Here is a 230,686-nt window from a genome sequence, read left to right as displayed (position 1 = left end):
TGTCCTGGAGTATCTGCTACGATGAAGCTTCGATTATCTGTCGTAAAATATCTGTAAGCTACATCAATTGTGATACCCTGTTCTCTTTCTGCCATTAATCCATCAAGCAGTAAAGAATAGTCTATTTTTCCACCACGACTTCCCACTTTTGAGTCAAGTTCAAGTGCTTTTTCCTGATCTGTATAAAGAAGCTTGGAATCATACAGGATATGTCCGATCAATGTTGATTTTCCGTCATCCACGCTTCCGCATGTAATAAATTTTAATAATCCTTTCATCTTAGAAGTACCCCTCTTTCTTTCTTCTTTCCATGCTGGCTGCTCCGCCGTCATGGTCAATAACACGACTGGTTCTCTCGGAATCTACTGCGCTAAGTGTCTCATCAATAATCTCGTCTAATGTATGCGCTGTAGATTCAATACCACCTGTTAACGGGTAACATCCAAGAGTACGGAATCTTACGCTCTTATGTTCAATCTTTTCACCTGGACGAAGCTTCATTCTGTCATCATCTACCATGATAATATTGCCGTCACGCTCTACTACCGGACGTTCAGCTGCATAATAAAGTGGCACGATTTCAATATTTTCACGTTTGATATACTGCCAGATATCTTTCTCTGTCCAGTTAGAAATCGGGAATACTCGAATACTTTCGCCCTGCTTAATCTGTGTATTATATAACTTCCACACTTCCGGGCGCTGGTTCTTAGGATCCCATGCCTGTTCTTTATTTCTAAAGGAGAAAATTCTCTCTTTGGCTCTTGATTTTTCTTCATCACGACGGCCGCCGCCAAATGCTGCGGTAAATCCGTATTTTGTGAGTGCCTGTTTTAATGCCTGTGTCTTCATGATATCTGTGTAGGCTGAACCATGATCAAATGGATTAATTCCCTGTTTTACACCTTCTTCATTCGTGTATACAATCATGTCAATTCCTTTTTCTTTTGCAATCTTATCTCTAAATTCGATCATTTCTTTGAATTTCCATGTTGTATCGATATGCATAAATGGGAACGGCGGTTTTTCCGGGTAAAAGGCTTTCATTGCCAGATGCAGCATTACGGAACTATCCTTTCCGATCGAATACAGCATAACTGGCTTCTCACATTCTGCTGCCACTTCTCTCATTATGTATATTGCTTCTGCTTCCAGTTCATCAAGATGTGATAATGTTCCCATCTCATTTCCTCCTTTTTATAAATGTTTTCTATACTAATATTTATTAGAATCCTTCATGTTAATCTCAATGGTCTTTGTCTGTCCGTCCGGGCTGTCAACCCTCCACACACGAACATCACCTTTTTCTTTTACAGAAAGCATGGATCCCATGCCTCCCATGTCGGCACCAAGAAAATATAAAATCGCTCCGGTGTGACATTCTTTTAAACAGGCGGTACATCCCCAGCAGTCTCTGATATTGCGGATATGTACTTTGCCATCCTCACCTTTTTTTAAGAGATTTCCGGGACAGACAGAAAGGCATCTTCCGCATCCCACACATTTATTCTGTAAAATCCGTACACTCATATACCTTTCCTCCTGTCACCAGTTCTCTGAAAATGATTTCTGTCTCGCCATCTGGCTTTCTTTTTGAATTCACATATTTAAGCCACTTGCTGCTTTCTTCCGGATAATCGGTATTCTCTCCGAAACTGTGCCACCTTGTCTCTTTTCTTGCCCGTAAATGTTCAATTAAAGTCTGGCACACGATCAACCTTTCTCTTACTTCGTAGATATCTTTTAACTCAAACATATCTTTTGCTTTAAGTTCATCAACCATTCCAAGAAGCTCACCAATTCGCTTTTTGCCGATTACCAGTCTTTCTTCATTGTACTGATAATCTGTAGCAATTCCTCCGGCATACTGATCCATAACCTTCTGCATAGCTTCTTCAAGCTGCTCTGCCGTAATGAAAAATGTATCTTCGCTGTCATTTTCTTGTGCGATTAAATGAGATTCATACTCTTTTTTCTTTAATGCAGCAGCAGTATCTATCATTGTTTCTGTTTTATGTACAGCAGCATCTTCCTTAACCGCTTTGTTCTTTTCTTTTAAAGCTTTTACATACTCTATCATGGATTCTGCTGCAATCTCACCTTCTGCTAATGCCCCGGTTACATATTTCTGTGGACAGCCTCCTGCAACATCGCCTGCTGCAAATAAACCTTTCACTGTTGTTCGTCTGCCATTATCTACCCAATAGCCGCTTGCAGTATGACCGCCGACGATGTAAGGTTCTGTACCTTCAATCTCAACATTTTCACTTGCCGGACCTCTCGAACCTTCCAGCCATTTCAAAGTCTGGCTCGGTGCCATGTTAAGGTAGGCTCTATATAAATCCTGTTCCTGCGCTGCACTGATCTCATCCGTTTTTAAATAACAAGGACCTCGTCCTTCTCTGTTCTCTGTTACAGTTCCATATAAACGTTGAGAAGTTGTAAGACCATACTTTGTCTCATAAATCTCGCCATGAGCATTCATCTGCTTTGCTCCAACTCCCTGTGCGATCGTTCCGACCGGTGCAATCGTATCTTTACATCTAAGAGCAATAAACCGCATTTCAAAAGTTGTCATTTCCGCTCCGGCTAAAATTCCCATTGCAAATCCAGCTCCAGTATTAAATGGGGAATACCACATTTTATGTCTTGAAAATCCGGGATTATTCGGACGGTAAAGCCCTGCTGCTCCGCCAGTCGCACAAAGAATAGCTTTTGCTCGGATATCATAGAAAACATTCTCTTCTATATTAAAGCCCCAGGCTCCTTTTACTTCATTCTCTTCTATTATATAATCTGTGATATTCACCCTCTCAAGCACAGTAACATTCTCCTGCGCCATTGCCGCTTCGGCTAAGAGAGGCTTAATATTCTCACCGTTAATCTTTATATTTCGATTCCCTCTTGCAACGTATTTTCCATTCTCATCTTTCAGAATAACCAGTCCCAGATCATCGAGAACTTTCGTTACATGATTCAGTCGCTCGGACATAGATAAAAGCAAGTCCTCTCTGACAATTCCATGCGCATCCTTTTTCGCATAATCCACATAGTCCTGAGGCACATGCCCCTCCGTAATATAGGCATTTAAGGCGTTAACACCAGCTGCCAGACAGCCGCTTCTCTTAATATTCGCTTTTTCCGCTATGAGAACACTTACCCCTGCTTCTTTTCCCAAAGTATAGGCAGCAAAGCAGCCTGCTGTTCCTCCACCGATGATTAACACATCTGTCTCTAATCTCTTTGTCTTCATGTCTACCCTCTTGAGTATCTAAAATTCTTATCTGATTTTATCTATCTAATTTATCTAATCTAACTAATCTAAAAATCTGATTCTAATCTAAATGTAATACATTTCCTGTCCACTCTGACTGTACTCCAAAGAAGAATCCACCAGTGTTTTTAATGTTAACTGTTTTAATAACTTATCTGTCTGATCATTCATCTGCTCGATCAGAAGTTTCTGTATCGCTGTCGATATTCCCTTTTCATCTGCTCCACTTACCACGCTTCTTTCATCTTCCAGAAGATAGCTTCCATCTAACGCATAGATCACATCTGCTACGGTAATGCTTTCCGGACTTTTAGCTAAAAGATAACCGCCCTGTGGTCCCTTTATACTTTTTACCAGCCCTGCTCTTCTTAAACCGGAAAAAATCTGTTCCAGATACTTTACAGATATCTTATTGCGTTCTGCGATACTACTTAATTGTACACATTGATTTCTGGCATATACTGCCAGATCAATCAATGCGGTAATCCCATACCTGCTTTTCTTCGAAAGATTCATTGATTGTCACCTTTCTTTTCTATAAATTATTCAGTAAATAATGCTGTAGAGTAATATCTGTCTCCTGTATCCGGAAGAAGTGCTACGATTGTCTTACCTTCATTCTCCGGCTTCTTCGCATATTCAATCGCTGCATGTAAAGATGCTCCTGAAGAAATACCAACTAAAATTCCTTCTTTCTTTGCTAAAAGTTTTGCTGTTTCAAAGGCATCATCATTCTCTGCTCTAAAGATTTCATCGTAAACCTTTGTGTCTAATACATCCGGTACAAACCCTGCTCCGATACCCTGAATCTTATGTGGACCTGCCTTACCTTCTGATAAAACCGGTGAGCTGTCCGGCTCTAATGCAACAATCTTAACTTCTGGTTTCTGCTCTTTTAAGTACTGTCCTGTACCCGTTAAAGTTCCGCCTGTACCAACACCTGCGATAAAGATATCAACTTCTCCGTCCGTATCGTTCCAAATCTCAGGACCAGTTGTTGCTTTATGGATTGCAGGATTGGCAGGATTTACAAACTGTCCTGGAATAAAGCTGTCTGAAATCTCTTCAGCAAGTTCATTTGCCTTTGCGATAGCACCCTTCATTCCTTTCGCTCCACTTGTAAGAACAATCTCAGCACCGTAAGCTTTTAAAATATTTCTTCGCTCAACACTCATTGTCTCTGGCATTGTAAGAATGATTCTGTATCCTTTTGCTGCTGCGATAGAGGCAAGACCGATTCCTGTGTTACCGGATGTCGGCTCAATGATTACGGAACCTTCTTTTAAAATTCCTTTCTTCTCAGCATCCTCAATCATCGCTTTTGCAATTCTATCCTTAACACTTCCTGCCGGATTAAAATATTCAAGCTTCACTAAAACTCTTGCTTTCAGTCCTAATTCTTTTTCAATGTTCGTAACCTCAACAAGAGGTGTGTTTCCGATCAGTCCTAATGTACCTTTATAAATGTTAGCCATTGCTTTGTTCCTCCTTATTCTAAAATCTCATTTTTTATTGATTTATTTCTTTCATGTATCTCATGGCTATGATAATATCACTATTAACCTACTTTGTAAATAGGTTTATAGGGATTTATTTTAGAACAATTTTAAAAAACCTGCAAATACGGCGGAAATATGCGGTTTTTGAGAGGTAAATTTTTTTGAAAAATGGTGATTTAAGGCCGTCAAGACTATGCTGACGCTCCCCAAAGAGAGGAAATAGACGAAAATAAAAATAATAGACCATTGCAACTGTAAAGATATCACTGCGTAGAAAATGCCTGTTCGTCATTTTTACTTGCTCTCACATTACATTTGCAATGGTCTATTATTTTTATTTTCTGTGTTTTGGCTCCAGAAGGAATGAATGCAATAGTCTCTCTACCTCCAATTTTTTCATGTTATTTTTTGGAAATTTGTTGATTTTATGTTAATTTTAATGTATCATATATTCAGACAAAATAATTTATATTTCGAGGTGAGTGTTATGAGACAAGCTGATGCACTTACGAAAGAATATTTGTCCAATAATGAGATTTTTGCTGATATTTTTAATTATCTTATTTACGATGGACAGCAAAGAATACTTCCAGATAATTTAATTGAACGAGATACTTCTGAAATTACCCTTCCACTTGGTAAGCGCGGAGAATTAGCTACCATACAGAAATTTCGAGATATTTTAAAAGGCTGTATTACTAAAGAATATAAAAATACACTTTATGTACTGTTTGGAATTGAGAATCAATCTCATATCCATTACGCAATGCCTGTCAGAAATATGCTCTATGATGCGATTAATTATTCCGCACAGATAAATGAAAAAACAAAGCAATATAGAAAAGTACGAAAGCAAAACTCTGGTTTTAAAGAAACTACAGAGGAATTTTTATCAGGGTGGCATCCAGAGGATCGCCTTATTCCAGTTATTACTGTTACCATATATTTTGGTAATGACGAATGGGATGCGGCAAAGAGCCTTCAGGAGATGTTTTCTGAGGCAGATGAATCCCTTAAGAAATTTCTTCCAGATTACAAACTTCATTTAATATCATGCAATAATATTTCCGATTTCACGAAATTCCATACAGAATTTGGCCGGCTTATGCATATATTAAAAGTAGTTTCTGACGAAAGAAAAATGGATACGCTGCTTTCTGATTCAGACTATTCTGCTTTTTCCGTTACTGCTGCACAGATTATAAACACATTTACAGGATTACATTTTTCAATTCCAGAAAAGGAGGAGACGATAAACATGAGAAACGCATGGACAGACCATAAAGAATCTGGTCGAAGAGAAGGATTTAACGAAGCAACTATCAATCACACCCAACGCATGTATAAAGCGGGCATTTCTTTGGAAGTAATCGCTGAGGTAATTGAAAAACCCGTTACCGAGGTGGAAAAGATATTGTCTAACGATTTAATTCATTAGGGGAACAGACGAAAATAAAAATAATAGACCATTGCAAATGTAAAGATATCACTACGTAGAAAATGCCTGTTCGGCATTTTTACTTGCTCTCACATTACATTTGCAATGGTCTATTATTTTTATTTTCTGTGTTTTGGCTTCACATGGAATGAATTCAATAGTCTTTGTGGAGGGATAAGGGGGAGAAATCAAAAGACTACTGCTTGTTCGGAAGATATAGCGTCCAGAAGAGAAAAATGATATATTGCAACAATATAATGATAAATTTATCATGTACAGTAACAGCTTGCGGCATCATCTTATCATCAGCGAACTTTGAAAAAAGTTCAATATATATGGAAATAATATCAGAATAAGCACAACCTTCTGTCCCCTTCCTCATATCTTTCCCAAAGACTATTAAATTCATTCCTTCTGGAGCCAAAACACAGAAAAAAGAAATAATGTCATATCCCAGATGCGGCTTCGGAGCGTGTTTAAGATGCGGATAAGCATCTTAAACACAGCGACTACAGAGCAGATGGGATATGGCATTATTTCTTTTTTCGTCTGTTTCCTCCCTAATGAATTAAAAGCCCAGAGTTTTTACCAGAAGGATGAAGTTCTTTATTGATGGAGACAAATATTTACTATGATGATACGCTATATGAATCGTATTCTGAAAGGAGAAGTCGGAGAATGTAATCTGGGCTAATCTTCCCTCTCTGACTTCTCTTTTTATCATCTGTTCGGGCAGAATCGTTACTCCTAATCCGTAATGAACGGCTTCCATAAGTGTTGTCTGGGATGTGCTTTCCCAAACAGGCATAACGGTAAGCCCGGTCTGGTTTACTGCACTTTGGAATACTTCGTACGCGCCACTACTTTTTTCTCTGAATAAAAGTGGTTCTTTCATAAATTCTTCTAATAATACTGTTTTTCCTGCCATCGGGTGCTCAGGCGCGCATATTGCGGTATATTTTTCATAAAATAATGGCTCTGCAACGATATGTTCTGACTGTATTGTTCCTCCTACAAGCGCCAGATCCAGCTTTCCATCTAGCAATTCTTTTTCTACAACAGCGGTTGTATTTATTTTCACCTGTACTTTAATTCCTGGATATCTATCCTGAAATTCCCGAATGAGTCTTGGCATATAGTATGTTCCTATATTTACACTGGCTCCTATGCGAAGCCTCCCTGTAAAGTCTGTATTTTTAAATGCAATTTCCATCTCATCATACATCGCAATAAAGTGTTTTGCATAATCAAGAAATCTTTTTCCTTCTTCTGTGATATGAAGCCTCTGATTAATTCTCTCAAAAAATCTTGCTCCATAATGTTCTTCTATTTCTTTTATGGCAATACTTACCGTTGGCTGTGTCAGATATAGTTTTTTTGCTGCTTTTGTAATGTTTTCTTCTTCTGCTACTGCGATAAAAATTCTAAAATGGCGAATAGACACGCTATTCCTCCTTTCTCAAATCCGATTTCTAACTTATAGTTTTTTATCTATGAACTTTATTATAATTATAGTATTTTTAAAATAATCTCGCAAGTGATATATTAATAATGTAAAAAGACTTAATTTTTAAATATCTTTAGAGCATGTTTGAAAAATACTTTCTGTAAAATATACCGCAAAGTAGGGTGTGCAGATTACAGGAATAATTTTTCAAACACTCTCTAGAAAGTAAGAGGGATTTTATGAAAAATAAACCGCACAAATTATGGGTGTTATTTCTTACGACACTTTATATCAGTGCTTTTACATTTGGCGGCGGCTTTGTCATCGTCACTTTTATGAAGCATAAATTCGTAGATGAACTACACTGGATCAATGAACAGGAAATGCTTGATTTTACGGCTTTGGCACAGTCCTGTCCAGGAGCAATTGCTGTAAATGCCGCTATTTTAGTTGGGTGGAATGTATATGGTCTTGCCGGAATGCTTGTAGCAACACTCGGAACGGTTCTTCCACCTATGATCATTTTGTCTGTCGTTTCTTTTTTCTATGCCATTTTTTCAACAAATGTATGGGTAGCTATCGTATTAAAAGGAATGCAGGCTGGTGTTGCCGCTGTTATTTTAGATGCCGCATGCAGCCTTGGAGAAAGTGTATTAAAAGAGAAAAGCAGCCTGTCTATTTTTATCATGACCGCTGCTTTTGTATGTGACTTTTTCTTAGGAGTAAATGTTATTTATATTATTCTTATAGCCGCATGTATCGGCATCATTCAGTTTATATGGCATCAATGCAGACCATTTTTTCTTAAACAAACACAGAAGGAAACACAGAAACCAAAATGCTTACAGGAGACGAAATTATGATTTATATACAATTATTTCTGAGTTTCGTACAGATCGGACTTTTTAGTGTCGGCGGTGGGTACGCTGCAATTCCGCTGATTCAAAGCCAGGTTGTAGAAACTCATGGATGGCTTACTATGAATGAATTCACGAATCTTATCACAATCGCAGAAATGACACCCGGTCCAATCGGTGTCAATTCTGCCACATTTACCGGTCTGCAGATTGCGGGAATTCCCGGTGCGATTGCTGCTACTTTCGGCTCGATTTTTCCTTCCTGTATTCTGGTATCTATTCTGGCACTTGTATATTGTAAATACAAAGAAACTTCAGCAATCAGTAATATTCTTTCCAGTCTGCGGCCTGCCGTTGTGGCACTCATTACTGCCGCCGGATTTTCCATGTTTCAGACTGCTGTTCTTTCTGGGCAGACTTTACGCATTTCCTCAGTGAATATCGTTGAACTTTTACTTTTTATTGCTGCCTTCGCTGCTCTTAGAAAATGGAAGCTAAATCCTATACTAATTATGTGTCTTTGCGGCGCAGGTAATTTACTTTTTGCTCTTGTAAAATAATCAAGAATGCCCCTTATTCTTGCTACGATATGCGCCCTACCGGAGGCTATATCAGATAGGGGATTGACTTCCCCCTCAACTCTCCCAAAGACTATTGGATTCATTCCTTCTGGAGCCAAAACACAGAAAAAAGAATTCCTTTCTATAGCAAATGTAATGTGGGAGCAAGTAAAAATGCCAATCAGGCATTTTCTACGCAGCGATATCTTTACAGTTGCTATAGAAAGGAATTCTTTTTTCGTCTCTTTGATAAAATATGTTATAATATATTCATGATATTAAGGACAAAAGGAGATTTTTATGATTTCTACAAAAGGACGTTATGCACTCCGTGTTATGTTAGATTTAGCGGAGCATGGAAATGAGGGATATATTCCCCTTAAAGATATTGCAAAAAGACAAAGTATTTCAGATAAATATCTGGAAAGTATACTGAAGTCTCTTGTAAAACAAAAGATGTTAAAAGGTCTTCGAGGCAAAGGCGGCGGCTACCAGCTTACCCGCACTCCTGCCGAGTACAGCGTTGGCGAGATTCTTGAAGTAGCCGAAGGAAGTCTTGCTCCGGTTGCCTGCCTGATGAAAGATGCGGATGCCTGTCCAAGAGCAGGTCAGTGCCGTACTCTGCCTATGTGGAAGAAGTTTGATTCTATGGTACACGACTTTTTCTACGGCATCACTCTAGAAGACATTCTGAACAATCCTGAGTTTATACCAGAAGAATAAGTCGTATACTGTTTATGTGGACTACTTACCTTTATGGGATTATTTATGAGGTTTTAAACCGTTCCATAATCTTTTTTGCCGATTCTGTTACTGCAAGACCACCTTTACTGGTTTCTTTCAGGCAGGATGGAAGATCATTTCCTATACGGCGCATACTATCGATTGTGTCATCTGGAGTGATCACACTGGTAATACCTGCAAGAGCAAGCTGAGCACTTGAAATCGCATTCACAACTCCTGCTACATTTCTTTTAACACAGGGAACTTCTACCAGACCACCAACCGGATCACATGCAAGTCCAAGCATATTTTTTAGGGCGAAGGTTGCCGCCTGCATAATCTGCTCATTATCTGCACCTTGCAGATATGCCAATGCCCCGGCAGCCATCGCACTTGCCGTTCCGATTTCTGCCTGGCATCCGCCAAATGCTCCGGCAATCGATGCATTTTCCGCAACAACTTTTCCGATACCGGAAGCAACAAAAAGCGCCTTCACCAATTCATCTTCCTCTGCATTTTTACTCTCTTCATAACTTAAAAGAACTGCTGGAATCACTCCACAAGAACCTGCGGTAGGCGCTGCTACGATTCTTTTCATACAAGCATTCGATTCTCCCATCTTCAATGCTTTTTCCATTGCAAGACTGGAATACTCACTGCACAGATTCTTTCCACTGGCATTAAACTGACGCATCTTTTCCCCGTCACCGCCAACCATTCCACTCTGAGACTTCAAATCTGCTTCATAGTCTTTATCTGCTTGCTGCATCGCCTTATACATAAAACGCATCTTCTCAAAAACCTGTTTTTCCGTTGCGCCACTCTCCTCCATATCGGCCTGCTGCACAACTTCCCATACTTGTTTTTCCTGCTCTTTACAAAGATCTAATAAACTTTGAATACTGTGATATTCCGTCATTTACTTTTCCTCTTCCTTTCCAAGATACGTCACCTTAAGAACGCCTTCTGCCCGTTCTAACCAACGAATTCCTTCCCTTGGAACTTCCTGATCACATTCAACAACCATAACGGCCTTTCCTCCCTTAGCAGAACGGTATAACTGCATTGTTGCAATATTCACTGACTTATGCGCAAGCATGGAGGTGACTTCCGATACATGCCCCGGCTGGTCAAGATTGTGTACGATTAATGTTGGATTCTCTCCTGAAAAATTCGTCTCGATTCCATCAATCTCTGCAATATTGATCCGGCCGCCACCAAGTGACTGTCCGATAAGCTCTAGCGTCTTGCCTGAAACACCTTTTAAATAAAGCTGTGCCGTATTCGGATGCGCTTCTTTTAACACCGCTTCCCCAAAAGAAAGCTTCATACCCTTATCTTCCGCAATGTCAATACTTGATGGAATTCGGTAATCATCTGGTTTCATACCAAGGAGTCCCGCAACCAAAGCTTTATCCGTACCATGTCCCCTGCCTGTTGCAAGAAAAGAACCATATAATAAAATCTTTGCTTCTCTGACCTCTTCTCCTAAAAGCTGTCTCGCCACAAATCCAATCCTTACTGCTCCTGCCGTATGGGAACTAGAAGGTCCAACCATGACCGGACCGATCACATCAAAAATATTCATAAATCTCTCCTTATATTTTTATTTCTGTTTTTCCTAACAAAATCAAAATGTTTTATAAGTTCTCTTCAAAAAATTTCTTCATTCCCCGATATGCCACGCCTTCATCTGTTCCACAGATCTCTACTTCCACTCTCTGCCCACATACGACATCTAAAGCCATTACAGCAATAATATTGGATGCATCTGCTTCTTTTCCCTTTACACGAATAGTAATACGGCTTTCATAAGTTCTGGCTTCCTGAATAAGAAAAGAAGCCGGACGGGCATGAATTCCCTGTTCTTCTTTAATTGTATAACTGAACCTTCTCACACTTTCTCTCCATAACTTGTGCTTGCAGCACCTTTCCCATACACTTATTTCTCTACTATATTCTCATAATATTCTCATAATCTATATCTCTATATCATCCGATTCCGCCAAGTGCAATTCCCAATACAAGAACTAAAATACAGATTGGCACATAAATATATTTACATATCGGAAAATATAATTTTGTAAATGTATTTTCTCTTCCTTTATTGACCTGTACTTCCACATATTTTTCACCCGCAATCCAGAAAAACATAATTCCTGCAATACCTGCTCCAAGTGGGCAAATATAAATAGAAAGAACGTCCATCCAGCCAGATACAATTCCCTGGATTAACAGCGACATAACGATACCAATCACTGCAATAACCAGACACGCTGGCTTTCTTCCTATATGTAATTTTTCCTGTACGGTAGCAATCGGCGCTTCATAAAGATTAATCAATGATGTCATTCCTGCAAATAACACCGCTACAAAGAAAATCATTGCAATCAATGTACTTCCCGGCATTGATTTTATAAGATTCGGTAAATAAATAAAGAGCAGACCAGGACCTCCCTGATTAAGCTGCGCCCCTGTCGTTGCCATCGCAGGAATAATAACAAGTGCTGCAAGCATTGCTGCTACTGTATCAAAAAATGCAACTCTTCCTGCCGATGCCGGAATATCTTCTTCATCAGAAAGATAGGAACCATAGATCAACGTTCCATTTCCCGCAACAGACAGAGAGAAAAATGCCTGCCCAAGTGCAAATATCCATGTTTTTGGACTTAATAACGCTGCTTTATCTACACGAAAAATATAATGATATCCTGCAGCAGCTCCCGGCTGAAAAAACACATATATGCCAAGAATAACAAACAATATAAAAAATACCGGCATCAATATTTTATTTGCCTTTTCGATTCCCCTTCCTACACCGAACATCAAAATAGCCATGCATATAATCAACGCACCAATCTGCCACAGGTTATTACCAAATGCAGATGCCATACTTCCAAAACGTCCGCCAAAATCTTCTATACTTTCCGGAGCAAGCGTTGCTCCTGTAAATGTACCAACAGCATACTTTAAAATCCAGCCCATAACTACTGTATAACCAATTGCCATTGCAAGAGATCCAAGCACCGGAATCATTCCAAGAGCCTCCCCAATCTTCCTTTTTCCCTTCTGTTCACAAATCATACCAAAGGCATCAATCGGTCCGGATCTTGCAGCTCGTCCAAGACTCATCTCTCCTATAACACCAGTTGATCCGATCAAGATAACAAAAATAAAATACGGAATTAAAAATGAACCTCCACCATAGAGAGAAACTCTGGTAGAAAACATCCATATATTTCCCATTCCTACTGCGGAACCGATACAGGCAAGAATAAATCCCCACCGGCTGTTAAACGACTCCCTGCTGTCTTTCCCATTACTTTTTACTGACTTTTCCTTCATGCTTTTACAACTTTTTTCTTCTTGCCCATTGCATCAACAGTATCTCTGTCTCCACCGGACACTCTAAAAGCCTTTCCTCCTGTTTTCTTATTATGTACTCTTATAATATTTTCTGTAAATATGAACACAGAAAAAAATCTTAGAACACATTTCTTATCTTGGACATGCTCTTTTATCATTTCTTTTCAGAATCTGTAAAATATTATTTTATAGCATACCCACATAGTATTATTATAAATACACAAGAATAAAAACTCAACTACGAATTTGTAGATTTCGTGTAGACGAAAAAAGAAAAATACCATATCCCATCTGCTCTATAGTCGCTGTGTTTAAAATGCTCATTCGCATCTTAAACACGCTCCGAAGCCGCATCTGGGATATGGTATTTTTCTTTTTTCTGACTATCTAAATCCACAATTAGTGAGAATAGGGATTAAATACTAATTTGAAAGACTAAAGAAACGAAAACCAGAAATTTAAGATAGAAGAAAATGTGAAGATAGTCGCGGCGTAGAAAATGCCTGTTCGGCATTTTTACTGGCTCCGACATCACATTTTCTTCTATCTTAAATTTCGGGTTTTCTGCTTTTTGGCTCCAGAAGGAAATTAGTATTTGGATTTGAGTAAGAAGAAGGGGATTGTCCAGAATGCTATGGTTTTCATTGGAATGAACATCTCTAGAAGAAGATACTTTCTTACTCGATTGTATAAAAATTATATTTATCTACTCCTACCTCATGGAGAATTTTTTCTCTGGTTAACTCTCATAATCTTCTGGAAAATCCCTTTTTCTTTCCAACAGAAATCACTAATTTGCTATTTGTTATCAAAACCAGACAGCCGCTAAAACAAAATTTTATGCTGAATTGTAGGAAAACTATGATAAAGAACAAAGAATTGTTATAAGTTTGATTTTGTTCCGTTGCACTGCGGAATTCTGACCATAGCCTTCTGGGCAATCCCCTTATTCCCATCCAAGATTTAAATACTAATTTTCATCTGGAGCCAAAGCACAGAAAAGCAGAAATTTAATAGAAAAGAAAATGTGATGTCAGAGCGAGTAAAAATGCCGAGCAGGCATTTTCTGCGAAGCGACTATCTTCACATTTTCTTTTCTATTAAATTTCTGCTTTTCGTCTCTTTAGTCCATCAAATTAGTATTTAAAAATATACTAATTCTTCTTCTGGCGGTTCTGCTGCTTCAATTCGTTTGGCGTATAGTACCGGTCCTTTATCTTTATATTCTTCGTTATATTCTACTTTTACTTCTGCGGTAAGTATAATCCACATCTTATTCTTAAGAGATTTAATTGTAGAGGACTTCGCATGGTTTGTATGGCAAAGATATCCAATGAACTGAATATCATCAGCACAACATGTCATCGCATGTCGACCCGGAACGAAAGTTCCCTTTGGCATACGCATTGCTTTAAATACTCTTGTTTTCATTACCATAGTCTTTCCGTCATAGAGTTCAGGACGTTCCATGGCATCAATAAACCATACTCCATAATCATCATCTTCAAGATGAATCTCATCTCCGCTGATATCAAATGGTAACTCTTCCTCTTCTTCTCCCATGTCTTCACCTGGAACCATTGAATCAAAAACAACCTGAACACTACGGTTTACTGCTTTAATGCTTCTTCTGTAAGTTGCTCTTGGTGTTGCCTTCGTACAGCGGTTAATAATAACCAATTCTGCCATCTTAAACATTTCTACAGCAAGGGAACGCATATTGTTCATATATAAATCAAATGTTTCCGCATTAGCACTTACAATTGTCTGGAATATCATAAGTGGAGTTCCTTCTAACGCTTCTACCATATGATCAATGGTCCACATACCGTTATATTCTATAATCACGCGGTCCGGATAGTGCTCCAAAAGTTTACTGGTAAGAAATTCTGTATTAAAATCTTCCTGATCTTCTACATAGACAAGTGTTGTATTCGTTCTTTTTAACAGTTCTTCATCATATTCTTCCATTCCCTCTTCACAGGCGAATAAAAGTGTTCTCTCTCCATCGTTAAAATAATCTTCTTCCAGCGTTTCCTGAATAAAGGTTGTCTTTCCGGCCTCTAAAAATCCCATAAATAAATATACCGGGATTTCCAGCTTCTTCTTTCTACTTAACATACATCTCCTCCTGTGGGCTTTTGTGTATTCTTAAAATCTTTCGTCCCTGTTTTTATCAAAAATTCCCAGGATACATTTTTATAAACCAAAAAGCTCTGCCAGCTTGTCTTCATTAAGTTTTGAGCCAATAACGCAAATTCGTCCAGTATATTCTGCTGAACCGTAACGTACTTCATCTTCACCTGGTACAAGATCAAAATGAATCCATTTACCGTTTTCATCCGGTACAATACCCTTTGCTCTTAAGATAATTCCATACTCATTGGAGTCTTCTTTAGATAATGTATCAAGAATTGCTCGAATTCCTTCTTCTGTATACTTCTTCGGAGTTTCTTTTCCCCAGCTTGTAAATACTTCATCCGCATGATGGTGGTGATGATCATGACCACAGCAATCATGGTCATGGTCATGATGATGTTCATGACATTCATGGTCGTGGTCGTGATGATGCTCGTGGCATTCATGATCATGGTCGTGATGATGCTCGTGACATTCATGATCGTGGTCGTGATGATGTTCGTGACATTCTTCACCATGTTCATGATGATGTCCACATTCAGGACAAACCTGTGCTGCCTCCATCAATTCTTTAGCAAAATCATTCTCACCTTCCATTACTTCAAGAAGCTGTGCCCCACTAAGCTCTTCCCAAGGAGTTGTCACAATCGGACATTTTCCATTAATATCACGAAGAAGCGCTACTGCCTTCTCTAACTTATCTTCTTTTACATTCTGTGAACGGCTTAAGATTACTGCGCTGGCAAACTCAACCTGATTACGATAAAATTCTCCAAAGTTTTTCAGATACATTTTCGCTCTCATCGCATCCGCAACAGTGATATGACTGTTTAATACAACATTCTCTTCTGCATCCACAACTTTTTGTACTGCTTTCATAACATCAGAAAGCTTGCCAACTCCTGAAGGTTCGATGATAATACGATCCGGTGTATACTGTTCTAACACATCTTTTAAAGCTGTATTAAAATCACCAACTAAAGAACAGCAAATACATCCGGAATTCATTTCATTAATCTGAATACCAGACTCTTTTAAAAATCCACCGTCAATACCAATCTCACCAAATTCGTTCTCGATCAGAACAACCTTCTGACCCTTCAGTCCTTCTTCAATAAGTTTTTTAATTAAAGTTGTTTTTCCGGCTCCAAGAAAACCAGAAATAATATCTATCTTTGTCATTGTTCCATTCCTTTCTCTACAAAAAATAAAGCAATTTATATTCAATCTTATATTATACAGTTCAGATTACAAAAATGCAAGGCGTGTGCAATTTCTTTTTATTCAAGTCGAGCTGTTACTCACCACCTGAAAGAGGTGGGAGTCTTCTCGACTGAGATAAAAAAAGTCTTCCGAAAAAACAGATTCTCCGGAAGACTCTCTCACTGTTTTGGGGATTTCTAATATGTTATTTTGGGGAACTAACATATTCTGAAATAAAACAGTTATTTTTATATTATACTCCCTCCCGCATATTTCTGTCAATTTGTACACTCTCCAAACTTTTGAATCACTTTCTGATACTCTTATAACAATATCCATAAAATATTACATTTGCTAATCCGGATTTCTTGTATTTTTATAACATATTATTTATTGAATTTGTATACAGTCTGAAATGCATATCTTACGGACACATTCTATTCCTTGTCATATATATAAATTATAGTAACTGTTCAGACTAACTTTTCAAAATAAATCCATCCACAAATTTAAATACAGATTCCATAATAGTTTAGAATCTGTATTACTCTGAATAGTTATGAATCTTACAAAACAAGGAGATGCTTTTATGATGGATAATTCTTATCACTCTTCCTGTTCATGTACACAGGAAAAGGAAACTGTAAAACTTGATTCCCTGCCTCTTGCTATGGCTTATGTACCATGGCAGAAATGGCAGAATATATATAAACCAGAAAACGCATTATGTGCTGGCACAATCTTTCAGGAACTTGATCTGGCTTTTCTTGGAAGGAGGTGCCGAAAATGATGCAAAATATAAATTCTTCTGAAAACTGCAATTTAAACTGTAATTATAATCGAAACATGAATTCTAATTCCAATCATAACCGCAATTATAACAACGGCTGCAGCTGCTGCGCCGAGCAAAAAAAACTCAAGCGTTATATTGATCTTGTAAGCTTTGCTGCACTAGACTGTGCCATGTTTCTTGATACACATCCCGAAAGCAAAGAAGCTTTAGAATATTTTGAATATTATAAAAATGCAAGAAAACAGGCCATCAAAGAATATAGCAGCCGCTTCTCACCTCTGAATCTTGATACAGTTCCAAAAGACACAGAATTCTGGGCATGGGCCAATAAACCATGGCCATGGGAAATGGAGGGATAGGTTTATGTGGAATTATGAAAAAAGATTAGAGTATCCAATTAATATAAAAAGAACTGATGCGGCCATGGCCAAGGCAATCATCTCGCAATTTGGGGGCCCTGATGGAGAGACTGGAGCTGCGATGCGTTATCTCTCCCAACGATTTGCCATGCCTTACCGTCCTGTTATGGGCATCCTCACAGATATAGGTACAGAAGCATCAAAATACGAATTTGTAGATTTCGTGTAGACGAAAAAAGAAAAAAATAATACATCCCATCTGCTCTGTAGTCGCTGTGTTTAAGATGCTCGTTCGCATCTTAAACACGCTCCGAAGCCGCATCTGGGATGTATTATTTTTTTCTTTTTTCTGGCTATTCTAAATCTACAGTTGGCGAGAATGGGGCTTCTCCAAAAGTCTACGCTTTTTATTCAGATGGAGACTTCCAGAAGAAATGTGTCAATCTCTTAGGTTTTAATTTCCCGAGAATCCATAACCTTCTAGAGAATTTTTTCTCTGGTTAACTCTCATAATCTTCTAGAGAATCCCTTCTCTTTCTAACAAAAATTACCAATTTGCTATTTGTTATCAAAACCAGATAGCCGCTGAAATAAATTTTTATGCTGAATTGTACGAAAACTATAGTAAAAAAATCTAACTTATAACCATTCTTTTTTCTTTAGAAGATTTACTACAATTCAGTGAGAAAACATCCCCTTTTGGAAATTTTTATTCCAAATAAAAACCATAGCCTTCTGAGCATTCCCCTCTCTCTCAAACAAAAATACTAATTTCCTTCTGGAGCCAACTGTGGGTTTGGAATAGTCAGAAAAAAGAAAAAATACCATATCCCAGATGCGGCTTCGGAGCGTGTTTAAGATGCGGATAAGCATCTTAAACACAGCGACTACAGAGCAGATGGGATATGGTATTTTTTCTTTTTTCGTCTATACGAAATCTACAAATTATTATTCAAATGCAATTACTGCACCATCGTATTTTTCATCAATGAATTTCTTGATGTCATCAGATTTAAGAACTTTTACTAATGCTTTGATCGCATCGTTGTCCTGATTTCCATCTTTTACTGCGATGATATTTACATAAGTTTTTGCTGCTTCTGAATCTGCTGCTTCATAAGCGAGGGCATCTTTTTTTACAGAGTATCCAGCCTGAAGGGCATAGTTTCCATTTAATACAACGAAAGCTGTCTCGCCTGTTACACGTGCTACCTGTGCAGCTTCTAACTCAACAATCTTAATATTGTGTGGATTTTCTGCGATGTCATTTACAGTTGCTGTGAGTCCTGCACCGTCTTTTAACTTGATAATACCATTGTCCTGAAGAAGAAGTAATGCTCTTGCCTCGTTTGTTGTATCGTTTGGTACAGCGATTTCGTCGCCATCTGCGATTTCATCAAGGCTTTTCTTTGTTCCTGGATAGATTCCGAATGGCTCGTAGTGAATATCGCCTGCATCTACTAATTTTGTTCCTTTTTCTTTATTGAACTGTTCCATGTAAGGCGCATGCTGGAAGTAGTTTGCATCAAAATCTCCACTGTCTACAACTTCGTTTGGCTGTACATAATCATCAAATACAGTTACCTCTAAGTCATATCCTTCTTTTTCGAGAAGCGGTTTTGCTTCTTCTAAGATTTCTGCGTGTGGAGTTGCAGAAGCTGCAACTTTAATGACTTTGCTGTCTGTACTTCCTGTAGAACCTTCTGCCTTCTTATCTGTACTTCCACATCCGGTTAATGTTCCGATTGCAAGTACACCTGCTAATAAAAATGCTCCAAATTTCTTCATGTTTGTTTCCTCTCTTTCTTTTTTATGTGCTCTCGGAGTCTTTTGTGCATGATTTGTAAGAAGACTCCTGAGTGCATTTTTTATTTATTCTAACTATTCAGAGAATCTTTTATCTCAGTCGAGAAGACTCCTACCTCTTTCAGGTGGTGAGTGACAGCAAATTTGTCTCAGTGGGAGTCCAATCTTCGACTGAGATAAACGCTCCGCGAGGATGCGCAGTGATTCTGTAAAGAATATGTCAGCTTACGCTGACCAGAATCACGCGCCAAGTCTCGCGGCTGCTCGACTTGAATTTGCTGACTCCAAATAGTTGATAACTATAATTGATCTGAAATTGATCTGAATTTTATTTTCTCTTATCAAGTTTGGCTGCAAGGAACATACCAATACTCTGGAAAATCTGTACAAGTACAACAAGCAGTACAACCGTAACGATCATAATACTTGTCTGATAACGATAGTATCCGTAACGGATGGCAATATCACCGAGTCCACCACCGCCGACACAACCTGCCATTGCGGAATAACCAAGAATTGTTCCGATTGCGATTGTTGCTCCGGTAAGTAAGGATGTTCTGGCTTCTACTAAGAGAACCTTCATAACGATCTGCATATTGCTTGCTCCCATAGAACGAGCTGCCTCAATAACACCCGGATCTACTTCTTTAATAGAAGATTCCACCATTCGAGCAATAAATGGAATTGCTGCGATCACAAGTGGTACAACAGTTGCTGTAGAACCATAACTTTGTCCAACGATCAGCTTTGTAAATGGAATAAGCAAAATAAGAAGGATTAGGAACGGGATACTTCGAACGATATTTGCGATGACATCTAATATTTTATATACGATTGCATTTGGTGTTAATCCTTCTTTATCTGTGATTGCTAAAAGGACACCCATCGGAAGTCCAAATACATATCCTAAGATTGTAGAAGCAAGTGTCATGTAAAGTGTTGCCCATACACCACTGACGATCATATCTGTTATTTCTTTAGTCCACATTCTCATTCACCTCCTCTAAATCTAATCCTCTGTCTAAAAGATACTGTTTCATTTCTTTATTTTTTGTACAGTCCGGCGCAAATTCAAGAATCATTTCTCCTTTTGCCACACCGCGGACATTCTTTGTATCTGCCTTTAAAATATTTACCGGCTCATTAAAATTAAGAATCAGATTGGCAATGACTGGCTCAAATGCTGAATTCTCGGAAAAGACGATTCGAATCTTTTCTCCACTCTGAATCAGTTCCTTGCCACTTGTTGTCTTTCTGTTCTTTTCTTCTCCGTCACCAACATCATTCTTAAGGAGTTCTCTTGCAACTGCAGTCTTGGGATGTGTAAAAATCTCTTCTACTGTTCCCTGTTCTGCTACTTCGCCGCCTTTTACAATCGCTACATGAGAACATATTTCACGAACAACAGACATCTGATGGGTAATAATTACGATCGTGATATTAAAACGTTCATTGATATCCTTTAACAATGCTAAAATAGAAGATGTTGTCTGTGGGTCAAGTGCGCTGGTTGCCTCATCACAAAGAAGAATCTTTGGATCAGATGCCAATGCTCTCGCAATCGCAACTCTCTGCTTTTGTCCACCGGACAACTGTGCCGGAAATGCTCCAGTTCTATCCCCAAGTCCAACGATATCCAAAAGCTCCTTTGCACGCTTTTTAGCATCTTTCTTGGACTTTCCCTGAATATACAACGGAAAACAAACATTTTCCAAAACATTTTTCTGCATCAGTAAGTTGAAATGCTGAAAAATCATTCCGATGTCTTCTCTCTGCTTTCTAAGTTCTCTTGAAGTATAATCTCCTAAAGACTTTCCATTAATAAGAACCCGTCCCTTTGTCGGAACTTCAAGAAAGTTAATACATCGTACTAATGTACTCTTTCCAGCGCCGGACATACCGATAATACCGTAAATATCTCCGGACTCGATGCTTAAATTAACATTTTTAAGAGCCTCTACTGTTCCATCTTTTGTATCAAAAGACTTATAGAGATTCTCTATTACAATCTCTGCCATTATTCTTCCTCCCTGGTTTTTATGAAAATTGTTTCAGCTTGCGGTCGGTATTTACCTGCCATTAAGTTTCTTTTTGGTATGAAAGAAAAAAGCAGGTATCACTACCTGCTTGAAACTCATCTCTGGTGTCATGAAAATTATAATCTCTGCCGAAATAAGAGCTCTGGTAATCCATCCTTCTCAAGCTCTTTTCAAACAAATCTTCTGAAAATCTATAAACACGCATTCTGATCATTATGTGCAGGCAAGCCAGTCTCCCTCACAGAAGACATATCCATCTGTGAATCTTCACAGCTACAAGTTATGTAATTCATTGGCATGACACACATCATCATCATAATATTGCTCCTCAATTTCCATTTCCTTACTAGGGTTCATAATATATTACTATTTTTCTTTTGTCAAGGTTTTCTTTTGTTTTCCTTGTATACATGCTGACAAAAATGAGCAGATCGGTACAGTAAGGATGACTCCCATACTTGAAGCAACTCCCTGAATGATTTCGATTCCGATATCAAACATATTGATCATCTGCAAATATTCATAATTATAAGCATAGATAAATACCAGTGTATTAATCGAACCGCCTGCAAAGGCAAGAATTAATGTATTTGACATCGTTCCCATCATATCTTTTCCGACACGCATTCCAGAAAAAAATAAGCCTTTTATCCCCAGTTCAGGATTTTGATAAGATATTTCTTCTATCGTTGATGAGATCGACATTGCTACATCCATGACAGCACCTAAAGAAGCAATAAGAATACCTGCAAATAAAAGCTGTCCTACTTCTATTCCTGTCTGATCTCTTACATAGATCAGGCTTTCGATCGCTGATACATTATACCCGCTTATATCTGTCATTTTACAAAATATCAAAGCAAACAGTGCAGAGATCAGTACTCCTAAAACAGTTCCGGCAATGGCTACTGCTGTCTTTCCTGAAGCCCCGCCTACAAGATACATCGTTACAATTGTCGTCAGGATAACAACAATCACCGCTGCCAGAATCGGAGAATGTCCTTTATATATCATCGGTAAAAATAAAAATAAAATACATATCGCCGTAAATGCAAGTCCAATTACAGAAGCAAGTCCCTGCTTTCCTCCGATAATAATTAATGTCAGTAGAAAAATGGCTATAATCAAATACACCTGCATCTCTCTGTCCACGCTGTAGACAGAAGCTGAAAAAGAACCATTTGCCTCACTGATTAGTGCAATTACCCTGCTTCCTTTTTTGCAATGTGCTCCATACAGATAGGCAGAAGAACTGTCTGCTTCCATCGTTTTTCCCTTCCATTTTCCCGAAGTAACTTTTAATTTTACAAGCTGCCTGCCAATATAAATCCCATCTTTCGTCTCATTATCCTGCAAAATATCCGTTACCTCTGCCTTAGCAAATGTTCTTCCTTCTGTATCATATAAAGATTCTTTTTTTATCTGATTATATCGACATAAAAAGAGCAGAAACAGGATGCCCGCTACCACCAGACATCCCCTTCCTGCAATCTTTTTTATGTCAGTTTTCTTTAATTCTTCTGACATAAGATCTCCTGTTATTTCTTTGCTGTTATTTTTTTACTGTTACTTTTTCACTGTTGCTGTTTTATTACTTCTTTGCAGCTACTTCTTTATAGCTACTTCTTTACAATAACTTTTTTCACTGTACTATATTTTCCGTAAATCTTTTTATTACCCACCTTCTTGAAGGCACGTACTTTTACGAAATATTTTTTACCAGCTTTTAATTTTTTCACTATAACAACATTTTCCTTTGTTGTCACCTTCTTTGCTTTCTTAAAGTTCTTCTTCGTAGATAAAATCACCTCATATCCATTGATTTTTTCAGAAGTCTTTTTAACAATTATTTTTACTTTCTTTTTACCAGTTGCTTTTACTTTCTTAAGCACTGCTTTCTTTGGTGCAATTGCTGTTTCAATTGGTTTGGTTGTATCTTTCTTTTCTGTAGCCGGCTGTTTCTTATCTTCTGTCTGATTTTTATTTTCAGATTCGTTTACTTTTGCAATACTGAATGTCTCGTCAATCTTTTCTTCTGTGTCTGTACGGTATGTATTGATCGTAAATGTTGTATCTGTAATATCAATAACCGAATAAGTAGGGACATCCTGCTGCCAGCGGTTTGCGATGTAGCTCTGCTGTCTTGGAACAAGGTCATAGTATTTACTTCCTGAGGAAGAACCTGCTGTCATGTAAAGAATACCAGTTGGATTAAATACGGTTGTACCCTTCTTTGTTACCTGCTGAATGGCATCTTTATCCATTACCTGATTCAAGTAATCAAGATATGCTTTTTCAGATGGATCTGTCGTGTCTGCTTTAATATTTTCTTTTGCTGTGTATACCGTATCTGGATTCTCTCCGGCATCCATATCTTTGTTTAACATAGATTTGAAATCACTATTAGAATACTCTGTTGTTTTATGTCCACCCTTTAAAATCTGTGTGCGAGAATAAGCATGGTCATGTCCGGTAAGAACAACATCTACTTTGTTATCTTCGAAAATTGGTGCAAGCTGATATCTTAAGTTTGTGATCTCCGGTTCATTAGAATGTTCCGCAGAACCATAAATATCCTGATGGAGTGTAACGATTCTCCACTTGCAGTCTTTATTTGCTGCTACCGTCTGCTCGATAAACTGTCTATGTTCTTCTACATTGGTGTCCTGTGTATTTAACATAATAAATAAAGCATTATCATGTTTAAACCAATAGTCACCGCCAACGGTTTTATTTGAACCAAGTTCACTGGCATTTGCTGTATTGAAATGATAGGTGTAGTTTGCATTGTCTGCATCATGATTACCTACAGTAGTTGCTACCGGAAGATTCTTTAATACATCCGGGCTTAAATATCCACTGTATTCGATTTCACTTCCCCACGCTGCCTTATTCGGAGACTTTTTCTTTGTACTCTGAATCTGGTCACCAGAAGAAAGAACAAAACTTGCTTTATTATTTGTCTTTTCCATCGCCTGGCTTAAAGTTGTATTCCAGTTAAATGCATCATTTGCTACTGCTGCAGACTGTGCATTATAAAACTCGGCCGTATCCTGTCCTTTTAATTCATTTGAAGAACCAATCTGTGGATCACCTACAAAGATAAAGCTGAACTTACTGCCATTATCTGTTGTATATTTTTCTGGTGCTGTCCACTGTCCGTCTTTCTGATAACTGTAATAATAGGTTGTGTTAGCCTTTAAATCTGTTGCAGTTACTTTATTTGATACATATGCTGTATCATCTTTGTCTGTCACTGCCTCTGTCTGCTTTGCCTCATATACTTTTGCATTCGTAAGTCTCTTATTCTCTGCGATCTTTAACTTCTGAATTCCAGAAGCTTTCTTTGTATACCATGCAAAATTCAATGAACTGTTGTCACTTCCCGGAGAAAGAGAAATCTGCTCTCTATCCTTACTGATTGTACTGTTCCACTTTGTCATCCAATTGCTGTAGGCTCCACCGTAAGCCTCTACGGTATCTTGTGCATTCGTATATCCGTCCGGTGGGGCAGCCGCTTGAAGAACTGTTGCACTTGTTGCTAAAATTGTTGCAGTCATAGCTGCTGCTGCAGCTTTTTTCCACATAAGCTTTCTCATAATAACCTCTTTTCCTTTTCGCCATTCTTTTGTTGAAAACTTTAGAATCTACGTTATATAAGATAGCAAGTTTTTGTATGCTCTTCTATCAAGATAAAGTGGAATTATTGTAAAATTATTGTAAATTTCGGGTTAACACAGATAGGGAGACACCGTATGTAAAGCAACAGCCCAAAATCAGAATTCTTCTATCATACAGGTATGCTTTTTTGTGTCTTTATCATAATTAATTCCTGCTAGCAATAACTTTCCCTGATAATCTTTCAAAGCCTCTACATAATGTTTTTCCTTAATCTGGCTGATTGCTCCTTTTGCACTTTTATCCCATTTTAATTCTATAATTACAGCCGGTTTATCGAGATGCATTTTTCTTGGAATAAAGCAAACATCTGCAAATCCTTTTCCTGTTGGAAGTTCTCTGACTATCGTGTAATATTCTCTCGCAAAATAAAATGCAAGATGTATAGTACAGCTTAATGAATTTTCGTTGTTATATTGCAAAATGGAAATCTCTTGATGTGCTTTGTCAATTCCTTCTGCCACAGCTTTTCCATCCATATTCCAAAGAGCTTCTAACAACATTCTGGAATCTTCAATGGATGCTGTCACCTCAGACCAGTCCATCGTACTGATTGCATTGATATATTCCTGAGATACTTCTTTGTTTGGAATTGTAACTGTTTTGTCCGGCCAGTGATAACTTAAATATCCTAAATGAATCAGCAGAGTTAATACATCATCTTTTCCCTGAAAACTCGTCATATCATTGGAAAATGTCCCCGTATTAATCTGAACTCTTTCTCCTGCAAGCATACGAATCACTGCATCTTTTAGTCCGTCAAAATTTAACTTTATATATGCTTTTAGTGCTTCATAGGTTTCTGTCTGATTCCAGTAGTTATCAAACACACCACTCAACATGGCATCCACTACTGATTTAGGACTATACATGGAATAATAGATTTTCTCTTTCCCATCTATTTTTACCAGTTCATATCCATCGTACCAGGTATGAGTTTCCTCAAAATTGCGGTCGAATCTTTCACACAATTTCTCTACTTCCTCTTCTGTGAACCCAAAATACTCCGCCATTTCGCGCGGATTTGTCATCGAATATTCTGTAAACATATTTAGTGCAGAGTGAGACCCATATTTTTTAATCGGCAGAATTCCCGTCATGTATGCAAGTGCTACATAATCTTTATCTTTCAGCCAGACCCGTAAAAAATCCAAATATTTCTTCTGGGCTTCTTTGTCCTGTTTATATTCCCGAAACAGGCAGTCCCACTCATCAATCAGAATTACAAACGGACATTTTGTATAAGAAAAAACATCTTTCATAACCTGAATTAGATTTTTTTCATCTCGAAAATGTACTTCATGATAAGCTTCTTTAAAATCTGAAAGCAGATAATCTCTAAGCATTTGCAGCATTTCTTCTATCGTCCCCGACAGGCTTAAAAATTCCTGCATATTAATCTTAATCACATCATATTGATTTAGATTTTCCCTATATGAACTATCTTTGCTAATCATAAGATTCTGAAATAATTCTTCTGTATTCTCACTTCGATCATAATATGCTGCAAGCATATTTGCTGCCATCGACTTACCAAATCTTCTCGGACGGCTTACACAAATATACTTCTGCTCAGTGTAAAGAACTTCATTTATCTTTGCAATCAATTCGCTTTTGTCTACATATATTTTAGAACGCAGACTCCCACGAAATGAAAAACTTCCTGGATTCATATAACTCCCCATATGTGTACCTCCCTCGACTATTTCTTATTATCAATAGTAGCATATTTTTTAACGGATTTGTAGGATATGGTTTACCTCTTCTTTTGTTTTTCCTCAAAAATCTTTTCCGCTTTTTCAAACATTTCTCTCGAAATAATCGGCACGTGATGATTTTTAATAATAACAAACTCTTCCTCACCCCGGTTATATTTTTTCTCATGCGAAAGATAATCCGGTGTAAATGTCTTCTTCTGCACAAGATCCCCACAATACTTTTCATTCTGCAAAATTCTTAAAATAACCGTATTTCTCCATTTTTTACTCCGCATAGGGTAAATTCCTTCCTCTAAAAGCTCCTTCGCAATCGTGTGTGTACTTTTTCTTTCTAAAACAAATTTATAAAATATTTTCCGAACAACTTTAGCCCCTTCCTCATTCACATACATTTTCCCATTTTTCACATCATAACCAAGCATACTTCTTCCAAAGACAACACCTTCCTCCATCCGGCGTTTTTGCCCCCATTTCACTCTCTCCGATGTTTTCCGGCTTTCTTCCTGTGCAATTGATGCCATAATCGAAAGACGCAGCTCCGCATCTCCCTCTAACGTATTGATTCCGTCATTCAAAAACAGTACCCCGACTCCCACCTTCCGAAGCTCCCTCGTATAATAAATACTGTCAAGCGTATTTCTTGCAAAACGGGAAATCTCCTTTGTAAGAAGCAAATCAAACTTACCCTGCCTCGCCTCCGCGATCATCCGATTAAACTGCTCCCTTTTCTTCGTACTCGTCCCCGAAATCCCCTCATCTGCAAAAACCTTATAAAATTCCCACTCCTTCTTCTCCTCAATATAACATCGAAAAAAATTGCACTGACTTTCAAAAGACTGCGCCTGTTCCTCTCTCTCCGTCGAAACACGACAATACGCCGCAACTCGTTTCTTACCCGAAAAAGGAGATTCTCCACAATATTTCTTTTTCTGATTCAAACACTCATATTTATTCATATTCATAAAAATGAATACTCCTGCAAATGTAGCTCTACCCAATATATGAACACAGCCTTGTCTGTATTCCAATTTCGTTTTCGTCTCCTCTTCTGATGCTTCTGTAGGTACTGAAGAACTAAACCATATTGAAATGGTCTGCACGATCGTTCACCAGCTCACCCGTAATCTCACGATAGAACAGATTAAAGAACAGGGATTTGCTGATTATTATGTTGACCATACAACCGGCATTTATCCGATCGCCGCAAGTGGCACTCCATGGAGTGCAGATACTATGCAGTCTACCGGTGACCCGATCACAGATCTGATGGAGGATATGGCTGCGGAGCAGAAGGCACGCACTACCTATGACAATATCCTCCGTCTTGTAAAAGATGACCCGGATGTTTATGCTGCGATTAAATTCCTTCGTGAAAGAGAAATCGTACACTTTCAAAGATTTGGTGAAAGTCTCCGAATTGTGCAAGACCACTTAGACAGCCGGAATTTCTATGCATTCAACCCAGCATTTGATAATAAAAAGTGTTAATTTAACTTGTTGAAAAAAGTTATTCAAACAATAACGTTATATAAAGTAAAGAGCAAGCCATTTCCCAGCTTGCTCTTTGTCATGCTACTTTTTACTGATAAATTGCATTTCTTACAAAAAAACGTCAGCAATTTCTTTTTTCGTCAGATTATCTTCATTCTTTACTCACAACCTGTTCACAAATTTCCAGTATCATAAAACCATCAAAAACAACAACAGATTTTTGATAGATTTTTTCATACTTTCCTCTCTTTTGAAGCCGGCTTTATGTCGGTTTCTTTTTTATCTATTAGATTGGACTGTAGTAATTCCTTCTTGTTTTCCAATGGCGATTCCATTCTCAGTACCTTCCACATATGCCTGTTCTTTTATTCCCTGACTCAGATTACACATATCCGTTTATACCTTTATCTGATTAGTATTTACCGCATTAGCAATATAATCATCAATATCTTGCACAATATAATTATCTCCCATTGTATGCAATGCTTCAAAATATTTTGTTATATATCCATAAATATCGTATTTTTCAAAAATTCTCGCCACATCTGCACCTGAGAGCTTCTTTAAATAACGGTATCGCTCCATGCAATAAATTAAAAAGTTCGCTTCTTTACTCATAACTTATGCCTCCTCTGGATAATCATAACTTCCTGTTAAAAGCTCATCCTGATACATAGTATACAATGTCAGAGGACTATAATGCCACAATTTTGACTCTTCATCCGCAAGTTCTTTATACAGCTCAGATTGATAAAATTTTGAAATAGCCTTATTTTCATCTACATTACTATTCTTTATAATCTGCTCAATAATCGGTGGTACAATAATCGCCAGCATCGCACTAAACTGATTATCATTCATACAAGCTCACTCCTCTCAAAATGCAGGTATTTTAAAGATTCTTCCGTTGCAAACACCATCTGATTAAATAATTTGCGAATTTTAAGTGCTTCTAATGTCTGTTTTTTGTCTAATACACCAGTCATATATAGAGTAATGGTTCTGTAAACGTCATCATTAGCAACCGCTCCATAGATAAAATCTCTTTGCTTACCCTGATACGTTCCCTGACGATTTGCCGCTACAAAATCCAGCCATGCTTCATCTGGACTTTCAAATTTAAGCAAGCTACCTTCCTTAAATGCTACTATTTCATCTATTGAATAAATATTTAGCGTTGCTTTACCTTTTTTTCGACGATGGGTTGCTTTTTGTGCAAAATTTACTGCCTGATTGCGATTCGTTGTAGTATAAAAACCGAATCCAAAATCTAAATAGCGATTTTGCTTAATAAGTTTTGGTTGTTCTACGGTTACATTACTCCCATGATACAAAATCATCACCGATACCTCTTAACTATAGTCTCGGCAATTCCTTCCTGTTTTCCAATAGCAACACCTTTCACAATGCCATTTTCCGTTCCCTCTGCATATGCCTGTTCTTTTATTCCCTGACTCAGATTACACATATCATTCACATCCTTTCTAATGTCACTTTCATTATATCTCATGCTATATCTTCATAGCAAATACTTTTCTTTTTGTTATTTACCAGGATTTTCCTTTTTCAGATATTCTCTTGCTATAGTTTTGTAAATGGAGAATGACTGCTTTTATTAATATCTGTTTTTTAATACTGCTTTTATATAGGATAATTTCGTTTGTATTATAATGTCAAACTTCTCATCTACATCCAATTTAGCAGATAATAATGCTCCCAGCAAACGATGAAGTTCATATTTCTCTTCTTTTTCTGGAAGGTCTTCTGCTAAACCTATTAAAACAATATTTGCAAGGTCTATATCACCTTTCCATTGATATGTACCGACTACACTTTCCTGTGTAAAATGAATATAATTCATACAGTTTTGCGACATATTCATACAAAAAAGCCTCCTGTACATCGTAGTGACATGCTCCCACCACTTAAATCATAGATTTTGAAGTGGGGGCTTCTTGCTCAATGGCTCTACTGAGCCAAGTATCTACAAGCTATCCTCGCGTGCCCCGCGATTCTTTGGCCCGGATACGGACAGTTTATGCTGTCAACATCCTTCTTGCCTCTTCACGTATGTTGATTGCTGCATTACGATCTCTGTCCATCTTATTTCCACACACACAGTGATAGACTCTTTCGGATAATTTCAGCTCTTTCTTTATCCTTCCACATTTACAGCATTTTTTACTGGAAGGAAAGAAACGGTCTACCTTTACCATTTTCTTTCCTTTCCACGCCAGCTTATAGTCTAACATTTCCCTGAACAAGCCATATCCATTATCCTGTACGCTTTTTCCGAAATGCAGGCACTGACCCATTGCTTTCATATCGATATCTTCCACTGCAGCTGCATCATAACCGTCTGCAATTTTTCGGCTAAGTTTGTGCAGATGATCTCTTCGCTGATTTCGTATCTTTTCATGACATCTGGCAACTTTCTTTTTCTGCAGTTCATAATTATGGCTTCCCCGTACGCATCTTGATAACTTTCTCTGCTCCCTTGCCAGTCTTTTTTCATTTTTTCTAAAAAATCCTGCTTCTTCCGTCTCAACCTTTTCTGAAAACACTGCCATTCCCTGCATTGCATAATCAATCCCAAGTATCTTTGCAGTACTGTAATCCGGTTCAGCAGCTTGGTTTTCACAGCTGTATCCTTCATAAAGCAGGTTTGCAAAGTATTTTCCGGATGGTTCCATACTAACCCGTCACTGATTTCAGGCGAAGGCCTTCTGCTGGCTCCCTGTGTTTTTTCATGGCAATCCATTTTAATTTAGGAAGCCGGATCCGCTTACTTTCCACCAGGATATTTCCATTGACCACATTCGTTGTATAGCTGTTTTTGGAATGATGTTTTGACTTAAACCTTGGAAATCCAATCTTGGGATCCCGAAAAAAATTCTTATAGGCCTTTTCCAGATGAAGCTGGACATTTGCCAGCGCCAGCGAATCTACTTCCTTCAGAAATGGATATTCCTTTTTATACATGGCCGGTGTGTTTTTTAACATTTTCTTTGTCTTTTCATACTCCCGGATCTTATCATTGAGCATCTGATTATACAGAAAACGACAACAGCCAAATGTTTTGCCAAGAAGTATCTTCTGTTCTTCTGTCGGATAAATTCGGAAACGATATGCTATGTTCAATACTCTTTCCCTCCCTGGGTTTCAATGTCTTGATGGATTACTTCTACTAGAACCCCTCCTGCTGTCAGCAGGGCAGAAACTCTGACTCCAAAAGGCTTCTTTCCAAAGCTTTTCCCTGATTTCCAGATACTCCTTTTTCAATAGTCTGCTACTGGTGCTTTTACAGGCATTGATAAATTTACTAAGTTCCGTTCTCGGCTGCGCATTATGATTTATTTTTCCTTTTCTACTGACTCTATTATACCATGGATTGTGTCATTGAACAAGTGTTCTCTTTTTTGTTTTTACGCAATTCATCTCCCACCTGCAGAGGAAGGAGAATTCTTGCTATATTATGTTAAAATCATAAGTTGTCTTATGACATCTCATTTGCAATAGCACTATAAAACGGCGCAAATCACATCTTGGATTTACGCCGTTTAAAAAATTTTGATATTAATTTTGTGATAACTCCCTGTCATTACCAAGGAAAAACAGTGCGATCGTATCTGGACCGACATGACTTCCTGTACAAAAATCATAGGAAGTATTAATAAAATCTCGTACTTTGATTCTTTCTTGTATTTTATTCATAATATAAAGGGAATCTTCGTAGGCATCGGCATGAGCAATACCAATAATCTGTTGTTCCGGATCTACGATATTATTGCAAACCAGATTCACCAGAGTATTTAAAGCGGATTTACGGCCACGAACATTTTTATAAGTGACAATATATCCATCTTTATCCCCTCTTAATATAGGTTTAATCTTGAGGACATTTCCAATCGTGGCAACACTTCCCTTAATCCGGCCTGTCCGGGAAAGATACTTAAGATCTCCAACAGTAAACACACCATTCATTTTTCCGACATAGCTTTCCATAATATCCGCAGCTTCATCAACAGTCATACCTTTATCTCTCATCTCACTGGCATATATAGCAAGAATCCCCTGCGCAAGCGAAGCATTAAGCGTATCGATTAAGCGTATTTTACGACCATTGATCTCCTTATCCATTACTTCTTCTGCCGCTAATCTTGCAGAATTATAATTCCCACTAATATTTTTACTCAAAGAAAAATATAAGACATCCTGATCTGCCTGTAATACCTTTTCAAACTCTTCTTCAAAAGTTGCTGTACTGATCAGCCCCGTTTTAATCTCGCAACCCTCACGCATGGCATTATAATACTCTGTACCTTTCTGGCGCTCTTCTTCAGGCGAAAGATCTGGATTATAACAGGTAACCTCCTTACCCGAAATCAGATTAACAAAAGAAATGACATGGATGTTATATTTTTTTGCAATCACAGCTGGTAAATTGGCTGCGGAATCAACAAAAATTTGAAACATATGATACTTTGCTCCTTTCTGAACGTTCTATCTGAAACTGATACCAATACCAACGGTATCCGGACCGGTATGGACACTGATACTGACAGAAAGCAAACTGTAACCCCTGCCCCAATCGCATCAATGTGTTAAAAAATATGAGTAAAAATAGAACAAAAAGTTTTATAATTATTTCATGATTTTAACAGTGACATGCTCCCACCACTTAAATCCCTGACTTTGAAGTGAGGGCTTCTTGCTCAATGGCTCTACTGAGCCAAGTATCTACAAGCTATCCTCGCGTGCCCCGCGATTCTTTTGCCCGAATACGGGCATATTTTCTTATTATCAACTTCTCCGGATTCGGACATCTAATAATTTATGTTTTCGACTGACTTTATTATACCATGGATCGCACTGTTGAACAAGTGTTCTTTTTTGTTTTTATGAAATTCATCTCCCACCTGCAGAGGAAGAATAATAATCGATACAACTAAATAAGAAGCAAAACGGTAAATAGCACAAGCACATATCGCTGCAAAAAATAAAACAGCCAAAAAGCTCTTAAATAAAGGCTCTATGGCTGTTTTTTATCCTTACAACTGTCAAAGACAGAGTTATAGTTTTCTTTTTTATCTATTAGATTGGACTGAATTACTCATTCTCTATAATTTCCCGTACCTCCTCAACTTCCATATCTAATATATCGCTTATCTGCTCTGCTTCATATCCTTTTCGGTACATCTTAACTATAGTCTCGGCAATTCCTTCTCGTTTTCCAATAGTGATTCCTTCCTGTTTTCCAATGGCGATTCCATTCTCAGTACCTTCCACATATGCCTGTTCTTTTATTCCCTGGCTCAGATTACACATATCATTCACATCCCTTCTAATATCACTTTCCAATGGAATATCAAACTCATTTCCTATAATATCCAATTTCGTATTTACATCCAGTTTAGCAGATAATAATGCCCCAAGTAAACGATGAAGTACTAGTTTGTAGATTTCGTGTAGACGAAAAAAGAAATACTGCCCTATCCCATCTGCTCTGTAGTCGCATCTGGGATAGGGCAGTATTTCTTTTTTCTGACTATCTAAATCCACAATCGGTGAGAATGAGGAGATTGTCCAGAAGGCTATGGTTTTCATCCAAATAAAGACTCCAGACAAGGAATATTTTCTTATGGAGAAATAGTTATTTGATTAAAAATCATAATCTTCCAAAGAATCCCCCTTCTCTTTCCAACCCAAATCACTAGTTTGCTATTTGCTATCAAAACTGTCAGCCGCTGAAACACATTTTTATGCTGAATTGTAAGTGAACTACGAGAAAGAAAAAAAGAATTGTTATACGTATTGCATTTTGTGACTTTGCGCTGTGGAATTTTGACTCTGAAAACTTCGGACCCGTTTTTCCGAAATTTTCGTTTTTTGAGGCAAAATGAAGCGTTTAGCGCAACGGAACAAAATCAAACGTATAACAATTCTTTTTTCTTTAGAAGTTCAATTATAATTCCGTAAGAAGATATTCCTCTTCTGGAGATTTTCACTCCAAATACAAACCATAAACTTCTGGACAATCCCCTTATTCCCTTCCAAGATTTAACTACTAATTTCCATCTGGAGCCAAAGAACAGAAAACCAGAAATTTGAGATAGAAAAAATGTGATGTCGGAGCCAGTAAAAATGCCGAAAAGGCATTTTCTATGCCGCGACTATCTTCACATTTTTTCTATCTCAAATTTCTGGTTTTCGTCTCTTTAGTCTAGCAAATTAGTAGTTAAAGATATTCCATATTGTTTTAAATCAACTTTTCCATTTTTTACTTCCACACCATCTTCTTCCAAACGTTTTGCCTGCTCTCCTTCCCCTCCAAATACAAAAGCCTCTGCAAGTTCTCCTTTGGAGTTTACCACTCGAAAACAGGGGATTGTTTCCAGATCAGGATTTTTATGAAGAGCATTTCCAACTGCACGTGACATCTTTGGATTGCCTGCCATAGCCGCTACCTGCCCATAAGTTGCTACATGACCTTTTGGAATACGTTTGACTGCTTCATAAATTCGTTTTGTTGGACTGTCTGTTATCAGTTCATAACTTTCTGTAATCATTCGTTTAATTTCTTTTACAGGTATTGTTCCATCAAGTATTATTGTATTCCAGTGCTTTTTATTTTGATGATATCCCGGAATGACCGATGGGTATACTTCTCTCCAGAAATCTCTCCATTCTGGTTCTACTTTTACATTTAACTGAACAAATCCATCTTTTTCATATATCCATAAAAACACTTTTTTGCTTTCTTTTACTCTGATGAGCTGCCAGTTCGGATCGCGAAACGGAGCATCTACATATGTATGTGGAAAGGACAGACCATATTCAATTGCTTCTTTTCTTGTAATCATACAAAATTCTCCAATATTTTTTATTCAGGAATACCTTGGTATTCTTAGAATCTTTTTGTTCCTATTTTCATTATAACATACTCCTGCTAAAAGAGACGGTGTTGTTTTTAGATGCCGGCAAGTGCTATGAAAAATTCCGGGACATTCTTGAATTTTTTATTAATCAAAACTTTTTTCTCCATTTTTTTACTTCTGTATGTTATAATCAAACAGCAGACTCTGCATTTTTTCGCTATGCAGTTTTGCAATGTATCATAAGCTTACATCTCAAAGGGAGATTATGAAAGCATATAAAAGTATATAAAATAATAAGTGAGGTAGAATAATGAACAAAATCAAGATTGGTATTGTAGGTTATGGTAATATTGGTCGTGGTGTGGAGCAGTCGATTAAGCGTAATGATGATATGGAATTGACGGCGGTATTTACAAGAAGAGATCCTGCTACTGTATCTATTCAGACAGAGAGTGCCGCTGTGAAGCATTTTGATGAGATGGCATCTATGAAAGATAAGATTGACGTAATGATTCTTTGTGGTGGTTCTGCAACAGATCTTCCTGTTATTGGACCGGAAGTGGCTGCTTCTTTTAATACGATTGATAGTTTTGATACCCACGCAAAGATTCCTGAATATTTTGCTGCTATGGATAATGCTTCAAAAAAAGGGAATAAGATCAGTATTATTTCTGTCGGCTGGGATCCTGGAATGTTTTCTTTAAATCGTTTGTATGCCGAGTCCATTCTTGTACAGGGAAGTACTTATACTTTCTGGGGCAAGGGTGTAAGTCAGGGACATTCTGATGCGATTCGCCGTATTGAAGGGGTTAAAAATGCAATCCAGTACACAGTTCCTATTGAAGATGCTGTGGAGCAGGTAAGAAGTGGAAGTGAACCAGAACTTACGACAAGACAGAAGCATTTAAGAGAGTGCTATGTTGTTCCGGAAGAAGGTGCTGATAAAGCAGCTATTGAAACGGCAATTAAAACAATGCCTAATTACTTCTCTGACTACGATACAACTGTAACATTTATTACCGAAGAGGAATTAAAAGCACATCATAGTAAGATGCCACATGGTGGTTTCGTTATCCGTACTGGTGAAACAGGATGTGAGGGTAACAAACATGTTATCGAATACTCTTTAAAACTTGATTCGAACCCAGAGTTTACAGGAAGTGTACTTGTTGCTTATGCACGTGCTGCTCACAGACTTTCTGTAAAAGGTGAATCTGGTGCCAGAAGTGTATTTGATATCGCGCCGGCAATGTTATCTCAGATGACTCCGGAAGAGTTAAGAGCTAAGATGTTATAATCTTATATATTGAAATTCAAGGAGGGACTTTTAAACCATCATGCCAGTATTTGATTTTAGTAATATGCAGGCAAAAAAAGAGCCTGTACGCTGTACATATACCATGGTCTATTCAGATAATGATCATGCTTCACCGGAAAATCCGATTCTTATAATTGACAATACAAAAAGAGAATGGAAACATCATTCATTTGGTATTTTTGCAAATCCAAATAAACAGACTACATTTGAGTTTGAAGAAGAAGATGGTACGATCAGCGCAGATATCTTAAAAGTAGATGCTCGTTTTGTCAGTCTTTTAAAATGGCTTGGCGAACACCATATTCACATCCAGCTTTCCGGTAAAAATACTGCACAAGGATATGCAGTTTATAAAATTCAGGAAATTTCTTTTGGGGGAAGAACGAAATTATCTGCGGAAGATGGCTTTTTACAGTTTATGATCGAGCGTCTTTTTGCAAGCAGCGCTCCTGTGGAGGAAACTTCTGAGATAACTACAGAGGAAGAAGACAGTGATGAGATGAAGCTCACCAGTCTTCAGAGCATTACAGACTTTATGACTTGCGCCGGAAGGACGCTTCCTGACAATATCCGCCTGTGGGCCAGAAGAAACCTTGCTGTTGCCCGTTCACGCGAAGTTTCTCCAGAGGAACGACGCCATGCCCAGCGTGCTTTATCTATTATGATGAATATCCAATGGAAAAGTGATTATTTTAAATCTATCGATCCTGAGGAAGCACGACGGATTCTCGATGAAGAACTCTATGGAATGGAGCGTGTAAAGCAGAGAATTATTGAGACGATTATCCAGATTAACCGTACACATACTCTTCCTGCTTATGGTCTTTTACTTGTAGGACCTGCCGGTACCGGAAAGTCTCAGATTGCTTACGCTGTTGCCCGTATTTTAAAGCTTCCATGGACAACTTTGGATATGAGTTCAATCAATGATCCTGAACAGTTAACCGGAAGTTCCCGTATTTATGCGAATGCAAAGCCTGGAATTATCATGGATGCTTTTTCAATGGCTGGAGAATCTAACCTCGTTTTTATTATTAACGAGCTTGATAAGGCAAACTCTGGTAAGGGAACTGGTAATCCTGCTGATGTTCTTCTGACTTTATTAGATAACCTTGGCTTTACTGACAATTACATGGAATGTATGATTCCTACTGTTGGAGTTTATCCGATCGCAACTGCCAATGATAAGAGTCAGATCAGCAGTCCTTTAATGTCCCGCTTTGCTGTCATTGATATTCCGGATTATACACCGGAAGAAAAGAAGGCTATCTTCTCTAAATTTGCTCTTCCTAAAGTTCTCAAACGAATCGGCTTACATGAAGGGGAATGTATCATGACGGATGAGGCATTAGACACCGTAATTGATATCTTTTCCGATACTACAGGTATTCGTGACTTAGAACAGGCTGCAGAGCATATCGTAGCGAATGCATTATATCAGATTGAAGTGGATCATTTAAAACAGGTCGTTTTTACCGGAGAAATGGTAAAAGAATTGCTTTTATAACTTTGATTCATAACTTTGATTCATTATATAAAAAGTCCGATCGAGCAGATATAAAGTTCTCTGCTCGATCAGACTTTTTATTTTTTATCTTATTTTATCTGATTTCATCTTAAATACTGCTTTTCCATTCTGTTTTATATCGTAGAGGACAGCATCTGCATTTTTACATAAAGATATAAAGTCTTCTCCCTGTTCAGGGAAAATTACTCCTCCTGCACTGGCAGACAATTCTACTACCTCACCTGTCGAAAGGGTAAAATGAGAAATCTTCTTCTGAAAGCTTTCCATACAGGCATAAACAGTTTCTGGTTTTACATTTTTCAGATATGCAACAAATTCATCTCCGCCATACCTGCCAAGTATGCTGTCTTTCGGAAAACACTCCTGCATGGTCTGCGCAAAATACTTCAGACAAAGGTCTCCATTACTATGACCATAGGTGTCATTATAAGATTTAAAATTATCTACATCGATAAACAGGAATATCCCCGATTCTTTCTTTCTAAGCTCATGTTCAACATCTGCCCGGAAAGCTCTGCGATTCAGGACTCCTGTCAATGCATCCGTACTGGACAGACCAATGTATCGTTTTTTATCTTTTTTCTCCCATATTAAAATTGTGAGCATATATAAAATTGTAAGACCAACTAATATACTTCCATAAAGCCCGCCCCATGCTGAAAAATGCTGAGTAATATTTGAAATATTTTTATTTGCCAGTTCGACAACAACATACCATCCCGGCATACTGGAAATACTCCTGTAAGATATTGTCGAGTCTTCTCCCCGAATCTTTGCTGCAAACCTGCCTTCTTTTTTCCCTGAACGCATATCACTGATCCATTGTTTATACGAATATCCCTCATTATATTCAAAATATTTCTGCTGAAGTAAAAGATTATTCCAATCTCCGGCTGCACTGGAATTATCACTGCTAATACAGGTGATAAAATTTTCAGAATCTGCTTTTAACAGATGAACACTGATCTTCCCCTGTAAAAGTTCATAGACTCCTAACTGTCTAAGCTGCTCTATCATCACTGACACATACAGCATATGGATCTGAGAGAAATCTGCTACCGGAACAAAAACTGTTATAATCATATTTCCTGTTTCACTCGATTGATATGGATCAGAATTAAAGGATGTTCTTGCAGTTAAAGCCTGATTATCCAGATTTTTCTTTTTAATATCTGAAACTGCACATTTACTTCCATGGACTTCTCCATTTTTCATAATAAATCCGATATTACAAAACATTGTCTGATTCAGATTTTTTTCCAGACTTTTCTGAATCTTGTCCGGATCTTTATCTTCCATCGCCTGAATCATCTTCACATCTTCTTCCACAAAATTCTGAAGATAATCCATCTCTTCATTCATTTTTTCTGCATACAATCCGGTAATTAATTCTAAATGCTGTGTATTAAAGTTCTGCGCAATTTTACTCAGACGAAAATATGCGGACACAATAATTAGCAGACATACTGTCAGATAAAGAGCCAGCAATACCCCTTTCTTTTTCCTGCTCTTTTTTTGATTTTTCATGAAACACCTTTCTCCATAAGATAATATGAATTAACCATAATAACCCCGGTATCAAAAAATTTTTGTTCTAATCTTTCCCCTTTAATTAAAGAAACTAACGAATGTATCCCCAAATACCCCATCTGGTCTTGTTTTTGTAATAAAGAAACTCCCTGATAATCTGCATCCTGAATGAATTGCTGTGTTTCTTTTGCCATATCAAAACCGACCATAACAATGTCTGTTCTTTTTTCTTTTACAAGCGTTTTTGCGATTCCTATTGTCGATGTATTATTACATCCGTAAAAACCTTTTATATTTTTATTCTTTTCCAGCAAATCTGCTGCATCTGCCTGTGCTTTTTCTATATCTCCTCCATTTAAGAAAATATCTTTGGCAATATCCCATTGCGATGGCGCATACTGTGTCCATGCCTCCAAAAATCCCGAAACCCGATTGACCATTGCCTGAGAAGTATCTGCTGATAACAAAACTCCAACTTCTAATGGCTGTGTTGGAGAATTCCCGGCATCCTGAAGCAGCTTGATCATTTCTTTTGCCGCCATTTTGCCAGCATCTATATTATCCGTCATATAACACGCATCAAATTCTGTACTGTTAATAGAAGAATCAATAAGCACTACCGAAACATTCTTTTTCTTTGCTTTCTCACAGCTTTCCACCAGAGAATTGGAATTAGCCGGTGCGAGCAATATCCCATCTGCTCCCTGCTCTATCGCCTCATTCATCAGACGTATCTGCCCGGAAATATCTGTTTCATTATCAATCCCCCCAAGATAAATTGCCGCATCCACTTCTTGCGCGGCTTTTTCTACCCCTTCAATTACTGTTTTCCAGTAAGCTCCATGATAATTTTTTAAAATAACATAAATCTTTTTCTTACTTTCCGGGTTTGAAATACAACGGTATTCTACTGGTGCTGATTCTCCCTGTGTCCCATCTGCATTTTTCTCTGCAGCAGAACTACTCAAACAGCCACTTAGCAGAAAAGAAAAAAGCAGAATCACACATAACATATATATTTTGGTCTTTCTGCACTTCATATGATTTTTTTACCTTCTTCTTAAAACTTTAATATCTACTTATCTTTCCTATAATGTTCTCTTGTTTTCATACATCAGCTTATCTGCCTGATGAATCGCTTCCATAATCGGATGTACACCACAGACACCACCAATACTGACCGTTACATGAAAATCCGGATATTCTGTAAATACGATACTTTCAACTGCTTTTTTGATTTTTTCGTTCTTCTCCAGCATATGTTTTTCAGACATCTTAGGAAAAAGCAGTAAAAATTCATCGCCACCATAACGAATCAAAATATCGGTGCTTCGAATGCATGACTGAATCGCTGCGGCAATATCCCTAAGCACTACATCGCCTGCTAAGTGTCCATATGTATCATTCACCTGTTTGAAATGGTCCACATCTATAATTTCTACGCACTCCATCCCTTCCATATGCATAAGATATGTCTCAAAATATCGTCTGGAATATGCGCCAGTTAACGCATCAGAAAAAAGTTCTCTATTCTCCCCACGACTTTTATCCAATAAAAATCTAGTTCCATTTGCATCAATCCAACGCCCTTCATTCATCTTAGAGAGCATCTCCAGCACACATGGTGTCCCGTTGATGCAAAGATATTTTGCAACGACATAATACATATCTCTTCTGGTGAATTCTAACTTATTCAGCATCGTCTTCTGTGACAGAGCACGCGTTGAAATACAGTTTGCACAGTTTCCTCCGTTCTCCCAAAAAGCGGCACAGTGCTGACCTGTCTGCCGCAATACTCCCTTATCATCTATTTCCATGACTGCATTATGAGCCGGATCTACCAGTCGAACAATATCAAAAATCTGCTTAAGCTGTTCGAATGCTACCCTTATATTCTTTCCATCTGCGTTTTCTCCTTCTGAAAGGCCATCTAGAAGAGGAAGTTCCGGCGTAACATGCTGTGGTTTAATTAACTGTCCCACCGCTCCGATATAATGATCTGGTGACAATTCTGACCAAAGTGAATGCATTCGAAGCTCACACCACTCATAATCATTTCCCTGCGGTAACATGATACTCATAGAAAATTCCCGATTTTCTGGTGTTGTTACATCTAAAGCATCTTTCAAGCGATGAAAATCTTTCTGACTCAGATGTTTGAAACAATTCTGATTTGCAACATTCATAACCGAATAACGATATTGTGGCGGTTCGTTCCAGTTTACTATATTTGCCAGTCTGGAAACATGATCATATTCAAATTGAATCCCTCCATTTAAAGAAGCAAAAAATTCAAGCTGTTCCTGCATAGATTCAAGCATACACTGTGCCCGATCACTGCATGGTGTACTCTTTTTCTTCATTATCTCCGCTGCCAGACGATCTGCCTCCTGACGATATGCTTCCTCTCCCATATTACCCTGTACTGCCATACGAAGCTCTGGTGATATTTCATACAGACATTTTAAGAGAAGTGGATTGAACGCCCCACATTCACCAGACATAATCATATCCATTGCTGTTTCATGGTCATAAGCATTCTTATAACACCGCTTACTAATTAGCGCATCATACACATCCGCCAAAGCAACCACCTGAGCTGAAATTGGAATCTGTTCCCCAATCAGACCATCCGGATATCCATGTCCATCCCACCGTTCATGATGCCAACGACAGATTTCCCATGCGATACGCAACAATGGTTTTTCTGATTTACTAATCATCTGATCAATAATATCCGCACCAATCGTCGTATGTGTCTTTATGATTTCAAATTCTTCTTGTGTTAATTTTCCTGGTTTATTTAAAATACTTTCCGGAACATTTATTTTTCCGATATCATGTAAAGCTGCTGCTGTTGTAATCATGGCAATATCTGACTCAGACAACTGATATTGATCCGTTTTTTGAATCAATCGGCGCAATAAACGTTCTGTTACCATACGGATATGAAGGATATGTTCTCCGCTTTCACTGTTTCTAAATTCCACTACATGGCTTAAAATACCAATCATTAGATTGTTATTCTCTTCTTTTTCATAAATCTGATCGGAAACCATCTGCTTTAGCCTTTTCTGATTCGCATATAGATTCAGTATATTCTGCACACGTCTACACACAATAAAAGAATCAAATGGTCTTCGTATATAATCTTCCGCTCCAAAAATGTACGCCCGCTCAATAACATCTCTTTTCTCTTCCGAAGAAATTATGATTACCGGAATCTCATCAATCCAATGAAACTTGTTCATTCGCTCTAATACCTGAAACCCATTCATTTCTGGCATATTGATATCTAAAAGTATCAGATCTATTGTAAGATCATGCTGGAGCAAATGTACTGCCTGACAGCCATTTCCTGCCTGTACATATTCATATTTGTCCCCAAGAATCGCCATCAAAATCTGACGATTTATTTCTGCATCATCGACAATCATTATTTTTTGTTTCATCTCCATGTGTATTGGCTGTCTCCTTTCCCTCTATCTTCTCTATTATTTTTCTCTATTATTTTTCTCTATTATTCTCCCTGTTTTCCCACCTACTTATTCTATAATAGTTTCAGTAATTCTTCTGGTGGAAGCGGTCTGGAAAAATAATATCCCTGAATCATATCAACTCCCCAGCTGCTTATTTTTTCCATTTCTTCTTTTGTTTCCACTCCTTCGGAAACAAGATGATAATTCAATTTCCGGAATGTTTCTACAATACTCTGATAAAACATTTCCCTTTTTTTATCACTGCAAATATCAAAAAGAAGAGACCGATCAATCTTTATGGTTGAAAATGGAAGTCGCATAACTGTATTCAAATTGGCATATCCCGAACCAAAATCATCCAGACAAAGATGAATTCCTGCATCTGTAAATTCATTTACAACCTTCCTTAAACCTGCATTATACTCTGTCGCTACCGTTTCAGTAATCTCAAACTGTATCCAGTCATGAGGAATCTCAAATTCATCCATCATGCAGATAAAATGACTGCAACAGTCACTTCGCATCAAATCTAAAGAAGACAAATTAACTTTCACGTTCAGGAGAGTATCCATTAATCTTTTATTTTCTTTTAAGAATCTACATATACGACAAAACTGCAAATCTGTAATCTGTTCAATCATATGATTCTTTTCCGCGATCTGGATAAACACATCCGGCGCAATCCAGCCAAGTTCCGGATGGTGCAGGCGACTCAATGCCTCCAATGTAATAAATTGTTGCTCTCTTGTGGAGTATACTGGTTGATAATAAACTTCAAAAAGATCTTCTGTAATCGCCGTATGTAGATACTGCTCCACACGCTTATTATATAAAAATCCATTCATAGTCTGGCGATCATCCTGAATTACCTCTGTCAGACCACTTTGTACCGATAATGTTTCCAGATATTCTGCATATTCCATTATCAGCTCGCTTTCTCCAAGCTTCTCTGCATTAATAATACCACTTAGAATTACCGGTGTCGCAATGTCCTTGTTTTCCACATCTAGTTTCATACTCACATCAAACATTTGTTTTAATTGTGTAAGATAGTATTCATATTCCTTCAAGGAATCTGCCAGCACCAAAAACCTCTTTCCAGTAATGCGAAAAACTTTTTTACCACACAGTTCTTCAAGTCTTTTTGCTGTCATCTTTAAAATATAGTCGCCACCTTGAATCCCTGCAATTTTATTGATATGTTTTAGCTGATACAGATACACACTGATAATATGAAAATTTTTCCCTCTTGCTATCAACTCATTACTTTTTCTGGTCAGATAAAGATGATTATATAAGCCAGTAAGACTATCCATATTGGCATGAGGATTGTTAATTGTAATAAATAATGCCAGTATACCCAGACTTAGACCAAATCCTGTTGTAAGAAGAGAGTGATGCAAAAGCTGTATTATCACTCCCGTTCCAGATATCACCAGGATTTCTAAAAGTACTTTTACTTTTCGGTGACCAAGTTCTTTTCTCCAGAAAATAATAAGAAACAAAGCCACAGCTATATGACCCAGTGCATTGTAATACATCAGCATATACCAAGGTCCTCTCATATATCCTGCCGGCACATCAAAATAAAATAGTTTTTCAGTAAATGGATTTGTTAGAACGATTCCTATCAGAACAAACGTCGGTAATCCAGATAACAACATTCTTTTTGCTGAAACAATTTTATTCTTGTATAATGTTTGAACATAACAAATCAGAGTAAACGGAAGCACTGCCTGGAATAAGTAAAATACAGTTGTTGTTAATACCGCTACTATTGTACAATAATCCTTCTCATAAATAATACAATAGTTGCTGAAAATCTCAGCAATCACATCTAAACTTCCAATAACCGCAAAGAAAAGAAACACTTGATTATTCAAATCCTCTGCTCTTTTCTCTCCCAAAAAATACCACAGAATCAGCAGTAATATGACCAATCCTGCAATTAAAAAATCTACATTATAAATCATACATATCCTCCACCAATTTTCCTGTATTGAAACGTAACATTGTATCTGCCTGCATCTTCCAATCACTTACAGAATTAAGTGCTCCGTCCTTGCTCCTCAGATAACTATATCCAATTTTTAACCGAACACGGTATCGGCTGCCATTTTCTTTTTTCACTTCACTTATTATAATTCTCGCCCATTCTTCTGGCATCTTCTGCGGATTCGTTACAACTACTGCAAACTCATTACCATCAATACGAAAACTTTCTGCATTCGGTTCTAAACTCTTTCCTGCTGCCTGAATACTTCGCGCTGTCCGAATAACCGCTTCATCCCCCATCTGCATTCCATTCATATCATTAATCTTTTTCAATCCATCAATATGTATAAATAAAAGCAAGGCATTCTTAAGTAATATGGCATCTTCCTGCACTTCTTCCATACATTTCTCAAAAGCTTTCCGATTTTTCAGACCTGTCATACGATCTTCCACAGACATTCTTTCAAATACTGTCTGTTCTAAGTGGAACTGAATCTCATTCGATACTTTACAAAGCAATCCTCCAAACAAAAATGAAATATAAAGAAGAATGCCAAACTGAAAAATTACAACGTACCAATAAATAGAAAATACCCGATACAAGATAATTGCGATTATTCCACCAATACCTAATACAGCAAATGCTTTCAGACAAAGATTCAACTCATGGGTTTGCTTTTTTTGATACTCTCTCCATAATAAAAGAATCATCGCTGCAACCCCTGTAAATAATATAATGTGCGTTATATATAGCATGCATACAAACGGAATTCCAAACAAATAGTTTATAACTCCCTGTAAAACAGCATCCCCATATAAAAGAAAAATCCATATTTTCGGAACCCATCGAACACCCTCGCTTACTGTGTTTCGTACGAAATGTAAGATTGGAATTGACATAAGCATAAATACATAAAAAGATAGTTGTGTTCCTACCGCATTCTGTTTTCCATACATCTGATAAATTCCTGAATCCAGTATACTCCATAAACTACATAGAATCAAAAAGAATGCCACATTAAGAAAACGTTTCTCTATAATCCGACGATGTCTGGTATATAAAAATACGATTACTGAAACAATTCCCATCCCTAACATACCTATAATCATCAAAATTGAAAAAATAGATTCCCACAAATGACTTTTAACAATATCCAGAAAACTTCCTATGAGCGGAGCCTGTACATACAGCGAACTATTTTTTTTTCCCTCAAACGTAAAACTGAGTGTTTTCTCTCCCGTTTCCTCTGGCAAGCAGACATCGGCCCATATCTTTCCTTTCATTTGTTTATTTTTCTGAAATTTGTCTTCTTTATAACGATACAGAATGCGATCTCCCAACCGTATTTCCAGATGATCCTGTACTCCTTTAGCTGAGATAAAATTTCCTTGGTCTTTTTCTGATAGTGTATCATTATATAGAACAATCTTTCCGTCTGTACCTGTCATAACATAACAAGGTAATTCAATATGAATTTTCTTCCCATCTTTTATCTCATACCACCCACTGTTAAGAGAACAAAATGTACCTGTTTCTGCCTGATATAATCTTTCCGTCAAAAAAAATGACAATAGCAACACAGCAACTATACATATCATTTCTACTTTCTTCCCTTTCATACCTTCCTCCATATTTCTCCTTTTCAATTCATGTACCGAAAAGCTCCTTCTATTTAGGCAGAGTATCTTTATACTCTGCGTATTTCCCCTCTTTAAAAAGCTTCGAATACGCTTCATAAGCTTCCTTTAACGTGCCGTATTTTTCACCTTTTGTATATGTTTGAAAACCATAATCATTATAAATATGATCTGCAATTGCAACATAATTCTTCTTGTCTTTAGGATTTCTATAAGCTGTTGTCGTTTCAGATATATAAAAACCACCATCTGCTTTACTGACAATAACTGGTATTTTCTTTCCTGCCCCAACCTGATCCGTATCAACAGATGTCCAAAACAAATATCTGCTTGAATCTTTCGATGGACTTCCAAGATAAGCCCATGTACCATATTGCAGCAGACTGTTGCCCTCTGCTTTAATCTCTTTATTTACTTTATTAACCATATTTGAATCAGAGCATTTTGAATCTATCTCAAAACGTTTGATTGACTGATTTGTTAATTCCGATAATATCCCTGTTCTATTAAGTACTCCATGCAGATTTCCGTTAAAATCTATTGTTGTATCAGAGGTATCTTTTCCTGCTCCTTTCCAATCAAAAAAAATACCCGTGGATGCATTATAAGACACCTCACATTCCCCGTTTGCAACAGGAATCCCCTTCCAGTTATCGGTATCTCCCTGACTTTTGTAATGCGTTTTCCCTGCAATAACAACAGGATCAAATGCCTGCCAGTCATTTCTCTTCTGTTTTAATTTTACTACCTTAACTATATTCGATGCATCTTCATCCATCACTTCAGCCATAATTTCTTCATATGCTGAACGAACATTAGCAATGTCAACCGTCTCGCGGCTTTTTTCTACATGTCTGGCATAAGCAGGGGCTAAGATTGCAATAAGAACACCCATAATGGCAACTACGATTATAAGTTCTACCAGAGTAAAACCTCTGTTTTTAGTATTATAGATTTCACTAAGAATCATCTTCCTCTGTTTATATTTTTTCTTTATCACTTATTTAACCTATTTCTTTCTTTGTATAAATTACCAAAAATCACAACACAAGCTACTGCTTTCTATATAAACTAAATTCTTAATTTAACATTCAAACGCTTCCCGTCGTCATCATAAAATCCATAATAATGAAAAAAGCACTGCCCCTCCAGACAATGCTTCAAAACGTTGCAACTGGCTGCCATTTTACAGGCCCTTTAGCTTTGCGTCTCAGACTTTCGACTGATTTGCCACAGTTATATTTCTTTATTGCCATTATACCTTTTTTCTGTCAAAATGTCCATGGTAATGTTATTATTGGGAACATTTATAAATAAAGTTATGAAAGAGATATTCCCTGTCATCACATAAATGCACTACACAAAAAGGACATGTGAAAAACAAAAGTTTCTCACATGTCCTTTTAGAACTTTCTATTATTCACAAAGCTTTGTAAATTCGTCAGCAACAAACTGAACCTTCGTTCCAATAATTACCTGAACAGAAGTCTTTCCAGGTTTAATAACCCCTGCAACTCCTGCAGATTTAATTACCTTATCATTTACTGCTGTGATATCCTTTACTTCAAGTCTCAATCTGGTAACACAGTTATCAATACTTGTAATGTTCTCTTTTCCACCACATCCTTCGAGGATTTTTGCTGCGATGGCAGTATAATCATTACTTTCTAATTCCACTTTCTTCTCCGCTTCAATATCATCATCCTCTCTACCAGGAGTCTTAAGATCAAACTTCTTGATTGCGAAAAGGAATACAACGTAGAATACGATAAATGCTGCGATTCCCAGTGGAAGAATAAGCCATGTCTTCTGTGCTGCCGGAAGGGAAGATGAGAAGATCAAATCCATAGCACCGGCAGAGAAACTGAATCCTGCACGGAAACCAAGTGCAACTGTAATCATCGTAAAGATACCATAAAGTAATGCATAAATTACATACAGTGCAGGTGCAAGGAACATAAATCCAAACTCGAACGGTTCAGTAACACCACAGATAAATGAACAAAGAGCTGCTGAAGCAATCAGACCGATTGCAAGTTTTTTCTTTTCAGGCTTAGCACATTTAATCATTGCAAGTGCTGCACCAGGAATACCAAACATCATACATGGGAAGAATCCAGACATGTACATTCCAAGGCTCCATGTTACATCTGCAGATGTCTCACCAGCCCAGAAGTGCTGTAAGTCACCAAGTCCAATCGTATCAAACCAGAATACATTGTTCAATGCGTGATGTAAACCTGTAGGAATTAACAGACGGTTCAGGAATGCATAGATACCTGCTCCAACAACATCCATACCTACGATTGCCTTTCCAAGTGATACAAGTCCACCGAAAAGTAATGGCCATACAAATAATAATACTGCTTCTCTCTAAACTATGGGATTATAATCCTAAAGTGGCACGATTCTTTTGCTCTTTTTTGCACTGGTACATATTACGGTCTGCAAGTTTCTTAACCACATTGATATCCTCACCAGAAAATACCGATGAACCAAATGAAACGATTGGTAAAAAAGTAATTTCCTTTCTCCGTTCCTCCAGTTGATTCATAAATTCATATAAGCATTCCTCTTCTTTTTCTCCATTTTTCAATAACACACAAAACTCATCTCCACCTATCCGGTAACAGTACCCATAACACGCATAGGCTTTTTTGATACAGTCTGCGATTGCAGCAAGGCAAATATCTCCTTGCAAATGTCCATAGTCATCATTCACTATCTTAAAGTCATTCACATCAAACACTATGAGAACCCCTCCGCTGTATCGCATTTCCGCTGTACGATTTAGATAACTGTTCTGATTCAAAAGACCTGTAAGACCATCCAACTGATTCCACATCTCATTACAATAAATAAAATACAACACAGAAAGCAAAGTAACACATAACCAAGTAACACGCAGTTCCGGTAATGCAACCTGAATAATCGTTTCGGCTGTCAGAAAAACAATAAGTGGATAGATGAGCTTCCTGCTGCGATTCTGAAATTCTCTCGCCTTGATGATCGTAGATATCGAAAGATACAAAATTGCAGCGAAGTAAATGATAACATAAATGTAAAAATATTGACCACGGGAATAAAAATTATCAGCATCCACAGAAAATACAATTCCATGTGGAATAGATAAAGCCAGAAAAATCAGATATCCAAGCTCGCAGTACACCATCATCTTAAATTCACGCTTAAAGGTTGTTTTCTTATCCAACACATATACAAGACAGAGTGCTACTGCAGGCGATAAACCAAAGCCCAGATAATTTGACATGATATTAAGCCATCGATAACTCGATGGCTTACCGTCAACTATAAGTGTGATAACCTCCAGAACGGAGATTCCAGCAATCAGCACAAATGCACACACAAAACCTTGCTTTTGTTTTTTACTAAGTGCTTCACTCAGCTTTGTGAGAATGCACATAAAACTCAGAACAAAAAGATTAATTATTGTTAATACACAAAAATACCTATCCATTATAAATTATTCCATTCTTTAAATTACTGTAACTCTAACAGCTAAACTAGTTCTTAGCACAATATCCAGTGAAATTTATCCAAAGAACTTTACCCCTGAAAATTTTTTCTCATAATCTTCTCATTCTATTTTACCATCCAAAAGGAAATCTGTTAACCTGCTTTTTTCAATTTGAAACTGGAAACATCCTTTTCTTGTTAATTTACTTTAAATAATTTTTTACAAAAAATAGATGTGTAAGATTTACGATCATCATACACATCTATTATATGTAATACCTTTTTGCGGAGTTTTTCGTCTTCCCCACACTAGAGCGTGTTTGAAAAATGCTTTCTGCAAGATGTGCGTTACAATTTGTGGGAGATTTTACCTGAATGAGGGCGGCGTAGCGGGCTACGTCAACTGAATGAAGGCAAAATATACCGCAAATTGGGGCGTGCAGATTGTAGGAATGGTTTTTCAAACACGCTCTAGGATAAACTAATCATCCATTTACGTTTTCTAAAAATAATCAGTGATATAACCAATCTAAATATTTCTTCTGTGGTAAGCAGCGTGTATACACCTACAATTCCCCACTTAAATACATATGCCGCAACCAGGCACAAAGGAATTCCGATACACCATGTACCAATAATATCAATCACCATGATAATTTTTGTATTGCCGCCACTTCTTATAATACCTCCGCCAAGAATCATATTTTCAACCTTGACTGGCGCATACAAAGCAAATATAATGAGCAAAATTTTCCCAAGCTCTTTTACACCATAATCCACACGATATAATCTAGTATAGATACCTGCTAAAAAAATAAGTAATACCGATACGGCTACTGCACCAATTAAGCCTGCATACATAATCTTCTTAGACTCTGTATAAGCCTCATCATATTCTTTCCTGCCAAGCCGCTTGCCAACCATCACACCAGCCGCAGCAGATAGACCACTTAATGCACCAACAATCAGACCCTGTATCGGGCAGGTAAGTGTATAGGCAGCAAGATTTGATGTGCCGAGATGTCCATAAACTGCAGATTCCACATTTTGACCAAGACTCCATAGAAATTCACTGACCAAAATTGGCATGATCATTATAAAATAATTTCCAAGACTAATCTTTTCAAAATGAAATGCCAAGACTGGTTTATCTTCATCTTTTTGGATGCAGACCATAAATCCGATACCAATACATACCAGATTAAACAACTGTGAAATCAATGTTGCGATTGCTGCACCTTTTATTCCCATAGGTGCAAATCCACATTTTCCAAATATCAGTAAATAATTCAGCTCTGTGTTTACAGCTACTGCTACAAAGCTCGCTGCAAATGGTATGACTGCATGCTCTTTACAACGCAGCCATGCGGATAAAATATTGCTGATTGCCATTGGAATATAGGAAAACGCCACAATTCTAAAGTAGACTTCACCCGTACTAATAATACTCATATCTTTTGTATAAAGACTCAGAATCTGCGATGAAAAAACTCCTGATGCTAACAGAAACATTGCAGCTATTATTATTCCACAAATAAAGCTCACATCAAAACTACACCAGGCTTCTTTCGTATCATCAGCACCAATAAACTGTGCAATTAAAATTCCCGCAACAGTACCAACGGCACCGATCACTACAGAAAAAATCAAAGAAAAATTGCCACATAGTCCAACTGCAGATATATTTGTTTCTCCCAACTGCCCAATCATAACCTGATCAATAATTGAAAATGATGCCTGCAGCATACTTTGCAACGTGACCGGAATTGCTATTTTACATAACGATTTCGTAAATTTTGACATCACAACAACCCCGTACTTTCTCTTTTTACTAATTTAACCGGCAGCACAATTTCTGACTCACAATCTAATCCATCCCGCATTGCTTCAAGACATTCTATTGCTGTTTTTGCTCTGAATGCTGCATCCTGATGAATCGTCGTAAGTGCAGGGGAACTTCCCTTGCTAGACATATTGTCATCAAAACCGATGATCTGTATATCCGCAGGAATATGTAATCCTTTTCCCTGTAAAAAACGCATAACCTCAAGTGCATAAAAATCTGAGACAGCAAACACTGCTGTAATATTATTCTTTAGCAGTTCTGAAAAGTTATCCTGATAAAAGCATATCCTTTCCTTTTCCGTCTTTGGAATCTGCCAGATCAATGTTTCCCCCGGCTCAAATGCTTTACAAAAGCCTTCAATCCTTTCCTTATCCATACATATAAAATTATCTGCTATACATAATGCCTTTTTATGACCAAGCTCTCTAAAATACTTTCCTGCCTGATAACCGCCATCATAATGATTAATTACCAGATTAACAACTTTAGAACACTTTTCAAAATAACCATCATATACAACAAAAGATATCCTCATCTGATTGCGAAGCTTCTCATAATCCGCTTCACAAAACCCCATGAGAATCAGACCATCCATATTCCACATAGAAGCAAAAACAGGGATTTCACTGATATCTGATGTTGTTTTTATCATCAGAAAATATCCTTTTCTATTCACCTCATGGGAAAGAGCATTCAACGACGACATCACAAAGCCGTCTTCTAAAACCCGACCCTCATACTTTATGTTGTCATTCACCACCACTCCGATGATTCTTGAATTATTTCTTGCAAGCAAAATACCTGCCATATTCGGTATATATCCTGAACTTTCAAGCTCCTGTTGGACACGCTTTACTGTTTCATCAGAAATCTTTTCTGTTTTACCATGAATCACTTTTGAGACAGTTGCGGTACTAAGACCTAACGCATCTGCCACATCCACGATCCGAACCCTTCTTTGTGCCATATCTATTCCTTCTTTTCCTGATATTTTGATTACATCGTACAATAGAAATACATTTTTTACAAAGGTTAAACGTGTAACCCATTACAAAATTTATACTCAGTTTTTGTAACATTTTACAATGGCAAGCGTAGAAACAGCAAAATCTGGACAAAAAAGCTGTCCCGTGTCAGTATTTTGGATGATTTATTTGATTTAAAAATGCATGAAAAAAGCGACAGTCTGATTTACATTTTGTATTTCAGGAAACTGCCGCTTCTTTTTCTTCTTTATTCTGTTTTTCTTCCTCCAACTCCCGGAGGACTTCTTCGCCGTACTTATCAATCATCCGTACCAGAAAATCAATGCACCGCTCAAATTCAATATTCTGTTGCATAAGCTCCTCCCGTCATTATTTTGATCTGAGCTTATTTTACAGAACCTTCCAAAAAACCACATTGAATAGAAATTGATTGTAAATTGACACAATCACTTTAAAAATATCCGCATTCCCTTGAACCAAATATATGTTCGCATTATGATAGATATACTCAATTTTTACTTCTTTCCGTATCTGCGAAAACTCTTATAAATAAAAGGCAGTAAGGCTATTGCCATCACTGTATACATTACCATTACAAGCGGAATTTGTCGAAATACACAATTCCCAATCTGATAAATAAGTGGGACTTTTACACTTGCCTGTACATTTGTCAAAATTGTTGGTATCAAATTGAAAAGCGTTGTATACCCAGAAAGTGCCCGTCCTATAAATGGCAATAAGCAATATAAAAAGAACGGAATGCAAACAGCAACACTAATTGTATGCATTTTAGCCGCTACTAACATAGACACTGAAGCCGCCAGCATACTGGCTATAAATCCACATACAACTGTCAACAAATAGTATTGTCCATACGACATAATGTAAATACTATATGCCTGATACATTTGATAGGGTGTATTCATACCACTGATTCCCATAATTCCAAAACAAATCACACTAAGTAATATAATTCCCATACAATAAATCATAACTGTCGTAACTATTCCTGCCAATATTTTTGTTTTAACAGCTTTTGTACGTCCATACTTTGTAGAGAAAAATACTGCATCTGCTTTTGTCTGAAAATCATCTGCAAATATTCCAGCACAAATAAAACCAACTATGATTGCCAGAATAATAGAATACGTTTCTACATACATAATCATAGTATCCCACGAACTATAAGATTCGTATTCTACTGGTAATTTTATTTCATTATATTTCTTTTCCAAGTATTTTTTCTGAACAGAAGTCTTTCCATATTCTTCTGCCATCTTTTCCATATTTTTATGATAAGTGTCATAGAACTCTTGTATATTTTCTTCTGTAATTTGATTTAGAACACTTTCATCATATTCTGCATCTGGTGTTAATACCGATATTATAAAACTCCTAATATCATCTATCGGTTGCAATGTCGTTCCGTAAATCGCATTTTCTTCTTCTGAGGATTGTGTCATCGCATTTTTATTTTGTTCTATAACTTTTCCAAGTTCATCTTCTGTCAATATAATGGTCTCATAAATTAAGACACTTTTTCGGACAGTTTTTAATGAATCTGATATACTTAAACCAGTATGAAAGAAAGGATCCATTATCATGTCCAGACAAAGAAGAAATTTTAATGCCAAATTCAAATCAGACCTTGTAATTGAGCTGCTTAAGGGTGAGAAAGATCTCAATACCCTTGCAACTGAAAATAACATCCAACCAAATCTGCTCCGCAACTGGAAAAAAGAGTTCTTGAACAATGCTTCGGTTGTGTTCGACGACAAGCGTGAGGAAAACCTCAAAGAAAAGCTTGCCGAAGAGCGTAAGGAGAAAGCGGAGTATGCCAAAAAGGTTGGTCAGTTAACCATGCAGGTTGACTGGCTCAAAAAAAAATCTGAAGAAATTTGTGGACCTGACTACGAGAGTAAGTTTAGTCCAAAACCTTTTGACGACTAAGGAAATTCCGGCTTCTGTTGGCGCCAGGTTGCTTGACATCAACCGTACAAGCATTTATTACAAGGGTGCCCCTATTTCAGATGAGGAACTGGCCTGCAAAGAGATCATTGATCATCTCCATACAGATAATCCCACTTGGGGCGCAAGACAAATGTCTGCACAGTTAAAAACCCGTGGTTACCAGGTTGGACGCCGCAAGGCAAGACGCTACATGAATGAGATGGATATTTACCCGATTTATCCAAAGATGAATCTTTCCAAGCGAATGCAGCAGGCGAAAGTATGTCCATATCTTCTTCGTAATGCGGTCATAGACAAACCAAATCAGGCATGGTCTATTGACATTACATATATTCCGATCAAGCGCGGATTTCTGTATCTGACAGCCGTGATCGACTGGTATAGCCGTTGTATTGTCGGCTGGGAAGTGGATGACACACTTGATACCAGAATGGTTATCAGTGCCCTGAAAAAAGCTTTCAAAGTGGCAAAACCTCAGATCTTGAATTCAGATCAGGGTTGTCAGTTTACAAGTCAGCAATACATTGACTTTGTAAAGGAAAACGGTATCCGCCAGAGTATGGATGGAAAAAGCCGCTGGGCAGACAACATCATGATTGAGCGCTGGTTCCGCAGCTTCAAGTATGAGGAAGCCTATCTGACACAGTACAACAACATCAGGGAAGCAAGGGCTGCTATCAGACAGTATATCCACACCTACAACTTTGAGCGACGCCATTCTGCACTTGATTACCAAACACCGGCTGAATGCTACTATCCGGCAATGTTGATGCCATATGTAGCTTAGCATATATTGGATCTGGGGAGTGCTCCACTGTTCTCTCCATGTTCCTTGTAACTTGTCCACCATATCAGTTCATTATAAAAATCTTAGATTTTTGTCTTGACAACTGAGCCACTATACAATGTACCTTTCCATGCTCGTCTGTTATCTGTAAGTTTTCTTGTCGCCATAATTCCAGTACTGGCATTTCCATTCTCATCCACATAGCGATTACTTGTAACTGCAAATCCGCTAAAAATGACAGCAAGTATCAATGCCAATCCGATTGCAAACACATTAATTTTCTTTGAAAAAATTCGTTTTAATTCTAATTTAAGCATCTTGTTTTTCCTCCGATTTTTCTCCAAAATAAAATAGAAATGCATCTTCCAGATTTTTTTCTACAGCCACAGCATCTTCTGTTGGCTTTTCTATTGAAATAATTCTAAGCTCTGCTCCGGTTTTTGTTGTTTTTATATTTCCAACCAAATATTCATTCATATATTTGTCTATCATACTTCTCGAAACATTACATTGCCATACCTTTTCTTTCATAGAAGATACTAAATCTTCCGCAGTACCTGCATAAAAAAGTTCTCCATCTTTCATTAACATAATGTTATTCGCAATGTACTCAATATCCGATACAATATGTGTAGACAGGAGCACCAAACGTTCTTCCGACAATTCACTAATTAAATTACGAAAACGTATTCTTTCATTCGGGTCTAATCCAGCGGTAGGTTCGTCCAGGACAAGAATTTGCGGATCGTTTAACATCGCCTGTGCTATTCCTACACGTCTAACCATTCCTCCAGACAAATTCTTCATTTTTCTTTTACTGAATTTTTCCATTCCTACTTGATTTAATAATTGCTTCACTTTTTTTCTGGCAAACGGCATTTTTAACCCTTTTATAGAAGAAATGTACATCATATAATCATATACGGTCAAATCTGGATAATATCCAAAATCCTGTGGTAAATATCCCAGAACTTCTCGGTATTCACCTCCTAGTTTCCATATATCTTTACCATTCCATAATATTTGTCCTTCTGATGTTTGAACAATCGTACAAAGCATACGCATTAATGTGGTCTTTCCTGCTCCATTTACTCCAAGCAGTCCATAAATTCCTTTTTCCATAACACAATTCACTTTATTGACAGCATTTACTTCTCCGTATTGTTTTGTTACATTTTTAAATTCTAATTTCATACGTGTAATCCTCCAAAATTTTTTCATCAAATACCAATGACTTCTGAACACAAAAAATAAAATATACAAAAGTCAATATCAGCATAGCCACCCATACCGGAGTTACAATTTTCTGATAAATAACATCATTTGCAACAATCATCATCCATAAACCAACCCATACCAGACAGGAAAGCACTGCTATATATTCTGATTTTTCCCATCTGCTGTACAATACACGAAAACATATACAACATGAAACATTTACCGGAAGCAAAAAATCAACCACCAAATCACTTAACGAGAGTATTGTTGTTTGATATGTAGTTGCCAAAAACACCATAACAATCACCAGATCCACTACTCCAAACATTAACATTCTTGCTGTACAAATCTGACGCAGTGTGTAATAAGACGCCTGCTCAATCTCAATCGCACCATTTCTTCTGTTTTTCCAAATTTCCGGGACAATCAGAACCACAAATATTGTGGCAGATATTCCCATAATCCTCATCATATCTTTTATGTCTGATGTATAATTACTCAACCATATCCATAGACACATAAGAATACAACCTTGTAAAATCCACCATCTTTTTTTTATGAATTTTGTCTGCTCATACAAAAATTCAAAATAAGATGTTCTATGCGATTGTTTCAATAAAATTGACTCTGACAAAATATTCTGACATGCTTTTACTGTTCTGTTCTCTGCTTCAGCCCTTACATACTTTTCTTCGATTACATTCTTATATTCCTGTATTTGTTGCTTATAATTCTTCATCTTTTTTCATCTCCAACTCTTTCATTAAAAGTTTTTTTGCTCTTCCGATTCGATATTTTACAAGAGAAAGTTTGATATGAAGTAATTCTGCAATTTCTCTTTGTTTCAATTCTTGAAAAAAATATAAAACTGCCGTTTCTCTAATTTCTTCCGGCAGCTTTCTCACCGCCTGTTCAATAGTTAATCGGACTCCTAGCTCTTCTACATAATTTTTACCACTGTCCTCTGATTTTAGCAGTTCCTCTGATGGAATATCTTTTTTCTTTTTGTAATAGTTTTTAACTGTATTTCCTGCAATTGTATAAAGATAATTCTTAACTTTTCCATATTCTTTATATCTATATAAATTGGAAAAGAAACGTGTAAATACTTCTTGTGTCAAATCCTCTGCCTCATAGGGATCATTGATATGTAGCAAACAATATTGATATATACTTGAGTAATATTTTTTGACCAGTTTTTCACACGCATCTTCATCTCCTGCTCTTGCTAGATGTACTAACAAAGAATCAGTTTTGTATTCCATTCGCAAATTTGCCTCCCTCTGTTTTCTAAATAATATAACAATCCTACTATAAAAAAAGTTAGGATTTTCTTTTGTTTTTATTTATATTTTTCTAAATATTCTTCCAAACATAAATTTTCTTCTTTCATTATTTTAGCGACAGTCGTTCCAACATAACGGTAATGCCATGGTTCATTACTAATTCCTGTTATATCCGTTTTATCTTCCGGGTAACGTTTTACAAACCCATATTTATATGCATTTTCGTCTAACCATTGATATACTTTTTCAGAAGAACATTTGTCGGTATCCGCATTAATATCAACACTCAGTCCTAATTGGTGTTCGCTTGTATCGGGAATTGCAACATATTTCTCAGCTCTTTTTTTTGCTTCTTTCGCAGAATATCCTTGTTTTTCATACAGATGGTCACAATCCCCATGCACACATTTTTCTTACTGTCCGACCACTAAATGAAAATGGAACATGGCAGTATAAAACAGAAAAAGAATATCTCTGTATCAAAGATGGGGAAGAAAAAGGATTTACTGCTTCTGAATTTAAAACTGCTCAGAAACAGGGATGGAAAAAGCAATATCGCTATAAAGTTGGGAAAAAGAAAGAATATCTGACTTCCTCTGTTGCACAGGAAAAAGGATATGAACGGATTGATAAGCACCCCAAGAGCAGCCGATATGGCAGACAGAATCCTATTTCCGAACAATGGAACAGTGATGAACAACTTTGCATCTGGCGGGCAAACTGGGCAGATGCCGTAAATAAAATGCTTGCACGTAATCAGATAAATGCTACCATTGATCACCGCAGCTTTGCAGATCAGGGAATCACCGAACAGCCAACCATCCATGAAGGCTACATTGCCCAGAATATGGAAAAGAAAGGCATGATAGCAGACCGCTGTGAAATCAACCGCCAGATTCGTGCCGATAACCAAATGCTCCGGGAATTAAAAACTCAGGTATCGAAACTGGCTCAGGCTGTCAAAAATTCTATTCCTGTAATTGCAGAAACAATGGAAACTATCCGAAATCATATGATTTTTACACAATATCATTTGCTTCATAATGAGATGCAAAAAGAAGTGATCCATGACTGGATGAATCATTTTAATCCAATACTGAATAAATACAACACAGTTAAAAAGAAACTCAAAGCTAAAGTTACGGAACGGAAAGAACTGAATGTGCAAAAGGATAAAACCAGTATTTTGAATCCCATCCGGCATATAAAATTAAATCAGCAGCTTACCACTATTACCGAAGAAATCGAAGAACTGAAATCAAGGAAAGAGCAGCTAATCTTCCAGGCAGAATGCTCTACCGATAAAGATATGACGAATCTATCAAAAAAATATGACCAGATGAATAACAATCTTGATATCTTGGATTCTCAGGACATCTCGCTCAAAAAACAGCTTGAAAAAGACGCCGCCGCTTTCCGAGAAGAAAAATTTCATCCTAATCCGGAACAATACACAGAATTGTTGGATACCCGAATCCAGATACGTCCTGATTTTCGGGACAAACTGATAGAGCAACTCAAAGGTACATTCGATAAATATTATGACTATCACCGTCGTGATATTGCAACCAATGAAGTGGATTATCTCAATGTAGAAGATCCTGATGTCTTCTCCCATCGTGCATGGGAACTTAAATATCAAAGAGAACAGGAAATTCGGCGAAATCAGCCTGCTCGGACTAAGAAAAAGTCATATGATATAGAATTGTAATTTTCTAAAAAAGGCGCATGAATCCATCAAATCCATACGCCTAATTTACACATTGTTATTATTCTTTCCGAATCCTTTCAACAATGCTTTCCCGACTCATCTTTTCAAACTGATACTTTGGTATCACATACGCAATCCCAACCAAAATTGGAATCATAAGCACACATGGCACTATCGTAAGATGTAGCCGGAAGAAAAATGCTGTACCGAGCGTATTTACTAAAATTTGCTTTGCTCCAAACACAATTAGCAATACTGCAATCACAAATGCGCCTCCCAAATATAGGAATCCCTCAGCCACTAGCATTTTCGATATCTGTTTTTTCGTCATTCCAACAACTTCCAAAAGTGCCAGTTCTTTTTTTCTGCTAATTACAGAAGTTGCTGTTGTATTAAAGAAATTCATAATGCCAATAAAAGCTAAAATAATGACAAGAAAACTACCGATCATATAATATTTACTGACAAACCGCCTAAAGCTCGCCTTCATATCCAATACAGAAGAAACATTTATCATATCATTTTCTTTCAAAACATTTTTATCAATGTATTCTTTTACTTGCTTATCCTCTCCCTTCTTGGCATCAATAGTAGCATACATTGCTGATTGATTTTCTGTCTGGGTGAAATACTCTTCTTCTGGGACCATTACTGTAATATAAACAGAATCTGCATACGGATAATCCAGGGAATATGGCATCATAGCTTCTCCGATTACCCCATAATCTTTCTGCTTTCCGTTTCCGTACTCCATTTTAAAAGTCTCGCCAGACTGATAATAAGAAACTGGTTGTTCTGTATATTTATCACTATAGTCCACAATCACATAATCCCCACTTTTAAACGTATCCCAGGAACATTTTTCCCCTTTCCATTCTAACATATCAAACACCGCTTCACTAATTCCGAGGAAATGAACCTTTACAGTATTATCCGCTTTTGTTTCCTCCCAGATTTGCTTTTCATAATCTGTCCAGTTTTCTTTGTTTTTTTCTGCCAATGTCTCCCACGTTTTCAAAAGTGCCGGTTCCATCTTATGTCTTTCTTCCGAATAATACACATATCCTGTTTTCTCACTTTCCGGACACTTATTCAGAATCTCTTTGATTTCAGGTGTAATACCGTTGAAATTTGTATTCGATAAAGTGTCGGTCATCTGATCCAGTTGAAAATCAGATGCTAAAACTATATTCTGGTAAGACTCAAAATCATATCCCTGCACCAACATCACAATACAGTTGACCACTACCATAGAAAGAGCGATAGAAAGCATAACAATCAATCCCTTTTTCCAGTTACGGAACACATTTTGAACTGCCATTCCCCACCAGGTTACAGACGTATTCTTTTTTATTTTCTTCTGTGACTGCTCTCCTTCTGCCAAATGTAGGGCTTCCACAGGCGAAACTCTTTCCACCATTTTACAAGCCCGTAGACAGGATAAATACACCGTTAAAAGTGTCAGAAGTGCTGCTGCAAAAAAAATCAAAGGATTAGCTGATACTACTGTCTGTGTAGTCTGTCCTGCCTGTGCACTGATTTGGGCATCTGCTGTCAGAGACGGCGACATACAAAAACCTGCAAGATAACCGAAGATCAATCCGATTGGAATCCCCACTTCTGACAATTTCCATGCCTGCATACGTACAATTTTTTTCAATTGTTTTCCTGTTGTTCCCACGTTCTTCAATAATCCGTAGGCTCTAATATCCGTTTTCACGGATATATTAAAAATATTATAAATAATTAAGTAACCAGCCAATATCACAAACAGTACCATTACAATAAGGGAAGTGAATGAAAATGAATCCTCTTCAAAAAGATTATATGCCGGATTGATCTCCAATCCTGTCCTTGCTTTCGTAAATCCTGCTGTCTTAGATATATTTTCTGTTTTCTTTTCCAGATTCCAAAGATTCTTGTACCAGACAGAATACTCCTTTCCCCCATTATAGATACCATTTTTTAATTCTTTCTGTGTAACAGGATAACAATTCTCCTTCGCATAGGCTTCAGATACCCAGACCATCTGACCTAAAACAGCCTTATCACCCTGCCAAAATCCACATATCTGGAATGTATCTGTTTTGTATTGTTTCAGCATTGGATTTACTTCCCACGTCAGCGTGACTTCTTCCCCAATCTTTGGTGTAACTCCCAGTGCTTCCAGTACCAAGCTGCTGACTGCCACTTCATTTTCCTTCTCTGGCAGTCTTCCTGTAGTTGGCAGACAATTAAAGCTTTCTGCCATATTTTTATCTGCATATCTAACTTCTACTGAAAAGCCAAAATGTTTATCTCTTCCTGCTCCCAGAAAAATGCCTGTTCCATATCGTTCCACCTCATCACTTTGTTCTATTGTTTTTTGCAATCTCACCGCATCTTCTTCTGACAAATTCTGCGCAATAGCATGGGATGAATCCATAAATTGCTTAATTTCCGTTGCTCTTTTGGAAAGTATCATGGATACACTCCCCACAAAGAGGCTTGTAAATAACAGTGATGTCAACATGATTGCAATAACAGCAATAATATTTCTTGCTCGGTTCATTTTCATAAAACGTTTCGTCAATAATCGTAACGTTTCTTTATTCTCTACTTTTACCATATAATCGCCCTCACTATACCAAACCACTGTCTGAAACAATTTTTCCGTCTTCAATCTGTAAAATCCTGTCAGTCATCTGGGCAATCTCCTCATTGTGAGTAATCATTACAATCGTTTGATGAAAACGCTTACTGGTGACTTTTAAAAGTCCCAATACATCCTGACTCGTTTTTGAGTCCAGATTGCCTGTCGGTTCATCTGCCAGCAAAATAGCAGGTTTTGCCGCTAATGCTCTTGCGATTGCCACCCTTTGCTGCTGACCCCCTGACAGTGCACTTGGAAGATTTTCCAGTTTTGTCCGAATGCCCAGTGTATCTATGATTTCATTTACATAACCTTTTTCAATCTTTTTTCCATCCAGTTTTACAGGAAGAACAATATTTTCCCATACATTCAGCATCGGAACCAGATTATACTGTTGAAATACAAATCCAATATTTCTACGCCTAAAAATAGTAAGCTCTTCATCTGTCATATGGCTTAAATTCTGTCCGTCAACAATGACCTGACCGGATGTTGGATTATCCAAACCACCAATGATATGAAGCAATGTAGACTTTCCACTTCCAGAGGTTCCAACAATCGCTACAAACTCCCCTTTTTCTACTTCCAGGTTTATACCATCAAGAGCCCTGACTTCTGTTTCTCCCTGCCCATATATTTTTCGTAAATTTACTGCTTTTAATATATTCATGTCATCCTCCCATCAAAAAAGCCTGTATTGATCTTTACAATACAGACTTTATCATAACAATGTCTCCATCTAGTTTCTGAAATGTCACAGTTTTGATACTATTCCTTCTTTGCTATCGGAAGAAACACAGAAAATGTAGAACCCTTTCCTCTCTTTGATGTCACTTTTATATACCCCTTTTGTGCCTGAATAATCTCTCTTGCAAGGAATAAGCCAATTCCTACTCCTGGCTGGTCTGCCACTGACAGACTCCGATAAAACCTTCCAAATATCTTTGGTATTTCTTCTTTTTCTATTCCAATGCCATCATCAATGATATCAATCTTTACAAAAAAAGAATACTGCTCGACTTTTATCTGAACATTTCCCCCACATGCTGTGTATTTAATCGCATTGTCTACAATATTTCCGAGTGCCTCCACGGTCCATTTTGAATCACACATAGCATGCAAATCCGTGTCACATAGGCTCAGAGTAATATTCTTCTCCCTTACTTTTACGTTAAACTGCTGCTGTATAGATTCAAGCATCTGCTTAATAGTAGTATCCTCCGAATGTACTGCGATAATTCCACTCTCCATCCGTGATAATTTGACCAATGATTGTATCAAAAAATCTAATTTGTCTGTTTGCTCCAAAATGGTAGCTATCTCCTCCTGATTTTCATTACTCACTTCAGAGAGTATTTCTCCATAGATTTTCAGATTTGAAATAGGAGTCAGGGTCTGATGCGCAATATCTGAAATAAGTTTTTGTATCACTTCTTTCTGTTCCTGTTGATTTTTTCCTGCCAGAAAGCTACTGTCTATATATTGTTTCATGCTGTTTTCAAGAGCAGAATACTTTTCTTCTGATACTTCTGTCCGTTCCAGTTCTCCATCTATTGCACAATCCAGCATTTGCTGCAGCCGGTTCAAAAGCTTTTTTTCTTTCTCATAAAAAAGGCTGTACCAAAAAACTCCGCTCAGGACAAATATAACTACAATCAACATAATTGTTTCTATCATCCATTCACCGCCCATGTATAACCAATTCCATAAACCGTCTTGATATATTCAGGCTTCTGCGTATCATCTTCTAATTTGTCTCTGAGGCGTTTGATAGCAACAGTCAAGGCATGGGCATCCACAAACTCTGTATCTCCCTGCCATACCTCGTCAATCAGATATTCCCTTTTCAATACTTTTCCTCTGTTTTCACACAGCACTCTAAGGAGTTTTTGTTCTGTCTTACTAAGTTCAATAGGTTCTCCATCTTTGAAAAATTCCATTTTATCGAAATAGAACTCAAATCCATCAAGCTCCATAGAATTCTTAGCTGCTGCCTCTTTATTTCTAAGTTGCACAGACACTCTTGCACGCAAAACCATCAAGCTAAACGGTTTCGTAATATAATCATTTGCCCCAGCTTCCAATCCTGTTACAATATCTACTTCCATGTTATTTACTGTAAGCAGAATAATCGGCACCTGACTATTTTTCCTTATTTCTCTTACAAAATCAATCCCATTTCCATCCGGCAAATTCACATCTAATAAAACCAATGTGATATCTTCCTTTTTCAAGATCTCTCTAGCTTCCTGCAAAGTTCTGCACTGATAAAAGAAATAATCATCATTCTTTAAAGCCAGACGGATTCCATCATTTAATTTTTTGTCATCTTCAACAATCAGTAACTTTTCACTCATATTTTCTCTGCTTTCTTACAAATTACACTAATTGTATCATTGCCAGTTTTATAAATCAAATCATTAAGTCAAAATCTCCGACAGAATTTATCTTATAAACAGCCAAAAGCTCCTGAAGGAGCTTTCCACACTTTAAATATAGACCAATTCTTTTAACACAATCTCTTCTGCCATATTACGAATACCATTTACCGCTCTGACCCATTCCATCTAATCACAAGCTTTCAATTCTTCCGTAATGCCCTGCCTCTCCATCATCTGACGCATCAGAATATCCATTCGCTCCTGCGCTTCATCGTCCACCGCATTCAGATGTTCTGTCAATCTGTCTTCCAACATATACAGTGAATACATTGCCGGACGATGCTCTTTCAGATATGTTTTCCGCATCATTCCATATTTCCCATAATGCGGTTCTTCATCTGTACTGACAAGATTCGGGTAGTAAATTCCGTCTGCGCCAAGTGTGTAGGTTCCACCCATTTTTTCAAATGTGCTTTTCATGTGTTATTCCTCCTTGAAATCAGCGATGTCCTTAGATCATCGCAAAATATTTCAGGGCAGCCTTGATAGCATCTTCTTTCTCTTTCGGGCATTGTGGAACTCTTGCATTTTCTGATTTTGGAAGATTATAGTTTTCTCCCACTTCAATTCCACATTTGCGTTTTACCTGAAAAATATATAAATTTGAAACCTTCAAGCCAAATTCTTTCAGCACATAATCTTTGATTTCCTGATAGGTTGCTTTCAACTCGGCACTGGTAGCATCCAGCTCGTCCAGGTCTAAGTCGATCTCTATCGTGTCATCTGGTTTTTGTTGGGACAAAAGAACAACCGTCTCCACATGCATACCAAATTAAAACATATCTCCACAAAACCACAGAAATATGAGCAATATTTATACAGTACTAATACTGCACGTGCATCCTCTTTCACACAAAATATTAGTTCCATAAATTTTGCACCACCCTGATGTAAAATTTATTCTTTTTTCATACCGTCAATATATTCTTCTGTCTTACTAGCTTCCAATGCTCGATATTCCTAATTTAATTCTCTCAACAATTCTTCTTCGCTTGGCAAATATAATTTATACTTTGAAGCAAAAATTTGTGTTTCATTTTCCGGCAATGTATATTTAACTACAGACTCACTCTTGTCTGCACATAACACAATGCCTATCGGCGGATTATCTCCCTCATTCATAAGCTCTCGCTCATAATAATGAACTTACATCTGCATCTGTCCTAAATCCTGATGTGTTAAGTCTCCAACCTTTAAATCAATCAATACAAAACATTTTAAGATGTAATTATAAAATACAAGGTCAATTCTAAAATGGCGTCCATCAAACGTTATTCTTTTCTGCCTTGCGACAAATGAAAAGCCTCTGCCAAGTTCCAAAAGGAATTTTTGCAAATGTGTAATTAACGCTTGCTCTAAATCACTTTCATAAAAATCATCATTGGGTGTCAGTCCAAGAAATTCCAATACATACGGGTCACGGATAACATCTTCTGGTTTTTTTGCCATCACCAATGTCTGAATTTCTGCCGCAACCTGCTCTTTATTTTTACTGGATAATAATCTTTCGTAAAAGAAAGAATTTATCTGTCTTTCAAGCTGTCTGGTACTCCATTGCGATTTTACGGCTTCCTGCATATAAAATTCTCGTGCTTTATCATTTTCCACACGCATCAAAAGCCGATAATGAGTCCAACTCAATTCGCTACGCAGTGCGTAGCCATTTGGAAACGTCAAATAAAACTGCCTCATATTTTTCAAATTGGCAACAGTAAATCCTTTTCCAAAATCTTGAGTCATTTGTTTCGATAATTCTTTCAATAAACCTGTCCCATACTCCGCCTTTTCATTGCCGCCCTGTTCTTCAATGATTGATTTCCCGATATTCCAATAGTCTTCAACCATTGAAAAATTGGCTGTTTGATAGACTTTATTTCTTGCTGTTATCAAGATGTTCTTTATCTCATCATAAAATTTTTATTCCATAAACACCTCCGAAGACACCTAGTTTTATTTGTATAAATCCTTTCTCAATCGATTTACAAGTATATTAAATTGTTCCTCACTTTTCTGGTGAATAAATTTATCTAATTCCTTGACAAGAACATCATCTTTTGAAATTAACTTCAACTTAGGAATTGCCATCTTCAAATCATTTATTGCATTATTTCTATTTTCATCATCTGATAACTCTTGTATATTATACCTTGCAACTCCTAAAGAAAATTTCGCTTCGGCTGGAAAAAGTACAATTTGCGCAAATACAATTATAGATTCATATACTCTCTTTTTTTCCTCAAAAACATACTTTTTCTTATCTTGCATTGGTTGAAAAATAAATGTGGACAATATCAACGTTATTACAGAAGAACCTAATATACTAATAATTATGGAAATTACATTATCTATACTCATTTGCAATCCTTCCCTGCTACAATTAAATCACCTCAAAATGTTTCAACGCATCCTTTATCGCTTCCACTTTCTCTGCCGTCGGATGTTTCCTCGGCTGTTTCAGTTCTTCTACTGCATTAGGAGCATCATACATCGGCAAGCCTAAATCCCTTTTTACCTCCGCAATATATGCGGCATGTACCTTGAAACCATATTTCGCTTCTATGTACTCCTTTATCATTTTGTAGGTCACTCGTTCCTTGGGCTTGTATTCTTCGGCTCTTTTAGCGATATTATCAAGCGGAACTTTTCCCTCACCCTCACCAAACTCAACTTTTACGTTGATATGTCCGTCTGGCTTTTTGTGGGAAAGCAGTACAACCGTCTCGACGGTTGTTTCAGTTTCCAAGGGAAGTTCTTTCACTTCCTCGCCATCAACAGGCACAGGGAAATTGAATACGATCTTCTTTATCCAGCTTCCGTCTTTCCTTTTCTCCGGGAACATTTCAATTCGCTCGATAAAGGCTTTCATAAACTCTTTCTGTTCCGCTTCCGTTGCGGAATGGTAGACTTCATCAAATGCCAGTAAGAGCCGATAGATATTGTCGCCGGAGATTTTCTCCTGCTGAATGCTGCGGATTTGGCTTTGCAATTCGCCAATCTGAACTTCGATATCCTCTATGGTATCATACTGCTCATCATAGCGGCGCTGCAAGTCCAAAATCTTTCTGTCATAGTGGGCATCGTTGATGTCCAAGGTGTCCATCTGACGCTCCAAGCGGCTTTTCGTTCCAAAGGCTTGCTTTAACTGACCTTGCAGAACGGCGATCTGCTTTTCCATATCCTCTGTATCAACTGCCGAGCCGATTTTCGCCTGAATCGCTTCTACAAACCGAGGATTGTTGACCATAGCGGATATAATCTTTGCCACAAACTTATTGATTTCCGTCTGCTCGATATTCAGTCGGAAGCTGCACTCATGCCCGGTTGGTGTTACTGTGTTTTTACAGTAGTAATAATATCTTGTTTTCTTGTCCTTGCTGTGAGCCTTGGCGATATTGCCATACATACTCTTTCCGCAGCATGGACATTTCAGAATACCGGACAGGATATGTGCGTGATCTGGATTATTGACCTTTTCCCGCTTAAAGGAATTGATCTTGCGCTTTTCCTGTGCCAGATACCAATCTTCTTCGGAAATGATGGCTTCGTGCTGCCCGTCATAAATAGGGAACTCTGACTGCTCAACCACGTGCATCTCGTTTCTTGTACCCTGTTTCTTTTCCGTCCTGCGTCTGCCATAGGCTATCTTACCCATGTAAACAGGATTGTCCAGTACATCCTGCACGAAGCTCCTTGAAAATCCGGGAATAGTATTGTTCTGCCGTAGCTTCTTGACAAAGCCATTACGATTCAAATATTTTGCAACTCCGGCAACGCCCTCGTTGGTGTGAATGTAGCGGTCATAAATGACACGGATTACTTCCACTTCATCCTCTGCAATGACAAGATCACCGTTTTCCAGACTATAGCCATAAGGGGCAAAACCACCATTCCACTTGCCCTCACGAGCCTTTTGCTCCCGTCCTGCCATGGTCTGAGTTCGGATATTCTCACGCTCGATTTCTGCCACCGCAGACAGCACAGAAATCATCAGCTTTCCGGCATCCTTGGAACTATCAATGCCATCCTCCACGCAGATCAGATTGACACCGAAATCCTGCATGAGCTGCAAAGAGTTCAGAACGTCCGCCGCATTTCTGCCAAATCGGGAGAGCTTAAAGACCAGCACATAAGATACGCCGTCTTTGCAGTCCTGAATGTCATTCAGCATCCGTTGAAAGTCCTGCCGTCCTTGGATGTTCTTTCCGGAAAAGCCCTCGTCAGAATACTCCCCGGCAATAACCATATCTTCGTATGCCGCATACTTTCTTAACTTGTCACGCTGGGCATCCAAGCTGTATCCGTCAACCTGCATAGAGGTGGACACTCTTGTATAAAGATAGCATTTAAGTTGTTTCTTTTTCAGAATCGCCACCTCCCTCGTTCATTTCTTTTACCATAAGTCCTTCGTTGCGGATATAATACTCCAAAAGCCACAGCACATAATCCGGTGCATGGCGGTTATCCAATTCCCACTCGGTCATAGTCCGGTAAGGGATATGGACGAGCTTGCAAAAATCTTTCCGGTTCAGTCCTGTACTTTCCCGCAACTTGATAATTCTGTTCTTACAATCCATCTGTCTTTTCTCCATAAAAAACAAAAATACACGTTGCGTAATCATTATAGCATAGCCACAGCGAATACGCAACGTGTAAATTGTAAATTTTTACGCAGCCTTATTCGTCAAAGGCTGCGCTTGATTACTTTCCTCGGAATGCTCCACTTTCTGCGGTGCATCCTGCTCCAATTTATCCAAAACCTGATGTCCATATTTTTGGAGCATCTGGCTCATAACATCCACACAGCGGACAAATGCCGCATTATACTTTGCATCCTCATAATATTTCTTCAATAAGCAGTTACCTCCATTAAATTTCCATATCCTGTCCACGCTTCCGGGCAGGGTGTTTGTGTTCATACAGTTCCTTTCCTCTGGCGAGGATGGCATTGATAAAAGCCCAGACTTTTTCAGATGCAATCTCAATCGCATCCAGGAAAGGCTGGACTTTCTGTTTCAGTTCCTCATGGTCTTTATCCAGTTTTTCATAACGGTCTTTCCAGATCTTTGCGCTTTTCTCTGCCTTCTCAAATTTCTGCTTGTATTTCAGCTTCTCAGACTTTTCCGCAAAGCTGCTGACCGCATAATCTTTTAGGGTACGGCACTCATCCGCTGACAGCGTGATATTTCCGGTGATGGGATTTTTCTTACCCATCGACTCAATCTCATGTGCGGTCATAGCAACAGAGTTGGCAGCCTGCGTTTCCTTTTTCAGAGCTTCCAGTTTCTTTTTCTGCTTTTCCGTGGCAGCTTTGGCGTCCTCCAAACTCTGCTCGGCCTGTGCCACCTGTCCGGTCACAGCTTCCAAACGCTGCTGTTCTGCCTGCACCTTAAACTGCGTCACCGTCAGATGCTCCTCGGTGCTGCCACGCTCTCCACGCTCCACATCGGTATATCCGGCAGCTCGCATGAACTGAAAAAAGTCATCCTGCAACACACTGTAGGACGACTTCAAAATCTTTTTTCCTTTTGCGTTGAGCATGGGATTTCCGTCCTCACCAAGCACCGGCTTGGACTCCCATTTCTTACTGCGGCTGACCTGTGTGATGACCTCCTTGACGGTTCCACGGAGGGATTCATCCTTGCACCGCTTCGACCACAGGATTTGCTTTTCCACCACCGGGATATAAACCACATGAAGGTGATAGTGGTACACATCCTCGCCCAGAGCTTCGGACATTGCCCGATTGCGTTCATCGGCGTGCATCACAGCGGAGAGGATATACTGCTCACCGCCTACGATCTCCACGGCGGCTTTATAGGCATCGGCATAAAACTGTTTTGCAAATTCATAGCCGCCGTGGTTGTAGAAGTAAGCGGAGTTCACATCGAATACCAGCTCGCCATATTTAACGGCATCCTCTTTCAGACCTCTTGTGGAAATCACCTTGTCTCGTTCCAACTGCTCAAACATTTCTGTATAGCTGGCGCTGGGAGCTTTGAAATGGACGTTAAGCGGAGTGCGTTCCGGCACGATGTCCACATTGGAATAACGGTCTTTTTCACGCTCATTGTGTTCCTGTACCTTAGCCACATCATCCGAGGTTTCCAAGTCTTGATTCCTGGCTAAGGTACGGTCAATTCCATCATTTCTTGCCATAGATGTTCTTCCTTTCTTTGAGATTTGCAGACAGCGGAGAGCTGGGGAACGGCACTTTTTCAAAGTGTAATAACCCACTATTACACTTTCATCCATAATGGCTGCAAAGTGCCGTGGGCTCTCCGAGGGCTCTCCCGAGGGGGAGTGCGGTCACTGCGGCGACCTCTGCTGACCAAAGTGAAAATGTCTGCAACTTTTTCCATGGTCAGCACCTCTGTACGATACTGCTCTGCGGAGCATTCTCTTGCAGAGGTTGGCAGTGAAAACCGTATCTTTCACTGCCTGTCCACGGTACTTTTGCAAAATTCCGTGGACATAGAAACAGCCCAAGCAAAAGAAATGTGCTGTTTCTATAACGAGCGTTTCACGCTCTTTTGCTGCGTACATACGTACCAGCAACGGGGGTTACGATTCGTCCCGCCATTCCTTCGGAATGTCCTCCGGTACGTACGTACACGGCGAAACATCGTAAAACCCATTTATATGAGGTCGTGCAATCGCTTCCACTCCTATGAATCCCCACACCCGCCGTCCGGCAGAGTTGGTGATGTTGTTGCAATGCTCCAGATTGAATTTCTTGGCATTAGCAACCATGGCATCGCTGAAGCTGCGGGCTTTCAGCGGTGCAAGGGAGTTTTCCTCGCACCACATCCGGTAGATTTCATAGAAATCCTTGGAGCTGATGGACGCATCCACTTTGCGCCGGATGTATCCCTCCGACTCCATGAAATCGAAAATATTGTTATTGTCACGCTTAACCGCTTCCCGGTTTTCACGGATGCGGTCACTCTCCGAAAACTTAAAGTTGTTGGCAACGAGCCGCTGCAATCCTTCAAAAGCCCAGAGGAAAATACCCTCGGCTTCGGCTTTCATTTTCTCCGCAAGGTCGGGATCGTCGGCTCTGTCCACAGGCTTTTCCTTGGTGGTCAGCACAAGCTGTCTGCGGTAAAAACCGTCGCTACGGTCATACAGGGCTTGGAGATCGCCGTTGCTGAACGCCAGTAGTCGGGCAAACATCCAGCCCTGATAACTCTGCTTGCCTTTGCGTTCCAAGTCCATCTTGCCCTGTGCCGTCACGATGGATTTTACATAGTTGGTCTGACGCAGGGCTTCCATTCGCATATCATCATCCACGCACAGCAGGATGTGTTCCAGATCGGCACGGGCAAAACGGTTTTCAGAAATCTTACCGATGCTGCCGTCTTTCATATTCGTGCCGAAGATGGTGGACAGCACCGCACCGATTTGGGATTTGCCCTCACCGCCGTTGCCCTTAATCACCATCATGCGCTGCCCCTTGTTGGAGGGAATCAGACAGTAGCCGATGAACTCCTGTAAGGTGGGGATGTCCTCTGCGTGGAGCAGACCATCCAGAAAGTTCATCCAGATCACCGGCGCAGGAGCGTTAGGATTGTAAGCAACCGGCAGACGACTTCTCACGATAGCCGGTCTGCCCTCGGTAAATGTTCCGTTCAGCAGCAGCGTACCGTTGGACACATGAATCCGATCCCGCTCCGGTGGAAAGTCAGGCACTTGCGCTTCCAGCTTCAGCACCTCCAGAATGTTGGTGATCTTCCGGGGAATGTTGTTCACGGCACAGAATTTCAGCTTGTCGTAAATCTCTCCACGCAGAGGGAGATCGTCTGTCACCCGACCATCGGGTGTGAAAAAAGCTCCGTTTGCGAAAATAATTCTGCGCTCTTGCAGAAATTCTTCACAAAACAGAGCTTCGTTGATGTTCTGCCCGTCAAACCAGACAGGTAAATTCATATCAGGCGTTTTCCGGTTCTTCGCCATTGTGCGCCACCTCCTTTTTCTTTCGTTCGGTGTACTCTTTCAGAAAAGAGATCTTGTCGCTTTTCATCAGCTCGTCCACCAGTGCGACCCGTTCTTCCAAATCACCCACGGTCAGCACATCTGCCATATATTCGATATGGCAGTGCATCTGGCAGGCTTCCACAAAACGGTCATCGTAAGGCTCGTCCGGTGTCTTGGGTGCATACTGCACTTTCCAGTCCTCCAGAAGATGCAGATAGTCCGTCAGCACCCGGAAGCACAGCATTTCATCCTCCCGGAACTGACGGATGTAAGGATGTTTCGGCTTGGGTAAAACTGCGGCAGTAGGAGGTTTCGGGTCAAGCCCGAAATCCGCCGCCAGCTTCTGCGCTGCTTCATAGCTGCTCAGATTGAATAGCCTTGCCACAAGGTCAATTACATCCCCCTTAGCTCCGCAGCCAAAGCAGAAAAAATAATCCTCGTTCAGCTTCAAGCTCGGATGCCTGTCATTGTGGAACGGGCAGCAAGCCATACCGTTGCGGTTGACTTTCAGCCCGTAATGTTCGGCGGCTTGCTTTACGCTGATTGCCGCCTTGATGGTTTCATAGATTGTCATAGAAAAACCTCCGTTCATAATAGTCTGGAAAGCACGAAGCACCCGCCGTGATTGGCAGGTGCTTCGCTCTTTCCACTATGGTTATGACGGATTTTGAAAAAAACAGGCTAAAAGCAGGACAACCCTATTTCAAAAAACAGGACAACTTATCTTACAATATAGATTTCGCCCTATTCTATTGACAAATAATAGGTAATGTGTTACCTTATTAAAGGTAATATATTACCTATGGAGGATAGAATGAATATTAAAGAAGTAATCAACAGTGGCAAAGTTGACTTTACAGGGATTGAACAATCCTATTTTTTGCTTGGTTTACTGAGTGCCTTTGATAATAGATTTCAAGCAGTCGCAGATGGTACGATGCAAGAGATCAGCTGGAAGCAGTTTTTTGCAATTATCTGTATCAATATGTGTAAAGAGAAGCCAACTATCAAGGAGCTTGCGGAGATCATGGGAAGCTCTCACCAGAATGTAAAACAGATTTTATTGAAGCTTAAAAAGAAAGGATTTGTTGATATTACTGCGGACGAAAGCGATAAGAGAAAGCAGCGTATTGAGCTTACCGATTATTGCAGAGCGTTTTGTGCAAAAAATGATGAAATGACCATGAAAATCATGAAGAAAATGTTTGACGATGTGTCAGAGGAACAGCTGCAAACAACCATACAGACCATTATACAAATCGGAGATAACTTACAGGAGATTCAGGGACATGAGTAAAGGTATTATTTTATTTCAATCGAAATATGGCGCAACAAAAAAGTATGCGGACTGGTTAGCCGAAATGACCGGGTATGATTGTGCTGAAACAAAAAACGCAAATGCTGTGGATCTGAAACCCTATGATGTGATCCTGCTGGGTGGCGGTGTTTACGCTTCCGGCATTGCAGGATTCCAATTTATTAAGAAGAATATAGGTCAGTTAGCAGATAAAAAGATCGCTGTGTTTGCAGTCGGTGCTTCTCCATACGATGAGAAGGCAATCTTGCAAATGAGAGACCTGCATTTCAAAAACGAACTTCGTAGTATACCGCTATTCTATTGCAGAGGGGCTTGGGATGAAGAAACAATGAAATTTACGGACAGAGCGCTTTGTAAGATGCTCCAGAAAGCAGTTGCAAAACAAAATCCGGATGAATATGAGCCCTGGCAAAAAGCATTGATGTGTACAGTGGGGCAAAAATGTGATTGGACGGATCAATCCTATTTAGAACCGTTGCTGAAGCAAATTGAAAAATGGAGATAGAAAGATTTATATGAAGAAGTATGTGATTGTGTTTTTGATATGGGTTATGATTATACCTATCGCAATATTAAATGGTGGATTCCGTGAATATGTGCTTATGGTGCATCTTGAGATACTGGCACTCCCATTAAGCGGGTTTATTTTGAGCGTTTGCATCTTTCTTGTTGCATATCTGTTTGTGCCTAAAATCAAAGGGTGTGTAAAACGAGATTACATTTTATTTGGCGTGATGTGGTTTGTTTTGACGAACTTATTTGACTTGTCATCCTACATCAAATCTGGTGAAGGATTTGCAGGCTTGCTTCAATCTTACAACATTCTGACTGGAAATACATGGATACTTGTTGTTTTATCGGCTTTGATTTCACCAATGTTGGTTATGAAAATAAAAGGGAGGAAGTAAGGTGAATCCTTCAATTTTTTTCATGAATAACTGATAAAAACAGGTCGTTGACTGTACGCATTGCGAAAGGTTGGCGGCCTGTGTTTTTTATATGGAGGAAATGTAGATTTCTTCACATTTGCATGGTATAATTAAAAAATTCAAAAAACAGGACAGGAGGGCAAGCATGAATCAAGAACTGATGACATTGGATTTTTGGCAGGATACGGTCATATATGAGGGCAAAACATTTCCTGTCGGCACTCTTGCCTGTGATGCACTGAATGTTCCTGCGGATACCATTGCAAAGATGAATGAGCAATGCGAGAAAATCAATCTGCTGCTTGGTCTGCTGAACGCCGGGCAGGATGCTTCTGCGCTATTTCCTATGGCAAGGGAAGCTGCTCTGACAATGTTGGGGATTCTCAGTAAAACGCTGCCATTCTCCCACATGGACATACCAAAGCACCGGGAACGGATAGAAAAGGTATTTACTGCCGACAATGCGCTGAAATATGTGGAGTTTGCTATAAAAGCCGCAACCAACTCCTTGCAGTTTGAAGAAGTTCCGAAATATGCGGATGCAATCATACTCCAACGCTATACCGCTGTGTTTGGACATCTGGCATACTCCCTTGGGGAATATCAAACGGCAATGCTTGATTTTGCAGAAAAATCAGACGGTAACGAAGCAGACCGCACCGCAGAGGGCTTCGCCAGAATGTTCGGCAGCTATTTCCCGCCAGAGTTGTCTATCACAGAGGGCAATGCCTGGATGTCTACCCTGAACAATTCTGTTCAGTATGTATCGGTCATCCGTCCCGGCGAAGAAGTTGCAAAGCTGGTCAAACGAATCCACTATGTTTCCTTTGTTGGGATGTTCCGATCTGATCTCTTTGAGGGCTTGTGTGTCGGCCATGCGCCTAAGAAATGCAAAATCTGCGGCAAATGGTTTCTGACAACCAACGCAAGGCACACCAAATATTGCGGCGGTTATGCGCCGGGGGACAAGCTGCACCGAACCTGTCGGCAGATCGGCAATCTGAAAGGCAGAGAACAGCGGGAACTTGCGGACGATCATCCGCTGAAGCAGATATATGAGAAGCGTCTGAATACCATAAACCGCTATGTGAAGCGTGGTACTCTGGACGCTGATCTTGCGGAGGTTATGAAGAAGCTGGCAAAAGATAAGATGCTCCGGGCATTGAGCAATGTGGCTTATGCCAAGGGTGATTATGAAAAGGAAATGGGACAGGCTGCTTTGAAGAAAGAAGCCCTAAAGAACTTTGAATTTGTAGAACTAACAAAATATTTAAAAAAGCTATTGACTCCTACGTTGCGTAATAGTTTAGAGTATACTTATCGAGAGGAGGGAAAAGCCAATGATGACAGTAAATGAAGTAAGCAAATTGACCGGAGTGAGTATACGCACTCTGCAATATTATGATACCATAGGACTCCTGCCACCGACTGAATATACAGAGGCAGGATATCGACTGTATGACGATACAGCAATGGAAAGGCTGCAACAAATTCTACTGTTTAAAGAACTTGAATTCCCACTAAAGGAAATTAAGACGATAATTGATGCACCCAATTTTGATAGAAGCAAAGCGTTGGAGCAACAAATTGAGTTGCTTACTATGAAAAAAGAGCATCTTGAAGTTCTTATTAATTTCGCTCGTAAAATAAAAACGACAGGAGTGAATAAAATGGATTTTAAAGTATTTGATACAACAAGAATGGATGAGTATGCCAGAAAGGCAAAAGAGCAATGGGGACAGACTTCAGAATATAAGGAATATGAAGAAAATGCAAACAATCAGTCTCCAGACGCACAAAAAATGGCTTGGAAAAACCTCATGCTTATATTTGTAGAGTTTGGAAAAATGAAAGATAAGGAACCGGAGCATGCGGAAGTACAGTTTGAAGTTAAGAAACTGCAAGACTATATTTCGGAGCATTTTTATAAATGCTCTAATGAGGTTTTAAAGGGGCTTGGTGCAATGTATGCTTCTGGTGGAGAATTTACTGAAAATATCGATAAAGCTGCTGGAAGAGGAACTGCTGTATTTGTGGCAAAAGCAATAGAGATTTATTGTAGTTAATATAGGTAATTAAGATTAGCAGACCCCTGTTAGGGTGAACAGAAAATTTCAGTTTTCTAAATCTTTATACGCATTGTTAAACCGGAAGGAGGTGCGCTATGCTGAATGATTTTACATGGAATATGATCGGATACATACCAAAATACCAAGTCAATCCGCACGGTGATGGCATCATTCCCTATGTGGCAGAGCGCATCTTCCAACTGGACCCGGAGCCGCCAGCGGTGGACAGTCTGAACGAATATATCCTGTCTGCTTTGCGGGAAAAGAATCTGCTATATTTTTCGTTCTTCCTGCACCACTACGAGCCGCAGCTCAACAAGCGCATCAAATCCTTTCTCGGCGTGGATGGCGGCGATCTGTACGATACAGACCGTTTTATAGATATAAAGCTCTCCTGCCGGGAACAAATGCTCCAAAAGCTGATGGACTATGATCCTGCCAAGGGTGCGGAGTATGCTACATACATTTTCCCGTTCATACGGGATGCTATGCTCCGTTTCCGTATGGGCGAAGAAAAATGGTCGGTATCCTCTCTGACTAATTACAAAATGGTGCGGTCAATGGCATGGCTGTACCATAACACCAAGGATGCGGTCAGCGAGTTTTCCAAAAAGTATAACTGTGACCTTGCCCTTGCGGAAGAATATTTGAAAGTTGTCCGTGGCATCCGCAATCAACAGCCTTTCTATGTGACAGACGAGGACGGCGAGGAAACTGGCGAGGATGTTGCCCTTGATGATACTTGGAACTATACCGACATCCTCTGGAACGGCATACAGGCAGAAAAGGTGCAGCGAGCATTTGAGAAGCTGAATTACCGGGAGCAGACCTTACTTGAAAAACGGTTGGCGATTTGCATGACCTGCGGGCGTGTCGGCTCATGGAAAGGCCGCCCCACCTTTGAAGAACTGGCTGTGATGTTTGAGGGCAGCACAGCCAGCGGTGCAGAGCGAGCCTACCGGAAAGCGGTGGACAAGCTGACAGAACTGCTGGTTGCCGAAGGTGCGCTCCATGCTGTCCGTCTGAAACAGAAATCCAAAACCAAGCGCAAAAAGAAAATCGCCACTGCAATCTACGAATATCAAGCAGACTGCGACAGCGAATGGGGCGAGATTTCATTTGATTTTGAGAACGGCACAGCGGAAATCATCCGTCTTGCCGATTGGGACACGATGAAAACAAACCGCTATGCAAACCGGGCGATAGCGTATCTTTTGAACTGTGAGAACGAAAAGCTGCCCAAGGAAATAATGGTTGCATTCGAGTTGTGAAGTTCAATAATAAACCGATGAGACATCAAAATCGACCGAACAGACAGAAATCAACATTTCTCCATTTTGATTTGCTATGATAGTACTGGCAAATAAAATCAAAATGGAGGATATCACAAATGCAAGCAATTAAAACCATGGAACTTGTCAAGCAGTATAAAACCCTGACTGCCGTGGACAGGCTCTATTTAGATATTCAGCAGGGAGAATTGTTTTCTCTACTGGGTGTAAACGGCGCAGGAAAGACCACAACTATTAAAATGCTCTCCTGTCTGACAAAGCCCACGGGCGGAGATGCCCTCGTAGGGGGCTATAGCATTACAAAGGAGCCTGAACAGGTAAAGCGGCTGATTGGCGTATCTCCGCAGGAAACGGCTGTTGCTCCTAACCTCTCCGTGAAAGAAAATCTGGAACTGATCTGCGGCATCCACAGTTTTTCAAAAGGTAAAACGGAAGAAAAGATTCGAGAACTTTCCGGGCAATTCGCTTTGGATACCGTTTTGAAAAGAAAAGCTGGTAAGTTATCCGGCGGTTGGCAACGCAGAGTCAGCATTGCCATGGCTCTGATCAGCGAACCGCAAATCCTGTTTCTGGACGAACCTACCCTTGGTTTGGATGTCATTGCAAGGCACGAGCTTTGGGAAACAATTCGTTCACTTAAAGGCAAGATAACCATCATTCTGACAACGCATTACATGGAAGAAGCAGAGGCTCTTTCTGACCGCATCGGCATTATGAAAAGCGGAAAACTTCTTGCGGTAGGAACAGTAGAAGAACTGAACGCATTAGCAGGAACAAATGATTTTGAAACAGCGTTCGTTTCTATTGTGAAGGAGGATACTGTGGTATGAGAATGATGACATTTGCCAAAAGATGTTCAAAAGAGATTTTGCGTGATCCGATCAACCTTGGTTTCGGTCTGGGATTCCCTTTGGTTTTGCTGGTTCTGCTTAGTGCGATACAGGCTAATATCCCGGTAAGCCTGTTTGAAATCGACACACTGACTCCGGGCATTACCGTATTCGGGCTGTCGTTTATGACTCTGTTTTCCGCAACACTAATCGCAAAAGACCGGGAAAGCGCCCTCTTGCAGAGGTTGTATACTACTCCGCTTACGGGATTTGACTTTATCATGGGATATATGCTCCCGCTATTACCTATTGCTATCGGACAGGTTCTGATCTGCTATCTGTTTGCGATTCCGTTGGGGCTGACTGTCAGCGTAAATATCGTGTACGCTGTCATTGGCATCATCCCTATGGCTGTTTTCAATATTTCTTTGGGACTTTTTTGCGGCAGCGTTTTTGGAGTGAAACAGGTTGGCGGTATCTGTGGGGCATTGCTGACCAATCTCTCTGCATGGCTTTCCGGTGTGTGGTTTGATCTGGAGCTTGTGGGAGGGGCATTTGAGAAAATTGCCAATGCGCTGCCCTTTATGCACGCAGCCGAATTGGAAAAAGCACTATTCAGCGGTAATTTTGAACTTGCAGCAACGCACATTCTACCCGTTTTGCTGTATGGTGTATTGATAACAGTTATTGCCGTATTCTGCTTTCTTAGGCAAATGAAAAAACAGTAAGGATTGAGGAGATGAAATATAAGCTCATTATCGATAAAAACGCAGAAGAAGAAATTATAGCAGTCGTTCATGCACCTTCTTCTCTGACACAGCAAATCGAGAATCTTGTTTGTAGCTATTCCGGTGAGGACTACATTATGGGATACAGGGATGACGAGATGCGGAAACTGGCATTTTCAGAAATCGAATGTATTACCATTCTGAACAGAAAAGTAATTGCCATTGATATAGGTGGTAACCACTTTTCACTCAAGGACAGGCTTCGTGACTTGGAAGGTATCCTACCCTCTTACTTTATCCGCATTAACAAATCTACCCTTGCCAATGAACACCGTATTCTGCGATTTGATGCGGTGTTCAGCGGCGGTGTGGATGCCGTATTTCAATGTGGCTATAGGGAATATGTTTCCAGACGCTGCTTTGCGGAAATCAGAAGGAGGTATGAATGAATATGAAAAAGTTTGTTTTGGAGTTTTTGCGCCGAGGGTTTGCAGCTTGCGGCATGGGTCCCATCATTTTAGCGATACTCTATCTGATTTTGCAACAGACCGCTGCCGTAGAGACTCTAACCGTAAATCAGGTCTGCATTGGAATCTTTTCAATAACCGCACTTGCTTTTATTGCAGGAGGTATGAACGCCATTTATCAAATTGAACGGTTGCCCTTGATGGTGGCAATTTTGATTCACGGCAGCGTTTTATATATCAGCTATCTCGTCACTTATTTGCTTAACGATTGGCTGGATTGGGGTGTAATGTCCATCGTAGTTTTCTCGGCTATTTTTCTTGTGGGCTATATCGTGATATGGGCGCTCATTTATTCAATAACCAAAAACAGAACAGAAAGGCTCAATGAAGCGCTAAAGCAGAAACAACAGAATCCATAAATCAGAAAAACCGCTGCAACTTCCATCCGACAAGGGATGAAAATTGCAGCGGTTTCTTTATGCGGAATGAATATCTTTTCGGGTGTATTTCCAATAGGCAGCAACAATTCCCACCGTCCCGAATATAAGACCAATTGCAATTAAAGTACCATCTAAATACCCGTTGCTCACAATGTCAGCGCCCTCACAATATCCGAAAGGTGTTATGTATTTCAAGAACTCCGCAACTTCGGCGATGTTGGCGACCAGGTTCATAAAATACATCATCACCGCAATGCCAAGTCCCACGCCAGTGCTTCCTTTGCGTAGAAATGCAGAGATACCAAAGCAAATGCCCGCCAATTCAATTTGAAGCAGATAGTAAGCAAGATGCAACAGATTTATTTCTTCCCAGGGAATCTCCTCCCCGATTATAACCATGGAGCCGACGGAAATGGCATAAATAATTAGATTCAACGCTGTTATTTGAATCAGAACAGCAATCAGTTTTTCCGTAATGATTTTGACACGGCTGACAGGATGGGTCAGAAGAAATTCGGCAGTCCGCTCCTTCTCCTCTTTACTGAGAATGCCTACGGCACAAAGCGCAGCATAAAATGCACCGCCAAGTCCCAGCACATTTCCGCACTCAATGGCATAGAAGCCGACCAGTGTGCCGAAATTCAGGCGATCCATACCAAAGGCCGCAGTAAAAGAACCCATAGAGGCAAATACATCACTGATGCCATCCATTTCCCCTTTCATTTCCGGGAACAAAAACACGCAAACTGCAAGCAGCATGGCGATTGCCGCTGTCCATATCAAAAAGGAATTTTTTCCTTGCTTTAATTCGTGCTTTACAATCGTCATACTCTATCACCGTCCTTTTCATAATAATGCAGGAAGATTTCCTCCAGATCAGGCTCCGAAATATGGATGTCCAAGATGTTTCCGTCCGAAAGCTGCCGAAGCAATTGGTTTATATCGCCGCCGAATAGGAAGCTGGTGATTCCGTCTACCGTAACCTGATCCCGAATCCCGGTCAAATCCGTCAGGTCAACAGTTCCCCGCAGAGACACTCGCTTGGCATTTGTTTTTGCCAAAGTATCCACACTGTCGCAAGCAATTATTCTGCCTTCCCGAATAATGGCGGCACGGGAGCAATTATGCTGTACTTCGGATAGAATATGGCTGGAAAGAAATACGGTTGTTCCCTGACTGCTGCGCTCCCGGATGATTTCAAAAAATTCACGCTGCATAAGCGGATCAAGACCACCGGTGGGTTCATCCAAAATCAAAAGTTCCGGACGATGCTGCAAAGCACAGATGATGGCGACTTTCTTTCGATTGCCAAAGGATAATTCGTCCACCTTTCGGTTTCTATCCAACTGCAAACGCCCACAGAGGGATTTGCTTTCGGCTGCACAATTCTTTTTGCGCAGGTCGGCAGATAATTTCAAGATGTCCTTTACCTTCATGCCGGGATAAAAAATCGCTTCTGACGGAAGATACCCAACCTTCTGCAAAACAGCTTCTTTATTCTTTACCGTGTCCATACCGAAAATCTGAGCACTGCCTTTTGTGGGGGATACCAGTCCCAGCAGGGTACGAATGGTGGTAGATTTTCCCGCACCATTTGGCCCGATAAAACCGAACACTTCGCCCTGCTCCACAGACAGATTCAGTTCCAAAACACCTCTGGATTTCCCGTAATATTTGGTTAAATTCTCCGTTTTAATTGCTTCCATGATTTTTACTCCTTACGCAGATAGATGCTTTTCCAAAAGGCCAACAGTTTTGTGAAATCCTTTTCCATTTTCTCTATATCCACATTGCCTTGCTGCACCATTTCCCAAAGATAACCCTCCGAAGCCCAATACATTTCCCGATACATCATAGGAATATCCAGTCCTGGTATAAATTGAGAGGGATCGAGGTTCAGGCGTGTTTTATCCGCTTTCAGATTGAAATACCTGTGATAGCTCTCCTGAATAGCTGCACTGATTCCTGCATCCTTTTCGTAAAATGCCTTGATTGTGAAGTTGCCCATATCCGGGTACAAGCGGATGATTTCCATTTTTGCCCGCATACCTCGTTCCATGCTTTCAAACAGCTCCGTCTGTCCGTAGCATCCATATCTGGTCAGAAATTCAATTGTCGTTTCGGCGCATTTGTCCCACAGGAACAAGTACAACTCCTTCTTGTTGTGAAAATAATGGAACAGCAGAGATTTGCTGATTCCCGCCTCGGCAGCAATCTCACTCATAGGACTGTTTTTGTACGAATTTTGTGAAAATACCCGGTAGCCCGCATTGATGATAGCTTGCTGCTTCTCTGGCGGCAGGGTATAAAAGCGTTCATTCATCGTGTCACCTCCATAAACCGTTTCGGTCAAGCATATTCTAAATCCGTTGACCGATTTTGAGAAGACTGCTTGTAGAAATTTCGAAAATTTCCAAAATCCCAGCAAAGGAATAAAGGCACCGCCGAAGCGATGCCTTTAGCTCATAAATACTTCTTATTAAAGACAGGAAAGCTGATTGCCAAACAGACCACACTCAAAAGAACGGTGATGTAAATTGCCGTAACATATGACCGTGCCTCCACCGTTCCGTAAATGAGGGAATTTCCGTCCATCAACAGAGTAGGAAGATATTCCTTTGCTTTCGGGATTAGGCCAATCAAATACGATACCAGAACTGTACAGCCTGTTCCGGCAAGCACACCCGTGTTTGAGTTGGACAACGTGGAAAACAGCACGGTCAAAGCTACCACCAATGATCCGAACAGCCACCAGCAAATGACAGAAAAAAATAAATTCTGCGCTATGGAATTATCCCAGAAATAAGTGTTGTAGCCAAAGGTGATAGTGAAGCAGAACCAATAACAAACTGTCCAGAACAGAGTCAAAATGATTGCTTTGGAAATCACTACCTTATGCCGGTCGAGTCCTTTTGTCAGAGCAAGCACCAAAGTGCCTGACTGATATTCTTTCGTAAAGATGCTGCTTTCAAGCAATATAAATGCAATCAGTCCCATCGGAGCATTTTTGAAGAACTGCACCCATGAATCCATTGCGCTTACCGTAACAGCCGTAACCGTCATACCGCTTGCTTCAAGAGAATCCGCCATCATTTCAATCAGCCAAGGCGTCAGTTTTGCAACAGCAGGATTCATGATACCAAGCAAAATGAAGATTATGACAAGAATCAACAGTCGCCCTGATCGCACCTGTTCCATCCATTCTTTTTTCATAAAGGCAAGTAAAGATTTCATTTCTCCACCACCTCCATAAACAAAGTTTCAAGTGTAGGTTCAACCCGTTCTATTTTCAGCAGACGGATACGATTATCCGTAACAAAGCGCAGTATGTCAAACAGGGTGTGATCGTTCTCACGGAAAGAGGCTGTATTCATGCCGGATTTTTTCAGTCCCGCAAATACGTTCATAAGCAGTTTCAGTTCTTCCTCGTTTCCTGTTTCAAGAACATACTCCTCTGTACGGTATTGGGATTTTATATCTGACAGTTTCCCCTGGATGTTCACTACACCGTCATTTAAAAATGCCACATCGGTGCAGATGCGCTCCACATCAGACAGAATGTGTGTGGAGAATAAGACGGTCGTCTGTTCTCTAACTGCCATCAGAATATCCAGTATTTCTTTTCGTCCCACAGGATCAAGGGCAGAGGTGGGTTCATCGCAGATGAGCAGCTTCGGACGGTTTAAGAGTGCCTGGGCAATTCCAAGCCGTTGTTTCATACCTCTGGAAAAACCTTTGATTCGATGTTTTTCATTGCCAAGCCCAACAAGTTTCAGAAGCTCATTGCTTCTGCTTTTGATTTCAATTCTGCTCATTCCGGTGATCTCACCGCAAAAAGAGAGATATTCCGGTGCTGTCATAAATGGATAGAATTCCGGTACATCGGGTAGATAACCAATGTGTCTGTTTGTTGCCGTCTGTCCATAAACAACCTTTTCTCCTGATACCAATATCTCGCCGCCATCTGCTTTGAGAAGTCCAAGTATCGTTTTCATGGTGGTTGTCTTACCAGCTCCGTTTTTACCAATAAACCCGAAAACGCTGTATTCGGGAACAGACAGATCGAGCCCCTTCAGAACCGATTTGTCCCCGAAGCGTTTCTGAAGATTTGTTATTGCCAGCATGTCCATTACGCATCCTCCTTGCCGAGCAGGAAGTACATGATAGGCCCGACAAAGTTCATCAACACGATGGTAATGATGAGCCACAGCGTGCGATTGCCTCGTTTATAATTCTTGTGGGTCAAGATGTGATGCAGAGTATAGCCGAGCAATGCAAATTCTGCAATGACCAACGGGATCAAAAATGGGAGAAATTCCATAATCTTATCCATTCTCTTTCTCCTTTCCGTAGGTTTCCACACAGAAGCCGTGATAACCGCAACAGGTACAGGTCAGTTTACGGAGTGTCGGCGTGTGTCTTGCCCAAAACGCTTCCTTGAAGTTTGGCTTAAATACCTCGTGGCACTGCGGACAGATATATACTACCCGTTTGAAATAGAAGTTTGATACCCATACGGCATAGGGAATTGCCACAAACCAGTACGCAGCAAACGGCCACCAAATTCCCATAGTGATCCACAGAACAATCGATGTCCACTGGATAATGCCAAGCGGAATTCCGGTTATGAGCAGAATGGCATGGAGCTTTTGCATATTCTTTTTGTTTTCCATCGCATAAGCTATATCACCGATAGATTCAACAGAGAAATTATCAATGCCTCTTAGCTCTTTTTTGATGCCATCAAGTATAGCAAGTTTTTCTTGCCGTTCGCTTACTTCCTCACGAAGCGCCTGTTCCTGCTGTTCCAGCAAAACAGATATGACACTGCCTGGATCATCTTCGGACAGCAACTCGCCAATGTTGTTAATAGATATTCCGGCATCTCGTAAAAAACAAATGATCTTCATTCGCTTCAGATCCTGTTCGGAATAAAGCCGCCTACCACCCTCCGACAGCTCGCTGGGAACGAGAATGTTCCTCGAATCGTAATACTGCACTGTCCGAACAGATACGCCACAAAGCTTTGCAATTTCTCCTGTTGTGTATTTTGACATAGCTTTCACCTCCTTACGCCGCTTATTTTACAACATTACGCAGCGTCACAAGCAAGACCTTACGCAGGGGGATTTTTCTGAATATTAACTTTTTGTTCATATTCGGGTCTATCACAGATTTTAAGCCGCCCATAGGCTGAGCTATAGGCGGCTCCTAAATCAACTGTCCAAACTTCTGTATTCAGTTACAGTTTTCAAATATACTTCAGGCTCGCCGTTCAGTATCAAGTCAGCATATCCAATCGGGTCATTGTAGATTAGATAGTCCAGTTCTGACCGCTGATACATGTTGTCAGCAATCTCGTTCTCCACAGCGATAGTGTCAATCGCTATCATACTTCCATCAGCAAATTTCAGTTCCACACAGGCAGTATCCATGTTAAACTCACAAGAAATCAATCTATCCATAAGAAACCTCCATTCTGCGGGATGTTAGATCATCCCAAAATATTTGAACGCTTCTCGGATTGCTTTCTCTTTTTCCGGCGGACACTGGGGCTGTCTGGAATCCTCGGATTTTGGCAGGTTATAGTTTTTTCCTACCTCAATCCCACATTTCCGCTTAATCTGTGAGATATAGAGGTTGGACACCTTTAATCCGGTATGCTCCAACACATACTCCTTGATCTGCGGATAGGTAGCTCCATCTTGGAACTCCGACATATCCATATCTTCCAAAGAGAACTCAACCCGAATCTTTCTCGAGTCGACCTCACCCTTGGAAAGCAAGACAACCGTCTCGACGGTACTTTCATTGTCCCAACTAAGTTCTTCTGTTTCCGCACCATTAAAATACACTGGGAAACGGAACTTAATGTGCTTTAGGAATCTGCCATCCGGCTGCTCCTGCTCATAAATGTCCACCTGCTCTACAAAACTGCTTAAAAACTCTTTTTTCTCCAAGTCGGTGAACTTATCATACAGTTTATCAAAATACAGTAAGAATTGGTAGACGTTATCTTCCGAAATCTTCTTTTGTTTGATGTTCAGTAATCGGTTCTTTACCTCACTGATACTGTTCTCCACTCCCTCAATTTCATCATAGAGACGGTACAATCTTGTCTCCATATCCTGATATTTTTTCTCATAAAATCGATCTGTAATATCCAGACTGTCCATCTGCTGTCCGAGCCTGTTCTTTGCTCCGGTCAGCTGCCGGTGCTGTTTCTCCAGTTCTTCAATTTCCTTTTCCACTTCCGACGTGTCAATCCTTGCACCGATCTTCTTTATAATTGCCTCCTCAAATTTGGGATTCTGCACAAGTTTCCGGATTACTTCCTCTACCGCATCATTCACCCTATCTTCACTCCATTGTTTGCGGTAGCTGCAATTATGCCCATCCACCAGCCTTCGATGCTTGCAGGCATAATAAAAATAGTCCTTATATGCCGTACCGTCTTTTCTCTTTTTTCGATTGACATTCCCATACATTCCGCTGCCACAAAGAGGGCATTTCAAAATGCCGGATAAGATATGTTCATGTTCCAGACTGTGTGTCTTTTCATAGGATATTCCTGTTTTCTGACGTTTCTGATGTGCCAGTTCCCAATCCTCTTCTGAAATGATACCTTCATGGATGCCATCGTTCAGCATATACTCTTCCTGCTTCACAATCCGATATTCATTTCTTGTTCCGGGGACTTTTTCATTCTTTCTACGACCAAATGCCAGTTTACCACAATAGATCGGATTATCCAGAACACCTTTGATAAATGAAGTTGCAAAAGCATCCAGCGTATTATTCTGTCTCTTTTTCTTTTTATATCCATGTTGGTTCAGCCATGACGCAATCGCACTCATTCCCATATTGGTATGGATAAATTTATCAAAGATCAATCGAATTACCTCTGCTTCGTCCTCTGCAATCTGAAGTTCTCCGTTTACCAGTTTGTAACCATAGGGAGCAAAGCCACCGTTCCATTTTCCTTCTCTGGCCTTCTGCTTCCGTCCTTCCATAGTCTGCACCAGAATATTTTCACGTTCAATTTCTGCTACCGCTGACAAAACAGAAATCATCAACTTTCCACTGTCTTTGGAACTGTCAATGCCATCCTCCACACAGATCAGATTCACTCCAAAATCCTGCATCCGCTGCAATGAATTCAAAACATCTGCCGCATTACGCCCAAAACGGGAAAGCTTAAATACAAGCACAAACTGTACATCGTCCTTACCATCTTCAATATTGTCCAACATCCGCTGAAATTCCGGTCTGCCTTCTACGCTTTTACCGGATTTTCCTTCATCTGCAAATTCCTGTACAATCTCCATATTCTGATACTCAGCATACTTTCTCAGTTTATCTCTCTGTGCATCCAGGCTGTAACCATCCACCTGCATGGTGGTGGAGACACGGATATAGATATAGCATTTTGTCTTTTTTTTCATAAGTATCTCCTTATTTTTCTGATAAATATCTCAGTGCAATTTCCAACAATTCCGCTGCAACCTGATGATTCCTGATACGCATTAAATTATCCCAAACATCTACTTTTCCAAGAAGATTCATGCCACCATGCCATACTAATTCATCATCAATAACAGCAAACCGTTCTTCTACTTCTGTTTTTGTTACTACATTCATTCCTACCAGCTGCATTGTTCTGATTAACTCATGGCATACATCCGAACTTCCATAAACAATCTCTTCCGGATCTGTTGTGATGATAGTTACCTTTACGCCTGCTTCCTGTCTTCCCTTCATCAGGAATAAGAATCGCTCAATCTTGTCCTGTCTGATATCCGGGCTGGAAATTACCACCATTTTTTCTGCCTCCACTATATCCTGCTCAAACTTTTCAGTGTAATTTCCGGAATCGAATATTGCATTTATCATCTGTTTAGACTGCAACTCTCCCGTCCATATTGAAAATCCTGTCTTTTTGTATGTTCTTAACCTTTTTGCATACATCTTATCAAAGAAGCGGACATGAGAATCAATATAATCATACACATAAACAGCTTCTTTTCCGGGATGATCTCTATTCAGTCTTCCCACATACTGTTCAAGACGCCCCTCAAAAGACACAGGAGCTGCAAGCATTAATACATCCAGTCTTGGAAAGTCAAACCCTTCTCCTATCTTCTGACCGGTTGCAACTAGAATAAGCGTTTCATTTTCAGGAACCTGCTTTAACCTTACTCGTATTTCTGCATTTTCCTTATCGGAGTTATCACCATATAGAAGAAATACATGATCTGCTTCCTCTTTCAAAGCATCAAATAAAAATTTTGCATGCTCCTTAAACTTTGTCAAAATTACCGGGGTCTGTTTTCTTGTAACACAAGTTATCACATCGTTTACAATCATCTCATTACGTACCCGACTGGTACTAATCAGACTATATGCCTTATTGATATCATCCTTGCTTTCTGCATTATCGACTACTCTTGTATATCTCGGGACAAAATAATGTCCGATTCCCTGCTCTTGCGCCCTCTCCAACGCAGTAAACCTGTGTCTCAGTGGACCCAGCAACATATAAATGATCCTGTCAAGGCTGTCACCACGTTTTGGTGTAGCTGAAACACCATACACATACTTTGCATTAATTTTCTGTAATAATTCCATGGATGTATTGGAAGCTGCGTGATGGCATTCATCCATGATTACCATTCCATAAGAACTAATCCGTTCATTAAACTTTCCCCTGCTATACATAGAACCAACCATTGCAACATCTATGATACCTGTTAACGTATTTTTACTGCCGTGCAAAATTCCTATCACACTGTCTCGCTTTTTCTTTCTTCCTGTTTTTGTTTCATATTCCGGTGGTTCTTCTTTTATTTCCAAAAACTTATTCAATTCATCGACCCACTGATTCAGTAAGTCTTTACTTTGTAACAGGATAAGCGTATTTACTTTTCGCTCCGCAATAAGATAACTACATACTACCGTCTTACCAAATGCAGTTGCTGCACTCAGAACCCCATTTGAATGTGACAGTAATTTTTCTGCCGCCAGTTCCTGCTGTGTTCGCAAATCTCCCTTAAAAGATACTCGGATTGGATGTCCTGTTTCTCTCTGATCAGAAACATCAATAGAAATCCCTGCCTTTTCACATTCTTCAATTAATTTTTCTCTCAGTCCCCTCGGGACCTGTATGTACCCATCTATATCTTTTCCTAAATACACAGCACTAAAATTGTAGTAATTTGAATATCCAAGCCTTTTATTTTTATAAAATTCCGGATTATCAAATGCTGCCAGACTACGAATCTGATTTTGTATTCTTGGCATAAGGTTCAAAGTATCAATATAAACTCCATTACCCAATACCATGTGCAGCTTGCCTACAACATCAGCTTTAGAAAACTCGCACTTCTTTTTCCATGGTTTGGGTCTGGCGTTTTTTTCAATATTAGCAAGCATTCCTCTGGCTTCTGCTAATTCTCCCTGCCATTTTGCCATGTATTGTTCAATATCTTCTATGCCCAGCTTCTCCGTTTTATTAAAAAGAACATCCCATTGATCCGGATATGCATTCCAATTTTCATCTACAAAAGCACTATTTCCATTCTTAAGTGCCTGTCCCTGTAACGGTAATGCAATCAAATTACCTATACTGCTTGTCACATCCTGTGAAGGATACATTCTGTCATAATAATGAAAAGATTTCAGATTAATGGAAGTTGAACCTTTATCCAACAAGAGAAATCCGAAATTTCTTGCCGTTGCCGCTGGTATTGCCTTTTTAAAGAAAATCCATACATGTGCTCCTTTCCCGGAGCGGGATCTCTCAACTAAAGGTCTGATACCATTAAGCTCACACATTTTTCTAAGAGCATCCACTTCTTTATGCCACTCATTATCCGTATTGGCAAAATCGGTAGCTTCCGCTCCTTTTTCATGGTTATCAAAATCAAATACAATAAATCTGCATGTACCATTTGGCAATAGAGGATATACACCGATTACATCTGAACCATCCTCTTTAAATCCCAACAAATGAGCAATTATTTTTTTAACATCCAGCCTTGTCCATTTGGTATTTTCACACTCATCACAAAATACCTTCTCTTTACGTTGCTTAGGGCAAAGCCTGTCATTCCAACGATTATCACATTGGGGAAAATAACCACCGTTCTTACCTCGTCTGGCATATACATCTTCTCTTCCCCAAAACATCGAAAAGAAACGAATTGCCATCTCTTCTGTAATAAACGAAGGATTCACAATACGTTCCCCCTGATCCGGGTCATACTCTTCTGCATTTTCTATTTTTTCTTCGAAAGGATTTACCTCATCATATGGAATACTTGCTTTCTTCAATTTATCTTTTAATAATCTGTTCTCATATTCAAGTATCCTGACCATCTTTCTCAACGAATCCACATCGTATGCTTCTATGTTCACCTCTGTCACCTGCAATTCTTATTTCTTCACAATACTATTCCGCGTCTTGTGTCCCAACCATATTTTATCATTTGTTCCAACTGTATTCAATATTTGTTTCCGAATATTTAACGCTTATATGAATAAACTAATACTACCACTAAAAAACAGATTGACTTTCAGAAATCGATCCTGTATAGTATTTTTAGTGGTTGTGCTACGGATGCTCGAGGGGCCCGTAGCCGGAGGAGCTCATGCGTGGGCTCCTTTTTTACTATATAGGAGTGATATATTATGGAGAAAAAATTTCTTACATACGATCAGCAAATTGAAAAATTGCAGAATGAAAAACAATTAACAATTTCAGATGTTCCAACTGCCATCCATACGCTAGAACATATCAGCTACTATTCTTTGATTGGCGGATACAAAAATCTGTTCAAACATAAACCTTCCGGAAAATACCTATATGGTGTTACATTTGAAGAAATTGTTGCATTTTATTATTTTGATGAAGAGTTACGGACTTTATTTTTAAAGTATATTCTTCATGTAGAACGACATCTGAAATCTTTGATTTCCTATCACTTCTGTGAAAAATTTGGTGAAAATCAGGCAGAATATTTAAACCTTGAAAATTTTAATTCTGCAAAGAAAAACCAAAAAGCAGTCAATCGTCTGATTCATTCTATGCAAAACTGTATTTCGATACCTTCCCATTATAATTACATTTCCCATTATTCCAAGGTATATGGTAATGTTCCACTTTGGGTTGCAATGAATGCTGTTACATTTGGACAACTTTCTGCCTTTTATCAATATATGCCAAACGATGTCCAAGTAAAAGTCAGTAAACATTTCCCAGGCTATACAGAAAAACAATTGCATCAATTTATCACTATTATTGCAAAGTGCCGGAATGTATGTGCTCATGGAGAACGATTATATGATTTTCGAACTCAAGATACAATCCCTGATACACTCCTACACCAAAAGCTTTCTATTCCGTTGAAAAAGGGGAGTTATACGCTTGGTAAACACGATTTATTTGCTGTAGTTCTTTCACTAAGATATCTCATCAACAATGATGATTTTAAATCTTTTAAACGTTCTCTTAGCCAATTAATCAAGCGAGTACTTAAGCAGTGCCCACATTTAACACAGGCACAACTATTAAAACAAATGGGATTCCCTGAAAATTGGGAAAAGATTTGCAGATATAAATTATATTAAAATCATATAAAACGGCAGCCCTGCGATTTCCATCTCAGCAAGCTGCCGCTTCTTTTTCATTTTCTTCTGTTTTCTCCTGTCCATTGTTTTTCTTTTCTTCCTCCAGTTCCCGGAGCAGCTCTTCGCCGTATTTATCTAACATCCGCACAAGAAAATCAATGCACCGTTCAAATTCTACATTCTGTTTCACAAGCTTCTCCTTCCCTGTTTTTTATTCTGTGGTCATTCTACAGGAAAGCTATTAGATTCTCATTGAACAGAAATTGAGTACAGATTGACTGTTTCCCTGTTACTTTTGTTCACAATATTGAAATACTATTGTACAGAACATACGTTTGTGCTATGATAAAAAAATCTAGTACCAGATAGAAACAGAAATGATATAAAAAGGTGGGATTGCGATTGGATCGATGCGATTTTAGCTCTATAATGACATGTTTAAAAAATCATATCAGCGAAAGTAACCAGATGAACCAGCCTGAATTTTTATATGAAGTATTTGAGGATTTTATGGACAGCCCGGAAAGCAAAGATTTTTCTTTTGACAATGGGCTGGTCTGCCGGTGGATGACCGGACAGGCGAAGATCAGTCCCAAAATCTGCACTTACTATGCAAGACCAAGCAAGCAGGAAAAGCTGGCTGAAACGCTGCAGCATAATCTTATACCATTAATGACCGACTGTAACAAAGCACTGCAGGATGTTTATCTCCTGTTCATGCAGGATTCCACAATCTCCGAAGCAAAAAAGAAAAAGCTGGCATCCCTTTACAAGCCGATTGATTCACGGCTTCTCTTTCTTGCGAAACTGATCTCCTTTGGTATGGAACGCCAATTTATCAAACGGGACACCAGAAACCAAAAGCTGCTTGCAGGCGGCTCTCTTTCCCCGGTTATTCTGGATTACATCATGGACAGTGAAGTTCCCAGACCATGCCGTCATTTTCTTGGAAGAGAAAACGAACTGGACGGATTACATACAATGCTGGAAGAAAACAGCAAAGTATTTCTCTATGGAATTGCCGGGATAGGAAAGAGTGAACTGGCGAAAGCATATGCAAAGCAATACAAAAAATATTATACGAACATCCTTTATGTCGAATATTCCGGAGATTTACATCAGTCAGTTACAGATATGGATTTCAGTGACGATCTGCCGGAAGACAGTGAAGAAGAACGATTCCGGAAGCACAACCGTTTTCTCCGCTCTCTAAAAGAAGATACACTGCTCATCATAGATAATTTCAATGTCACTGCCACGCAGGACAGTTTTCTGCCGGTGGTTCTGAAATACCGGTGTAGGATTCTATTCACGACCAGAAGTAATTTTGACGGACACTGTATCCTGCAGTTAAAAGAGATCAGGGAACCAGCCAGCCTGTTTCAACTGGCAGCTGCATTTTATTCCGAAGCAGAAGAACACCAGACACTGGTGGAAGAAATCATAGAAACCGTTCACCGCCATACCTTTGCAGTAGAGTTGGCAGCCAAACTACTGGAAAATGGGATTCTACCTCCGAACCGCTTACTGGAAAAGCTACGGGAAGAAAAGGCATCCCTTGAAAATGAAGATAAAATCAGTGCCATCAAAGACGGACAAAACAGCAAGGCGACTTACTATAACCATATTCACACTCTGTTCTCCCTTTATTCCATATCCGTGGAACAACAGGAAATCATGCAAAACCTTTGCTTTCTGCCTCCTGCCGGTATTTCCGCTCGTATTTTTGCTGACTGGCTTGGATTAACTGACTTAAATGACATCAATGACCTGGTTGAAACAGGTTTTGTACAGGCAACTACACGGCATACAATTTCCCTGCATCCGATGATTCAGGAGATTGCTCTTTCAGAAACAAAACCTTCAGTCACAGACTGCCACACTTTGCTCGATTCTCTGCAAAAAATATGTCTGATGCATGGAACAGAAGTCAGCTATTATAAAAAACTGTTTCAGACAGTCGGGAATATCATACGGCTGATAGAAAAAGATGATCTGACCAAGTACCTGCTATTTCTGGAGGATGTCTTCCCATATATGGAGAAATACCGTTACAGGAAAGGTATGAAAGAGATTATCCTGGAGATGAAGCAGCTTTTGAAAGGGAATGAAAATGGAGCTGCTGCTACCGACCGTGCATTATTACTGGACTATCAGGCATGTATGGAAACAAAGCCGGAAAAAGCCATCAAACTGGAAAAAGAAGCCCTTGCCCAGATCAAAGAAATCACAGAGGGCAATGCCCACCTTGTCTCCAACCTTCATGCGAATCTGGGTGGTCTTTACCGCATGAATGGCCAAGCAGAGCATGCAAAAGAACACATGGAAAAGGGAATCTTCCTGCTTGAGCAGTACCAACTGCTTTATACCAATGACAGCATTCCCCAGATCAACAATTATGCTGCCTTATTGACAGAATTGCAGGAGCCGGAGCGGGCAATGGCTGTTCTCCGGAAACTTGCCCAGATCATCAGAGAATACAACTCCGATACCTGTCTGGACTATGCCCAGGTACAGGAATCCATGGGAAATATCTGCCTGATCACAGCAAATATCCCACAAGCTAAAATCCATTTCAAAAAAGCCATGAAGATTTATGAGAATGTCTGGGCTGATGAGCCGGAACTGATTGAAGAAAAATATCAGGAAATTCAGGAACTGTATCCGCAGGTAGGCATCGCACTGGCAAGGGGAATCCTGGCTTCCAAAAACAAATAATAAAATAAAATAGAAAAAATTTGTAACGAAACTATCCTTTCTCCGTCTAATCTATGTAAAAAGGAGGTGAACAGTTCTGGATTATGAGAAATTGTACAATTCATATTATCTGCAGGTTTACTCATATGTGATGACTATTGTAAAAAATCAGTCTCTTGCGGAGGAAATTACCCAAAATACTTTTTATAAAGCTATGACCGCAAAACACACATACGAAGGCAAGTCCAGCGAATTTACCTGGCTTTGTAGTATTGCTAAAAACCTTGCAATTGATGAATGTAGAAAAAATACTAAATATGCATCTTTTGATGAAGCTAGCTCTGAAGTATCTTTTGATATGGTAGATAATTATGAAGATCAAGACAAAGCTCTTCAGATCCATCTCATACTTCATGAACTTCAGGAGCCTTATAAAGAAGTATTCCAGCTTAGGGTATTTGGAGAATTATCATTTCACAGATTGGAACTATCTTTAGTAAAACAGAGAACTGGGCAAGAGTTACTTATCATAGGGCAAGATTAAAGATCAAAGAAAGGATGGATGAATATGAATAATAATCAAAATCAATGTGATATTGTGCAGGATCTTCTGCCACTTTATTATGACCATGCATGCAGCTTGGCAAGTTGCCAACTGGTAGAACAGCATTTAACTGACTGTCCCAAATGCAGAAATACTTATGAACAGTTAGCGAATAATACCATTAACACAGTTATCAAACAGGAATCAAAAGGAGTTCTTGCCCGTCACGCTCAAAAAGAACGGAATGCCGCTTTTAAAGCCGGCGTTGTTATAGCAGGTATCCTTCTTCTGCCAATCATTATTACCTTTATTGTATCTATGGCAAACGGAGGAGGACTTGGTGTATTTCTTGTGGTCACTGCATCCATGATGCTTGTTGCTGCACTTACTGTAATTCCTTTGATATCTTCACAAAAAAGAATTATAAAATGTATCCTATGCAGTATTGCCGCTTTATTGCTGATTTTCTTTTTCGTGGATGCCATGAATGGAGGCGGAGAATTCCTATATTGGTCAATCCCTACTTTATTCGGATTATCTGTAGTATTCTTCCCTTTTATAATACGAAATATCACTTTACCACCTGTTTTATCTGATAAAAAAGCTCTTATTACTATGATATGGGACACGTTATGGCTATATCTTACAATATTCATTGTATGTTACCGCTCAGGAATGGCTGAAATGAAAACAGGAAGCATTGTTGCATTCGTCCTTATGCTAGGTGTATGGCTCATTTTCCTCACAATAAGATATTTATCTGTAAATTCTTTCATCAAAGCCGGAATCAGTACTTTCTTGTGTAGTATATGGATGATTTTTTCCAACGATATCTGTACTTTTCTTATTGAACATAAAAGACAACTTACTATCAGTCACGTCAACTTTTCAAATTGGAGTACAGACATAAGTTTCAATGCAAATGTCTATGTAATAATTTTAATTGCTGGTGGATTAATCAGTGCTTGTCTTATTGGAATCGGTATAATCAAAATGAAAAAAAGGTAATCCTGGAAACAAAGACACTTCGGATGGCATTATCACACATTGTCATACGAAGTGTCTTTTATCACGTCTATATGACTTTTTCCCACTTTTGGGAGAAAGTTCTTTTAATTTCAGCAAATATATATTTGTTTGAATACTCTATGCAACATTATTCATATACGCTCTCATATATTTCTTTACCGTCTTTAATGATTTTACTGATATCTGTATTTACTGCACATAATTCTTTCTCTTGTTTTTCTGAAAGAGTATACTTGTACATTCCATATTCATCCAAATAGCAAATGCTATGATTCATTTTTCCTTCATTATCCCGTCCACTCCAGCGTATTTGGATATGCTCTCCATTCTCTACCGTATAGTAATCCAGAACTTCATTATGGAAATGAAGCACAAAATCGAAATAACCTGGCATTGATTGATTCGGCAACGTATAATAAGTTTCTTGATCAATCATTTTTTTATAATAACCTGCCTGCTCATCAAAACGAAATCCATTTATTTCCACACCATTTCTAAATTTAGCTTCCAAAGAGTTCTTGGCACTATTCCAAGCCATTCCCCAGCCTGCTGCACCAATCGCCAGTGCTATCACAATACACATTAGAATTAAAAGTATATTTTTCTTAAACCTTTCACTAAACTTTATTTGCTTATTCAATTTTTTTACCATCCTCGTGTCCTCCTTTAGCATAACATCCAGGGAGATATTAAATTCATCACTCATAAAAATCAGAGTTTCTAAATCTGGATAATTTTTTTCTTTCTCCCAATTTGATACAGTTTGTCGTGTAACATGAAAAATTTGAGCAAATTCCTCCTGTGTCATTTTTCTTTCTTTTCGTATCTCCGAAATTGTTTGTCCTAATCTCATATGTCCCTCCTTTCAGTATCCATTATGCTTTTTATTCTTTCAGATGGCTAGCAAGTCCTAATTGCATTGAATAATAAACCCTGCAAGTATTATTTACGTGTCATATTTTAACTTATCTCATGATAATTCTACAATTCTATAGCAGTTCAATGAACTCAAGTATATCACAACAGCATCCTTTTGAACACCTTCTCCTATGGTCATGTATCAATATAATGATATCTCTTTTTTCTCAATTCAAACTCAATTTCTTCTCAATGCCTTCCCTTTCTGATTTTTGTATGCTTATCCCACAGCAGGCCAGTACCACACCGGTACGAACTGCTGAGAAAATCAATACAAAAACAGGAGGGATTTTTTATGAGAGAAATCAGAAACACAAAAATCATTGCCGTGGATCATGGCTACGGCAACATTAAAACTGCCAACACGGTCACCCCTACCGGAATCACCGCTTACGAAACAGAGCCGATCTTTACGGGAAACGTTCTTGAATACAATGGAACCTATTACCGGATCGGCGAAGAGCACAAAGAATTTATCCTGGATAAGGCTATGGATGAAGATTATTATCTCCTGACACTGATGGCAGTTGCACGGGAACTGAATGTCTTTTCCATCCATGAAGCAGATGTCCATCTGGCTGCCGGACTTCCTCTGACATGGATCCGGAACCAGCGTGAGGCATTCCGCTCCTATCTGCTCCAAACCCCGGAAGTCCGCTTCTCATTTAACAGCAAAGACTATCATATCCGCTTTGTGGGATGCAGTCTTTACCCCCAGGGATATCCGGCTGTTGTGAAGCATCTGGGAGATTTTAAGGGAACCAATCTACTTGCAGATATCGGGAACGGAACCATGAATATCCTGTATATCAACAACAAAAAAGCACAGGAGAGCCGCTGCTGGACAGAAAAATTCGGGGTAAACCAGTGCATGATTGACGCAAAGAATGCCATTCTGGACAGGTTTGGAGTAAAAATCGAGGAATCTACTGTAGAGCAGATTCTTCGGTTCGGAACAGCTGATATTGCCGCACCGTATCTGGACTGCATTACAGCAGTTGCCAGACAGTATGTAGCTGATATTTTCGCCACACTCCGCAAATATGAATACAACCCTGACCTGATGCGGCTGTACGTAGTCGGCGGTGGAGGCTGCCTGATCCGGAATTTCGGAACGTATGACAAAACCCGTGTCACAATCCTTGATGATATCTGTGCCACAGCGAAAGGCTACGAATATCTGGCGCAGATGAGCCTGAAAAGGAGGGAATAGCCGATGCGAAACAATATCCGAAGCACAAATCTCCGCTTCAATCTGGAGAAAGACCTGCAAAGAAAAGCATGGAATATCTGCAGACCATGGACAAGCAGGAATTCAAATCCTACAGCCATGTAATTGCCCTCGCTCTGGTCGATTATTTTGACCGTTATTACCGCACACAGGAAGACCCTTATCTGGAAACAAGGGAACGGGAAGAACATTTTGTAAACCAGATCGTAGAGGCAGTGGAAAGGAGCCTGAAACAGGCACTTCCCCTCTTCCTCTCCGGTCTGACAGCAGGGATGGCACAAAGGGAGCCCCAAAACAGGGCATCCTTTCCGGCGCCGGAAGAATCTGGAGCGGAAGCAGATGTAGACTGGTATTTTCTCGGAGAATAACGGGAGGTAAGGAGGTGAACACATGACAGAATTTTTGACAACAGACACCAGCCTGCCGCCTTATATGGTATTTCCCCGATTCCTTCTGGATATGGAGCTGAATGAAACAACGAAACTGCTGTATATGGTTCTGCTTGACCGTGCAAGGCTTTCCCTGAAAAACGAAGGCTGGACGGATGAATCCGGTCATGTGTTCCTTTTCTTTACCATCGAATCCATGGCAGAAGTCCTCCACAAAAGCCAGATGACCATTAAAACATCCCTGTCCGCACTGGAAAAACAGGATCTGATCCTCCGAAAACGCCAGGGTGCCGGACATCCGAACCGGATTTATGTGAAATTCCCGGAAAAAGCATTCTGCCAGACAGACAACATTCTTTCCGTAAGACAGACAGAAAACTGTCCGGCTGACAGACAGGATTCTTTCCCTGAGACAGACAGAAAACTGTCCAGTAATAAGAAAGAGAGAAATAAGAACCATTTATCAAAAAGAGAGAGTCAGGAAAAGCGCTCTCCCTATGGAAATTTTCAAAATGTCTTCCTGTCAGAAAAGGAACTGGAAGAACTCAAACAGGCAGTCCCTGACTGGCAGGAGTACATCGAACGTTTATCCGGCTACATGGCTTCCACCGGAAAACAATACCTGAACCATGCAGCCACCATCATCAGCTGGGCAAGGCAAGACCATCCTCCTGCCCGGAAGAGAAATTACGAAAGCGAGGAATATGAAACATTATGAAAAAATTTACAGACGAATTTACAAATCAGTTTGAAAACAGGGAATTACAGAGGGATGAATATTTGAATGAATCCGACCACTTGATCTACTGCACAAAATGCCATACTCCAAGGCAGGGCAGATACACGCTGCAGGGCAGGGTATTCATGCCTCCCATTCGTTGTAAATGTCAGCAGGAAATCTATGACCAGGAAGAAGCCAAGCGGAAACTATCAGAAAAACAGGCAGAGATCGAGCGGATGAAAGCCAGCGGGTTACAGGATAAGTCTCTTTATGATTATACCTTTGAAAAAGATACCGGCATCAATCCGGAAATGCATCTTGCCCACAAATATTTAGAAAACTGGGACGATATGAAAGCCAGATCCTCTGGTCTTCTCCTCTGGGGAGATGTGGGTACCGGGAAATCTTTTTTCGCAGGTTGCATTGCCAATGCCCTTCTGGAAAAAGGTGTCCCGGTGCTGATGACAAATTTTCCCCGGATTCTGAATACCCTGAGCGGAATGCATTTTGAAGACAGGAACCAGTTTATCGACAGCCTAAACCGCTACAGCCTGCTGATCATTGATGACCTTGGGATTGAACGGAACTCTGAGTTTGCCCTTGAACAGGTATTCAATGTGATCGACAGCCGTTACCGCAGCAAAAAACCACTGATCGTAACGACCAACCTCACATTGGAAGAATTAAACAATCCAGCTGACATGGCGCACAGCCGAATCTATGACAGGATTTTGGAACGCTGTGCTCCCATCCGGATCAACAACCGCAATATCCGGAAAGACAATGCTTCTGCAAATTTACAGGAAGCAAAAAAAATATTGTTGCAATGACATTCTGTATCAAAAATAACAGAAATTGGTGCCACATGATACCCATAATCACTTAGCGGCGATACTGCTCTCTCCATTGATGCACATTGATTGAATGTATCGCTGCTATTTCCAGTAAAAATCAGTACCAGTTATGAAAAATCAAAACCAAAAAAGCCCGGAAACGGGCATAAAAAAGGAGGTGCCAGAAATGGCAGATAAAAAGACTATGATACCGGAAGAAAAAGCACTTTTGCAGGCAAAGCACCGACAGGAGGAAGCCGAAGCAAGAAACCGAAAAAAAGAACGGAATGTCAGAACACACAGATTAATCCAGGAAGGGGCTATTCTTGAAAGCGTTGCTCCGCATGTCCGGGAGATGAATTTAGATCTCTTGAAACGGGAACTTCTGATCCGGTTACGAGGGCTGTAGATACCGAAATTCTACTCCCGAAGGGCGCACTTACTCACCACATCGCGGTGGTATCCTTCCCGTTGGTCAGGCTCGTGCGCTCTGCCGAGGGCTATCCGCTGTTGCCGGCAGCACCGGCAACTTTTATTCAGTTTTGAATAAAACCAAAGTCCCATAAAAGACAAATTCAAATCATACACCATCACAGAAAGGAGGTTCATGCCTATGGCAATTTACCATATGGAAGCCAAGGTTGTCAGCCGGGGCTCCGGGCGGTCTGCAGTTGCCGCTTCCGCCTATATGAGCTGCAGCCGGATGTACAATGATTATGATGGCATCCAGCATGACTATACACGAAAACATGGGCTGGTATATCAGGAAGTGATGCTTCCACCAATGGCTCCACCAGATTGGAAGAACCGGGAGCAGCTCTGGAATGCTGTAGAAGCTGCTGAAAAAACAAAAGACAGCCGACTGGCGAGAGAATTTGTTGTGGCTCTTCCCATAGAACTGGATAACGACAGCAACATCTCTCTCCTTCGGGATTTTATTCAAAAGAACTTTGTAGATCTGGGAATGTGTGCCGACTTTGCCATCCACGATACTGACGGGCACAATCCTCATGCACACATTCTTCTTACTGTCCGTCCCTTGAACGAAAACGGGACATGGCAGTATAAAACAGAAAAAGAATATCTTTGTATAAAGGATGGTAAGGAAAAAGGATTTACTGCAGCAGAATTTAAAGAAGCACAAAAGAAAGGATGGGAGAAACAATACCGCTATCAAGCCGGCAAGAAGAAAATATATCTGACTCCATCTGCAGCACTGGAAAAAGGATATGAGCGTGTGGACAAGCATCCGAAAAGCACCCGATACGGCAGGCAAAATCCCATTTCCGAAAGGTGGAACAGCGAAGAGCAAATCTGTCTCTGGAGAGAAAATTGGGCAGAGGCTGTAAATAAAATGCTTGCCAAAAATCAGATACACGCATCCATCGATCACCGCAGCTTTGCAGATCAGGGAATCACCGAGCAGCCTACCATTCATGAGGGTTATATCGCACAGAATATGGAAAAGAAAGGTATGATATCCGACCGTTGTGAGATCAACCGCCAGATTCGTGCCGATAATAAAATGCTCCGGGAATTAAAAGCACAGGTTGCTAAGTTGGCACAGGCAGTGGAAAGATCTATTCCTGTCATTGCAGAAACGATGGAAGCCATCCGAAATCATATGATTTTTACTCAATATCATTTGCTTCACAATGAAATGCAAAAAGAAGTGATCCATGACTGGATGGAGCATTTTCATCCTATCCTGGATAAATACAACACAGTTAAGAAAAAACTCAAAGCAAAAATCACTGAAAAGAAAGAACTGAATTTACAGAAGGATAAAACCAGTATTCTAAATCCTATCCAGCATATAAGATTAAATCAACAGCTAACCACAGTAACGGAAGAAATAGAAGAACTGAAATCCCGGAAAGAGCAACTGATATTTCAGGCAGAATGTTCCACAGATAAAGACATGACCAATCTTTCCAAGAAATATGACCAGATGAACAAGAATCTGGAAATACTGGATTCTCAGGATACCACCCTCAAAGCAAAGCTCAAAAAAGATGCAGCGACTTTCCGTGAAGAATCATTTCTTCCGGAACCAGAGCAATATACAGAATTACTGGACACCCGAATCCAGATCCGTCCAGATTTTCAGAATAAGCTTATCGACCAACTCAAAACAACTTTTGGTAAATATTATGACTATCACCTCCGTGACATTGCAGCCGAAGAGGTAGACTATCTTAATGTGGAAGATCCTGATGTTTTCTCTCATCGGGCATGGGAACTGGAATATCAGAGGAAACAGGAAATGCTAAAAAAACAGCCTGTTCGAGCGAAGAAAAAATCACATGATATGGACTTATAGTTACAGTTCGAATAACTATCAAAAAATGAAAACCTTGACATTAAAATTTGTCAAGGTTTTCATTTTCTTGTATTTCTTCTAAATATTAACTTACTGATAAAATCACTATTACAATCAATAATAGCTTATAACAGTTCTAACAAACCACTGATATCTTTTATCACATAATCTGCCCCAGCTTCTTTATAAACATTCTCAACTCTTTGGCACTCTGCCACTCTCTCTTCTGATGATAAAGCTTGATACTCTTTTTGTGTGTACCCCATAACAGAGCTTCCTTCTATTACTCCTACTGTAATAACCCCTGCATTTTTACCTTCTTTAATATCTGAAACCGTATCTCCAACTTTTATAACTTTCTGTACAGAAGATACCTCAAGTTTCTCCATATTTTTGAAAATCATATACGGATACGGACGCCCCAGATTATTTACAGAATTTGGGCTGACCCATAAATCTGGGGTATAGCCATTTTCTTTTGCTATTGGTACTATAATATCCATCATTTCGTCCGTGTATCCTGTAGTAGAGCCAATCTTAATTCCTCGTTCCTTCAGCTTAGCTACCGTACCACAAACATATGGCTTAACATCAGCAAAATCCGGTAAAATTTCGAGTGTTTTTTTCTCCATGACTCGATAAATATTGTTTACATCATCTTCATTCCATGTACGACCATTCATTTCGACCCATAACTCACTTATTCGTTCCATTCCAAGCATAGTACGAATATGATCAATTTTCAACATCCCCATAGGCTTTCTTACTTCTTCTATGGTAGGTCTTATCCCATACTGCTGGAATGCTTCAATAAAAGACTGTACTGGAGCAAAACATCCATAGTCTACTGTAGTTCCTGCCCAATCAAATATTACAGCTTCAATTTGTTTCACTCTTACACCTCCTGACGTGTTTCCAAGAATTCTTTAAAAAGACTTACCACTTTCAAAATATCTTCTTCATATATCTCACCGATATTGCCAATTCGGAATGTATCCGCTTCAGTTACTTTTCCCGGATAAATTGCATAACCTCTTTCTTTTATAAAGTCATACATTTCCTGAAATGAAAAATTGCAATTTTCTGGATAAAAAAACGTAGTAATAATTGGTCCTTGATGGTCAGGACTGATATATGGACGAATTCCAAACTCTTTCATTTTCCTTATTAAAAGTTGATTATTATCCAGATATCTCTTTGCTCTTGCAGGAATACCTCCTTCTTCTTCCAATTCTTTTAAAGCCCGGGCAAAAGCAAGAACAACATGAGTCGGTGATGTAAATCTCCATTTTCCATCCGCTTCCATGGTTTTCCATTGATCATAAAGATCTAAAGACAGGCTACGAGCCTTCCCCCTACTCTCTTCTAGTTTATCCTTTTTACAAATGATAAATGAAAATCCCGGCACTCCCTGTATACATTTGTTTGCACTACTGATAATAAAATCAATCCCCATTCCAGGCACATCAATATCTACTCCGCCAAAACTTGACATCGCATCAACAATAAAAGTTTTTCCCGCTCCCTTAACAATCTGAGCAACTGCTTGAATATCATTCAGTATTCCTGATGTAGTTTCACTATGTACCATAGCAACATGCGTAATATCCGAATCTTCTTCCAACATTTTTTTTATTTTTTCAGCAGACGGAACCTGATTATAATGTTCGTTATAAATCACATATGGTATTCGATTATGCTTTGCAATTTCTTCCATTCTTTCTCCGTATGCTCCATTTGCTGCTATCAAAAGTTTTTCATTTTCTCCAACAACACTAGAAAGTACGGACTCTACTCCAAAAGTTCCGCTTCCCTGCATCAGTACCACTGTATAAGTGGTACTGTCTGCATGGGCAAGAGTTAAGAGTTGGTCTCTTATTTCCAACGTAATTTTCTTGTAATCATCATCCCATGTACAATGATCAAACAACATTTCCTGTTTCACAGTATCTGTCGTAGTCAATGGTCCAGGTGTCAATAATTTGTATGTTTTCATCTACCTAATGCTCCTCAATAAAATTTATTTACATTCCTCTGAAAGTGCCTGATGCTTTTTCAAAAGATCTACAGTAAGCTTCTCCGGGAATACTTTTGGATTACCAGATTTATTAGCGTCATCTACGTTCTCTCCGTCATACAGAGGAATTGGATATGTCTCCAAAAGTTCCTGTCTTCCATTTTTGATAATGCATTCTGCCATCTTCATTGCTTCCGGATTTGTATCATCATCTTTATCAATCACTGCTACAGACTCTGTCAATGTAAAGTTTCCTTCTGTCGGATCCACATAATCAATCGGAAGTCCTTCTTCTTTATCGGCAACTGCCTGGTGTCTAAGTCCAAATCCAATCGCAACCTCGCCTGCTCGTACTTTTTTAATCGGACCAGAGCCGGATTCTTCAATGTGTGCACCTGCATTCTCGTAAATACTTGTCAGAATATCTTTGGCTCCGTCCTCTCCATACTCGCTGATCAATGCTTGAACTAAGAGCCATGCAGTAGAGGAACTCTGAATATCTGTTACGGAAATCATATCTTTATATACAGGATCTGCAAGATCCTTAATAGATGTTGGAACAGGAAGATTATTTTCTTTCAAAACATCAGTGTTATAAATAATTGCTCCTTCCTGTGCTGTAATTGGTGTATAATAGGATGGGTATTCCTCAAGAGCACCAGTATCAAATTCCAAATCTTTGAACATATGATGTTCATCTTCTGCACTTTCCACATAAAAAGAACTCATTGTAATCAAATCTGCCTCAATATCTGCACCTTCTGCCAGAAGCTTTCCTCCAAGCTCGGATGTTCCAAACGTCTGCACTATGTATTTGTCTTTATACCCATTACCGTCCAGTGCATTCTGCATTGCTACTATGGCTTCATCATCTGCATTGGTATATAATATAACCTTTTCATCTGAAGAAGCCTCTTTGCTCCCACATCCTGTCAACACACCTCCTGCCAACAAGGTGAATGCCAATCCTAAAATTGCAATACTCTTCATTTTTTTCATTATAATTCTCCTTTCATTTTTACACAGCTTATTTTATTTTCTGCTGCCAGATAATTTATTTGCTAAAAACTGAAACATCAGTTTTGCAATCAGATTAGTAAAAAGTATTAAAAGTGATAACACAAAAATTTCGTTAAATTTTGCAAAATGCTGTAGCTCTTTTATCTTTGTAGTTATTACCATTGTTCTTGCTCCGGCAAGGAAAATAACAGCACTTACCGTAACCATTGCATTTATGAAATAATAGCTGAACACTTCGATCAATGAAGACAGTGCATTGGGGGTTACAATACGAACCATTGTCTTAATCCAGTTATCACCCATCAACTTTGCCGTTTTCTCCCATGATAAGTTCATCTTAGACAGAGAATTTTTCATCATCATATAAGGGGTCGCAAAAAAATGAACCAGATTACACATAATAATAATGGCAAATGTATTCTGCAATGAAGTTCCTGTAAACGCCAGCATAAATGCGATACCCAATACCATTCCGGGTATTGTATTTGTGACAGAAGCAATACTCTCAATGACTCTTTTTGCCTTGTCAGAAATGGAACTTCTGGCTGTGACAATCGCTGCCCCATATGCCATAAGCGTTCCAAACACTGCTGTTAGTAATGCAACCAGCAAAGAATTTTTATAAACCATCGTTAATGCTGAGTCTTCCAGTACTTTTGTTACATTATCCAGAGTAAATTTCATGTCATATGGCCAACCTTTTACAAAAGGTACCACAAAAATCACTGCAAAAACTGCAAGTATAATCACAATAATCACCGTTGTAATTGCCGCACAAACCGTATCCCGCACAGGATTTTTCTCGTTTTCCATCAAGGAAATCTTGTTATACCTTACATTGAATCGCTCGAGATATGTAATCACAGCAATGCTGAGCACCGAAGGCAACAGCATAACCATCGCTACCACGGCACCATTGTTAAAATCTGGTACACTTCCAAGCATCTGTGTATACAGCACGGAAGCAACCACTTCCACCCTTCCGCCTACCGATGCAGGGATACCAAAATCCGTAAAGCTCAAAAAGAAGCACTGGATAAAGGAAACTGCAAGTGTTCCGATCAACGGACGGAGCACCGTTTCTAGGAATGTTACGATTGGCCGGTCTCCCATGACTCTGGACACGACAGAAAATTTCCGATCTATATACCCCATCGTGTTGTTTATCAACATAAAGGAGATGGGCAATGTATAGATGATGTACCCGATCATCAAACCATTGATCCCATAGATATCAAATAACTGTTTTCCAAACAATCTGGTATACAATCCTTGCTTTCCAAAGGAATAAATAATTGCAAATCCATAGGTAATTGTTGGGAGCAGCATAGGAAGCACGGCAAAGGTTTTTATAAACTTTTTGAAAGCCTGATTTAAATTGGTATAGTTTACGGTATATGCCATGAGAAACGAAAGTACTGTTGTAATCAGAGCACTGAGGGCCGATATACCGAAACTGTTTCCCAAGGCTTTTATAAAGCCTTTTCCACATAATATTTCGACGTAATTCGCAAGAGTGATTCCCGTATCTCCCTGGAAGGACTTTATCAGGATCAAAATCAGAGGATAGAGGAGAAATACGGTAAACAACAAAATAATGGCGGTCCATATAAACCAGTTTTCTGCATTTTTTCTCTTCGTCATTCTTATCCCACCTGCCAGATTATATTATTGTTTTGTTCTTTGCGAAATAAACTGAAGATATTATTTTTCTTTATTTCCAACTGCCGTAAAATGAATTCCTGTACAAAATTATTTGCCGGAGCGTTGATGATTTCTTCCGGTTTTCCATACTGTGAAATCGTACCTTCATTTATAATTAAGACGCGATCCGACAAGGTAAGCGCTTCCTCCGGGTCATGCGTTACAATAATCGTTGTTAAATGATACTCTTTCGCAATGGTCTTAATTCTATCTTTAATGGACTCTTTGATAACACCATCCAACGCACTTAAAGGCTCATCCAATAAAAGAATCTTCGGTTTCATTACCATCGTTCTGGCCAGAGCTACTCTCTGCTTTTGACCGCCAGATAATTGATCGATCTTCTTATTCAAATGTTCTTCCAGACCCAGCAGTCGAATCAAATCATCCACTTCTTCTTTTGTAGAAATATCCGGCTTGTTTTTTAGTCCATATGTGATATTTTTGTACGCGTTCAAGTGAGGAAACAAAGCATAGTCCTGAAATACAATATTAAATCCTCTCTCCTCCATTGGCACATTAGTCAGGTCTTTTCCATTATAAATAATGTTCCCCTCATCAACATCTACAAGGCCCAAAATCAAATTCAAAAGAGTCGTCTTGCCGCTCCCTGAAGGACCAAGAATAGATACTATTTCACCTTTTTCGATTTCCAGATTAATATTTTTAAGAATTGTAACACCATCATACGATTTACTAATATTTTTTAACTGTAGCATCAAAAAACTCCTTTCCGTTCCTAACTTCATAACATACGAAGTTCTCATGTTCACTTTCCTTCGAACGCTTAAAATATTAATCTTTCCACTTTCCAAATACAATCAAATCCATGTAAAACTTCCGTAAAAAAAAGACAGGATTACTCCTGCCCTTTTGTAGAAATTCTACTGAATTTCATATGCTTGATTACATATTGTTCTTCCGTTCTTATCCAATTTCTTTGTATACTTATCGTAATCTGAAACAATGACTCCCATATATAGCATATCTATGATCGCAAGCTGCGATGATCTTGAAAAAATCGCATCCCCATACAAAAACTGGTCCGTGCTGGTACAGATTTGTACGTCTGCATATTTACTAATTGGAGCATTCTCAAAATTCGTAATAACAATGGTACTTGCCCCTGACTTTTTGGCTGCTCGCATAACCTCAACCGTATTTCTTGAATTTCCGGAATAGGAGATCCCGATTGCAACATCTCTGTTACCCAAATTGCATGCGCTGATATTCTGGAGATAAAAATCGTCATAGCTATAACACTTTAGTCCCAAATACAATAATTTTGTCACAAGATCATTCACAGCACACAAAGAATTTTCAACCCCATATACTACAATATTATCCGCATTTATTATTAATTCTATGGCTTTTACAAACTCCTTCAACGAAATACTTTTAAGTGTCTCCTGCAAAACATGAATCGTTGTCCCGATTACTTTGGATGGAACATCTGTCAAAACATCTTCCTTTCCTACAGGAAATCCATAGAGAGGTGTGATTTCCTCTTTTTCCATATTCTTTCTAATTCTCTCCTCTAAAATGGCACTTTTCAATTCTTTAAATCCCTCGAACCCCATTCCTCTTGCGAACCGAAGAACTGTCGGTTGACTTACTTTTGCTTTCTCAGCCAATTCAGTCAATGTCATGTCGTCCAATTCTTCATCACAATGTAGAAGATAATCGGCCACCTTTCTTTCAGAAGGTCTTAATTTTCTATAGTTTCTTGTAATTTCCCACTCCAATATATTAGTCATATTCTATCCCTTCTTTGTAGAAATTCTACACATTTTTATTCTTCTTTAATGAAAGATATTTCAAGATAATCTTTCAAATCTATTCGTCAAAAATAAATTTTTCCTGAATTTTTTTCCTAATAGCATTTTAACACATAAAACTTCATTACATTTTAAAATATATGTAAAATCTACATATACTTGGTGCAAAATTACAAGACTTCACTCATTTATTTGGTTAACATAATATACCAGACATATCAAAATCTATCATTCAAAACATTATCTTGTTTGTTAATCACTCGCCTAGCATGATACCATAAAACTATTTTTATATAAAAAGAACTGAACAAGTCAGATCACTGTACCCGTTCAGTTCTTTTTACTATCCATAAATCAATTCATTTAACACAATCTCTTCCGCAGCATTTCGAATATTATTTACAGCTCCAATCCACGCCATCTGATCACGAGCTTTCAATTCTTCCGTAATGCCTTGCTTTTCCATCATCTGGCACACCAGAATATCCATTCTCTCCTGTGCCTCATCGTCCACAGCATTCAGATGTTCCACCAATCTGTCTTCCAACATACACAGTGAATACATTGCCGGACGATGCTCTTTCAGATATGTTCTCCGCATCATTCCATACTTCCCATAATGCGGTTCTTCATCTGTACTGACAAAATTCGGATAGTAAATTCCATCTGCTCCCAGTGTGTAGGTTCCACCCATTTTTTCAAATGTGCTTTTCATGTGCTATTCCTCCTTGAAATCAGCGATGGCTTAGATCATCGCAAAATATTTCAGGGCAGCCTTGATAGCATCTTCTTTCTCTTTCGGACATTGTGGAACTCTTGCATTTTCTGATTTTGGAAGATTATAGTTTTCTCCCACTTCAATTCCACATTTGCGTTTTACCTGAGAAATATATAAACTTGAAACCTTCAAGCCAAATTCTTTCAGCACATAATCTTTGATTTCCTGATAGGTTGCTTTCAACTCGGCACTGGTAGCATCCAGCTCGTCCAAGTCTAAGTCGATCTCTATCGTGTCATCCGGCTTTTGTTGGGACAAAAGAACAACCGTCTCCACATGCACCGTTCCCGGGAACATATCAACTAAACAGCATCTCTTTACCTCATATCCCGCTTCCCTAAATACAAGCAGATCGCGCATAAGGCTGGTTGGCTTGCAACTTACATATACCATTTCATCTACATTGAAATTAATGATTTTCCGTAAAGCTTTCGGATGGATTCCATCGCGAGGAGGGTCGAGTACGAGAATATCCGGCTTCTGGGTTAAGTTATCCACAACTTTGAGGACATCGCCGGCAATGAATTCACAATTGTCTAAGTGGTTGTCCACTGCATTCTTTTTGGCGGCTTCCACCGCTTCTTCTACAATTTCGACACCGACTACTTTACTTGCTACGGGTGCAAGCATCTGTGCGATTGTTCCGGTTCCGGTGTAAAGGTCGTAAACGAGTTTATCTTTTGTTTCCCCAACGTATTCTCTTACCTGATCATACAGGACTTCTGCTCCTAAGGTGTTTGTCTGGAAGAAGGAGAATGGAGAGATTTTGAAACGCATGTTATAAAGGTATTCATAAAAATAATCTTGTCCGTAAAGTGTTTTTGTTTCATCGCTCTGTACTACGTCTGCAAGGTTGTCGTTTAATGTATGCAATATTCCAACAACTTTTCCATCAATTTTCTGGGAGAGAATCATATTGACAAATTCAGATTCGTCCAGTCTGCTCTGTGTTGTAGTGACAAGATTAATTAAAATATCTCCTGTTTTTACAGAACGACGCATTACGAGGTGGCGGAGAAATCCTTCGTGACGAATTTTGTGGAAGTAGGTTTCTCCTTTTTCTTTAAAGTATTTTAAGATTGCCTGGAGAAGTACATTGAAATCTGGGTCTACGATGCGACAGTCCTCTAATGTTACGATATCATAGAAACTATTTTTCTTATGCATTCCAAGAGCAAGCGGGCCATCTTTTTCTTCGTCACCAAATGTGAATTCCATCTTGTTTCGGTAGCCTTCTGTGATCGGGCTTCCATAAATATTTTCGATAGCAAAGGAAAGTCCGCTTTTCTCGATTAATTCTTCTACCTGGCGTTTCTTTAAGTCAAGCTGCTGTTCATAAGAAAGATTCTGATAACGGCAGCCACCACAAATACCGAAATGTTTGCAGGCTGCTGGCTGTTCTATCGGGGATGGCTCGATGACTTCAAGAAGTCTTCCTTCGATTTTATCTCGTTTCTTTTTATTAATGGAGAAGCGTACTACCTGACCTTCTAACGCATTTTTTACGATTACTTTCTGCCCCTCAATATCTATAATTCCTTTATTAGGGAATTCGGTTCGGATGACTTTTCCCTCAAAAATATCTCCTTTTTTCATAAAATAATTCCTTTCTATATACACAAAAAATAGAAAGGATGCTGCAATGTGCACCCTTTTCCATTATAATGTACTCTCTGAGTCTTTCTTGCACGAGTACATTTATATTATTTTTTAAATTTTCAGTTCGGTAAATTTGGATTTATAATATCCATGTCCGTAGTGGGCCTCGCCTTCATCATCGATTTCCATAATGAGAAATGTTGGCATATGATCAGGTTGTCTTGGGTAAGAAACGCTTCCCGGATTTAATATTGTTACATCTTCATCGATTTCGATGTATGGTTTATGTGTATGACCAAACATAACAATATCGATATTATTTTGAAGTGCATACTGTTTTAAGCGTTCTACACCGCGATATACGTAAAAAGTATGTCCGTGAACAACCAGTACCTTATAATCGCCAATATTAAAAATGTCTTGTGCAGGAAGATCAAGATTATAGTCGTTGTTTCCGGAAACCATATGTACCGGACAATCTACCAATGAACGGATATAATCGTCTCCTCGCTCTACATCTCCACAATGGATAAGCATATCGATTGGTCCAACCTGCTCGATTACTCCTGCCACATCATCATTACGTCCATGCGAATCACTGATTACCAAAATTCTCATTTTATTTTCACTCATCTATTTACAAAATCTCCTTTATCTGGCGTAAAGCCTTTCCACGATGACTGATTTCATTCTTTTCTTCTGCTGAAAGCTGAGCAGTTGTTTTGCCTCTGTCCGGAAGATAGAAAATAGGATCATAACCAAAACCATTCTCTCCGGCTGGCTCCTGTGCAATTCTTCCTTCAATGGTTGCTCTGCGAGTCTCTATCGTCCCATCCGGAAATGCCGCTGCAATAACACAGACAAAGCGGGCACTCCTTACAATATCCGGAACTCCATGCAGTCTGTCTAAAATAATCTGATTCTTAATACGATATGATGTGTTCTCTCCCATGTATCGGGCAGAATACACACCTGGTTCTTTATTAAGATAATCAATTTCCAGACCGGAATCATCTGCTAAAACAATACTTCCTGTTGCCTCCATCACCGTTTTTGCTTTAATGATGGCATTTTCCTCAAATGTTGTTCCATCCTCTACAATATCTACATCGACTCCGGCTTCTTTCATCGAGAGGATCTCATAATCCAAGTCACCGAGGATTTCGCGAATTTCCTTCATCTTGCCTTCATTTCCAGTGGCAAATATTAACTTTTTCTTCAAAATTCTGCCTCCTACAAAGCTCATACTTTATCTATATGACTTCTAATATCCGCTTATTAACTGCATCGTGTGACAGTCACTAGGTCACTACGCTTCTGACTGCTCTGGCTTCTTTCTCCTTGGCGGCTTTGGACCTGGAAACATATAGAAATACGTCTTCATCATTCCGTTATAAATCTTACGGTTCTTCGCTGCTTTCTTTCCGATATAACGTTCTGCATCCTCATAAGCTGTGATAACATATTCTGACCATCCGTCAAGTCCTGCAAAAGCTTTTCCCATATCACGATATAACGCCGGAAGATCTTCTTTTTCTTCTAGACGTTCTCCGTAAGGAGGATTCGTAATAACAAATCCGTACTTCTTTGGATGACTTAAATGATGAACTGGTCGCTGCTGAAAATGAATGAGTCCATCCACACCGGCTCGCTTCGCATTCTCTCTTGCCGCTTTTACAATCTGTGGATCAATATCGTATCCCTGAATGTCCATCTCCACACTTAAATCTACCAAGGATTCTGCTTCTTCGAATCCTCTTGCAAAAAGCTTCGGAGATACAATATTCTCCCACTTCTGTGCCTGAAATTCCCGATGCATTCCTGGTGCGATATTCGCTCCCATCATTGCTGCCTCGATAGGGAATGTTCCACTTCCGCAAAACGGGTCTACAAGAATACGATTCTTGTTCCAAGGGGTAAGTTTAATAAGTGCTGCAGCCAGTGTTTCCTCGATTGGTGCCTTACTTACCATACGGCGGTAACCTCTTTTGTGAAGACTTTCTCCGGAAGTATCAAGTCCGATCGTCACAACATCCTTATAAATAATCACTCGAACCGGATAATCTTCTCCATCCTCTTCAAACCAGTTAATATGATAATGTTCCTTCATTCGCTCAACCATCGCTTTTTTTACGATAGACTGAATATCCGAAGGGCTAAATAACTTACTCTTTACGGAAGTTGCCTTTGTTACCCAGAATCTTGCATCTGATGGGAAATACTCTTCCCATGGAACTTTCTTGACATTCTGGAACAGTTCCTCAAAAGTTACAGCCTTAAATTCTGCCACTTTTAAAAGAATTCGCTGGGTTGTTCTCAAGAAGATATTCGCTCTTACTAAGGCTTCCATATCTCCGGCAAACGTTACCTTTCCATCTTCCACCTTCACAATCTCGTATCCCAGATCAGCGATTTCTCTCTTACATACTGCCTCAAGTCCAAAATGACAAGGTGCTATAAATTCATATCTGTTGCCCATCTTTCCTCCATTAACTGTATCTTTTCATTATATGTTTCTTTATATTTTTCTTTATATCTTTCTTTTAACTTCATATAGATACACTTTTTATCTTTAAAAAATATTTCTTAATAGTTATAATTGTACTTAGGAAATGTTTCTGTGTCAAGAAGTACGCACCATCGTCCATAAGTCATTCTTCTCTTTTTCCAGATATCCTTTATAAAACATAATCCCGCCAACGACATTATATGCGTGAATTCCCATAGAATCCAACTTTCTCGCTGCCAGTATACTTGTGGAACCTGTATCACAATATACGAAAACCGGCTGTTCTTTTTCTACATTAAAATCTGCCTCTATATCAAACTTTTCTTTCATAATATCTGTAAAAGGAATATTTACCGCCATCGGCAAATGTCCCTTTTTAAATGCTTCTTCTGACCGAACATCGACAAGTAAGCCTTTAGATGCATAACTCTGCTTTATTGCCTCCGATATCGAAATGAGATCAAACATACCCTCGCCTTCTTCCACCTCTATATATCAACATATGTATTTTTCTAAAAAAAGTGCGCTTCTGATTTAATTGAATAGAACAGACAAAAACCAGAAAACCAGAAATTTTATATACAACAGAATGTGATATATATAATTTCTGGTTTTCTGGTTTTGGCTCCAAATGGAATCCGTATTTTCTATGCTGCGATGATCTTTACTGATACGCTACGCTATATTTAGACAAACAATTATTTTGTTACGATTTTGATAAATTTCTTCTTTCCTCTCTTTAACACTTTTCCTTCACCGCTGAAGTCGTCTAGTGTATAAGAAGCTTTGAAGTCTGTTACTTTTTCTCCGTCTAATGTTACACCACCCTGTGTTACATTACGTCTTGCCTCAGAACGTGTTCCTGCTAAACCGGATTTTACAAGAAGTGCGAGAATATCTACTGCACCGTCTCTTAAATCTTCTTCTGAAACTTCACATGTTGGCATGTTTGCAGAATCTCCGCCATTGCTGAATAATGCTCTTGCAGCTTCCTGTGCTTTCTGTGCTTCTTCTTCACCATGAACTAACTTTGTAAGCTCAAATGCAAGAATTTCTTTTGCTTCATTTAACTTGCTGCCTTCCCAGCTATCCATTGCATCAATTTCTTCTAACGGAAGGAAAGTCAGCATACGGATACACTTCATAACGTCTGCATCCGCAACATTTCTCCAGTACTGATAGAAGTCGAATGGAGAAGTCTTATTAGGATCTAACCATACGGCACCGGACTGTGTTTTACCCATTTTCTTTCCTTCGGAATTTAAAAGAAGGGTAATTGTCATAGCATAAGCATCGGCATCCGGTCCTAATTTACGACGAATGAGTTCTGTTCCGCCAAGCATGTTGCTCCACTGATCATTACCACCAAACTGCATATTACAGCCGTATTTCTGGTATAACTCATAGAAGTCATAGCTCTGCATGATCATGTAGTTGAATTCTAAGAAGGATAAACCTTTTTCCATTCTCTGTTTATAACACTCTGCACGAAGCATGTTATTAACGGAGAAACAAGCGCCAACTTCGCGAAGTAACTCAACATAATTTAAGTCTAACAGCCAGTCCGCATTATTAACAAGCATAGCCTTTCCGTCAGAAAAGTCAATAAAACGGCTCATCTGTTTCTTAAAGCACTCTACGTTATGGTTGATTGTCTCTTTTGTCATCATCTGACGCATATCTGTACGTCCGGATGGGTCACCGATCATAGCAGTACCTCCACCAATTAAAGCAATTGGCTTATTTCCTGCCATCTGAAGACGTTTCATCAGACAAAGAGCCATGAAATGTCCTACGTGAAGACTGTCTGCTGTTGGGTCAAATCCAATATAAAATACAGCCTTTCCATTGTTTACAAGTTCCTTAATTTCGTCTTCATCTGTTACCTGTGCAATCAATCCTCTTGCAACCAGTTCGTCATATACTGTCATAAAAACCTCCATTTATTTTTCTTATTTTTATTTAACAGGGTATCCCAACGGAATTCTCCAATGGAATTCCCTGTAAAGTAAAAAAATCCCGTCCTAATAAAAGGACGAGATATAACTTCGTGGTACCACCTTTTTTCGCAAAACAAAATGTTCTGCCTCATAGACAAGCGTCAATCAACGCCTCTGCGGATAACGGCCGCCGTTCCGTCACAGCCTACTAAAAACAGCAGTCTCATTCGGTGTGCAACTCAGAAATGTATTCACTTACTATCTGGCACATGACCTCCCACCAGCCGGTCACTCTCTGGAATGCATCAATAAAAGTTACTTCTTTCCGTCTTCGTCTTTCGCTGAAATTCATATAAATGATGTCTGTTATATCCGGACAGGCATCATGTTTCTTATTGTAGTAAACCTTCAAAATTTTGTCAAGTAGGATTTTGGAATTCTTGAAAAAAGGAATGGAACGAATGAAAGAAAAAAAAGAACTGGTCCATTGCCAGTTCTTAAAGAGAGGAAAGTATGAAAAAAATCTATCAAAAAAGCGTTGTTGTTTTTTTGATGTCTCTATCATACCGGGAAATTGTGAACAGTCTGTGAGAAAAAAATGAAGATAATCTGAAGAATCGCTATTTAATCCTTATCATTTTCTTTCGTTTGTAAACAACAGGTTAAAATTAAGCCTGATAAAGTAAAATATAGCCTCCTGTATTCTTCTTTCTGCTAAAATATAAATGCGTATCCTCTGTATTTTTCTGCGGAAACATATAGGATATCAGTTCGGAAAGGTCTGCTCTTTTTAATCTTTGTACTTCTCCTGCCCATTCTCTTGTTGCAGAATCTGTAAAAACTATCTGCCCTTCTTCATCAACGCCAAGAAGAATCATTGTATGATAAGAACCTGCATATTTCTTATCAAAAAAGCGAACGATTCTTCTGCCTTTTCTTCGCATTCTACTTGTTTCTATAATAACAGGACTGCCTTTTTGTAAATGTTCCATAATCTGCTTTTTGGCATAGTTATCCTCAAAGTTTCCTACATATTCACAGGAAATTCCTTCTTTTTTCAAAATTACTGAAATGCCATAAAGAGATACCGGCATCTGCCTTGCCATCACTTTTCCGTAATTTTTTTCATAAACTTCTTTTGGAAAATGTTTTTTCTCGATTTCGCAAATGGTTTGGTCCGGTGTTAATTTTGCATACTTTTCCACAAAAGCTGCCAATGCGGTTGTCAGTGAACAGCAGGCACACCCATGGCGAAGGATATATTCACTGGCCTCACCATAAATTCCTGCTTTTTGCTGAAAAACCGGATAAACTCTTTTTGTGCTGCCATCAGAAATTATTACTTTAAGTATTTTTCCATTCAGATCACTGTTCGGAAGGGATGGAGAAAGAAACTTCTTTCCTTTATTATCTGTCAAAAAGTTCAAATGTATACACTCCATAAAAATCCTTTCTTTTTCCTGTTTATTATTTCCTGTTTTTCTTTCGTTTTCTTTATGCCGTCTTCGTAAAATCTCTCCATCTGATCTTTGTTCAAATGGAGAGATTTTGGCACTTTTTTAATCTAAAGTTTTGCTATTATCTTTCTCTTATATGCTAAAAACTGATCTGTTAGATAAAAATCTTCTGCTCGTGGTTTCTTTTCCTTTATCACAATCTCATCACGTATTTCCCCTGGCTTTCCATTCAGGATGTAAATTCTGTCAGAGAGTAAAATTGCCTCATCTATATCATGCGTGATAAAAATTGTAGACAGATCAATATGCTGCATAACTTCAAGATACCATTTATGAATTGCTGTTTTTGTTATAGTATCAAGTGCGCTGAACGGTTCATCAAGAAGGGCTACTCCATTGGAAGACAGATATGTTCTAAGAAGAGCTGCCCTCTGACGCATGCCGCCGGAAAGCTGAGAAGGATACTGATATTCTGTCCCTTCTAAGCCGAAATCTTTAAAATACGTCTGCGCCTTTTCTCTCGCTTCTTTTTTCTTCATTCCATGAAGTACGAGTGGAAGCGCTGCATTATCGATTATTTTTTTATGTGGAAAAAGTAAATCTTTCTGAAGCATGTAACTGATCTGACCTGGTTTGGATGTGATATCTTCTCCATTAAGGAATACTTTTCCTTCTTCTGGCGTTGTTAATCCGGAAAGCACATGGAAAAGTGTTGTCTTTCCAGAACCACTGACCCCGAGAAGGGAGACTAATTCTCCCTGATTCAGTTCAATATTAATATCTTTGATTATAGTTCTTCCACTATATTTCTTTGTAATATGTTCTGCTTTTAAAAGACACATTTATCCATTTCCTTTCATAAACAAATCATTATCCGAAAAATTACTTAGAAGATGGAAGATACTCGTTAGAAAATCCTTTTCCTGTAAGATCTTTTGTTGTCAGCTTATTCTGCGCAAGCCATGTGTAGAAGTTATTCCATCTTGTCTCATCGATCACACCCCAGTTGTCTGCATCTGCAACATACTGTTTAGAAAGCCACTCCTGACTTTTATATACTAAATCTTCTGAACCTTTTAAAGAGCCTGTATCATCGCCTTCAATAAGAAGATCTGCTGCTTTCTTTGGATTATCTATTGCATACTGATATCCTTTTTCTGTTGCTGCAAGGAAAGCTTTGGCTTCATCCGGTGAATCTTTCAGGAAATCATTATTTGCGATCATAACCGGTGTATAGTAATCAAATACCGGATCAATGTCTTTGAAATTCCAGTAATCACAGTCAACACCTTCTACTGTCGCGTTGATTCCGCCCCATCCATAGAACACCCAGATTGCATCTGTCTGTTTTGCTTTTAATGCAGCCGGTTCATCTGTAATGTTGTTAGGGATCAGTTTTACCTTACTGAAATCCGCTCCTTCATCTTTCATAACTGTTTTTAAAGTTGCCTGCTCAATTGGGGATTCCCATGTAGAATATGTCTTTCCTTCAAGTCCTTTTGGACTGTCAATGCCGTCACCCTTTCTGGAAATAATTCCCGATGTATTATGCTGGATCAATCCTGCAACTGCTGTAATCCCAAGTGGATTATCTGAATCAATTGCTGCTGCCATTGTATCCTGTGCCTCAATAGCAAACTGTGCCTGTCCTGATGCACACATTGTTGCTGCACCATTTTCCGGTGGCTGCACAATCTCTACATCAAGTCCGGCATCTTCATAATAGCCAAGTGCTTTTGCTGCGTAAATTCCTGTATGGTTTGTATTTGGCGTCCAGTCAAGACAAAATGTTATCTTTGTAAGATTCTTTTTGTTGCTTTCTGTACTTGCACTTTCATTGTTTCCATTAGCAGAACCGCATGCTGTTACCGATAATAACATAACTGCACTCAAAGTTCCTGCAATGACTTTCTTCCAATTTAACTTTCTCATATTTTCCTCCTGTATATACTTTTCTTATACTTGTTACTATTCAGCTTCTTACTATTCAGCTTCCTTTTTTTCTACTCTTAACCATGGAAGTGAAATCGTCTTAATCAGATTCACTGCAAACATTAAAAGAAGGCTGATTATCACAATAAAAATAATAACTGCAAACATTTTATCAAAGGCGTATGCTTTTGACACTCTTGTCATATAAACACCAAGTCCTTCAAAACCGCCAAGCCATTCAGAAATAACTGCCCCTACTACTGCATAGGAAGCAGAAATCTTTAATCCTGAGAAAAACTGCGGTAATGCGGCCGGTAGCTTCACATGGAAAAAGATCTGCACTTTTGATGCACCCATTGCCCGCATCAAATCAATAGAATCTTTATCTACACTCTTATATCCGTCAAGTAATCCTACCGTAATAGGAAAAAATGTTGTAATCACGACAAGCGTAATCTTTGGTGCCATATAAAATCCCATCCATAACACGAGAAGAGGGGCAATTGCAATCGTTGGAATGGTCTGTGTAATAATCATAATGGGATACAATGCTTTATTCAGTATCCGAAAATGATCCATTAATGTTGCCATGACAAATGCCAGTACAACACCGATACATAATCCGTAAAAGGCTTCCTGTAATGTAACAACTGCATGTCTCAAAATTGTAGGCAGATCTGTAAAAAGTGCTTTTACTACCTGAACCGGAGACGGCAGCATATATGCCGGAACTGCCCCGCTCTGATATAAAAACTGCCAGAGAAGAATTAACAGACAGAGTGCTACTGCTGCCGGAAGCTTACTGGTGATGCTTTGTAACCTTTTTGTCAATAGTCAGCACATCTCCTTCCGCTTTATAAGAGATCTTAACATAGGTATTCATTGCCTTGCAGCCTGCCTTAGCAGCTACCAACTGACAATTCTTTACGATTTCCATGAGCGTATCATAATCTCCTTCGATTGATGTCTCACATGGTCCTACATAATAATTTAATCCAGTTGATTTAATATAGTCAATTACCTCGTCTACAATACGAATTACTTCCTCTTCGTCCTGCACAGATGGCAAAACCTGAATTGCTACACTTGCGTTCATTTCTCATTCCTCCATATATCTTTAAATATCATGTGCTGCCTTACCTGAAAAAAGAAAAGCGCCGGCAATAAATGCTGACGCTGCTTTTGTATGATCCTCAGGTATTCTTAAAACTTTCTCTTATAAAATTCTAAAAATCTCTTATAAAATAATCATATAAAATAAAAAATTTTATAAAAAATTTATATTAAAAGTTCTCCAAAAAACATCCTGATACATTCTGTTATTAAAAGCTCTTTTACAACTTCTTCCACGCTGGCATTATCCAAACAGGTACAAGGGTCTAAGGTTTACCTTACTCTCAGCTTCTTAAAATCACAAGCTCCCCTGGTCTTATATTGAACTTTTTACAGTATAAAACAATTTTAAGAAAAAAACAAGGGCAAAACTCTTGCGTTAATTAACAAAATAATGGTATAATTTTGCTTTAGTAAATTAAAGGGGGACTGTACTAATGCTAAAAACAATAGAAGCCGTTAACACAGTTGTTAACAACTTTATCTGGGGAATCCCTGCCATGATCTGTATCATTGGTGTCGGCCTTTTCCTCAGTTTCCGAACAAAATTCATTCAGATTCGAAAGTTTCCTTATTCTATCAAAAATACACTGGGACGAATTTTTGATAAGTCTGAAGCCGCAGATGGATCGATCACCCCGTTCCAGGCTGTTTGTACCGCACTTGCCGGAACAGTAGGAACCGGTAATATTGCCGGAGTAGCCGGTGCGATTACGATAGGAGGACCCGGCGCTGTTTTCTGGATGTGGATGTCAGCCCTTCTTGGAATGTGTACCAAATATTCTGAAGTAACACTTGCCGTTCATTTTCGTGAAAAGAATTCTCAGGGTGACTGGGTAGGAGGACCGATGTATTATATTAAAAATGGTCTTTCCAAACACTGGCACTGGCTAGCTTTTCTCTTTTCTCTCTTTGGTGTCCTCACTGTATTTGGAACAGGAAATGCAACACAGGTCAACACGATCGTCACTGCGATTGATTCCCTGATGCTCAACTTTAACCTTGCTTCATCAGAAAGCCTTTCTACAATCAATCTTGTAATCGGCATCATTATCGCCATCGGCGTTGGACTGATTCTTATCGGCGGTATCCGCCGAATCGGAAAGGTAACAGAAACTTTAGTTCCATTTATGGCATTGCTTTACCTCATCCTTGGACTTGGCGTTGTTCTTTTAAACATTCAGCATGTACCGGCAGTATTTCGGTCTATTTTTGAAGGAGCTTTCCATCCGGCAGCATTTAGCGGCGGAATGGTCGGATCATTATTTACCAGTATGAAAAAAGGTGTATCTCGTGGTATCTTCTCCAATGAAGCAGGTCTTGGTACCGGATCTATCGCTCATGCAACAGCCGATATCACTCATCCTGTAAAACAGGGTTTGTTTGGTATTTTTGAAGTATTTACTGATACGATTGTTATCTGTACACTGACCGCATTGATCATCTTATGTAGCGGAATCAACATTCCTTACGGCTCAGCCGCTGGCGCAGAACTGACTATTCAGGGATTTACCTCAACTTACGGTGGATGGGTATCCATATTCACAGCCATTGCACTTTGTTGCTTTGCATTCTCCACCACGATCGGCTGGGGACTTTACGGCTCTCGCTGTATCGAATTTCTTTTTGGAACAAAAACGATCCGCCCATTTATGATCGTCTACTCTCTCGTTGCAATCATCGGCGCAACGGTAGACCTTGGATTATTATGGAGTATCGCAGAAACATTTAACGGACTTATGTCCATTCCAAACTTAATTGCTGTATTCCTGTTATCGGGAACTGTAGTGAAATTAACAAAAGAATACTTTAACAAAGATTCTGATTTGTAGATTTACTATAGACGAAAAAAGAGAAAATGTTATATCCCATCTGCTCTGTAGTCGCTGTGTTTAAAATGCGCATCCGCATTCTAAACACGCTCCCAAGCCGCATCTGGGATATAACATTTTCTCTTTTTTCTGACTATCTAAATCCACAGTTGGTAAGAATGAGGATTTTCCTGAAGGTCTTGACTTCCCGGGGAATTGAATTCTAAAAGGCTGACATTTGAATTGTTGTATATACAGAGAATTTTTTGATTTTCTTCAGTACCTCCTTTTTTGCATGAAAAAAGCAGCTAACCTATTTTTTATAGACTAACTGCTCGTATTTAGTTCCATATTCAGTTTGATTCTACAAATCCGACAGGTCAATAGCTGGGGAAACATCGCCTCTCTTAAAGTTACTTACTGCATGATCCATATCTGCCAGAGTTCTGGCTGAAATGCTCTCTGGCACTACCAGTTCCCGAGGTTCCAGAATAATGCAACCATTTCCATATTCTTTTACATTATAATACTGATAAGCAGCTCCTCTGAGCGTAATTCTTTTTTTGTTATCCAGATGGGCAACATAATCTTTCATTGCTTCCATTATCAACACCTCCAGAAAAAATGCGTCAATCCTTTAGACTTTAATTTCCCGAGAATCCATAATCTTCTGGAAAATCCCCATTCTCACCAACTGTGGATTTAGAATAATCAGAAAAAAGAAAAAATACCATATTCCAGATGCGGCTTGGGAGCGTGTTTAAGATGCGGACGAGCATCTTAAATACAGCGACTACAGAGCAGATGGGATATGGTATTTTTTCTTTTTTCGTCTATATTAAATCTACAAATCAATCTACAAATCAGATTTATTCTTCTAATTCTTTTTTGCGGTTTCTTGCATAATGACGTATCATCTCAAAATCCTGTCTGTTCTTCCAGGTAATTGTTTTTAAAATTGCTCCGGAAAACAGGGATAGAATTGCTGTAAGAATGACAAAACAACATACGATCAGGGTAGGGAAACGTTTTACTAAACCTGTTGCAAAATATTCTTTAAAAACTGGTACTGAAAATCCACCACCCAATACTGCTAATACTGCTGAAATCAACCCAAAATATTTCATTGGCTGATAGGTACGGAATAATCGTGCAATTGTTCGAAGTACTTTTATTCCATCTGAATAAGTATTTAACTTGCTCTCGCTTCCTTCTGGTCTGTCTTTGTAATCAACAATTACATTCTCTACAAACATATTCTTATCTGCGGCATGAATACTCATTTCCGTTTCAATTTCAAATCCTCTTGAGATTACAGGGAATGTCTTTACAAATTCATAACTGAAGGCACGATATCCGGTCATGATATCTTTAATATCTGTGTGGAACAGATGATTAATGGAGCTTCTTACTAATGAATTACCAAAGTTATGAAATGGTCGTTTATTCTCCTGAAAATAAGTTGAGGATAATCTATCACCAACTACCATATCTACATTTCGGTTTAAGACCTTGTCTACCATCTCTGGTGCATTCACTGCTGGATATGTATCATCTCCATCTGTCATAATATAACATTCCGCATCAATATCCCGGAACATACGACGAATTACATTTCCTTTGCCCTGTTGATACTCATAACGTACCACAGCTCCATTCTGACGTGCAATCTCATCTGTACCATCTGTAGAATTATTATCATACACGTAAATTGTTGCATCCGGTAATACTGCTTTAAAATCCTTAATTACTTTTTCAATTGTTTTGCTCTCATTATAACAAGGTATAAGAACTGCTATTTTATCCATATTATCCTATTGTCCTCTTTTTCTTCTTCCTCATGTTTCGCGGGTCCCAAAGTCAAACGCCTTTTCGTGCATGCACGATAAGGCGTTTGACCTTTTGACCTCTAATATCATGATATACTTACTATATGATGTCACGAATTACTCCGCTGCTAACGCTGCTCCCGTAATTCTGATTATACTTTATTAATGTATCATCGTCAATTCTGGTCAATAATTCTTAAGAGTATTTTTCAGCAAATTATTCAAGAATACCCCGGCAAACTCAGAAATTGATAAATTAGAATTTAAATACCGCTACTCCATATGCTGGCAATTTATATTGGATAGAGTACTTTCTTCCATCGCATTCTTTTTTCACTGGCTTATATTCTTTCGGTCGTCTCTTTCCTTTTCCGCCGAACTTCTTATCATCACTGTTCAGTACAAGAGTATGTTTTCTGCGGCACGTTGTTCCTACCCGGTAATCCGGACGTTCTACCGGTGTAAAGTTAATAACAAAAAGCATGTTATTCTTTCCACTTGCAGAATGTCTTACAAAGGAGAAAATACTTCTGTCACCATCATCCGCATTGATCCATTCGAAGCCTTCCGGCCAGCAATCATATTCATAAAGACATTTATTACTTTTATATAGGTGAAGTAATTCTTTTACAAATAACTGAAGCTGATGATTCGGCTCTTTCTCTAGAAGGAACCAATCAAGTTCCCTCTCTTCACTCCATTCCCGATGCTGTCCGAAGTCTTGTCCCATGAAAAGAAGTTTCTTACCTGGATGCCCTGTCATGAATGCATAGCCTGCCATAAGATTTTTAAATTTCTCTTCGTAGCTTCCTGGCATTTTTTCTATCATAGAACACTTTAAATGAACAACTTCATCATGAGAAAGAACAAGCATATAGTTTTCTGAATATGCATAAACCATGGCAAAATTCATCTTAGTATGATTATATTTTCTAAAATATGGATCAAGTTTCATATACTCTAAAAAGTCATGCATCCAGCCCATATTCCACTTAAGGCTGAAATCCAAGCCTCCATACTCTGCCTTATCCGTTACTTTTGGCCATGCGGTAGATTCTTCTGCAATCATAACGATTCCAGGATTTCTCTTCTTTACGATCGTATTCAGATGTTTAAAGAATTCGATTGCTTCAAGATTTTCATTTCCACCATAAATATTAGGAACCCACTGACCATCTTCTCGTCCATAGTCTAGATAAAGCATAGAGGCAACTGCATCTACACGAAGTCCGTCTACATGATACTTTTCCAACCAAAACAGGGCATTACAAATGAGGAAGTTCCGGACTTCTGTCTTCCCATAATCAAATACTTTCGTTCCCCAGTCCGGATGTTCACCCTTTCTTGGGTCAGCATATTCATAAAGACAGGTTCCATCAAATTCAGCTAAGCCGAAAGCATCTCTTGGGAAATGTGCCGGTACCCAGTCAAGAATAACACCAATATTCTGTTGGTGAAGATAATTGATGAAATACTGAAAATCTTCCGGAGAACCATGTCGTGAAGTTGGCGCAAAGTAATTCGTCACCTGATATCCCCAGGAACCATCAAATGGATGCTCGGCAATACCCATTAACTCAACATGAGTATATCCCATATCTTTCACGTATTTTGCCAGCTCATGAGCCATCTCTCTGTAATTATAAAATCCATCTACATCTTCTTCTGTTTGTTCATGCTTTTTCCAGGAACCCGGATGTACTTCGTATACAAACATAGGATCTTTCTTATCATCGAACTTCTCTCTCTTCTTCATCCACCGGCTATCCTGCCATTTAAAATCGGAAATATCAGCAATAACAGATGCATTATTCGGACGGAGTTCTGCCTGAAATCCATAAGGGTCTGCCTTTAGTATCGTATAGCCCGCCTTTGTTGTAACACAATATTTATAAATATCTCCAATCTCCATTTCAGGAAGAAAGATTTCATAAATTCCCAATGGCTCTAAACGTTCCATCGGTGTAGCATTCCCATCCCATTCATTAAAATTGCCAACCAGGGAAACTGCTTCCGCATTCGGTGCCCATACAGCAAAATATACTCCCTCTTCACCATCAACTGTCATAGGATGTGCTCCAAGTTTATTATATAAATCATAATGTGTCCCCTGACCAAATAAGTACTGGTCAAATTCTGTAATAAATCTGGTATCTGGCATAACAGACTCCTCCCGTTTCAAAATTCACAATTTTCTTGTTCATTATATCATAAAATAGTAGTTTTTTCAGCAATTACTTATGCATTTTGCAAATAGGATTTCCTAATTCTAACTATTTGAAAAAAAGGATAACGAATGTGCCTCAACACATTTCCTAGGAATTTCTTTCCTGTAAAGCAAAAAACAGGAGAAAGAAATGTCTTCTCATCTCTTTCTCCTGTATAAATATGTCTCTTATATATAACTATAGAACCATTTTATTTATTTTAGAATATTAACATTCGCCATGTTTACAGATTGTCTGGATCCATCCTTCTGGTGCTTCAATATGTCCCATCTGGATTCCTGTAAGCGTATCATATAACTTCTTGATTACAGGTCCCATATCATCCATTCCGCTTGGGAAACAGATTTCTTTTCCATGATCAACAATCTTTCCAACTGGAGAAATTACTGCTGCTGTTCCGCAAAGACCACACTCTGCAAAATCTTTTACCTCATCAAACAGAACTTCTCTGTGTTCTACTTCCATTCCAAGATAATGTTCTGCGATATACATCAGAGAACGACGGGTAATAGATGGAAGAATACTGTCTGACTTCGGTGTTACAAGCTTACCGTCCTTTGTAATGAAAATAAAGTTCGCTCCACCAGTCTCCTCAACCTTTGTTCTTGTGGCTGGATCAAGATACATATTCTCATCATATCCCTGATTATGTGCGTCTACGATTGCATGTAAACTCATCGCATAATTCAGTCCTGCTTTGATATGTCCTGTTCCATGAGGAGCTGCACGATCAAAATCTGAAACTCTGATTGTAATAGGCTTTGCTCCACCTTTAAAGTATGGTCCTACTGGAGTAACAAAAATACGGAACTGATACTCATCCGCTGGTTTTACACCAATAACCGGATTAGAACCAAACATATATGGACGAATATATAAAGTAGCTCCTGAACCGTAAGGTGCTACATATGCTGCATTCGCTTTTACTGTTTCTACAACAGCTTCAACAAATTTTTCTTCAGGGAATACCGGCATCTCCAGTCTTCTACAGGAATCTGCCATACGGGCTGCGTTTAAGTCAGGACGAAAGCAAACGATATCTCCGCTCTCTGTTGTATATGCCTTTAAACCTTCAAAACATGTCTGTGCATACTGAAATACACCGGCACACTCGTTCAGAGTAATTGTAGCATCTTCTGTAAGGGCACCTTCATCCCATGCACCATCCTTAAAATTAGCTACAAATCTTTTCTCTGTCTGCTGATAGCTAAAGCCCAGCTCGCCCCAGTTAATATCTTTCTTTTCCATCGCGAAAACTTCCCTTCTTAAAATATGAAATAAATCTAAATATGAAATAAATATTATAAAAAACTTCATTTCATGTTCTTATAAATTTTGAAGCTATTATAACACATCATTTTTCAATTTTCTATGAAATCACAGAAATAAATCTAAAAAATTTATGATATTCCCATCATTTCATGATTTTGCACAAAAAAATGTATTCTTCTTATTTATTCATCCATATCTTTCTAGCTCTTTTCATATAATAACAGAGAAACAAAACGAATAAAAAAGAAAGAATGATTCATTATACCTTCAAATCAATTCTCGTTTATTGCATTTAAAATCAGCAGGCTCTCCTCTTCCATTCAAGTCGAGCAGCTGTCACTCACCACCTGAAAGAGATGGGAGTCTTCTCGACTGAGATAAATTAAAGTGCCAATTCTTTCATCCATAATCCGGCGAGCATTTTCATTCCTTCTTTATTTGGATGTACTCCATCTACAGTTTCGTATTCTTCCTGATACTTTTCTAAATCTGCCAGATGCACTTCTGCCTTCTGTACACAGTCTCGTATAATATCAGAATAAATTCTCTTTGATATCGTTCCATCGATATTAAAGAACACTTCTCCTTCCGGCTCTTTTCCCTCCGGAAGGGTGCAGCACCATATCTGTGCATATGGATATGTGTTCTTCAATCTGCAAAGCATTGTCTGGTATGCCGATTCAAATTCTTCCGGCAATACGCAAAATCCCCAGTCATTACAACCTGCACTCACAAGAATGAGGTCCGGTAATCCATTCTCTCCTAAAGCCTGAATTCTTTCTTCTGCCATAGCAGATGTAGATAAATTACCTGATACCATACTGCCTGACACCGAATTATTAATGCCAAGCTCTGCATCAAATGCACGAATCACCTGCATCCACCATGTATCTTCTACTGTTTTAACTCCTGTCTCCCACTGCACATAAGAATCATAGAAAACACTGTCTTTTGGTGTATAGCCAGCGAATGTACTGATCGAATCTCCGAGAATAGATATTCTCAGCTTCCTTTCTTTTTGTAATACCTTTTCCATAAAATGTAACCTCTCGACGAACTCTGCCTGCCAGTAAAATCTTACTCCTTTGCATCAAATGCAATACCAACAACACGAGGTCCTGCATTCGCTGCTATTTCTGCTCCAATCTGATAATAGCTACTTGGACCGTAGCCAAGCTTCTCTGTCATCTTCTGCGCCATCTCTTCCTTAATCTTATCATCATCCCCGTATTCGATCTGATATGCAGAACCCGGTTCCATGTCTGCAATTGCCATATCGCAGATTTTAGATACAACTTTCTTCTCTCCCCGACACTTTCCGGCAGTTGTGATCTCATGATCCCAAATCTTCATAATCGGCTTAATTCCAATCTTATCTCCGATAAATGCCGCTGCACTCGGAATACGTCCGGACTTTCCTGCATATTTCAGATTATAAATTCCAAAATAAATGCGTCTGTGAGCAATCTTTTCCTCAAGATACGCATTAATTTCTTCGACAGAGCTTCCTTCCTGTGCCATCTTTCCTGCCATAACTGCAAGTTCACCATATCCGGCGCTATAACTTCCACCATCATGGCTGTAAATATGCATCTTACCTTCACATTCCGGATGTTCTTCAATCAGCATATCAACTGCCATCAATGAATTATTGTATGTGGCTGATCCTTTTCCATTAATCAAAATTAATACAAGTTCTGTGCATCCCTTCTGATAATACTCATAATATAAATCCATAAACTGAAAGGCTGTAATCTGAGAAGTCATTGGAATTCCATCATTCTCCTCCATCAGCTTATAACATCCTTCATTATCAAAATCTACACGACTTGTATATGTCTGATCTCCTATCACAACAGAATAGGAGATCACATCTAAATTATATTTCTGTTCTGCTTCCTTTGAGATATCACTTGCAGAGTCCGTAATGATCTGTATCTTTCCCATAAAAACTTTTCAATCCCTTCCAAAATAAATAGTATTATTTTTTAATTACTCTCAACGAATTATTCTTAACGAATTTATTATAAACAAGCTTCGGAATCCTGTCAACTTGATGCTATCCCCACCTTTCCAACGAAATTAGAACGGTGGGGATTTAAAGGGATGGGAAAGTTTATAATTGGCAATCGCACAGCTGCACATTACTTTGTTTTCACAGATTTTATCTTTGACCATTTAGAATAATATGTCTTGCCATTAATCTTTAAAATTGTGCGGACACGTATATAATATTTCTTCTTTGCTTTTAATTTTTTTAATGTAACACGAGTTTTTTTGTATCCATTCACATTTTTTGTTTTTGCTTTTTTAAAGCTTCTCTTTGTACTATACTGAATCTGATAACCTTTGATTCTCTTTTTCTGCACTTTGGAAGTTATTTTCTTCCATGTCAAAGCAATCGATCTTTTTGCTGCTTTTACAGAGCCGAGTTTTGTTGCTTCCGGTGTCGGAACTGCTGTTTTTTTCGCTGCTATCGTAACTTTAAGAATTGCTGTAGAAGCAAGTTGTCGATTTGTCATATATGCCATCGGCGCAGATGCTGTCGCATAACAATTCTCATCAATCACATATTCCAGGTAGACTGTTCCTGGATTATGTGCATTCAATGTTACTTTTCCAGAACGGCTTTGGCTCAAACTCGCTATGTTCCCGGAAACATCTTCTTTTCCATCTGCAGAAGTTATGATCCAGTGTCCCCTGTCCTGATTAAATCCAATATAATCCGTACCTGCTTTATTAATTCCTTTGACTCTAATATTGGATATGGTAAGAGAATTACCAGTCAGAAGATTCAAATCCGATGCTGTCGTTTCAATTTTTGATAATGGCTGCGTTGAAATCAGTCCATCATATGTAACGTTTATTGTCTTTAAATTTACACTGTATGTAGCTCCTGCAGAAGACATTGGAATATACAATGCCGTATTAGATTTTGCATACTGAAATGCATTTTTAGTATCAGAATTTGATTGCAGTTCACTCCACGTAATATTACGGTTAGTATCTTTAATATTTATATTATCGGTAAGGTATACTTTTAAATCTTCACGCGCACTGATACTGTCACTTCCAAAAACACCTAATGTTGCTGTATCTGCATCAGCTTCATCATTACTGGCATTTAATATATGTTCTAATAACATAACTTTATAAGTAAGGAGTACCGGGCAATTATACGTTGTAACTTCTTCACTGTCAGAAGTTGTCCTCTTCATCATAATCGCACTGTATGCCGGGAGAGAAATTGACGATTTATCTTCTTTCCGCTCTGTTTTGCTTACGGATTCTTCCTTTGACCATCCTTTTTCCACTGTATTCGAATAATCAAATGTATAATCAATTGAACCACTTGCGAATGCTCCAAAATTAACATTTGTGCCGACTGTTACAGAATGTCCCATTGTATAGGAAGAACTTCCATTAATATTACTGGTATGTGAAACCGTATTTTCAGTACTGCCGGTATATTCTGCATTAACATTCTGCGGTGAATTATTTGTAATACTTGAAACAAAAGAGTCTTTACGATCACTGCCATCATTTCTCTGTCTGATATAAGTTGTTCCTTTATCTTCCTGAAGCACAGGACTAATCTTGAAATCATAAAAAACAGCAATCAGAGCACTTCCATGACCGTTTCTTCTCTTGTCACCATCTGTTCGATTTAAACTTAAAACAGACCAGAAGACATCGCGGTTTGTAGTATCCGTAAGAGCAGAAAAACTATTGGTGGCACTTTGAGATCCTGAATTCCAGCCTTTTTTATTACTGCTACTAGTATGTTGTGCCAGATAATAGTCATACAGCTTTTTACGTATATCTGTATTAGCACCGCTTAAAGAACTGCTGTAATTTAGACCACTGCGATGAATGTACCAGTTATAACCATTTTTATACTCATTATTGGATATCTTATTGGTATTATTGTATTCTGCAATTGTAACATACCGCATTGCTTCCATTCGAGAGTTATAATTACTGGTTGACGATTGTTTTCTCCGTTTTTGATGAAGCATATATGCAACAGAAAACCAATCCTCCGCTGCCGTTGCCTTCGGCGCATTCTGTTTCGTTGATGCGTTATTTTTTTCATGAACACCATCAAGCATTTCTCTGTAGAACTTTAATTTACTTGACTCAAAAGAAGTGCTGTTTACATTAAATGCTGTCGCACTTCCACTGCATACACCGGTTGCTTCTTTTAAGGATAACGTGGCAGGAATGGCAGCCGGTGCCGCCGCTCGTACATAGCCTCCTGGTACGATAGCACCAGCCAGAAAGGAAACAGCGAGAACAAAAGAAAGGAAACCTTTATTCCACAGGACTTTCATCATTTTTTTCATAAACATCAAACCTCCTTTAGATTAAAACACCTTATTATTTCTACTTTTTATTTCTACTTTCATTGTATTAAATATAGATGAAAAAAATAGTTGCTGAGAGTCACTTGTTTTTTTTCTTCACTGCATCAAAAAAGAACTTACAAAACAGGCTAGTATAAAAATGCAACTACAAATCATTTTTATACTAGCCTGTTTTATAAGTTCGTCTATTGTTATTAATTCAAGTCGAGCAGTCACTCACCACCTGAAAGAGGTGGGAGTCTTCTCGACTGAGATAAAATTATTCTTCTGTTACACATGCCATAGCAAGACCTGTAGCAACGGCATTACGAGGTCCTTCACAACCACGAATATTACCGCGTCCAGCTACAATATCATAATCCGCCAGCGCATCTGTTACAAAGTTTGGAATCTCAAAATCCAGTGCAGATCCGCCAACCATTACTACGAACTGAATGTCTCTTGGATTACCTGTAGGACTTACCTTTGCCAGAGAACGAATCGCATTTCTTACAAATACTTTCTTCTTGGCATCCATACGAACCTGTTTTACTTTTTCCAAAGATTCCACTCCGTCTAATGGCACAAGCTCGTCATTCTCTTTTACAAGAACAACCTTTGCAAAAATAGATGGATCTAATGGTTTATCAAAGAACTGAACCGTTCCATTCTCATGACGAATATGGAAAAGACTTTCTACTTTGGCAAGAGTGTACTTCTTTACATCTTCTGCAAGTTCGATCGTATCCAGACCAAGTTCAGACTGAATTAACAAAGAAACCATGTTTCCGGCACCGGCCAGATGAACCAGTTTTACCTTACCTTCTCTGTTGATAATTGATGCATCTGTAGAACCAGCACCCATATCAACAATTGCCAGTGGAACACTTGTACCAGGAGTAGTTAATGCTCCCTTAATTGCCATGTCTGCTTCAACACCACCAACATATACAGGAACTTTTAACTTTTCAGTAAGTACATTCGCGATCATCTCCATCTGGAGTCTGTCAGACTTAACCATCGCTGCAATTCCTACGGCATTCTCTAATGCAAACTCGTCTGCAATACCTCCAACAACTTTCTGTGGATTAAATGTATCTACAGCCAGTAAATCCTGAATCTTAATATCTTTTGGCTCTTTATTCGTAAGACCTGCCATAACACGACGAACATTATTCAGCATATTGCCGGCGTTCGTTCCTGTCTCACCCTGAATATCATCAATATCCTGAATAACAGATATCGCTTCCATAATCTTATCGGCACCCTCGTCAACATCCACATCGACTTCCTTCTTAAGACCGATAATATTGATGGTTCCTGCCTTAATACTTCTTTCCTTTACATCACCCGTTGGTGTCTTAATTACTACACCGGAACGTGCTCCGATTAAAGAACGTGCAATCGGAACAACTCTCTTTGTCTCCTCTGAATTCAAATGAAATACTGTTGCAATTCCATATGGATTAGACAATGTAGATAATATACTTCCCTGCTGTGCCACTTCGATCGCACAAGTCATTCCCAGCGGAACCTTCTCGATCATGGCAACTTCATCAATAATAGGAATCTTCTTATCAAGACGGTTATTAAGTAATACTCCGTCATCTGCCTGTACGATCGCACCTGTAATATTTATATTCTCTTTTGCCTGATTCATCAGTGTTGCTGCCTGCGCAAAACCTACTTTATCAGGAACAATCACAATAACATCCTTCGCCTCTTTTATCTTAGAAAGCTCTGTTACAAGAACAGAAGTACCAACTCCGATTCCTGTACCTCCCGGAGTACTTGGATTATGTCCGATTACTGTTGACTCTGTAATAACTGTTTCAGAAATCGTCTCCATCGCTACATCTCCAATAACAGGAGCAGCTTCATTAATACGAATCTCTGCCAGATCACTGTAATCCATGCCTACCTTTTCAAGAGCATTCTTTAAAGACATGAAAACTCCGCTGATATTCTGCAAAGTTCCTTTGATTCCGGTTGTAGGTCCGATACCACTCGCCAGAAATGTTAAATCTGTCCCATCAATCTTTGCAAGAGCGACCTCAGTGGTAGCATTACCTATATCTACACCCGCTACATACTTCATATCTCCCATCCTTTCTTCCACCCAAATCATCTGGCTTGCCGGATATATTTATCAGGCGGTTTTTGTAATCAGCCATTGTGCATTTGTAAAATTACACAATATTATGTATAAATTATATCACTGGCAAAAAAACGGGTCAAATACAACCATTACGAATTTCTTGATATTATTATGTAAAATTTACAACAATTTATGATATTCGGCATTTCTATTGGTAATATTTTGCTTAATCCTTTCTTTTCTTGCCATTTGTGAAAAATCAAAATACTAATTTGTAGATTTCATATAGACGAAAAAAGAAAAAATACCATATCCCATCTGCTCTGTAGTCGCTGTGTTTAAAATGCTCGTTCGCATCTTAAACACGCTCCGAAGCCGCATCTGGGATATGGTATTTTTTCTTTTTTCTGACTATCCTAAATCCACAGTTGGTGAGAATGGGAGATTAAATACTAATTTATTTGAGGGGCTAAAGAAACGAAAACCAGAAGGAAATTAGTATTTTCGCTTGAGGAAGAATAAGGGGATTGCCCAGAAGGCTATGAAAGTTAACCAGAGAGAAATTCTCCATAAGGTAGGAATAGATAAATGTAATTTTTATACAATCGAGTAAGAAAGTCCCCCTTTGGAGATGTTCATTCTAATAAAAACCATAGACTTCTGGAGAATCCCCTTCTCTTTTCAACAAAAATCACCAATTTGCTATTTGTTATCAAAGCCAGACAGCCGCTGAAATAAAATTTTATGCTGAATTGTAAGAAAACTATGATAAAGAAAAAAGAATGGTTATAAGTATTGCATTTTGTGACTTTGCGCTATGGAATTCTGACCATAGGAACTTGGGACTCGTTTTTCCCAAGTTCCTGTTTTTCTGGGCAGAATGGAATGCTTAGCGCAACGGAACAAAATCAAACTTATAACCATTCTTTTTTCTTTAAAAGGCTAACTACAATTCAGCTCAACATCTTCTACTAAAGCGGCGTCTGTGTCCCCAGCAAATTAGTATTTTATAACTATTCTACTGTAACACTCTTTGCAAGGTTTCTTGGCTTATCTACATCAAGTCCTCTTGCTACGCTTACATAGTATCCCATTAACTGAAGTGGGATGATTGCGAGAGTTGTTGTGAAATGTGGATCTGTCTTAGGTACATATACAACAAAGTCCACCATATCCTCAAGGTAGTAGCTTCCATTCTCTGCAACGCCCATCAGATATGCTCCACGACTCTTTACTTCCTGCATGTTGCTCAAAGTCTTCTCACAAAGATGGCTCTGTGTAAGCACACCAATTACGAGTGTTCCATCTTCAATCAGACTGATCGTTCCATGCTTCAACTCGCCTGCTGCGTAAGCTTCGGAATGTATGTAGCTGACTTCCTTCATCTTCAGGCTTCCTTCCTGACAGATTGCATAATCAAGTCCACGACCGATAAAGAATACATCATGTGCGGAAGCGAATTTATTTGCGAACCACTGAATACGCTCTTTATCTGTTAAGATACTTGCAACCTTTTCTGGAAGAAGTACGATTTCCTGAAGCATATGATCAAGAGCAGATTCTTCGATCTCGCCTCTTACCTGTGCAGCATACATGGAAAGAATATACATACAAATTAACTGTGTACTATATGCTTTTGTAGTAGCAACAGCAATCTCTGGTCCAGCTAAAGTATACATAACATAATCTGCTTCTCTTGCGATACTGGAGCCAACAACATTAACGATTGCTAATGTCTTTACTCCCATCTCTTTTGTAAGACGAAGTGCTGCAAGGCTGTCTGCTGTTTCTCCTGACTGTGAAATAATAATAACCAATGTATCTTTAGAGAGCTTTGGATTACGATAACGGAATTCAGAAGCAAAATCTACATCTACCATTAAACCTGTTAAGTCTTCCATTACATATTTCGCTGCGATACCAACATGATATGCTGAGCCACAGGCTACAATGCAAATTCTATGATACTGTGCAAATTCTTCTGGTGAAATTCCGACAGAACTCAAATCAATCTTTCCGTCTTTTATGTAGGTATTGATCGTATCCTTGAGTGCCTTTGGCTGCTCATGAATCTCTTTCATCATGAAATGTTCGAAGCCACCCTTTTCTGCTGCTTCAGCATCCCACTTAATGCTGACCATTTCTTTTTCAATCTCATCACCGTTCATATTATAGAACTTGATGCTGTCTTCATGAAGTTCTGCCATCTCCATATTATCAAGATAATATACATTTCTTGTGTAAGAAAGGATAGCAGGAACATCGGAAGCGATAAATGCTCCGCCTTCATTCTGTCCAACGATTAATGGACTGTCCTTACGTGCTGCATAAACAACACCTGGACGATCTTTAAACATAATACCCAGTGCGAAAGAACCACGAACACGAAGAAGTGCTCTTGACATACTTTCTAATGGATTATGATCTGTTTTCTCATAGTAGTAAGCAATAAGCTTCACCGCTACTTCTGTATCTGTCTCAGAATAGAACGTATATCCCTTCTGTGTAAGATGATCTCTTAATTCCTGATAGTTTTCAATAATTCCATTATGAACCATAACAACCATCTTGTCATCACTACAATGCGGATGTGCATTCTTTTCAGAAGGTGCGCCATGCGTTGCCCAGCGGGTATGTCCAATACCGCATCCGCCCGGCATCGCTTTTCCGCTATCTGTCTTCTCTAACAGATTCTTCAGTCGTCCCTTTGTCTTTACAATATCTATCTCATTCGTAGCTTCATTGAAAACAGCTACTCCAGCTGAATCATATCCTCTGTATTCCAGCTTTGATAAGCCATCCAGTACAATCGGTGCTGCTGCCTCTCTACCAGTGTATCCAACAATTCCACACATATATAATCTCCTTTAAAAGTTAAACGTTTTTAAATTTCATTTTTAAGTGTAGCATGACTATTAAAAAAAGGCAAGATTTAAGCGTAAATCCAATTTCTTCATTTTTTCATCAAAAATCTATTCTTTCATTGTTAATCAGTTTTTGTTAAGCAATTTTATTTTTATCCAAAAGTTTTTATGATAGTATCAATGTCTGCATCTTTTTTTAAATTTTCAAGAAGTTCTTCATCTTCAAAACTTGCCAATTTAAGAAAAAGGGCGTATTCAATCCTCGTTCTAAGGCCACAAATATAGGATACCTGCTCTCTTTGGGAGCTGTGTTTTGGCTGGGGAAGAATTGCTATTTATTGTTGGAAGAATTTGAGGAATCATCAGATGGTTATGACTTTTTAAAAAGTTGAGTCATAAGAGTTCGATACTTATATTATTATTTTAATGTGTAAAAATAATAATTTTTTCTTATGGATTTCTGTGTTAATTCTTTGAAATTTAGTTTCCCAGATAGCTTTCTTCTCCTGTCTTCTTCCCCAAATCTTTTAATAAATTTGCCGGATTGAAACAACCAGAACCCCCAGAGAAAATATACTCTATATCTGTGGCCTCGGAGCAAGGTTTGGATACGAGCACTTAAGCGAATATTCAAACCGCCGCGACTAAAGTCACAGATATAGAGTATATTTTCTCTGGGGGTTCGTCTGTTTACTCACCCCGGCAAATTTCTAATTTAATGCCTTCCTCCGGCTCCGCCATGTCCTCCAGTTCCTCCGACTTTTCCTCCGCCACCGCTGCTTTTACTCGGTCGTTTCGTTCTGGTCACATGGGAATGCAAGAAGATATCCTGCTTTTCATTCATTTGCACGCCGCCTTTTGCGTAGGTAGACCTTAGAACAGTGTCTTTTCCTCCATGTCCGATTAACTGGACACCTACAAAAATGGCTCCGATTACTGCTGCTGCAAGAAAGACAATAATCGGGTTAATCTGCACATAAGAGGAACGGCCTGTCTGAATCATGGTTGCTACATTATTTACAATAGATGTGTAAGCCTCATATGGATTATCATTTACGATTTCGTTGGCACTATCCACAATCTGTTCTGTGTCCGTATCATCGAGTCTCGTTTTTGCAAGACCAGTTGTACACATCCAGGTGTATCCCGTTTCCCAGTCATCCACATAAATGATCCCGTCTCCATTGGCTTTATTCCAGCCAAATTTGTTATCCTCATAATATGCCTGTGCATAGTCTCGGATTTCATCATAACTATCAAGCCCCGGCTCATTTATTGTAAGGATAACGATATCACAGCCAATTAGCTGTTCTTTTTCTGCAATCAGAGCTTCAAGATCTTTCTTCTGTTTATCAGTCATTTTGCCCGCTTCATCCAATACTCTCTGCGTGATTGTACATTCTGTATTTTGACGAGGTTTTGTATTGGTGTATTCTTCCGGCTCAAGCAACTTTGCCACGATGCCTATAATCGCGGCGAGTATAACGATTCCTATTAAAATTCGTCTCCAGATTTTCCCCATTTATGCCACCTCCAGAAAATACAGAATCATTTCCGCAAGAAAGAACAGTGAACACGTAACTGCTGCAAACCATGAGAACATTCTCGCCTTGCTGGTCGGCGGCGTTCCTATTGCTTTTCCCGTCTGACCATTAACAAAAAACTCATAATTTGTTCCCTGATAACGGTATACATAACGCCATACCGGTAAAAATGTATAGTAGGAGTTCATTTCTTTACTATCTACTTTTTTAATAGCAGGTTTCACACTGCTATAACTATTGTTATACTCATCAAGGTAACCCTCTGTATATTTCTTTGCTTTTTTCTGTGCCCTGGGCAAAAGTTCTTCTTTATTTTCATCATAAATTTCTGCCTGGAATCCAGACAAATATCTTGAGCGGAACTTCCCTAGTGCAGTATATTTATAAGGCTCCACTAAATCCATTTTCTCATCTGGCATATTTTTCGATGCATCAACAGGAATCTTATCATAGTTCACATCAAAATCTCTTACAAGACGATATATACTCGTCTCCGTACAATCATAGTCTCCTTCTGTCCACGTTCTGATTTTTCTTCCTTCTCCTTCAAAATGCACATGGGTCTCCATATCATACATCCAAAATGGAACATATCTTCCCTGAAGGGATTCCAGACTTGAAGTCGAACAAAAATCTTTAGGAATGAACATTTTCTTCGCAAAATTCTTCCTTATAATCTCTATCGCTTCTTTTCTATCTATCACAAATGGCAATGCCAGATCAGGCTTATACGCATCTTTCATCCTGTCCTCAAAAATGACATACGTCCCACAGTATGGACATTTCAAAGCAAGATCTGTCTTTTTGGATTCAATCTCCGCTCCACAGTTGTTACATATATGAAGCTTTTCCTGTGGTATTTTTTCCTGTGTCTCCTCATTGCCACAGCTTTCACATACCATCTTCTTTTTCTTTGGGTCGTAAACAGCATTACCACCACAATCTTTACAACGGTAAAACATGGGATTCCTCCTTTGTTTTTATCTTTCCAAATTCTTAGTGAGAACCGCCACTGCCGCCAAAGTCATCTGTTCCGCTGCAGCTGCTTCCACTGTCATCATCTGACTTTCTCTTTGTTCTTGTTACATGAGAATGTAAGAAGACATCCTTTTTATCATTCATCTGTACACCATCTTTCTTCACATAGGTAGACTTCTTTACTGTATCTTTTCCTACCTGTCCGGAAAGCTGCGCTACTACAAAGATGAGGGACACCACAAGACAGCCAAGCAGTACCCAGATCGGGCTGATATTTATATGGAACATCGGACTCTTTTGTGTCTCTTCTGCTATCAGGTTTATCAACCTTGTATATGCTTTATAAGGGTCCTTATTCACAATATCATTCGTTTCATCCACAATATAGTCTGTATTATCCTTAGATAATCTGTCTTTTACTATACCGCGAGTGGCAAGCCAGGTATATCTGGTCTCCCAGTCATCTACATAAATTGCTCCGCTTCCGATAGGCTGATCCCAGCCAAGCTTATTCTCTTTATAATAATTCTGTGCATAATCACGAAGCTTCTCCATCGTATCAAGACTTGCATCATTCGTTGTAATAAGAACAAGATCTCCACCGATCAGTTCTTCTTTTTCTGCAATTAACGCCTCCAGATTCTTCTCCTCTTCATCGGTAAGAACATCTGCATCATCAAACACTCTCTTTGTCAGGGTACACTCTGTATTCTTTCGAGGTTCTATATTCACATATTGATCCCCCGCAAATTTTTTCCCAAGCAACCCCATTAAAACACCGAGTATAACAATAAAAATTAATATTCTACGATATGTCTTTGCCATTTACATCACCCCCAATAAATAAAGAAGCATTTCTACTGTAAAGAAGAGGGAACCGAAAACTGCTATAAACCACACAAGCGCTTTACTTAAGCTAGTCGGAGCCTCCCCTACTGCCTTCCCTGTCTGGCCATTCACATAGAATTCATAATTCTTTCCTCCGTAACGATACACATACCGCCATAAAGGAAGAAACGAATAAAAAGATGCTTTTTCTGTGCTCTTTTTATCATTTACAGTCGGTCTTACCGCATCATATTCTACGTTATAGCCGCCAAGATACTTCTGGCTGTATTTATCTGCCTTTTTCTTTGCTCTTGGGAAAAGAGTGTCTTTATCTTCATCATAAATTTCTGCCTGAAAACCAGAGAGAAACTTCGCATCAAACTCTCCCAATGCTTCGTATTTATATGGTTCTACTAAATCCATCATGGCATCCGGCATTGCCTTTGATGCATCCACAGGAATCTTGTCATAATCCACATCAAAATCTCTTACAATACGATATGTACTGGTCTCCGTACAATCATAATCTCCCTCTTCCCAGGTTCTGATCTTATCTGCTTCTCCTTCAAAATGCACGTGCGTATGCAGGTCATACATCCAGAATGGCACATACAGTCCTTCCATTGACTCTATTGTAGAAGATGAACAGAAATTCCCCGGAAGAAACAGTTGCTTTGCAAACTTTTCTTTCAGAAGATCCAGCGCCTTATGCTTATCAATTGCAAAAGGCAGCACCAGATTCGGCTCGTATTCGTTCTCCATCCGGTCCTCAAAAATCACATAGGTACCACAATATGGACACTTCAGCGATAAATCAATCTGATCTGCTTCAATCTCCGCACCACAGTTATTACATACGTGTTTCTTGTCCTGAGAAATCAGTTCCGGCTCCCCTTCATTCCCACAGCTCTCACATATCATTTTCTTCTTGTCTGGGTTGTAGGTTACATTCCCACCACAGCTTTTACAACGATAAAACATAGACTCCCTCCTTTTCTTTCTGAATGTACTCTCGGAATAAAGGAAAAACAGTATAACTATAGTTCCTGTGACCTCATCCCGACAATTACAAAGACTTTGTTATTTCGTATTTCTCCTACTTCTACTATATGGGGTTTTTCAACAAAATGCAACGAAATATTTATGATTTGATTGATTATTTTTTATAGATTATCCACTATAAACTGAAAGTTTTATTTATGATAGAAAATTTCATCTGCCTTATCCTTCTTATTCTAGTTTTAATTATACGTCTATATATATTATTTTGTAGCGTTTTTGTTTACTACAATCAACATATACGTCTCAACTTTTAACAGATAAATTATGTTTTAAACCACGTTATGATTCCTTTATAAACAAATAGATTTAAGGAGATTTTGAATGGATATTTTAAAAAGAATTGTCGATCTAAGAAAAGAAAGGAACTGGACAGAATACCAGCTTGCGGAACAGTCCGGGCTTACCCAGTCTACGATTTCTTCATGGTACCGTAAAAATATGCTTCCCACTATTCCTTCATTAACTAAACTTTGTGATGCTTTTGGAATTACATTATCGCAGTTTTTTCTGGAAGATGAATGCAAAACTACAACATTGAATGAACAACAGCTTCGATTAATGTATTATGCAGCTAAGCTAAATTCAGAGCAATATGAAGCTCTTCTCCATTTTTTAGAATTACTTTGATGAATTGGCAAAGCTAATGAACCATAAGAAATCTCTCTCCTGGCTCTGACAGCTTTGCCTGCTGCAAATTCCTACTTATTCCTACTTAGCATATTTTCTCGTTTTCTTACATAGTTATTAAAACCCACCATTCTAAAAAGGATGTGCTTTTTTGAACGATTATTCTGGTTGTCAAAAACATATTTTTAAATATAACATCTATACTTTTTTTCTGCTTTTTGCTATCTCAATCTTCTTTTTATCTTTTTTTGTTTCCTGTGACATAAACGCTCATACTTTTTTAAAAACAGAAAGTACTATTCCCAATGAACTTTCCTCGCTTCATGCAAAAGCAGCGATTCTTATGGATGGGGATAACCAAAGAATTCTATTTGGCAAAGAAGAAGAAAAAGAACTTCCAATGGCAAGTACAACGAAAATCATGACCTGTCTCTATGCGATCGAACATGGAAATCTTTCAGATAAAGTCGTATTTTCAAAACGCGCTGCTTCTGCTCCTAAAGTAAAACTCGGGGCTAAAAGTGGCTCACAATTCTTACTATCCGATTTACTTTATGCATTAATGCTCGAATCTTATAATGATGCTGCCGTTGCAATTGCAGAACATATCGGAGGTTCCGTAGAACAATTTTGTGCAGATATGACACAGGAAGCCAGAAATTATGGCTGCTATCACACCTCTTTTGAAACCCCAAACGGACTCGATAGTGCCAAACATTATACGACCTGCCATGAGCTTGCCTTACTGACCTGTCTTGCCTTAAAAAATGATAACTTCTGCAAAATCATTAAAGAGCCTTCTTTTTCTATCAAAGAATTAAAAACCGGGCAATCTTACTCTTTAAATAACAAAAATCTGTTTTTAACTTCCTATAACGGTGCAATCGGTGTAAAAACCGGGTACACAAACAATGCCGGATATTGTTTTGCTGGCGCAATAAAAAAAGACGGTCGTTATCTGATTTCTGTTGTTTTAGGAAGTGGCTGGTACCCAAACCGCCGTTATAAATGGGAAGATACAAAAAAACTGATGGATTACGGGATGAACAATTATAGCAAAAAAGAAATTCCTTTAAACAAGGGGGTTCCTTCCAAACTCCCTTTAAAAAGAGGATATAAATCTACCTGCACTCTTTCTGCTCCAAAACCCGTCAGCTTATATGTCTCATCTAACGAAAAAACAAAATGTATTATAACTCTTCCTGCATCCTTAACTGCTCCGGTTCAAAAAGGCACTGCTGTCGGCTCTGTTGTTCTTTATATTGATTCTAAGCCCTATCGCAGTTATCCTATATACACTAAACAAACTATAAAAAAACGGACCTTCTCCTGGTGTTACAAAAAATTATTTTACTATTTCATTCATTAGGGGAAACAGACGAAAAAAGAAATACTACCATATCCCATCTGCTCTGTAGTCGCTGTGTTTAAGATGCTCATCTGCATCTTAAACACGCTCCGAAGCCGCATCTGGGATATGGTAGTATTTCTTTTTTCTGTGTTTTGGCTCCAGAAGGAATGAATGCAATAGTCTTTGGAGAGAGATGGGGGAGGGGACAGAAGGTTATGGCTTATTCTGATATCTTTTTCACTATGCTGAACCTTTTTTCAAGCTTCACTGATGATAATATGATGCCGCAAGCTATTACTTTACATGATAAATTTATCATTATATTGTCGCAATATGTCATTTTTCCTCTTCTGACGAGATACCTTTCGAGCAAGCAGTAGACTCCTGACTTCTCCCCCTTCTCTCCTCAAAAACTATTGCATTCATTTCTTCTGGAGCCAACAAGCAGAAAATAAAACTATTAGCCCATAGCCAATGTAATGTGAGAGCAAGTAAAAATGCCAAACAGGCATTTTCTACGCAGTGATATCTTTACAGTGGCTATGGGCTAATAGTTTTATTTTCGTCTGTTTCCTCTAATGAATCAAACAGTAAATTCCTTTTTGCATAGTCTTCTTTTCTATGCTAGAATAAGGTCATTCTAAATTGCAACACCATTCGTTCGTCTATGACCTGCAATTTGGTAAGCACAACACGAAAGGACTTTATTATGAAACGTAACGCATTAAAATATGCTTTCCCATATACCCTGCCAATTTGTGCTGGGTTTTTATTTTTGGGAATGTCTTACGGTTTCTTTGCAAGCAGCAAAGGTTTTTCTTTTATTTATCCACTCTTTATGAGTATGTTCATTTTTGCTGGTTCTATGGAATTTGTAACTATAAGTCTGCTTTTGGCTTCCTTTAACCCAGTTTATTCTTTTTTACTGGCATTAATGGTAAATGCAAGACATCTCTTTTATGGAATTTCCATGCTGGATACTTATAAAGATTATAAGGGAATTAAAAAGTTCTACCTAATCTATGGAATGTGTGATGAAACTTTCTCTGTAAATTGTTCTATCACTCCGCCACCGGAAATCGACCGGGAATGGTTTATGATATGGGTAACTCTTTTAAACCAGATTTACTGGGTCTTTGGAGCTACAATGGGAGCTGTACTTGGTTCAGTCATTCATTTTGACACAACAGGAATTGAATTTGTTATGACTGCTCTTTTCTTTGTTATGTTTCTTGACCAATGGGATACAGCAAGCCGACACCTTCCTGCTTTAATCGGAGTTATATGTTCTCTCGCCTGTCTGCTCCTCTTTGGAAAAAGCAACTTCATGATCCCAGCTATGGTATTGATTATTTTAAGTTTCTTTTTATGCCGGGACAAATTAGATGATTCAAAGAAGATTGTAAAACGTTCACACGAAAGCGAGGAAAATGTACAATGACTACCACACAACAGATTATCACCATTGCCGCAGTCGTACTTGGCACAATGGCAACACGTTTTCTGCCATTTATCATTTTCTCCGCAGACAGCACACCTGACTTCGTAAAATTTCTGGGGCGAGTTCTCCCTAATGCAGTCATTGGACTTCTCGTCATTTATTCCTTAAAAGATTCTATCGGCGGAACAAATCACTGTATACCTGAACTCATCTCACTGGTATTTATTTTCATCCTGCATAAATGGAAGAAGAATACACTGCTCAGTATTGCCGGAGGAACAATCCTGTATATGTTCCTAATACAAAGAGTATTTTAACCAAATACTAATTTGATGGGGACACAGACGCCGCTTTGGCAGAAGATATTGAGCTGAATTGTAGTTAGTCTTCTAAAGAAAAAAGAATTGTGATAAGTTTGATTTTGTTCCGTTGCGCTAAGCATTCCATTCTGCCCAGAAAAAACAGGAACTTGGGAAAAACGAGTCCCAAGTTCCTATGGTCAGAATTCCATAGCGCAAAGTCACAAAATGCAATACTTATAACAATTCTTTTTTCTTTATCATAGTCTTCTTACAATTCAGCATAAAATTTTGTTTTAGCGGCTGTCTGGTTTTGATAACAAATAGCAAATTAGTGATTTATATTGGAAAGAGAAGGGGATTCTCCAGAAGTCTATGGTTTTTATTAGAATGAACATCTCCAAAAGAGGGTACTTTCTTACTCGATTGTATAAAAATTATATTTATCTATTCCTACCTTATGGAGAATTTCTCTCTGGTTAACTTTCATAACCTTCTAGGCAATCCCCTTATTCCCATCCAAGATTTAAATACTAATTTCCATCTGGAGCCCAAGAACAGAAAAGCAAAAATTTGATAGAAAAGAAAATGTGATGTCTGAGCCAGTAAAAATGCCGAACAGGCATTTTCTACGAAGCGACTATCTTCACATTTTCTTTTCTATCAAATTTCTGCTTTTCGTTTCTTTAGTCCCTCAAATAAATTAGTATTTAATCCCCCATTCTCACTAACTGTAGATTTAGTATAGTCAGAAAAAAGAAAAAATACCATATCCCAGATGCGGCTTCGGAGCGTGTTTAAGATGCGGACGAGCATTTTAAACACAACGACTACAGAGCAGATGAGATATGGTATTTTTTCTTTTTTCGTCTACACGAAATCTACAAATTCGTATTTTTATCTTCCGATTAAAGTATTATATAGTTCTTCATAACGCTTCTTGGATACGCCCCAGGAAAGATCCTTTTCCATCGCTCTTGCTACCATATGGTTCCAAAGCTCTGGCTGTTCAAAGTAAATATACTTGCTGTAATTTACTGTATTGATGAGTTCTTCTCCGTTATAGTTACTGAAGGAGAATCCGTCTCCGGTATCCTCAAATTCGTTCAGAGGAATAACGGTATCTTTTAATCCACCTGTTTCGCGAACGATTGGAATCGTTCCATAATGGAAAGCGATAATCTGTGTTAAACCACATGGTTCAAATAAAGATGGCATTAAGAAGGAGTCTGCTGCTGCATATAACTTATGTGCCAGATCGTCGGAATAGAGAATATTCGCGGACACCTTATCTGAGTTGCACCATGCATAATAACGGAACATTTCCTCGTATGCCGGATCTCCTGTTCCGATTACTACAACCTGTGTATTGTCATCGATAATCTTATCCATTGCGTAGCGTACCAGATCAAGCCCCTTCTGATCTGTCAGACGAGAGATCAATCCGATCATATATTTATTTGGATTCACTTCAAGGCCAAGCTGTTTCTGGAGTTCTGCCTTGTTGGCAGCCTTTCCTTCTTTATGGTCTCTTTCTGTATAATTCCGATAAATCTTCGCATCGTTAGATGGGTCATACAATGCATAATCGACACCATTTACAATTCCAAAAAGGCTCTGATTACGTGCACTTAACAGTCCGTCTAATCCTTCTCCATAGTATGCGGTCTGGATTTCCTGTGCGTAAGTATTACTTACGGTTGTAATGAAATCAGAGTAAACGATTCCGCCCTTTAACATACTGGCATCTTTCTTAAACTCTAACTTATCCGGTGTGAACAGTTCATCTGGAAGTCCACTTAAACCTCTCATAGTTTTGATATCCCACACTCCCTGGAAACGAAGATTATGAATCGTCATGATTGTCTTAATTCCCCAGAAAAATGGATTAGCTGCAAACTCTGTTTTTAAGTAAACCGGAATCAGCCCTGTCTGCCAGTCATGACAGTGGATGAGGTCCGGACGGAAGTCAATAACAGGAAGTATCGAAAGGACTGCTTTACAGAAGAAAGTGAATCTTTCAACGTCTGTTCTTGTATCTGAGTATGGCTCCCACGCTCCAAAGTAATCTAAATTATCAATAAAATAATAGGTAATGCCATTATAAACATATTTCATAATACCTACATGAACATTAGGAATATATGGACCTACTCCCATATAGAAATGCGTAACATATTCAAAATTATTACGATACTCTTCTGGAATTCCCCGGTAGTTTGGCATTACAACACGCACATCCCACTCGTTTTTGTCAAATTCTTTTGGTAACGCTCCTACTACGTCTGCGAGTCCGCCTGTTTTCATAAAAGGCACGCATTCAGAAGCTGCAAACAGAATCTTTTTCATAGTAATCCTCCCTGTATTATCTTATATTGTAATACTTATATTTTACAATATATTTCATCATAATACCATGTTTATTTCTGGCTTTTCAGAAAAGATGTTAAGAATTTTAAGAACTTTTTCATTTCTTCATCTGTTCCAATTGTAATTCTCAGATAATTGTTAATACGAGGTTTATCAAAATATCTTACGTAAATATTGTTTGCTCTGGCGGCTTCAAAGATTTCTTTTGCCGGTACATCCGGATGGGAAGCAAACAGGAAGTTTGCCTGAGAATCCGGGAAAGTAAATCCAAGCTTCCTCATTTCCGCTTTGAACCACTCTCTCGTATGAATAATCTTTTCTACAGTTTCTTTAAAGTAGGCATCGTCCTCAACGGATGCTGTTCCTAAAAGAATGGACGGGCGGTTCATTGTGTAGGAGTTAAAGGAATACTTCACATCATTTAAAGCTTTAATTAATTCCGCAGAACCCATAGCATATCCGATACGCATTCCTGCCATAGAACGTGATTTGGAAAATGTCTGCACAACTAAAAGGTTCTCATATTTAGAAAGAAGCTGCTGCGCACTGTGTCCCCCAAAGTCTACATATGCCTCATCTACGATAACAATGACATCCTGATTATGAGAGATAATATCTTCAATCTCATCAAGTGGCATCAAAACTCCTGTAGGTGCGTTCGGGTTTGGGAATACGACTCCACCGTTTTTCCAGTAGTAATCGTCTTTTTTAATCATAAAGTTTTCATCTAATGGCTTCTTATCATATGGGATTTTGAATAAATCAGCCCACACATCATAAAAAGAATATGTGATATCAGGGAAAAATATCGGCTTTTCGCTATTAAAAAATGTAAGAAAAGCCATAGCCAGTACATCATCGGAGCCGACTCCGACAAAAACCTGATTGCTGTCTAATCCCTTGTATTTTGCGATTGCCTCTACTAACATTCCGGCTGTCGGATCCGGATAAAGACGCAGTTCTTCTGTTTTAGCACAGATTTTCGCACACTGTTCTTTTACCTTCGGTGAAGGTGGATAAGGATTCTCATTCGTGTTTAACTTTATTACATTTGCTTCTTTTGGCTGTTCGCCAGGTACGTACGGAACAACCTGTCTGATATTTTTCTTCCACTCCTGCATAATTTTTAACGCTCCATTTCCTGTAATTTACTTAATTTGGCTGCCTGGTCTGCTGCTGTTAAGCTATCGATGATCTCATCGAGATCTCCATTTAAAATATCATCAAGACGATGGAGAGTTAATTTAATTCTGTGATCTGTCACACGTCCCTGTGGGAAGTTGTAAGTACGAATCTTCTCTGCCCGGTCACCTGTTCCGATCTGGCTCTTACGAAGTTCTGCCTCTGCATCATGTGCTTTGGACTGTTCTAAATCATACAAACGTGCGCGCAGTACTTTGATTGCTTTATCTTTATTTTTAAGCTGTGACTTTTCATCCTGACAGGAAATAACGATACCTGTTGGGATATGTGTTAATCGAACAGCGGAATCAGTTGTATTTACACACTGACCACCGTTTCCAGAAGCACGGAACACATCAAATCGACAATCATTCATATCAAGCTGTACATCTACTTCTTCTGCTTCCGGCATAATTGCCACAGTGATCGTAGATGTGTGAATACGTCCGCCGGACTCAGTTGCAGGGATACGCTGTACACGATGAACACCACTTTCGTATTTCAGTCTTGAGTATGCGCCCTGACCATTGATCATAAAGGAAACTTCTTTAAATCCACCAATACCATTCTCATTCACATCGATGAACTCTGTTTTCCAACGTTTTGATTCTGCATAGTTTTTATACATACGATAAATTTCAGCAGCAAATAATGCAGCCTCATCTCCACCGGCACCTGCACGAATCTCGACAATAACGTTCTTATCATCGTTAGGGTCTTTTGGAAGAAGAAGAACTTTTAATTCCTCTTCATACTGCTCTACATCCTTCTTTGCTTCGGATAATTCCTCTTTCAGAAGTTCACGCATCTCTTCATCACGTTCTTCCTCAAGCATCTCCACACTGTCTTCAATTGTCTGTTTGGCTTCTTTATACTCTTTGTATTTCTCTACGATCGGAGCCAGCTCATTCTGTTCTTTCATCAGATTGCGGAAGCGGTTCTGATCACTTACTACATCCGGCTCACTCAGTTCCTGCATAACCTCATCCAGACGTTTTACAAGATCTTCTAATTTATCAAACATCTTTCTTCCTCCTGCTATTCTATATTTTATAACCATCTGGTCTTACTCTATTGCCAAATGATCATATATTTATGATGTGTTTTGTAATCGAAATTACAGACTATCTTCTACTATATATGCCTGTCGCGATTCGGTCAAGTCCTGCAAGATCTTTATGCACTTTTACTTCAGAAAATCCTCTGTCTGTCATAAGGCGAATCATATCTTCACCCTGTTCTGCTCCGATTTCAAAATAGATTCTTCCATTTGAATTTAGATACTCCGGAGCCTGTTCTATAATTCTCCGATAAAAAGCAAGACCATCTTCCTCTCCATCAAGAGCAAGTCGTGGCTCATGATCTTTTACTTCGGGCATCAGCCCCTGAATTACCTGCGAGGGAATATACGGTGGATTTGATAAAATGTAATCGAATCTTCCTTCTATATTTTCAAAAAGATTTCCTCTTATTAAAGTGACATTTGCATTCAAGTTTTCTGCATTCTTCTTAGCAACCGCTAACGCTCCCTCAGAAATATCTGCAAGGGTTACTTCTGTATTTTGACAAAGCTTTTTTACAGAAATACCGATACAGCCGCTGCCTGTACATAAATCTAGCACTTTGACTTTCTGTTCATTTTTCTGATCTGCTGCATTATTAAACTCACATCGGTTCTGTGTCTTTACATTCCGAATATCTTCGACAGCCAGCTCAACCAGGCACTCTGTATCCTGTCTTGGAATTAAAACTCTCTCATCGACACTGAAATCAAATCCCATAAACTCACATTCACCCATGAGATATTGTAAAGGAACTCTCTGTTCTCTTTTTAAAAGAACTTCTTCCAGTTCCTCCAGAAGCTCCTGCTTTACTTCCCTGTTTGGATTCATGTAAAATTCTGCCCGGTCAATGTGAAGCTTCCATTCAAGCAAAACCCAGCTTTCATATTCAAAATCTTCAATTCCTGCTTTTTGCAGGCGCTCTCGTATACTTGTTAAAATGTCCCGAATTGTCATGTTCAATCCTCCAGCTCTCCATTATGCATTGCCCGAAGATACTCTTTCCAATCAAATACACCTTCTACCGCTTTAATCGCTACCTCTATCATCTCTGCATCCGGTTCTCTCGTTGTAAAGTACTGAAGATACAATCCAGGCTTACTAAGCGTATTCACAAGCTTTGAATTACTTCTTCCTGCCAGACGGATAAATTCATAAGAAATACCCGCTACAATCGGAACAAGTAATATTCGTAAAATAAACTTCCATAATAAGCTATCTACACGAATAAACATAAACACTACGATACTGACAATCATAACAATAAGCAGAAAACTGGTTCCGCAACGCTTATGAAGCCTCGAATACTTTTTAATATTTTCCGGTGTCAGATCCTCTCCATGTTCTAAACAGTTAATCGTCTTATGTTCTGCACCATGATACATAAATACCCGATTTATATCTTCCATCTTAGATATAAGCCATATATATATTAGAAATAACGCCACACGTATGATTCCTTCAATCAGGGTACGTATACTGTAAGATGGCAGAAATCCTTTCATCAAATTCGTAAGAAAAAATGGAAGTACCATAAAAATTCCAAGCGCCAATATAACAGAAATGACCATTGTGATTCCCATTAGAACGCTTTCTAACTTATCTCCAAAAATTTTTGTAAAAAACTGTTCCACTTTTCCCGGCTCATAATCCTCTTCCTCATAAAAAGAAGAAGAATAGGATAATGTCTTTAATCCGATATATAAAGACTCTCCAAAGTTAACAACTCCACGTATAATCGGTAATCCAAGAACCGCATAACGACTTCCCAGACTTTTATACTCGTCCGTCATTACTTCTATTTCATGATCTGGTTTCCGGACAGCAACTGCATAACGGTCAAGATTCTTCATCATGACCCCTTCCATTACTGCCTGTCCACCAATACTTGTCTTTTTCAAAGAGCACCTCCTTTCAAGAATGTCTCGCATTCTTGCTGCGAAATGTGTGTCATCTCACATCTGGTATAACCAAAATTAGGCGACGGTACAATATCACAACATTCTCTGTGATACATTGCACCGCCGCCTAATTTAAAACCTTACGGTTATTAATTCTGATTCATGCCATATTTACGATTGAACTTGTCAATACGTCCACGAGCCTTAGCAGCTTTCTGCTGTCCTGTGTAGAATGAATGACATTTAGAACAAATTTCTACATGGATGTCTTCTTTAGTAGAACCTGTAACGAATTCGTTACCGCAGTTACATACAACCTTTGCCTGATAGTATTTTGGATGGATTCCCTCACGCATTTTATTCACCTCTTCCAATATATGTTTCATTAATTAATTATATTCAATAGTTATCTTATTTCAAACAGCGTTCTTATTATATCATAACAGCATATAGAGTGCAAGAACTTTTTTACTTCTTTTTAATCAATTCTTTTTAATTAAATTTATTATGGTTTTTAAAAAGAATCTCGCCGGCCCATTGCATATCAACTTTCATAAAACAGTCTGTAGAATGTTCTTTAATTGCTTCTTTATATTTATCCTCAACTTGACGGTAGAACTCTCTTGTCAATGGAATCTTTCCAATTCCCTTTTTCTGGAAAAAGACAAGAAAACAATAATTATCTCTGTTATAATCAAAAAGAATATTTAACAGTGTATCATCTTCCATCTCTTTCTTAATCTGGTCAAGATACATGATCTTAATGATCTCGATCACACGATCATCTAAATGATTATCGGCAATCATAATCTTTTCTTTTAAATCATTAATATTATCTACAAGACGTTTATCTATACCTTTTTCCTGTTCAAGCTCCGCAATCTCTGCTTTAATCTCTGCATTCATGACCGGTGCCATGTAAATCATAATATTTTTTCGGCTATCCACATATAAACTGTCATATGTAAGCGGTGCCATATACTCACATTCTTCACAGCTAAACTGGTAAAGCTGGTTCTTCATAATTTCTTCTTTTAATTTTGCCTTCTCTGTTACATTAATAACCTTATACTTTTTAAGAGAATGCTTATGCCCGCACTTTGGACATTCTAATTCTTCCATCGCATAACTTGTCAGTCTTTTGCCTTCCATACTACATTTTCCTCCAACACCTGCAAATATATAAAAAGATATCTGCCTTTTCTAACTCTTATAATAGGCTGATTTTGTCTTTCCGTCAAGAAAGATGCCTTTTGTTTTCTCTGTTTTCGTCTCATAAATCAAAAAAGTATTGTTAACCATATATTTTGTTTTAGTTGACAATATCTTTTTTTTCTTATATAATGAATCCAGTTTCCATTTAACAAATATCATATTTTAGAGAGGAATTTATTATGACTACTGCTACTGTAAACACAAAGAAAAAGTCTTTTACAACTTTTCAGATGGCTCTTATTGCTGTTATGGCTGCCATCACCTGTATTTTAGGACCTCTGTCCATCCCGATTCCGATCAGTCCTGTTCCGATTTCTTTAACAAATCTGGCAATTTACCTGACTGTATGTCTGCTTGGCTGGAAGTTTGGAACAATAAGTTATCTGATCTATCTTCTTATTGGTATTGCAGGACTCCCTGTTTTCTCCGGTTTTAGTTCCGGTTTTGCAAAACTTTTAGGACCAACCGGCGGATACCTGATTGGCTTTATTCCAATGGCGATCATCTGTGGATTTGCTTTTGAAAAGTTCTCTAACCGCGGTGTGCAGATTGCCGGTCTTGCTATCGGTACTATTGTTGCTTACATTTTCGGTACGGCATGGCTTGCCATCGAAGCCCATCTTACCTTTTATCAGGCATTACTTGCCGGAGTAATTCCTTATATTCCAGGTGATCTTGTAAAGATTATTCTCGTTGTCCTCGTAGGACCGATTGTTAAAAAAAGATTACAATCTGCCGGACTTCTCCTGTAAGCACTATTTTTTCTAATACTTTTCCAAAATATTTTGCTATACATTTTTGAATAAAATATAAAGAAAAGCCACATGTGATGATAATTTTTTATCAGTCAATGTGGTTTTTTCTGTCTTTTTTATAAATGAATGTCTTCTTCACGGCTTTAAATTGTTTTCTTTTGTAAATTGTTATTATTATAACATTTTTATCATAATGATAATAAATTATCATTTCTTTTCAAATTTTTTCTCATGTGATATAATCGCTTCATTGAGACTATTTTTGTTATCAGGGTGGTAGCCCTGTGAATGGAGGAAATTATGAGTAGACTTGAGGTCAGAAAAAAAAGCAAGGCCCAGTTAGTCGTTGACAATCTGTACGAAGATCTGGAACGCCGAATCATTGCCAGTCCTCCCGGACTGTGTCCTGTTGATATGACAGCTTCTTTCCTGAAACTGTTTCATGCACAGACTTGTGGAAAGTGCGTTCCATGCCGTATCGGTCTGGGCGTTCTTGAAGATATGTTAGAAGATGTACTGGACGGAAAAGCCACTTTAGAAACACTTAGTTTAATTGAACGTACTGCAAAGGCCATTTATGACAGTGCTGACTGTGCTATCGGTTACGAAGCCGGAAGAATGGTTCTAAAAGGTCTGGAAGGTTTTCGTGAAGATTTCATCGAGCATATCACGAACGGTCATTGTTCCTGTCATTTAGAACAGCCGGTTCCTTGTGTTGCTCTTTGCCCTGCCGGTGTTGATGTTCCCGGTTATATTTCTCTTATCGTTGATGAACGCTATGCGGATGCCGTTAAGCTGATTCGTAAAGATAATCCTTTTGTTACTTCCTGTGCACTTGTATGTGAACATCCATGTGAGACAAAGTGCCGCCGTAACTTTGTGGATGATGCCGTTAATATTCGTGGATTAAAGCGTTATGCCGCTGACCATTGCGGTCTCGTGCCGCCTCCGGAATGTTGTGAATCTACCGGTAAAACAGTTGCTATCATCGGTGGCGGTCCTTCTGGTTTAAGTGCTGCTTACTATTTACAGCAGATGGGACATCAGTGTACTATTTTCGAACAGAGAAAAGAACTCGGCGGAATGCTTTACTATGGTATTCCTAACTACCGTCTCCCAAAAGAGCGTCTTGCTGAAGATGTTCAGAACATTCTTGCTACAGGTGTTGAGACAAAGATGAATACCTGCATCGGTGATGGAGATGGAGAGATTTCCTTTAAGATGTTAAAAGAAAACTACGATGCAGTTTATATTTCTATCGGTGCACATACAGATAAGAAGCTTGGTATTCCTGGCGAAGATGCTAAGGGTGTTATTTCCGCTATTCAGATGTTGCGTGATATCGGAGATGGAAATCCACCTGATTTTACAGGCAAAAATGTTATCGTTGTCGGCGGTGGTAACGTGGCTATGGACGCTACCCGTTCTGCTATCCGTCTTGGTGCTAAAAACGTTAGTGTTATGTACCGACGCAGAAAGGCTGATATGACTGCCCTCATGGACGAAATCGAGGCTGCTATCGCAGAGGGTGCAGAGATTCTTGAACTCCATGCCCCTCAGGCAATCGAAACAAATAAAAAAGGGTATGTAACTGCTATGGTTGCTGACCCTAAGATTATCGGCCTGATTACTGGCGGTCGTCCTTCTCCTGCAAATTCCGGAAGAGAACCTATACATATCCCTTGTGATATTGTTATCGTTGCAATCGGACAGGATATCGTTTCTGAACCATTTGAACGTGCAGGCATCCCTGCAAAGCGTGGACGCTTCTTAGCACAGAAGGATAGCTCTATTGCGGAAAAAGATGGTGTATTTGCCGGCGGAGACTGTGTAACCGGACCTGCTACCGTTATCCGTGCTATCGCAGCCGGAAAAGTAGCGGCTGCCAACATCGACAACTACCTCGGATTCAATCATAAGATTGAAAGCGGCGTTGTTGTTCCAGAACCTCGTATTGAGAACAAGACACCTTGCGGACGTGTTACTATGATGGAAAGAAATACTACAGAGCGTAAAAAGGATTTCAATATCGTGGAGAACGGCATGACCTGCAAAGAAGCCAATCAGGAAGCACACCGCTGCCTGCGCTGTGACCGTTTTGGTTATGGAGTATTTAAAGGAGGACGAGTTGAAGAATGGTAAATATTAAGATAAATGACGTTCCTATCTCCGTTGAAGAGGGAACTACGATTTTAGAAGCCTGCAGAGAGGCAAAAATGATTGTCCCTACTTTGTGTTATTTAAAAGATATCAACGAAATCGGTGCCTGCCGTGTCTGCGTTGTGGAAATAAAAGGTATCGAAAGGCTCGTCACTTCCTGTAACAATACAGTAAAAGAAGGAATGGAGATTTACACAAACTCCCCAAAAGTACGTGATGCCCGCCGAATCAATATTAAGCTGATTCTCTCACAGCACAACTGCTTCTGCCCTACCTGTGTTCGAAGCGGAAACTGCCAGCTTCAGAAAGTTGCCAACGACCTTGAATTCGGAAGTGGTACTTTCAAACAACACATTACAGAAGAAAAGTGGCCTATGGACTTTCCTCTGATTCGCGACGAAAGCAAGTGTATCAAATGTATGCGCTGTATCCAGATCTGTGATAAAGTACAGTCTTTAAAAGTCTGGGATATCGCAAAAACAGGTTCCCGTACTACGGTAAATGTTTCTCTCGGCAGAAATATCAAAGAAGCTGACTGTGCACTTTGTGGACAGTGTATCACCCACTGCCCGGTTGCTGCCCTGTCCGGAAGAGATGATAAACGCCCGGTATTCTCCCAAAACGGTATGTTAAATACCCGTAGAAAAACTACAGTCGTTCAGGTAGCTCCCGCTGTTCGTACCGCATGGGCAGAAGCATTCCGTCTTTCCCGAAAATTTGCTTCTCCGGAACGTCTTGCCGGTGCGCTCCGCTTAATGGGATTTGATTATGTATTCGATACAACCTACGCTGCTGACCTTACCATCATGGAAGAAGGAAGCGAATTCTTAGAGCGTTTAAAACATAAAGAAGACTATCAGTGGCCAATGTTTACTTCCTGTTGTCCGGGATGGATTCGTTTCTTAAAATCCCAGTATCCGGATATGGTAGACTGCCTCTCTACTGCAAAGTCTCCTCAGCAGATGCAAGGTGCAATTATTAAAAATTACTTTGCAGATAAAATCCATGAAGACCCTGAAAACATTTTCAGCGTTTCTATCATGCCATGTATCGCAAAGAAAGCAGAATGTGCACTTCCTACAATGGACAGCACAGGAACCGGTCCGGATGTCGATGTTGTACTGAACACAAGAGAATTCGTTGATTATATGAAGTCCCTTAATATCGATGTTTATGGACTTCCAGAAGACCGCTTCGATTCTCCTTGCGGAGAAGGAACAGGCGCTGCCGTTATCTTCGGTACTACCGGTGGTGTTATGGAAGCCGCTTTAAGAAGCTGCTACTACCTTGCGACCGGAGAAAACCCAGATCCTGATGCATTCCACAGTGTCCGCGGCATGGACGGCTGGAAGGAAGCTTCCATCGATATCGCCGGAACAGAAGTTAAAGTCGCTGTAGTAAGCGGTCTTGGTAACGCAAGAAAGTTAATCGAAGCCATCCGCAGAGGTGAAGTATTCTACCACTTCGTAGAAGTTATGGCATGTCCTGGCGGCTGTGTAGGCGGTGGCGGACAGCCGATCCACGAAGGAAAAGAAATGGCTGAGATCCGCTCTAAGAATCTCTACTTCCTCGATTCCCACAACGAGCGCCGTTTCTCCCATGAGAATCCGGAAGTACTAAAAACTTACGAGGAATACCTTGAGAAACCACTCTCACGTATGTCTCATAAGCTGCTGCATACGGACCATCACGCATGGGATATGCCACTGGCTCCAAAATTAAAGAAAAGATAATCTACTAATTTGCTGGGGACAGAGACGCCGCTTTAGTAGAAGATATTGAGCTGAATTATATGGAGTCTTCTAAAGAAAAAAGAATGGTTATAAGTTTGATTTTGTTCCGTTGCGCTAAGCATTCCATTCTGCCCAGAAAAACAGGAACTTGGGAAAAACGAATCCCAAGTTCCTATGGTCAGAATTCCATAGCGCAAAGTCACAAAATGCAATACTTATAACAATTCTTTTTTCTTTATCATAGTCTTCTTACAATTCAGCATAAAATTTTGTTTCAGCGGCTGTCTGGTTTTGATAACAAATAGAAAATTAGTATTTGGATTTGGTTGATTTATGTATGGATTTGCTGCAAATCAAAATTTGCTTCAGCATTACGTTGAAGTGTTTAACGGGGAAATAATAGCGATGTTACACCCTTATCAATTTGCTATTGATGAGGAGAATGCGAAAAGAATTATGGAGATGTATGATTATGACTGGACAGATGACGAAATATAAAGAATCTTTAAGACATATGCCAGAACCTATTATGTTAAGCCAAATTCAAAAAAAAGTGGACTTAAGAGGATTGATGAACTATGCCAAAGAAAAAGGAATAAAAGTAACACAGTTAACTAATGAAGAAAAGAATAGATTTCTGCTTTGATTTCCTTCTAAATCATCCAATATTAACCAGTAATTTCAGTTTCCGAAACCACCATCTTCATGAACTTCATATGCCCTTTCTTTTTACTACTCGTTAAAGATAGAATATAATCTTCTGATGAGATATCTTTCGAGCAAGCAGTAGACTTCTGACCTATCCCCCTTTATCTCCCCAAAGACTATTGAATTCATTCCTTCTGGAGCCAAAACACAGAAAAAAGAAATAATACCATATCCCAGATGCGGCTTCGGAGCATGTTTAAGATGCGGATGAGCATCTTAAACACAGCGACTACAGAGCAGATGGGATATGACATTGTTTCTTTTTTTCGTCTGTTTTCTCCTAATAAATCTGACGAGATACCTTTCGAGCAAGCAGTAGTCTTCTGATTTCTCCCCCTTCATCTCCCCAAAGACTATTGAATTCATTCCTTCTGGAGCCAAAACACAGAAAAAAGAAATAATACCATATCCCAGATGCGGCTTCGGAGCGTGTTTAAGATGCGCATAAGCATCTTAAACACAGCGACTACAGAGCAGATGGGATATGGTATTATTTCTTTTTTCGTCTGTTTAGCTTAACAAATTAAACCAGAATCCTAAACCTTCCATCTACTGTTTCAGATCTTTCCGGTGGTTCTGGTACACAATATTCTCCAGTAAACCAACCATCTTTTGCATAGTTCCATTCTTTTATTCTTGTATAAGTTGTGTCAATACTGATTACGTCTTCATCATCATTCCAGACGGAGCCGACATATAAGACATACATATTTTGTCCATCAAAAATATATTTATTCCGTCCGATACCACCATCTTCGTGAACTTCATATACTACAATACTGTCCTTTTCTCCTTTTTGTGCTTTCTTTAAAAATGCATCAAATTTGTCTGCATTACACATATGTTCTTCTCTTCCGCTAAAAAATGCCGGAACAGAACAGCTTTCTATCTTATCCAATATCTTCTTGACAGTCTTATTCGGTAATACTACATTGCTGGTATCACCTTTTTCACTTTTATCATAAATAGGCCAAACAGCCTGCATCATCTCATGTAATTCTTCTTTTGCCGTTTTATTTTCCTGCTCGTCTACTGGAAGATCATAACCTTTTTCATAAACGGTCTTTTTCTCAGTTGAATTGTTCTTATCAGAAAATACATCCATCTCATAACCGTATCCTGTGTTCAATTCACTGTCTGAATCATTCTTGGATTCCCTCTCCCCATCTTCTCCTTCCATGTTGTCTGAATCCAAATCAGAATCCGAATTACTCTCATTATTATCCTTATTCCCATTCTTAATCTTTTCTATCATTCCTAGCGGTCTGCTACCACTTTTCATTCCAAGTTCCGCTGCCACAGCTAAAATTGCTATTAATAAAAGAACTGCTATTATAACTACAACACTTTTCTTTTGTATCCAACTATTCCTTTTCCTCATACAATCTTCTTATCCTTCCTGCGATTTTTTTCATAAGTATAATTTTATCATTTCTATAGGATGAGAAGCAAATTTCTGATTTCAAGAAAATTACCAGGTAGTTACTATTTGATTCATTAGGGGAAACAGACGAAAATAAAAAGAATAGACTATAGCAAATGTAAAGATATCACTGCGTAGAAAATGCCTAATCGGCATTTTTACTTGCTCTCACATTACATTTGCTATAGTCTATTCTTTTTATTTTCTGTTTGTTGGCTCCAGAAGGAATGATATCAATAGTCTTTGGGGAAAGAGATGGGGAAGGGGACAGACGGTCATGGCTTATTCTGATATTGTCTCCACGATGCTGTCAATGCTGATAAGATAATATCGTCAGCTATCATTGTATACGATAAATTCACTACTATATTGTGGCAATATATCATTTTTCTCTTATGGATGGTATACCTTTCGAGCAAGCAGTAGTCTTCTGATTTCTCCCCCCCTCAGCCTGTCCGAAAACCTTATTTTTAGGCATAAATTTAGCCCCTTTCCTTCATCTGTGACATTGAAAACTGAATAAAATACACAGGATGAAGAAAGAGGCTTATGCCTGTTCCATCAATTCCATCATTTTTTGAAATCCAAGGAGATTCTTCGCCCGTTCCAGGTTATAACCCAGACAAAAGAGCGCAAACTCTCCAGCCACTTTCCGTATTCCCCTTAAAAGAAAATAAGTGGCTCCCATTGCTCGTTTTATTGTTCCAAACGGATGCTCCGACAGGCACATCCTCCGGCTCATCTTTTCTTTATCCGGTTTCAGGAAAAACTTCACAACCTTTCTTTTTTCATAATGCCATTTTTCACTTGTTTTTGTCTCTTCGGGTTCCTTTCCCTCTGCTTTCAGCCAATCCTTACATGGTTTTACCAACTGGTCTTTGGTAAAATCTATCTCTTTCCATTCCCCTTTTCCTTTGTAACACTTATTACGATTTGGACAATGTTTACAGGCATTTTTATTGGCATAACGAATGTTCCCATTTTTCTTTATACTTTTCTGTCTCAGGATTTCTCCTCCCGGACAATATACCAGATTTCTTTCTGGATCTCTGACAAAATAACCTTCTCTTGCCTTTTCCTGCATTTCTTCAGGACTTCCATATACGCTTCTGTTTTCCGGTTTTTCATCCACCACTTTACAACGGACTGTTTCCACCTTCATATCCTGTATCACTTCTGCATAAACTTCCGGTAGCTTACCTGCATGCAGTGCTTTCTTTAGTTCTTCCGGCTCTGTGCTGGCAGTATCCGTTTCTGTCTCTTCATAAGGAATTTCTATGTGATAACCGTCTTTTCCATCATCTGTCATGACATGTGGGATAATACCGTTCTCCAAACACTCCACCATATCTTCCGCAGCTTCATAACCTTTATCTGCTACTACTTCTATGATTTTTTCCGGTTCAGAGTTCTTTATCCCCTGCATCGTACTTTCTAGTAATCCATGGTCAGTTACCTGATTGGTCATCTGAAAATCACGGATCAGATGTGTTTCAGAATCTACCGCCGTCTGTGGGTTATATGCTACCGTAAACCCATTTTTATTTTTCATGAGTTTTGCATCCGCATCTGTGATTGAAAGCTGGGATGCCCCGGTTTCTTCCATCAGCTTCTGATAACCTTCGTATCTGGCAAGTCTCTCCTGTGCTTCTTTTAACTTGGCTTCAAGACTTTCTCTTGTCAGTTCTCCTAAAATCTCGTCTGTTTCTTCCTGCTTGTCCATTTCATTCAGGATTCTCAGATACTCATCTGTATGACCATTCAGCCATTTGATCCTGTCATCCAGTTTGTTTTTGGTGAAGTTGTTATCTTTTGCATTATTCGCCTGGATCTTTGTTCCATCCACGGAAGAAAATCCCCATTCCACTGCACCGGATATCCGACGGTTGAATTCATAAAAAATCTCTTTTAGGCTACCTATGTTGTTTTTCCTGAAATCTGCAATGGTGCGAAAATCCGGTTCTACACCGCCTATCATCCATTTCACTTCAAGATTTACTTTACAGCTTTCAGCCAGTTTCCGTGAAGAACGGATACCTTTCCTGCTTCCGTAAATATAGATCTTATAAAGGCTCTTAGGATCGTAAGATGGACGACCTTCTGTTGCCACAGGTTTTACACCGTATTTCCCTATATCAAGATGGTTCACAAACGCATCAATTATCCTTGCAATACTTTCTTTATCTACAAACGTATCCCATGAACAGCACATCAGCTGGTCACGGTCGAAACCTGAAACATATGGCATCTCAATTCACCTCAGAACAATTTTTCTCTGGTTTCATTATACTATATCTGAAACATAGATGCACGATTTCTGTGTACTTTATTCAGTTTTCAATGTGCAATTTTAATTTATCTTGAATGTTCACAAGAGCATACCTATCTTTTTCTCATAAGATTAGATTATCCGAGTTTTCGGACAGTCTCCCCTTTATCTCCCCAAAGACTATTGAATTCATTCCTTCTGGAGCCAAAACACAGAAAAAAGAAATAATACCATATCCCAGATGCGGCTTCGGAGCGTGTTTAAGATGCGTATAAGCATCTTAAACACAGCGACTACAGAGCAGGTGGGATATGGTATTATTTCTTTTTTCGTCTGTTTTTCTCTAAATGAATTCCAGATTCTCTCCACTTTCTTTATTGAACACATGGACTGCGTTTCCGCCAAATGCGAAGGAGATTTCGCTTCCGATCGATAAATCTTCTCCACCTGTTAAATCCATCGTCTGTACAATGATGATTGTATCTCTTCCACAGGCATTGACATGTAAATGAATCGCACTTCCCATCATCTCGGATACGTCCACTTTACCTGTGATGGCGTCTTTGCCAGCCTCTGCTAAAGTGATGTGTTCTGGGCGGATTCCAAGGGTGATCTCCTGTGATTTTACGTTATTTTTAGCGAGTGCTGCCTGTTTTTCTTCGGAAAGTATAATGGAAACACCACCTAATTCTACACTGTATTTTCCAGACTGTTCTATGAGTTTCGCATCAAACATATTCATCTGTGGCATACCGATAAAGCCTGCTACAAAGATGTTCGCCGGATGGTCAAATACTTCCTGTGGAGTTCCGACCTGCTGTACGATTCCATCCTTCATGATAACGATACGGTCACCAAGTGTCATGGCTTCTGTCTGGTCATGTGTTACATAGATAAATGTTGTATCAATTCTCTGACGGAGCTTGATAAGCTCTGCTCTCATCTGGTTACGAAGCTTGGCATCTAAGTTTGATAAAGGCTCATCCATTAAAAGAACTTTCGGTTCTCTTACAATCGCACGACCAATGGCAACTCTCTGGCGCTGTCCACCGGATAAGGCCTTTGGCTTACGGTCAAGATACTGTGTAATATCAAGAATTTCTGCTACTTCGTCCACTCTCTTATTCATCTCATCTTTTGGCATCTTGCGAAGTTTTAATGGGAATTCCATGTTCTCGCGAACTGTCATATGTGGATACAGCGCATAACTCTGGAATACCATAGCGATATCACGACCCTTTGGAGCTATATCATTCATTCTCTTTCCATCAATGAGGAGTTCTCCGCCACTGATTTCTTCAAGACCGGCTACCATACGAAGTGTTGTGGACTTACCACATCCGGATGGACCTACTAATACGATGAATTCGCGATCCTTGATATCAAGATTGAAGTCCTGAACTGCTAATACGCCTTCGTCTGTAACCATAAGATTACTCTTCTTCTGGCCCTTTTTGCTCTTCTTCTCTGTGTTTGGGTAAACTTTTTTAATGTGTTTTAATGTTACCTCTGCCATATTCTTAGACTTTAGTGATACTGCCTCCGCACGATATCACCTCGCAGCCGGCGATTACTTCCGCGCCACATTACGACAGGTCTCCACACTGCCGCACCGCAAGTCTGACGGTTATCCTCCTTTTCTTTGCCCTGACCGTTCAGAAAGTGGAGTGAGACGGTTCAGGGGGGAATAAAAATTTTTAATTTTACAGGATTTCCCTGTAATTTAAGGCTGAGTATACACTACTTTTTTTAGTTTGTCCATACCCTTTTAAAAAAAATTTTATTTTGCAGTCAAGTTCTTTGTTCAACATGCATAGTTTTTATTATGTTTTTCAATCACTTTTAACAAAATTTTTGTATTCGACAAAAAATACTTGTAATATCTCCCATGTGCGTTATATAATATGCTTATCAAACAACTGGAAACATTTCCGAAAACGGTTCCAGTACATAGTTACATACTCTTAAGTCGCAAGACACGCAAGGACATTTAAGAAGGAGGATTCATTATTATGAGAAAAATGAAACGATTACTTGCAGCAGGCTTAGCAACAATCATGGCTTGTTCCATGCTCACCGGATGTGGCGGCGGAAGTTCCGACAAGAAAGCATCTTCTGATAAGGACTCATCCAAAGGTTCTGTTTACTATCTTAACTTCAAACCAGAAGCAGATGAACAGTGGCAGGAACTTGCAAAAGAATACACAGACGAAACTGGTGTTCCAGTTACAGTAGTAACAGCAGCAGCAAACCAGTACGAAACTACTTTAAAGAGTGAGATGGGTAAATCCGAAGCTCCTACTCTTTTCCAGGTTAACGGTCCTGTAGGTCTTGCTTCATGGAAAGACTACTGCTACGATTTAACAGGTTCTGATATTTTAAATGAACTTACAAGTGATAAGTTTGAATTAAAGAACGGCGATGAAATCGCAGGTGTTGGTTACTGTACAGAAACTTACGGTTTAATCTACAACAAAGCACTTCTTAAAAAAGCTGGTTACACACAGGATGATATCAAATCTTTCGCAGATTTAAAGAAAGTTGCTGAAGATATCACAAAGAGAAAAGATGAATTAGGATTCTCCGCATTTACTTCTGCTGGTATGGACGGTTCTTCTGACTGGAGATTTAAAACACATCTTGCAAACCTTCCTATTTACTATGAATACCAGAAAGATGGCATCACAGATACAAAAGCAATCAAAGGTACTTACCTTGATAACTACCGTAACATCTGGGATTTATACATCAACAATGGAACATGTGATGCAAAACAGTTAAGCAAGAAGACTGGTGATGACGCTGTAGCTGAATTCACAACAGAGCAGGCTGTATTCTATCAGAATGGTACATGGGCATATGGTGATATCGCTGATGTTGGAGATGATAATCTTGGAATGCTTCCTATTTATATTGGTGCTCCTGGCGAAGAGAAACAGGGACTTTGTACTGGTACAGAGAATTACTGGTGTGTAAATAAAAATGCAAGCAAAGAAGATATTCAGGCAACACTTGATTTCATGAACTGGTGCGTAACTTCTGAAGAAGGTACAAAGATGATGTGCAGCGCAGACGGAATGGGATTCGTTATTCCTTTCAAAAACAACTTAGAATCTGAAAACCCACTGGTTAACATCGCAAACGACTACATGGAAAAAGGTTATACTCCTGTAGACTGGACATTCTCTACAATGCCATCTGAACAGTGGAAGAACGACTTAGGTTCTGCACTTACTACTTATGCAGCAGACCAGACAGATGCAAACTGGAAGTTAGTACAGACTGCATTTGTTGACGGATGGGCTAAAGAAGCCGCTGCCGCTACAAAATAACTTTTTATAACAAGTTTAAACTCTCCTCTATTTAAAACAGTTTAAATACAAATCGAAACAAAAACTTATAAACATATCTCAGATGCAGGGTGGACATACCGTCCTCCCTGTATTTTTTAAGGAGGCTATTGCTACTATGGAAAAGTCCATTAAAAAATACTGGCCGATTTTTGTACTTCCTACATTCGCAGCATTTATCATCGGCTTCATCGTTCCTTTCATCGAAGGTATTTACTTATCATTTTGCAAATTTACTACAATCAGAGATGCCTCTTTCGTGGGCTTATCTAATTATGTAGAAGCATTTAAAGACAATACATTTACTCATGCATTTGGCTTTACAGCAGTTTTTGCTGTTGTAACTTTAATTTTAATCAACGTTCTTGCCTTTGCTATCGCACTTGCACTGACACAGAAAATCAAAGGCACAAACATTTTCCGTACTATATTCTTTATGCCTAACTTAATCGGTGGTATCGTACTCGGTTATATCTGGCAGTTAATCTTTGATGGTATTTTTGAAAAATTTGACCTGGCACTGAAATTAAGTACAAAGCTTGGTTTCTGGGGTCTTGTCATTTTAATATGCTGGCAGCAGATTGGTTACATGATGATCGTTTACATTGCCGGACTTCAGGCAATTCCTGGCTCCTTAAATGAGGCTGCCATGATTGACGGAGCAAATAAATGGCAGCGTCTTATTCATGTTACGATTCCAAACATGATGCCTTCTATTACAATCTGTACATTTTTAACAATTACAAACTCATTTAAACTCTTTGACCAGAACCTGTCCCTGACAGGCGGTGAACCGATGCATCAGACAGAAATGATGGCACTGAATATTTACGATACCTTCTACGGTCGTGTCGGATATGAGGGTGTCGGTCAGGCAAAAGCGGTTATCTTCTTTATCATCGTTGTCGCTATCGGTATGATTCAGCTTTATGCTACTAAGAGCAAGGAGGTACAGCAATAATGAAAAATAAAACAAGTGGTATTTTTGCAACCATATTTTTCACCCTTATTTCCATATTATTTGTCTCACCAATTTTAATCGTTTTGATGAACTCCTTTAAAAAGAAAGCATTCATCAGTTTAGAGCCATTTAAACTTCCAAATGAAAAAAGTTATGTAGGTCTTGAAAACTATTTAACCAGTATCACAAAATATGACTTTATTAAAGCAGTAGGCTGGACCGTATTTATTACCGTTCTCTCTGTTATCGTTATCCTCGTATGCTGTTCCATGTGTGCTTGGTACATTACCCGCGTACAGAACAAGATTACAAAATTAATTTACCTTTTATGCGTATTTTCCATGGTAATTCCTTTCCAGATGGTCATGTTCACTTTATCAGGAACTGCTGATACACTTGGATTAAATACTCCATGGGGACTCATTATTGTTTATCTGGGATTTGGTGCCGGACTTGCCGTATTTATGTTCTGCGGCTTTGTAAAGTCTATCCCTGTTGAAATCGAGGAAGCAGCTATGATTGACGGATGTAATCCTATCCGTACTTTCTTCTCTGTTGTCCTTCCAATTATGAAACCAACATATATTTCTGTAGGTATTCTTGAAGCAATGTGGATCTGGAACGACTTCCTTCTTCCATACCTGATTCTTGACATTAAGAAATACAAAACAATCTCCATCATCATCCAGTACATGAAGGGAAGTTATGGACGAGTAGATATGGGTGCCATCATGGCGTGCCTGATCATGGCAGTTATCCCTGTTATTGTATTCTACTTAAGCTGCCAGAAATATATTATTAAAGGTGTTGCGGCAGGCGCAGTTAAGGGGTAATATATTACATATCATTTATTTGGAAGGTAATGCGTATGACAATCAAAGATATTGCTCGTTTATCGGGATACGGTATTGGAACCGTATCCCGGGTTTTAAATAATCACCCAGATGTCAGCGAAAAGGCCAGAAAGAAAATATTGAGCGTAATTGAAGAAAATAATTTCCAGCCAAACAGCAATGCCCGACATCTGAAAATGCAGTCCAGTTCCTCTGTTATTCTTATTGTAAAAGGAACCTCTAACCTGCTATTTGCCGACATTGTAGAACAGATGCAGTCTCTCTTCTTAAAGAATGGAGAAAATGTTTCTACCTATTATATAGATGAAGATGCCAATGAAGTAAACTATGCAATCCAGCTTTGCCGCAACCGCAATCCAAAAGGAATCGTTTTCTTAGGCGGTAACTTAGAATATTTTAAAGAAGATTTTGCCCACATCCACATCCCCTGCCTTTTATTGACCAACAACAGCAGCGATTTGGACTTTGATAATCTTTCTTCTTTAACAACCTGTGATGAACAGGCTGCACAGGCAGTCATCGAATATCTGGCAAAAAAAGGGCATACATCTATTGGTGTTATCGGCGGTAACCTGACGGAAACTGAGATTAGCTTTCGAAGATTTACCGGTGCAAAATGGGGGTTTAAAAACAGCAAACTTTCATTTAACCAGCGACTGCAATATGAGCCTTGCCGCTTTTCCATGGAAAAGAGCTACCAGGCGGCCATGCGGCTTCTAAACCGTAATACTGCTATCACTGCTATTTTTGCAATGAGTGATCTAATTGCCCTTGGAACAATGCGTGCAATCTATGACATGGGAAAAAGAGTGCCCGAAGACATTTCCATCGTCGGATATGATGGTATCGCACTTTCCAGATACTGCGTACCTCGCCTTACAACCGTACAGCAGGACACAACACAGCTTGCTAAAAAGGGAGTTGACCTGATGCTGCAGCGAATTAATTATCCTTATCATGCAACACATAAAACAACACCATTTCATTTAATTGAAGGTGAAAGTGTCATGGAATTAAAAAATTAAAGAGTTAAAGAATTAAAGAATTAAAATAGAAAAAATAGGAGGTCTCTTATGAGAACCGCAGGAATACTAATGCCGATCACTTCCCTTCCTTCCCCTTACGGAGTTGGAACACTAGGACAGTGCGCGCGTGATTTTATACAATTTTTACATCGTGCCGGACAGACATACTGGCAGATTCTTCCGATATGTCCAACAGGATATGGGAATTCTCCTTATCAGTCTTTCTCCTCCTATGCCGGCAATCCATATATGATTGACTTTGATGATTTAAAAGAAGAAGGGCTGTTACAAGAAGAAGAATATGCTTCTCTCTCCTGGGGCGATCAGCCGGCTGCAGTAGATTACGGTCTGCTTTACGGTCATAAATTTACTGTCTTAAAAACAGCCTGCTCCCGTATAGCCGGAGTACTTTCCGAACAATTTCAAAAATTCTGTAAAGAACAGAAATTCTGGTTAGATGATTATGCATTGTATATGTCGATTAAAGATTACCATGGCGGTCAATCCTGGAAAGAGTGGCCGGAAACTCTCCAGAAAAGAGAAAAAGATTCTCTTGAAGCCATCCACCAGGAACTTACCGATGAAATCCTGTTCTGGAAAAAGGTACAGTTTTTATTTTTCTATCAATGGGACAAGTTAAAAGCACATGCAGAAGAAAATAATATAAAAATTATTGGTGATCTGCCTATTTATGTTTCTTACGACAGCGCTGACGTTTGGGCACACCCGGAAGAATTCCAGCTTGATGAAAACCTTTGTCCAATCGAAGTTGCCGGATGCCCACCTGACGGATTTTCCGCTGACGGTCAGCTTTGGGGCAACCCTCTTTTCAACTGGGACTACATGAAAGAAACCGGGTACCAATGGTGGGTAAACCGTATTGCTTACCAGTCAAAAATCTACGATGTGATCCGCATCGACCACTTCCGCGGATTTGATGAATACTATGCCATTCCATATGGTGATTCCACCGCCAAAAATGGACATTGGAAACCAGGACCTGGCATGGATTTATTCACTACGATCGAGAACAAACTTGGCAAACTGCCTATTATTGCAGAAGATCTCGGATTCTTAACAGACTCCGTAAAACAGCTTTTAGCAGCTACTGGATTTCCAGGAATGAAAGTCCTCGAATTTGCTTTTGACAGCAGAGATACCGGTTCCGGTTATCTTCCACACTGTTATCCAAATAATTGCATTGTATACACAGGAACACACGATAATGATACCATCCTTGGCTGGTTTGAAACCGCTCCGGAAGAATTCCAAAACAATGCCATTCGTTACCTTCGCCTTACAAAAGAAGAAGGTTATCATATTGGTATGATGCGTTGTGCCTGGGCAAGTGTTGCCGATACTGCGATTATGCAGATGCAGGATTTTCTTGGACTTGGAGTAGAAGGCAGAATGAATACACCTTCTACACTGGGCGGAAACTGGACATGGCGATGCCTGCCAGAAGATTATAATGACGAACTGGCCGATTGGCTCTATGAAGAAACCAAAATATATGGTCGACTGAATTAATTTAATTGAAAAAAACAGACGAAAAAAGAAATAATGCCCTATCCCATCTGCTTTGTAGTCGCTGTGTTTAAGATGCTCATCCGCATCTTAAACACGCTCCGAAGCCGCATCTGGGATGGGGCAGTATTTCTTTTTTCTGTGTTTTGGCTTCACATGGAATGAATGAAATAGTCTTTGGGGAGAGAAGGGGAGGGAGCAGAAGGCTACTGTATTCATTGTAGCGATATCTTAAAGCACTCCAAATAGTAAATAGTAATTTCATCCCCAGCAAAAAACAGCTCCCAAAGAAAGAAGAACCCCCTATATTTGTGGCCTTAGAGCGAGGATTGAATGCGAGCCTTGAAGCGAACATTCAACCCACAGCGATAGAGTCACAATATAGGGGTTCTTCTTTCTTTGGGAGCGTATCCCTTGTCTATAGAAAATTCCTATTTAATTATTCAGCTTTTCCGATAGAACCGAAGATTCCCATCTTTTCTTTTACAGTAGCTTTGATTGCTTCTGCACCAGGAGCTAATAACTTACGAGGGTCAAATCCTTTTCCTTCTAAGTCTTTACCTGCTTCGATATATTTACGTGTAGCTTCTGCGAAAGCGATCTGACACTCTGTGTTTACATTGATCTTAGAAACACCAAGAGAGATTGCTTTTTTGATCATATCTTCAGGAATTCCTGTACCACCGTGTAATACGAGAGGCATTTCTCCTGTTAACTTCTGAATATCATCTAATACATCAAACTGTAATCCAGCCCAGTTTGCAGGGTACTTACCATGGATGTTACCGATACCTGCTGCTAACATTGTTACACCAAGGTCAGCGATGGCTTTACATTCCTGAGGATCTGCACATTCGCCCATTCCTACAACACCATCTTCTTCTCCACCGATAGAACCAACTTCTGCTTCGAGAGACATTCCTTTTTCGTTACAGATTGCTACTAATTCTTTTGTCTTCTCTACGTTCTCTTCAAATGGAAGATGAGAACCGTCAAACATGATACTGGAGAATCCAGCTTCAATACACTTCTTAGCTCCTTCATATGAACCATGATCAAGATGAAGTGCTACAGGTACTGTAATGTTTAACTCTTCTAACATTCCGTTTACCATACCTACAACAGTTTTGTATCCTGCCATGTATTTGCCCGCACCTTCGGATACACCTAAAATAACTGGGGATTTACATTCTTCTGCTGTTAACAGGATTGTTTTTGTCCACTCAAGGTTATTGATATTGAACTGTCCTACTGCATAATGTCCTGCTTTTGCTTTCTGAAGCATCTCTTTTGCTGATACTAATGCCATAATTATTAACCTCCATAAATATAAATATCTGCTTGTGCAGTTGTCGATGTGTGGTCGCATCGCCCTAAGTTATACGAACTTATTATAACCCTAACATCATTTGAATTCAAGACCGTATTTTTCAATCATTGCCTGGCGTACTTCCATATACTTCTTGTTCTGTGCCTCTGTTGTAAGCTGCTGCATAATCTGTGGGTATACTTCTGCAAATTCAGACTGTTCTCCACCTGTCAGCTCATCTACACAGATTAAATGATAACCGAAGTCTGTCTTTACCGGTCCGATGATCTTACCAACTTCTGCAGTAAATACCGCTTCATCAAACTCTTTTACCATCTGTCCGCGTCCAAATGTTCCAAGACTTCCGCCCTGTGCTTTTGATGGGCATTTGGAATATTCCTTTGCAGCATCTTCAAATGTCTTAGCACCACTTTCGATTTCTTCTAATACTTTCTTACTTTCTTCTTCTGTTTCTGTAAGAATGTGCTTTGCTGTAGCCTTTGCTTCTTTTACGAACATTGCTTTATGCTCGTTATAATATGCCTCACACTCTTCCTGTGTTGCCTGGATATCTTTAATCTCCTGAGTTAACGCATACTGACCTAAAAGTTCTCTCTTCACAGCTTCCATTGTAGCAATAAAAGCTTCATCCTGATCATACTTCTTGTCATATCCGAGTTTCTCAAATAAGAAGTAGTTTGCATACTGAGTTAAAGCCTGCTTTCTTCCTTCTTCTGTTGCTACATAAGCCTGCTGCTGTTCTGGAAGCTTGCTTAAAAATTCGTTAAATTCTGTTTCTGTGATTTCTCTTCCTGCGGAAACTGCAATAATTTTTTCTGCCATAGTTAATCTGCCTTCTATAATTACATTCTATAATTACTATAATTACATAGGATAAATTCAAGAATGCCTCGACATTCTTCTCTATATTAATGTCTGTCTTTATGTCTCTCTTCTTCGCTTATCTTATCAGCTTGTAGAATTCTATCCTATAAATTTAAATATAAATATAAATTTAAATTAAGAAGGCTTCTCCCTTTCTTTTCTTAAATTATGACTCCTGTGATACCACAAATGCCACGTATTTTATATAATACCACAGAAATACTTATCTTTGTGAACTATTTTTTAATTTTAACGATAATTAAAACAAGAGATGTATTTTCTCTTTCTTACCTGTCATGTTTCGTTTTCTTTTCCAAAAGTATACATAATTTCACCTTGATAAATAGTACCTGTTATGGTAAAATTAGATACATAAAATAAGCTTTTATAAAGCACTAACATTTAACATTGGAAGGAGTTACAACATGTATTTAGACGAGTACAAACGCTGGCTTGCTGCTGACCTTGAAGATAGTGATCTTCATCCTGAGCTTGCCGGCATCGAGGGAAATGATGACGAGATTAAAGACCGTTTTGCAGTTGCACTGAAGTTTGGAACTGCCGGCCTTCGAGGTGTTCTTGGCGCCGGAACTAACCGTATGAACATCTATGTAGTACGTCAGGCTACACAGGGTCTCGCCAACTGGGTAAAGACACAGGGTGGTAACCAGACAGTTGCCATCAGCTACGACAGCCGTATTAAAAGTGATGTTTTTGCCAAAACTGCTGCTGCCGTTCTCGCCGCTAACGGAATTAAGGTTCGTATCTATGATGCATTGATGCCAGTTCCTGCACTTTCTTTTGCTACACGCTATTATGAGTGTAATGCAGGTATCATGGTTACTGCATCTCATAACCCGGCTAAGTATAACGGTTATAAGGCTTATGGTCCTGACGGATGCCAGATGACTGATGATGCGGCTGCTATCGTATACGAAGAGATTCAGAAGACTGATGTTCTTAACGGGGCAAAATACATTTCTTTTGCAGAAGGTGTTGAGCAGGGACTCATCCGCTTTGTAGGAGATGATTGTAAGAACGCATTCTATGAAGCTATCGAAGCACGTCAGGTTCGTCCAGGTCTTTGTAAGACTGCCGGTCTTAAGCTGGTATACAGCCCACTGAACGGTTCCGGTCTTGTTCCTGTAACAAGAGTTTTAAATGACATTGGTATCACAGATATCACTATCGTTCCTGAACAGGAATATCCTAACGGATATTTTACAACATGCAGCTATCCTAATCCGGAGATTTTTGAAGCCTTAAAACTCGGTCTTGAACTTGCAAAAGAATCCGATGCAGACCTGATGCTCGCTACCGATCCTGATGCTGATCGTGTCGGCATTGCCATGAAGTGTCCTGACGGCTCTTATGAACTTGTATCAGGTAATGAGATGGGTGTTCTGCTTCTTGATTACATATGTGCAGGACGTAAGGAATTAGGTACACTCCCTGAAAAGGCTGTTGCAGTGAAGTCAATCGTTTCCACACCACTTGCAGAAGCCGTTGCTTCTCATTATGGCGTAGAGATGAGAAATGTACTTACAGGATTTAAGTGGATCGGTGACCAGATTGCTTCCTTAGAAGCTGCCGGAGAAGTAGACCGATTCATCTTTGGATTTGAAGAGAGTTATGGTTACTTAGCAGGACCTTACGTTCGTGATAAAGATGCTGTAATCAGCTCCATGCTCATCTGTGAGATGGCTGCTTACTACAGAAGTATCGGAAGCTCTTTAAAACAGAGACTGGAAGAGATTTATGCAGAATACGGCCGTTACTTAAATGTTGTAGACAGCTTCGAATTCCCTGGACTTACAGGTATGGATAAGATGGCTGGCATCATGCAGGAACTTCGTGACAACCCACCTGCAGCAATCGGAGAAAGAAAGGTTGTCAGTGTAACAGATTACAAGAACACAGAAGCTACCGGTCTTCCATCTGCTAACGTACTGACATATGGACTCGATAACGGCGCAACTGTTGTTGTTCGTCCATCTGGTACAGAACCTAAGATTAAGACCTACTTCACCACACTTGGAAAGGATCTTGCAGAAGCTCAGGCAATCAAAGATGAATTAGCTGCTGCATTAGCTCCGCTGTTTAAATAATTTAATGGATTAAAGAAACGAAAACCAGAAATTTAATGTAGAAGAAAAAGTGAAGATAGTCGCGGCGTAGAAAATGCCTGTTCGGCATTTTTACTGGCTCCGACATCACTTTTTCTTCTACATTAAATTTCTGGTTTTCTGTTCTTTGGCTCCAGATGGAAATTAGTATTTGGATTTGAGGATGAATAAGGGGATTGCCCAGAAGGCTATGAGAGTTAACCAGAGAGAAATTCCCCATAAGGTAGGAATAGATAAATATAATTTTTATACAATCGAGTAAGAAAGTATCCCCTTTGGAGATGTTCATTCTAATGAAAATCATAGACTTCTGAAGAAACTGAGATTTATATAAGGATTTCTATTTCTTTTGTCGGTATCCCTTGCTATTTTCTTGTGGCAAAATAGTTCTTTAATTAAAAATCATTATCTTCTGGAGAATCCCCTTCTCTTTCCAACATAAATCACTAATTTGCTATTTGTTATCAAAGCCAGACAGCCGCTGAAATAAAATTTTATGCTGAATTGTAAGAAAACTATGATAAAGAAAAAAGAATAGTTATAAGTATTCTTTTTTCTTTAGAAGATTAACTACAATTGTTCAGGAGAAGATATTCCCTTCTGGATATTTTTATTCCAAATAAAACCATAGCCTTCTGAGTATTCCCCTCTCCCTCAAATTAGTATTTAATCCCCCATTCTCACCAACTGTGGATTTAGGATAGTCAGAAAAAAGAAATAATGCCCTATCCCAGATGCGGCTTCGGAGCGTGTTTAAGATGCGAATAAGCATTTTAAACACAGCGACTACAGAGCAGATGGGATAGGGCATTATTTCTTTTTTCGTCTACACAAAATCTACAAATTAGTATTTAGTATGCTTTTCCAAAGTATACTTCACATTTTGCTGGTTTTCCGCAATGTACACATACATCAGAATGTTTTGCCTGTACAAATGGGATACAACGTGTTGTTGCACCATTCTCGTCTTTGATGGCTTCTTCACATTCTCTTTCTCCACACCACATTGCGCGGATGAATCCCTGCTGATTCTCAAGGATATCATTAAATTCTTCCCAGTTATGTGCGATGTGTGTATTCTTCTCAAGATGTGCTTTTGCCTTGTTATACATATCATTCTGCATTGTCTCAAGAACTTCTGCTAAAGTTTCTTCAATCTTTTCGATTGGTGTGACAATCTTTTCTCTTGTATCACGACGAACGATAACTGCCTGACCTTTTTCGATGTCCTTAGGTCCAATTTCGATACGTGTAGGAATTCCCTGGATTTCCTGTTCGCTGAACTTCCATCCCGGAGATTTATCGGAATCATCTACTTTTACAGAGAAGTTGGACTTGAGCATATCACGAATTTCAAATGCCTTGTCTAATACACCTTCTTTTTTCTGCTGAATTGGGATGATCATTGTCTGTACCGGAGCGATTCTTGGAGGTAATACAAGTCCGCTGTCATCTCCATGTACCATGATGATCGCACCAATAATACGTGTAGACATTCCCCAGGATGTCTCATATACAGGAGAAAGCTTATTCTCTTTATTTGTATATTCAATGCCAAATGCTTTTGCGAATCCGTTACCGAAGTTATGGCTTGTACCGGACTGTAAAGCTTTACAATCATGCATTAATGCTTCAATTGTATAAGTAGCTTCTGCACCTGCAAATTTTTCTTTGTCTGTCTTTTTTCCTTTTACTAATGGAATCGCTAAAACGTTCTCACAGAAATCTGCATATACATTAAGCATCTGCTCTGTTCTTTCTTTTGCTTCTTCTGCTGTTGCATGGAAAGTATGTCCTTCCTGCCATAAGAATTCAGAAGAACGAAGGAATGGACGAGTAGTCTTTTCCCAACGAAGTACGGAACACCACTGATTGTATACAACTGGAAGGTCGCGATAAGAATGAACGATGTCCTTTACATGATCACAGAATAAAGTTTCTGATGTAGGACGTATGCAAAGTCTTTCGGAAAGTTTCTCTTCTCCGCCATGAGTTACCCAGGCTACCTCTGGTGCAAAACCTTCTACATGATCTTTTTCTTTCTGTAAAAGGCTCTCAGGAATTAACATTGGAAGATATACATTATCTACTCCTGTTTCTTTAAATCTTGCATCTAACTGCTTCTGAATATTCTCCCAGATTGCATATCCTCTTGGACGAATGATCATACATCCTCTTACGTTAGAATAAGAGATTAACTCTGCCTTTGTTACTACGTCTGTATACCACTGGGCAAAATCTTTATCCATTGGTGTAATTGCTTCTACAAGCTTCTTTTCCTTAGCCATAATATTTCCTTTCTATGAATACCTGGAATACCTGCTGAATACCTCAGGCAAATATAAAGGATTGCTGCTTAAATTTCCGCAACAATCCACGCTGTCAGTCTGTTTTTTATTGTAAAATAAGTCCTCTGATTTGTCAAGAATATGGAGACTTAAAAAGCCTCCACATCCATCTTTTCAAACGCTTCTCCACATGGTTCTGTCTTAAATGTCATTCTTTCTCCCGTAACCGGATGAAGGAAGGATAATCTTGTAGAGTATAATCCAATCTCTGTATACTTCTTCTTCGTTTTCTGGAAAGCCGGATTATACTTTGTATCACCATAAAGCCCCAGTCCACGAGAAGCAAACTGTACTCGAATCTGATGATGACGGCCTGTGTGAAGAATAACAAGCACCCATGTGAGTATACCTTCTTTGGTCTCAATACAGTCAATCAATTCATAATCAAGTTCTGCCTTCTTTGCATCAGGAGTTCCTGCTTTTACAACTTCTGTCTTATTCGTTTTTCCATTTTTTAAAAGATAATCTTCAAAAGTTCCAAAATCTTCTTTAAGATTACCGCACACCACTGCCTGATAATTTTTTTCAAATTCAAACTCTTGAATCTGTTTACTTAAACTTGCTGCCGCCTCTTTGGTCTTAGCAAGAACCATCAATCCTCCTACTGGTCTATCTAAGCGATGTACAACAGTAAGGTAAGGTTCTTCTTCGCCTGCCTGTTCTTCAAAAATATGGTGTTTTAATGTGGTAAGGACATCCAGATCTCTTGTATGATCGCTCTGTACCGGCATACCGGCAGGTTTCTCGCATACGATAATCGCATCATCTTCAAATATAATCGGAACTCTCTTTTTCTTTACCATGTTTTTCCATTACTCCTCTTTTCTTTCTGTCTTTTTGTCCTTCTTATTATACCTATTTAAAACATCAAAATCAAATCGCGTTAATAACACTTTCCTTTTCTTCGTCTACTTTCCCATTCAGAACACGAAAGCGATAGCCTGCCCCCCATACAGTCTCAATATAACCTGTTTTTACATTACTATTCTCTGTTTTCTTTCGTATTTTTTTAATATGAACTGTCACCGTTGCAATCTCACCCATGGAATCCATTCCCCATACGGCACTGAATAACTCGTCTTTAGAAAATACATGATTCGGATGCGTAGCAAGATAAGTAAGTAGATCAAACTCCTTTGTCGTGAAGCATCTTTCTTCCCCATCAACAAAAACCCGACGGGCAGTCCGATCAATCTTCAAGCCAGGATATTCAATATATTCATTTTCATCACTACGTTTTCTGGTCAGCCTTATGTAACGATTCAAATGTGCCTTTACTCTTGCCACCAGCTCATTCGGACTAAATGGCTTCGTAATATAATCATCTGCTCCTATACCCAATCCCCTTATCTTATCAATATCACTTTTCTTCGCAGATACGATAAGAATCGGTATATCTGTTCTTCGACGTATCTTTCTGCAAACTTCAAATCCATCCATATCCGGAAGCATCAGATCCAGGATGACCAGATCAATATCATTCTTTAATATTCTCTTTAATCCCCCTTCACCTGTTTCTTCAATCGATACTTTCAAAGAATTGATTTCTAAATAATCCCTTTCCAGTTCTGCAACGGTTCGCTCATCCTCTATTATCAAAACATTCTTCATAAACACCTCTCCATTCTTTGCTGGCTTCCCTGTAACTTTTATGTGAAGGAAAGTCCGCCTGCAACAGGAGTACTTTTCGCCCACACAGTATTGTGGTCTTCTATAATTTTTGACAATAGAAAATCCCAATTATGCTGCCTTCCCCGACAATACTCTTTTCATTTATTTTTCTGATGTAATTATAACATAAATTGTTTTTTAAAACACAACTTTTCAAAAAGTAAACCATATTTCTTAAATATTTTATAAAAATTTTAGTTTTTAGGTAAAACAAACCATAAAGCTTATATGATGGAAATTATATCAATAAAGCAAACATTGCTTTAACAAGAACATGAAAATATTTTATATAATATCTACTCCATATTCTCAAAAGCAAAAATCGAAGAAAATCACTATGTAATACTTTCTTTTTAGAATAAGAAACAAATACAGAGAGTATTTGCCACATAATCTATAAAGCAATTTTACATAATCATCTTCTTCGATTTCGTGTATTCTTTATTTCACCTGATTCATCTGAAGAATATAGTCTAAAATTTCATCTGCCACTTCTTCCTTTGACATAAGTTCCAGACTTTTTTCTTCCTTTTCTGAAATAAGTGTAACCCTGTTGGTGTCTGTTCCAAAACCTGCACCTTTTTCTTTTAGATTGTTCGCTACGATTAAATCAAGATGTTTTTTCTTTAATTTCTTTCGGGAATTTTCAAGCATATTTTGTGTTTCCATGGAAAATCCACAAATAATCTGTTCCGGCTTTTTATGCTCTCCCACATGACCAAGAATATCGGTTGTTCGTTCAAGAGCGATCGCCATATCGCCATCTTTCTTTTTTACCTTCTCATCGCTGACAACAGCCGGGCGATAATCTGCGACTGCCGCCGATTTTATCAGAATATCCTGTTCAGAAAAACTGTTACTCACTGCTTCAAACATATCCTGTGCTGTAACTACGGAAACCATCTTCACGAATGGAACTGGATTTAATGCAACCGGACCGGAGATAAGTGTTACATCCGCACCACGCAGCATTGCCCTCTTTGCAATCGCATATCCCATCTTTCCTGTGGAATGATTGGTGATATAACGTACCGGATCGATTGCCTCCTGTGTTGGTCCTGCAGTTACCATGATCTTCTTACCTTTTAAATCTTTTTCGCAGGCAATTTCTCTTAGAATATATTCAAATAGAACTTCCGGGTCTGGCATCTTTCCCGCACCGGTATCTCCACATGCAAGATAGCCTACTGCCGGCTCCACCACTTCCATATCATACTTTTTCAATATGTTTAAATTGTCCTGTACAATTGGATTTTCAAACATATGGACATTCATCGCTGGAGATATGATCTTCTTTGCACTACAGGCCAGAGCTGTTGTACTTAACATATCATCCGCAATCCCATGTGCCAGTTTCGCAATAATATTAGCAGAAGCCGGTGCGATCATCATCACATCAGCCTTTTGCGCCAGCGAAACATGCGCTACATGAAACTGAAAGTTTCTATCAAATGTATCTACCAGACATTTATTATTTGTTAATGTCTCGAATGCGATTGGATTGATAAAGTTCGTTGCGTTCTTTGTCATAATTACATGAACATCGCAGTGCTGTTTTACGAGCATACTTGCAAGACTTGCAATTTTATATGCTGCAATACTTCCAGTTACCCCTAAAACGACAGTTTTTCCTTTTAACATTTTTATCCTAACCTCTCCATGTCGAATAAACGACCGTGTTTTTCATAATTTGTAACACGACTGATTTTATTCTCATCATCTACAAATACAACATTCGGCTTATTTTCTTTGGCTTCTTCTGGAGTCATCTGTGCGTATGCCATAAGAATAATCTTATCATGCACACTGACGCATCTTGCTGCTGCACCATTTAAACACATAACTCCACTGCCTCTTTCACCGGCAATTGTATAAGTCTCAAAACGATTTCCATTATTTACATCCACAATCTGAACCAGCTGATATTCTTTAATTCCGGCTGCATCAAGTAAATCCTCATCTACTGTGATACTGCCTACATAATCAAGCTCTGCCTGTGTAACAGTTGCTCTGTGAATCTTTCCCTGTAACATTGTAATCTGCATATTTATTCCTCCGAAATAATCTCACATAAACTCTGATAAAATCTTTAGCCACACGCGGCGATAACTATTCTTCTACAATAAAGTTATCGATGAGTCTTGTCTTTCCGATATAAACAGCCATAGCTACCAGGGCCGGTGCTTTGATTTCTTCTACTGGCTGCATGGACAATCCATCTACCGCTTCTACATAATCAATCTTAGCCATTGGCTCAGACTCGATTTTCTTAATCATCGCCTCTTTTACTACTGTAGCGGATGTCTCTCCATCTGCTACCATTTTCTTTCCAAGAGCAACTGACTTACTTAAAATTAAAGCAGCTTTTCTTTCTTCTTCATTTAAATAAGTATTTCTGGAGCTTTTTGCTAATCCATCCTCTTCGCGGACGATTGGACATCCTACTATTTCAATATCCATATTTAAATCTCTTACCATACGACGGATAATTGCCAGCTGCTGCGCATCTTTTTGTCCAAAATATGCGCGATCCGGTGTCACAATATTAAAGAGCTTACTTACAACTGTACATACTCCTCTGAAATGAATCGGTCTGCTCTTTCCACACAATGTTTTAGACAGAACATCCATATCTACCCAAGTGCAGAAATCGGATGCATACATTTCAGATGGTTCCGGATGAAATACTAAAGCAGCTCCAATGGACTCACAGAGTTTACAGTCTGCTTCAAAATCTCTTGGATAAGCCTCTAAATCCTCTGTTGGTCCAAACTGTGTCGGATTTAAAAATACACTGACTACAACTTTGTCATTCTGTTCTACTGCTTTTTGAATCAGGCTGGCATGTCCTTCATGAAGGTATCCCATTGTAGGTACCAGTCCAACACTCAGACCTTCTTTTTTCCATGCTTTTACTTGTTCTCTTACTTCTTTTATTGTATATACTTTTTCCATGATCTTATTATCCTTCTTTTTATTCAAAATACCTTGGCATTTAGTAAAGCTTATCTAACACTTCTTCATCTATCTTAAATGTATGTTCTTGTGCCGGGAAAGAACTGTCTTTTACTGCAGCATCATATTCTTTAAATGCCTGTGACATAATCTCTCCTACATTTGCAAAACTTCTTACAAACTTTGGTGAAAAATCAGAAAACATAGATAACATATCCGCATAAACAAGAATCTGTCCATCGCAGCCTGCTCCTGCTCCAATTCCAATCGTAGGAATATGAATTGCCTCTGTTACTTTACGGGCAAGCTTTTCCGGAACACACTCTAAAACAACCGCAAATGCCCCTGCTTCTTCTACCGCTTTCGCATCTTCAATCAACTGCTGTGCAGCTTCTAATGTTTTCCCCTGTACTTTAAATCCACCAAATGCATTGACAGACTGTGGAGTCAGTCCAATATGTGCCATTACTGGAATAGAAGCATCTGTAATCGCCTTAATCTGTGGACATACGCTCTTTCCACCTTCTAATTTCACACAGTCACACTGTGTCTCTTTCATAATCTTTCCGGCATTTACAACCGCATCATAAACGGAAGTCTGATAAGAAAGGAATGGCATATCTACTACAACTAAAGAATTCTTTGCACCTCTTGCAACTGCAGCTCCATGATGGATCATATCCTCTACTGTTACAGGGATTGTTGTATCATATCCTAAAACAACATTACCAAGAGAATCCCCTACTAAGATTCCGTTAATTCCGGCAGCATCTTCTAACTTTGCTGTGGAATAATCATATGCTGTCAGCATGGAAATTTTTTCGCCTTTATCTTTCATTGCCTGAAAAGTTGTTACTGTGTTCTTCATTAATACCCCTCCTGATTTACTGTTCATCAATATTACAGTACTGCTTATGATCGAGAATGTCTTTTAGCTTTCCGTAATCTCTTTCCGGATTTTTCTTTTCCCCTATAGAAATGAGAATTTCTGACAAAAGACAATAGAGTATCTGCTGACTTTTATTAAGACAGTTTAAATGTTTCTCTACGGTCTTTACATCGGCTCTTTCTACTGGCCCGGTCAGACTGTTTACCATTCCTTTCTCCACGATATGCTGTATATTTCCAAGCATGATCGGAGCTAATGCTTTAAGCGCACTCTCTTCGTTAAATCCGCACTCCTGCATCAAACTTAAGCTTTCCTGTATAAGCGCAACCACATGGTTACTGCATACGGCGGCAGCACAATGATATTTTACTTTATCTTCGGCTGCAATATAACACACCTCATTTCCAAGATTTCTGAAAATCCCGGCAACGTCTTCCCGATGTCTCTCATCGCCTTCTATTACAAAATACGCATGTGATAGCTCTTTGTAAGAATTGTACTTATCGCTGACTGCAAAGAGCGGATGGACAGAATATCCGAAAGCACCACACTTATCGATTCCTGGAAATGCATCTCCGGATGATAAGGCACCACTGCAATGACATATAAACTTTCCCTCAAGGGACATATCCTTAATCTGATTCCATACAATCGTAATCAGATCATCAGGAACAGTAAGAAACAGAGTATCACTTTCTTTTACAATTGTGTCTAAATCTTTTATAAAAGCTGTCGCTGTAAAATCTGCCGCTTCTTTTGCAAGATTCTCATTCACATCGTAATATCCTGTTACTTCCAGATTATTCAATCTGAAATACTTACCAAGGGAACACCCAACTTTCCCTGCACCTATAATTCCTGTTCTCATATTTATCACCCTGCCTTTCGCATGGTGATACTCCGAGTCTTATTCCTAAAGGATATAAGCTCAATACCTGTCAGTTACATGCGGTATGGTTTCGCTAACGAATACCATCCATAATTACCTACACACTATACCATTTTAAAATACATTCGTAAATAAACTTTTCGAAAAAAATTGTTTATTTTTTAACACAAAATTTTCAACTTATTAAAAAGTTCCTGCTTTACATTTCTTTACAAACAAGCACATTACTATGCTGCATAAATCTTACAAAATCCTCCTACGCCAAATAAACAAAAATTCCACAATATTATATTGCCATTTGCAGCTTCTGGTCAAATAGAGAAGTGATGAAACACTCCCCACGCATCCCGACAGCACAAATGTAATATAGTATTGCAGAATTCTCGTCTGTGTTAAACACGATACATTTTATAAATACTTCTTCAGAGTTTCTACTTTATCAAGTCTTTCCCATGGAAGATCCAGATCATTACGTCCAAAATGGCCATAAGCTGCAGTCTGTTTGTAGATTGGTCTTCTTAAGTCAAGCATTTTAATAATTCCTGCTGGTCTTAAGTCAAAGTTTTCGCGGATCATATCTACAAGTTTTTCTTCTGCAATCTTTCCTGTTTCAAAAGTATCTACCATGATAGATGTAGGCTGCGCTACACCAATAGCATAAGATAACTGAATCTCACACTTATCTGCAAGTCCAGCAGCAACAATATTTTTTGCTACATATCTTGCAGCGTATGCAGCAGAACGGTCTACCTTTGTACAGTCTTTACCGGAGAAAGCTCCACCGCCATGACGTGCATATCCGCCATAAGTATCTACGATAATCTTTCGTCCTGTTAAACCACTGTCTCCATGTGGTCCACCGATTACAAATCTTCCTGTTGGGTTAATAAAGAACTTTGTATTATCATCAACCATATTCTGTGGAAGAATTGGATCAAACACATACTTTTTAATATCTTCATGAATCTGTTCCTGTGTTACATCAGGATCATGCTGTGTAGAAAGAACAACAGCATCTAAACGATCTGGCTTACCATTCTCGTCGTATTCTACAGTAACCTGTGTCTTTCCATCTGGTCTTAAATAAGATAATATACCATCCTTACGAACCTTTGTAAGCTGTCTGGATAACTTATGTGCTAATGCGATAGGATATGGCATATATTCTTCTGTCTCATTGCTGGCGTAACCAAACATCATACCCTGATCGCCGGCACCAATTGCCTCTAATTCTTCATCGCTCATCTTATTCTCTCTTGCTTCAAGTGCTTTATCAACACCCATAGCAATATCGGAAGACTGCTCATCTAAGGCTACCATAACACCACATGTATCTGCGTCAAAACCGTATTTACCTCTTGTATATCCAATCTCTTTGATCGTATCACGAGCGATTTTCTGAATGTCTACATAAGCATTCGTTGTCACCTCACCCATGACAAGTACAAGACCTGTTGTCATAGCTGTCTCACAGGCAACACGACTCATTGGGTCTTTTTCCATTAATGCATCAAGTATTGCGTCAGAAACCTGATCGCACATCTTATCCGGATGTCCTTCTGTTACAGATTCTGATGTAAATAATCTTCTTTCCATTGTACTACTCATCTCCAATTCTTAATTTACAGTACCTGTTTTATAAATAAACTTATTGGTTTCTTTCTCGGAATTAACTTCTTCAATTAAGCCACCGAGAGCACGAAGCTTCTCATCAAATCGCTCATACCCTCTCTTAATATAACCAATCTGAGTTACCGTTGTATATCCTTCTGCCGCAAGCCCTGCAATAACAAGCGCTGCTCCGGCGCGGAGATCCGGTGCTGCCACCGTAGCTCCTGTATATTTTTCAACACCATGAATAATCGCAGTGTTACCTTCTACCATCTTTATATTAGCACCCATACGGCGAAGTTCTTCTACGTAACGGAAACGATTCTCAAAAATACTTTCTGTAATCGTACTTGTTCCGGTAGAAAGCCCCAGCGTAATTGCCATCTGCGGCTGCATATCCGTAGGGAATCCAGGATATGGAAGGGTCTTAATCTGTGTATTGCAAAGCCGCTGTGTTGCCACAACTCTTACCGCATCATCAGACTCTTCAATCTGTGCTCCAATCTCAGACAGCTTTGCAGAAATCGTCTCTAAATGCTTAGGAATTACGTTCTTAATCAGAACATCTCCTCTTGTAGCTGCCGCTGCCATCATAAATGTTCCTGCTTCAATCTGATCCGGAATCACAGAATATTCTGTATCGTGGAACTTCTCCACCCCTTTAATACGAATCACATCTGTTCCCGCACCACGAATATCTGCGCCCATACTGTTTAAGAAGTTCGCTACATCTACGATATGTGGTTCCTTAGCTGCATTCTCGATAACGGTATTCCCCTGTGCCAATGCTGCTGCCATCATAATATTGATCGTTGCTCCAACAGAAACAACATCTAAATAAATACGACTACCTACAAGCTGTTCTGCCTGTGCGATAATCATCCCATGCTCAATCTTTACTTCTGCTCCAAGCGCACGAAATCCCTTAATATGCTGATCGATCGGACGGCTTCCGATATCACATCCTCCTGGAAGAACAACCTGCGCCTTTTTATACTTACCAAGAAGAGCACCGATCAGATAATAAGATGCTCTAATCTTTCTGATATATTCATTATCTACAATCAGATCACCGGCAGAATCAATATCCTTTCCGCTGATCACTACTTCGTTATCCCCTTTACGTTCAATACGGGCTCCGATTCCTTCCATTGCCTGTAAAAGAACATTCGTATCTCTGACATTTGGCATATTATCAATTAAACATTCTCCATCTGTCATAATTGCTGCTGCCAGAATTCCAAGCGCTGCATTCTTTGCTCCACCAATTACAACTTCACCAACTAACGGATTACCACCTTTAATAATATACTGTTCCATTTTGCACCTCTATAATCTATCCTAAACGTTATTACTCTTAACACTAATTTTCAAACTAAAGTAAAATCAAATAAAATTCCAGGTAAAATATCTCTACCAAAAAAATGGAATTCCTATTCCAAAGATTACTCTTTATATTTTATACAAAAAAATAAATTAAAAATAAAATTATCGTAATCCTGTTTCAAAAATTCCTGTCATGATATTTTATATCTCAAACAATATGTACTTTTCTTCACAATTCAAACTAAACCTAGAATCATTTTATTATATCATATTCTCTCGTTTATTGTAAATCAAAAATTGTTACAAAATAAACATCTTAATTTATTTGTTTTTTCTCTTTTTTTTCTTTTTGCGAACAGAATATCCAAATGTCCCCAAAGATTCTCCCAATCCAAAATATGTTCCATGAGAATATACAATCGGTGCCGCCTTCTCCAAATGAAACGTGCCCTTCTCATCCATATAGGCATCATCTACTGTCACATGTACAACGTCTGCTATAAACATTGTATGAGAACCAAGTGCCACTTCTTCTCTGATACGACACTCAATATTCACCGGACTATCTTCAATCACAGGCGCATTGATTTTCTTTGCCTCTCCCTTTTTCAGACCGGTCTGCTCAAACTTATCCATATCCCGTCCGGAACGAACACCACAAAAATCCGTAGCCTTCGCAAGCTTTTCTGTAGTAAGATTCACCACAAACTCTCCCGTTTCATGCAACGCTTTATAAGAATGTCTCTCCGGACGAACAGAAATGTAGAGCATGGGTGGATTGGTACATACCGTTCCTGTCCAGGCAACTGTTATAATATTATCCTTTCCTTCTTTATCTCTTACCGATACCATGACCGCCGGAAGAGGATATAACATATTACCCGGCTTAAAATCTAACTTACCCATACTCTTTCCCTTCTATTTATATTTCTATTTGTATTTCTATTCTTATTTCTTATTTCTGTTTCTTTCATTTCTATTATTTACTTTTGTTTCCAAAAGTATTCATCTGCCCGTATTGTTAGATTGACTTCTTAATAGACAGTCTGATCTCTTCTAACTGTTCTCCTGAAATCTCCTGCTGTGGCCAGTTAAGATTCAGTCCATCACCCTCATAACGAGGAATCAGGTGAAGATGAAAATGATTTACCGTCTGTCCCGCAACTTCTCCATTATTCTGAACAAGATTCAAACCGTCGCATTTTAATGCATCCTTCATTGCTCTTGCAATACAAGTAGCCAGTGCAAATAACTTTCCGGCTGTCTCGCCATCCAGATCATAAATATTATCAAAATGTTCCTTTGGTATAATCAGACAATGTCCCTTTGTTGCCGGATTCACATCAAGAATTACTGTGAAATGGCTGTCTTCATAAACTGTAGCAGAGTGAATCTCTCCTTTTGCTATCTTACAGAATAAACAATCTTCTTTTATCATTATTACAAACACACCTTTCTTTTTCTTTACTGAAATGTATATATTAAAACCCTTTAAAACTTAAAAATCAACGTTGCCAGAGGCGGTACGGATATTTCAATCGAATATGGTCTTAAATCCCAGCATTCCGAAACGGCTTTCACTTCCTGATGCTCTCCGCGGCCTTCGCCACCGAATTCTACCGCATCACTATTAGAAATCAAAGTATATTTACCATTTTTCGGAACGCCGACCCGATAATGTTTCTTCTCCTCTTCACTAAAATTACATACAAACAGCAGATTATCTCTTCCGGATGGCGACTTTCTTATAAAACTTAAAACGAAAGATTCTGCATCCATCCCATTAATCCACTCAAAAGGAGCACGCATTGGGTCGTACTCATAAAGGGCAGGATATTCCTGATAAATCCGAAGCAGTGACTTCACATATTCCTGTGAAGAAATATTCTCATGTGAATGCAAGTCCCATGCCTTTCTTCCTGGAACTCCCATCAAATAACCATAAGACATCCTGACTCCTGTTAACTTATCATAATCACAAGAAGCCTTCTTGTCAATGAAAGAATCTTTAAAAAGATTATTTTTCTCTATACTAATTTCTTTATTAAGTAATAATAACGCATGAGAAAAATCTCCGTTCATCAGTGGCTGTGACAACTGAAAATATTCTTTCTTCCTGTTATGAATATCTGCCTTTAAATACTTATCTACTCCCGCCTTTATTTCCAGATTCCATTCGAAATCAAAGAAACTTTTCAGATTTTTATCCGTTGTCTGCTCTCCGATAAATAAAATATTACTGTCTTCTTTTTTAATTATTTCTTTGGCCTTTGTTAAAAAATCAGCAGCACCTTCACGTAATCCTCGAAATACAAATCCATCGATATGATATTCCCGGATCCAGAAAAGAACATTTGCAAGAAGATAATTTAAGGCCTGCGGGTTTTTCTTTTCAAAAAGGTCCACTGCTCTCCTTAAATATTCCGGTGATATTTCTAACAAAACTCCAATATTTCTTTTATGCGAACGGTTAACAAAAAAGCGCATTGTATCGGGTGTATTCCCATAAAAAGCCGGTTCAAAAAAGCCTTTATGCGCCCCAAATTTTTCTCCTTCTGATGTTCCACGAAGTAAAATATGCGTATGTCCCATATCCTGTACAGTTTCCTGTACCTTCTCATCCGGAGAATCCAATTCACTGATCCGTACTTCACAAACAGACATAGGTCTTTTTAAAACATTTCCTCGATATCTTTCAGAAAGCCATCTCATATCCTCCCAGTGAAATCGCTTAAGATCAAACATTCTTGAGGCACCGCTCTCTTTTTCCTCATTCATAACGGCATAAGGATCAACCATCTGTGTGATCTCCCCCTGTGCATTTTTCACTTCAAATTTATAAAACTGCCCACAGGAAAGTCCCGGAATAAACAACTCAAAAATATCAGAATTCTCCATCTTGTGCATTGGATACAGCATTCCGTTCCAGAAATTAAAATCTCCAACGACACTGACACGTTTAGCGCCCGGTACCCATACTGCAAAATACATTCCTTCGGTATCTCCAAGCTTCACTTTATGACACCCCATCTTATGGTATACCTCAGTCCAGATTCCCTTTGAAAACATTTTTTCCTCTTCTTCGGTAATCAGTCCTTCATAACTATAGGGATCATTACAGATATACGTATTACCATCATGGAATGTCATATGTATCTGATAATAAAAAGGTCTTTTGTGCGGAAGAAACAACGAAAATACCGGCTGTCTTTCTACGGTGTCCATCGGATAGTGTTTCCCATCTTCTGAAATAACTTCCATCTTTACCGCATCGGGATGATAGGCAGAGATAACTTGTCCTTCCATAATAAAATGCCGCCCCAGTAAATCTTTAGGTTTACTGCAATTACCAAAAACCAATTCCATAACCTGGTCTTTTTTTATAACTTCGCTGATTTCATATCTCATGCCGTTCCCTCCTCTTTTCAGTTTCTTTTCAAAACAGGCATCTATATATCAATATATTCAAATATGCCTACTGTAATTCCTTTACATAGCTATAGTTGTATTATAATTTTTTTGCGCAAGAAAGTCAATAAATGGCAAAAAAAGAAGAAACCCCGAATACAAGAACTGCATCCAGGATTTCTTCTTTTATTCATTTATAGCAACTAAATTTAGGGAATTAACTTTGAACAACATACAACGTAATTACTTGCTTTCTATCGGTTTTCTTAAAAGTCCGAACATGATTGCTCCAACGATAGAACCGATTAATAAAGCTATGATATACATTAATGCATGTCCGACTACAGGGAATACGAAGATTCCACCATGAGGTGCCATCAATGTACACTTAAACGCCATAGATAACGCTCCGGCTACTGCAGAACCGATTACGCAGGAAGGAATAACGTGGAGGGGATCTCCTGCTGCGTATGGGATTGCTGCTTCTGAGATAAAGCAAAGACCCATGATTGCATTAACTGGTGCTGTTTTTCTATCATTGTCTGTAAATTTATTTTTAAATACCCAAGAGGAAATTGCAATGGCAATCGGAGGAACCATTCCACCTACCATAACGGCTGCCATAATCATATAACCTGCCTCTGTCTGATATGCTAAGGAAGCTGTACCAAATACATATGCTGCCTTATTAAATGGGCCACCCATATCAATGGACATCATACCACCAAGAATAACTCCAAGTAAGATACTGTTTGCTCCTGATAAGGAATTTAATGCATCAGCAAGTAACTGATTTAACCAAGAGAAGAATGGATTGATTGCGAACATGATCACACTGATCAATAATAATCCAACTACCGGGTAAATTAACATCGGACGAAGACCATCCATGGAATCTGGCATTTTCTCTGTAATCTTTTCTAATGCTAATACAAGGTAACCTGCTAAGAAACCTGCAAATAATGCTCCAAGGAAACCACCGGAAATTACTGTAACATCCGGATTAAAACAAGAAGCAAATGTTGTTCCTGCACTTGCAACAGAACCACCTACAAAACCAACCATTAAACCTGGGCGGTCTGCGATACTCATTGCAATAAATCCTGCAAGGATTGGAAGCATAAAGTTAAATGCCACACCACCTGCTGTCTTAAAGAATGCTGCTGCCGGTGTGTTCATACCAAAGTTAGAAGGATCAATAGAATAATCATCTAACAGAAAAGCAATCGCAATAAGAATACCACCACCGATTACGAATGGTAACATATGAGAAACTCCATTCATCAGATGTTTATAAATCTGACGGCCAAAGCTTTCATCTCCATCTGAAGATGTGCTTGCTGCTTTTCCACCTTCATGATGATAAATCGGTCCGTCACCTTTTACTGCTCTCTCAATTAATTCCTGAGATTTATGAATACCGTCGGAAACCTTTACTTTAATAACTGGTTTACCGTCAAAACGAGCCATTTCTACATTTTTATCTGCCGCAATGATAATTCCGTCGCAGGCATCAATTTCTTCCTGTGTCAGAATATTTTTTGCTCCTCCGGAACCGTTTGTTTCTACTTTAATAGAAATTCCTAATTCCTTACCTTTTTCTTCAAGTGCTTCTGCTGCCATATAAGTATGCGCAATACCGGTAGGACATGCTGTTACTGCAAGTACCTGATATCCAGATTTCTTTGCCGGAACTTCCGCTGCCGCTTCTTCTACCTGAGCAGCTTTATCTTCTTCCCCGTACTTTTCTGTTTCTTTTTCATCAATTGCTGCAAGGAAAGCTTCTACATCCTTTGCAGATAATAACTTTTCACGAAAAGCTGGATCCATTAAAATCGTAGATAATCTGGATAATGCTTCTAAGTGAACATCAGATCCTTCTGCCGGAGCTGCGATCATAAAGAAGAGATTGGATGGTTCCCCATCAAGTGCCTCACAATCTACACCACCTGGTACTGTGATTGCTGCGATACCCGGCTTAATAACTGCATCATTTTTTGAGTGTGGAATACAGATACCTTCTGCGATTGCAGTCGGTCCTTCTGATTCTCTTTTCATGATTCCTGCTTTAAAAGCTTCTTTGTCTTCAATGTTTCCAACTTTTTTATGAAGGTCAACGAGTAAATCAAGCATCTGTTCTTTTTCGCTTACATCTGCATTAAGAACAACTGCCTCTTTTTTTAACAAATCGACAATTCTCATAATCTTTTCCTCTCTAAAAAATTAAAACTATTCGCTGATCTGTTTCAGCATTTTTTCGTACATTTCAAGAGATGCAAGTCCCTCAGAAAAAGCAGTGGCGCTTCCTGCTGCTGTACCGCTCTTTAATGCTTCTTCATAGCTTCCGCCACGAAGATAACCTGCGACAAATCCTGCCACCATAGAATCTCCTGCACCAACGGAGTTTACTACTTTGCCCTTCGGTGTTCCCATCTTAATATTCTGTCCATCTTCTGTGATAAGAATGGCTCCGTCTCCTGCCATAGAAATCAATACATTAACTGCTCCCATTTCCTGAAGCTTCTTTGCATAATGTACGATATCCTCATCTGTTTTACAGACTGTCCCGAACATTTCCCCAAGTTCATGGTTATTTGGCTTAATTAAAAACGGATGATATTTTAAAACATTAAGAAGTAAGTCTTTTGTCGCATCCACAACTACACGGATTCCTTTTGATTCAAGTCTTGCAAGAATCTTTTCATAGATATCCTCTGGTAATGTGTTTGGAATACTTCCTGCTAACACAAGAATATCCTCTTTTGTAAGAGTATCCAGTTTTGCAAAAAGTCCATTAATTGCTTCATCGGTAATTACCGGTCCCTGCCCGTTGATCTCTGTTTCATCACCATGTTTTACTTTCACATTAATTCTGGAATTGCCTTCTGGAAGATGAATAAAATCTGTATGAATTCCCTGTGATGCCAATCCATCTTCAATTGCTTTTCCTGTAAAGCCTGCGATAAAACCAAGAGCGGTTGTTTCCAGACCAAGCGTATTCAAAATCGTAGATACGTTGATTCCTTTTCCTCCATAGAAAATAGATTCTCTTGTGGAACGATTCACATCTCCTAATTTCAGGTCATCAAGAAATACAACATAATCTAAAGCCGGATTAAAAGTTACCGTATAAATCATTACTTTTGCTCCTCCTCTCGCTTTGCCCTTTCTCTCTTTTTTAATGGCTTGCTTTGTTTGTGATTAAAGTATAACAAAATGATGCATTTTATACATCTAACGAATGTCATTGATATCGATTTGTATTTGTCATATCTTTATATGACATTTGTCACTTTTTTAGAATTTCATCGATTTGATTCTTCATTTGGAATAAAAACGTACTGCTGTCGTCCTTCTCATTCACATAACCTTTTATAAGATTATCTGTTTTTTCATATGCTTCTGTATAGTCTTTAAAGCGATAGGGAATCACACCTGTATCAATCACTGTATCAAGAAGAGACATATCTATTATACTGTCTCCCGGAGTATCTTTATTCAGCAGATTCATTGTACTTTTTGAAGTGTTTACTGATTTTAATACCGATGCTGCAGAAGTATCTTCATAGATAAGGCTTTGAATATCTTCATCGGTTGTGAGCATCTTAATAAAATCCCAGGCTGCCTGTTTCTTTCCAGTTCTTGAACTCATTCCTGCCATCAGCGCACTCATTTCCGAACGATTATCTCCGGATGGACCGGCAGGCATTCTAATACAGGTCCATTCGAAACTGGAATATTTTTTAATCCGCCATGGATATGGCATATATGTGCGATAGTCAGAAAATGTAAATGGTCTGAACGCCACTTTTCCTAAATCAAAATCATTTGATGTAACCTGATAATTCCTATTTGTCTCTTCCAGGCGCTTTACAAATTCAAGTGACTGCGAAAATCTTTCATCTAAGAAATTTGACGATGTTCCTTTTTTGTTGAATGGACTTATTCCATTTGAATACACCGCCTGAAGCCATGTATAATCATAATATCCAAATTGATCAATCTGTCCATCACCATCAGAATCCTTCGCCATTTTCTCGCAGATACGATAAAAATCATCCCAGGTCCAATCATTATCTGGAACCTTTATTCCTTCTTTTTGTAAAAGGGTCTTATTTACAAACATTAACGTTGGATTACATTCCATCGGGAGTGCGTATTGGCTGTCTTCATACTGACCAGCCTTATATACAGAAGAATAAAACGCTTCCTTTTTAAATTCTTTATCCACATTAATTACACCATCCAGATTTTTCAAAGCTCCAAGTGATGCCAGCGTATGAAAGTCTTCATCGAGAACAAGATATACATCCGGTTCTGCTCCTTTTAAAATCTGTTCAGATAACCATTCTGAATAATCATTAGAAAGTATTCCCTTTTCATATTCTACTTTTATATTTGGATATTTTGATTTAAACTTTTTCATTGCTTTATCAAGTATTTCATAATGCACTGTTCCCGGAACTTCCCAGTTACTTCCGTAGAAGATACCTACCCGGAGAACATCCTGATCCCAATAGCGTAAATATAACAGACTGCTGATAAAAAGCACCGCCATTATAAAAAGAATTCCCGTCCCTTTTTTCAGTTTTATATCTTCCATCACCTTGCTCCTTATATGTATCTGTTGACTGCACCGGTCTGCACTGCCCAGATAGCAAGCTGTGTTCTATCCCTTAATTCAAGCTTGCTCAAAACAGAACTTAAATAATTTCTGACTGTCCCTTCGGAAAGTGCCAGTTCGGATGCGATTTCTTTATTAGACATTCCACAGCCGATTTTTTGAATAACCTTCCATTCTGTTTTTGTAAGTTCTTCTGTCAGTGCATTATCTACCTGAATAGAATAGCTGCCTTGCGCCATATGATTAAACAGTTTTACTACCTTATCTGTAATATCCGGATTAATCATAGCCTTTCCACTCACAACTGTTCGAATCGCTTCAGCAAGATTTTTCATGGAAATTCCTTTTAAAAGATAACCGCTGGCTCCATATTTTAAGGCACCAAAGATATATTCATCATCATCGAATGTTGTAAGAACAATAATATAAATATCCGGATATCTTTCCTTTACAAGACGAGTACATTCTACTCCGTCAATTCCAGGCATACGGATATCCATCAAAATAACATCCGGCTTCTCCTTTTTAACTTGAGAAAGTACCTCTTCCCCATTCTCCGCCGTACCGGTTACTTCCATATCCTCATTCGCCCCAAGAACAATTTTTAAGCTTTCTCGAATTAATTCCTGATCGTCTGCTATTAATACTTTAATCATATTCTTTCCTTTCTTCTGTATGTGTTTTCGTGTCCTGTTCTACCATTATCTTATTTCGAATCGGAATCTTTGCTATCATTGTAAATCCGATTAATCCCTGATAATTCACTTCACCATTTAACAGTTCTACTCTTTCTCTTATATGTTTTAATCCAAAGCCTTCCTTGATATCTTCACATCCACAGCCATTATCACTGATAATAATCGTTAGCTCCTCATCCTTTTCGCTGATACGGATCCATATCTCTGTTGCTTTTCCATGTCGTATCGCATTGGTTGTGCTTTCCTGAATAATGCGGTAAATGACCTCTTCTTCATCGGCTTCAAATTTCAGTTCTTCCATATAGGACACAAAATAGATTTTCGTATTTGTTACCTTTGACATATCTTCTATCATCTGATGAATCGCATTATTTAATGACATTCTCTCTAACGCATCCGGCTTTAGCTTTCGGACGGAGCGTCGCACATCCTGAAGACCTCTTCTTGCAGTATCTCCGATTCCTTCTAACTGTTCTTTTGCTTTATCCGGCGCAATATCCATGAGAACAAGTACTGCATCGATTCCTACGGATATTCCTGTTAAAATATGACCTAATGTATCGTGAATCTCTCTGGCAAGACGATTTCTTTCCTTCGTCTCTCCCATCAGCTCCTTCTCCTGTGCAAATTCATGAAGCTGTTCATTTGCCTTTTGAAGCTGTGCATTTAAAAGCTGTATCCTCTCCCGTTCTCTCCTGTCTTTCATCATAAGAATCACAATGTATACAAGAAATAATATCATATTCAATATCTCACATATGGTCTTTACTCCAAGAAAAAGGCTTTCTGTTGCTCCATCATAAAAGGCCACCCATGTCTCAAATGAATTTAAAGGAATAAACATTGTAACTAAATTATAACTACATACCATATAACAAAGAAAAGAAATAAACAGAAAAATCAATTTATTCTTCCTGTCTTCCACATAAGTAAGCATATCTGCTACTACAAGAAAGATCACTCCATTATATGTCATATCCAACTCTTTCAATACGAAGATCAGAAAAATAATTTCAAATACATTCCACAGTAAAACCTTCTCTTTTCCTTCTTCTTCATTTCTTCTTTTGTAGTAAATAATCCCGCATAAAAAACATAATGAGAATACGACCATGATAATTTTCTGTTCCGGTCTTTCTGGCATTACCTTAAGTGTTTCAATAAACTGCTGTGCTTCCTGCGCTGCAGCTACTCTGTACTGGGTCAGCACAATAGTAAAAGCAAGGAATAAAACTATGATACAGTTAAGTAATACCATCATCGTAAAACACTGATTCAGATATCTGGCATTCTCTTTTCTTTTTTCCATTCCACCACTTCCCCCCTTTTACTGCCAGCCTGATAAGCTGTAATCTTCTACATTGTCCCTTGTTATGAGCCTGACCGGAACAATATACTGGCTTTCCACCGGCTTTCCGGCAAGGATTTTATAAAGCATCTCCACTGTTTTCTTTCCCGTTATTCTCGGAGACTGTGCTGCTGTCGCCGTCATTTGATTTTTATAGATCATCGTTTTCGCCTCCGGGGATCCGTCAGCGCCATATACAAGAACATCTGATAACATATGTTCTGCATCAAGTGCTGCCATCGCCCCCATTGCACTTGGATCATTTAACGCCATTACTACATCTATATCTTTTGTTTTAGTTAAAACATTTTCTACTAAAGGCTGTGAAACTTCTAACTGTCCCTTACATTCTATATCCCCGATATTTTCATAGTTCCATCCTGCTTTTTCTAGTGTTTCTTTAAACCCTTTTATTCTGTCAAGCGCTGATTTATTTTCCGACTGTACAAGGAATAAAATCTTTCCCCTTTTTTTACGTTTCATTAAATCTTTGGCACACTGTGCTCCTGCCTTATAGTTATCTGAGACAACAATACCATCGACAAGGCTCTGGTCATAAACAAGGGTATCCACTGCAATAACAGGAATACCTGCTTTTTTTGCTTTCTTCAAGGAGCTGCCGATTGCCTTCCAGTCTACTGCATTAATTAAAATACAATCTACCTTTTCATCAATAAAGCCTTCTACCTGCTCTGCCTGCACCTCTGCATCCATAGCGGAATCTCTTGTCTCTAATATATCCCCTTTATTCTCCACAACCGCTTTTATTTCCTCGTTAATCACCTCAAAATACGGATTGTTCATTGTCATATAGGATGCGCCAATCGTTCTTTTAGCTTTTCCAGTTTCATTTTTGTTTCTGCTGTAAAACAAAAGTACGATACTTATGGCAAATACGACTGCTATACTAACATAGCCTACACATAAAATTATCTTTTTCACTCGCACCTTACTTCCTCCTATTTTTAAATATGTACTCTCGGAGTCCTCACTTAACTTTATACGATTCTCTCTTATTTTTTATTATTGTAATTGTAACTTTTTCAGCAATTTTTGTCTATCTATACACGAAAAAATCGAAAAACGCAAAAAACGTCTTACCTTGACACAGTTACTAAAAATACATATACTTTTAAATACCATAACCCTTATGGAATCTTGATGTACTCTCAAACTTTTTAATACTTGATTTTGTAAGAGTACATACTATAACGAAGGAGGGCGAATTATGAATTGTCCAAACTGTGGCACATATTACACTGAGAATGAAAAGATATGTAAAAAATGTCATACTCCTTTAAGCAATGCCATTTATAATCCGGTAGAACACGCAGAGGATAACCAGAATACATCGAATAAAAAGAAACGCCTTGCTCCGATTATCGCTGTCTTATTGATTTTTTGCATTATCACAGCAGGAATCGGCGGATACTTTTACTACATTTCCCGCGTCAAGCAGGGATGTCGGGATGCGACAAAACAGATTTTTACTTATGCAAAAAATATGGATTTTTCCGATGTCGCACCATCTGACTTACCTGAACCTTTAAAGTCTGAACCCAATGTACGTGAACTTGTAAAGAAGCAGTTAAAAACTTATATTGGCGACAGCCAACTTGGTTCTCTGGTAGATATTGACAGTATTGATGTTGATACATTATGTAATGAAATGGTTGAACAGGCTTCCTACAAGATTACTGATATCTCCGCAACCTATAATTCCTGCACTGTTACAGTCACAACAAAAAATATTGACTTTTACAGTTTACCGGAAACGATTTACAATGAGATCAAATCAGAGATTACCGATGGAACTTCCTCCTTATGGACATCCATTAAGAACTCTATTTCTTCTCTTTTAGGAGGCAGTGATCAGACAACGATTGAAAAGATTGATATTTCTCAGAATCTAAAGAACTGGTACAAAGAAACAAAAAAGAACGGACCACAAAGAAAAACAACCGGAAAGATTGTTTTTGGAATCAAAGATGGTAAGTGGACACTCATTTCCTTTGATGAACGACTCATTTACGGATATTACGGTCTGCGTCCAATACAATAATTTTCAAAAGTTTTCAAAAATAAAAGAAGGATAGAACCACAGATATAGCTGTGATTCTATCCTTCTTTTATTCTTTTTTTGTCAAACAATTATTGTTCCTGTTCGTTATTTAAATACTTTCCTATATGTTCAATTGCTTTTGTCTCATCGTTTCCTTCTGCAACTACATTAACTTTTCCGCCTGCAGGAACACCTAAAGTCATCATTCCCATAATGCTTTTGGCATTCACCTTTTTGTTTTTCACCTCCACATATACGCTGCTGTCATACTGACTGGCAATCTGAATAAATAATGCAATGGTGCTTGGATCTAATCCCGAAGGGATCTTAATCTCCATCTCTTTTGAAATCATATTAACCTCCTGTTTTGCTATAAATGAATTTTATCTTAGTATTTTCAGACTTACCGAAGCAAATACTGAAAAAAATTACAAATACCCTTTTTCCCGAATATCCTGAGCTATCTGACTCAGCTTTCTTAATCTGTGATTTACACCTGATTTACCTACCGGAGAATTTAACTTTTCACCAAGTTCTTTCAATGTCGCATCCGGCTCTTCTAATCTTGCATACGCAATATCTCGAAGATTCTCTGATAATCGTTCTAAACCAACTGTATTTTTTATATATTCAATATCTTCAATCTGTTTTCTCGCCGCGGAAACGGTCTTATTTATGTTTGCTGCTTCGCAGTTTACTCTTCGATTCACTGAGTTACGTACATCTTTAAGAATACGTACATTTTCAAACTTCATCAAAGAGATATGTGCTTCTATTATATTCAATGCGTCCGAAATCATAGCACCTTCTTTAAGATATACTACATAGTATTTCTTCCGCAATACAATCTTCGCTTCCAATCCAAAAAATTCAAATAATTCTCTTAATTGCTCTGCTTTCTCTTTTGAAACACAGGCAATCTCAAAATGATAATTCTTTTCCGGGTCTGTAATGGAACCAGCAGAAAGAAATGCTCCCCGTAAAAAAGCTCTGCGGCAGCAGGTTCTCTGCAGCACCGGATTATCTTTTACAAAAAATTCTTCATCCATCTGACCCAGATTATTTATAAGCTGTACTGTCTTTAAAATCTTCAATGCCTGAGCAGAATCTTTGATCGAGATCATGTAAAAGCGATTCTTTTTTAAGTAGTCATGCTGTGTAGTGGAAACTTCCGGCTGAAAATGAAAAACTTCTTTAATCAGGGAATAAAATCTTCTGGCTACCGCTACATTTTCTGTGTGAAGAATCAGCGAATATCTTCCCTCTTCACACTGCAATCTTCCACATAAACCAATGATCGCAGCAAGTTCTGCAATCTTGCAATGAATTTCATGACCGTCCACATGAGAAAGTTCTTCTTTTACTTCAGAAGAAAATGACATATTCTATCTCCTTCCATTCGTTACTTTCCTTTTGTCCGGGCATCTTTTTCAATATCCCTGTGTTCCATACGAACAGTATATGGAAGCTTCTTTAATCTTGCATGCAATCCATTCGTTATGGTAACAGACCGATGCTTTCCACCTGTACATCCAATACCGATCACAAGGCTGTTCTTTCCCTCGTCAAGATAACGTGGAATAAGAAAGTGCATTAAATCTTCCAGTTTATCAAGAAATCTTCTTCCATCTCCATTCTTCATGACATATTCCTGAATAGAGCGATCGTTCCCTGTGAGTGGACGTAATGCCTGCTCATAATAAGGATTCGGAAGGAAGCGGACATCAAATACAAGATCTGCATCCGACGGTATTCCATATTTAAAACCAAAAGAAAGCACAGTAATAATAAAGTTGCCGTAACTTTCCGTTCCGACAAAAATTTTCTCCACTTCCTGACGTAATTCTCTAGTAAGAAGAGTTGTCGTATCGATAATATAATCCGCACTATCCCGAATAAAGGAAATCATCTCTCTTTCTCTTGCAATTCCCGTTTCTATGCGGTCTTCTTTTGCAAGAGGATGTGTCCTTCTTGTTTCCTTATATCTTTTAACAAGTGTCTCATCATCTGCATCCAGAAATAAGATTTCATATTCAATACCAAGTTCACACAATGTATCTAGCTGACTGTTCAGCTTCGAAAGCTGTTCTCCGTTACGGATATCTACTCCAACAGCAACTTTATCTACTTCGGTCTGTCTGTCAGACGCAATCTCCCCGAAATTCGGAAGCAATGCTACTGGCAGATTATCTACACAAAAGAACCCAAAATCTTCAAGAACCTTCAGCGCAGTACTCTTTCCGGCACCTGACATACCGGAAACTATTACAAATCTCACTCTCTCACCTCTGTATCCGTAAATCCGATAAAGCGGACTTCCGGCTGCATCATAACATTAAACTGTTTCATTACTTTTTTCTGTACCTGCTTGATCAGAAAAACTACTTCTTCTGCTGTGGCACCTCCACGATTGATTACAAAACCACTGTGCTTTTCAGATACCTGTGCACCGCCTACGGTATATCCCTTTAATCCGGCATCCTGAATCAACTTTCCGGCAAAATATCCTTCTGGTCTTTTAAAAGTGCTTCCCGCACTCGGAAATTCCAGAGGCTGCTTCTCTCTTCTGGCTTTGGCCAGTTCATCCATTCTTCCCCGGATCTGATCTGCATCTCCTTTTTCAAATGCAAAACGTGCAGATACTACAACATAGTTTTTCTCAAAAATACAACTGTGACGGTAAGATAACTCTAATTCTTCAGCCGTCAAAGTAAGGAACTCTCCATCCTGCGTTAACACCTGCGCATCAAGAAGAACATCCTTTATCTCTCCACCGTATGCTCCCGCATTCATTGCGACAGCTCCACCTGTAGTTCCCGGGATTCCCGCTGCGAATTCAAAACCGGTAAGTCCGGCATTCCACGCAGCTCTCGCAGTCCTGCTAAGGAGTGCTCCTGCCTGTACTTCTATTACTGTATCCTGCACAGAAATCTCCTGGAAGTTCTTCCCTATCTGGATGATCATTCCCCGAAAACCTTCATCGGATACCAACAGGTTACTTCCGTTACCCATAACAAAAAAAGGAACCCCTGCTTCTTTGGCACAAGAAATCGCATTCTTGATTTCTTCCTTTGTTGCCGGCTGAACAAAAACGTCTGCCGGACCGCCAATAGAAAAACTCGTATGCCTGTTCATCGGCTCCTGCTCTGTAACTGTTCCTGATTTAATCTGTTCTCTCAAACTCTGAAGGAATTCCTTATTCATAATATCTCCTATATCTCCTATCTAAAACATATATGACAACGATATAGTTGCATCCAATATTTAGATACATACTATATGATACTCTAAAATGTGTGGAAGTACAATGTGGAAAAAACACAAAATAAAAGGGAGCTTTTCTTCTCCCTTTAGATAAAACGCCAAAAAAATCTAACATTTTTGCCATCTTTCAGAACATTTACTGGACAAAAAAGTTCTATATACAGTTTTGTCCAGAAATTCCCAAACAAAAAATTACTTGTCCTTCTCTGTTTCTGTATTGTTAGAAAGACTTCCTGTTACGCGGTTGTACAGTTCCTGTGCCGCATTATATCCCATCTTCTTTGCTCGATAATTAATTGCTGCAGACTCAACGATAACCGCCAGATTACGGCCCGGACGAATTGGAATAGAATAGCAGACAACTTTGTTGCCAAGGAACTCGATATATTCTTCATCTAAACCAAGTCTGTCATAATTCGCTTCTCTGTTCCAGTCTTCCAGACGAATCACCATATCAATTGTCTGGTTATACATCACGCTCTCCACACCAAACAGTGTCTTCACATCAACAATACCAATACCACGAAGCTCAATAAAATGTCTTGTAATATCCGGTGAAGTTCCGAGCAGAGTATCATCGCTGATCTTACGGATCTCAACAACATCATCCGACACAAGACGATGACCACGATGGATCAGTTCAAGAGCTGCCTCACTCTTTCCGATTCCACTCTCACCCATAATGAGTACACCTTCACCATATACATCAACTAAAACACCATGAATAGAAATACGTGGAGCAAGTTCCTCACTCAGCCAGCGTACAGAATTCGCAATAAAGTCTGATGTCGTCATCTCCGTTGTAAAGATTGGAACACCGTTTTTCTCTGCCATATCAAGCATCTGTGGTATTGGTTCTAAGCCACGACAAAATACAAGACATGGAATATTAAAACTGAAAATCTTCTCACACAGTGGGGTGATTGATTCTTCTGGAATCTGCTTTATATATGCTGCCTCAACATTACCGATAACCTGTATTCTCTCTGAATCAAAATGTTCAAAAAAACCTGCAAGCTGTAATGCAAGACGATTAACGCCTGACTGTTCGATCATAATACCGTCTGTATCAATATCTGGTAACAGGCTTTTTAAGTTCATCTTTTTTACAAATTCTGTAAGTTTTACTTTGTACATAATCTCCTCCGTATCATTCCTGATATACTCCCGGAATCTTTTTGTACAGTAAAGGTACCGGGAATACATCCCTGTTTTTCACAATGTTAGTATCTACACTCGTATGTCTACTATACCACATCCCCATTTTTTTTAGAAGTAGCCGTATGAAAAAAGCGATAAATTTCTTCTGCTGTTTTTTCAGTAATTCCATCTGCCTTACAAAGTTCTTCTACTGAAGCCTCTTTAATTTTTCCTATATCTTTAAAATACTTCATAAGACTCTTCCTTCTCGCCGGACCGATTCCTTTGATATCATCGAGAACAGAATGTACCTGTTCTTTGCCGCGAAGAGCTTTATGATACGTAATAGCAAAACGATGTGCCTCATCTTGAAGACGGGTCACCATGCGGAACGCTTCAGAATTCTTTGGAAAATCAATAATCTCATTCTGATAATAAAGACCTCTTGTCCGATGGAAATCATCCTTTACCATGCCACAGACCGGAATGTTTAACCCCATTTTTTCAAGAACTTTTACTGCAATATTTACCTGTCCTTTTCCTCCATCCATCATGAGAATATCGGGAAAACGAGTAAAACTTCCAAGCGACATATCCTGCCCTTTTTCTTCTCGTTCTTTTTGCTCTCTGATACCATGAGAAAATCTTCTCTCTAACGCTTCCTCCATACAGCGGTAATCATCCGGTCCCGCTACTGTCCGTATTTTAAACTTCCGGTAATCACTTCTTTTTGCTTTGCCTTTTTCAAAAACAACCATAGATGCGACATTCTCATAACCATTTGTATTAGAAATATCGAATGCCTCCATACGATTTAAGTTTTCAATCCCAAGAAGCTGCTCTAATTCATGAACTGCTCCTATCGTCCGATGCTCTTCTCTTTTCAGCTTTTCGCTATCCTGAACCAGCACATTCTGTGCATTTTTTCTGGCTAGTTCCATCATCTGATGCTTACTGCCTCTTTTCGGCATCGCAAAGTTTACCTTCGACCCTCTCTTATCTGAAAGCCATTTTTCAAGAATTTCTTTATCAAGAACATCTTCCTGCGTTAATATTTCTTTCGGGATAAATGGTGTGCCAACATAAAACTGTTTAATGAAATCCGTTAAAATCTCCTGTTTTTCGCTATCTCCGATTCCTGTCATATGGAAATGATCCCTGCCAAGGAGCTTTCCGCTTCGAATAAAAAATATTGCCACAACCGCTTCATCTCCTGCTTTAGCAAGTGCGATAATGTCTCTGTCATCCCCACCGGTATCATTAATCTTTTGTTTTTCTCCGATTCGCTTTACATTTTCAATCAGATCTCGGTACTCTGCTGCCTGTTCAAATTCCAGTTCTGCTGCCGCTTTCTTCATTTTATCTTCCAGATTATTTATGATTTCCTTTTCATCTCCATTTAAAAACTTTAAGGCTTTATCCACATATTTCCGATACTCTTCTCTTGAAATATAATTCTGACATGGTGCATCACATTGATTTATCTGATGATAAAGACAGGGCCGGCCCTTCCCTATCTCTTTAGGCAAAGACCGGCTGCAACTCCGTATTTTGTATACTTTTCTCATTAGTTCAATTGTATCTTTCACCGCCCCCGCACTTGTATACGGACCGAAATATTTCGATTTATCTCTCTTTACCTGTCGGCAAAATAAAATTCTTGGATAATCTTCCTGCACCGTAACACGAATGTATGGATAACTTTTATCATCTTTCAACATCGTATTATAATGCGGGCGGTGTTCTTTAATCAGATTGCATTCCAAAACCAGAGCTTCTAACTCCGAGTCTGTAATGATATATTCAAAATAAGCAATATGAGAAACCATGTGCTGGATTTTTACACTCTTATTATAACTGCTCTGAAAATACTGACGCACACGATTTTTAAGAATTCGTGCTTTGCCAACATAGATAATTTCATCCTTGGCATTATGCATCAGATAAACTCCTGGCTTTGCCGGAAGTTTTTTCAGTTCTTCCTGAATATCAAACATAATTTACTCTTCCTGTTTTACTTCCTCTCTGTCTTTCTTTTCGGTAACTTTCTGTGCATCCTGACTTCGCGCATCTACGTCTTCTATATCTTTACTTTCCTCATCTTTTAATGAAGATTCTTCTGATACCGTTTCTGCTTCGGATAATTCTGTTTTCTCCTTATCCTCTTCAACATTCGCTTCAATACTTTCCGGTTCATCTTTCTTTAAAGATTTATTGTAAATTTCCATGAATTCTTTACCGGTAATTGTCTCTTTTTCAATCAGGAATTCTGCGATCTCGTCCATAACTTCTCTGTGGTCTTCAATAATCTTTTTCGCCTTATCGTAAGCCACTTTGAGCATTTCTTTTACTTCTTCATCGATGAGTGCACCTGTTGCATCGGAACAGTTCATTACTGCCCGTCCGTCAAGATAACGATTCTGAATGGATTCCAGACCCATAAGACCAAACTTCTCAGACATACCGTACTGTGTTACCATCGCTCTTGCAATCTGTGTTGCTCTTTCGATATCATTAGAAGCTCCTGTTGTAATAGAATGGAATACAACTTCTTCCGCCGCACGCCCTCCAAAAAGTGTTACAAGTTCTCCAAGCATCTGCTCTTTGCTCATAAGGTACTTTTCTTCTTCTGGAACCTGCATCGTATAACCAAGCGCTCCCATTGTTCTTGGAACAATCGTAATCTTTTGAACCGGTTCTGTATTCTTTTGTACAGCGATTGCCATCGCATGCCCCACCTCATGGTAAGCAACGATTTTCTTTTCTTCTTCGCCAAGAATACGATCTTTCTTTTCTTTACCTGCAATAACTACTTCTACTGCTTCTAAAAGATCTTTCTGAGATACCGCTTCCCTGCCAGCTTTTACTGCCGCAAGCGCTGCCTCATTGATCATATTCGCAAGATCTGAACCAACTGCTCCGGAAGTCGCCAGAGCGATCTCGTCAAAGTTCACTGTCTCATCCATCTTAACATTCTTTGCATGTACCTTTAATGTCTCGACACGTCCCTTAAGATCCGGTCGTTCTACGATAACACGCCGGTCAAAACGTCCCGGTCGAAGAAGTGCTTTATCCAGTACTTCTGGTCGGTTTGTCGCTGCTAAAATAACAAGACCCTTTGAAGAATCAAAGCCATCCATCTCTGCAAGCAGGGCATTCAGCGTCTGTTCACGTTCATCGTTACCACCACCGTAACGGCTGTCACGACTCTTACCGATTGCATCAATCTCATCGATAAAAATAATACATGGTGCCATAGACTGTGCCTGTTTAAACAGATCACGAACCCTGGAAGCACCAACGCCAACGAACATCTCTACAAAGTCTGAACCACTTAATGAGAAAAATGGTACATTTGCTTCTCCGGCTACTGCCTTTGCCAATAAAGTTTTACCTGTTCCCGGAGGTCCCACTAATAATGCTCCCTTTGGCAATCTTGCACCAATTTCAATATATTTACCTGGATTATGGAGGAAGTCTACCATTTCAGTAAGACTTTCCTTTGCCTCATCCTGACCAGCAACATCTGCAAAAGTAACCCCTGTCTTTTTCTCGACATATACTTTGGCATTACTCTTTCCTACGCTGCCCATCATACCGCCGCCCTTGCCGATTCCACGCATAACGAAATACATCATTCCATAAATCAGCACAAACGGAAGTACATAACTAACCATAACAGAAAGAATCGCATTCGATCCACTGCTGTCCTGCTGTTCATAAGAGCTGATCTTATTCTGATCTTCTGCTTCTTTTAAACGATTGACGAGCAATGCATCATTCATTAAAACCGTATAATATGTTGTCTTCATTAATGGATTCTGCTGTGTTTTCGGTTCAATATAAATCTTACGATCTGCGACCTGTACTTTTTTAATCTCTCCCTTATCCAGCATCGTAAGGAACTTACTATACGAAATCTTCTTCTGGGAGCCGTTTTTATAACGGCTCATCACAGAAGTAAAGAGAGCAGTAATTCCAAGACAAACGACCAACAGGATAATCGCAGATTTTATGTTCTTCTTTTTGTTTGGATTATCGTTTTGATTATTTTTATTGTCCATTTACGCCTCCATGACGTTTTATAATTTCTTTAATACCTCAATGGCATCTTTCATATAATTATTTTCAACGTACTCAATCTTTCCTGCATCACAGGCTGCAGCAAGTGTTGGATCCATTGGAATCTTAGCCAGAACAGGAACAGCATACTCTGCTGCAATCTCATCGATATGGCTTTCTCCAAATACCTTGATCTGTTTGCCACAGTCAGGACACTCTACATAACTCATATTCTCTACTAAACCAAGAATAGGAACATTCATCATTCTTGCCATGTTAACAGCCTTCTCTACGATCATTCCAACTAATTCCTGTGGAGATGATACGATAACGATACCATCTAAAGGAACAGACTGGAAAATAGTCAGTGGAACATCACCGGTTCCTGGAGGCATATCGATAAACATATAATCAACGTTATGCCATAATGTTTCTCCCCAGAACTGCTTGATCACACCGCCAAGTACCGGACCTCTCCAGATAACAGGATCTGTTTCGTTCGCAAGCATCAGGTTCACAGATACAATATCAATTCCGCAAGTTGTTGTTGCTGGCAGAATCAATCCATCTGCATTACCTACAAGATTTATGGAAAGTCCAAAAGCCTTTGGAATAGATGGACCTGTAATATCTCCGTCTAATATAGCTGTCTTAAATCCTTCTCTCATAGAAGCTGCTGCAAGAAGAGAAGTTACCATAGACTTACCTACACCACCTTTACCGGATACAACACCGATAACCTTCTTAACAGAACTTCCCTGACTTAGCTTTACAAGAAAATCTTCCGGTTTCATCTCTCTTTCTGCACAATTTTCTCCACAGCTGCTGCAATCATGTGTACACTCACTCATAGTATTTACCTCTCATTTACTTAAATTTTTAATAAAATTTTACCCCTGTTTTACTTGTTCATCTGTTCCAAAATTTCTTTGACATTCTTCTGAATATCTCCCTCAAATACAGCAGAACCACATACAAATATATTGGCGCCACATTCTGCGATTTCCGCTATATTAGAAGCTTTCACTCCACCATCAACCTGAATATCAACATCAAGATTCTTCTCGGTGATCATCTGACGAAGTGCTCTGACCTTTTCTCCACAGTAAGGGATATATTTCTGTCCCCCAAATCCAGGATTCACAGTCATCACCAATACCATGTCAAGCTCCGGCAGAACATACTCAATTGCAGAAAGCGGAGTAGCAGGATTAACAGCTACAGCTGCCTTCTTTCCACAATCCTTAATCTGATGCACAACTCTGTCAAGATGTGTACAGGTTTCCGCATGTACTGTAATAATATCTGCGCCTGCTTTCGCAAAGTCTTCAATATATCTTCCGGGATCCTCTATCATCAAATGTGCATCAAAAATAGCATCTGTCAATGGACGAAGTGCCTTGATTACAGGATTTCCAAAAGAAATCTGTGGAACATACATTCCGTCCATAACATCGATATGCACGTATTCTGCTCCAGCATCAATTGCAGCCAGAACATCCCTGCCTAAATTGGCAAAATCCGCAGATAAAATAGACGGTGCTAATATCTTCTTCATTGGTACCTCCTTAATTTTTAAAAATTTTATCAGTATCCTCTGACACTTTATAATTTAAAATAACTGTCCAGAATTCAAAATCAAACATATCTATATGATCTATATGACTCTGTGTAGTTACATTTTAAATGACGAGACAAAGTCTCACAGTATATCTTAACATAATCATCAAATACTGCAAGCTGAAAATATGAAAAAACCTTGAAAAAAGCTTGAAAATTTGCAATCCTTCTTCCTCTTATGCTACAATTCAGTCATAAGTCACCCGTTCGACTTCGATTAAAAAATCATACTTGTAATTATTTTAACCGCGAAAGGAGTTTATCATGCGTTTTTTTGATCCAACAAACACTTATGCAGAAAGAAACTGTATACAAAATCACAAAAAAGATTTACTAGCTTTGGGAACACGTGCTTTTGTCATTACCGGCCGCAGTTCTTCTAAAAAAAATGGCTCATTAGATGATGTCATTGCTGTTTTAGAAGAGGCTTCCGTTCCGTATAAAGTTTTTAATGAAATCGAGGAAAATCCATCCGTTGAAACTGTCGTAAAAGCTGCAGAAATCGGCAAAGAATTTAAAGCGGATTTCGTTATCGGTATTGGTGGAGGTTCCCCACTAGATGCATCGAAAGCAATCGCTTTGTTAATTGCTAATCCGGAAGAAAGCGGAGACTGTTTCTATGTCGAAAAAGATTTAAAAGCTCTTCCGATTGCTGCTGTTCCGACAACCTGCGGTACGGGTTCTGAAATTACACCAGCTGCTGTTCTGACCCGCCACGATACACAGACAAAGAAAAGTATTTCCTACAAACTTTTTCCTGATCTTGCACTCGTTGACGGTAAATATTTACTTTCCGCAAGTAAAAATCTTTTAATCAATACCTGTGTAGATGCACTTGCACATGCAGTTGAAAGTCGTGTAAATATTCAGACCAACATATATAATCAAATGTTTTCAAACTATGCTTTAAAGCTCTGGGGAGAAATCATTCCTTTCCTTCGTTCAGAGGATGAACTTACAGAGGAACTTGCCGATAAGCTGATGCTTACCTCCACAATTGCAGGAATGGCAATTGCGCAGACCGGAACTTCTATTCCTCATGCATTAAGCTATGATGTAACATATCATAATGGAGTGGCACATGGAAAAGCCTGCGGTATTTTCCTTGCTGCTTATCTTCGCATATATGCAAAGCATAAACCAGAAGATGTTGACGTAATCCTTTCCCTCTTAGGATTTGAAACACTCGATGACTTTGCTGCCTTCCTGAAAGAAATTTTAGGTATTGTAACTCTTACAGAAAAAGAAGTTTTATTTTACGTTGAACGTATGATGGAAAACACATCAAAACTTGCAACATGTCCTTTTGAATTAACAAGGGAGGATATCGAGAAGATTTATCGAGAATCTATCGTGGTTGAATAAAAACAGACGAAAAACCCCGTATATCCAAGAAGAAATTTTGTGACTTTGCGTTGTGGAATTCTGACTGTAACCTTGCGAGCTCGTTTTCGAGCAAGGTTGTTTTATCAGGCAGAATGGAACGTTTAACGCAACGGAACAAAATTCCTTCTTAGATATACGGGGTTCTTCGTCTGTCTACCAAGTTCTACTCAGCTTTATATTATCGTCCTAAAATCTGAGCGATCTCAAACTCATACTGGTCAACATCTTTAGCCATTCCGAGTGCATCTTCAATATCGTAATCGATATACTGACCGTTACGGTATCCTACTACTCGGTTTGTTGCACCACTGCAAAGAAGATCTACTGCTAAAGCTCCCATGTAAGAAGCATATACTCTGTCTTTTGCAGTTGGGTTTCCACCTCTTTGCATATGACCAAGGATACTTGCTCTTGTCTCTACACCAGTTGCCTGTTCAATTCTCTTAGCCATTCCGTAAGAATGTCCAACACCTTCTGCGTTGATGATTAGGTGATGTTTCTTACCAAGTGCTTTCTTCTCAAGAATACTTTCAATTAACTCATTCTCAAGCTTTGGTCTATTACCATCGAAACGTTCTGGGATTAAGATATCCTCAGCACCGGAAGCGACACCACACCATAATGCGATATAACCAGCGTTTCTTCCCATTACCTCGATGATCGAACATCTTTCATGAGATGTAGATGAGTCACGAATCTTATCAATTGCCTGCATCGCTGTGTTCACTGCAGTATCGAAACCGATTGTATATTCTGTACATGCAATATCTAAGTCAATTGTTCCAGGAAGAGCTACTGTGTTAATTCCCTGTGCAGATAACTTCTGTGCTCCACGAAAAGATCCGTCACCACCGATAACAACAAGTCCGTCAATGTTATGACTTCTTAAAATCTCTGCTGCCTTTTCCTGATACTCTAACTGTTTAAATTCTTCACATCTTGCAGTAAATAAAGCTGTACCACCACGTGAAATGATATCACATGTGAATTCTTTCTTCATGTCAAAAATCTCATCGTTTAACAGTCCGCTGTAACCACGATAAATTCCTTTTACATCAATACCTCTTGCCCATGCGGTTCTGGCTACTGCTCTTAATGCGGCATTCATGCCCGGAGCATCTCCACCACTTGTTAAAATTCCAATTGTCTGAACTGCGCTAGTCTTGTTCATCTAACGTTACCTCCATTTCATAATTCCCTAAGTATACTCCCTAACGATTACATATATTATCTCTTTTTTTCAGATTTTTCAATACTCTTCTCGCGAACCTTTACATTTTTTTCACCAAAAAGTGATTTTAACTCGCTAAATACGTCATTTTTTGCGGAAATATTTTCGTATGATGGAAGTCTTTTTATTGCCTTTTCTTTTTTGGAAAAAATAACAATTTCATCTTTTCCAGGATGTTTTCTGATAATTCCATATAGTTTTTGTTGTTTTTCTGTGAATTCTTCAATATTCTCTGTCTGAATCCAGACTTCCTTCGGAATCTGTTCAATCGGAACAATATATTCTGCGATCAGCTTTCCGCTTTCTTCAGAAACAGAGGCTCTTCCTTTCACATAAATACCCTGATCTTCAATAAGATATGGCTTTACATTTTGATATATCGTCGGGAAGACAATAATCTCTACGGTACCGTATAAATCTTCAAGCATGACAAAAGCCATATTCTGATTATTTTTTGTAAGCTTTGCAGTGACGTTACTGATAAGACCACCAACAACATAATGCTGTCCATCCCTCACGACTGCACGTCCACTTTCTTCATCTGGCTCAAAATCTGTTGATTTCGCTGTTGTCTGTTTTTCAAGAGAATCCATATATTTCTGTAATGGATGCCCACTTACATAAATACCAAGAACTTCTTTTTCCAGCGCAAGTTTTTGTGCATCATCATACTCTCCGACATCAGGATATTGCATCTCATATTCTTTTTTTTCTTCTTCCGAGAAAAAGTCAAATAATGACATCTGTCCACTGATTGATTCTTTCCGTTCCCGATTTACCTCCTCAAGCACGACCGGATACACAAGCATCTGCTGCTTTCTTGTTTTTCCAAAACTGTCTAACGCTCCGGACTTAATAAGATTTTCGATCGTACGTTTATTAATTTCTTTGGAAGTGAGTCTTTCCATAAAATCTTTCAAATCTTTATATTTTCCGTTTTCATTTCTTTCCTGCGTCATTACATCGATGACGCTTTTTCCAAGACTTTTAATCGCTGCAAGCCCATATCGAATCGAATCGCCGGCAACAGAAAATCCTGCTTCCCCTTCGTTGATGTCCGGTGGCAGGATGGAAATTCCCATCACACGACAGGTATTAATATATTCTGTGATTTTCTTTGGGTTCGTAATAACAGAAGTAAGCAATGCCGCCATAAATTCTACCGGATAGTAACAGCGCAGCCATGCTGTCTGGTAAGAAACAACTGCATAGGCAGCCGCATGTGATTTATTAAATGCATATTTGGCAAAATCAATCATTTCATCAAAAATCTTATTTGCTGTTTCTTCCGGAATTCCTCGCCGGATGCACCCTTCGACGCCTTCTTCCTCATTACCGTAAACAAAGTTCTGACGTTCCCTTGCCATGACTTCACCCTTTTTTTTGGACATTGCTCGGCGCACAAGATCGCTTCGTCCAAGCGTGTATCCGGCAAGGCGCATTACAATCTGCATAACCTGTTCCTGATAAACGATACAGCCGTAAGTCGGTGCAAGGATTTCTTCCAATTCCGGACAGGTATATTGAATAGAATCCTGATTCTGCTTTCCCTTGATATACTTTGGAATAAAATCCATCGGACCCGGACGATACAAAGAAATACCGGCAATTACATCTTCCAGATTTGTCGGTTTTAATTCTTTCATGAAAGACTTCATTCCTGCACTTTCTAACTGGAACACACCCTCCGTCTTTCCCTGCCCGATCATCTCATATACTTTAGCATCATCATAATCAATTGTATCAATGCTAAAATCCTGCCCCAGCTTCTGTCCGATCATCCGGGCAGCATCCTGAATAACCGTTAAGGTACGTAAGCCTAAGAAGTCCATTTTCAGAAGACCTAACTCCTCAATCGTTGTCATCGTAAACTGTGTTGTTATGACATTATCTGCTCCTCTTGACAACGGAACAAATTCATCCAAAGGCTTAGAACCGATTACCACTCCTGCTGCATGAATCGATGTATGCCGCGGCAATCCTTCTAAACGCATTGACATATCAACAAGATTTTTTACTACCTCATCACTCTCATATGCCTGCCTTAATTCCGGATTAGATTTCAATGCTTTTTCAATCGTAATACCAAGTTCCATCGGTATCATCTTAGCAACATTATCTACCTGTGCATAAGGAATATCCAGTACACGACCAACATCACGCACTGCCATACGTGCAGCCATCGTACCAAAAGTTACAATCTGTACTACTTTATCTTTTCCGTATTTTTCATAAACATAATCAATAACTTCCTGTCTTCTCTCGTAGCAAAAATCGATATCAATATCCGGCATAGATACACGCTCCGGATTTAAAAAACGCTCAAAAATAAGCTGATATCTGATTGGATCGATATTCGTAATTTCAAGGCAGTAAGAAACAATACTTCCCGCCGCACTTCCACGTCCTGGTCCAACAGCAATCCCCTGACTTTTTGCAAAACGTATAAAATCCCATACAATTAGAAAATAATCAACATATCCCATATTTCTGATCGTACTAAGCTCATAGGAAAGTCTTTCCTGTAACTCTTTCGGCGGCGGATCCCCATATCTTTTCACCAGTCCTGTCTCACAAAGCTCCTTTAAGTAAGAAAATGCATCATATCCTTCCGGAACATCAAACTTTGGTACCTTTTGTTCGCCAAAAACAATTTCCACATTACATCGCTCGGCAATCTTATGAGTATTATCCATCGCTTCCCTGGCATACGGAAACACTTTCTGCATTTCTTCTTCGGATTTCAGATAATATTGCCCACCTTCGTAACGCATTCGGTCTTTGTCCGAAACCTTTTTTCCGGTCTGTATACAAAGAAGCAGATCATGTGGAATCGCATCCTCTTCTCTGATATAATGCACATCATTTGTGACAACCATCGGAATCCCCAGTTCTTTTGAAAGCCGTATAAGACTGGTATTTACCTGCGTCTGTTCACGAATACCATGATCTTGCAGCTCAAGGAAAAAATTATTCTCTCCAAAAATATCACGCATTTTTCTGGCAGCGGCTCTTGCCCCATCAAAATCCTCTTTTAAAATCCTACTCGGAATCTCTCCTGCAAGGCAGGCACTCAATGCAATAATACCTTCATGATATTTCTCCAGCACTTCATAGTCTACCCTCGGTTTATAATAATATCCCTCAGTAAATCCTCTGGTTACGATCTTCATCAGATTCTTATAGCCCTGATTATTCTCTGCAAGCAAAACAAGATGATAATATCTGTCCTCTCCTCTTGCCTGTTCTCTATCAAATCTCGAACCCGGTGCCACATAAATCTCACATCCAAGTATCGGTTTTATCCCTACTTCTTTTGCTTTTTTATAAAAATCAATCACACCATACATGACTCCATGATCTGTAATAGCGATGCTATCCATTCCAAGTTCTTTTGCTCTTGGCAAAAGCTCTTTAATCTTACTAGATCCATCCAACAGACTGTATTCCGTATGCACATGTAAATGTGTAAATGCCATAGGTGTCTCTTCCTCCTCTTACAACATTTCGACAAATGCTGTCATTCTCGTATTGAGCTGTCCAATATCCTCCTGTGAATAATCGGTCTCCACATGAATATACGGAACGCCCTTTCCTTTTACAAACTTTTCAATACTCTTTGCCTCCACATTATATGTGTGGCATGCCTGCAATGTCATTTCCACAACACCATCAATCTGATATTCTTCTATTAATCTTCCGATCAATTCATAACGATTCTTATTCGGTGTCATAACAGAACAGCCAATCTGAAGATATCTTTCCGCAATCGCCTCATAAATATCCTCTGCTGATTCATCTATTAAACGGTCAACCGACTTTGTACCGCCACAATTTTCATAAGCAACAACAATCGCACCATTCTCCTCAAGCGCTTTAACAACTTTCATAGGTGCTCCGCTGCTTGGGCATCCGGTTAAAAGAATCCTCTTCTTTTTCGGCATTTTTTCGTTCTCTTCATACTCTTTCATAATCTTTTCACGAAGCGCATTGATTTCTTCTGGAACCTTTTCTTTATCAAAACGGAACTGACTTCCATATAATACATTAAACAATTCCTGTCCATTCATCGGTGCCGGGTCATTTTTCATAACTTCATAAAGATTTTTAAGCGCAATTCTATTTTCATTCATCATATGAACTGCCTTACGAACGTTCTCCTCTGTAATCACCACTTTGAAAGTCTGCTCCAGATAAGATTTGAACTTAAGAATCTCTTCTTTCCAAAGCTTTAATGCCGTTTCACTCTGACTGTTTGGAAGTTCCATAACGTAAACATTTTTAAACTCTCCCATCAGTTCATACATCTTTTTCTTTCCATCACAGGTCGTCTCTCCAACTACCACATCTGAAAAATAAAAGAAGGGACACTTATCTGATACCGCAAAGCCATAACTTGCCTTTACCATAGGACATAAATTTCTTGGTAAATCTCTCTCCGCCACTGGAATCGTCTCATCAGATGTAGAACAAAGTCCTACTGTAACCGCTCCCATAGCCATCGCAATCTCCTGCGGGAAATATGTACAATATGCTCCTATAACCGGAACATTTTTATCCTTAAGCTCCTTCATCGTTAAAAAAGAATTCTTTCTCTGTTCCGCAAAATCTTCAAAAATCTCCGGCAGTGCTTTAATTAATTCCATAATACTTATCCCTTTCTCAATAATTGCAATCTATGCCTTATTATAATAATACTATCAAAAAATAATCCCTGTCAAATTATACATAAGAAGATTTCCACACGATATTTTATCATATTACAGCTTCACAATCCATACTTTCAAATCAAGCACCCACGATACTTGATACACGATTCTACCAGTGCCAGTTGAATGAGTTTCTTCATTATTATAATGGGTTTTATAATACCCTGTTAAATAATACTCTTGGAATCAGACAGAATCCTTTTCATCCTCTCGCCATTCCTGCATTTATGAAAAGCCACAACAAGAACGATATTTTTATAACAATTTCTCTATATTTTCTTTCTCTTTTTCCTATTTCTTCCTTGAATTTTTGCCAAGTAGTATGTTATACTTTTTTTAGAAAGAAAGAGGTGTTTCAAATGACAGAACGTCAGTCCAAACTCATTAAATTGGTAAATCTTTATCAAAAAATCGAAGTGAGTCGTTTAGCTGAACTTTTAGATGTGTCTCAGGTAACCATCCGTAAAGACCTTGACCATCTTGAAGAAGAGGGACTTTTATCAAGAGAACATGGCTACGCTTTAATTAAGAATGCCAATGATATTAATACTCGTTTAACTATAAATTATGACAAAAAGATCGAGATTGCCACAAAGGCTGCTGAGATGGTTTCCAACGGCGAAACTGTCATGCTAGAATCTGGTTCTACTTGTACTTTACTTGCAGAACAGCTTGCAAAATTAAAAAAGGATATTACCATTATAACAAATTCGGCATACATAGCTATCCGCATTCGTGATCTTCCTATTCGTAAAGTCATTCTTCTTGGTGGTGAATACCAAAAAGAATATCAGGGAATGGTAGGACCACTTGTCCGCAAATGTGCAAAAGAATTCTATGTAGATAAATTCTTTGTAGGTACAGACGGATTCATTCCGGATGCCGGTTTTACCTGCGATGACCTGATGCGTGTAGAAACAATGAAATATATGGAAGGCTCTGCCAATCGTATGATCATTCTTGCAGACTCCAGTAAATTCAGCCAGAAGGGTGTTGTAATTCAGACAACCTTCTCTGAGATTGATACTGTTTGTACCGATGCTGATATTCCAGAAGATGCATTAGAGAACTTAAAGAGACATAATATTAACGTAGAGATTGCGGAATAACTACTAATTCATAGATTTCGTATAGACAAAAAAAAGAAATAATATCCTATCCCATCTGCTCTGTAGTCGCTGTGTTTAAAATGATCGTCCGCATCTTAAACGCGCTCCGAAGCCGCATCTGGGATAGGATATTATTTCTTTTTTTCTGACTATCTAAATCTACAGTTTTATTTTTCTTTCTGCAGCCAGGAAATAGCTTGAGAATGCTTCCCATGCTCTGTCTATTTCAAACTGGGAAGAATCTACACAGTCCTTCTGCCACCTAATTGGACTTGGATTAACACTAGGTGGCGATGATTTTCTCTGTGGTGTTCTGGCTGGAATTATTTTTTCGAATCACCTTAGTGTTGTAATAGTATAACCTTTTCTACAGGCAATTCTACTGTCTCTGGTACTGTTTCTCCAATTTCTTTCCATTCTTTTTTAGTGACTTTCCACCATAGCGGACTCGTACTTTTTCCGCTTTTATTTTCTAAGATAAGATACATCTCAAATGGTGCTTCGGATATGCGTTTCAACTGGCAATCTACCATATTCAACTTTATAGATGTATTATTATCTATGTCTGAAAACTTTACTGGACGGATTTCGTGTGCGCGGATTCCTACATGGGTAAGATTAGACGGAATTTTTATGTATTCTGGAAATGTGAGTTTTATATCCCACTCCGAAGCATAAATTTCCGATTCACTGAGTTTGTCTGCTTTAGAAATATTTTTACAGCCTGTGAGCCTTGCCGCATTGACGGTTCCCGGATTATCGAAAATCTCTTTTGTTTTTCCGACAGTTTCTAAGATTCCCTGATGCATGATTGCTGTGTCAGTACACATCTGATATACTTCATCTCTACTGTGGGATACCATGATAACCCCTTTTTTAAACTGACTAAGATAGGTCATCATTTCCTGCATCAATTTTTCTTTCAAATAGGTATCTAATGCTGAAAAGGGTTCGTCTAATAACAGAAACTTTGGCTCTGCTGCCATCATACGAGCCAGTGCCGCCCTCTGTTGCTGCCCTCCTGAAATACGAACCGGATACGAATTTTCTAATTCTTTTATATGAAACTGTTCCAGAAGGCGTTCTACGATATCTTTTTTTTCCTGTTTTGACTTTCCCGATGCTTCCAGTCCTGCTTCAATATTCTGTCGTACTGTCATATGCGGAAATAGTGCATAATTTTGAAATAGATATCCGACTTTACGTTTTTGTGGTGAAAGATCAATCCCTGCTTTCTTATCAAATAACACTTCACCATCAAGGACAATACTTCCTTCATCGGGTGTTTCTATTCCGGCAATACATTTTAAAGTCATACTCTTCCCACACCCGGAAGAACCAAGAAATCCAACAATTCCTTCCTCCATATCAAAGTCAACCGCTAATTCAAAATCTTTTAACTTCTTTTTTATGTGAACAGATAATGCCATAGTTCTAGCCTTTCTTCTCCATAGAAAAATAATTCATACATATGACTACAATAAAGGAAATACATACAAGAACCGCTACATACTCCCCTGCTTCCTTCATGTTACCTGATGCGACAGCGGAATATACCGCAAGTGGCAGTGTTCTTGTCTTTCCCTTGATATTACCGGCAATCATTGCTGTTGCCCCAAACTCTCCTAATCCTCTGGCAAAGGCGAGTACCGCCCCGGAGATAACTCCTGGCCAGGCAATCGGAAGCTGTACTTTCCAGAAGATCTTCCATTCACTCATTCCAATTGTCCTTCCTGCAGAAAGTACATCTGGATCTACCTGTTCAAAAGCCCCTCTTGCTGCCCGGTACATTAGCGGAAACGAGATAACAACTGCAGCTAAAACAGTTGCTCCCCATGAAAAGGCAACCTTGACAGCAAAATATTCAATAAAAAACTTACCGATTGGTCTTCGCATCCCGAAAATATATAGTAAAAAAAATCCTGCCACTGTTGGCGGAAACACGAGCGGCAGGGTAAATAGCCCATCTAATATTGTTTTCATCGTCTTACTCTTCAGACGGAAAACAAGCTGGGCTGCAGCTACTCCCAGAAAAAATGTAACAATAATACTGAGTGTAGCTGTCCTTAAAGATATAATAATTGGTGATAAATCTATTGTCATATATACCAGCCTGTCTTTTTATTACTTATGATATATTACTTATTACGTGTTACTTATTTATTGTGAATCCTGCTTTTTCTAAAATAGCTTTCGCTTCATCTGTCTGAAGGAAATCTTCAAAAGCTTTCGCTTCGTCTTTATGGGCAGAAGCAGATACGACACCTACTGGATAAACTACCGGTGTCTGCATCATAGAGTCTTCTGCCGTTGCTACTACTTCTACCTCTTTATCATCGCCATTGGTATTCTCGGTCTGTGCATCTGTTGCATATACAATACCTGCATCTGCACTGCCTTCTGCTACCCAGCTTAACACTTCTGTTACACTAGCTCCAAGACTTGCCTTCTTCTCTACTTCATTATAAACACCAAGATTGGTAAGAATTTCTTTTGCGTATTTACCTGCTGGTACACTCTCCGGATCACCAATTGCAATCGTGTCTGCCTTTGTAATATCCTTAAAACTCTTGATTCCCAGCTTAGACTCTTTCGGTGTAATCAGCACAACATCATTCTTTAACAGATCAACTACCGTATCTTTATCGATAAGTTTCTCCTCTGTCAATGTATCCATATTAGATGTTGCTGCGGAAAAGAATACATCGGCATCTAACCCAGATTCAATCTGCTGCTGTAAATCTCCAGAACTTGCATAAGTTCCTTCTACCGTTATTTCTGGATTCTCTTTCTCGAACAACGGAATCAGTTCATTATCAAATGTAGCCTGAAGACTTGCCGCTGCTGCCACAAGAATCTTGCTCTTTCCTCCTTCGGTTGTAACTTCTGTTGTTCCTTCTGATGCTCCCTTATTCGATGCGCCTCCACATCCTGCACAGGATAAAACCATACATACTGCCAAAGCTACAGCACCAATTCTCTTCACGAACTTCATGTTTCTCATAACTCTCTCCTCGTTTTATAATGTTTTGTAACGTTTTGTATTGTTCTTTTGCATTATATTTCATGTGCCATATTTTGTCAATAAATATGCAACATGAATCTAACAATTTTTTAGTATTGCTAATAATTTTTAATTTACTAATTCAAGAATGCCCCGAAAGCTGACGCCAGCGAAGAGAGTCTATCATTGGTCACTGAATTAAATCAGAATAAATAATTTTTCCCATATTTTCTACATTATACCCACCAAGTCCGGCTACTTCTTTTTGATATTCAGGAGAACGAATGATTTCTATCATTTTCTGGTAAGGTTTTTTGGTGAAATCTTCTTTACGGATAACCATATCATAACTTTCTTCCTGTATAAAAAGAAAATCTATCCCCGGTACAGACAGACTATGCTTCTCGCTTCCTACCGCCACATCCACATCACCTCTGTTTACTGCCGCAGCCGCTTCTAGATGAGAACTCACTATATCCTGATATCCATTTACTTCCTGTGTAGGAATTCCTGCCTGTCGCAGCTTTTCATCAATAAGAACTCTTACACCACTTCCCGGTTCCCGATTCACGATTGTGATATCTGATCTTTTTAAATCCTCAAAAGACTGGATGTTTTTAGGATTTCCTTTCTGCACATAAAAACCCTGCTTTCTTTTTAAAAGATGTAAAACAACAATGTCGGTTCCCGGTAGCATACTGCTGATGTACGGAATATTGTAACTGTTCGTTTTTCCATGCCATAAATGCGCTGTTGCAACATTCACCTCTCCCTGGTACATTGCGTATAATGCATTATAACTTCCTTTATAAGAACGAAATACATTCTCCCCAATACACTGGTTTAAACGATTCGCTAATAAATCAAGAACCATATCCTGCCCACAGATAATAATCTGATCACACATGCCAGTCTGACCAGAACCCGGATTTGCCATTACATTTTTCTCTGTTCTATTCTGCGCATTCCTTTCAAATTCAACTTTTTCGATATTATTTTTCTGCTCTGAATTTCCCTCTTGATAAACCTTTGCCTGACTTCCATACTGAATATAAAATTCCAGATCTCCCTGACGAATTCTCAGCTGTTTTCCAAGCTTTGAAGCTTTCAAATCTCCACGCTTAATCATATCATACACTGTATTCTTTCTTACCTTTAATATTTCAGCCGCTTCTTTGGCAGTCAGTAACTTTTCACTCATCAATCATATATCCTTTCCTGTACTCTTTATAAGCTTCCTACAAATCGTTCTGTTTCTCACCACCTGAAAGAGGTGGGAGTCTTCTCGACTGAGATAAAATAAATCTCCAAACTGGGTAATTCTATTTTACACCAGTTTGGAGATTCACACAAACTGAGAAAATTCTAGCTTTCTCCAGCCAAAAAACAGCCCACTGAAAGGTCTTCCAAGAAAACAGAACCGTGAAAAATTCCAATATAGAAAATGGACTATCGGAGCAGCAAAAATGCAGCGGAGCATTTTTGCTGCTCCGATAGTCCATTTTCTATATTGGAATTTTTCACGGTTCGTCTGTCTTAATCAACCCTTTCAGTGGGCGTCTCGTTTGCCTGAGCAAACTAGAATTTAAAAATCAAATCCCTCAATTGTTGCGAAGTAATCTTCCGGTGTCTCCGCACGACGGATCATTCTTGTGCTTCCATCTTCCTGTAAAAGAATCTCCGCACTCTTTAAACGTCCATTATAATTATATCCCATCGCAAATCCATGTGCTCCCGTATCATGAAGTACGAGTAAGTCTCCCATATCAATCTTCGGAAGCTTTCTGTCAATTGCGAATTTATCATTGTTCTCACAAAGGGAACCAACAACATCATAAGTATGGTCACATGGTTCATTCTCCTTACCCATAACTGTGATGTGATGATAAGCACCGTACATAGCAGGACGCATAAGGTTCGCTGCGCAGGCATCTACACCGATGTATTCTTTATAAGTATGTTTCTCATGAATTGCTTTTACTACAAGATGTCCGTGTGGCGCAAGCATGAAACGTCCAAGTTCTGTAAAGATCTTTACATCTCCCATTCCTGCAGGAACTAATATCTCTTCGTAAGCTTTACGAACCCCTTCACCGATCGCAAAAATATCGTTTGGCTCTTTATCCGGTGTGTAAGGGATTCCTACCCCGCCTGATAAGTTGATAAATCCGATATGAACACCAAGATTCTCTTTTAACTCTACTGCAAGATTAAATAAAATCGCTGCTAATGCAGGATAGTATTCATTAGATACTGTGTTACTTGCTAAGAAAGAATGGATACCAAATTCCTTTACACCCTCTCTCTTAAGACGCTTAAATGCCTCAAAAATCTGTGGCTTTGTCATTCCATACTTGGCATCTCCTGGGTTATCCATGATGTCTGTTCCAAGAGAGAAATATCCGCCTGGATTGTAACGGCAGCAGATTCTTTCCGGAATACCACAGGCATCCTTTAAGAAATCAATATGTGTAATATCATCTAAGTTAATAATTGCTCCTAACTTCTTTGCAAGGATAAATTCTTCTGCCGGTGTTTCATTAGATGAGAACATAATGGAATTACCATCAGCAAATCCACAACGGTCGCTCATCATTAACTCTGTTAAAGAAGAACAGTCTGTTCCACATCCTTCTTCCTTTAAAATCTTAAGAATTGCAGGAGTAGGTGTTGCTTTCACTGCAAAATACTCTTTAAATCCTTCATTCCATGAAAATGCCTTATATAAATCGCGTGCTGTCTGTCTAATCCCCTTTTCATCGTATAAATGAAATGGTGTAGGATATTTCTCTACGATTTTCTCTAACTGTTCCTTTGTAACAAATGGTTTCTTTTCCATCTCTATTATCCTTCCTTATCTATATCTTTACTTTTTCCTTCTATCTCAATGAGTTTAATCTCATTCGCCAGTGCATCCTTTAACAGCTTTACCAGATTAGGATTCGCAGAATAAAGGCAGGCAGAAGTCTCTTCATCCTGGAGTTCTCCGGTAAGTGCATAACTTGAATCTGTAATAAGACGAATCTGCCCATCCACAGTCTCCTCACATCCTGTATGCCCAGATGCAAAACTTCTCTTTCCTGCGTAATAAATAATCGCTCCATCCAATATATACTGTTCATCAGTTAAAAGAACTACCTTTTTATTCTGTGCCGTCAATTCTGCTAATTCTTCTCTAAACAAATCTGCTACAGAAGCAGATACCGAGAGATATACTCGTTCTTTCACTTCCTTAAGCATATTTCGAAACTTATCCTCTATATGCCTTCTTCCCCGTATCGTAAGATACTTCGCATCTTCCTGCTTCTGCTTCGGAATCTGGCGTTCCAGTGTTTCTGACAGTTCTTCCATATAATGAAGCTTGTTTGAACAGAACTCCTTAATAGAAACCGCATGATACTGCACCGCCTGTTCTTCTGCCACATAAGCTGCTCCCTTATCTACTAAACCTGCCAGTGCCGCATATGCATTCGAACGGGAAATACCAAGCCGCTTCGCTGCCTCATAGCCACTAAGTGCACCTTCCCCTAAAAGAAGAATATATACTCTAGCTTCCTGTCTCGTAAGGCCAAAACTCATGAGTAATTCTACGTTATCCATAAGGTCCTCACATTCTGTCTTTGACTGTAAATAACAACAATTTATCAATAAGTAGTATCATTCAGTACCACTATAATTCATATCCATAGATTTGTCAAGATAAATTGGAAATACGAATTTGCTGGGGACACAGACGCCGCTTTAGTAGAAGATATTGAGCTGAATTGTAGTTCGTCTTCTAAAGAAAAAAAGAATTGTTATAAGTTTGATTTTGTTCCGTTGCGCTAAGCATTCCATTCTGCCCAGAAAAACAGGAACTTGGGAAAAACGAGTCCCTAGTTCCTATGGTCAGAATGCCATAGCGCAAAGTCACAAAATGCAATACTTATGGTATGCTTCCTTTTAGGTAGACAGTTGAAAAAAATAAAACTGTTTATCTGAAAGGGGGCATTTTTTATGGATAAGATTTCTCCAGAAGAAAAAATACAATGGATGGAAAAAATTCTTCAGAAAAAAGAATCCATCAGTTCTGTTGCATCAAAAATAGGAGTTTATTATACGACCGTTGATAAATGGCTTAGAAATTATCAATCAATTGGACCGGAAGCTTTTTTTCGAAAAGGTCATACCTATCGAACTCCTGCTCAAAAAGAAGCAGCTGTTTTCGATTATCTTTCTGGAAAAGGTTCTCTCCGGGATATCTGTGCCAAACACAAAATTTCAGATGCACAGATACTCAGAAGATGGATTATGAAGTATAATAGTCATGATAAGGAAACAGGAGGTAGACCAATCATGACTAAAGGCAGAAAAACTACATTTGAAGAACGTGTCGAGATCGTTCAATATTGCATAAAACATTCTCATAACTATTCGGAAACAGCAAAAAAATTTCACATTTCTTATCATCAGGCCAGAAGTTATACTATAAGATATGAAGAAAACGGGGTGGATGGGCTGCAAGATAAGCGGGGAAAGAGAAAATCCCCAGAGGAAATGACGGAAGTAGAAAAACTGCGTGCAGAAGTAAGACTTCTGCGTGCGGAAAAAAGACGGGCAGAAATAGAGATATCTTTCTTAAAAAAATTAGAAGAGATAGAGAGGAGGGGAGGCTGAGCCTGATACGCCAGGAACATATCTATCGGGCAATCAAGGAAGAACACGAAAAATATAACTATCCAATCCTGTTATTATGTGAAATAGGTGGAATCGCCAGATCATCCTACTACAAATGGCTCCATCACGTAGAGACACCGAACGAGAGATTTAACGAGGAATTGGCAGAGAAACTGGAACAATTACATGAAAAACATCCAGATATGGGATATAGAAGGTTAAATGACAAGCTGCGCCACGATGAAGACATTCGGGTAAATGATAAGAGAATCCTCCGTATTTGCAGAAAAAAACAGATCCGGTCCAACTTAAAGAGCCGGTATAATGGCTGTACCAGAGCATCAAACAACCCAGCATTTATTGCAGAAAACATTCTTAATAGAGAATTTAAGGCAGAACACCTTAATGAGAAATGGGTTACTGATGTAACGGAATTCAAATATGGAAACACCTTAGACAGTGTTCATAAAATATATTTAAGCGCTATATTAGACTTATGTGATAGACGGCCCGTTGCATATGTTATTGGGGATAGTAATAATAATGCGCTGGTATTTGAAACTTTTGATAAAGCAGTAAAGGCAAATCCAGAAGCCCATCCTATTTTTCACAGTGACAGAGGATATCAGTATACCTCCCGAAGATTCCATCAGAAATTGGAAGAAGCAGGAATGATACAGAGTATGTCGAGGGTAGCACACTGTACAGATAATGGAGTAATGGAAGGCTTTTGGGGAATCTTGAAACGGGAAATGTATTATGGAAAGAAATTTGAGAGCAGAGAAGAATTAGTGAAGGCAATCACAGAATATATAGATTACTATACAAACGACCGACCACAGAGAGGACTTGGAGTATTAACACCAATGGAATTTCATGAAAAGCAACGATTGGCGGCATAAAAATGTTGCCCGATATCCAACCGGGCAACACAAAAATTTTATATTTTTTTAATTGTCTACTTGACGGGATGCACACCACTTATAACAATTCTTTTTTCTTTACCATAGCTTTCCTACAATTCAGCATAAAATTTTGTTTCAGCGGCTGTCTGGTTTTGATAACAAATAGCAAATTAATTATTTCTGTTGGAAAGAGAAGGGGATTGCCCAGAAGATTATGAGAGTTAACCAGAGAAAAAATTCTCCAGAAGGTAGGAGACAGAGGTGGGTGTCATCTCACATCTGATATAATTTTTATACAATCGAGTAAGAAAGTATCCTCTTCTGGAGATATTCATTCTAACGAAATCCATAGACTTTTGGAGAAACCCCATGTTTTCCTTAAACAAAAATACCAATTCTCACCAACTGTGAGTTTTATATAGTCAGAAAAAAGAAATAATACCATATCCCAGATGCGGCTTCGGAGCGTGTTTAAGATGCGGACGAGCATTTTAAACACAGCGACTACAGAGCAGATGGGATATGGTATTATTTCTTTTTTCGTCTACACGAAATCTACAAATTAGTATTTAAAAAAGCATCTGTTCTATTTCTATATGTGTTGGTAATATTGTTTCTACTTCTTTTTCTTCTCCTTTTTTATGCTCGGAACGGAGATATTGTATTCCATTCCGCAGATGCGCTTCTATAAGATTCAATACATAAATATTATCAAATCGATTATAAATAGATTCTCCGCTCAGTCCGGTGAGACAAATTAATTGTGTATTCGTTTTTTCGGCAAGATTCATTAATGGTTTTAAAAGATGTTCTGCATTGGTCTGTGCGAATGGATTATCCATCAAGAGTACTTTTCCTTCATGCATATCCATGAATATATCAGAATCATCTTTCCTCATATAATCCAACAGACTTGAGAGAATAACAAATGCCGACAGGAATCCTTCTCCTCCTGAATTTCTTGCTACCTGATTCCAGCTTATCTGTCGTTCTCTCTGTTCTTCAATTTTATAAAGCTGAATCTGTACATTTCCAATCCCTACTACAGTATCATATAAGTTTTTACTCGTAACTTTTCTTCCAATATATTCCTGCGCATTTTCATTGTTTTCAAATAAGTGTATTCCTTCTTCAGTGATTTCATCCACAAAATCACTGAGACGAAGATTATATAATTTTTCGTTATCTTCCCAGACAGGCAAGGTTATTTTTAACATTTTCAAGGATTTTTCTCTGATTTTTATTGTAGAGTTACTGCCTATCCGCGCAAGATTTTTATGGATATTTTGAATATAATCCTGCAAAAGTTCTGTGACATTTTTCTTTTCTGATTCAACCATCGAAATATCTACTTCCAGTTGTTTCATTAAAGAGTCGTAGGATGCTATCGTAACATTGAGCTGTTGTAAAACTTTATCTGCATCATCACAGATTTTCAGCATATTTTCTAATGGTGTTTTATAGCTTGCATCTTGAAAAGCTTCCTGCCTTGCAGCTTTGTTTAATATCTGTGCCAGATTTTCTCTGCATTTTTGAACATATCGATTTATATCGTTATAATCTCTGATTAAGATTCCTTTAAAATCTCGTAATTCTTTTGCATTCATTTTTTCAAAGTCCTGTTCAAAATGAATTTCTTTTCCTGCTAAGAAGTTATTATATTCAGAAAGTGCGGTAAGATTTTCCTGGTAGCTCTGCATTTTTTTATCTTGGATATCTTTTTTCTTCTCTAATTCTTTGATTTGATATATTGCCTGATTCTGCGCACTTTTTAAATCAATCTGACGAATTTTTTCTTCTGCTAAAGGTCCTTTCTTTGCACATTCTGATATAATCCGCTTTGAAAGATCTTCTAAACGGCTGTCCAATATTCCTATCTTTTTATCTTCTTCCGTTAGCAGTGCTTTTTTTATTTCTATTTTTCTGCTGCAGTCTTCTAATTCTACTTCCTGATGCAGTTTTTCTTTTTTATCATAAAGAACATTTTCCCATGCAGACTTTTTCAAATTATATTTCTGGCTTAGTTCCTCTAATTCTTCTGCGGATTTATGATAACGTGCCAGTGCTTTCTCTTCCTCTGCTTCTAAATCTTTTAATTCCTGTGAGATTTCCGCTGTAATTGCCTCATATCTGGCTTCTAATTTAAACAGTTCTTCCTCATCCAAAAAGGAATTTGTCTCTGTATTTTTTCCTGCTTTCTGATATCCGGCAAATTTCTGATATGTGTTTTGAAGTGTTTCGTTTTCCCTAAATAAAATGTTTTCCTGTGTGCCAAATTCTCTATATTTTTCTTCAAGGATATTTATTTTTTCCTCCGTAAGATTCTGCCGGTTCTCTAAACGTTTTTCCTCTTTCTCACATTCCTGAAGTTTTTTATTATTTTTTTCGTATGCAGAGTATTCTTTTCTCAATTCTTCAAATTCTTTTGTCCGTTCTTTTTGAAGTTCGATTATTCGCTCTGCTTCCTGAATCGATTTTTGCAGCTTTTCAAAACTTTCCTTTAATGATTGAAGATTTTCTCTTTCCTGCTGTACCTCCTGATAGCTTTCCTTTTTTTCTTTTTCAAGCTTTTGCAGTTTTTTCTGAATATCTTCCCATAACTTTTCAGTTATTTTCTGACCTTTTATCTGTTCAAAACGATGAAAATAATCTTCATATTCCTGTTTGCAGATTTGTATACTTTCTTTAACTGCTTCTGCTTCTTTTTGTTTCTGTGCTATCATCTCCTGCATTTTTTGTTCATCAAGAAGATTCTCATTAAACAAAATATAAAAATGGATATCATTCATTTTTACAAAAGATTTTGTTAAATCTAACTCTATAGATTCAAGATGTTCTCTTTCTATGATTGGTATCGGAAATGAGGTATATGTTTCACCCTTTTTCTCTGAAAGCTTTTTTAACTCTTGTTGTGTTAATATGAGTGAATAAGGTAAAAAAGGATTTTTACTGACGATTCTTTTGTTTTTTTCTTCACCAAATCCATTCTTTTTCAGCCATTCCATTCCATAAATGACCGGGATATCGAACTTCTCAAATTCTTCTCTGAGATTTTCCGGAAGTTCCATTACACGTCCACTGGCTAATAATTTATGTTCCTTTCGAATAATATCTTCTTTTTTTTCTAATTTTCTTTTCCTGTCCTCTAACTCTTCTATTTTCCCCCAGGCTTTATGAAGAATTTCTTCTCTGGCAAATAGTTTTTCCTGCGGCAGCTCCAGATACTTCAGAATATCTTTTCTTTCTTCTATTTCCTGTTCATAACTGTTCTTTTCTTCTATTGTTTGTTCTATTTCTACGTTTTTTTGAATATACTGTTCCTTTTTTTCCTCTAACATCCTTTCTTTTTTATAAATCTCTTCATTTGTATTTTGTAATTTTTCTTTCTTTTTCTTATTTTCCTGAAGTGATTTTTTTACTTCCTGTTCATAAGTCTCCTGTTTTATTTCAAGCATTCCCGGCTCATAAATTCCGAGTATATTTCTTGAAAGATTTTCTTTGTAACGTGTATTGTACTTTATTTCCGTATTGTCATAATTTCTAACCAGGCTTCGCAGGCCACCTTTTTGTTCTATAATCTTTTTTATTTCTTCCCGATAGTTTTCTAAACGATCTTTCTCCTGCGCCACATCATCCTGAATCTGAATCTTTTGATTACTTATCTTGATTTGCCGCTCTTTATTATCTTCTATCTGTTTTCTATAATAATCGCATAGTAATCCACCAATTCTGTTTCTTTCCGGCTCTAAATCTTCTTCTCGTTCCCTGACAATGGCAGCTTTTTCTTTTCTTATTTCCCACTCCTGCCTGTCTTCATCCACCATTTCCTGCTGCTTCGCACAACAGAATATATTTACTTTTTTCTGTATTTTTTCACGTTTTCTACACAGACTTTCCTGCTCTAAATCTATCATTTCACGATTACTTACATGATTACTTTTTTCTCTGTTTTTCTCATGGTATTCGCAGGATAATTCTTCGTATTTTATAAGTTCAAGCTCCTGTTCCTGTTTTTCTTTTTCCTGTATCAGAGCTTTTTGTTCCGTTTCCGCTTTCTCACATAGTATATTTAATTCTTCTATAAAAGCAGCAATTAATTTCTCCTGCTCTTCCCTTTCCTGTTCCCTGGAAAGAAAATCTTCTGCTCCTGCCTGAATTTCCACTGCTTCTTCTTTAAATTTTTGAATCGTATCCCGTCTTTTTAACTGCTCCTTAATATTTTTATATTTTCCGGCATATTTCTGAAGAATTTCCTGAAATTTTTTAATCTGATTTTCATCCTTATTCAGCTTACTTTCAACGGCCTCTAAAAACCATTTTTCTACCAGTTCTTTTTCCGTCCGGCAATCACTGAATAATTCTGATAACCCTGACTCTTTTACATTTACTTTTCTTATGATCGTTTCCCATTCTTTATAATTAATCTGGTACTCCTGCAGCTTGTAAAAGTATTGTCTCGACTGTGCCGGACTACTCATATCGTAACAAAAAAATGCATTTTTCCTATCTCTTTTATACTCTTCAAAAAGTTTTTTACAGGAATGATAACTTTTTAATTTCATTGTGTTTTCATTCTTCTCTACCACCGGCAAATGATAAATGTCATACATACAAGGCTCTTTGTATTCACTGATTATAGCCGTTATTTCAAGTGCATCTGTCTTTTCTTCGCTTATCTCCTGATTTTTTCGAATCATCAGCCCTGTAAGAACATAGCCGGCTCCTCCGTCAAGCAGCCACTCAACAAGAATAAAAGAAGGCTTTGCTGTCGTAAAATAACTCTCAAAAGGTCTATCCTTCGTTTTTTGCTTTCCTCTGTGAACAAATGGTGCTGTCATCATCTGAACAAGAACCGTTTTACCGCCACCATTTCTTAATGAAAGAAGCGTACTCTTTCCATTAAATTGCATACATTCATCATTAATTTTTATAGCATTATTATTATAATTGAGGTTAATAAACCGAACTGCATTAATTTTGCTCATTTTCAATTACCCCCAGTACATTTTTCACTCTACGATAATTATTCTGATTCAAAAGATTCCAATCCATAAAACTATC

General features: G+C 38.8%; 199 protein-coding genes, 12 pseudogenes, 2 riboswitches and 1 other annotated feature (2 of these 214 running past the window's edge). Of the genes and pseudogenes, 54 read left to right on the top strand and 157 right to left on the bottom strand.

Annotated features, from left to right (window positions below; translation table 11 throughout):
- The 6 genes from EHLA_RS02530 to cysK all read right to left on the bottom strand — a co-directional run.
- Nucleotides 1-278 carry the start of a sulfate adenylyltransferase subunit 1 gene (locus EHLA_RS02530; protein ID WP_096239202.1) on the bottom strand. 1,372 nt of this gene lie to the left of the window's left edge, so 278 of the gene's 1,650 nt are visible here — the first part of the coding sequence; it begins with the start codon at nt 276-278; its stop codon lies beyond the left edge, outside the window.
- A gap of 1 nt (nt 279) precedes the next feature.
- Nucleotides 280-1,182 carry a sulfate adenylyltransferase subunit CysD gene (gene cysD, locus EHLA_RS02525; protein WP_005351652.1) on the bottom strand — a complete coding sequence of 301 codons (903 nt, stop codon included), beginning with the start codon at nt 1,180-1,182 and terminating at the stop codon, nt 280-282.
- A 33-nt stretch (nt 1,183-1,215) separates the two neighbouring features.
- Nucleotides 1,216-1,530 (bottom strand): 4Fe-4S dicluster domain-containing protein, encoded by a 315-nt coding sequence (locus tag EHLA_RS02520; RefSeq protein ID WP_021906561.1) that lies wholly within the window; start codon nt 1,528-1,530, stop codon nt 1,216-1,218.
- On the bottom strand, nt 1,505-3,253 hold the full coding sequence (locus EHLA_RS02515; RefSeq protein ID WP_096239201.1) for an adenylyl-sulfate reductase subunit alpha: 1,749 nt from the start codon (nt 3,251-3,253) through the stop codon (nt 1,505-1,507). The genes EHLA_RS02520 and EHLA_RS02515 overlap by 26 nt, the downstream gene beginning before the upstream one ends.
- A gap of 87 nt (nt 3,254-3,340) precedes the next feature.
- Nucleotides 3,341-3,790, bottom strand: coding sequence for an RrF2 family transcriptional regulator (locus EHLA_RS02510; RefSeq protein ID WP_021906563.1), 450 nt, complete (start codon nt 3,788-3,790; stop codon nt 3,341-3,343).
- Nucleotides 3,791-3,816: 26 nt separating this feature from the next.
- Complete coding sequence (gene cysK / locus EHLA_RS02505; RefSeq protein WP_096239200.1) at nt 3,817-4,749, bottom strand: cysteine synthase A; 933 nt, start codon at nt 4,747-4,749, stop codon at nt 3,817-3,819.
- A gap of 511 nt (nt 4,750-5,260) precedes the next feature.
- Between cysK and EHLA_RS02500 the strand changes: the two genes are divergently transcribed.
- The gene (locus EHLA_RS02500; protein WP_157908537.1) at nt 5,261-6,211 is read left to right on the top strand and encodes an Rpn family recombination-promoting nuclease/putative transposase; all 951 of its coding nucleotides are present in this window, start codon (nt 5,261-5,263) and stop codon (nt 6,209-6,211) included.
- 568 nt (nt 6,212-6,779) lie between these two features.
- Here the strand turns inward: EHLA_RS02500 and EHLA_RS02490 are convergent.
- The gene (locus tag EHLA_RS02490; RefSeq protein WP_096239197.1) at nt 6,780-7,655 is read right to left on the bottom strand and encodes a LysR family transcriptional regulator; all 876 of its coding nucleotides are present in this window, start codon (nt 7,653-7,655) and stop codon (nt 6,780-6,782) included.
- A 242-nt stretch (nt 7,656-7,897) separates the two neighbouring features.
- On the opposite strand from EHLA_RS02490, the gene EHLA_RS02485 reads away from it, so the two are divergent.
- The 3 genes from EHLA_RS02485 (at nt 7,898) to EHLA_RS02475 (ending at nt 9,798) form a co-directional block, all read left to right on the top strand.
- A complete protein-coding gene (locus EHLA_RS02485) occupies nt 7,898-8,521 on the top strand; it encodes a chromate transporter (protein ID WP_096239196.1) in 624 nt (207 codons plus the stop codon).
- Nucleotides 8,518-9,075, top strand: coding sequence for a chromate transporter (locus EHLA_RS02480; RefSeq protein ID WP_096239195.1), 558 nt, complete (start codon nt 8,518-8,520; stop codon nt 9,073-9,075). Before EHLA_RS02485 ends, EHLA_RS02480 begins: the two co-directional genes overlap by 4 nt.
- Nucleotides 9,076-9,375: 300 nt before the next feature.
- A complete protein-coding gene (locus EHLA_RS02475) occupies nt 9,376-9,798 on the top strand; it encodes an RrF2 family transcriptional regulator (protein ID WP_096239194.1) in 423 nt (140 codons plus the stop codon).
- Nucleotides 9,799-9,841: 43 nt separating this feature from the next.
- On the opposite strand, the gene sdaAA is transcribed toward EHLA_RS02475, so the two are convergent.
- The 6 genes from sdaAA to EHLA_RS02440 form a co-directional block, all read right to left on the bottom strand.
- On the bottom strand, nt 9,842-10,717 hold the full coding sequence (gene sdaAA, locus EHLA_RS02470) for an L-serine ammonia-lyase, iron-sulfur-dependent, subunit alpha (protein ID WP_096239193.1): 876 nt from the start codon (nt 10,715-10,717) through the stop codon (nt 9,842-9,844).
- The gene (gene sdaAB, locus EHLA_RS02465; protein ID WP_096239192.1) at nt 10,718-11,386 is read right to left on the bottom strand and encodes an L-serine ammonia-lyase, iron-sulfur-dependent subunit beta; all 669 of its coding nucleotides are present in this window, start codon (nt 11,384-11,386) and stop codon (nt 10,718-10,720) included.
- 52 nt (nt 11,387-11,438) lie between these two features.
- Nucleotides 11,439-11,696, bottom strand: a complete 258-nt coding sequence (locus tag EHLA_RS02460; RefSeq protein ID WP_096239191.1) for an HPr family phosphocarrier protein — start codon at nt 11,694-11,696, stop codon at nt 11,439-11,441.
- Between the two features lie 94 nt (nt 11,697-11,790).
- Entirely contained in the window at nt 11,791-13,143 is a 1,353-nt protein-coding gene (locus EHLA_RS02455; RefSeq protein ID WP_096239190.1) for a sodium-dependent transporter, read from the bottom strand.
- 1,164 nt (nt 13,144-14,307) lie between these two features.
- Entirely contained in the window at nt 14,308-15,285 is a 978-nt protein-coding gene (locus tag EHLA_RS02445; RefSeq protein WP_096239188.1) for a GTP-binding protein, read from the bottom strand.
- A 78-nt stretch (nt 15,286-15,363) separates the two neighbouring features.
- On the bottom strand, nt 15,364-16,485 hold the full coding sequence (locus tag EHLA_RS02440; protein ID WP_096239187.1) for a CobW family GTP-binding protein: 1,122 nt from the start codon (nt 16,483-16,485) through the stop codon (nt 15,364-15,366).
- 610 nt (nt 16,486-17,095) lie between these two features.
- Between EHLA_RS02440 and EHLA_RS02435 the strand changes: the two genes are divergently transcribed.
- From EHLA_RS02435 to EHLA_RS02425, 3 genes and pseudogenes are all read left to right on the top strand, one after another.
- Nucleotides 17,096-17,296: a spore coat associated protein CotJA gene (locus EHLA_RS02435; RefSeq protein WP_330399845.1), complete on the top strand. Its 201-nt coding sequence runs from the start codon at nt 17,096-17,098 to the stop codon at nt 17,294-17,296.
- Nucleotides 17,293-17,658, top strand: coding sequence for a spore coat protein CotJB (locus EHLA_RS02430; protein WP_242970661.1), 366 nt, complete (start codon nt 17,293-17,295; stop codon nt 17,656-17,658). Before EHLA_RS02435 ends, EHLA_RS02430 begins: the two co-directional genes overlap by 4 nt.
- Nucleotides 17,659-17,662: 4 nt before the next feature.
- A pseudogene (locus tag EHLA_RS02425) lies at nt 17,663-17,854 on the top strand (manganese catalase family protein); the annotation flags it as partial.
- Nucleotides 17,855-18,606: 752 nt separating this feature from the next.
- Here the strand turns inward: EHLA_RS02425 and EHLA_RS02420 are convergent.
- From EHLA_RS02420 to EHLA_RS02390, 7 genes are all read right to left on the bottom strand, one after another.
- Entirely contained in the window at nt 18,607-19,446 is an 840-nt protein-coding gene (locus tag EHLA_RS02420) for a MetQ/NlpA family ABC transporter substrate-binding protein (RefSeq protein WP_096239185.1), read from the bottom strand.
- 346 nt (nt 19,447-19,792) lie between these two features.
- Nucleotides 19,793-20,452: a methionine ABC transporter permease gene (locus tag EHLA_RS02415; RefSeq protein WP_096239184.1), complete on the bottom strand. Its 660-nt coding sequence runs from the start codon at nt 20,450-20,452 to the stop codon at nt 19,793-19,795.
- Nucleotides 20,442-21,482, bottom strand: a complete 1,041-nt coding sequence (locus EHLA_RS02410) for a methionine ABC transporter ATP-binding protein (RefSeq protein WP_021906927.1) — start codon at nt 21,480-21,482, stop codon at nt 20,442-20,444. The genes EHLA_RS02415 and EHLA_RS02410 overlap by 11 nt, the downstream gene beginning before the upstream one ends.
- Nucleotides 21,483-21,869: 387 nt before the next feature.
- Nucleotides 21,870-23,030, bottom strand: a complete 1,161-nt coding sequence (locus EHLA_RS02405; protein WP_096239183.1) for a YibE/F family protein — start codon at nt 23,028-23,030, stop codon at nt 21,870-21,872.
- 92 nt (nt 23,031-23,122) lie between these two features.
- On the bottom strand, nt 23,123-25,102 hold the full coding sequence (locus tag EHLA_RS02400) for a purple acid phosphatase family protein (RefSeq protein ID WP_242970660.1): 1,980 nt from the start codon (nt 25,100-25,102) through the stop codon (nt 23,123-23,125).
- Between the two features lie 177 nt (nt 25,103-25,279).
- The gene (locus EHLA_RS02395; protein ID WP_096239182.1) at nt 25,280-26,866 is read right to left on the bottom strand and encodes an AAA family ATPase; all 1,587 of its coding nucleotides are present in this window, start codon (nt 26,864-26,866) and stop codon (nt 25,280-25,282) included.
- 71 nt (nt 26,867-26,937) lie between these two features.
- Nucleotides 26,938-27,861: a recombinase family protein gene (locus EHLA_RS02390; protein WP_096241531.1), complete on the bottom strand. Its 924-nt coding sequence runs from the start codon at nt 27,859-27,861 to the stop codon at nt 26,938-26,940.
- 97 nt (nt 27,862-27,958) lie between these two features.
- Here EHLA_RS02390 and EHLA_RS02385 point away from each other — a divergent pair.
- Nucleotides 27,959-28,387 (top strand): annotated as a pseudogene (locus EHLA_RS02385) (manganese catalase family protein); the annotation flags it as partial.
- Nucleotides 28,388-28,786: 399 nt separating this feature from the next.
- Here EHLA_RS02385 and EHLA_RS02380 read toward each other — a convergent pair.
- The 11 genes and pseudogenes from EHLA_RS02380 to EHLA_RS02340 all read right to left on the bottom strand — a co-directional run bounded on the left by EHLA_RS02380 (nt 28,787) and on the right by EHLA_RS02340 (nt 35,253).
- Nucleotides 28,787-29,008, bottom strand: a complete 222-nt coding sequence (locus EHLA_RS02380; RefSeq protein WP_021907306.1) for a DUF3791 domain-containing protein — start codon at nt 29,006-29,008, stop codon at nt 28,787-28,789.
- A gap of 3 nt (nt 29,009-29,011) precedes the next feature.
- Nucleotides 29,012-29,251 (bottom strand): hypothetical protein, encoded by a 240-nt coding sequence (locus tag EHLA_RS02375; RefSeq protein WP_021907305.1) that lies wholly within the window; start codon nt 29,249-29,251, stop codon nt 29,012-29,014.
- Nucleotides 29,248-29,730, bottom strand: coding sequence for a DUF3990 domain-containing protein (locus tag EHLA_RS02370; protein WP_096239180.1), 483 nt, complete (start codon nt 29,728-29,730; stop codon nt 29,248-29,250). The genes EHLA_RS02375 and EHLA_RS02370 overlap by 4 nt, the downstream gene beginning before the upstream one ends.
- Entirely contained in the window at nt 29,730-29,900 is a 171-nt protein-coding gene (locus EHLA_RS16190; protein WP_157908536.1) for a hypothetical protein, read from the bottom strand. The genes EHLA_RS02370 and EHLA_RS16190 overlap by 1 nt, the downstream gene beginning before the upstream one ends.
- A 105-nt stretch (nt 29,901-30,005) precedes the next feature.
- Complete coding sequence (locus EHLA_RS02365; protein ID WP_242970659.1) at nt 30,006-30,272, bottom strand: hypothetical protein; 267 nt, start codon at nt 30,270-30,272, stop codon at nt 30,006-30,008.
- Between the two features lie 154 nt (nt 30,273-30,426).
- Nucleotides 30,427-31,083, bottom strand: coding sequence for an RNA-guided endonuclease InsQ/TnpB family protein (locus EHLA_RS16870; protein ID WP_330399844.1), 657 nt, complete (start codon nt 31,081-31,083; stop codon nt 30,427-30,429).
- A 1-nt stretch (nt 31,084) separates the two neighbouring features.
- The gene (locus EHLA_RS16865; RefSeq protein ID WP_330399843.1) at nt 31,085-31,531 is read right to left on the bottom strand and encodes an RNA-guided endonuclease TnpB family protein; all 447 of its coding nucleotides are present in this window, start codon (nt 31,529-31,531) and stop codon (nt 31,085-31,087) included.
- Nucleotides 31,528-31,735 (bottom strand): annotated as a pseudogene (locus EHLA_RS02355) (transposase); the annotation flags it as partial. The gene EHLA_RS16865 and the pseudogene EHLA_RS02355, both read right to left, overlap by 4 nt.
- 231 nt (nt 31,736-31,966) lie before the next feature.
- Nucleotides 31,967-32,866: a DegV family protein gene (locus EHLA_RS02350; protein WP_096239179.1), complete on the bottom strand. Its 900-nt coding sequence runs from the start codon at nt 32,864-32,866 to the stop codon at nt 31,967-31,969.
- Nucleotides 32,867-33,499: 633 nt separating this feature from the next.
- Complete coding sequence (locus EHLA_RS02345) at nt 33,500-33,997, bottom strand: hypothetical protein (protein ID WP_242970658.1); 498 nt, start codon at nt 33,995-33,997, stop codon at nt 33,500-33,502.
- A 611-nt stretch (nt 33,998-34,608) separates the two neighbouring features.
- Nucleotides 34,609-35,253, bottom strand: coding sequence for a methylated-DNA--[protein]-cysteine S-methyltransferase (locus EHLA_RS02340; protein WP_096239178.1), 645 nt, complete (start codon nt 35,251-35,253; stop codon nt 34,609-34,611).
- Between the two features lie 325 nt (nt 35,254-35,578).
- Here EHLA_RS02340 and EHLA_RS02335 point away from each other — a divergent pair, with 325 nt between their 5' ends.
- Both EHLA_RS02335 and EHLA_RS02330 read left to right on the top strand, forming a co-directional pair.
- On the top strand, nt 35,579-36,565 hold the full coding sequence (locus tag EHLA_RS02335; RefSeq protein ID WP_096239177.1) for a diaminopimelate dehydrogenase: 987 nt from the start codon (nt 35,579-35,581) through the stop codon (nt 36,563-36,565).
- A gap of 40 nt (nt 36,566-36,605) precedes the next feature.
- On the top strand, nt 36,606-38,093 hold the full coding sequence (locus EHLA_RS02330) for an AAA family ATPase (protein WP_096239176.1): 1,488 nt from the start codon (nt 36,606-36,608) through the stop codon (nt 38,091-38,093).
- Nucleotides 38,094-38,177: 84 nt separating this feature from the next.
- Here EHLA_RS02330 and EHLA_RS02325 read toward each other — a convergent pair whose 3' ends face one another.
- The 9 genes and pseudogenes from EHLA_RS02325 to EHLA_RS16970 form a co-directional block, all read right to left on the bottom strand.
- Nucleotides 38,178-39,641, bottom strand: coding sequence for a sensor domain-containing diguanylate cyclase (locus tag EHLA_RS02325; RefSeq protein ID WP_096239175.1), 1,464 nt, complete (start codon nt 39,639-39,641; stop codon nt 38,178-38,180).
- Nucleotides 39,638-40,684, bottom strand: a complete 1,047-nt coding sequence (locus tag EHLA_RS02320) for an ABC transporter substrate-binding protein (protein ID WP_096239174.1) — start codon at nt 40,682-40,684, stop codon at nt 39,638-39,640. The genes EHLA_RS02325 and EHLA_RS02320 overlap by 4 nt, the downstream gene beginning before the upstream one ends.
- A 48-nt stretch (nt 40,685-40,732) precedes the next feature.
- Entirely contained in the window at nt 40,733-43,102 is a 2,370-nt protein-coding gene (locus tag EHLA_RS02315) for a diguanylate cyclase (protein ID WP_096239173.1), read from the bottom strand.
- A gap of 92 nt (nt 43,103-43,194) precedes the next feature.
- A complete protein-coding gene (locus EHLA_RS02310) occupies nt 43,195-45,096 on the bottom strand; it encodes a GGDEF domain-containing protein (protein WP_096239172.1) in 1,902 nt (633 codons plus the stop codon).
- Complete coding sequence (locus EHLA_RS02305) at nt 45,086-46,738, bottom strand: diguanylate cyclase domain-containing protein (protein ID WP_242970657.1); 1,653 nt, start codon at nt 46,736-46,738, stop codon at nt 45,086-45,088. The genes EHLA_RS02310 and EHLA_RS02305 overlap by 11 nt, the downstream gene beginning before the upstream one ends.
- A gap of 49 nt (nt 46,739-46,787) precedes the next feature.
- Nucleotides 46,788-47,756: a prepilin-type N-terminal cleavage/methylation domain-containing protein gene (locus EHLA_RS02300; RefSeq protein ID WP_242970656.1), complete on the bottom strand. Its 969-nt coding sequence runs from the start codon at nt 47,754-47,756 to the stop codon at nt 46,788-46,790.
- Between the two features lie 166 nt (nt 47,757-47,922).
- Nucleotides 47,923-47,998: riboswitch (cyclic di-GMP riboswitch) on the bottom strand.
- Between the two features lie 174 nt (nt 47,999-48,172).
- Nucleotides 48,173-49,123 (bottom strand): annotated as a pseudogene (locus EHLA_RS16975) (PTS transporter subunit EIIC); the annotation flags it as partial.
- 19 nt (nt 49,124-49,142) lie between these two features.
- Nucleotides 49,143-50,234, bottom strand: coding sequence for a GGDEF domain-containing protein (locus tag EHLA_RS02290; RefSeq protein ID WP_096239169.1), 1,092 nt, complete (start codon nt 50,232-50,234; stop codon nt 49,143-49,145).
- 265 nt (nt 50,235-50,499) lie between these two features.
- A pseudogene (locus tag EHLA_RS16970) lies at nt 50,500-50,637 on the bottom strand (DUF6783 domain-containing protein); the annotation flags it as partial.
- Here EHLA_RS16970 and EHLA_RS16965 point away from each other — a divergent pair.
- Nucleotides 50,575-50,718, top strand: a pseudogene (locus EHLA_RS16965) (DUF6783 domain-containing protein). The pseudogenes EHLA_RS16970 and EHLA_RS16965 sit on opposite strands and share 63 nt — an antisense overlap.
- Here the strand turns inward: EHLA_RS16965 and EHLA_RS02280 are convergent.
- The 4 genes from EHLA_RS02280 to EHLA_RS02270 all read right to left on the bottom strand — a co-directional run bounded on the left by EHLA_RS02280 (nt 50,705) and on the right by EHLA_RS02270 (nt 54,576).
- On the bottom strand, nt 50,705-52,036 hold the full coding sequence (locus EHLA_RS02280) for an MATE family efflux transporter (protein WP_096239167.1): 1,332 nt from the start codon (nt 52,034-52,036) through the stop codon (nt 50,705-50,707). The pseudogene EHLA_RS16965 and the gene EHLA_RS02280 overlap by 14 nt on opposite strands.
- Nucleotides 52,036-53,046 carry a LacI family DNA-binding transcriptional regulator gene (locus tag EHLA_RS02275; RefSeq protein ID WP_096239166.1) on the bottom strand — a complete coding sequence of 337 codons (1,011 nt, stop codon included), beginning with the start codon at nt 53,044-53,046 and terminating at the stop codon, nt 52,036-52,038. The genes EHLA_RS02280 and EHLA_RS02275 overlap by 1 nt, the downstream gene beginning before the upstream one ends.
- A 238-nt stretch (nt 53,047-53,284) precedes the next feature.
- A complete protein-coding gene (locus EHLA_RS16755) occupies nt 53,285-53,419 on the bottom strand; it encodes a hypothetical protein (RefSeq protein ID WP_004844681.1) in 135 nt (44 codons plus the stop codon).
- Between the two features lie 161 nt (nt 53,420-53,580).
- Nucleotides 53,581-54,576: an ABC transporter permease gene (locus EHLA_RS02270; protein ID WP_242970655.1), complete on the bottom strand. Its 996-nt coding sequence runs from the start codon at nt 54,574-54,576 to the stop codon at nt 53,581-53,583.
- 91 nt (nt 54,577-54,667) lie between these two features.
- On the opposite strand from EHLA_RS02270, the gene EHLA_RS16530 reads away from it, so the two are divergent.
- Together EHLA_RS16530 and EHLA_RS02265 are read left to right on the top strand one after the other, a co-directional pair.
- Nucleotides 54,668-55,015: a transposase gene (locus EHLA_RS16530; RefSeq protein WP_229097941.1), complete on the top strand. Its 348-nt coding sequence runs from the start codon at nt 54,668-54,670 to the stop codon at nt 55,013-55,015.
- Complete coding sequence (locus tag EHLA_RS02265) at nt 55,005-55,823, top strand: IS3 family transposase (protein ID WP_242970654.1); 819 nt, start codon at nt 55,005-55,007, stop codon at nt 55,821-55,823. Before EHLA_RS16530 ends, EHLA_RS02265 begins: the two co-directional genes overlap by 11 nt.
- Nucleotides 55,824-55,906: 83 nt before the next feature.
- On the opposite strand, the gene EHLA_RS02260 is transcribed toward EHLA_RS02265, so the two are convergent.
- The 5 genes and pseudogenes from EHLA_RS02260 to EHLA_RS02240 form a co-directional block, all read right to left on the bottom strand.
- Nucleotides 55,907-56,140 carry a hypothetical protein gene (locus EHLA_RS02260; RefSeq protein ID WP_096239165.1) on the bottom strand — a complete coding sequence of 78 codons (234 nt, stop codon included), beginning with the start codon at nt 56,138-56,140 and terminating at the stop codon, nt 55,907-55,909.
- Nucleotides 56,133-57,017 (bottom strand): ABC transporter ATP-binding protein, encoded by an 885-nt coding sequence (locus tag EHLA_RS02255; protein WP_096239164.1) that lies wholly within the window; start codon nt 57,015-57,017, stop codon nt 56,133-56,135. Before EHLA_RS02255 ends, EHLA_RS02260 begins: the two co-directional genes overlap by 8 nt.
- Nucleotides 57,001-57,780 (bottom strand): hypothetical protein, encoded by a 780-nt coding sequence (locus EHLA_RS02250; RefSeq protein WP_096239163.1) that lies wholly within the window; start codon nt 57,778-57,780, stop codon nt 57,001-57,003. The genes EHLA_RS02255 and EHLA_RS02250 overlap by 17 nt, the downstream gene beginning before the upstream one ends.
- Nucleotides 57,767-58,306, bottom strand: a complete 540-nt coding sequence (locus EHLA_RS02245; protein ID WP_096239162.1) for an RNA polymerase sigma factor — start codon at nt 58,304-58,306, stop codon at nt 57,767-57,769. Before EHLA_RS02245 ends, EHLA_RS02250 begins: the two co-directional genes overlap by 14 nt.
- 77 nt (nt 58,307-58,383) lie before the next feature.
- Nucleotides 58,384-58,707 (bottom strand): annotated as a pseudogene (locus tag EHLA_RS02240) (M15 family metallopeptidase); the annotation flags it as partial.
- Between EHLA_RS02240 and EHLA_RS02235 the strand changes: the two are divergent.
- Nucleotides 58,698-60,038: pseudogene (locus EHLA_RS02235) on the top strand (MobA/MobL family protein); the annotation flags it as partial. The pseudogenes EHLA_RS02240 and EHLA_RS02235 overlap by 10 nt on opposite strands.
- A 58-nt stretch (nt 60,039-60,096) precedes the next feature.
- On the opposite strand, the gene EHLA_RS02230 reads toward EHLA_RS02235, so the two are convergent.
- From EHLA_RS02230 to EHLA_RS02165, 14 genes and pseudogenes are all read right to left on the bottom strand, one after another.
- Nucleotides 60,097-62,646 carry an ABC transporter permease gene (locus EHLA_RS02230; RefSeq protein ID WP_096239161.1) on the bottom strand — a complete coding sequence of 850 codons (2,550 nt, stop codon included), beginning with the start codon at nt 62,644-62,646 and terminating at the stop codon, nt 60,097-60,099.
- 13 nt (nt 62,647-62,659) lie between these two features.
- Nucleotides 62,660-63,340, bottom strand: a complete 681-nt coding sequence (locus EHLA_RS02225; protein ID WP_005348524.1) for an ABC transporter ATP-binding protein — start codon at nt 63,338-63,340, stop codon at nt 62,660-62,662.
- Between the two features lie 98 nt (nt 63,341-63,438).
- A complete protein-coding gene (locus tag EHLA_RS02220) occupies nt 63,439-64,347 on the bottom strand; it encodes a sensor histidine kinase (protein ID WP_096241529.1) in 909 nt (302 codons plus the stop codon).
- Nucleotides 64,344-65,027: a response regulator transcription factor gene (locus EHLA_RS02215; protein WP_096239160.1), complete on the bottom strand. Its 684-nt coding sequence runs from the start codon at nt 65,025-65,027 to the stop codon at nt 64,344-64,346. Before EHLA_RS02215 ends, EHLA_RS02220 begins: the two co-directional genes overlap by 4 nt.
- A 132-nt stretch (nt 65,028-65,159) precedes the next feature.
- Nucleotides 65,160-65,531, bottom strand: a pseudogene (locus tag EHLA_RS02210) (TnpV protein).
- A gap of 31 nt (nt 65,532-65,562) precedes the next feature.
- Nucleotides 65,563-65,877: pseudogene (locus EHLA_RS02205) on the bottom strand (23S rRNA (uracil-5-)-methyltransferase RumA); the annotation flags it as partial.
- 194 nt (nt 65,878-66,071) lie between these two features.
- Nucleotides 66,072-67,013, bottom strand: a pseudogene (locus tag EHLA_RS02200) (PDDEXK nuclease domain-containing protein).
- A 48-nt stretch (nt 67,014-67,061) separates the two neighbouring features.
- A complete protein-coding gene (locus tag EHLA_RS02195; RefSeq protein ID WP_096239159.1) occupies nt 67,062-67,466 on the bottom strand; it encodes a hypothetical protein in 405 nt (134 codons plus the stop codon).
- Nucleotides 67,467-67,488: 22 nt separating this feature from the next.
- On the bottom strand, nt 67,489-69,474 hold the full coding sequence (locus tag EHLA_RS02190; RefSeq protein WP_096241528.1) for a recombinase family protein: 1,986 nt from the start codon (nt 69,472-69,474) through the stop codon (nt 67,489-67,491).
- Complete coding sequence (locus tag EHLA_RS02185; RefSeq protein WP_055303625.1) at nt 69,455-69,685, bottom strand: helix-turn-helix domain-containing protein; 231 nt, start codon at nt 69,683-69,685, stop codon at nt 69,455-69,457. The genes EHLA_RS02190 and EHLA_RS02185 overlap by 20 nt, the downstream gene beginning before the upstream one ends.
- A 90-nt stretch (nt 69,686-69,775) precedes the next feature.
- Nucleotides 69,776-69,961, bottom strand: coding sequence for a hypothetical protein (locus EHLA_RS02180; RefSeq protein WP_096239158.1), 186 nt, complete (start codon nt 69,959-69,961; stop codon nt 69,776-69,778).
- 16 nt (nt 69,962-69,977) lie between these two features.
- A complete protein-coding gene (locus tag EHLA_RS02175; protein WP_096239157.1) occupies nt 69,978-71,267 on the bottom strand; it encodes a plasmid recombination protein in 1,290 nt (429 codons plus the stop codon).
- A gap of 405 nt (nt 71,268-71,672) precedes the next feature.
- A complete protein-coding gene (locus EHLA_RS02170) occupies nt 71,673-73,064 on the bottom strand; it encodes a DNA primase family protein (protein WP_096239156.1) in 1,392 nt (463 codons plus the stop codon).
- The gene (locus EHLA_RS02165; RefSeq protein ID WP_096239155.1) at nt 73,039-73,659 is read right to left on the bottom strand and encodes a CHC2 zinc finger domain-containing protein; all 621 of its coding nucleotides are present in this window, start codon (nt 73,657-73,659) and stop codon (nt 73,039-73,041) included. Before EHLA_RS02165 ends, EHLA_RS02170 begins: the two co-directional genes overlap by 26 nt.
- A gap of 240 nt (nt 73,660-73,899) precedes the next feature.
- Here EHLA_RS02165 and EHLA_RS02160 point away from each other — a divergent pair, with 240 nt between their 5' ends.
- The 10 genes from EHLA_RS02160 to EHLA_RS02115 all read left to right on the top strand — a co-directional run bounded on the left by EHLA_RS02160 (nt 73,900) and on the right by EHLA_RS02115 (nt 81,137).
- Complete coding sequence (locus EHLA_RS02160) at nt 73,900-74,382, top strand: MarR family winged helix-turn-helix transcriptional regulator (protein WP_096239154.1); 483 nt, start codon at nt 73,900-73,902, stop codon at nt 74,380-74,382.
- A complete protein-coding gene (locus EHLA_RS02155) occupies nt 74,375-74,908 on the top strand; it encodes a flavodoxin domain-containing protein (protein WP_096239153.1) in 534 nt (177 codons plus the stop codon). Before EHLA_RS02160 ends, EHLA_RS02155 begins: the two co-directional genes overlap by 8 nt.
- A 10-nt stretch (nt 74,909-74,918) precedes the next feature.
- Nucleotides 74,919-75,311 carry a hypothetical protein gene (locus EHLA_RS02150; RefSeq protein WP_096239152.1) on the top strand — a complete coding sequence of 131 codons (393 nt, stop codon included), beginning with the start codon at nt 74,919-74,921 and terminating at the stop codon, nt 75,309-75,311.
- Nucleotides 75,312-75,477: 166 nt separating this feature from the next.
- Nucleotides 75,478-76,689 carry a DUF6076 domain-containing protein gene (locus EHLA_RS02145; RefSeq protein ID WP_242970651.1) on the top strand — a complete coding sequence of 404 codons (1,212 nt, stop codon included), beginning with the start codon at nt 75,478-75,480 and terminating at the stop codon, nt 76,687-76,689.
- On the top strand, nt 76,673-77,398 hold the full coding sequence (locus EHLA_RS02140) for a MerR family transcriptional regulator (protein WP_096239151.1): 726 nt from the start codon (nt 76,673-76,675) through the stop codon (nt 77,396-77,398). Before EHLA_RS02145 ends, EHLA_RS02140 begins: the two co-directional genes overlap by 17 nt.
- Nucleotides 77,399-77,496: 98 nt before the next feature.
- Nucleotides 77,497-78,672, top strand: a complete 1,176-nt coding sequence (locus EHLA_RS02135) for a hypothetical protein (protein ID WP_096239150.1) — start codon at nt 77,497-77,499, stop codon at nt 78,670-78,672.
- A gap of 119 nt (nt 78,673-78,791) precedes the next feature.
- A complete protein-coding gene (locus EHLA_RS02130; protein ID WP_096239149.1) occupies nt 78,792-79,523 on the top strand; it encodes an ABC transporter ATP-binding protein in 732 nt (243 codons plus the stop codon).
- On the top strand, nt 79,520-80,251 hold the full coding sequence (locus tag EHLA_RS02125; protein WP_096239148.1) for an ABC transporter permease: 732 nt from the start codon (nt 79,520-79,522) through the stop codon (nt 80,249-80,251). The genes EHLA_RS02130 and EHLA_RS02125 overlap by 4 nt, the downstream gene beginning before the upstream one ends.
- Nucleotides 80,252-80,262: 11 nt before the next feature.
- Complete coding sequence (locus EHLA_RS02120) at nt 80,263-80,700, top strand: LytTR family DNA-binding domain-containing protein (protein ID WP_096239147.1); 438 nt, start codon at nt 80,263-80,265, stop codon at nt 80,698-80,700.
- Nucleotides 80,697-81,137: a DUF3021 domain-containing protein gene (locus EHLA_RS02115; protein ID WP_096239146.1), complete on the top strand. Its 441-nt coding sequence runs from the start codon at nt 80,697-80,699 to the stop codon at nt 81,135-81,137. The genes EHLA_RS02120 and EHLA_RS02115 overlap by 4 nt, the downstream gene beginning before the upstream one ends.
- Before the next feature lie 57 nt (nt 81,138-81,194).
- Here EHLA_RS02115 and EHLA_RS02110 read toward each other — a convergent pair whose 3' ends face one another.
- From EHLA_RS02110 to EHLA_RS02065, 10 genes are all read right to left on the bottom strand, one after another.
- Nucleotides 81,195-81,986 carry an ABC transporter permease subunit gene (locus EHLA_RS02110; RefSeq protein WP_096239145.1) on the bottom strand — a complete coding sequence of 264 codons (792 nt, stop codon included), beginning with the start codon at nt 81,984-81,986 and terminating at the stop codon, nt 81,195-81,197.
- On the bottom strand, nt 81,983-82,864 hold the full coding sequence (locus EHLA_RS02105; protein WP_096239144.1) for an ABC transporter ATP-binding protein: 882 nt from the start codon (nt 82,862-82,864) through the stop codon (nt 81,983-81,985). Before EHLA_RS02105 ends, EHLA_RS02110 begins: the two co-directional genes overlap by 4 nt.
- A gap of 5 nt (nt 82,865-82,869) precedes the next feature.
- Nucleotides 82,870-83,481, bottom strand: a complete 612-nt coding sequence (locus EHLA_RS02100) for a TetR/AcrR family transcriptional regulator (RefSeq protein ID WP_096239143.1) — start codon at nt 83,479-83,481, stop codon at nt 82,870-82,872.
- Nucleotides 83,482-83,621: 140 nt separating this feature from the next.
- Nucleotides 83,622-84,392: an ABC transporter permease subunit gene (locus tag EHLA_RS02095; protein WP_096239142.1), complete on the bottom strand. Its 771-nt coding sequence runs from the start codon at nt 84,390-84,392 to the stop codon at nt 83,622-83,624.
- Nucleotides 84,389-85,288: an ABC transporter ATP-binding protein gene (locus tag EHLA_RS02090; protein ID WP_096239141.1), complete on the bottom strand. Its 900-nt coding sequence runs from the start codon at nt 85,286-85,288 to the stop codon at nt 84,389-84,391. The genes EHLA_RS02095 and EHLA_RS02090 overlap by 4 nt, the downstream gene beginning before the upstream one ends.
- A complete protein-coding gene (locus tag EHLA_RS02085; protein ID WP_096239140.1) occupies nt 85,288-85,491 on the bottom strand; it encodes a PLDc N-terminal domain-containing protein in 204 nt (67 codons plus the stop codon). Before EHLA_RS02085 ends, EHLA_RS02090 begins: the two co-directional genes overlap by 1 nt.
- Nucleotides 85,484-86,215 carry a MerR family transcriptional regulator gene (locus tag EHLA_RS02080; RefSeq protein WP_096239139.1) on the bottom strand — a complete coding sequence of 244 codons (732 nt, stop codon included), beginning with the start codon at nt 86,213-86,215 and terminating at the stop codon, nt 85,484-85,486. Before EHLA_RS02080 ends, EHLA_RS02085 begins: the two co-directional genes overlap by 8 nt.
- 159 nt (nt 86,216-86,374) lie before the next feature.
- Nucleotides 86,375-86,623 carry a DUF6061 family protein gene (locus EHLA_RS02075; RefSeq protein ID WP_096239138.1) on the bottom strand — a complete coding sequence of 83 codons (249 nt, stop codon included), beginning with the start codon at nt 86,621-86,623 and terminating at the stop codon, nt 86,375-86,377.
- A 24-nt stretch (nt 86,624-86,647) separates the two neighbouring features.
- The gene (locus EHLA_RS02070) at nt 86,648-88,603 is read right to left on the bottom strand and encodes a recombinase family protein (RefSeq protein WP_096239137.1); all 1,956 of its coding nucleotides are present in this window, start codon (nt 88,601-88,603) and stop codon (nt 86,648-86,650) included.
- A 10-nt stretch (nt 88,604-88,613) separates the two neighbouring features.
- Nucleotides 88,614-91,574: a TOTE conflict system archaeo-eukaryotic primase domain-containing protein gene (locus EHLA_RS02065; RefSeq protein WP_096241527.1), complete on the bottom strand. Its 2,961-nt coding sequence runs from the start codon at nt 91,572-91,574 to the stop codon at nt 88,614-88,616.
- Between the two features lie 273 nt (nt 91,575-91,847).
- On the opposite strand from EHLA_RS02065, the gene EHLA_RS02060 reads away from it, so the two are divergent.
- Entirely contained in the window at nt 91,848-92,786 is a 939-nt protein-coding gene (locus EHLA_RS02060) for an Abi family protein (protein WP_242970650.1), read from the top strand.
- 34 nt (nt 92,787-92,820) lie between these two features.
- On the opposite strand, the gene EHLA_RS16390 is transcribed toward EHLA_RS02060, so the two are convergent.
- Entirely contained in the window at nt 92,821-92,976 is a 156-nt protein-coding gene (locus EHLA_RS16390) for a hypothetical protein (protein WP_173854254.1), read from the bottom strand.
- A 278-nt stretch (nt 92,977-93,254) separates the two neighbouring features.
- On the opposite strand from EHLA_RS16390, the gene EHLA_RS02055 reads away from it, so the two are divergent.
- The 3 genes from EHLA_RS02055 to EHLA_RS02045 all read left to right on the top strand — a co-directional run bounded on the left by EHLA_RS02055 (nt 93,255) and on the right by EHLA_RS02045 (nt 97,035).
- Complete coding sequence (locus EHLA_RS02055) at nt 93,255-95,504, top strand: NB-ARC domain-containing protein (RefSeq protein WP_096239135.1); 2,250 nt, start codon at nt 93,255-93,257, stop codon at nt 95,502-95,504.
- Between the two features lie 130 nt (nt 95,505-95,634).
- Nucleotides 95,635-96,027 carry an RNA polymerase sigma factor gene (locus tag EHLA_RS02050; protein WP_330400037.1) on the top strand — a complete coding sequence of 131 codons (393 nt, stop codon included), beginning with the start codon at nt 95,635-95,637 and terminating at the stop codon, nt 96,025-96,027.
- A gap of 24 nt (nt 96,028-96,051) precedes the next feature.
- Nucleotides 96,052-97,035 (top strand): zf-HC2 domain-containing protein, encoded by a 984-nt coding sequence (locus EHLA_RS02045; protein ID WP_242970649.1) that lies wholly within the window; start codon nt 96,052-96,054, stop codon nt 97,033-97,035.
- A gap of 148 nt (nt 97,036-97,183) precedes the next feature.
- On the opposite strand, the gene EHLA_RS02040 is transcribed toward EHLA_RS02045, so the two are convergent.
- Nucleotides 97,184-97,909, bottom strand: a complete 726-nt coding sequence (locus EHLA_RS02040; RefSeq protein ID WP_096239133.1) for a helix-turn-helix transcriptional regulator — start codon at nt 97,907-97,909, stop codon at nt 97,184-97,186.
- 360 nt (nt 97,910-98,269) lie between these two features.
- Here EHLA_RS02040 and EHLA_RS02035 point away from each other — a divergent pair, with 360 nt between their 5' ends.
- The 6 genes and pseudogenes from EHLA_RS02035 (at nt 98,270) to mobQ (ending at nt 103,471) form a co-directional block, all read left to right on the top strand.
- Nucleotides 98,270-99,187: a ParM/StbA family protein gene (locus tag EHLA_RS02035; protein WP_096239132.1), complete on the top strand. Its 918-nt coding sequence runs from the start codon at nt 98,270-98,272 to the stop codon at nt 99,185-99,187.
- A 3-nt stretch (nt 99,188-99,190) separates the two neighbouring features.
- Nucleotides 99,191-99,573: pseudogene (locus tag EHLA_RS02030) on the top strand (adenylate cyclase).
- A 22-nt stretch (nt 99,574-99,595) separates the two neighbouring features.
- Nucleotides 99,596-100,312 carry a replication initiator protein A gene (locus EHLA_RS02025; RefSeq protein WP_096239131.1) on the top strand — a complete coding sequence of 239 codons (717 nt, stop codon included), beginning with the start codon at nt 99,596-99,598 and terminating at the stop codon, nt 100,310-100,312.
- Complete coding sequence (locus EHLA_RS02020) at nt 100,309-101,145, top strand: ATP-binding protein (RefSeq protein WP_096239130.1); 837 nt, start codon at nt 100,309-100,311, stop codon at nt 101,143-101,145. Before EHLA_RS02025 ends, EHLA_RS02020 begins: the two co-directional genes overlap by 4 nt.
- Nucleotides 101,146-101,335: 190 nt before the next feature.
- On the top strand, nt 101,336-101,557 hold the full coding sequence (locus EHLA_RS02015; RefSeq protein WP_096239129.1) for a DUF3847 domain-containing protein: 222 nt from the start codon (nt 101,336-101,338) through the stop codon (nt 101,555-101,557).
- 204 nt (nt 101,558-101,761) lie between these two features.
- Nucleotides 101,762-103,471 (top strand): MobQ family relaxase, encoded by a 1,710-nt coding sequence (gene mobQ / locus EHLA_RS02010; protein WP_096239128.1) that lies wholly within the window; start codon nt 101,762-101,764, stop codon nt 103,469-103,471.
- Nucleotides 103,472-103,596: 125 nt separating this feature from the next.
- Here the strand turns inward: mobQ and phnX are convergent, their stop codons facing one another.
- From phnX to EHLA_RS01920, 18 genes are all read right to left on the bottom strand, one after another.
- A complete protein-coding gene (gene phnX, locus EHLA_RS02005; RefSeq protein WP_173854252.1) occupies nt 103,597-104,364 on the bottom strand; it encodes a phosphonoacetaldehyde hydrolase in 768 nt (255 codons plus the stop codon).
- Between the two features lie 2 nt (nt 104,365-104,366).
- Nucleotides 104,367-105,467, bottom strand: a complete 1,101-nt coding sequence (locus EHLA_RS02000) for a 2-aminoethylphosphonate--pyruvate transaminase (RefSeq protein ID WP_096239127.1) — start codon at nt 105,465-105,467, stop codon at nt 104,367-104,369.
- Between the two features lie 24 nt (nt 105,468-105,491).
- Nucleotides 105,492-106,487 (bottom strand): extracellular solute-binding protein, encoded by a 996-nt coding sequence (locus EHLA_RS01995; RefSeq protein WP_197702347.1) that lies wholly within the window; start codon nt 106,485-106,487, stop codon nt 105,492-105,494.
- 33 nt (nt 106,488-106,520) lie between these two features.
- Nucleotides 106,521-108,152 carry an ABC transporter permease subunit gene (locus EHLA_RS01990; protein ID WP_096239126.1) on the bottom strand — a complete coding sequence of 544 codons (1,632 nt, stop codon included), beginning with the start codon at nt 108,150-108,152 and terminating at the stop codon, nt 106,521-106,523.
- A 2-nt stretch (nt 108,153-108,154) separates the two neighbouring features.
- Nucleotides 108,155-108,931 (bottom strand): ABC transporter ATP-binding protein, encoded by a 777-nt coding sequence (locus tag EHLA_RS01985; RefSeq protein WP_096241524.1) that lies wholly within the window; start codon nt 108,929-108,931, stop codon nt 108,155-108,157.
- 165 nt (nt 108,932-109,096) lie between these two features.
- On the bottom strand, nt 109,097-109,969 hold the full coding sequence (locus EHLA_RS01980; RefSeq protein WP_096239125.1) for a MurR/RpiR family transcriptional regulator: 873 nt from the start codon (nt 109,967-109,969) through the stop codon (nt 109,097-109,099).
- Between the two features lie 364 nt (nt 109,970-110,333).
- Nucleotides 110,334-110,705: a TnpV protein gene (locus tag EHLA_RS01975; RefSeq protein ID WP_096239124.1), complete on the bottom strand. Its 372-nt coding sequence runs from the start codon at nt 110,703-110,705 to the stop codon at nt 110,334-110,336.
- Nucleotides 110,706-110,735: 30 nt separating this feature from the next.
- Nucleotides 110,736-112,364: a 23S rRNA (uracil(1939)-C(5))-methyltransferase RlmD gene (gene rlmD, locus EHLA_RS01970; RefSeq protein WP_096239123.1), complete on the bottom strand. Its 1,629-nt coding sequence runs from the start codon at nt 112,362-112,364 to the stop codon at nt 110,736-110,738.
- A gap of 114 nt (nt 112,365-112,478) precedes the next feature.
- Nucleotides 112,479-112,985, bottom strand: a complete 507-nt coding sequence (locus EHLA_RS01965) for a metallophosphoesterase family protein (protein WP_096241523.1) — start codon at nt 112,983-112,985, stop codon at nt 112,479-112,481.
- A 19-nt stretch (nt 112,986-113,004) separates the two neighbouring features.
- Entirely contained in the window at nt 113,005-113,589 is a 585-nt protein-coding gene (locus EHLA_RS01960) for an XTP/dITP diphosphatase (protein ID WP_021906994.1), read from the bottom strand.
- 87 nt (nt 113,590-113,676) lie between these two features.
- On the bottom strand, nt 113,677-114,846 hold the full coding sequence (locus EHLA_RS01955) for a THUMP domain-containing class I SAM-dependent RNA methyltransferase (RefSeq protein WP_096239122.1): 1,170 nt from the start codon (nt 114,844-114,846) through the stop codon (nt 113,677-113,679).
- Between the two features lie 144 nt (nt 114,847-114,990).
- On the bottom strand, nt 114,991-115,344 hold the full coding sequence (locus tag EHLA_RS01950; protein WP_096239121.1) for a rhodanese-like domain-containing protein: 354 nt from the start codon (nt 115,342-115,344) through the stop codon (nt 114,991-114,993).
- Nucleotides 115,345-115,574: 230 nt separating this feature from the next.
- Nucleotides 115,575-116,807: a tyrosine--tRNA ligase gene (gene tyrS / locus EHLA_RS01945; RefSeq protein ID WP_021906997.1), complete on the bottom strand. Its 1,233-nt coding sequence runs from the start codon at nt 116,805-116,807 to the stop codon at nt 115,575-115,577.
- Between the two features lie 97 nt (nt 116,808-116,904).
- Nucleotides 116,905-117,157: a binding site (T-box leader), on the bottom strand.
- Between the two features lie 327 nt (nt 117,158-117,484).
- On the bottom strand, nt 117,485-118,258 hold the full coding sequence (locus EHLA_RS01940; protein WP_096239120.1) for a C39 family peptidase: 774 nt from the start codon (nt 118,256-118,258) through the stop codon (nt 117,485-117,487).
- A gap of 122 nt (nt 118,259-118,380) precedes the next feature.
- Nucleotides 118,381-119,115 (bottom strand): ABC transporter ATP-binding protein, encoded by a 735-nt coding sequence (locus tag EHLA_RS01935; protein WP_096239119.1) that lies wholly within the window; start codon nt 119,113-119,115, stop codon nt 118,381-118,383.
- 40 nt (nt 119,116-119,155) lie between these two features.
- Entirely contained in the window at nt 119,156-120,205 is a 1,050-nt protein-coding gene (locus EHLA_RS01930) for an ABC transporter substrate-binding protein (RefSeq protein ID WP_096239118.1), read from the bottom strand.
- A gap of 51 nt (nt 120,206-120,256) precedes the next feature.
- Nucleotides 120,257-121,036 (bottom strand): ABC transporter permease, encoded by a 780-nt coding sequence (locus EHLA_RS01925; protein WP_096239117.1) that lies wholly within the window; start codon nt 121,034-121,036, stop codon nt 120,257-120,259.
- A complete protein-coding gene (locus EHLA_RS01920; RefSeq protein WP_005350001.1) occupies nt 121,005-121,301 on the bottom strand; it encodes a thiamine-binding protein in 297 nt (98 codons plus the stop codon). Before EHLA_RS01920 ends, EHLA_RS01925 begins: the two co-directional genes overlap by 32 nt.
- Nucleotides 121,302-121,529: 228 nt before the next feature.
- Nucleotides 121,530-121,640, bottom strand: a riboswitch (TPP riboswitch).
- Between the two features lie 115 nt (nt 121,641-121,755).
- Between EHLA_RS01920 and EHLA_RS01915 the strand changes: the two genes are divergently transcribed.
- Entirely contained in the window at nt 121,756-123,150 is a 1,395-nt protein-coding gene (locus EHLA_RS01915; RefSeq protein WP_096239116.1) for an alanine/glycine:cation symporter family protein, read from the top strand.
- A gap of 343 nt (nt 123,151-123,493) precedes the next feature.
- On the opposite strand, the gene EHLA_RS01910 is transcribed toward EHLA_RS01915, so the two are convergent.
- From EHLA_RS01910 to EHLA_RS01850, 13 genes are all read right to left on the bottom strand, one after another.
- Nucleotides 123,494-123,733, bottom strand: a complete 240-nt coding sequence (locus EHLA_RS01910; protein WP_096239115.1) for a hypothetical protein — start codon at nt 123,731-123,733, stop codon at nt 123,494-123,496.
- Nucleotides 123,734-123,998: 265 nt separating this feature from the next.
- The gene (locus EHLA_RS01905; protein ID WP_096239114.1) at nt 123,999-124,937 is read right to left on the bottom strand and encodes a glycosyltransferase family 2 protein; all 939 of its coding nucleotides are present in this window, start codon (nt 124,935-124,937) and stop codon (nt 123,999-124,001) included.
- 277 nt (nt 124,938-125,214) lie between these two features.
- The gene (gene glgB / locus EHLA_RS01900; RefSeq protein WP_096239113.1) at nt 125,215-127,119 is read right to left on the bottom strand and encodes a 1,4-alpha-glucan branching protein GlgB; all 1,905 of its coding nucleotides are present in this window, start codon (nt 127,117-127,119) and stop codon (nt 125,215-125,217) included.
- A gap of 274 nt (nt 127,120-127,393) precedes the next feature.
- Nucleotides 127,394-128,434 (bottom strand): branched-chain amino acid aminotransferase, encoded by a 1,041-nt coding sequence (locus EHLA_RS01895; protein ID WP_096239112.1) that lies wholly within the window; start codon nt 128,432-128,434, stop codon nt 127,394-127,396.
- A 406-nt stretch (nt 128,435-128,840) separates the two neighbouring features.
- The gene (locus tag EHLA_RS01890; RefSeq protein WP_096239111.1) at nt 128,841-129,494 is read right to left on the bottom strand and encodes an SGNH/GDSL hydrolase family protein; all 654 of its coding nucleotides are present in this window, start codon (nt 129,492-129,494) and stop codon (nt 128,841-128,843) included.
- A 41-nt stretch (nt 129,495-129,535) separates the two neighbouring features.
- On the bottom strand, nt 129,536-130,405 hold the full coding sequence (locus EHLA_RS01885; RefSeq protein ID WP_096239110.1) for a DegV family protein: 870 nt from the start codon (nt 130,403-130,405) through the stop codon (nt 129,536-129,538).
- A gap of 197 nt (nt 130,406-130,602) precedes the next feature.
- Complete coding sequence (locus EHLA_RS01880) at nt 130,603-132,804, bottom strand: fibronectin type III domain-containing protein (protein ID WP_242970648.1); 2,202 nt, start codon at nt 132,802-132,804, stop codon at nt 130,603-130,605.
- 280 nt (nt 132,805-133,084) lie between these two features.
- Nucleotides 133,085-134,911 carry a diol dehydratase reactivase subunit alpha gene (locus EHLA_RS01875; protein WP_330399837.1) on the bottom strand — a complete coding sequence of 609 codons (1,827 nt, stop codon included), beginning with the start codon at nt 134,909-134,911 and terminating at the stop codon, nt 133,085-133,087.
- Between the two features lie 1,004 nt (nt 134,912-135,915).
- Nucleotides 135,916-137,757 carry a glutamine--fructose-6-phosphate transaminase (isomerizing) gene (glmS, locus tag EHLA_RS01870; RefSeq protein ID WP_096239108.1) on the bottom strand — a complete coding sequence of 614 codons (1,842 nt, stop codon included), beginning with the start codon at nt 137,755-137,757 and terminating at the stop codon, nt 135,916-135,918.
- 724 nt (nt 137,758-138,481) lie between these two features.
- Entirely contained in the window at nt 138,482-139,288 is an 807-nt protein-coding gene (locus EHLA_RS01865; RefSeq protein WP_096239107.1) for a TPM domain-containing protein, read from the bottom strand.
- A complete protein-coding gene (locus EHLA_RS01860) occupies nt 139,289-140,272 on the bottom strand; it encodes a hypothetical protein (RefSeq protein ID WP_242970647.1) in 984 nt (327 codons plus the stop codon). It lies immediately after the preceding gene.
- 34 nt (nt 140,273-140,306) lie between these two features.
- Nucleotides 140,307-141,113 carry a TPM domain-containing protein gene (locus EHLA_RS01855; protein WP_096239106.1) on the bottom strand — a complete coding sequence of 269 codons (807 nt, stop codon included), beginning with the start codon at nt 141,111-141,113 and terminating at the stop codon, nt 140,307-140,309.
- Complete coding sequence (locus EHLA_RS01850; protein WP_096239105.1) at nt 141,114-142,097, bottom strand: hypothetical protein; 984 nt, start codon at nt 142,095-142,097, stop codon at nt 141,114-141,116.
- 402 nt (nt 142,098-142,499) lie between these two features.
- On the opposite strand from EHLA_RS01850, the gene EHLA_RS01845 reads away from it, so the two are divergent.
- From EHLA_RS01845 to EHLA_RS01825, 4 genes are all read left to right on the top strand, one after another.
- Nucleotides 142,500-142,805 (top strand): helix-turn-helix domain-containing protein, encoded by a 306-nt coding sequence (locus EHLA_RS01845; RefSeq protein ID WP_021907146.1) that lies wholly within the window; start codon nt 142,500-142,502, stop codon nt 142,803-142,805.
- Between the two features lie 151 nt (nt 142,806-142,956).
- Nucleotides 142,957-144,174 (top strand): D-alanyl-D-alanine carboxypeptidase family protein, encoded by a 1,218-nt coding sequence (locus EHLA_RS01840; protein WP_096239104.1) that lies wholly within the window; start codon nt 142,957-142,959, stop codon nt 144,172-144,174.
- A 691-nt stretch (nt 144,175-144,865) separates the two neighbouring features.
- Nucleotides 144,866-145,597 (top strand): AzlC family ABC transporter permease, encoded by a 732-nt coding sequence (locus EHLA_RS01830; RefSeq protein ID WP_096239102.1) that lies wholly within the window; start codon nt 144,866-144,868, stop codon nt 145,595-145,597.
- The gene (locus tag EHLA_RS01825) at nt 145,594-145,914 is read left to right on the top strand and encodes a branched-chain amino acid transporter permease (RefSeq protein ID WP_096239101.1); all 321 of its coding nucleotides are present in this window, start codon (nt 145,594-145,596) and stop codon (nt 145,912-145,914) included. The genes EHLA_RS01830 and EHLA_RS01825 overlap by 4 nt, the downstream gene beginning before the upstream one ends.
- Before the next feature lie 879 nt (nt 145,915-146,793).
- On the opposite strand, the gene glgA is transcribed toward EHLA_RS01825, so the two are convergent.
- From glgA to EHLA_RS01790, 7 genes are all read right to left on the bottom strand, one after another.
- Nucleotides 146,794-148,245 carry a glycogen synthase GlgA gene (gene glgA, locus EHLA_RS01820; RefSeq protein ID WP_096239100.1) on the bottom strand — a complete coding sequence of 484 codons (1,452 nt, stop codon included), beginning with the start codon at nt 148,243-148,245 and terminating at the stop codon, nt 146,794-146,796.
- Between the two features lie 71 nt (nt 148,246-148,316).
- The gene (hisC, locus tag EHLA_RS01815) at nt 148,317-149,387 is read right to left on the bottom strand and encodes a histidinol-phosphate transaminase (RefSeq protein WP_096239099.1); all 1,071 of its coding nucleotides are present in this window, start codon (nt 149,385-149,387) and stop codon (nt 148,317-148,319) included.
- A gap of 5 nt (nt 149,388-149,392) precedes the next feature.
- Nucleotides 149,393-150,472 (bottom strand): peptide chain release factor 1, encoded by a 1,080-nt coding sequence (gene prfA, locus EHLA_RS01810; RefSeq protein ID WP_096239098.1) that lies wholly within the window; start codon nt 150,470-150,472, stop codon nt 149,393-149,395.
- Nucleotides 150,473-150,572: 100 nt separating this feature from the next.
- Complete coding sequence (gene prmC, locus EHLA_RS01805; RefSeq protein ID WP_096239097.1) at nt 150,573-151,466, bottom strand: peptide chain release factor N(5)-glutamine methyltransferase; 894 nt, start codon at nt 151,464-151,466, stop codon at nt 150,573-150,575.
- A 2-nt stretch (nt 151,467-151,468) separates the two neighbouring features.
- Complete coding sequence (locus tag EHLA_RS01800; protein ID WP_242970646.1) at nt 151,469-152,410, bottom strand: DUF1385 domain-containing protein; 942 nt, start codon at nt 152,408-152,410, stop codon at nt 151,469-151,471.
- Between the two features lie 149 nt (nt 152,411-152,559).
- A complete protein-coding gene (gene rpmE / locus EHLA_RS01795; protein WP_021907941.1) occupies nt 152,560-152,766 on the bottom strand; it encodes a 50S ribosomal protein L31 in 207 nt (68 codons plus the stop codon).
- Between the two features lie 136 nt (nt 152,767-152,902).
- Complete coding sequence (locus tag EHLA_RS01790; protein ID WP_096239095.1) at nt 152,903-153,562, bottom strand: CpXC domain-containing protein; 660 nt, start codon at nt 153,560-153,562, stop codon at nt 152,903-152,905.
- 242 nt (nt 153,563-153,804) lie between these two features.
- Here EHLA_RS01790 and EHLA_RS01785 point away from each other — a divergent pair, with 242 nt between their 5' ends.
- From EHLA_RS01785 to EHLA_RS16180, 4 genes are all read left to right on the top strand, one after another.
- Nucleotides 153,805-154,377: a biotin transporter BioY gene (locus EHLA_RS01785; protein ID WP_096239094.1), complete on the top strand. Its 573-nt coding sequence runs from the start codon at nt 153,805-153,807 to the stop codon at nt 154,375-154,377.
- 303 nt (nt 154,378-154,680) lie between these two features.
- Entirely contained in the window at nt 154,681-156,522 is a 1,842-nt protein-coding gene (locus EHLA_RS01780) for an NAD(P)-binding protein (protein WP_096239093.1), read from the top strand.
- Nucleotides 156,516-158,273, top strand: a complete 1,758-nt coding sequence (locus EHLA_RS01775; protein WP_096239092.1) for a [FeFe] hydrogenase, group A — start codon at nt 156,516-156,518, stop codon at nt 158,271-158,273. Before EHLA_RS01780 ends, EHLA_RS01775 begins: the two co-directional genes overlap by 7 nt.
- A gap of 472 nt (nt 158,274-158,745) precedes the next feature.
- Nucleotides 158,746-158,919 carry a hypothetical protein gene (locus tag EHLA_RS16180; protein ID WP_021906376.1) on the top strand — a complete coding sequence of 58 codons (174 nt, stop codon included), beginning with the start codon at nt 158,746-158,748 and terminating at the stop codon, nt 158,917-158,919.
- A gap of 585 nt (nt 158,920-159,504) precedes the next feature.
- On the opposite strand, the gene EHLA_RS01765 is transcribed toward EHLA_RS16180, so the two are convergent.
- From EHLA_RS01765 to EHLA_RS01755, 3 genes are all read right to left on the bottom strand, one after another.
- Complete coding sequence (locus EHLA_RS01765; RefSeq protein WP_096239091.1) at nt 159,505-160,362, bottom strand: DUF6070 family protein; 858 nt, start codon at nt 160,360-160,362, stop codon at nt 159,505-159,507.
- 589 nt (nt 160,363-160,951) lie between these two features.
- The gene (locus EHLA_RS01760) at nt 160,952-162,652 is read right to left on the bottom strand and encodes a transposase (RefSeq protein WP_096239090.1); all 1,701 of its coding nucleotides are present in this window, start codon (nt 162,650-162,652) and stop codon (nt 160,952-160,954) included.
- Between the two features lie 364 nt (nt 162,653-163,016).
- Nucleotides 163,017-164,189 carry an ABC transporter ATP-binding protein gene (locus EHLA_RS01755; RefSeq protein ID WP_096239089.1) on the bottom strand — a complete coding sequence of 391 codons (1,173 nt, stop codon included), beginning with the start codon at nt 164,187-164,189 and terminating at the stop codon, nt 163,017-163,019.
- 496 nt (nt 164,190-164,685) lie between these two features.
- Here EHLA_RS01755 and EHLA_RS01750 point away from each other — a divergent pair, with 496 nt between their 5' ends.
- The 5 genes from EHLA_RS01750 (at nt 164,686) to malQ (ending at nt 170,393) form a co-directional block, all read left to right on the top strand.
- On the top strand, nt 164,686-166,005 hold the full coding sequence (locus tag EHLA_RS01750; protein ID WP_096239088.1) for an ABC transporter substrate-binding protein: 1,320 nt from the start codon (nt 164,686-164,688) through the stop codon (nt 166,003-166,005).
- A 136-nt stretch (nt 166,006-166,141) separates the two neighbouring features.
- Nucleotides 166,142-166,984: a carbohydrate ABC transporter permease gene (locus EHLA_RS01745; RefSeq protein WP_096239087.1), complete on the top strand. Its 843-nt coding sequence runs from the start codon at nt 166,142-166,144 to the stop codon at nt 166,982-166,984.
- Nucleotides 166,984-167,817: a carbohydrate ABC transporter permease gene (locus EHLA_RS01740; RefSeq protein ID WP_096239086.1), complete on the top strand. Its 834-nt coding sequence runs from the start codon at nt 166,984-166,986 to the stop codon at nt 167,815-167,817. Before EHLA_RS01745 ends, EHLA_RS01740 begins: the two co-directional genes overlap by 1 nt.
- A 35-nt stretch (nt 167,818-167,852) precedes the next feature.
- A complete protein-coding gene (locus EHLA_RS01735; protein WP_096239085.1) occupies nt 167,853-168,863 on the top strand; it encodes a LacI family DNA-binding transcriptional regulator in 1,011 nt (336 codons plus the stop codon).
- 48 nt (nt 168,864-168,911) lie between these two features.
- Nucleotides 168,912-170,393, top strand: coding sequence for a 4-alpha-glucanotransferase (gene malQ / locus EHLA_RS01730; protein WP_096239084.1), 1,482 nt, complete (start codon nt 168,912-168,914; stop codon nt 170,391-170,393).
- 436 nt (nt 170,394-170,829) lie between these two features.
- On the opposite strand, the gene fba is transcribed toward malQ, so the two are convergent.
- Both fba and EHLA_RS01720 read right to left on the bottom strand, forming a co-directional pair.
- Nucleotides 170,830-171,699, bottom strand: a complete 870-nt coding sequence (gene fba / locus EHLA_RS01725) for a class II fructose-1,6-bisphosphate aldolase (protein ID WP_096239083.1) — start codon at nt 171,697-171,699, stop codon at nt 170,830-170,832.
- A 96-nt stretch (nt 171,700-171,795) separates the two neighbouring features.
- On the bottom strand, nt 171,796-172,542 hold the full coding sequence (locus EHLA_RS01720) for a peptidylprolyl isomerase (RefSeq protein ID WP_096239082.1): 747 nt from the start codon (nt 172,540-172,542) through the stop codon (nt 171,796-171,798).
- Nucleotides 172,543-173,009: 467 nt separating this feature from the next.
- On the opposite strand from EHLA_RS01720, the gene EHLA_RS01715 reads away from it, so the two are divergent.
- Entirely contained in the window at nt 173,010-174,692 is a 1,683-nt protein-coding gene (locus EHLA_RS01715) for a phospho-sugar mutase (RefSeq protein ID WP_096239081.1), read from the top strand.
- A gap of 869 nt (nt 174,693-175,561) precedes the next feature.
- Here EHLA_RS01715 and proS read toward each other — a convergent pair.
- The 19 genes from proS to EHLA_RS01620 form a co-directional block, all read right to left on the bottom strand.
- A complete protein-coding gene (gene proS / locus EHLA_RS01710) occupies nt 175,562-176,998 on the bottom strand; it encodes a proline--tRNA ligase (RefSeq protein ID WP_096239080.1) in 1,437 nt (478 codons plus the stop codon).
- Between the two features lie 149 nt (nt 176,999-177,147).
- Nucleotides 177,148-177,861, bottom strand: coding sequence for an RluA family pseudouridine synthase (locus EHLA_RS01705; protein ID WP_021907385.1), 714 nt, complete (start codon nt 177,859-177,861; stop codon nt 177,148-177,150).
- A 70-nt stretch (nt 177,862-177,931) separates the two neighbouring features.
- A complete protein-coding gene (locus EHLA_RS01700; RefSeq protein ID WP_096239079.1) occupies nt 177,932-178,669 on the bottom strand; it encodes a response regulator transcription factor in 738 nt (245 codons plus the stop codon).
- A 501-nt stretch (nt 178,670-179,170) separates the two neighbouring features.
- Nucleotides 179,171-180,370, bottom strand: coding sequence for a bifunctional phosphopantothenoylcysteine decarboxylase/phosphopantothenate--cysteine ligase CoaBC (gene coaBC, locus EHLA_RS01695; RefSeq protein ID WP_096239078.1), 1,200 nt, complete (start codon nt 180,368-180,370; stop codon nt 179,171-179,173).
- 2 nt (nt 180,371-180,372) lie between these two features.
- Nucleotides 180,373-180,774, bottom strand: coding sequence for an aspartate 1-decarboxylase (gene panD / locus EHLA_RS01690; RefSeq protein WP_021907388.1), 402 nt, complete (start codon nt 180,772-180,774; stop codon nt 180,373-180,375).
- A gap of 64 nt (nt 180,775-180,838) precedes the next feature.
- Nucleotides 180,839-181,684, bottom strand: coding sequence for a pantoate--beta-alanine ligase (panC, locus tag EHLA_RS01685; RefSeq protein ID WP_096239077.1), 846 nt, complete (start codon nt 181,682-181,684; stop codon nt 180,839-180,841).
- Between the two features lie 40 nt (nt 181,685-181,724).
- Nucleotides 181,725-182,552 (bottom strand): 3-methyl-2-oxobutanoate hydroxymethyltransferase, encoded by an 828-nt coding sequence (panB, locus tag EHLA_RS01680; protein ID WP_096239076.1) that lies wholly within the window; start codon nt 182,550-182,552, stop codon nt 181,725-181,727.
- A gap of 16 nt (nt 182,553-182,568) precedes the next feature.
- On the bottom strand, nt 182,569-183,441 hold the full coding sequence (locus tag EHLA_RS01675; protein WP_096239075.1) for a Rossmann-like and DUF2520 domain-containing protein: 873 nt from the start codon (nt 183,439-183,441) through the stop codon (nt 182,569-182,571).
- Nucleotides 183,442-183,870: 429 nt separating this feature from the next.
- Complete coding sequence (gene metK, locus EHLA_RS01670) at nt 183,871-185,058, bottom strand: methionine adenosyltransferase (protein ID WP_096239074.1); 1,188 nt, start codon at nt 185,056-185,058, stop codon at nt 183,871-183,873.
- Between the two features lie 21 nt (nt 185,059-185,079).
- The gene (locus EHLA_RS01665) at nt 185,080-186,393 is read right to left on the bottom strand and encodes a UDP-N-acetylglucosamine 1-carboxyvinyltransferase (protein WP_021907393.1); all 1,314 of its coding nucleotides are present in this window, start codon (nt 186,391-186,393) and stop codon (nt 185,080-185,082) included.
- A 327-nt stretch (nt 186,394-186,720) separates the two neighbouring features.
- Nucleotides 186,721-187,305, bottom strand: coding sequence for a flavin reductase family protein (locus EHLA_RS01660; RefSeq protein ID WP_096239073.1), 585 nt, complete (start codon nt 187,303-187,305; stop codon nt 186,721-186,723).
- A gap of 115 nt (nt 187,306-187,420) precedes the next feature.
- The gene (locus tag EHLA_RS01655; RefSeq protein ID WP_096239072.1) at nt 187,421-187,837 is read right to left on the bottom strand and encodes an HIT family protein; all 417 of its coding nucleotides are present in this window, start codon (nt 187,835-187,837) and stop codon (nt 187,421-187,423) included.
- 53 nt (nt 187,838-187,890) lie between these two features.
- Nucleotides 187,891-189,807, bottom strand: coding sequence for a GlgB N-terminal domain-containing protein (locus EHLA_RS01650; protein WP_096239071.1), 1,917 nt, complete (start codon nt 189,805-189,807; stop codon nt 187,891-187,893).
- Between the two features lie 243 nt (nt 189,808-190,050).
- Nucleotides 190,051-192,009: a PTS fructose transporter subunit IIABC gene (locus EHLA_RS01645; protein WP_096239070.1), complete on the bottom strand. Its 1,959-nt coding sequence runs from the start codon at nt 192,007-192,009 to the stop codon at nt 190,051-190,053.
- A gap of 27 nt (nt 192,010-192,036) precedes the next feature.
- Nucleotides 192,037-192,945, bottom strand: a complete 909-nt coding sequence (gene pfkB, locus EHLA_RS01640; RefSeq protein WP_096239069.1) for a 1-phosphofructokinase — start codon at nt 192,943-192,945, stop codon at nt 192,037-192,039.
- 151 nt (nt 192,946-193,096) lie between these two features.
- Nucleotides 193,097-194,410, bottom strand: coding sequence for an ABC transporter substrate-binding protein (locus EHLA_RS01635; RefSeq protein WP_096239068.1), 1,314 nt, complete (start codon nt 194,408-194,410; stop codon nt 193,097-193,099).
- 11 nt (nt 194,411-194,421) lie between these two features.
- Nucleotides 194,422-195,087, bottom strand: a complete 666-nt coding sequence (locus tag EHLA_RS01630; protein ID WP_096239067.1) for a response regulator transcription factor — start codon at nt 195,085-195,087, stop codon at nt 194,422-194,424.
- Nucleotides 195,080-196,438: a sensor histidine kinase gene (locus tag EHLA_RS01625; protein WP_096239066.1), complete on the bottom strand. Its 1,359-nt coding sequence runs from the start codon at nt 196,436-196,438 to the stop codon at nt 195,080-195,082. Before EHLA_RS01625 ends, EHLA_RS01630 begins: the two co-directional genes overlap by 8 nt.
- 18 nt (nt 196,439-196,456) lie before the next feature.
- On the bottom strand, nt 196,457-197,419 hold the full coding sequence (locus EHLA_RS01620; RefSeq protein WP_123864829.1) for a sugar ABC transporter substrate-binding protein: 963 nt from the start codon (nt 197,417-197,419) through the stop codon (nt 196,457-196,459).
- A 286-nt stretch (nt 197,420-197,705) separates the two neighbouring features.
- Between EHLA_RS01620 and EHLA_RS01615 the strand changes: the two genes are divergently transcribed.
- Complete coding sequence (locus EHLA_RS01615; protein WP_096239064.1) at nt 197,706-198,539, top strand: hypothetical protein; 834 nt, start codon at nt 197,706-197,708, stop codon at nt 198,537-198,539.
- An 89-nt stretch (nt 198,540-198,628) separates the two neighbouring features.
- On the opposite strand, the gene EHLA_RS01610 is transcribed toward EHLA_RS01615, so the two are convergent.
- From EHLA_RS01610 to rpe, 9 genes are all read right to left on the bottom strand, one after another.
- Nucleotides 198,629-198,892 (bottom strand): HPr family phosphocarrier protein, encoded by a 264-nt coding sequence (locus EHLA_RS01610; RefSeq protein WP_096239063.1) that lies wholly within the window; start codon nt 198,890-198,892, stop codon nt 198,629-198,631.
- 75 nt (nt 198,893-198,967) lie between these two features.
- Nucleotides 198,968-199,921: a DNA-binding protein WhiA gene (whiA, locus tag EHLA_RS01605; protein ID WP_096239062.1), complete on the bottom strand. Its 954-nt coding sequence runs from the start codon at nt 199,919-199,921 to the stop codon at nt 198,968-198,970.
- 20 nt (nt 199,922-199,941) lie between these two features.
- Nucleotides 199,942-200,817 carry an RNase adapter RapZ gene (rapZ, locus tag EHLA_RS01600; protein WP_096239061.1) on the bottom strand — a complete coding sequence of 292 codons (876 nt, stop codon included), beginning with the start codon at nt 200,815-200,817 and terminating at the stop codon, nt 199,942-199,944.
- Nucleotides 200,814-201,743, bottom strand: a complete 930-nt coding sequence (murB, locus tag EHLA_RS01595) for a UDP-N-acetylmuramate dehydrogenase (protein ID WP_096239060.1) — start codon at nt 201,741-201,743, stop codon at nt 200,814-200,816. Before murB ends, rapZ begins: the two co-directional genes overlap by 4 nt.
- A gap of 252 nt (nt 201,744-201,995) precedes the next feature.
- A complete protein-coding gene (gene hprK / locus EHLA_RS01590) occupies nt 201,996-202,940 on the bottom strand; it encodes an HPr(Ser) kinase/phosphatase (protein ID WP_096241521.1) in 945 nt (314 codons plus the stop codon).
- Nucleotides 202,941-203,050: 110 nt separating this feature from the next.
- A complete protein-coding gene (gene uvrC / locus EHLA_RS01585) occupies nt 203,051-204,940 on the bottom strand; it encodes an excinuclease ABC subunit UvrC (protein WP_096239059.1) in 1,890 nt (629 codons plus the stop codon).
- A gap of 3 nt (nt 204,941-204,943) precedes the next feature.
- Nucleotides 204,944-207,007, bottom strand: coding sequence for an ATP-dependent zinc metalloprotease FtsH (ftsH, locus tag EHLA_RS01580; RefSeq protein ID WP_096239058.1), 2,064 nt, complete (start codon nt 207,005-207,007; stop codon nt 204,944-204,946).
- 18 nt (nt 207,008-207,025) lie between these two features.
- A complete protein-coding gene (locus tag EHLA_RS01575; RefSeq protein ID WP_021907411.1) occupies nt 207,026-207,856 on the bottom strand; it encodes an Mrp/NBP35 family ATP-binding protein in 831 nt (276 codons plus the stop codon).
- A gap of 50 nt (nt 207,857-207,906) precedes the next feature.
- Nucleotides 207,907-208,563 carry a ribulose-phosphate 3-epimerase gene (gene rpe, locus EHLA_RS01570; RefSeq protein WP_096239057.1) on the bottom strand — a complete coding sequence of 219 codons (657 nt, stop codon included), beginning with the start codon at nt 208,561-208,563 and terminating at the stop codon, nt 207,907-207,909.
- 326 nt (nt 208,564-208,889) lie between these two features.
- On the opposite strand from rpe, the gene EHLA_RS01565 reads away from it, so the two are divergent.
- On the top strand, nt 208,890-209,990 hold the full coding sequence (locus EHLA_RS01565) for an iron-containing alcohol dehydrogenase family protein (RefSeq protein WP_096239056.1): 1,101 nt from the start codon (nt 208,890-208,892) through the stop codon (nt 209,988-209,990).
- Nucleotides 209,991-210,189: 199 nt separating this feature from the next.
- On the opposite strand, the gene pfkA is transcribed toward EHLA_RS01565, so the two are convergent.
- From pfkA to EHLA_RS01550, 3 genes are read right to left on the bottom strand one after another with little or no spacing between them, the layout of a single operon-like run.
- Nucleotides 210,190-211,182: a 6-phosphofructokinase gene (gene pfkA, locus EHLA_RS01560; RefSeq protein ID WP_096239055.1), complete on the bottom strand. Its 993-nt coding sequence runs from the start codon at nt 211,180-211,182 to the stop codon at nt 210,190-210,192.
- Nucleotides 211,183-211,238: 56 nt separating this feature from the next.
- Nucleotides 211,239-214,721 (bottom strand): DNA polymerase III subunit alpha, encoded by a 3,483-nt coding sequence (locus EHLA_RS01555; RefSeq protein ID WP_096239054.1) that lies wholly within the window; start codon nt 214,719-214,721, stop codon nt 211,239-211,241.
- Nucleotides 214,722-214,739: 18 nt separating this feature from the next.
- On the bottom strand, nt 214,740-215,888 hold the full coding sequence (locus tag EHLA_RS01550) for a double-cubane-cluster-containing anaerobic reductase (RefSeq protein ID WP_096239053.1): 1,149 nt from the start codon (nt 215,886-215,888) through the stop codon (nt 214,740-214,742).
- Nucleotides 215,889-216,310: 422 nt separating this feature from the next.
- Here EHLA_RS01550 and EHLA_RS01545 point away from each other — a divergent pair, with 422 nt between their 5' ends.
- Nucleotides 216,311-217,060 (top strand): DeoR/GlpR family DNA-binding transcription regulator, encoded by a 750-nt coding sequence (locus EHLA_RS01545; protein ID WP_021907416.1) that lies wholly within the window; start codon nt 216,311-216,313, stop codon nt 217,058-217,060.
- 341 nt (nt 217,061-217,401) lie between these two features.
- Here EHLA_RS01545 and EHLA_RS01540 read toward each other — a convergent pair whose 3' ends face one another.
- The 6 genes from EHLA_RS01540 to EHLA_RS01515 form a co-directional block, all read right to left on the bottom strand.
- Nucleotides 217,402-218,490 (bottom strand): sulfate/molybdate ABC transporter ATP-binding protein, encoded by a 1,089-nt coding sequence (locus tag EHLA_RS01540; RefSeq protein WP_096239052.1) that lies wholly within the window; start codon nt 218,488-218,490, stop codon nt 217,402-217,404.
- Between the two features lie 4 nt (nt 218,491-218,494).
- Nucleotides 218,495-219,157 (bottom strand): molybdate ABC transporter permease subunit, encoded by a 663-nt coding sequence (gene modB / locus EHLA_RS01535; protein WP_096241520.1) that lies wholly within the window; start codon nt 219,155-219,157, stop codon nt 218,495-218,497.
- A 55-nt stretch (nt 219,158-219,212) separates the two neighbouring features.
- A complete protein-coding gene (gene modA, locus EHLA_RS01530; protein ID WP_096239051.1) occupies nt 219,213-220,064 on the bottom strand; it encodes a molybdate ABC transporter substrate-binding protein in 852 nt (283 codons plus the stop codon).
- Between the two features lie 190 nt (nt 220,065-220,254).
- Nucleotides 220,255-221,265 carry a substrate-binding domain-containing protein gene (locus EHLA_RS01525; protein WP_242970645.1) on the bottom strand — a complete coding sequence of 337 codons (1,011 nt, stop codon included), beginning with the start codon at nt 221,263-221,265 and terminating at the stop codon, nt 220,255-220,257.
- A 384-nt stretch (nt 221,266-221,649) separates the two neighbouring features.
- A complete protein-coding gene (locus EHLA_RS01520; RefSeq protein ID WP_096239049.1) occupies nt 221,650-222,903 on the bottom strand; it encodes a diaminopimelate decarboxylase in 1,254 nt (417 codons plus the stop codon).
- Between the two features lie 5 nt (nt 222,904-222,908).
- Complete coding sequence (locus EHLA_RS01515; RefSeq protein WP_096239048.1) at nt 222,909-223,664, bottom strand: TrmB family transcriptional regulator; 756 nt, start codon at nt 223,662-223,664, stop codon at nt 222,909-222,911.
- A 396-nt stretch (nt 223,665-224,060) separates the two neighbouring features.
- On the opposite strand from EHLA_RS01515, the gene EHLA_RS01510 reads away from it, so the two are divergent.
- Together EHLA_RS01510 and EHLA_RS01505 are read left to right on the top strand one after the other, a co-directional pair.
- Entirely contained in the window at nt 224,061-224,720 is a 660-nt protein-coding gene (locus tag EHLA_RS01510) for a helix-turn-helix domain-containing protein (RefSeq protein WP_096238895.1), read from the top strand.
- Nucleotides 224,675-225,622: an IS3 family transposase gene (locus EHLA_RS01505; RefSeq protein WP_330400036.1), complete on the top strand. Its 948-nt coding sequence runs from the start codon at nt 224,675-224,677 to the stop codon at nt 225,620-225,622. Before EHLA_RS01510 ends, EHLA_RS01505 begins: the two co-directional genes overlap by 46 nt.
- Nucleotides 225,623-226,194: 572 nt before the next feature.
- On the opposite strand, the gene EHLA_RS01500 is transcribed toward EHLA_RS01505, so the two are convergent.
- Together EHLA_RS01500 and EHLA_RS01495 are read right to left on the bottom strand one after the other, a co-directional pair.
- Nucleotides 226,195-230,610 (bottom strand): hypothetical protein, encoded by a 4,416-nt coding sequence (locus EHLA_RS01500; RefSeq protein WP_096239047.1) that lies wholly within the window; start codon nt 230,608-230,610, stop codon nt 226,195-226,197.
- Nucleotides 230,597-230,686: the 3' end of a DUF6063 family protein gene (locus tag EHLA_RS01495; protein WP_096239046.1), read on the bottom strand. It continues 651 nt past the right edge of the window; 90 of the gene's 741 nt are visible here — the last part of the coding sequence; its start codon lies beyond the right edge, outside the window; the stop codon is at nt 230,597-230,599. The genes EHLA_RS01500 and EHLA_RS01495 overlap by 14 nt, the downstream gene beginning before the upstream one ends.

This window comes from Anaerobutyricum hallii (genome assembly GCF_900209925.1).
GTDB lineage: Bacteria > Bacillota > Clostridia > Lachnospirales > Lachnospiraceae > Anaerobutyricum > Anaerobutyricum soehngenii.
Note: the sequence above shows the minus strand (reverse complement) of the source record. Positions and strands in the feature narration are given on the sequence as shown.

Excerpts from the sequence above, each read along its gene's own strand:
- cysD (WP_005351652.1), bottom strand. The coding sequence starts at position 1,182 with ATGGGAACATTATCACATCTTGATGAACTGGAAGCAGAAGCAATATAC.
- EHLA_RS02520 (WP_021906561.1), bottom strand. The coding sequence starts at position 1,530 with ATGAGTGTACGGATTTTACAGAATAAATGTGTGGGATGCGGAAGATGC.
- EHLA_RS02515 (WP_096239201.1), bottom strand. The coding sequence starts at position 3,253 with ATGAAGACAAAGAGATTAGAGACAGATGTGTTAATCATCGGTGGAGGA.
- EHLA_RS02510 (WP_021906563.1), bottom strand. The coding sequence starts at position 3,790 with ATGAATCTTTCGAAGAAAAGCAGGTATGGGATTACCGCATTGATTGAT.
- cysK (WP_096239200.1), bottom strand. The coding sequence starts at position 4,749 with ATGGCTAACATTTATAAAGGTACATTAGGACTGATCGGAAACACACCT.
- EHLA_RS02500 (WP_157908537.1), top strand. The coding sequence starts at position 5,261 with ATGAGACAAGCTGATGCACTTACGAAAGAATATTTGTCCAATAATGAG.
- EHLA_RS02485 (WP_096239196.1), top strand. The coding sequence starts at position 7,898 with ATGAAAAATAAACCGCACAAATTATGGGTGTTATTTCTTACGACACTT.
- EHLA_RS02480 (WP_096239195.1), top strand. The coding sequence starts at position 8,518 with ATGATTTATATACAATTATTTCTGAGTTTCGTACAGATCGGACTTTTT.
- EHLA_RS02475 (WP_096239194.1), top strand. The coding sequence starts at position 9,376 with ATGATTTCTACAAAAGGACGTTATGCACTCCGTGTTATGTTAGATTTA.
- sdaAA (WP_096239193.1), bottom strand. The coding sequence starts at position 10,717 with ATGACGGAATATCACAGTATTCAAAGTTTATTAGATCTTTGTAAAGAG.
- sdaAB (WP_096239192.1), bottom strand. The coding sequence starts at position 11,386 with ATGAATATTTTTGATGTGATCGGTCCGGTCATGGTTGGACCTTCTAGT.
- EHLA_RS02455 (WP_096239190.1), bottom strand. The coding sequence starts at position 13,143 with ATGAAGGAAAAGTCAGTAAAAAGTAATGGGAAAGACAGCAGGGAGTCG.
- EHLA_RS02445 (WP_096239188.1), bottom strand. The coding sequence starts at position 15,285 with ATGTTAAGTAGAAAGAAGAAGCTGGAAATCCCGGTATATTTATTTATG.
- EHLA_RS02440 (WP_096239187.1), bottom strand. The coding sequence starts at position 16,485 with ATGACAAAGATAGATATTATTTCTGGTTTTCTTGGAGCCGGAAAAACA.
- EHLA_RS02435 (WP_330399845.1), top strand. The coding sequence starts at position 17,096 with ATGATGGATAATTCTTATCACTCTTCCTGTTCATGTACACAGGAAAAG.
- EHLA_RS02430 (WP_242970661.1), top strand. The coding sequence starts at position 17,293 with ATGATGCAAAATATAAATTCTTCTGAAAACTGCAATTTAAACTGTAAT.
- EHLA_RS02420 (WP_096239185.1), bottom strand. The coding sequence starts at position 19,446 with ATGAAGAAATTTGGAGCATTTTTATTAGCAGGTGTACTTGCAATCGGA.
- EHLA_RS02415 (WP_096239184.1), bottom strand. The coding sequence starts at position 20,452 with ATGTGGACTAAAGAAATAACAGATATGATCGTCAGTGGTGTATGGGCA.
- EHLA_RS02410 (WP_021906927.1), bottom strand. The coding sequence starts at position 21,482 with ATGGCAGAGATTGTAATAGAGAATCTCTATAAGTCTTTTGATACAAAA.
- EHLA_RS02405 (WP_096239183.1), bottom strand. The coding sequence starts at position 23,030 with ATGTCAGAAGAATTAAAGAAAACTGACATAAAAAAGATTGCAGGAAGG.
- EHLA_RS02400 (WP_242970660.1), bottom strand. The coding sequence starts at position 25,102 with ATGAGAAAGCTTATGTGGAAAAAAGCTGCAGCAGCAGCTATGACTGCA.
- EHLA_RS02395 (WP_096239182.1), bottom strand. The coding sequence starts at position 26,866 with ATGGGGAGTTATATGAATCCAGGAAGTTTTTCATTTCGTGGGAGTCTG.
- EHLA_RS02390 (WP_096241531.1), bottom strand. The coding sequence starts at position 27,861 with ATGAATATGAATAAATATGAGTGTTTGAATCAGAAAAAGAAATATTGT.
- EHLA_RS02380 (WP_021907306.1), bottom strand. The coding sequence starts at position 29,008 with ATGAGTAAAGAAGCGAACTTTTTAATTTATTGCATGGAGCGATACCGT.
- EHLA_RS02375 (WP_021907305.1), bottom strand. The coding sequence starts at position 29,251 with ATGAATGATAATCAGTTTAGTGCGATGCTGGCGATTATTGTACCACCG.
- EHLA_RS02370 (WP_096239180.1), bottom strand. The coding sequence starts at position 29,730 with ATGATTTTGTATCATGGGAGTAATGTAACCGTAGAACAACCAAAACTT.
- EHLA_RS16190 (WP_157908536.1), bottom strand. The coding sequence starts at position 29,900 with ATGAGATATAATGAAAGTGACATTAGAAAGGATGTGAATGATATGTGT.
- EHLA_RS02365 (WP_242970659.1), bottom strand. The coding sequence starts at position 30,272 with ATGAATATGTCGCAAAACTGTATGAATTATATTCATTTTACACAGGAA.
- EHLA_RS16870 (WP_330399844.1), bottom strand. The coding sequence starts at position 31,083 with ATGGAACCATCCGGAAAATACTTTGCAAACCTGCTTTATGAAGGATAC.
- EHLA_RS02350 (WP_096239179.1), bottom strand. The coding sequence starts at position 32,866 with ATGTTTCAAATTTTTGTTGATTCCGCAGCCAATTTACCAGCTGTGATT.
- EHLA_RS02345 (WP_242970658.1), bottom strand. The coding sequence starts at position 33,997 with ATGAAAACCATAGCCTTCTGGACAATCTCCTCATTCTCACCGATTGTG.
- EHLA_RS02340 (WP_096239178.1), bottom strand. The coding sequence starts at position 35,253 with ATGATTACAAGAAAAGAAGCAATTGAATATGGTCTGTCCTTTCCACAT.
- EHLA_RS02335 (WP_096239177.1), top strand. The coding sequence starts at position 35,579 with ATGAACAAAATCAAGATTGGTATTGTAGGTTATGGTAATATTGGTCGT.
- EHLA_RS02330 (WP_096239176.1), top strand. The coding sequence starts at position 36,606 with ATGCCAGTATTTGATTTTAGTAATATGCAGGCAAAAAAAGAGCCTGTA.
- EHLA_RS02325 (WP_096239175.1), bottom strand. The coding sequence starts at position 39,641 with ATGAAAAATCAAAAAAAGAGCAGGAAAAAGAAAGGGGTATTGCTGGCT.
- EHLA_RS02320 (WP_096239174.1), bottom strand. The coding sequence starts at position 40,684 with ATGAAGTGCAGAAAGACCAAAATATATATGTTATGTGTGATTCTGCTT.
- EHLA_RS02315 (WP_096239173.1), bottom strand. The coding sequence starts at position 43,102 with ATGGAGATGAAACAAAAAATAATGATTGTCGATGATGCAGAAATAAAT.
- EHLA_RS02310 (WP_096239172.1), bottom strand. The coding sequence starts at position 45,096 with ATGATTTATAATGTAGATTTTTTAATTGCAGGATTGGTCATATTACTG.
- EHLA_RS02305 (WP_242970657.1), bottom strand. The coding sequence starts at position 46,738 with ATGAAAGGGAAGAAAGTAGAAATGATATGTATAGTTGCTGTGTTGCTA.
- EHLA_RS02290 (WP_096239169.1), bottom strand. The coding sequence starts at position 50,234 with ATGGATAGGTATTTTTGTGTATTAACAATAATTAATCTTTTTGTTCTG.
- EHLA_RS02280 (WP_096239167.1), bottom strand. The coding sequence starts at position 52,036 with ATGTCAAAATTTACGAAATCGTTATGTAAAATAGCAATTCCGGTCACG.
- EHLA_RS02275 (WP_096239166.1), bottom strand. The coding sequence starts at position 53,046 with ATGGCACAAAGAAGGGTTCGGATCGTGGATGTGGCAGATGCGTTAGGT.
- EHLA_RS16755 (WP_004844681.1), bottom strand. The coding sequence starts at position 53,419 with ATGCAACAGAATATTGAATTTGAGCGGTGCATTGATTTTCTGGTACGG.
- EHLA_RS16530 (WP_229097941.1), top strand. The coding sequence starts at position 54,668 with ATGTCCAGACAAAGAAGAAATTTTAATGCCAAATTCAAATCAGACCTT.
- EHLA_RS02260 (WP_096239165.1), bottom strand. The coding sequence starts at position 56,140 with ATGCTTAAATTAGAATTAAAACGAATTTTTTCAAAGAAAATTAATGTG.
- EHLA_RS02255 (WP_096239164.1), bottom strand. The coding sequence starts at position 57,017 with ATGAAATTAGAATTTAAAAATGTAACAAAACAATACGGAGAAGTAAAT.
- EHLA_RS02250 (WP_096239163.1), bottom strand. The coding sequence starts at position 57,780 with ATGAAGAATTATAAGCAACAAATACAGGAATATAAGAATGTAATCGAA.
- EHLA_RS02245 (WP_096239162.1), bottom strand. The coding sequence starts at position 58,306 with ATGGAATACAAAACTGATTCTTTGTTAGTACATCTAGCAAGAGCAGGA.
- EHLA_RS02230 (WP_096239161.1), bottom strand. The coding sequence starts at position 62,646 with ATGGTAAAAGTAGAGAATAAAGAAACGTTACGATTATTGACGAAACGT.
- EHLA_RS02225 (WP_005348524.1), bottom strand. The coding sequence starts at position 63,340 with ATGAATATATTAAAAGCAGTAAATTTACGAAAAATATATGGGCAGGGA.
- EHLA_RS02220 (WP_096241529.1), bottom strand. The coding sequence starts at position 64,347 with ATGATAGAAACAATTATGTTGATTGTAGTTATATTTGTCCTGAGCGGA.
- EHLA_RS02215 (WP_096239160.1), bottom strand. The coding sequence starts at position 65,027 with ATGAGTGAAAAGTTACTGATTGTTGAAGATGACAAAAAATTAAATGAT.
- EHLA_RS02195 (WP_096239159.1), bottom strand. The coding sequence starts at position 67,466 with ATGAGTATAGATAATGTAATTTCCATAATTATTAGTATATTAGGTTCT.
- EHLA_RS02185 (WP_055303625.1), bottom strand. The coding sequence starts at position 69,685 with ATGGATTGTAAGAACAGAATTATCAAGTTGCGGGAAAGTACAGGACTG.
- EHLA_RS02175 (WP_096239157.1), bottom strand. The coding sequence starts at position 71,267 with ATGGCAAGAAATGATGGAATTGACCGTACCTTAGCCAGGAATCAAGAC.
- EHLA_RS02170 (WP_096239156.1), bottom strand. The coding sequence starts at position 73,064 with ATGGCGAAGAACCGGAAAACGCCTGATATGAATTTACCTGTCTGGTTT.
- EHLA_RS02165 (WP_096239155.1), bottom strand. The coding sequence starts at position 73,659 with ATGACAATCTATGAAACCATCAAGGCGGCAATCAGCGTAAAGCAAGCC.
- EHLA_RS02160 (WP_096239154.1), top strand. The coding sequence starts at position 73,900 with ATGAATATTAAAGAAGTAATCAACAGTGGCAAAGTTGACTTTACAGGG.
- EHLA_RS02155 (WP_096239153.1), top strand. The coding sequence starts at position 74,375 with ATGAGTAAAGGTATTATTTTATTTCAATCGAAATATGGCGCAACAAAA.
- EHLA_RS02150 (WP_096239152.1), top strand. The coding sequence starts at position 74,919 with ATGAAGAAGTATGTGATTGTGTTTTTGATATGGGTTATGATTATACCT.
- EHLA_RS02145 (WP_242970651.1), top strand. The coding sequence starts at position 75,478 with ATGAATCAAGAACTGATGACATTGGATTTTTGGCAGGATACGGTCATA.
- EHLA_RS02140 (WP_096239151.1), top strand. The coding sequence starts at position 76,673 with ATGATGACAGTAAATGAAGTAAGCAAATTGACCGGAGTGAGTATACGC.
- EHLA_RS02135 (WP_096239150.1), top strand. The coding sequence starts at position 77,497 with ATGCTGAATGATTTTACATGGAATATGATCGGATACATACCAAAATAC.
- EHLA_RS02130 (WP_096239149.1), top strand. The coding sequence starts at position 78,792 with ATGCAAGCAATTAAAACCATGGAACTTGTCAAGCAGTATAAAACCCTG.
- EHLA_RS02125 (WP_096239148.1), top strand. The coding sequence starts at position 79,520 with ATGAGAATGATGACATTTGCCAAAAGATGTTCAAAAGAGATTTTGCGT.
- EHLA_RS02120 (WP_096239147.1), top strand. The coding sequence starts at position 80,263 with ATGAAATATAAGCTCATTATCGATAAAAACGCAGAAGAAGAAATTATA.
- EHLA_RS02115 (WP_096239146.1), top strand. The coding sequence starts at position 80,697 with ATGAATATGAAAAAGTTTGTTTTGGAGTTTTTGCGCCGAGGGTTTGCA.
- EHLA_RS02110 (WP_096239145.1), bottom strand. The coding sequence starts at position 81,986 with ATGACGATTGTAAAGCACGAATTAAAGCAAGGAAAAAATTCCTTTTTG.
- EHLA_RS02105 (WP_096239144.1), bottom strand. The coding sequence starts at position 82,864 with ATGGAAGCAATTAAAACGGAGAATTTAACCAAATATTACGGGAAATCC.
- EHLA_RS02100 (WP_096239143.1), bottom strand. The coding sequence starts at position 83,481 with ATGAATGAACGCTTTTATACCCTGCCGCCAGAGAAGCAGCAAGCTATC.
- EHLA_RS02095 (WP_096239142.1), bottom strand. The coding sequence starts at position 84,392 with ATGAAATCTTTACTTGCCTTTATGAAAAAAGAATGGATGGAACAGGTG.
- EHLA_RS02090 (WP_096239141.1), bottom strand. The coding sequence starts at position 85,288 with ATGGACATGCTGGCAATAACAAATCTTCAGAAACGCTTCGGGGACAAA.
- EHLA_RS02085 (WP_096239140.1), bottom strand. The coding sequence starts at position 85,491 with ATGGATAAGATTATGGAATTTCTCCCATTTTTGATCCCGTTGGTCATT.
- EHLA_RS02080 (WP_096239139.1), bottom strand. The coding sequence starts at position 86,215 with ATGTCAAAATACACAACAGGAGAAATTGCAAAGCTTTGTGGCGTATCT.
- EHLA_RS02075 (WP_096239138.1), bottom strand. The coding sequence starts at position 86,623 with ATGGATAGATTGATTTCTTGTGAGTTTAACATGGATACTGCCTGTGTG.
- EHLA_RS02070 (WP_096239137.1), bottom strand. The coding sequence starts at position 88,603 with ATGAAAAAAAAGACAAAATGCTATATCTATATCCGTGTCTCCACCACC.
- EHLA_RS02060 (WP_242970650.1), top strand. The coding sequence starts at position 91,848 with ATGGAGAAAAAATTTCTTACATACGATCAGCAAATTGAAAAATTGCAG.
- EHLA_RS02055 (WP_096239135.1), top strand. The coding sequence starts at position 93,255 with ATGAACCAGCCTGAATTTTTATATGAAGTATTTGAGGATTTTATGGAC.
- EHLA_RS02050 (WP_330400037.1), top strand. The coding sequence starts at position 95,635 with ATGACTATTGTAAAAAATCAGTCTCTTGCGGAGGAAATTACCCAAAAT.
- EHLA_RS02045 (WP_242970649.1), top strand. The coding sequence starts at position 96,052 with ATGAATAATAATCAAAATCAATGTGATATTGTGCAGGATCTTCTGCCA.
- EHLA_RS02040 (WP_096239133.1), bottom strand. The coding sequence starts at position 97,909 with ATGAGATTAGGACAAACAATTTCGGAGATACGAAAAGAAAGAAAAATG.
- EHLA_RS02035 (WP_096239132.1), top strand. The coding sequence starts at position 98,270 with ATGAGAGAAATCAGAAACACAAAAATCATTGCCGTGGATCATGGCTAC.
- EHLA_RS02025 (WP_096239131.1), top strand. The coding sequence starts at position 99,596 with ATGACAGAATTTTTGACAACAGACACCAGCCTGCCGCCTTATATGGTA.
- EHLA_RS02020 (WP_096239130.1), top strand. The coding sequence starts at position 100,309 with ATGAAAAAATTTACAGACGAATTTACAAATCAGTTTGAAAACAGGGAA.
- EHLA_RS02015 (WP_096239129.1), top strand. The coding sequence starts at position 101,336 with ATGGCAGATAAAAAGACTATGATACCGGAAGAAAAAGCACTTTTGCAG.
- mobQ (WP_096239128.1), top strand. The coding sequence starts at position 101,762 with ATGGCAATTTACCATATGGAAGCCAAGGTTGTCAGCCGGGGCTCCGGG.
- EHLA_RS02000 (WP_096239127.1), bottom strand. The coding sequence starts at position 105,467 with ATGAAAACATACAAATTATTGACACCTGGACCATTGACTACGACAGAT.
- EHLA_RS01995 (WP_197702347.1), bottom strand. The coding sequence starts at position 106,487 with ATGAAAAAAATGAAGAGTATTGCAATTTTAGGATTGGCATTCACCTTG.
- EHLA_RS01990 (WP_096239126.1), bottom strand. The coding sequence starts at position 108,152 with ATGACGAAGAGAAAAAATGCAGAAAACTGGTTTATATGGACCGCCATT.
- EHLA_RS01985 (WP_096241524.1), bottom strand. The coding sequence starts at position 108,931 with ATGCTACAGTTAAAAAATATTAGTAAATCGTATGATGGTGTTACAATT.
- EHLA_RS01980 (WP_096239125.1), bottom strand. The coding sequence starts at position 109,969 with ATGACTAATATATTGGAGTGGGAAATTACAAGAAACTATAGAAAATTA.
- EHLA_RS01975 (WP_096239124.1), bottom strand. The coding sequence starts at position 110,705 with ATGAAAAGCACATTTGAAAAAATGGGTGGAACCTACACACTGGGAGCA.
- rlmD (WP_096239123.1), bottom strand. The coding sequence starts at position 112,364 with ATGAAAAAAGGAGATATTTTTGAGGGAAAAGTCATCCGAACCGAATTC.
- EHLA_RS01965 (WP_096241523.1), bottom strand. The coding sequence starts at position 112,985 with ATGAGAATTTTGGTAATCAGTGATTCGCATGGACGTAATGATGATGTG.
- EHLA_RS01955 (WP_096239122.1), bottom strand. The coding sequence starts at position 114,846 with ATGGGCAACAGATATGAATTTATAGCACCTTGTCATTTTGGACTTGAG.
- EHLA_RS01950 (WP_096239121.1), bottom strand. The coding sequence starts at position 115,344 with ATGTTTGATCTCATTTCGATATCGGAGGCAATAAAGCAGAGTTATGCA.
- tyrS (WP_021906997.1), bottom strand. The coding sequence starts at position 116,807 with ATGACAGTATATGACGAACTGGTTGCAAGAGGATTGATTGCACAGGTA.
- EHLA_RS01940 (WP_096239120.1), bottom strand. The coding sequence starts at position 118,258 with ATGGAGTGTATACATTTGAACTTTTTGACAGATAATAAAGGAAAGAAG.
- EHLA_RS01935 (WP_096239119.1), bottom strand. The coding sequence starts at position 119,115 with ATGTGTCTTTTAAAAGCAGAACATATTACAAAGAAATATAGTGGAAGA.
- EHLA_RS01930 (WP_096239118.1), bottom strand. The coding sequence starts at position 120,205 with ATGAGAAAGTTAAATTGGAAGAAAGTCATTGCAGGAACTTTGAGTGCA.
- EHLA_RS01920 (WP_005350001.1), bottom strand. The coding sequence starts at position 121,301 with ATGAACGCAAGTGTAGCAATTCAGGTTTTGCCATCTGTGCAGGACGAA.
- EHLA_RS01915 (WP_096239116.1), top strand. The coding sequence starts at position 121,756 with ATGCTAAAAACAATAGAAGCCGTTAACACAGTTGTTAACAACTTTATC.
- EHLA_RS01910 (WP_096239115.1), bottom strand. The coding sequence starts at position 123,733 with ATGGAAGCAATGAAAGATTATGTTGCCCATCTGGATAACAAAAAAAGA.
- EHLA_RS01905 (WP_096239114.1), bottom strand. The coding sequence starts at position 124,937 with ATGGATAAAATAGCAGTTCTTATACCTTGTTATAATGAGAGCAAAACA.
- glgB (WP_096239113.1), bottom strand. The coding sequence starts at position 127,119 with ATGCCAGATACCAGATTTATTACAGAATTTGACCAGTACTTATTTGGT.
- EHLA_RS01895 (WP_096239112.1), bottom strand. The coding sequence starts at position 128,434 with ATGGAAAAGAAAGATATTAACTGGGGCGAGCTGGGCTTTAGCTATCAG.
- EHLA_RS01890 (WP_096239111.1), bottom strand. The coding sequence starts at position 129,494 with ATGGAAAAGGTATTACAAAAAGAAAGGAAGCTGAGAATATCTATTCTC.
- EHLA_RS01885 (WP_096239110.1), bottom strand. The coding sequence starts at position 130,405 with ATGGGAAAGATACAGATCATTACGGACTCTGCAAGTGATATCTCAAAG.
- EHLA_RS01880 (WP_242970648.1), bottom strand. The coding sequence starts at position 132,804 with ATGAAAAAAATGATGAAAGTCCTGTGGAATAAAGGTTTCCTTTCTTTT.
- EHLA_RS01875 (WP_330399837.1), bottom strand. The coding sequence starts at position 134,911 with ATGGGAGATATGAAGTATGTAGCGGGTGTAGATATAGGTAATGCTACC.
- glmS (WP_096239108.1), bottom strand. The coding sequence starts at position 137,757 with ATGTGTGGAATTGTTGGATACACTGGTAGAGAGGCAGCAGCACCGATT.
- EHLA_RS01865 (WP_096239107.1), bottom strand. The coding sequence starts at position 139,288 with ATGGGGAAAATCTGGAGACGAATTTTAATAGGAATCGTTATACTCGCC.
- EHLA_RS01860 (WP_242970647.1), bottom strand. The coding sequence starts at position 140,272 with ATGTTTTACCGTTGTAAAGATTGTGGTGGTAATGCTGTTTACGACCCA.
- EHLA_RS01855 (WP_096239106.1), bottom strand. The coding sequence starts at position 141,113 with ATGGCAAAGACATATCGTAGAATATTAATTTTTATTGTTATACTCGGT.
- EHLA_RS01850 (WP_096239105.1), bottom strand. The coding sequence starts at position 142,097 with ATGTTTTATCGTTGTAAAAGCTGTGGTGGGAATGTAACCTACAACCCA.
- EHLA_RS01845 (WP_021907146.1), top strand. The coding sequence starts at position 142,500 with ATGGATATTTTAAAAAGAATTGTCGATCTAAGAAAAGAAAGGAACTGG.
- EHLA_RS01830 (WP_096239102.1), top strand. The coding sequence starts at position 144,866 with ATGAAACGTAACGCATTAAAATATGCTTTCCCATATACCCTGCCAATT.
- EHLA_RS01825 (WP_096239101.1), top strand. The coding sequence starts at position 145,594 with ATGACTACCACACAACAGATTATCACCATTGCCGCAGTCGTACTTGGC.
- glgA (WP_096239100.1), bottom strand. The coding sequence starts at position 148,245 with ATGAAAAAGATTCTGTTTGCAGCTTCTGAATGCGTGCCTTTTATGAAA.
- hisC (WP_096239099.1), bottom strand. The coding sequence starts at position 149,387 with ATGCAGGAGTGGAAGAAAAATATCAGACAGGTTGTTCCGTACGTACCT.
- prfA (WP_096239098.1), bottom strand. The coding sequence starts at position 150,472 with ATGTTTGATAAATTAGAAGATCTTGTAAAACGTCTGGATGAGGTTATG.
- prmC (WP_096239097.1), bottom strand. The coding sequence starts at position 151,466 with ATGACAATTCGGGACATTTTAACAAGTATACGAGAGCGCCTGCAAAAA.
- rpmE (WP_021907941.1), bottom strand. The coding sequence starts at position 152,766 with ATGCGTGAGGGAATCCATCCAAAATACTATCAGGCAAAGGTTGTATGT.
- EHLA_RS01790 (WP_096239095.1), bottom strand. The coding sequence starts at position 153,562 with ATGGAAGGCAAAAGACTGACAAGTTATGCGATGGAAGAATTAGAATGT.
- EHLA_RS01785 (WP_096239094.1), top strand. The coding sequence starts at position 153,805 with ATGACTACTGCTACTGTAAACACAAAGAAAAAGTCTTTTACAACTTTT.
- EHLA_RS01780 (WP_096239093.1), top strand. The coding sequence starts at position 154,681 with ATGAGTAGACTTGAGGTCAGAAAAAAAAGCAAGGCCCAGTTAGTCGTT.
- EHLA_RS01775 (WP_096239092.1), top strand. The coding sequence starts at position 156,516 with ATGGTAAATATTAAGATAAATGACGTTCCTATCTCCGTTGAAGAGGGA.
- EHLA_RS16180 (WP_021906376.1), top strand. The coding sequence starts at position 158,746 with ATGACTGGACAGATGACGAAATATAAAGAATCTTTAAGACATATGCCA.
- EHLA_RS01765 (WP_096239091.1), bottom strand. The coding sequence starts at position 160,362 with ATGAGGAAAAGGAATAGTTGGATACAAAAGAAAAGTGTTGTAGTTATA.
- EHLA_RS01760 (WP_096239090.1), bottom strand. The coding sequence starts at position 162,652 with ATGCCATATGTTTCAGGTTTCGACCGTGACCAGCTGATGTGCTGTTCA.
- EHLA_RS01755 (WP_096239089.1), bottom strand. The coding sequence starts at position 164,189 with ATGGCAGAGGTAACATTAAAACACATTAAAAAAGTTTACCCAAACACA.
- EHLA_RS01750 (WP_096239088.1), top strand. The coding sequence starts at position 164,686 with ATGAGAAAAATGAAACGATTACTTGCAGCAGGCTTAGCAACAATCATG.
- EHLA_RS01745 (WP_096239087.1), top strand. The coding sequence starts at position 166,142 with ATGGAAAAGTCCATTAAAAAATACTGGCCGATTTTTGTACTTCCTACA.
- EHLA_RS01740 (WP_096239086.1), top strand. The coding sequence starts at position 166,984 with ATGAAAAATAAAACAAGTGGTATTTTTGCAACCATATTTTTCACCCTT.
- EHLA_RS01735 (WP_096239085.1), top strand. The coding sequence starts at position 167,853 with ATGACAATCAAAGATATTGCTCGTTTATCGGGATACGGTATTGGAACC.
- malQ (WP_096239084.1), top strand. The coding sequence starts at position 168,912 with ATGAGAACCGCAGGAATACTAATGCCGATCACTTCCCTTCCTTCCCCT.
- fba (WP_096239083.1), bottom strand. The coding sequence starts at position 171,699 with ATGGCATTAGTATCAGCAAAAGAGATGCTTCAGAAAGCAAAAGCAGGA.
- EHLA_RS01720 (WP_096239082.1), bottom strand. The coding sequence starts at position 172,542 with ATGGCAGAAAAAATTATTGCAGTTTCCGCAGGAAGAGAAATCACAGAA.
- EHLA_RS01715 (WP_096239081.1), top strand. The coding sequence starts at position 173,010 with ATGTATTTAGACGAGTACAAACGCTGGCTTGCTGCTGACCTTGAAGAT.
- proS (WP_096239080.1), bottom strand. The coding sequence starts at position 176,998 with ATGGCTAAGGAAAAGAAGCTTGTAGAAGCAATTACACCAATGGATAAA.
- EHLA_RS01705 (WP_021907385.1), bottom strand. The coding sequence starts at position 177,861 with ATGGTAAAGAAAAAGAGAGTTCCGATTATATTTGAAGATGATGCGATT.
- EHLA_RS01700 (WP_096239079.1), bottom strand. The coding sequence starts at position 178,669 with ATGAAGAATGTTTTGATAATAGAGGATGAGCGAACCGTTGCAGAACTG.
- coaBC (WP_096239078.1), bottom strand. The coding sequence starts at position 180,370 with ATGTTAAAAGGAAAAACTGTCGTTTTAGGGGTAACTGGAAGTATTGCA.
- panD (WP_021907388.1), bottom strand. The coding sequence starts at position 180,774 with ATGCAGATTACAATGTTACAGGGAAAGATTCACAGAGCAACTGTTACA.
- panC (WP_096239077.1), bottom strand. The coding sequence starts at position 181,684 with ATGGAAAAAGTATATACAATAAAAGAAGTAAGAGAACAAGTAAAAGCA.
- panB (WP_096239076.1), bottom strand. The coding sequence starts at position 182,552 with ATGAAGAACACAGTAACAACTTTTCAGGCAATGAAAGATAAAGGCGAA.
- EHLA_RS01675 (WP_096239075.1), bottom strand. The coding sequence starts at position 183,441 with ATGAGAACAGGAATTATAGGTGCAGGGAAAGTTGGGTGTTCCCTTGGT.
- metK (WP_096239074.1), bottom strand. The coding sequence starts at position 185,058 with ATGGAAAGAAGATTATTTACATCAGAATCTGTAACAGAAGGACATCCG.
- EHLA_RS01665 (WP_021907393.1), bottom strand. The coding sequence starts at position 186,393 with ATGGAACAGTATATTATTAAAGGTGGTAATCCGTTAGTTGGTGAAGTT.
- EHLA_RS01660 (WP_096239073.1), bottom strand. The coding sequence starts at position 187,305 with ATGGGTAAGTTAGATTTTAAGCCGGGTAATATGTTATATCCTCTTCCG.
- EHLA_RS01655 (WP_096239072.1), bottom strand. The coding sequence starts at position 187,837 with ATGATAAAAGAAGATTGTTTATTCTGTAAGATAGCAAAAGGAGAGATT.
- EHLA_RS01650 (WP_096239071.1), bottom strand. The coding sequence starts at position 189,807 with ATGAGATATGAAATCAGCGAAGTTATAAAAAAAGACCAGGTTATGGAA.
- EHLA_RS01645 (WP_096239070.1), bottom strand. The coding sequence starts at position 192,009 with ATGAGAATTGTCGATTTGTTAAAAAAAGAGGCAGTTGTTCTTAATGCA.
- pfkB (WP_096239069.1), bottom strand. The coding sequence starts at position 192,945 with ATGATTTATACGGTAACTTTTAATCCGGCTTTAGATTATGTTGTATTT.
- EHLA_RS01635 (WP_096239068.1), bottom strand. The coding sequence starts at position 194,410 with ATGGAAGATATAAAACTGAAAAAAGGGACGGGAATTCTTTTTATAATG.
- EHLA_RS01630 (WP_096239067.1), bottom strand. The coding sequence starts at position 195,087 with ATGATTAAAGTATTAATAGCAGACGATCAGGAATTAATTCGAGAAAGC.
- EHLA_RS01625 (WP_096239066.1), bottom strand. The coding sequence starts at position 196,438 with ATGGAAAAAAGAAAAGAGAATGCCAGATATCTGAATCAGTGTTTTACG.
- EHLA_RS01615 (WP_096239064.1), top strand. The coding sequence starts at position 197,706 with ATGAATTGTCCAAACTGTGGCACATATTACACTGAGAATGAAAAGATA.
- EHLA_RS01610 (WP_096239063.1), bottom strand. The coding sequence starts at position 198,892 with ATGATTTCAAAAGAGATGGAGATTAAGATCCCTTCGGGATTAGATCCA.
- whiA (WP_096239062.1), bottom strand. The coding sequence starts at position 199,921 with ATGTCATTTTCTTCTGAAGTAAAAGAAGAACTTTCTCATGTGGACGGT.
- murB (WP_096239060.1), bottom strand. The coding sequence starts at position 201,743 with ATGAATAAGGAATTCCTTCAGAGTTTGAGAGAACAGATTAAATCAGGA.
- hprK (WP_096241521.1), bottom strand. The coding sequence starts at position 202,940 with ATGTACAAAGTAAAACTTACAGAATTTGTAAAAAAGATGAACTTAAAA.
- uvrC (WP_096239059.1), bottom strand. The coding sequence starts at position 204,940 with ATGTTTGATATTCAGGAAGAACTGAAAAAACTTCCGGCAAAGCCAGGA.
- ftsH (WP_096239058.1), bottom strand. The coding sequence starts at position 207,007 with ATGGACAATAAAAATAATCAAAACGATAATCCAAACAAAAAGAAGAAC.
- EHLA_RS01575 (WP_021907411.1), bottom strand. The coding sequence starts at position 207,856 with ATGAGTGAGTGTACACATGATTGCAGCAGCTGTGGAGAAAATTGTGCA.
- rpe (WP_096239057.1), bottom strand. The coding sequence starts at position 208,563 with ATGAAGAAGATATTAGCACCGTCTATTTTATCTGCGGATTTTGCCAAT.
- EHLA_RS01565 (WP_096239056.1), top strand. The coding sequence starts at position 208,890 with ATGCGTTTTTTTGATCCAACAAACACTTATGCAGAAAGAAACTGTATA.
- pfkA (WP_096239055.1), bottom strand. The coding sequence starts at position 211,182 with ATGAACAAGACTAGCGCAGTTCAGACAATTGGAATTTTAACAAGTGGT.
- EHLA_RS01555 (WP_096239054.1), bottom strand. The coding sequence starts at position 214,721 with ATGGCATTTACACATTTACATGTGCATACGGAATACAGTCTGTTGGAT.
- EHLA_RS01550 (WP_096239053.1), bottom strand. The coding sequence starts at position 215,888 with ATGGAATTAATTAAAGCACTGCCGGAGATTTTTGAAGATTTTGCGGAA.
- EHLA_RS01545 (WP_021907416.1), top strand. The coding sequence starts at position 216,311 with ATGACAGAACGTCAGTCCAAACTCATTAAATTGGTAAATCTTTATCAA.
- EHLA_RS01540 (WP_096239052.1), bottom strand. The coding sequence starts at position 218,490 with ATGGCATTATCTGTTCACATAAAAAAGAAGTTAAAAGATTTTGAATTA.
- modA (WP_096239051.1), bottom strand. The coding sequence starts at position 220,064 with ATGAGAAACATGAAGTTCGTGAAGAGAATTGGTGCTGTAGCTTTGGCA.
- EHLA_RS01525 (WP_242970645.1), bottom strand. The coding sequence starts at position 221,265 with ATGAGTGAAAAGTTACTGACTGCCAAAGAAGCGGCTGAAATATTAAAG.
- EHLA_RS01520 (WP_096239049.1), bottom strand. The coding sequence starts at position 222,903 with ATGGAAAAGAAACCATTTGTTACAAAGGAACAGTTAGAGAAAATCGTA.
- EHLA_RS01515 (WP_096239048.1), bottom strand. The coding sequence starts at position 223,664 with ATGGATAACGTAGAATTACTCATGAGTTTTGGCCTTACGAGACAGGAA.
- EHLA_RS01510 (WP_096238895.1), top strand. The coding sequence starts at position 224,061 with ATGGATAAGATTTCTCCAGAAGAAAAAATACAATGGATGGAAAAAATT.
- EHLA_RS01500 (WP_096239047.1), bottom strand. The coding sequence starts at position 230,610 with ATGAGCAAAATTAATGCAGTTCGGTTTATTAACCTCAATTATAATAAT.